This is a genomic window from Chryseobacterium sp. FW101-FHT12H09, assembly GCF_058790395.1.
This window is the reverse complement of the sequence record NZ_JBYTCP010000001.1, coordinates 250572-481257: the sequence shown is the minus strand read 5'-3', so window position 1 is coordinate 481257 and position 230686 is coordinate 250572. Positions and strand designations below refer to the sequence as shown.

213 protein-coding genes, 1 pseudogene and 1 riboswitch (2 of these 215 only partly in view) are annotated in these 230686 nt (G+C 34.1%); of the genes and pseudogenes, 125 read left to right on the top strand and 89 right to left on the bottom strand.

The features are described 5' to 3' along the window. Nucleotides 1–158, top strand: the end of a protein-coding gene (locus AC3WRL_RS02180) for a hypothetical protein (RefSeq protein ID WP_261511393.1). The gene continues 454 nt to the left of window position 1, outside the view; the window shows 158 of its 612 coding nt (coding positions 455–612); its start codon lies beyond the left edge, outside the window; it ends in the stop codon at nucleotides 156–158. 169 nt (nucleotides 159–327) lie between these two features. Then, nucleotides 328–1029 (top strand): CoA transferase subunit A, encoded by a 702-nt coding sequence (locus tag AC3WRL_RS02175; RefSeq protein WP_214826294.1) that lies wholly within the window; start codon nucleotides 328–330, stop codon nucleotides 1027–1029. Nucleotides 1030–1093: 64 nt separating this feature from the next. Here AC3WRL_RS02175 and AC3WRL_RS02170 read toward each other — a convergent pair whose 3' ends face one another. Continuing rightward, on the bottom strand, nucleotides 1094–2896 hold the full coding sequence (locus tag AC3WRL_RS02170) for an ABC transporter ATP-binding protein (RefSeq protein WP_214826292.1): 1803 nt from the start codon (nucleotides 2894–2896) through the stop codon (nucleotides 1094–1096). 121 nt (nucleotides 2897–3017) lie between these two features. Between AC3WRL_RS02170 and AC3WRL_RS02165 the strand changes: the two genes are divergently transcribed. Further along, a complete protein-coding gene (locus AC3WRL_RS02165) occupies nucleotides 3018–3671 on the top strand; it encodes a CoA transferase subunit B (RefSeq protein ID WP_214826290.1) in 654 nt (217 codons plus the stop codon). Between the two features lie 74 nt (nucleotides 3672–3745). Here AC3WRL_RS02165 and AC3WRL_RS02160 read toward each other — a convergent pair whose 3' ends face one another. Further along, entirely contained in the window at nucleotides 3746–4564 is an 819-nt protein-coding gene (locus tag AC3WRL_RS02160) for a DUF4197 domain-containing protein (protein WP_214826288.1), read from the bottom strand. 103 nt (nucleotides 4565–4667) lie between these two features. On the opposite strand from AC3WRL_RS02160, the gene AC3WRL_RS02155 reads away from it, so the two are divergent. The 7 genes from AC3WRL_RS02155 (at nucleotide 4668) to AC3WRL_RS02125 (ending at nucleotide 13020) form a co-directional block, all read left to right on the top strand. Further along, nucleotides 4668–6935 (top strand): glycoside hydrolase family 20 protein, encoded by a 2268-nt coding sequence (locus AC3WRL_RS02155; RefSeq protein WP_261511394.1) that lies wholly within the window; start codon nucleotides 4668–4670, stop codon nucleotides 6933–6935. A 44-nt stretch (nucleotides 6936–6979) separates the two neighbouring features. Continuing rightward, nucleotides 6980–7975, top strand: a complete 996-nt coding sequence (locus tag AC3WRL_RS02150; protein ID WP_261511395.1) for an isoaspartyl peptidase/L-asparaginase family protein — start codon at nucleotides 6980–6982, stop codon at nucleotides 7973–7975. 89 nt (nucleotides 7976–8064) lie between these two features. Beyond that, nucleotides 8065–8727, top strand: a complete 663-nt coding sequence (locus AC3WRL_RS02145) for a copper homeostasis protein CutC (protein WP_261511396.1) — start codon at nucleotides 8065–8067, stop codon at nucleotides 8725–8727. Nucleotides 8728–9067: 340 nt separating this feature from the next. Further along, nucleotides 9068–9208, top strand: coding sequence for a GxxExxY protein (locus AC3WRL_RS02140; protein ID WP_315941742.1), 141 nt, complete (start codon nucleotides 9068–9070; stop codon nucleotides 9206–9208). A 38-nt stretch (nucleotides 9209–9246) separates the two neighbouring features. Further along, nucleotides 9247–9456, top strand: coding sequence for a GxxExxY protein (locus AC3WRL_RS02135; protein ID WP_315941743.1), 210 nt, complete (start codon nucleotides 9247–9249; stop codon nucleotides 9454–9456). Beyond that, entirely contained in the window at nucleotides 9449–11929 is a 2481-nt protein-coding gene (locus AC3WRL_RS02130) for a beta-mannosidase (RefSeq protein WP_492329625.1), read from the top strand. The genes AC3WRL_RS02135 and AC3WRL_RS02130 overlap by 8 nt, the downstream gene beginning before the upstream one ends. A 182-nt stretch (nucleotides 11930–12111) precedes the next feature. Beyond that, nucleotides 12112–13020 (top strand): AEC family transporter, encoded by a 909-nt coding sequence (locus AC3WRL_RS02125; RefSeq protein ID WP_492329624.1) that lies wholly within the window; start codon nucleotides 12112–12114, stop codon nucleotides 13018–13020. Here the strand turns inward: AC3WRL_RS02125 and AC3WRL_RS02120 are convergent, their stop codons facing one another. After that, nucleotides 13021–13770 (bottom strand): sulfite exporter TauE/SafE family protein, encoded by a 750-nt coding sequence (locus tag AC3WRL_RS02120; protein ID WP_261511399.1) that lies wholly within the window; start codon nucleotides 13768–13770, stop codon nucleotides 13021–13023. It lies immediately after the preceding gene. A gap of 104 nt (nucleotides 13771–13874) precedes the next feature. Here AC3WRL_RS02120 and priA point away from each other — a divergent pair, with 104 nt between their 5' ends. The 7 genes from priA (at nucleotide 13875) to AC3WRL_RS02085 (ending at nucleotide 22964) form a co-directional block, all read left to right on the top strand. Further along, a complete protein-coding gene (priA, locus tag AC3WRL_RS02115) occupies nucleotides 13875–16322 on the top strand; it encodes a replication restart helicase PriA (protein WP_261511400.1) in 2448 nt (815 codons plus the stop codon). A 161-nt stretch (nucleotides 16323–16483) separates the two neighbouring features. Then, nucleotides 16484–17956, top strand: a complete 1473-nt coding sequence (dacB, locus tag AC3WRL_RS02110; RefSeq protein WP_492329623.1) for a D-alanyl-D-alanine carboxypeptidase/D-alanyl-D-alanine endopeptidase — start codon at nucleotides 16484–16486, stop codon at nucleotides 17954–17956. Nucleotides 17957–18115: 159 nt separating this feature from the next. Continuing rightward, nucleotides 18116–19969, top strand: a complete 1854-nt coding sequence (locus AC3WRL_RS02105) for a M1 family metallopeptidase (protein WP_251040495.1) — start codon at nucleotides 18116–18118, stop codon at nucleotides 19967–19969. A gap of 128 nt (nucleotides 19970–20097) precedes the next feature. Then, on the top strand, nucleotides 20098–21012 hold the full coding sequence (locus tag AC3WRL_RS02100; protein ID WP_214826267.1) for a T9SS-dependent choice-of-anchor J family protein: 915 nt from the start codon (nucleotides 20098–20100) through the stop codon (nucleotides 21010–21012). A 396-nt stretch (nucleotides 21013–21408) separates the two neighbouring features. Then, nucleotides 21409–21726 (top strand): hypothetical protein, encoded by a 318-nt coding sequence (locus tag AC3WRL_RS02095; protein WP_214826266.1) that lies wholly within the window; start codon nucleotides 21409–21411, stop codon nucleotides 21724–21726. A gap of 55 nt (nucleotides 21727–21781) precedes the next feature. Next, nucleotides 21782–22234, top strand: a complete 453-nt coding sequence (locus tag AC3WRL_RS02090) for a hypothetical protein (protein WP_214826265.1) — start codon at nucleotides 21782–21784, stop codon at nucleotides 22232–22234. Between the two features lie 154 nt (nucleotides 22235–22388). Continuing rightward, a complete protein-coding gene (locus AC3WRL_RS02085) occupies nucleotides 22389–22964 on the top strand; it encodes a dihydrofolate reductase family protein (protein WP_214826264.1) in 576 nt (191 codons plus the stop codon). A 63-nt stretch (nucleotides 22965–23027) separates the two neighbouring features. Here the strand turns inward: AC3WRL_RS02085 and AC3WRL_RS02080 are convergent, their stop codons facing one another. Further along, nucleotides 23028–23897, bottom strand: a complete 870-nt coding sequence (locus AC3WRL_RS02080) for a cupin-like domain-containing protein (RefSeq protein WP_214826263.1) — start codon at nucleotides 23895–23897, stop codon at nucleotides 23028–23030. 160 nt (nucleotides 23898–24057) lie between these two features. Here AC3WRL_RS02080 and kbl point away from each other — a divergent pair, with 160 nt between their 5' ends. The 5 genes from kbl (at nucleotide 24058) to gldG (ending at nucleotide 28908) form a co-directional block, all read left to right on the top strand. Next, a complete protein-coding gene (gene kbl / locus AC3WRL_RS02075; RefSeq protein ID WP_214826262.1) occupies nucleotides 24058–25254 on the top strand; it encodes a glycine C-acetyltransferase in 1197 nt (398 codons plus the stop codon). Nucleotides 25255–25273: 19 nt separating this feature from the next. Beyond that, nucleotides 25274–25807 carry a hypothetical protein gene (locus AC3WRL_RS02070; protein WP_214826261.1) on the top strand — a complete coding sequence of 178 codons (534 nt, stop codon included), beginning with the start codon at nucleotides 25274–25276 and terminating at the stop codon, nucleotides 25805–25807. A gap of 66 nt (nucleotides 25808–25873) precedes the next feature. Beyond that, nucleotides 25874–26428, top strand: coding sequence for a CopD family protein (locus AC3WRL_RS02065; RefSeq protein WP_214826260.1), 555 nt, complete (start codon nucleotides 25874–25876; stop codon nucleotides 26426–26428). Nucleotides 26429–26507: 79 nt separating this feature from the next. Further along, nucleotides 26508–27236 carry an ABC transporter permease gene (locus AC3WRL_RS02060; RefSeq protein ID WP_214826259.1) on the top strand — a complete coding sequence of 243 codons (729 nt, stop codon included), beginning with the start codon at nucleotides 26508–26510 and terminating at the stop codon, nucleotides 27234–27236. 4 nt (nucleotides 27237–27240) lie between these two features. Then, entirely contained in the window at nucleotides 27241–28908 is a 1668-nt protein-coding gene (gene gldG / locus AC3WRL_RS02055) for a gliding motility-associated ABC transporter substrate-binding protein GldG (RefSeq protein ID WP_214826258.1), read from the top strand. Between the two features lie 68 nt (nucleotides 28909–28976). On the opposite strand, the gene AC3WRL_RS02050 is transcribed toward gldG, so the two are convergent. Together AC3WRL_RS02050 and AC3WRL_RS02045 are read right to left on the bottom strand one after the other, a co-directional pair. Then, nucleotides 28977–29408, bottom strand: coding sequence for a DUF1801 domain-containing protein (locus AC3WRL_RS02050; RefSeq protein ID WP_492329622.1), 432 nt, complete (start codon nucleotides 29406–29408; stop codon nucleotides 28977–28979). Nucleotides 29409–29442: 34 nt separating this feature from the next. Then, nucleotides 29443–29811: a helix-turn-helix domain-containing protein gene (locus tag AC3WRL_RS02045; protein ID WP_261511413.1), complete on the bottom strand. Its 369-nt coding sequence runs from the start codon at nucleotides 29809–29811 to the stop codon at nucleotides 29443–29445. 430 nt (nucleotides 29812–30241) lie between these two features. Between AC3WRL_RS02045 and AC3WRL_RS02040 the strand changes: the two genes are divergently transcribed. Then, nucleotides 30242–30685 (top strand): hypothetical protein, encoded by a 444-nt coding sequence (locus AC3WRL_RS02040; protein ID WP_492329621.1) that lies wholly within the window; start codon nucleotides 30242–30244, stop codon nucleotides 30683–30685. Between the two features lie 312 nt (nucleotides 30686–30997). Here AC3WRL_RS02040 and AC3WRL_RS02035 read toward each other — a convergent pair whose 3' ends face one another. The 4 genes from AC3WRL_RS02035 to AC3WRL_RS02020 form a co-directional block, all read right to left on the bottom strand. Next, complete coding sequence (locus AC3WRL_RS02035; protein ID WP_492329620.1) at nucleotides 30998–31735, bottom strand: SDR family oxidoreductase; 738 nt, start codon at nucleotides 31733–31735, stop codon at nucleotides 30998–31000. 76 nt (nucleotides 31736–31811) lie between these two features. Beyond that, on the bottom strand, nucleotides 31812–32381 hold the full coding sequence (locus AC3WRL_RS02030) for a Crp/Fnr family transcriptional regulator (protein WP_492329619.1): 570 nt from the start codon (nucleotides 32379–32381) through the stop codon (nucleotides 31812–31814). A 655-nt stretch (nucleotides 32382–33036) separates the two neighbouring features. Next, nucleotides 33037–34002, bottom strand: a complete 966-nt coding sequence (locus AC3WRL_RS02025; RefSeq protein WP_492329618.1) for a hypothetical protein — start codon at nucleotides 34000–34002, stop codon at nucleotides 33037–33039. Nucleotides 34003–34094: 92 nt separating this feature from the next. Beyond that, nucleotides 34095–34913 carry a YegJ family protein gene (locus AC3WRL_RS02020; RefSeq protein ID WP_492329617.1) on the bottom strand — a complete coding sequence of 273 codons (819 nt, stop codon included), beginning with the start codon at nucleotides 34911–34913 and terminating at the stop codon, nucleotides 34095–34097. A 285-nt stretch (nucleotides 34914–35198) separates the two neighbouring features. Between AC3WRL_RS02020 and AC3WRL_RS02015 the strand changes: the two genes are divergently transcribed. Then, nucleotides 35199–35738: a thermonuclease family protein gene (locus AC3WRL_RS02015; RefSeq protein WP_214833845.1), complete on the top strand. Its 540-nt coding sequence runs from the start codon at nucleotides 35199–35201 to the stop codon at nucleotides 35736–35738. Between the two features lie 51 nt (nucleotides 35739–35789). Here the strand turns inward: AC3WRL_RS02015 and AC3WRL_RS02010 are convergent, their stop codons facing one another. Further along, nucleotides 35790–36218 carry a DUF4268 domain-containing protein gene (locus AC3WRL_RS02010; protein ID WP_214833842.1) on the bottom strand — a complete coding sequence of 143 codons (429 nt, stop codon included), beginning with the start codon at nucleotides 36216–36218 and terminating at the stop codon, nucleotides 35790–35792. Between the two features lie 227 nt (nucleotides 36219–36445). On the opposite strand from AC3WRL_RS02010, the gene AC3WRL_RS02005 reads away from it, so the two are divergent. The 4 genes from AC3WRL_RS02005 (at nucleotide 36446) to AC3WRL_RS01990 (ending at nucleotide 38351) form a co-directional block, all read left to right on the top strand. Beyond that, entirely contained in the window at nucleotides 36446–36853 is a 408-nt protein-coding gene (locus AC3WRL_RS02005; protein ID WP_214833839.1) for an RrF2 family transcriptional regulator, read from the top strand. Nucleotides 36854–36941: 88 nt separating this feature from the next. Beyond that, complete coding sequence (locus tag AC3WRL_RS02000) at nucleotides 36942–37085, top strand: hypothetical protein (RefSeq protein WP_214833837.1); 144 nt, start codon at nucleotides 36942–36944, stop codon at nucleotides 37083–37085. 1 nt (nucleotide 37086) lies between these two features. Next, nucleotides 37087–37974 carry a sulfite exporter TauE/SafE family protein gene (locus tag AC3WRL_RS01995; RefSeq protein ID WP_214833834.1) on the top strand — a complete coding sequence of 296 codons (888 nt, stop codon included), beginning with the start codon at nucleotides 37087–37089 and terminating at the stop codon, nucleotides 37972–37974. Nucleotides 37975–38060: 86 nt separating this feature from the next. After that, on the top strand, nucleotides 38061–38351 hold the full coding sequence (locus tag AC3WRL_RS01990; RefSeq protein ID WP_214833831.1) for a putative quinol monooxygenase: 291 nt from the start codon (nucleotides 38061–38063) through the stop codon (nucleotides 38349–38351). 81 nt (nucleotides 38352–38432) lie between these two features. Here AC3WRL_RS01990 and AC3WRL_RS01985 read toward each other — a convergent pair whose 3' ends face one another. Together AC3WRL_RS01985 and AC3WRL_RS01980 are read right to left on the bottom strand one after the other, a co-directional pair. Beyond that, on the bottom strand, nucleotides 38433–39728 hold the full coding sequence (locus tag AC3WRL_RS01985) for a T9SS type A sorting domain-containing protein (protein WP_214833828.1): 1296 nt from the start codon (nucleotides 39726–39728) through the stop codon (nucleotides 38433–38435). 208 nt (nucleotides 39729–39936) lie between these two features. After that, entirely contained in the window at nucleotides 39937–40737 is an 801-nt protein-coding gene (locus AC3WRL_RS01980) for a T9SS type A sorting domain-containing protein (protein ID WP_492329616.1), read from the bottom strand. A 94-nt stretch (nucleotides 40738–40831) separates the two neighbouring features. Here AC3WRL_RS01980 and AC3WRL_RS01975 point away from each other — a divergent pair, with 94 nt between their 5' ends. From AC3WRL_RS01975 to AC3WRL_RS01935, 9 genes are all read left to right on the top strand, one after another. Next, on the top strand, nucleotides 40832–42952 hold the full coding sequence (locus tag AC3WRL_RS01975) for a TonB-dependent receptor plug domain-containing protein (RefSeq protein WP_214833822.1): 2121 nt from the start codon (nucleotides 40832–40834) through the stop codon (nucleotides 42950–42952). Nucleotides 42953–42962: 10 nt separating this feature from the next. Continuing rightward, on the top strand, nucleotides 42963–44066 hold the full coding sequence (locus tag AC3WRL_RS01970; RefSeq protein WP_214833820.1) for an HmuY family protein: 1104 nt from the start codon (nucleotides 42963–42965) through the stop codon (nucleotides 44064–44066). 21 nt (nucleotides 44067–44087) lie between these two features. Beyond that, the gene (locus AC3WRL_RS01965; RefSeq protein WP_492329615.1) at nucleotides 44088–44966 is read left to right on the top strand and encodes a heme/hemin ABC transporter substrate-binding protein; all 879 of its coding nucleotides are present in this window, start codon (nucleotides 44088–44090) and stop codon (nucleotides 44964–44966) included. Further along, a complete protein-coding gene (locus AC3WRL_RS01960) occupies nucleotides 44950–45990 on the top strand; it encodes a FecCD family ABC transporter permease (protein ID WP_214833814.1) in 1041 nt (346 codons plus the stop codon). The genes AC3WRL_RS01965 and AC3WRL_RS01960 overlap by 17 nt, the downstream gene beginning before the upstream one ends. After that, nucleotides 45990–46763: a heme ABC transporter ATP-binding protein gene (locus AC3WRL_RS01955; protein WP_214833811.1), complete on the top strand. Its 774-nt coding sequence runs from the start codon at nucleotides 45990–45992 to the stop codon at nucleotides 46761–46763. Before AC3WRL_RS01960 ends, AC3WRL_RS01955 begins: the two co-directional genes overlap by 1 nt. Nucleotides 46764–46765: 2 nt before the next feature. Continuing rightward, entirely contained in the window at nucleotides 46766–47416 is a 651-nt protein-coding gene (locus tag AC3WRL_RS01950) for a class I SAM-dependent methyltransferase (RefSeq protein ID WP_261511422.1), read from the top strand. Nucleotides 47417–47427: 11 nt separating this feature from the next. After that, a complete protein-coding gene (locus AC3WRL_RS01945; RefSeq protein WP_214833805.1) occupies nucleotides 47428–48456 on the top strand; it encodes a hemin-degrading factor in 1029 nt (342 codons plus the stop codon). Nucleotides 48457–48628: 172 nt separating this feature from the next. Continuing rightward, nucleotides 48629–49501, top strand: a complete 873-nt coding sequence (locus tag AC3WRL_RS01940; protein ID WP_261511423.1) for a ChaN family lipoprotein — start codon at nucleotides 48629–48631, stop codon at nucleotides 49499–49501. A gap of 188 nt (nucleotides 49502–49689) precedes the next feature. Next, nucleotides 49690–50307, top strand: coding sequence for a peptide deformylase (locus tag AC3WRL_RS01935; protein WP_261511424.1), 618 nt, complete (start codon nucleotides 49690–49692; stop codon nucleotides 50305–50307). A 35-nt stretch (nucleotides 50308–50342) separates the two neighbouring features. Here AC3WRL_RS01935 and AC3WRL_RS01930 read toward each other — a convergent pair whose 3' ends face one another. Together AC3WRL_RS01930 and AC3WRL_RS01925 are read right to left on the bottom strand one after the other, a co-directional pair. Next, nucleotides 50343–50777: a MarR family winged helix-turn-helix transcriptional regulator gene (locus tag AC3WRL_RS01930; RefSeq protein ID WP_261511425.1), complete on the bottom strand. Its 435-nt coding sequence runs from the start codon at nucleotides 50775–50777 to the stop codon at nucleotides 50343–50345. Between the two features lie 34 nt (nucleotides 50778–50811). Next, nucleotides 50812–51444, bottom strand: a complete 633-nt coding sequence (locus AC3WRL_RS01925) for an NAD(P)H-dependent oxidoreductase (RefSeq protein ID WP_261511426.1) — start codon at nucleotides 51442–51444, stop codon at nucleotides 50812–50814. Nucleotides 51445–51653: 209 nt separating this feature from the next. On the opposite strand from AC3WRL_RS01925, the gene AC3WRL_RS01920 reads away from it, so the two are divergent. Further along, on the top strand, nucleotides 51654–52406 hold the full coding sequence (locus AC3WRL_RS01920) for an SDR family oxidoreductase (RefSeq protein ID WP_214833790.1): 753 nt from the start codon (nucleotides 51654–51656) through the stop codon (nucleotides 52404–52406). Nucleotides 52407–52429: 23 nt separating this feature from the next. On the opposite strand, the gene AC3WRL_RS01915 is transcribed toward AC3WRL_RS01920, so the two are convergent. From AC3WRL_RS01915 to AC3WRL_RS01845, 15 genes are all read right to left on the bottom strand, one after another. After that, complete coding sequence (locus AC3WRL_RS01915) at nucleotides 52430–52705, bottom strand: hypothetical protein (RefSeq protein WP_492329614.1); 276 nt, start codon at nucleotides 52703–52705, stop codon at nucleotides 52430–52432. A 113-nt stretch (nucleotides 52706–52818) separates the two neighbouring features. Then, nucleotides 52819–53781, bottom strand: coding sequence for a protein-glutamine glutaminase (locus tag AC3WRL_RS01910; RefSeq protein WP_492329613.1), 963 nt, complete (start codon nucleotides 53779–53781; stop codon nucleotides 52819–52821). Nucleotides 53782–54087: 306 nt separating this feature from the next. After that, the gene (locus tag AC3WRL_RS01905) at nucleotides 54088–55125 is read right to left on the bottom strand and encodes a serine hydrolase domain-containing protein (protein ID WP_214833782.1); all 1038 of its coding nucleotides are present in this window, start codon (nucleotides 55123–55125) and stop codon (nucleotides 54088–54090) included. Nucleotides 55126–55228: 103 nt separating this feature from the next. Next, a complete protein-coding gene (locus tag AC3WRL_RS01900) occupies nucleotides 55229–56053 on the bottom strand; it encodes a hypothetical protein (RefSeq protein ID WP_251040655.1) in 825 nt (274 codons plus the stop codon). Between the two features lie 209 nt (nucleotides 56054–56262). Then, nucleotides 56263–56634: a hypothetical protein gene (locus tag AC3WRL_RS01895; RefSeq protein WP_214833779.1), complete on the bottom strand. Its 372-nt coding sequence runs from the start codon at nucleotides 56632–56634 to the stop codon at nucleotides 56263–56265. A 15-nt stretch (nucleotides 56635–56649) separates the two neighbouring features. Beyond that, nucleotides 56650–57378, bottom strand: coding sequence for a lipoyl(octanoyl) transferase LipB (gene lipB, locus AC3WRL_RS01890; protein ID WP_214833777.1), 729 nt, complete (start codon nucleotides 57376–57378; stop codon nucleotides 56650–56652). Between the two features lie 44 nt (nucleotides 57379–57422). Beyond that, on the bottom strand, nucleotides 57423–58157 hold the full coding sequence (gene trpA / locus AC3WRL_RS01885) for a tryptophan synthase subunit alpha (RefSeq protein ID WP_214833774.1): 735 nt from the start codon (nucleotides 58155–58157) through the stop codon (nucleotides 57423–57425). A 134-nt stretch (nucleotides 58158–58291) separates the two neighbouring features. Beyond that, nucleotides 58292–59470, bottom strand: coding sequence for a tryptophan synthase subunit beta (gene trpB, locus AC3WRL_RS01880; RefSeq protein WP_492329612.1), 1179 nt, complete (start codon nucleotides 59468–59470; stop codon nucleotides 58292–58294). A 167-nt stretch (nucleotides 59471–59637) separates the two neighbouring features. Continuing rightward, entirely contained in the window at nucleotides 59638–60153 is a 516-nt protein-coding gene (locus AC3WRL_RS01875) for a hypothetical protein (RefSeq protein ID WP_214833768.1), read from the bottom strand. Then, nucleotides 60150–60806, bottom strand: a complete 657-nt coding sequence (locus AC3WRL_RS01870; RefSeq protein ID WP_492329611.1) for a phosphoribosylanthranilate isomerase — start codon at nucleotides 60804–60806, stop codon at nucleotides 60150–60152. The genes AC3WRL_RS01875 and AC3WRL_RS01870 overlap by 4 nt, the downstream gene beginning before the upstream one ends. After that, nucleotides 60806–61585, bottom strand: coding sequence for an indole-3-glycerol phosphate synthase TrpC (trpC, locus tag AC3WRL_RS01865; protein WP_492329610.1), 780 nt, complete (start codon nucleotides 61583–61585; stop codon nucleotides 60806–60808). The genes AC3WRL_RS01870 and trpC overlap by 1 nt, the downstream gene beginning before the upstream one ends. A gap of 52 nt (nucleotides 61586–61637) precedes the next feature. After that, on the bottom strand, nucleotides 61638–62624 hold the full coding sequence (gene trpD / locus AC3WRL_RS01860) for an anthranilate phosphoribosyltransferase (RefSeq protein ID WP_214833759.1): 987 nt from the start codon (nucleotides 62622–62624) through the stop codon (nucleotides 61638–61640). A gap of 38 nt (nucleotides 62625–62662) precedes the next feature. Beyond that, the gene (locus tag AC3WRL_RS01855) at nucleotides 62663–63262 is read right to left on the bottom strand and encodes an anthranilate synthase component II (RefSeq protein ID WP_214834032.1); all 600 of its coding nucleotides are present in this window, start codon (nucleotides 63260–63262) and stop codon (nucleotides 62663–62665) included. Nucleotides 63263–63326: 64 nt separating this feature from the next. Then, nucleotides 63327–64748, bottom strand: a complete 1422-nt coding sequence (locus AC3WRL_RS01850) for an anthranilate synthase component I family protein (protein ID WP_214833756.1) — start codon at nucleotides 64746–64748, stop codon at nucleotides 63327–63329. A 263-nt stretch (nucleotides 64749–65011) separates the two neighbouring features. Continuing rightward, the gene (locus tag AC3WRL_RS01845) at nucleotides 65012–65545 is read right to left on the bottom strand and encodes a hypothetical protein (protein WP_492329609.1); all 534 of its coding nucleotides are present in this window, start codon (nucleotides 65543–65545) and stop codon (nucleotides 65012–65014) included. 250 nt (nucleotides 65546–65795) lie between these two features. Between AC3WRL_RS01845 and AC3WRL_RS01840 the strand changes: the two genes are divergently transcribed. The 5 genes from AC3WRL_RS01840 (at nucleotide 65796) to AC3WRL_RS01820 (ending at nucleotide 70049) form a co-directional block, all read left to right on the top strand. Then, nucleotides 65796–66008 (top strand): hypothetical protein, encoded by a 213-nt coding sequence (locus AC3WRL_RS01840; protein ID WP_492329608.1) that lies wholly within the window; start codon nucleotides 65796–65798, stop codon nucleotides 66006–66008. Then, on the top strand, nucleotides 66008–66382 hold the full coding sequence (locus tag AC3WRL_RS01835; protein WP_492329607.1) for a c-type cytochrome: 375 nt from the start codon (nucleotides 66008–66010) through the stop codon (nucleotides 66380–66382). The genes AC3WRL_RS01840 and AC3WRL_RS01835 overlap by 1 nt, the downstream gene beginning before the upstream one ends. 3 nt (nucleotides 66383–66385) lie before the next feature. Further along, nucleotides 66386–67315, top strand: a complete 930-nt coding sequence (rlmF, locus tag AC3WRL_RS01830) for a 23S rRNA (adenine(1618)-N(6))-methyltransferase RlmF (RefSeq protein WP_492329606.1) — start codon at nucleotides 66386–66388, stop codon at nucleotides 67313–67315. A gap of 112 nt (nucleotides 67316–67427) precedes the next feature. Beyond that, a complete protein-coding gene (gene lysS / locus AC3WRL_RS01825; protein ID WP_492329605.1) occupies nucleotides 67428–69125 on the top strand; it encodes a lysine--tRNA ligase in 1698 nt (565 codons plus the stop codon). A 156-nt stretch (nucleotides 69126–69281) separates the two neighbouring features. Beyond that, complete coding sequence (locus tag AC3WRL_RS01820; RefSeq protein WP_261511436.1) at nucleotides 69282–70049, top strand: OmpA family protein; 768 nt, start codon at nucleotides 69282–69284, stop codon at nucleotides 70047–70049. A 4-nt stretch (nucleotides 70050–70053) separates the two neighbouring features. Here the strand turns inward: AC3WRL_RS01820 and AC3WRL_RS01815 are convergent, their stop codons facing one another. Beyond that, complete coding sequence (locus tag AC3WRL_RS01815; RefSeq protein WP_492329604.1) at nucleotides 70054–71058, bottom strand: cytochrome d ubiquinol oxidase subunit II; 1005 nt, start codon at nucleotides 71056–71058, stop codon at nucleotides 70054–70056. Next, nucleotides 71055–72398, bottom strand: coding sequence for a cytochrome ubiquinol oxidase subunit I (locus tag AC3WRL_RS01810; protein WP_492329603.1), 1344 nt, complete (start codon nucleotides 72396–72398; stop codon nucleotides 71055–71057). The genes AC3WRL_RS01815 and AC3WRL_RS01810 overlap by 4 nt, the downstream gene beginning before the upstream one ends. 227 nt (nucleotides 72399–72625) lie before the next feature. On the opposite strand from AC3WRL_RS01810, the gene gyrB reads away from it, so the two are divergent. The 6 genes from gyrB (at nucleotide 72626) to AC3WRL_RS01780 (ending at nucleotide 80781) form a co-directional block, all read left to right on the top strand. Continuing rightward, nucleotides 72626–74560 carry a DNA topoisomerase (ATP-hydrolyzing) subunit B gene (gene gyrB / locus AC3WRL_RS01805; RefSeq protein WP_261511437.1) on the top strand — a complete coding sequence of 645 codons (1935 nt, stop codon included), beginning with the start codon at nucleotides 72626–72628 and terminating at the stop codon, nucleotides 74558–74560. A gap of 120 nt (nucleotides 74561–74680) precedes the next feature. Then, nucleotides 74681–76573, top strand: coding sequence for a DUF3858 domain-containing protein (locus AC3WRL_RS01800; protein WP_492329602.1), 1893 nt, complete (start codon nucleotides 74681–74683; stop codon nucleotides 76571–76573). Between the two features lie 2 nt (nucleotides 76574–76575). Then, the gene (locus AC3WRL_RS01795) at nucleotides 76576–78507 is read left to right on the top strand and encodes a DUF3858 domain-containing protein (protein WP_492329601.1); all 1932 of its coding nucleotides are present in this window, start codon (nucleotides 76576–76578) and stop codon (nucleotides 78505–78507) included. Between the two features lie 65 nt (nucleotides 78508–78572). Beyond that, nucleotides 78573–78986 carry a DUF5684 domain-containing protein gene (locus AC3WRL_RS01790; RefSeq protein WP_214833714.1) on the top strand — a complete coding sequence of 138 codons (414 nt, stop codon included), beginning with the start codon at nucleotides 78573–78575 and terminating at the stop codon, nucleotides 78984–78986. Between the two features lie 74 nt (nucleotides 78987–79060). Then, nucleotides 79061–79885: a DUF3298 and DUF4163 domain-containing protein gene (locus AC3WRL_RS01785; RefSeq protein ID WP_492329600.1), complete on the top strand. Its 825-nt coding sequence runs from the start codon at nucleotides 79061–79063 to the stop codon at nucleotides 79883–79885. 44 nt (nucleotides 79886–79929) lie between these two features. Beyond that, nucleotides 79930–80781: a diacylglycerol/lipid kinase family protein gene (locus AC3WRL_RS01780; protein ID WP_214834029.1), complete on the top strand. Its 852-nt coding sequence runs from the start codon at nucleotides 79930–79932 to the stop codon at nucleotides 80779–80781. 54 nt (nucleotides 80782–80835) lie between these two features. On the opposite strand, the gene AC3WRL_RS01775 is transcribed toward AC3WRL_RS01780, so the two are convergent. Next, a complete protein-coding gene (locus tag AC3WRL_RS01775) occupies nucleotides 80836–82116 on the bottom strand; it encodes a dicarboxylate/amino acid:cation symporter (RefSeq protein WP_214833708.1) in 1281 nt (426 codons plus the stop codon). Between the two features lie 140 nt (nucleotides 82117–82256). Continuing rightward, entirely contained in the window at nucleotides 82257–83945 is a 1689-nt protein-coding gene (gene ggt, locus AC3WRL_RS01770; RefSeq protein ID WP_492329599.1) for a gamma-glutamyltransferase, read from the bottom strand. A 246-nt stretch (nucleotides 83946–84191) separates the two neighbouring features. On the opposite strand from ggt, the gene AC3WRL_RS01765 reads away from it, so the two are divergent. The 3 genes from AC3WRL_RS01765 to AC3WRL_RS01755 all read left to right on the top strand — a co-directional run bounded on the left by AC3WRL_RS01765 (nucleotide 84192) and on the right by AC3WRL_RS01755 (nucleotide 88946). Next, on the top strand, nucleotides 84192–87038 hold the full coding sequence (locus AC3WRL_RS01765) for a TonB-dependent receptor plug domain-containing protein (RefSeq protein WP_492329598.1): 2847 nt from the start codon (nucleotides 84192–84194) through the stop codon (nucleotides 87036–87038). Between the two features lie 105 nt (nucleotides 87039–87143). After that, a complete protein-coding gene (locus AC3WRL_RS01760; RefSeq protein WP_214833703.1) occupies nucleotides 87144–88109 on the top strand; it encodes an NAD-dependent epimerase/dehydratase family protein in 966 nt (321 codons plus the stop codon). A gap of 84 nt (nucleotides 88110–88193) precedes the next feature. Beyond that, nucleotides 88194–88946 carry a polysaccharide deacetylase family protein gene (locus AC3WRL_RS01755; RefSeq protein WP_214833700.1) on the top strand — a complete coding sequence of 251 codons (753 nt, stop codon included), beginning with the start codon at nucleotides 88194–88196 and terminating at the stop codon, nucleotides 88944–88946. 5 nt (nucleotides 88947–88951) lie between these two features. On the opposite strand, the gene AC3WRL_RS01750 is transcribed toward AC3WRL_RS01755, so the two are convergent. The 3 genes from AC3WRL_RS01750 to AC3WRL_RS01740 all read right to left on the bottom strand — a co-directional run bounded on the left by AC3WRL_RS01750 (nucleotide 88952) and on the right by AC3WRL_RS01740 (nucleotide 92156). Further along, complete coding sequence (locus AC3WRL_RS01750) at nucleotides 88952–89776, bottom strand: class I SAM-dependent methyltransferase (protein WP_492329597.1); 825 nt, start codon at nucleotides 89774–89776, stop codon at nucleotides 88952–88954. Between the two features lie 36 nt (nucleotides 89777–89812). After that, nucleotides 89813–91018 carry a metallophosphoesterase gene (locus AC3WRL_RS01745; RefSeq protein ID WP_261511445.1) on the bottom strand — a complete coding sequence of 402 codons (1206 nt, stop codon included), beginning with the start codon at nucleotides 91016–91018 and terminating at the stop codon, nucleotides 89813–89815. Between the two features lie 70 nt (nucleotides 91019–91088). Continuing rightward, the gene (locus AC3WRL_RS01740) at nucleotides 91089–92156 is read right to left on the bottom strand and encodes a 3-oxoacyl-ACP synthase III family protein (protein WP_214833691.1); all 1068 of its coding nucleotides are present in this window, start codon (nucleotides 92154–92156) and stop codon (nucleotides 91089–91091) included. A gap of 100 nt (nucleotides 92157–92256) precedes the next feature. Here AC3WRL_RS01740 and AC3WRL_RS01735 point away from each other — a divergent pair, with 100 nt between their 5' ends. The 8 genes from AC3WRL_RS01735 to AC3WRL_RS01700 all read left to right on the top strand — a co-directional run bounded on the left by AC3WRL_RS01735 (nucleotide 92257) and on the right by AC3WRL_RS01700 (nucleotide 98541). Further along, nucleotides 92257–92826 (top strand): hypothetical protein, encoded by a 570-nt coding sequence (locus AC3WRL_RS01735; protein ID WP_214833688.1) that lies wholly within the window; start codon nucleotides 92257–92259, stop codon nucleotides 92824–92826. Then, nucleotides 92823–93554, top strand: coding sequence for a bifunctional demethylmenaquinone methyltransferase/2-methoxy-6-polyprenyl-1,4-benzoquinol methylase UbiE (gene ubiE / locus AC3WRL_RS01730; RefSeq protein ID WP_089029696.1), 732 nt, complete (start codon nucleotides 92823–92825; stop codon nucleotides 93552–93554). The genes AC3WRL_RS01735 and ubiE overlap by 4 nt, the downstream gene beginning before the upstream one ends. 3 nt (nucleotides 93555–93557) lie before the next feature. Continuing rightward, complete coding sequence (gene porT, locus AC3WRL_RS01725; protein WP_214833685.1) at nucleotides 93558–94340, top strand: type IX secretion/gliding motility protein PorT/SprT; 783 nt, start codon at nucleotides 93558–93560, stop codon at nucleotides 94338–94340. A gap of 139 nt (nucleotides 94341–94479) precedes the next feature. After that, nucleotides 94480–94782 carry a V-type ATPase subunit a family protein gene (locus AC3WRL_RS01720; protein ID WP_214833682.1) on the top strand — a complete coding sequence of 101 codons (303 nt, stop codon included), beginning with the start codon at nucleotides 94480–94482 and terminating at the stop codon, nucleotides 94780–94782. Continuing rightward, nucleotides 94782–95069, top strand: coding sequence for a cell division protein ZapA (locus AC3WRL_RS01715; protein WP_089029699.1), 288 nt, complete (start codon nucleotides 94782–94784; stop codon nucleotides 95067–95069). Before AC3WRL_RS01720 ends, AC3WRL_RS01715 begins: the two co-directional genes overlap by 1 nt. A 225-nt stretch (nucleotides 95070–95294) precedes the next feature. Beyond that, the gene (gene rny / locus AC3WRL_RS01710; protein WP_214833679.1) at nucleotides 95295–96863 is read left to right on the top strand and encodes a ribonuclease Y; all 1569 of its coding nucleotides are present in this window, start codon (nucleotides 95295–95297) and stop codon (nucleotides 96861–96863) included. A gap of 73 nt (nucleotides 96864–96936) precedes the next feature. Next, on the top strand, nucleotides 96937–98181 hold the full coding sequence (locus AC3WRL_RS01705) for an MFS transporter (protein WP_214833677.1): 1245 nt from the start codon (nucleotides 96937–96939) through the stop codon (nucleotides 98179–98181). 168 nt (nucleotides 98182–98349) lie between these two features. Continuing rightward, nucleotides 98350–98541 carry a hypothetical protein gene (locus AC3WRL_RS01700; RefSeq protein ID WP_214833674.1) on the top strand — a complete coding sequence of 64 codons (192 nt, stop codon included), beginning with the start codon at nucleotides 98350–98352 and terminating at the stop codon, nucleotides 98539–98541. 80 nt (nucleotides 98542–98621) lie between these two features. Here AC3WRL_RS01700 and AC3WRL_RS01695 read toward each other — a convergent pair whose 3' ends face one another. The 5 genes from AC3WRL_RS01695 to AC3WRL_RS01675 form a co-directional block, all read right to left on the bottom strand. Next, nucleotides 98622–99578: a YeiH family protein gene (locus AC3WRL_RS01695; RefSeq protein ID WP_261511449.1), complete on the bottom strand. Its 957-nt coding sequence runs from the start codon at nucleotides 99576–99578 to the stop codon at nucleotides 98622–98624. A gap of 62 nt (nucleotides 99579–99640) precedes the next feature. Then, nucleotides 99641–100522 carry a LysR family transcriptional regulator gene (locus AC3WRL_RS01690; RefSeq protein WP_214833668.1) on the bottom strand — a complete coding sequence of 294 codons (882 nt, stop codon included), beginning with the start codon at nucleotides 100520–100522 and terminating at the stop codon, nucleotides 99641–99643. Nucleotides 100523–100579: 57 nt separating this feature from the next. After that, nucleotides 100580–101884, bottom strand: coding sequence for a voltage-gated chloride channel family protein (locus AC3WRL_RS01685; RefSeq protein ID WP_492329596.1), 1305 nt, complete (start codon nucleotides 101882–101884; stop codon nucleotides 100580–100582). Between the two features lie 30 nt (nucleotides 101885–101914). Further along, nucleotides 101915–101982: riboswitch (Fluoride riboswitch) on the bottom strand. A 19-nt stretch (nucleotides 101983–102001) separates the two neighbouring features. Continuing rightward, nucleotides 102002–102838: a GLPGLI family protein gene (locus AC3WRL_RS01680; protein WP_492329595.1), complete on the bottom strand. Its 837-nt coding sequence runs from the start codon at nucleotides 102836–102838 to the stop codon at nucleotides 102002–102004. Nucleotides 102839–102953: 115 nt separating this feature from the next. Beyond that, nucleotides 102954–103421: an acyl-CoA thioesterase gene (locus AC3WRL_RS01675; protein WP_214833660.1), complete on the bottom strand. Its 468-nt coding sequence runs from the start codon at nucleotides 103419–103421 to the stop codon at nucleotides 102954–102956. Nucleotides 103422–103539: 118 nt separating this feature from the next. On the opposite strand from AC3WRL_RS01675, the gene AC3WRL_RS01670 reads away from it, so the two are divergent. The 3 genes from AC3WRL_RS01670 to AC3WRL_RS01660 all read left to right on the top strand — a co-directional run bounded on the left by AC3WRL_RS01670 (nucleotide 103540) and on the right by AC3WRL_RS01660 (nucleotide 105265). Further along, nucleotides 103540–103893, top strand: coding sequence for an arsenate reductase family protein (locus AC3WRL_RS01670; RefSeq protein WP_214833657.1), 354 nt, complete (start codon nucleotides 103540–103542; stop codon nucleotides 103891–103893). 318 nt (nucleotides 103894–104211) lie between these two features. Continuing rightward, nucleotides 104212–104937 (top strand): hypothetical protein, encoded by a 726-nt coding sequence (locus tag AC3WRL_RS01665; RefSeq protein ID WP_214833654.1) that lies wholly within the window; start codon nucleotides 104212–104214, stop codon nucleotides 104935–104937. A gap of 139 nt (nucleotides 104938–105076) precedes the next feature. Then, a complete protein-coding gene (locus tag AC3WRL_RS01660; protein ID WP_492329594.1) occupies nucleotides 105077–105265 on the top strand; it encodes a hypothetical protein in 189 nt (62 codons plus the stop codon). Between the two features lie 217 nt (nucleotides 105266–105482). On the opposite strand, the gene gcvT is transcribed toward AC3WRL_RS01660, so the two are convergent. The 4 genes from gcvT to AC3WRL_RS01640 form a co-directional block, all read right to left on the bottom strand. Beyond that, nucleotides 105483–106559, bottom strand: coding sequence for a glycine cleavage system aminomethyltransferase GcvT (gene gcvT, locus AC3WRL_RS01655; RefSeq protein ID WP_261511455.1), 1077 nt, complete (start codon nucleotides 106557–106559; stop codon nucleotides 105483–105485). A gap of 11 nt (nucleotides 106560–106570) precedes the next feature. After that, complete coding sequence (locus tag AC3WRL_RS01650) at nucleotides 106571–107041, bottom strand: hypothetical protein (protein WP_214833647.1); 471 nt, start codon at nucleotides 107039–107041, stop codon at nucleotides 106571–106573. Then, nucleotides 107042–107551 carry an isopentenyl-diphosphate Delta-isomerase gene (idi, locus tag AC3WRL_RS01645; RefSeq protein ID WP_214833644.1) on the bottom strand — a complete coding sequence of 170 codons (510 nt, stop codon included), beginning with the start codon at nucleotides 107549–107551 and terminating at the stop codon, nucleotides 107042–107044. It lies immediately after the preceding gene. A 111-nt stretch (nucleotides 107552–107662) separates the two neighbouring features. Continuing rightward, nucleotides 107663–108490: an AraC family transcriptional regulator gene (locus AC3WRL_RS01640; protein ID WP_492329593.1), complete on the bottom strand. Its 828-nt coding sequence runs from the start codon at nucleotides 108488–108490 to the stop codon at nucleotides 107663–107665. A 107-nt stretch (nucleotides 108491–108597) separates the two neighbouring features. Here AC3WRL_RS01640 and AC3WRL_RS01635 point away from each other — a divergent pair, with 107 nt between their 5' ends. From AC3WRL_RS01635 to AC3WRL_RS01625, 3 genes are all read left to right on the top strand, one after another. Next, a complete protein-coding gene (locus AC3WRL_RS01635) occupies nucleotides 108598–109014 on the top strand; it encodes a carboxymuconolactone decarboxylase family protein (RefSeq protein WP_261511456.1) in 417 nt (138 codons plus the stop codon). Between the two features lie 230 nt (nucleotides 109015–109244). Beyond that, a complete protein-coding gene (locus tag AC3WRL_RS01630) occupies nucleotides 109245–109649 on the top strand; it encodes an LNS2 domain-containing protein (RefSeq protein ID WP_214834026.1) in 405 nt (134 codons plus the stop codon). 95 nt (nucleotides 109650–109744) lie between these two features. Next, entirely contained in the window at nucleotides 109745–110704 is a 960-nt protein-coding gene (locus AC3WRL_RS01625) for a D-2-hydroxyacid dehydrogenase (protein ID WP_492329592.1), read from the top strand. A gap of 55 nt (nucleotides 110705–110759) precedes the next feature. Here AC3WRL_RS01625 and mscL read toward each other — a convergent pair whose 3' ends face one another. Beyond that, nucleotides 110760–111143, bottom strand: a complete 384-nt coding sequence (gene mscL / locus AC3WRL_RS01620; protein ID WP_214833633.1) for a large conductance mechanosensitive channel protein MscL — start codon at nucleotides 111141–111143, stop codon at nucleotides 110760–110762. A 164-nt stretch (nucleotides 111144–111307) separates the two neighbouring features. Between mscL and AC3WRL_RS01615 the strand changes: the two genes are divergently transcribed. Continuing rightward, nucleotides 111308–112825: an NAD(P)H-hydrate dehydratase gene (locus AC3WRL_RS01615; RefSeq protein WP_492329591.1), complete on the top strand. Its 1518-nt coding sequence runs from the start codon at nucleotides 111308–111310 to the stop codon at nucleotides 112823–112825. Nucleotides 112826–112908: 83 nt separating this feature from the next. Here the strand turns inward: AC3WRL_RS01615 and lgt are convergent, their stop codons facing one another. Beyond that, nucleotides 112909–113775 (bottom strand): prolipoprotein diacylglyceryl transferase, encoded by an 867-nt coding sequence (lgt, locus tag AC3WRL_RS01610; protein WP_492329888.1) that lies wholly within the window; start codon nucleotides 113773–113775, stop codon nucleotides 112909–112911. Nucleotides 113776–114209: 434 nt separating this feature from the next. Further along, nucleotides 114210–114452 carry a membrane protein insertion efficiency factor YidD gene (yidD, locus tag AC3WRL_RS01605; RefSeq protein ID WP_214833626.1) on the bottom strand — a complete coding sequence of 81 codons (243 nt, stop codon included), beginning with the start codon at nucleotides 114450–114452 and terminating at the stop codon, nucleotides 114210–114212. 101 nt (nucleotides 114453–114553) lie between these two features. On the opposite strand from yidD, the gene AC3WRL_RS01600 reads away from it, so the two are divergent. Continuing rightward, nucleotides 114554–115831 (top strand): replication-associated recombination protein A, encoded by a 1278-nt coding sequence (locus AC3WRL_RS01600; protein WP_214833624.1) that lies wholly within the window; start codon nucleotides 114554–114556, stop codon nucleotides 115829–115831. Between the two features lie 55 nt (nucleotides 115832–115886). Here the strand turns inward: AC3WRL_RS01600 and AC3WRL_RS01595 are convergent, their stop codons facing one another. The 5 genes from AC3WRL_RS01595 to AC3WRL_RS01575 form a co-directional block, all read right to left on the bottom strand. Beyond that, on the bottom strand, nucleotides 115887–116324 hold the full coding sequence (locus tag AC3WRL_RS01595; protein ID WP_214833621.1) for a hypothetical protein: 438 nt from the start codon (nucleotides 116322–116324) through the stop codon (nucleotides 115887–115889). A 111-nt stretch (nucleotides 116325–116435) separates the two neighbouring features. Then, a complete protein-coding gene (locus AC3WRL_RS01590) occupies nucleotides 116436–118673 on the bottom strand; it encodes a DUF2339 domain-containing protein (protein WP_492329590.1) in 2238 nt (745 codons plus the stop codon). A gap of 120 nt (nucleotides 118674–118793) precedes the next feature. Continuing rightward, a complete protein-coding gene (locus tag AC3WRL_RS01585) occupies nucleotides 118794–119501 on the bottom strand; it encodes a hypothetical protein (protein WP_261511460.1) in 708 nt (235 codons plus the stop codon). Nucleotides 119502–119851: 350 nt separating this feature from the next. Next, the gene (gene pheA / locus AC3WRL_RS01580; RefSeq protein ID WP_492329589.1) at nucleotides 119852–120700 is read right to left on the bottom strand and encodes a prephenate dehydratase; all 849 of its coding nucleotides are present in this window, start codon (nucleotides 120698–120700) and stop codon (nucleotides 119852–119854) included. Between the two features lie 96 nt (nucleotides 120701–120796). Continuing rightward, complete coding sequence (locus AC3WRL_RS01575) at nucleotides 120797–121210, bottom strand: acyl-CoA thioesterase (RefSeq protein WP_214833610.1); 414 nt, start codon at nucleotides 121208–121210, stop codon at nucleotides 120797–120799. Between the two features lie 137 nt (nucleotides 121211–121347). On the opposite strand from AC3WRL_RS01575, the gene dnaA reads away from it, so the two are divergent. The 5 genes from dnaA to AC3WRL_RS01550 all read left to right on the top strand — a co-directional run bounded on the left by dnaA (nucleotide 121348) and on the right by AC3WRL_RS01550 (nucleotide 125089). Further along, on the top strand, nucleotides 121348–122802 hold the full coding sequence (dnaA, locus tag AC3WRL_RS01570; protein WP_214833607.1) for a chromosomal replication initiator protein DnaA: 1455 nt from the start codon (nucleotides 121348–121350) through the stop codon (nucleotides 122800–122802). A 105-nt stretch (nucleotides 122803–122907) separates the two neighbouring features. Continuing rightward, a complete protein-coding gene (locus tag AC3WRL_RS01565) occupies nucleotides 122908–123357 on the top strand; it encodes a low molecular weight protein-tyrosine-phosphatase (RefSeq protein WP_492329588.1) in 450 nt (149 codons plus the stop codon). Nucleotide 123358: 1 nt separating this feature from the next. Continuing rightward, complete coding sequence (locus tag AC3WRL_RS01560; protein WP_492329587.1) at nucleotides 123359–123859, top strand: Cif family virulence factor; 501 nt, start codon at nucleotides 123359–123361, stop codon at nucleotides 123857–123859. Nucleotides 123860–123863: 4 nt separating this feature from the next. Beyond that, complete coding sequence (locus AC3WRL_RS01555) at nucleotides 123864–124562, top strand: SAM-dependent methyltransferase (RefSeq protein ID WP_214833598.1); 699 nt, start codon at nucleotides 123864–123866, stop codon at nucleotides 124560–124562. 149 nt (nucleotides 124563–124711) lie between these two features. Then, the gene (locus AC3WRL_RS01550; protein WP_492329586.1) at nucleotides 124712–125089 is read left to right on the top strand and encodes a hypothetical protein; all 378 of its coding nucleotides are present in this window, start codon (nucleotides 124712–124714) and stop codon (nucleotides 125087–125089) included. A gap of 50 nt (nucleotides 125090–125139) precedes the next feature. Here AC3WRL_RS01550 and AC3WRL_RS01545 read toward each other — a convergent pair whose 3' ends face one another. After that, complete coding sequence (locus AC3WRL_RS01545; RefSeq protein ID WP_492329585.1) at nucleotides 125140–125997, bottom strand: DUF4349 domain-containing protein; 858 nt, start codon at nucleotides 125995–125997, stop codon at nucleotides 125140–125142. A 158-nt stretch (nucleotides 125998–126155) separates the two neighbouring features. Here AC3WRL_RS01545 and AC3WRL_RS01540 point away from each other — a divergent pair, with 158 nt between their 5' ends. Next, nucleotides 126156–127223 carry a DUF2891 domain-containing protein gene (locus AC3WRL_RS01540; RefSeq protein WP_492329584.1) on the top strand — a complete coding sequence of 356 codons (1068 nt, stop codon included), beginning with the start codon at nucleotides 126156–126158 and terminating at the stop codon, nucleotides 127221–127223. Here the strand turns inward: AC3WRL_RS01540 and AC3WRL_RS01535 are convergent. Continuing rightward, nucleotides 127220–127693, bottom strand: a complete 474-nt coding sequence (locus AC3WRL_RS01535; protein ID WP_214833587.1) for an Mpo1 family 2-hydroxy fatty acid dioxygenase — start codon at nucleotides 127691–127693, stop codon at nucleotides 127220–127222. The two genes, AC3WRL_RS01540 and AC3WRL_RS01535, sit on opposite strands and share 4 nt — an antisense overlap. A gap of 70 nt (nucleotides 127694–127763) precedes the next feature. Here AC3WRL_RS01535 and AC3WRL_RS01530 point away from each other — a divergent pair, with 70 nt between their 5' ends. The 6 genes from AC3WRL_RS01530 to AC3WRL_RS01505 all read left to right on the top strand — a co-directional run bounded on the left by AC3WRL_RS01530 (nucleotide 127764) and on the right by AC3WRL_RS01505 (nucleotide 134858). Beyond that, nucleotides 127764–128609: a helix-turn-helix domain-containing protein gene (locus AC3WRL_RS01530; RefSeq protein ID WP_492329583.1), complete on the top strand. Its 846-nt coding sequence runs from the start codon at nucleotides 127764–127766 to the stop codon at nucleotides 128607–128609. An 88-nt stretch (nucleotides 128610–128697) separates the two neighbouring features. After that, the gene (locus AC3WRL_RS01525; RefSeq protein ID WP_492329582.1) at nucleotides 128698–130008 is read left to right on the top strand and encodes a TolC family protein; all 1311 of its coding nucleotides are present in this window, start codon (nucleotides 128698–128700) and stop codon (nucleotides 130006–130008) included. Between the two features lie 24 nt (nucleotides 130009–130032). Beyond that, nucleotides 130033–131148, top strand: coding sequence for an HlyD family secretion protein (locus AC3WRL_RS01520; RefSeq protein ID WP_261511467.1), 1116 nt, complete (start codon nucleotides 130033–130035; stop codon nucleotides 131146–131148). 81 nt (nucleotides 131149–131229) lie between these two features. Further along, nucleotides 131230–132822: an efflux MFS transporter permease gene (locus AC3WRL_RS01515; RefSeq protein ID WP_492329581.1), complete on the top strand. Its 1593-nt coding sequence runs from the start codon at nucleotides 131230–131232 to the stop codon at nucleotides 132820–132822. A 268-nt stretch (nucleotides 132823–133090) separates the two neighbouring features. Continuing rightward, the gene (locus AC3WRL_RS01510; protein ID WP_492329580.1) at nucleotides 133091–133900 is read left to right on the top strand and encodes a siderophore-interacting protein; all 810 of its coding nucleotides are present in this window, start codon (nucleotides 133091–133093) and stop codon (nucleotides 133898–133900) included. A gap of 253 nt (nucleotides 133901–134153) precedes the next feature. After that, a complete protein-coding gene (locus AC3WRL_RS01505; protein WP_214833497.1) occupies nucleotides 134154–134858 on the top strand; it encodes a class I SAM-dependent methyltransferase in 705 nt (234 codons plus the stop codon). 155 nt (nucleotides 134859–135013) lie between these two features. Here the strand turns inward: AC3WRL_RS01505 and metG are convergent, their stop codons facing one another. Then, complete coding sequence (metG, locus tag AC3WRL_RS01500; protein WP_214833494.1) at nucleotides 135014–137050, bottom strand: methionine--tRNA ligase; 2037 nt, start codon at nucleotides 137048–137050, stop codon at nucleotides 135014–135016. A 335-nt stretch (nucleotides 137051–137385) separates the two neighbouring features. Between metG and AC3WRL_RS01495 the strand changes: the two genes are divergently transcribed. The 9 genes from AC3WRL_RS01495 (at nucleotide 137386) to AC3WRL_RS01455 (ending at nucleotide 152051) form a co-directional block, all read left to right on the top strand. Next, the gene (locus AC3WRL_RS01495) at nucleotides 137386–140133 is read left to right on the top strand and encodes a SusC/RagA family TonB-linked outer membrane protein (protein WP_492329579.1); all 2748 of its coding nucleotides are present in this window, start codon (nucleotides 137386–137388) and stop codon (nucleotides 140131–140133) included. 11 nt (nucleotides 140134–140144) lie between these two features. Then, nucleotides 140145–141743, top strand: a complete 1599-nt coding sequence (locus AC3WRL_RS01490; protein ID WP_214833488.1) for a RagB/SusD family nutrient uptake outer membrane protein — start codon at nucleotides 140145–140147, stop codon at nucleotides 141741–141743. An 18-nt stretch (nucleotides 141744–141761) separates the two neighbouring features. Continuing rightward, nucleotides 141762–142877: a SusE domain-containing protein gene (locus AC3WRL_RS01485; protein WP_214833485.1), complete on the top strand. Its 1116-nt coding sequence runs from the start codon at nucleotides 141762–141764 to the stop codon at nucleotides 142875–142877. A 77-nt stretch (nucleotides 142878–142954) separates the two neighbouring features. Further along, nucleotides 142955–145111, top strand: coding sequence for a glycoside hydrolase family 97 protein (locus AC3WRL_RS01480; protein ID WP_261511471.1), 2157 nt, complete (start codon nucleotides 142955–142957; stop codon nucleotides 145109–145111). Between the two features lie 74 nt (nucleotides 145112–145185). Continuing rightward, complete coding sequence (locus tag AC3WRL_RS01475) at nucleotides 145186–147048, top strand: glycoside hydrolase family 13 protein (protein ID WP_492329578.1); 1863 nt, start codon at nucleotides 145186–145188, stop codon at nucleotides 147046–147048. A gap of 26 nt (nucleotides 147049–147074) precedes the next feature. After that, the gene (locus AC3WRL_RS01470) at nucleotides 147075–147599 is read left to right on the top strand and encodes a nuclear transport factor 2 family protein (RefSeq protein ID WP_492329577.1); all 525 of its coding nucleotides are present in this window, start codon (nucleotides 147075–147077) and stop codon (nucleotides 147597–147599) included. Between the two features lie 15 nt (nucleotides 147600–147614). Continuing rightward, nucleotides 147615–148997 carry an MFS transporter gene (locus AC3WRL_RS01465; protein ID WP_214833473.1) on the top strand — a complete coding sequence of 461 codons (1383 nt, stop codon included), beginning with the start codon at nucleotides 147615–147617 and terminating at the stop codon, nucleotides 148995–148997. Nucleotides 148998–149355: 358 nt separating this feature from the next. Further along, complete coding sequence (locus tag AC3WRL_RS01460; RefSeq protein ID WP_492329576.1) at nucleotides 149356–150888, top strand: GMC oxidoreductase; 1533 nt, start codon at nucleotides 149356–149358, stop codon at nucleotides 150886–150888. After that, nucleotides 150885–152051: an MFS transporter gene (locus AC3WRL_RS01455; protein ID WP_492329575.1), complete on the top strand. Its 1167-nt coding sequence runs from the start codon at nucleotides 150885–150887 to the stop codon at nucleotides 152049–152051. Before AC3WRL_RS01460 ends, AC3WRL_RS01455 begins: the two co-directional genes overlap by 4 nt. A gap of 127 nt (nucleotides 152052–152178) precedes the next feature. Here AC3WRL_RS01455 and AC3WRL_RS01450 read toward each other — a convergent pair whose 3' ends face one another. Next, nucleotides 152179–152778: an FMN-dependent NADH-azoreductase gene (locus tag AC3WRL_RS01450; protein WP_214833464.1), complete on the bottom strand. Its 600-nt coding sequence runs from the start codon at nucleotides 152776–152778 to the stop codon at nucleotides 152179–152181. 83 nt (nucleotides 152779–152861) lie between these two features. Between AC3WRL_RS01450 and AC3WRL_RS01445 the strand changes: the two genes are divergently transcribed. The 9 genes from AC3WRL_RS01445 (at nucleotide 152862) to guaA (ending at nucleotide 162407) form a co-directional block, all read left to right on the top strand. After that, on the top strand, nucleotides 152862–153239 hold the full coding sequence (locus tag AC3WRL_RS01445) for a winged helix-turn-helix transcriptional regulator (protein WP_492329574.1): 378 nt from the start codon (nucleotides 152862–152864) through the stop codon (nucleotides 153237–153239). Between the two features lie 243 nt (nucleotides 153240–153482). Further along, a complete protein-coding gene (locus AC3WRL_RS01440; protein WP_492329573.1) occupies nucleotides 153483–154211 on the top strand; it encodes a pirin family protein in 729 nt (242 codons plus the stop codon). Nucleotides 154212–154247: 36 nt separating this feature from the next. Continuing rightward, the gene (locus AC3WRL_RS01435; RefSeq protein WP_214833458.1) at nucleotides 154248–154802 is read left to right on the top strand and encodes an NADPH-dependent FMN reductase; all 555 of its coding nucleotides are present in this window, start codon (nucleotides 154248–154250) and stop codon (nucleotides 154800–154802) included. A gap of 273 nt (nucleotides 154803–155075) precedes the next feature. Beyond that, a complete protein-coding gene (gene purM / locus AC3WRL_RS01430; RefSeq protein ID WP_492329572.1) occupies nucleotides 155076–156068 on the top strand; it encodes a phosphoribosylformylglycinamidine cyclo-ligase in 993 nt (330 codons plus the stop codon). Between the two features lie 76 nt (nucleotides 156069–156144). Beyond that, complete coding sequence (gene purN / locus AC3WRL_RS01425; protein ID WP_214833453.1) at nucleotides 156145–156708, top strand: phosphoribosylglycinamide formyltransferase; 564 nt, start codon at nucleotides 156145–156147, stop codon at nucleotides 156706–156708. 22 nt (nucleotides 156709–156730) lie between these two features. After that, nucleotides 156731–157759 (top strand): proline-specific peptidase family protein, encoded by a 1029-nt coding sequence (locus AC3WRL_RS01420; RefSeq protein WP_214833450.1) that lies wholly within the window; start codon nucleotides 156731–156733, stop codon nucleotides 157757–157759. Between the two features lie 123 nt (nucleotides 157760–157882). Further along, the gene (purH, locus tag AC3WRL_RS01415; RefSeq protein WP_492329571.1) at nucleotides 157883–159400 is read left to right on the top strand and encodes a bifunctional phosphoribosylaminoimidazolecarboxamide formyltransferase/IMP cyclohydrolase; all 1518 of its coding nucleotides are present in this window, start codon (nucleotides 157883–157885) and stop codon (nucleotides 159398–159400) included. 93 nt (nucleotides 159401–159493) lie between these two features. After that, the gene (gene purD / locus AC3WRL_RS01410; RefSeq protein WP_214833445.1) at nucleotides 159494–160732 is read left to right on the top strand and encodes a phosphoribosylamine--glycine ligase; all 1239 of its coding nucleotides are present in this window, start codon (nucleotides 159494–159496) and stop codon (nucleotides 160730–160732) included. A 145-nt stretch (nucleotides 160733–160877) separates the two neighbouring features. Beyond that, a complete protein-coding gene (gene guaA / locus AC3WRL_RS01405; RefSeq protein WP_261511479.1) occupies nucleotides 160878–162407 on the top strand; it encodes a glutamine-hydrolyzing GMP synthase in 1530 nt (509 codons plus the stop codon). A gap of 208 nt (nucleotides 162408–162615) precedes the next feature. Here the strand turns inward: guaA and AC3WRL_RS01400 are convergent, their stop codons facing one another. Together AC3WRL_RS01400 and AC3WRL_RS01395 are read right to left on the bottom strand one after the other, a co-directional pair. Continuing rightward, a complete protein-coding gene (locus AC3WRL_RS01400) occupies nucleotides 162616–162960 on the bottom strand; it encodes a hypothetical protein (RefSeq protein WP_492329570.1) in 345 nt (114 codons plus the stop codon). 55 nt (nucleotides 162961–163015) lie between these two features. Further along, nucleotides 163016–163363, bottom strand: coding sequence for a hypothetical protein (locus AC3WRL_RS01395; protein ID WP_214833436.1), 348 nt, complete (start codon nucleotides 163361–163363; stop codon nucleotides 163016–163018). Between the two features lie 356 nt (nucleotides 163364–163719). On the opposite strand from AC3WRL_RS01395, the gene AC3WRL_RS01390 reads away from it, so the two are divergent. From AC3WRL_RS01390 to AC3WRL_RS01380, 3 genes are all read left to right on the top strand, one after another. Further along, the gene (locus tag AC3WRL_RS01390) at nucleotides 163720–164526 is read left to right on the top strand and encodes a hypothetical protein (protein ID WP_492329569.1); all 807 of its coding nucleotides are present in this window, start codon (nucleotides 163720–163722) and stop codon (nucleotides 164524–164526) included. 197 nt (nucleotides 164527–164723) lie between these two features. Further along, on the top strand, nucleotides 164724–167693 hold the full coding sequence (locus tag AC3WRL_RS01385) for a glycoside hydrolase domain-containing protein (protein WP_492329568.1): 2970 nt from the start codon (nucleotides 164724–164726) through the stop codon (nucleotides 167691–167693). Between the two features lie 79 nt (nucleotides 167694–167772). Beyond that, the gene (locus AC3WRL_RS01380) at nucleotides 167773–169281 is read left to right on the top strand and encodes a carbon-nitrogen hydrolase family protein (protein WP_261511484.1); all 1509 of its coding nucleotides are present in this window, start codon (nucleotides 167773–167775) and stop codon (nucleotides 169279–169281) included. Between the two features lie 67 nt (nucleotides 169282–169348). Here AC3WRL_RS01380 and AC3WRL_RS01375 read toward each other — a convergent pair whose 3' ends face one another. Further along, complete coding sequence (locus AC3WRL_RS01375) at nucleotides 169349–169510, bottom strand: hypothetical protein (RefSeq protein ID WP_214833428.1); 162 nt, start codon at nucleotides 169508–169510, stop codon at nucleotides 169349–169351. A 161-nt stretch (nucleotides 169511–169671) separates the two neighbouring features. Here AC3WRL_RS01375 and AC3WRL_RS01370 point away from each other — a divergent pair, with 161 nt between their 5' ends. The 3 genes from AC3WRL_RS01370 to AC3WRL_RS01360 are packed head-to-tail and all read left to right on the top strand — an operon-like array spanning nucleotide 169672 to nucleotide 173249. Further along, nucleotides 169672–171318: an ABC1 kinase family protein gene (locus AC3WRL_RS01370; RefSeq protein WP_492329567.1), complete on the top strand. Its 1647-nt coding sequence runs from the start codon at nucleotides 169672–169674 to the stop codon at nucleotides 171316–171318. A 51-nt stretch (nucleotides 171319–171369) separates the two neighbouring features. Next, the gene (locus AC3WRL_RS01365) at nucleotides 171370–171879 is read left to right on the top strand and encodes a hypothetical protein (protein ID WP_492329566.1); all 510 of its coding nucleotides are present in this window, start codon (nucleotides 171370–171372) and stop codon (nucleotides 171877–171879) included. Between the two features lie 17 nt (nucleotides 171880–171896). Next, nucleotides 171897–173249 carry a DEAD/DEAH box helicase gene (locus AC3WRL_RS01360; RefSeq protein ID WP_214833420.1) on the top strand — a complete coding sequence of 451 codons (1353 nt, stop codon included), beginning with the start codon at nucleotides 171897–171899 and terminating at the stop codon, nucleotides 173247–173249. 151 nt (nucleotides 173250–173400) lie between these two features. On the opposite strand, the gene AC3WRL_RS01355 is transcribed toward AC3WRL_RS01360, so the two are convergent. From AC3WRL_RS01355 to AC3WRL_RS01335, 5 genes are all read right to left on the bottom strand, one after another. Then, a complete protein-coding gene (locus tag AC3WRL_RS01355) occupies nucleotides 173401–174369 on the bottom strand; it encodes a tetratricopeptide repeat protein (RefSeq protein WP_214833417.1) in 969 nt (322 codons plus the stop codon). Between the two features lie 9 nt (nucleotides 174370–174378). After that, nucleotides 174379–175035: a GDSL-type esterase/lipase family protein gene (locus AC3WRL_RS01350; protein ID WP_214833414.1), complete on the bottom strand. Its 657-nt coding sequence runs from the start codon at nucleotides 175033–175035 to the stop codon at nucleotides 174379–174381. Between the two features lie 71 nt (nucleotides 175036–175106). Next, a complete protein-coding gene (locus AC3WRL_RS01345; RefSeq protein ID WP_214833411.1) occupies nucleotides 175107–175568 on the bottom strand; it encodes a lipocalin-like domain-containing protein in 462 nt (153 codons plus the stop codon). 207 nt (nucleotides 175569–175775) lie between these two features. Continuing rightward, nucleotides 175776–176939 carry an iron-containing alcohol dehydrogenase gene (locus tag AC3WRL_RS01340; protein ID WP_492329565.1) on the bottom strand — a complete coding sequence of 388 codons (1164 nt, stop codon included), beginning with the start codon at nucleotides 176937–176939 and terminating at the stop codon, nucleotides 175776–175778. 118 nt (nucleotides 176940–177057) lie between these two features. Then, the gene (locus AC3WRL_RS01335) at nucleotides 177058–177462 is read right to left on the bottom strand and encodes a winged helix-turn-helix transcriptional regulator (RefSeq protein ID WP_214833405.1); all 405 of its coding nucleotides are present in this window, start codon (nucleotides 177460–177462) and stop codon (nucleotides 177058–177060) included. 97 nt (nucleotides 177463–177559) lie between these two features. On the opposite strand from AC3WRL_RS01335, the gene lpdA reads away from it, so the two are divergent. Further along, nucleotides 177560–178960, top strand: a complete 1401-nt coding sequence (lpdA, locus tag AC3WRL_RS01330) for a dihydrolipoyl dehydrogenase (RefSeq protein WP_492329564.1) — start codon at nucleotides 177560–177562, stop codon at nucleotides 178958–178960. A gap of 46 nt (nucleotides 178961–179006) precedes the next feature. Here lpdA and AC3WRL_RS01325 read toward each other — a convergent pair whose 3' ends face one another. Both AC3WRL_RS01325 and AC3WRL_RS01320 read right to left on the bottom strand, forming a co-directional pair. After that, nucleotides 179007–179612, bottom strand: coding sequence for a hypothetical protein (locus tag AC3WRL_RS01325; protein WP_214833400.1), 606 nt, complete (start codon nucleotides 179610–179612; stop codon nucleotides 179007–179009). Nucleotides 179613–179711: 99 nt separating this feature from the next. Next, nucleotides 179712–181193, bottom strand: coding sequence for a serine hydrolase (locus tag AC3WRL_RS01320; RefSeq protein ID WP_492329563.1), 1482 nt, complete (start codon nucleotides 181191–181193; stop codon nucleotides 179712–179714). Nucleotides 181194–181383: 190 nt separating this feature from the next. On the opposite strand from AC3WRL_RS01320, the gene AC3WRL_RS01315 reads away from it, so the two are divergent. Then, nucleotides 181384–183918, top strand: coding sequence for a phosphoenolpyruvate carboxylase (locus AC3WRL_RS01315; protein WP_492329562.1), 2535 nt, complete (start codon nucleotides 181384–181386; stop codon nucleotides 183916–183918). A 214-nt stretch (nucleotides 183919–184132) separates the two neighbouring features. Here AC3WRL_RS01315 and AC3WRL_RS01310 read toward each other — a convergent pair whose 3' ends face one another. Further along, nucleotides 184133–185737, bottom strand: a complete 1605-nt coding sequence (locus AC3WRL_RS01310; protein WP_214833391.1) for a S8/S53 family peptidase — start codon at nucleotides 185735–185737, stop codon at nucleotides 184133–184135. An 86-nt stretch (nucleotides 185738–185823) separates the two neighbouring features. On the opposite strand from AC3WRL_RS01310, the gene AC3WRL_RS01305 reads away from it, so the two are divergent. The 4 genes from AC3WRL_RS01305 to AC3WRL_RS01290 all read left to right on the top strand — a co-directional run bounded on the left by AC3WRL_RS01305 (nucleotide 185824) and on the right by AC3WRL_RS01290 (nucleotide 189004). After that, nucleotides 185824–186948 (top strand): DegT/DnrJ/EryC1/StrS family aminotransferase, encoded by a 1125-nt coding sequence (locus AC3WRL_RS01305; protein ID WP_261511493.1) that lies wholly within the window; start codon nucleotides 185824–185826, stop codon nucleotides 186946–186948. 4 nt (nucleotides 186949–186952) lie between these two features. Beyond that, nucleotides 186953–187450: a hypothetical protein gene (locus AC3WRL_RS01300; protein WP_492329561.1), complete on the top strand. Its 498-nt coding sequence runs from the start codon at nucleotides 186953–186955 to the stop codon at nucleotides 187448–187450. After that, entirely contained in the window at nucleotides 187451–188479 is a 1029-nt protein-coding gene (gene galE / locus AC3WRL_RS01295; protein WP_492329560.1) for a UDP-glucose 4-epimerase GalE, read from the top strand. Between the two features lie 84 nt (nucleotides 188480–188563). Beyond that, nucleotides 188564–189004 (top strand): adenylyltransferase/cytidyltransferase family protein, encoded by a 441-nt coding sequence (locus tag AC3WRL_RS01290; RefSeq protein ID WP_214833379.1) that lies wholly within the window; start codon nucleotides 188564–188566, stop codon nucleotides 189002–189004. A 66-nt stretch (nucleotides 189005–189070) separates the two neighbouring features. Here the strand turns inward: AC3WRL_RS01290 and AC3WRL_RS01285 are convergent, their stop codons facing one another. The 5 genes from AC3WRL_RS01285 to pnuC all read right to left on the bottom strand — a co-directional run bounded on the left by AC3WRL_RS01285 (nucleotide 189071) and on the right by pnuC (nucleotide 194972). Next, nucleotides 189071–191575: a TonB-dependent receptor domain-containing protein gene (locus AC3WRL_RS01285; protein WP_261511496.1), complete on the bottom strand. Its 2505-nt coding sequence runs from the start codon at nucleotides 191573–191575 to the stop codon at nucleotides 189071–189073. 168 nt (nucleotides 191576–191743) lie between these two features. Next, nucleotides 191744–192769 (bottom strand): endolytic transglycosylase MltG, encoded by a 1026-nt coding sequence (gene mltG / locus AC3WRL_RS01280; protein ID WP_492329559.1) that lies wholly within the window; start codon nucleotides 192767–192769, stop codon nucleotides 191744–191746. Nucleotides 192770–192800: 31 nt separating this feature from the next. Then, nucleotides 192801–193568: a diaminopimelate epimerase gene (gene dapF, locus AC3WRL_RS01275; protein ID WP_214833370.1), complete on the bottom strand. Its 768-nt coding sequence runs from the start codon at nucleotides 193566–193568 to the stop codon at nucleotides 192801–192803. Nucleotides 193569–193659: 91 nt separating this feature from the next. Next, complete coding sequence (locus AC3WRL_RS01270) at nucleotides 193660–194298, bottom strand: hypothetical protein (protein ID WP_214833367.1); 639 nt, start codon at nucleotides 194296–194298, stop codon at nucleotides 193660–193662. Next, nucleotides 194295–194972: a nicotinamide riboside transporter PnuC gene (pnuC, locus tag AC3WRL_RS01265; RefSeq protein ID WP_214833364.1), complete on the bottom strand. Its 678-nt coding sequence runs from the start codon at nucleotides 194970–194972 to the stop codon at nucleotides 194295–194297. The genes AC3WRL_RS01270 and pnuC overlap by 4 nt, the downstream gene beginning before the upstream one ends. Nucleotides 194973–195139: 167 nt before the next feature. On the opposite strand from pnuC, the gene AC3WRL_RS01260 reads away from it, so the two are divergent. The 5 genes from AC3WRL_RS01260 to AC3WRL_RS01240 all read left to right on the top strand — a co-directional run bounded on the left by AC3WRL_RS01260 (nucleotide 195140) and on the right by AC3WRL_RS01240 (nucleotide 201392). Further along, nucleotides 195140–196669, top strand: a complete 1530-nt coding sequence (locus tag AC3WRL_RS01260; RefSeq protein WP_214833361.1) for an APC family permease — start codon at nucleotides 195140–195142, stop codon at nucleotides 196667–196669. A gap of 55 nt (nucleotides 196670–196724) precedes the next feature. Beyond that, nucleotides 196725–197735 (top strand): WD40/YVTN/BNR-like repeat-containing protein, encoded by a 1011-nt coding sequence (locus AC3WRL_RS01255; protein ID WP_492329558.1) that lies wholly within the window; start codon nucleotides 196725–196727, stop codon nucleotides 197733–197735. A 76-nt stretch (nucleotides 197736–197811) separates the two neighbouring features. Next, nucleotides 197812–198723 carry a sialate O-acetylesterase gene (locus tag AC3WRL_RS01250; RefSeq protein WP_214833355.1) on the top strand — a complete coding sequence of 304 codons (912 nt, stop codon included), beginning with the start codon at nucleotides 197812–197814 and terminating at the stop codon, nucleotides 198721–198723. Between the two features lie 95 nt (nucleotides 198724–198818). Next, nucleotides 198819–200177 carry an oxygen-independent coproporphyrinogen III oxidase gene (hemN, locus tag AC3WRL_RS01245; protein WP_261511499.1) on the top strand — a complete coding sequence of 453 codons (1359 nt, stop codon included), beginning with the start codon at nucleotides 198819–198821 and terminating at the stop codon, nucleotides 200175–200177. A 75-nt stretch (nucleotides 200178–200252) separates the two neighbouring features. Further along, the gene (locus AC3WRL_RS01240; RefSeq protein WP_261511500.1) at nucleotides 200253–201392 is read left to right on the top strand and encodes a hypothetical protein; all 1140 of its coding nucleotides are present in this window, start codon (nucleotides 200253–200255) and stop codon (nucleotides 201390–201392) included. Between the two features lie 15 nt (nucleotides 201393–201407). Here the strand turns inward: AC3WRL_RS01240 and AC3WRL_RS01235 are convergent, their stop codons facing one another. Then, nucleotides 201408–202775: a PQQ-dependent sugar dehydrogenase gene (locus AC3WRL_RS01235; RefSeq protein WP_261511501.1), complete on the bottom strand. Its 1368-nt coding sequence runs from the start codon at nucleotides 202773–202775 to the stop codon at nucleotides 201408–201410. A gap of 216 nt (nucleotides 202776–202991) precedes the next feature. Between AC3WRL_RS01235 and secD the strand changes: the two genes are divergently transcribed. Together secD and AC3WRL_RS01225 are read left to right on the top strand one after the other, a co-directional pair. After that, nucleotides 202992–205886, top strand: a complete 2895-nt coding sequence (gene secD, locus AC3WRL_RS01230) for a protein translocase subunit SecD (protein ID WP_214833347.1) — start codon at nucleotides 202992–202994, stop codon at nucleotides 205884–205886. Nucleotides 205887–206138: 252 nt separating this feature from the next. After that, on the top strand, nucleotides 206139–207365 hold the full coding sequence (locus AC3WRL_RS01225) for a TCR/Tet family MFS transporter (RefSeq protein WP_214833345.1): 1227 nt from the start codon (nucleotides 206139–206141) through the stop codon (nucleotides 207363–207365). 81 nt (nucleotides 207366–207446) lie between these two features. Here the strand turns inward: AC3WRL_RS01225 and AC3WRL_RS01220 are convergent, their stop codons facing one another. Continuing rightward, complete coding sequence (locus AC3WRL_RS01220; RefSeq protein ID WP_492329557.1) at nucleotides 207447–208385, bottom strand: hypothetical protein; 939 nt, start codon at nucleotides 208383–208385, stop codon at nucleotides 207447–207449. Between the two features lie 219 nt (nucleotides 208386–208604). Here AC3WRL_RS01220 and AC3WRL_RS01215 point away from each other — a divergent pair, with 219 nt between their 5' ends. Genes AC3WRL_RS01215 through AC3WRL_RS01205 form a run of 3 tightly spaced genes read left to right on the top strand, consistent with a single transcriptional unit; the run spans nucleotide 208605 to nucleotide 210322 of the window. Then, nucleotides 208605–208937, top strand: coding sequence for a Sec-independent protein translocase subunit TatA/TatB (locus AC3WRL_RS01215; protein WP_214833341.1), 333 nt, complete (start codon nucleotides 208605–208607; stop codon nucleotides 208935–208937). 3 nt (nucleotides 208938–208940) lie between these two features. Continuing rightward, nucleotides 208941–209507: a phosphatase PAP2 family protein gene (locus AC3WRL_RS01210; protein ID WP_214833340.1), complete on the top strand. Its 567-nt coding sequence runs from the start codon at nucleotides 208941–208943 to the stop codon at nucleotides 209505–209507. Further along, nucleotides 209504–210322 carry a tetratricopeptide repeat protein gene (locus AC3WRL_RS01205; protein ID WP_261511504.1) on the top strand — a complete coding sequence of 273 codons (819 nt, stop codon included), beginning with the start codon at nucleotides 209504–209506 and terminating at the stop codon, nucleotides 210320–210322. The genes AC3WRL_RS01210 and AC3WRL_RS01205 overlap by 4 nt, the downstream gene beginning before the upstream one ends. Here the strand turns inward: AC3WRL_RS01205 and AC3WRL_RS01200 are convergent. Continuing rightward, nucleotides 210319–210792, bottom strand: a complete 474-nt coding sequence (locus AC3WRL_RS01200; RefSeq protein WP_214833336.1) for a 23S rRNA (pseudouridine(1915)-N(3))-methyltransferase RlmH — start codon at nucleotides 210790–210792, stop codon at nucleotides 210319–210321. The genes AC3WRL_RS01205 and AC3WRL_RS01200 overlap by 4 nt on opposite strands. Nucleotides 210793–210951: 159 nt before the next feature. Here AC3WRL_RS01200 and AC3WRL_RS01195 point away from each other — a divergent pair, with 159 nt between their 5' ends. The 3 genes from AC3WRL_RS01195 to AC3WRL_RS01185 all read left to right on the top strand — a co-directional run bounded on the left by AC3WRL_RS01195 (nucleotide 210952) and on the right by AC3WRL_RS01185 (nucleotide 213238). Further along, nucleotides 210952–211977 carry a DUF4421 family protein gene (locus tag AC3WRL_RS01195; RefSeq protein WP_214833333.1) on the top strand — a complete coding sequence of 342 codons (1026 nt, stop codon included), beginning with the start codon at nucleotides 210952–210954 and terminating at the stop codon, nucleotides 211975–211977. A 2-nt stretch (nucleotides 211978–211979) separates the two neighbouring features. After that, on the top strand, nucleotides 211980–212957 hold the full coding sequence (locus AC3WRL_RS01190; RefSeq protein ID WP_492329556.1) for a YihY/virulence factor BrkB family protein: 978 nt from the start codon (nucleotides 211980–211982) through the stop codon (nucleotides 212955–212957). A gap of 134 nt (nucleotides 212958–213091) precedes the next feature. Further along, entirely contained in the window at nucleotides 213092–213238 is a 147-nt protein-coding gene (locus tag AC3WRL_RS01185; RefSeq protein WP_214833329.1) for a bacteriocin-like protein, read from the top strand. A gap of 42 nt (nucleotides 213239–213280) precedes the next feature. Here AC3WRL_RS01185 and nhaA read toward each other — a convergent pair whose 3' ends face one another. From nhaA to AC3WRL_RS01170, 3 genes are all read right to left on the bottom strand, one after another. Beyond that, nucleotides 213281–214468: a Na+/H+ antiporter NhaA gene (gene nhaA / locus AC3WRL_RS01180; RefSeq protein WP_214833327.1), complete on the bottom strand. Its 1188-nt coding sequence runs from the start codon at nucleotides 214466–214468 to the stop codon at nucleotides 213281–213283. Nucleotides 214469–214470: 2 nt separating this feature from the next. Then, nucleotides 214471–216681 (bottom strand): RelA/SpoT family protein, encoded by a 2211-nt coding sequence (locus tag AC3WRL_RS01175; protein ID WP_492329555.1) that lies wholly within the window; start codon nucleotides 216679–216681, stop codon nucleotides 214471–214473. Nucleotides 216682–216791: 110 nt separating this feature from the next. Further along, a complete protein-coding gene (locus AC3WRL_RS01170) occupies nucleotides 216792–217157 on the bottom strand; it encodes a hypothetical protein (RefSeq protein WP_214833323.1) in 366 nt (121 codons plus the stop codon). A 247-nt stretch (nucleotides 217158–217404) separates the two neighbouring features. On the opposite strand from AC3WRL_RS01170, the gene AC3WRL_RS01165 reads away from it, so the two are divergent. Then, nucleotides 217405–218670 (top strand): T9SS type A sorting domain-containing protein, encoded by a 1266-nt coding sequence (locus tag AC3WRL_RS01165; protein WP_492329554.1) that lies wholly within the window; start codon nucleotides 217405–217407, stop codon nucleotides 218668–218670. Between the two features lie 59 nt (nucleotides 218671–218729). Here the strand turns inward: AC3WRL_RS01165 and acs are convergent. The 9 genes and pseudogenes from acs to AC3WRL_RS01120 form a co-directional block, all read right to left on the bottom strand. Beyond that, nucleotides 218730–220646, bottom strand: a pseudogene (gene acs / locus AC3WRL_RS01160) (acetate--CoA ligase); the annotation flags it as partial. A 43-nt stretch (nucleotides 220647–220689) separates the two neighbouring features. Next, nucleotides 220690–222588: an AMP-binding protein gene (locus tag AC3WRL_RS01155; RefSeq protein ID WP_492329553.1), complete on the bottom strand. Its 1899-nt coding sequence runs from the start codon at nucleotides 222586–222588 to the stop codon at nucleotides 220690–220692. 190 nt (nucleotides 222589–222778) lie between these two features. Beyond that, complete coding sequence (locus AC3WRL_RS01150) at nucleotides 222779–223144, bottom strand: response regulator transcription factor (RefSeq protein ID WP_214833314.1); 366 nt, start codon at nucleotides 223142–223144, stop codon at nucleotides 222779–222781. A gap of 15 nt (nucleotides 223145–223159) precedes the next feature. Next, nucleotides 223160–225853: an ATP-binding protein gene (locus AC3WRL_RS01145; RefSeq protein ID WP_492329887.1), complete on the bottom strand. Its 2694-nt coding sequence runs from the start codon at nucleotides 225851–225853 to the stop codon at nucleotides 223160–223162. Beyond that, nucleotides 225846–226040, bottom strand: a complete 195-nt coding sequence (locus AC3WRL_RS01140) for a hypothetical protein (protein WP_214833312.1) — start codon at nucleotides 226038–226040, stop codon at nucleotides 225846–225848. Before AC3WRL_RS01140 ends, AC3WRL_RS01145 begins: the two co-directional genes overlap by 8 nt. 77 nt (nucleotides 226041–226117) lie before the next feature. Beyond that, the gene (locus AC3WRL_RS01135) at nucleotides 226118–226345 is read right to left on the bottom strand and encodes a DUF6814 family protein (RefSeq protein ID WP_089025812.1); all 228 of its coding nucleotides are present in this window, start codon (nucleotides 226343–226345) and stop codon (nucleotides 226118–226120) included. Nucleotides 226346–226388: 43 nt separating this feature from the next. Then, nucleotides 226389–227969 carry an MFS transporter gene (locus AC3WRL_RS01130; protein WP_492329552.1) on the bottom strand — a complete coding sequence of 527 codons (1581 nt, stop codon included), beginning with the start codon at nucleotides 227967–227969 and terminating at the stop codon, nucleotides 226389–226391. Nucleotides 227970–228028: 59 nt separating this feature from the next. Continuing rightward, complete coding sequence (locus AC3WRL_RS01125; RefSeq protein WP_214833308.1) at nucleotides 228029–229408, bottom strand: porin; 1380 nt, start codon at nucleotides 229406–229408, stop codon at nucleotides 228029–228031. A gap of 216 nt (nucleotides 229409–229624) precedes the next feature. Beyond that, complete coding sequence (locus AC3WRL_RS01120; RefSeq protein ID WP_214833306.1) at nucleotides 229625–230041, bottom strand: IS1/IS1595 family N-terminal zinc-binding domain-containing protein; 417 nt, start codon at nucleotides 230039–230041, stop codon at nucleotides 229625–229627. Nucleotides 230042–230199: 158 nt separating this feature from the next. Here AC3WRL_RS01120 and AC3WRL_RS01115 point away from each other — a divergent pair, with 158 nt between their 5' ends. Further along, a protein-coding gene (locus AC3WRL_RS01115; protein ID WP_214833304.1) for a GNAT family N-acetyltransferase crosses the window boundary here: on the top strand, nucleotides 230200–230686 show its 5' portion. Its footprint extends 203 nt past the window's final position; the window shows 487 of its 690 coding nt (coding positions 1–487); its start codon is at nucleotides 230200–230202; the stop codon falls past the right edge of the window.

Here is a 230686-nt window from a genome sequence, read left to right as displayed (position 1 = left end):
AACTGACGGCTGCGATATATGGACGGAATGAATCTCCAAATTATAATGCTGCATTCGTTGATAAACTTAGAAATATGATGGTTGGTTTAGGAGGAATGGTGGGAATATCAAAAATCCAATGGAAAGCACTTTCAGACGGATTACTTGATTTTGAATAATGTAAAGTAAGATCTGCCTACTGAATCTGATCTCTATAAAAAAGTATGTAAACTGATTTTTAAATCCTGTTTTTTCGAATATGAACTTTTATAAGTTCAAATAAAAATCCAGACTACCACAGTTACGAGAAAAATTATTAAATTTAGCCAACAGAAAATCTAATATTTAATGATTGATAAAAGAGTAAAAAATGCACAGGAAGCCATTGAAGGTATTCAGGATGGAATGACTTTAATGTTAGGTGGATTCGGTCTTTGTGGTATTCCTGAAAACTCCATTAATGCATTGGTAGAAAGCGATGTAAAAGACTTGACATGTATTTCCAATAATGCAGGAGTTGATGATTTTGGATTAGGATTACTGCTTCATAAAAGACAAATTAAAAAAATGATTTCTTCCTATGTTGGAGAAAATGCAGAGTTCGAAAGACAGATGCTTTCCGGAGAATTAGATGTTGAACTTACTCCTCAGGGAACGCTTGCTGAAAAATGCAGAGCAGCTCAGGCTGGAATTCCTGCTTTCTATACTCCTGCAGGATATGGAACAGAGATCGCTGAGGGTAAAGAAGTAAAAGATTTCGATGGTAAGCCTCATATTTTAGAACATGCCTATAAAGCTGATTATTCTATTGTAAAAGCCTGGAAAGGAGATTATGCCGGAAATTTAATTTTCAAAGGATCTGCAAGAAACTTTAATCATCCAATGGCGGGCGCTGCAAAAATTACAATTGCTGAAGTGGAAGAATTAGTAGAAGATGGAGAATTGGATCCTAATCAGATACATATTCCCGGAATTATGATTCAGAGAATTTTCCAGGGTGAAAAATTCGAAAAGAGAATTGAACAAAGAACTGTTAGACAAAAAGAATAATTTCTTTTGAAAAACAACATTTAAAATAAAAACAAAGCGCTGAATAATTTATTCAGCGCTTTGTTTATTCTTCCGAAATAAGCATTTTTCTTTCTCCGATTTGTTGTCGCCACATGGCATAATACAATCCTTTTTCGGCAATTAGATTATCATGAGATCCCATTTCTATGACTTGTCCGCGTTCAAGTACATAAATTCGGTCTGCATGCATAATAGTGCTTAAACGATGGGCGATAAGAACTGTAATTTGTTCCTTTTCCTTTGAAATATTTTTTATGGTGGATGTTATTTCTTCTTCAGTAATACTGTCCAAAGCTGAAGTCGCCTCATCAAAAATCAATAAATGGGGCTTTCTTAAAAGTGCCCGAGCGATAGCGATTCTTTGTTTTTCCCCACCACTCAATTTCAGCCCTCCTTCACCAATAACCGTTTCAATACCTTTTTCTGCTCTTTCTAATAATGCAGTACAACTTGATTTCTGTAAAGCGATTTCCAAATCCACTTCTGTAGCTTTAGGATTTACAAAAAGAAGATTTTCTTTGATCGTTCCTGCAAAAAGCTGAGTATCCTGGGTTACAAAACCAATTTGATTTCTCAATTCATCAAAGTCAAATTCTTTTCCATTAATTGTATTGTAAAAAATATTTCCTTCCTGTGGCCTGTAAAGCCCAACCAGTAATTTTACCAATGTACTTTTCCCTGAACCACTAGGTCCTACAAAAGCAATGGTTTCTCCATTTTTCACATCAAAAGAGATATTATTTAAGGCTTTATACTGTGCCGACTGATGTTTGAAGGAAACATGTTTAAATTCTAATTCTTCAATAGCACCAATTTGTTTTGGATGAAGTGGTTTTTCTTCCACCTCTTTTTTCATTAAACGATCAAAGTTATTAAGAGATGCTTCTGCCTCACGATAAGAAATGATAATATTCCCAATTTCCTGCATCGGTCCGAAAATAAAAAAACCATAAAACATCAGAGACAGGTATTGTCCGGGAGTAACAATATTTTTGAAAATTAATAATAACAGGGTCAGGGTAATCATCTGTTGAAGAAAATTGACCATCGTTCCCTGGATGAAACTTAAAGAACGGATACTTTTAACCTTTCTAAGCTCAAGTCCAAGAATCTTATACGTATTATTATTTAAACGGATAACTTCTTGATTGGTTAGTCCTAAACTTTTAACAATTTCTATATTTCTTAAACTTTCTGTAGTACTTCCAGCTAAAGCCGTTGTTTCTGAAACAATATTTTTCTGAATGTTTTTTATCCTTTTGCTCAATAAATTGGTGATAAAAGCAATCAGGAAAATTCCACAGATATACACAGGCATAATCGACCAATGTAAACGAATAGCATACACGGAAACGAAAATAATACTGACTAATATTCCGAAGAATATATTAATGAAACTGGTGATGAATTTCACCGTATCCTCTCGTACTTTCGTTAAGATCGATAAGGTTTCACCACTTCTTTGGTCCTCAAATTCCTGGTAGGGTAATGCCATTGAATGCTTTAGACCATCAGTGAATATTTTCGCACCAAACTTTTGGGTAATAACGCTTACCGCATAATCTTGAAATGCTTTGGCAATTCGGCTTATCATTGCTGTTCCGATAAGCAATGTTAAAAAATAAAACGCCCCGTGGTAAATTCCATTTCCATATAAATATTGATTCAGATTTCTGGGAATGAGTTTTTCCTTATCAAAAAAATTAGGATGGGTAACCAGCTGATCAAGGATATTACCGGTAATTGCCGGTGCAAATAAAGAAAAAACCTGATTAATGGTGGCCAGTAACAAAGAAAGGGCAATCAACCATTTGTAAGGTTTAAGATATCTTAAGAGTATTTTCATTCGATTAAATAATCCTGCAAAATTAAAGATATTATTTTGACTTATGATGTTAATAATTTGGAATAATAAAGACCTTTTGTATTCAATTGAAAATATTTAAATTGCAGTCTAAGTTTTTATTATGCTCACAAAAGAACAAATTGCTAAAAGAATTTCAAAAGAACTGAAAGACCGCTACTATGTAAACCTGGGAATAGGGATTCCTACTCTGGTTGCCAACTACGTTCCAGATGGTATAGACGTAGAGTTTCAGAGTGAAAATGGAGTTCTCGGAATGGGACCTTTCCCTTTTGAAGGCGAAGAAGATGCCGATATTATTAATGCCGGAAAACAGACGATTACGATATTGCCAGGAGGATCATTCTTCGATTCTGCTTTCAGTTTTGGAATGATCAGAGGTCAGAAAGTAGATCTAACCATTCTTGGAGCGATGGAAGTTTCTGAAAATGGAGATATTGCCAACTGGAAAATTCCTGGAAAAATGGTGAAGGGAATGGGTGGTGCAATGGACTTAGTAGCTTCTGCTGAAAATATCATCGTTGCAATGATGCACGTAAACAAAGCAGGAGAAAGTAAAATTCTAAAGAAATGTACGCTTCCATTAACAGGTGTAAACTGCGTGAAAAGAGTAGTGACAGAATTAGCAGTACTGGATGTCACTCCTGCAGGTTTTAAGCTCGTTGAAAGAGCACCAGGAATTTCAGTAGAACATATTATCAAATCTACAGAAGCAGATCTTATCATTGAAGGGGATATTCCTGAAATGCAATTCTAAATAAAAAATAAAGGCTGTTACAATTTCTGAAACAGCCTTTTTTATATATATAATTGTAATTTTAAAATCTAAGATCATTTTCCATCCTGAGCTCCGAAAACCTTCTGCAATATACTTGTCGTTCTCATAGCCGGAGTATTTCTTATTCCACTTTCTTTTTCTGCCACCATTTTGAATACGCCATTAATAGTTTCTGTGGTAACATATTCGTTAAGATCAGTAGTTACAGACTGTCCAGTAAACATATTGTATTTTGAAATAAGATTTTTCCAAACCGTATCAGCTCCTACTTTTCCTAAAGAAGCCTGTACTTTTGGCTGGAAAGCGGTAAACAGTTGGCTTTGGGTTTTAGTCTGCAAATAATTGGTTGCTGCATTATTGGAACCTAATAAAATATTTTTAGCATCCGTAATGGTCATGGAAGTAATGGCATTCGTGAAAATAGGAGCGGCTTCTGTTACCGCATCTTCAGCAGCTCTGTTTAATAATTTTACCCCCTCATCTGCTAGTTTACCCATTCCTAAAGAACGTAACGTAGTGTCGACTTTCCGTAATTTTTCAGGCATTAAAATTTTTACAGCCTCATTTTTTAAAAATCCATCAGTTAAAGCCAGTTTTTTTACACCATCAGTTACTCCAAGACTTAAAGCTTCCTTTAATCCAGATGAGATCTGTGATGAGGTAAGATTGTTCAGATTAATAGAGGACGATCTATTGGGAGATGAGGTAGATATGGCAGTCGTATTGGATGTAGTGGTATTTTTTGTTTTACCGGGATTATTTAGATCAACTCCCGTTTTATCCTTAACAGTAGATTTTATAATGTCTAAAAGTTGGGCTTGAGATGAAACTGAAAATAATAATCCAGCAGCCAGAAAAATAGTTTTTCTCATTGTATTTTTTTGCAAATTTAGATGTTTTATTATTTAATAAGTTAAAATGAGCAAAAGAGTTTTAGAAAATAATTATCTTAGCTAAAACCTTAATCATACTTAAATGCGACGTTTTCTATTTATATTTTCTGCTATTTTTTCCACTGTTTTTCATGCTCAGAAGAAACCAAATTTAATTCCTTATCCACAAAGTGTAAATATGCAGGCCGGGAAGTTTGAAATTCCAGAAACACTAATACTGAATGATAAACTTCCGAAAGAAGAAACAGAATATTTAAAAAAACGTCTAGGTTCCCAGGTTAAATTTAAATCCAGTAGCAGTACAGAAAAAGTTCATGTGATGCATTTGCTGTTTCCACAGCCAAAAATCCCAATTAATGCTGAAGCAGATAAAGAAAAGTATTCTATTTACATTTCTCCCAAAAGAATTTTGATAAGTTCCTATACCAAGCAGGGGTATTTTCTTGCACTTCAAACGTTGATTCAGTTGTTTGAAGAGCATAGGGAAGACAAGCAAATTCCTGCTATGGAAATTAATGATTCTCCAAAATTTGCATGGCGTGGAATGCATCTGGATGTTTGTCGTCATTTTTTTACCGTGGATGAAGTGAAACAGTATATCGATTATCTGGCGATGTATAAGCTGAATACTTTTCACTGGCATTTAACTGATGACCAGGGATGGAGAATTGAGATCAAAAAATATCCAAAGCTTACCGAAATAGGTTCTAAAAGAAAAGAATCGATGATCGGAGCTTATGTTGATAATACATTTGACGGAAAACCATATGGCCCCTATTTTTATACCCAGGAGCAGATTAAGGAAGTGGTTAAATATGCTGAACAAAGACATATCACTATTGTTCCCGAAATTGAAATGCCGGGTCATGCTTTAGCTGCACTTTCAGCTTATCCAGAATTAGCTTGTACAAAAGGACCTTTTGAAGCTGCTACGAAATGGGGTGTTTTTGATGATGTATTTTGTCCAAAAGAAGAAACTTTTACATTTTTGGAAAACGTTTTGGACGAGGTTATGCAACTTTTTCCATCTCAGTATATCCATATTGGTGGCGACGAGTGCCCGAAGACCAGATGGAAAGAATGTGCACATTGTCAGGAATTAATAAAGAAAAATAACCTGAAAGACGAACATGGTTTACAAAGTTATTTTATTCAGACCATTGAAAAATATGTGAACAGCAAAGGAAGAAAAATAATTGGCTGGGACGAAATTTTAGAAGGTGGATTAGCTCCAAATGCAGCCGTAATGAGTTGGACAGGGGTAAATGGAGGAATTGAAGCGGCGAAATCCAAACATTTTGCCGTGATGACTCCCGGAGCTTTCTGCTATTTTGACCATTATCAGGGAGATCCACAATCGGAGCCAAATGCTTTTGGTGGATTTACTCCTTTAGATAAAGTGTATTCCTATGATCCTATCCCTTCGGAATTAAATGCTGAGCAGGCAAAATACATTTTGGGGGTTCAAGCTAATTTATGGACTGAATATATTCTCGATTTTAAACAGGTGCAGTATATGATTTTTCCAAGGTTAATGGCACTCTCAGAAGTTGCTTGGGGAACAGCGGATTCTAAAAATTATAAAGATTTTGAAAACAGGGTCATACAGCAGTTTAAGGTTTTAGATAAAATGAAGGTGAATTATGCTAAAAGCATTTATAATATTTCAGGAAAAGTAATTCCTGCAGTGAATGGTGTTGCTTATGAATTGTCAACTTCTCAAAATTCCAATGGAATAAAATACACAACGGATGGAACGGATCCGACAATAAACTCTCAATCTTATCAGGAGGTTATTCCTGTATCTAAGGCCATGACAGTGAAGTCTGCCTATTTTGAAGAAGGTCAACTAAAAAGTGCTGTTTCCACACAACAGTTTACCCCTTCCAAAACGACAGGAAAGAACATTAGCCTGGAACAACAGCCAAGTGAAAATTACTCTTTTGGAGGCGCTTTCACTTTAGTGGACGGGATTATTGGAAATCAAAAGCAGTTAGGGAAAACGTGGTTAGGATTTAATGGAAAAGATGTTGTAGCAGTTATTGACTTAGGACAGAAAACACAGTTTTCAGAAATCTATTTCAATACTCTGGAGAATAAGGGAAGTTGGATTCATCTTGCTAAATCAACACAGATTTTTGTTTCCGATGACAACACTAATTTTAAAATGATCAAAGAAATTGGAAAAGAAGAAATTCAGAACTCAAAAGGAAAAGTAAGATTGAATATAGGAAATCAGAACTCAAAATATATTAAAATTAAAATAGAAAATGCAGGAATTATACCAGCCGGAAATCCGGGAGCTGATTCTAAAGCTTGGCTTTTCGTAGATGAAATAGGAGCTTTATAATTATAAATAGTAAAAATATTCCTGCAACCTAATACCAGAAAAAAATGAACTCAAGAAGAAAATTTTTAAAAAATACAGCACTTGCTTCTTCAGCATTATTAATGAATCCTTTGGATTTAATAGCTAAAGAGCTTCCTGAAAATAATAAAATCATCAATAAACCCATTGTACTTTCTACATGGAACTTTGGTTTAAAAGCCAATGAAGAAGCATGGACAATTCTTGGTAAAAACGGAAGAGCATTAGATGCTGTTGAAAAAGGAGTACGTTTGGTAGAGTTGGATCCTACGGAGAGAAGCGTAGGTTATGGTGGACGTCCCGACAGAGATGGAAGAGTAACACTAGATGCCTGTATTATGGATGAAAATTATAATATCGGATCTGTTGCCTGTATAGAAAATGTTAAAAATCCGATTTCTGTAGCAAGAGCGGTTATGGAAAAAACACCCCATGTTATGTTGGTGGGAGATGGTGCCCTTCAATTTGCCTTATCACAGGGTTTTAAAAAAGAAAATCTATTGACCCCAGAGTCTGAAAAAGAGTGGAAAGAATGGCTGAAAAGCAGCAAGTATCAGCCGGTTGTCAACATTGAAAATCATGATACGATAGGAATGATCGCATTAGATGCACAGGGAAATCTTTCCGGAGCATGTACAACTAGTGGAATGGCTTTTAAAATGCATGGAAGAGTAGGAGATTCTCCAATTATCGGTGCCGGTTTATTCGTAGATAATGAAGTAGGCGCCGCAACAGCTACGGGGCATGGAGAAGAAGTGATCAGAACAGTGGGAACGCATCTGGTAGTAGAACTAATGAGACAAGGGAGAAATCCCCAGCAAGCCTGTAAAGAAGCAGTAGAAAGAATTGTAAAGATTGCACAAAGAAGAAACAAAAACCTAAAAGATATTCAGGTGGGTTTTATAGCTTTAAATAAAAACGGGGAATATGGATCTTATTGTATCCAGGATGGATTTAATTTTGCGGTTCATGATCAAAAAGGAAACCGATTGGAAACTCCTGAATTTGCATTAAAAAAGTAATTAAAAATCAATAGAATAAATTAATTTCATTTTTGGAATTACAAGAATGAAATTAGTTTTAGCTAAAATATAAACAGTAGAATTTAAGAATGTCAAAGATAGAAATAGCCTGCTTTAACCCACAGTCTGCAATAATTGCTTTTGAAAATGGCGCAGACAGAATAGAATTTTGTGATGGATTAAGTGAAGGTGGTACAACACCAAGTTTTGAAACAACAAAAGAACTCAGAGAAAAAATAAACATTCCGGTTTTTGTAATGATTCGTCCTCGTGGGGGAGATTTTACCTATTCTGAAGCAGAATTTGAACAGATGAAGAACGAGTTGACCCAATTGAAATCATTAAATGTTGATGGCTTTGTTTTCGGAATTTTAGATGAAAATGATGAGGTTAATGTTGAGCAAAATAAAATTTTGGTTCAATTAGCTCAACCTCTTCCATGTACTTTTCATCGTGCTTTTGACAGAGCAAAAGGATTGGAGGATTCTTTGGAAAAAGTAATTGATTGTGGTTTTAAAACCATTCTTACTTCTGGACAAAAGCCTAATGTTTCTGAAGGCAAAGAAAACCTTAAAACATTAGTTGAGCTGTCTGATGGGAGAATAGAAATTCTCATTGGCGGAGGGCTAAGATCAACTAATATTCAGGATATCAGGGAATTTACCAGTGCTGGATACTTTCATTCTTCAGCTATTACTGATGGTGGACAATTTGCGAATGCAGATGAAGTAGTTGCTTTGAAGAATAAGTAGTTTCAAGTTATTAATATACTCAACATTTATTATTAATGACTGTTTTTTTTCATTCAGAATGAAGCGGAATGAAAGAATCTCAACATAGCTAAATAGAGATTCTTTCGTTCCTCTGAACGATGGATGAGATTGAATATTTTTTAAACGCAAAGATTTAATATTATACTTTATTGTTTTAAGGAGCAAAGCATTGCGACAAAGTCGCTGATTAAGCTGCTGCATATAACATTCGCTTCATCAAATCAATTTTAATTGATTAAAAACTTTGCTAATTTACGATGTGAAGGAAAAAAAATAAAACTTTGCGTTAAAAAATAAAGTAAACACAAAACACAAATGAATGACAGAAAATGAATTGTCCTATAAAATTATAGGTGCAGCGTTAGAAGTTCATAAAAATATAGGAGTTGGACTACTAGAGAATGCTTATGAGACTGCATTGGCTTATGAATTAACAAAGATGGGCTTACATTACATGTAGAGAAACAAATTTCCTTGCCATTAAGATACAAGGAAGTAATGATTGAAAATTCGTATAGAATTGATATCATGGTTAATAATAAGGTAATTGAAGTAAAGTCGGTGCTAGAAATGAATCCTATATTTTATTCGCAAGTATTGACTTATTTAAAACTGACAAATATTAAACTTGGATTACTGATTAATTTTAATTGTCCTCTTATCAAAGATGGAATCCATAGAATTGTAAATAAACTTATTAATGAATAAAACGTTCCTTTTTATTTTTCTATTTATCCAAAATCTTCTTTTTGCACAGTTTTCAGAGCGCAGTTTGTCCTCTGAAAAATGGCAGTTTAAAAATTCAAAAGAACAAAAATGGCTTCCTGCAAAAGTGCCAGGAACGGTTCATTTGGATCTCATGAATAATCAATTGATTCCGGATCCTTACAAGGATGAAAATGAGAAGAAATCTCAATGGATAGAAAATGAAGATTGGGATTATCAGACCCATTTTAATATATCATCTGAAGAATTAGAAAATCAAAATATAGATCTTGTTTTTGAAGGATTAGATACTTTTTCTGAAATTTACCTTAACGGAAAACTCCTCAAGAAAACAGATAATATGTTCAGGAAATGGGAATTTCTTGTGAAGCAATATGTAAAAATGGGCGACAATCTTCTGCAGATTAAATTCAGATCGGCAGTAAATGTAGGAAAAGAACTGGCAAAAAAGGTTCCTTTTATGATGCCCGAAAGCCCAAGAAGTTTTGTGAGAAAAGCTCAATATCAATTCGGATGGGATTGGGGTCCTAGATTAGTGACAGCAGGAATTTGGAAAGATGTAAAACTGAGCTTCTGGAATAATGCTAAACTTGAAAATGTAAAATTTGAACAAAAAGGCCTAACCAAACAAATGGCTGATTTAAATTTTCATTTTGAAATCTTTGCTGATAATGAAGGCATCTATGAAATTTCGATTGATAATAAAAAAAATCAACTCCAATTAAAGAAGGGAAGCAATAATGTAGATATTCCTTTTACAATAGAGAATCCCAAATTATGGCAGCCAAATGGATGGGGAGATCCTAATTTGTATACGGTTAAAGTTTCCTTACAAAAAGATTCAAAAATTATTTCAAATGAGGATTTGAGAATCGGATTGAGAACGATAGAATTTATTCAGGAAAAAGATGGAAAAGGAAAGTCTTTTTATTTTAAAGTAAATGGACATCCATTATACATAAAAGGAACCAACTGGATTCCGGCAGACAGCTTTTCACCAAGAATTACCAAGGGGAAATATCAGCAATTGATCAAAGATTCTAAAGAAGCAAATATGAATATGATTCGTATCTGGGGAGGTGGGATTTATGAAGATGATGAATTCTATAGAGCCTGTGATGAAAATGGAATCCTGGTATGGCAGGATTTTATGTTTGCTGGCAGCTTTTATCCAGCTGATGAGGACTTTTTGAATAACGTAAAAGAAGAAGTAAGAGGTCAGGTTAATCGATTACAAAATCATCCTTCTATTGCTTTATGGTGTGGGAATAATGAGGTAGATGAGGCTATTGTTAACTGGGAATATCAGAAGCAATTTAAATATTCAAAAGAAGATTCCCTACAGGTTTGGAAAGATTATAAAAAGGTTTTCCATGAAGTAATTCCAAATACTTTAAAAGAGAATTTAGCTGCTGATAAAAATATCTATTGGCCAAGTTCACCATCCATTGGTTGGGGTCATAAAGAAAGTTTAACAGAAGGTGATTCTCATTATTGGGGTGTTTGGTGGGGTGAGCAGCCTTTCGAAATATATAATGAAAAAGTAGGTCGCTTTATGTCGGAATATGGTTTCCAGGGAATGCCAAGTCTGGAAACGACTGAATCTATGTTTTCTGGAGATCCTGATCTAAGCTTGCAAAGTCCTACGATAAAAGCTCACGAAAAACATGGAAGAGGTTGGGAGATCATTAACAAATATATGGAGCGCGATTATCCTGTTCCAACTGATTTTGTAAAATATAATTATGTTTCTCAATTGCTACAGGCTCGAGGAATGCAAATTGCAATTGAAGCCCACCGTCGTGCAAAACCCTATAATATGGGAACTTTATACTGGCAGCTAAACGATTGCTGGCCCGTTGTTTCATGGTCTTCCATTGATTACCTGGGAAATTGGAAAGCTTTGCACTATCAAATAAAAAGAAGTTTTGAACAGCAGGTTTTATTGACTGAAGAAAAAGAAGGGACTTTGAATTTGTATGCTATCAATGATAATCAGAATGTATTTAGGAATCTGACTGTTGAAATAAAGGTTGTTAAGTTTAATGGAGAAGTGATCGGGACAGTGAGTTCTGAAGAAAAAACGCTGAATGAAATTGTAAAATTTGATCCAGTAAAAATAGATCGTTTAATTTCTGATTCATCTAAAAATGAAGTCTTTTTAAAGTTGACCTTAAAAGGCGAGAATGCTAAAATAGTAGCTGAAAATAATTTCTTTTTTGGAAAACCTAAAGATTTAAAGCTGACTAAACCCAATATTACAATCAGGAAAATTTCACCAACTGAAATTGAAGTCTCTACTGATGTTCTGGCAAAAGATGTTTATTTATTAGGGGATATTCATTTTAGTGATAACTTTTTTGACTTACTTCCAAAAAGCTCAAAACGGATTAAACTATCAAAATCTTTAGAAAAAGTTGAGGTAATGAGCTTGTGGAACACAGTTAATCGCTGATTAAATCTAAACAGTCCTATATGTTAAATCAATTAAATCCGATAAAACATAAAGATCTGCGTAATCCGCAAAATCTGCGGGAGATAAAATAGCCATCGCATAGCATATCAATAAAAAATAGATTGATTTTCACGGTCAACTAAAAAATCAACCTTAAATTTGCGAGATAGTCCGACACAATTATGGTGAATTTTGTTTTGATCGCGGTATGTATTTTGGCTGGAATGCTATTGAAAGCAACCAAATCCATCCATCCTGATGCTCACAAAGGGATCAATACCTGGATCCTCTACCTTGCTCTTCCAGCGGTTTCATTCAAATATTTGCCGAAAGTTCATTGGACACTGGAAATGCTTTTTCCTATTGTTGCTACATTTCTTATTGCTGTGTTCTGTTTTGTTTTTATGGCGGTTTATAGTAAGAAAAAAGGGTATTCAAGGCGTTCGCAAAGTACGATGGAACTCATTAGTGGATATAGTAATACTTCTTTTATCGGCTTTCCTTTGATCAGTGCTTTTTATGGAGAGCGTCTTTTAAGTATTGCTGTAATTTGTGATCAGACCATGTTTTTCAGTCTTTCGACTTTAGGAATTATTGCAGCAGTAAAAGGAGGGAGCACCTCAGGAAAGGTTGGTGCTCAGTTTATTTTAAAAAGGCTGATCACCTTTCCGCCATTGGTAGGATGTATAAGTGCAATCATTCTTTCTCAGTTTATTGATTTTACAGTGGCAGAGCCATTGTTTGACAAATTAGCAGCAACGGTGAGCCCATTAGCTTTGTTTTCTGTAGGATTGCAACTTAAATTCAACGGTTGGAAAAAACTTATCCCTCAAATGTCGGTTTCCATGTTATATAAGTTAATTTTAGCACCAGCTATTGTTTTGGGATTGGCCCTGTTATTAGGAATAAAAGGAGATGTTGCTAAAATTACTATTTTCGAAGCAGCTATGCCTACTGTTGTTACTTCAAGTATTATTGTTGAGCAGTTTAGACTCAATACCAAACTAACTAATTTGACCATTGGTTTCAGTATTATCATAGGGTTTTTAACAACTGCTGTCTGGTATAGAATAATTGAAATGTTCTTTTAATTAAAGATATGTTTTGATAAAGAAAACTGTAGTAATTATAAAATTAAAAATAACGATTCCCATTCTTAATTTCGCAGGATCGAGTTTTTTTGTAAAATGTGCCCCAAAATAGCCTCCCAGAATTGTTGCCATCATCATGGTACAGGTTTCAGGCCAGTATACTTTTCCTGCCCAAATAAACAGAATAACTGCCACAGCATTAGCTATTCCTGTAAAAAGAGTCTTATTGGCATTAATGACTTTAATATCTGACAATCCGAATAGCGCCCAAACAGCCATCATCATAATTCCAACTGCTCCACCAAAATAACCGCCATATATTCCTAAAAGAAATTGTGCTCCAAGTACCAAACCAGCACCAATATGCATTCTTTTTCTAAGCCAGTTACCAGCTTGTTTTCCAAATGCAAAGGCCAGAGAACCTAGTAAAAGCAACCAGGGAACAACAAGATTAAAACCACTTGATGGGGTATATAACAACAATAGACCTCCCGCACAGCCCCCTAACAAAGTAAGGATGATCATTGCGGTGATTGAAATATCAGGAAAAGGCTTAATATATTCTTTGAATTTCCAGGCACTGGCCAGGCTTCCGGGAAATAAGGCAACCGTACTTGATGCATTGGCCTGAATGGGAGGAACCCCTGCATAAATAAGCGCCGGGAAAGTAATAAACGATCCGCCTCCTGCTGCCGCATTGATCGCTCCAGCCATGAGTCCAATAAAAAATAACAGGATATAATTTTCCATGAACAAAGAATGATTAACAAAGATAAGGTACAGAACATGGAATCACGAATAAAAAATTGCAGTTCTGTAAAGAATGATTTAATTTTACACTTTAATTATTTCTCTTGCGATACGCCCAAATTGTTTTACCATTAAATTTAAAAGGTTCTTTCACTTACAAAGTACCTGAAGAGCTAATGCCTGCAATACAAACGGGAATGAGGGTTTTGGTGCCATTTCGTGGAAAAAAGATCTATACTGGAATTGTTTTTGAAATTCATGATATTGAACCGGAAGGGTTTATACCAAGAGAGGTTATCAGTATTTTAGATGAGTTTCCAATATTGCCAAAGGAACAAATTGATTTCTGGAACTGGCTTTCAGGATATTATTTATGCAGTTTGGGTGAGATCTATCGTTTTGCATTTCCATCCTCTTTGAAATTGGAAAGTGAAACTTATTTAAAATTAAAACCTAATGTAACGGTTGATTTTGAAAATCTGGACGTTAACGAAATGTATCTTATCCAGGCGCTTGAAGTAAGACAGCTTATTAACCTTACTGATCTGGAAGCATTTATTCCCAAAAAAGATATTATTAAAACCATCAATTCATTAATTGATCTTCAATATATAGAGATTGATGAAAAAATAGGTGAAAAATATAAAGCCAAAGAAGTAGCTTATGTGAAGATCAATAAAGATCTTTTAGATAATGAAAGTCTTACAGCCATCTTGGCAAAGTTGAATAAAGCACCTAAGCAAAAAGACCTTTTTTTAATTATTTTATCTCAACAGACAGAAAGCCCGGATAGCTTTATCAAAAAATCTGATCTTTTTGAAGATGGCACTTTTGGACATTCTCATTTAAAGCCACTGATAGATAAGAATTTTGTTGAAGAATATTATTTGCAAAAAGACAGATTAGAAAGCTATGAAGGAGAAATTGAAGAGATAGAGGAGCTTTCTGAATCTCAGAAAGTAGCAAAAGAAGAGGTTGACGAAGCTTTTGAAGAAAAGAGAAACGTATTGCTTCATGGGGTAACTTCTTCTGGGAAGACTCATATTTATTTAGAGAAAATAGAAGAATGTGTAAATAATGGTAAAAATGTATTGTTTTTACTTCCTGAAATTTCCCTGACAAAACAAATTACGCAGAGGCTTGAAAAAAAATACGGAAGAAAACTAGGGTTCTATCATCAGAAATTAACCGATTTCGAAAAGGTAGAAGTTTGGCGAAGAATTAAAAATAATGATATTCAGATTCTTATTGGAACAAGGAATGCTTTATTCCTGCCATATCAGAACATAGGATTGGTTATTGTAGATGAAGAACACGATTCTGCTTACAAAGCGAGAGAGGTATCACCATATTTTAATGCTAAAGATTCTGCCCTGATATTTGGGAGTTTCTATGATGCACGGGTGATTTTAGGTTCTGCCACCCCTTCCGTCGAGAGTTATTATCTGGCTCGAAAAGAGAAAATGAAGTATATTTTCCTTAATGAAAGATTTGGAAATGTCCAGCTTCCTGAGTTTGAATTGATTAATTTTAAAGAAGCCCAGGATTCTAAAAAAGTTTCCGGAAATTTCTCTTTACAGTTGATTGATGAGATAAAAAAAACATTAGAAGAAAGAAACCAGGCGATGATTCTTCACAATCGCCGGGGTTATGCTAATGTTTTAGAGTGTGAATCTTGTGGATATGTTAATTATTGCTCCAATTGTGATGTGGTTATGACCTACCATAAAGCGGCTAACGAAATGAAGTGCCATTACTGTGGTCAGCGGGCTTCCAAACCAAAAGCCTGTCCAAAATGTCATTCCGAAAATCTAAATGAAAGGGGAGTAGGTGTCGAGCAGATTCATGAAGAAGTTTCTAAATTATTCCCGGATAATGAAGTAGATAGGATGGATGTTGATTCTATGCGGAAGAAATTTGCCTATGAGAAATTATATGAAAAAATAGAAGACCGCGAAACGGATATCGTTGTAGGTACACAAATGATCTCTAAAGGGCTGGATTTCGATCATATCGAATTGGTAGCCATTCCGAAGGCTGATTCCTTATTATATGTTCAGGATTTTAGAGCAGAAGAGCGCGCTTTTCAGTTGATTACGCAGGTTGCAGGAAGAGCAGGAAGAGTTTCCGGGAAGGGTAAGATCTATATCCAGACCTTTAATCCCGAACATTCTGTTTTTCAGCTGCTCAAAATGAATAAGGTTTCTAAGATCTATTATTATTTTTTAAAAGAACGTCAGAAATTTCATTATCCACCTTTTACAAAGCTTATTATGATCGAGCTTAAACATAGAAAAGAAGATAAAGTAAATCGGGCATCTCAGTTTTTAGGTTCTGTATTAAGAAAATATCTTCCTGAAGAATGTGTCTTAGGTCCGGAAAGATCTCAAATTGCACGAATCAATAATCTATATCAGTTTCAGATTTTACTGAAGCTTCCCCGAGGTAAAAACTATGAAAAGTATAAGAATCAAGTTTTGCTAAGTTTGAAAGATTTCGATGAAATTACTGCTTACCAAAGCATCAAAAAAGACGTTTTCGTGGATTTTTAACAATTTTTAACAAAATTTATAGGCTTTTATTAGACTATAATGGTCTGATTTCTAACAATATTTTCTACTTTTGGTCGTTGATTAATTGTTTGGCTCTTTTATTGGATGGTTATAACTAATCGTTTTTTATGAGACAGGCATAAAAACAAATACTAAGATAGATGGTAAATTTCAGAAAATATATTTCAAGTGTAGCGGTATTGGCTTCTGGGTTTTTCCTTGCTCAATCTACCGTTTCTACTGTTCTTTATTCTCAGGCTTACGACAATCAAAAAACGAATTTAAATTTACCTTCTCCGGTAACTTCGGTGGTTGAGAGGACGATTTTGTCGGCTAAAGAACTTGTAGATATTAATGTAAACACAATGGTGTCGGATCCCGTACTCAAAAATGCGGAGTGGGGATTTGTAGTGTATGACCCGAAAACTAAGAAAGTAATTTCTTCGTACAATGAAAATACTCCTTTAGTTCCGGCTTCTACAACGAAATTGTTAACCACTGAAACAGCTTTAAACCTGTTAGGGGAAAACTATCGTTGGATGACGCAGTTGGAATATTCAGGAAGTATAGATGAAAATGGAGTTTTAAATGGTAATCTTTATGTGATAGGAAGCGGAGATCCGTCCCTTGGGACTAATAAAGGTGGAGCTTTATCATATAGAGAGATCGTTTCAGATTTCCTAAGTGGAATTTCACATGAAGGAATCAAAAAGGTAAATGGTGATATTATTATTCAGACAGCGCTTTTCAAAGGTAATATTGCGAGGCTTCCGGAAAATGTTGTTTGGCTAGAGAATAATAATTACTATCTGCCTGTAGGAACCACTCGTGAAATCAGTCCGGCAAACGAAAAACTGATTGTGAAAAAAGCAGGTTCTTTCTCTTCTGATAAAAAGTATTTTTATGTTTCTCCTTATGCCAATCAAATGGTGTATGCAGATAAATATGAAGGGGAAGGTATATTGACAACCAAACTGCCTGATGCTCCTGCTTATTTAGCTAATACTTTAAGAGCTTCTATGGTAAAAAGTGGTGTGGCTGTTACAGGAAAAGTAACTCCTAGAATGACAGATCCTACACCTGAGAGCAGAAAATTGATTTCAGCGTATAAGTCACCTACTTTAGGTGATATTATTTATTATACCAACCAACATAGTGATAATTCATTAGCTGAAGCCTTATTGAAAACAGTAGGTTTTCAGAAGTTGGGAGATCAGACTTCAGAATCAGGGAGAACTGTAGTAACAACCCATTTAAGAGAAAACGCTTTTGATATTAATGGTTTAAGCTATATAGATGGAAGTGGGCTTTCAAGAAATAATACGGTTACTCCAATTTCACAGGCAAAGTTTTTAACTTCTTTAATGGAGCAGAAATACTATAAGACCTATTTGACTTCACTTCCGGTAGGTGGGCAGTCAGGAACTTTAAAAAGAATGTTTATAGGAACCGGGAATGGACAAATTTTTGCTAAAACCGGAACTTTAAATAAAGTAAAAACATTAGCTGGCTACATGAAAACGAACTCAGGGAAAACACTGGTTTTCTCTTTGATGGTTAATAATTACGCAGGATCTGTAGATATGGTGAAGAAAAGAATGGAAAAGCTCTTGGAACCAGCATTAGATCTTTAAAAATATTTAATTAAATATCATAAGAACCTTTTAATCAATGATTAGAAGGTTTTTTTTATCTTTGACCATATTATAAATTTAAAAATGAAAAAACTCTATCTGGTAATTTTGTGCATTATTTCGTTTGAATCATTGCGTAGTCAAAATCAAAATGTTGAAATGAAAGGATTAATAGCAAAAGAAATGAAATCCTTTACTCAAAAGATGACCGCTCCAAATGTCAATCCTAATACATTAAATTATGATTTGCAGTATCAAAGAATGGATGTGAGTTTAGATCCTGCTATCTATACTATTTCTGGCTCTGTTACTTCACATTTTAAACCCAATCAAAGTATGGCCAGTATCTATTTTGATCTTGCCAATACTCTGACGGTTTCTCAAGTGAAATACCATGGGAATAATCTTAATTTCCAGCAGTTAGCTACGAAAGAAGTGAAGATTGATTTTCCAGCTTCTCTTCCGGCGAATGTATTAGATTCTTTAACAATACAATATTCAGGTCCACCTGATACCGCTAATAGTGCATTTTCTACAGGTTCACAAAACGGTAGTCTAATTGTTTCTACATTAAGCGAGCCTTATGGAGCACAAGACTGGTTTCCAACAAAACAAAGTCTTAATGATAAGATTGATCGTTTTGATTTTAAAATAACCACTCCGAATCAATACAGTGTAGCAGCCAATGGAAAATTTATGTCTGAGATAGCACTTCCAAATAGCAAAAAACTAACATTCTGGAGAACTATGTATCCTACCAGTGCTTATCTGGTGGCTCTTGCAATTACAAATTTTGTTAAACTGAATGATACAATGGGAAATCCCCCGTTTCCTTTTGTAAATTATGTATATCCTACCACAATAAATAATCCAGCTGTAATGTCTAATATAGAATGGACAAAGCAGATCATGAATACCTTTGAAACTTATTTTGGTCCATATCCTTTTCGCAATGAAAAGTATGGGCATATGGAGTTTCAATATGGGGGTGTCTGTATGGAGCATCAGACAATGTCTTCTATGAGTAGTTGGGGAAGATCGGTTATTGCTCATGAGCTGGCACACCAATGGTTTGGTGATAAGGTAACCTGTGGTTCATGGAATGATATATGGTTGAATGAGGGGTTTGCAACATTTGGAGAACATCTTGCGAATGAAAAATTATTGATGACCCAATCTCAATTTATGGATTATCTGGAAGATCAGAAAGATTACGTTACAAGTGCTCCTGGAGGAAGTACATATGTGGCTGATGCTAACCTGGGAAGTCAAGGAACTATTTTCAGTGGAAGATTGTCTTATGCAAAAGGAGGGTATATTCTTAGAATGTTGAAATGGATTTTAGGTGATGCTACTTTTTATCAGGCCATTAAAGAATATCACTCCAGACCGAATTTAGCCTATAATTATGCGAAAACTGCAGATCTGACTGCTTCTTTATTGCAATCTACAGGTAGAGATTTTACTGGATTTTTCAATGATTGGGTGTATGGCGAGGGATACCCAACCTATGATATCCGATGGAGGCAGTCTTCGAATCAGACTATAACGATTAAGGTAGGGCAGACTCAAAGCAATGCTTCGGTAAGCTTTTATGAAATGCCGCTTCCAATAAAAGTAAATGGTACTGCAGGTCAGGTGGCCTATCTTGTTTTAAATAATACTTCAAATAATCAGTATTTTGTAGAATCTGTACCATTTCCTATTGCCAGTGTACAGTTCAATTATGAGTATCAGATTTTAGAGAACAACTCTACAGTAACAAATGATAATACTTTAAGTACTCAGGATTTTGAGAAAGATCAATTTGCACTGTATCCAAATCCGGCTAAAAACGAATTATACTTTAAAGGAATAGATAAGCCAACAGATTTTATCATCTATTCAGCTGAAGGAAGATTGGTGAAAACAGGAATTTATCAACCTGGTAAATCTATTAATGTTGCTGAATTAATTCCAGGAGTGTATGTATTTAAAATAAAAGAAAGGAATATTAAGTTTGTGAAGGAGTAAAAAATTAATCAGAATATCGTGTTTTTAATGAAATGCGATATTTTGATTAAATGTAACATTTTTATTGAAAAATATTTAATTATTGAAAATAATAGTTAAATTTGATATAACAAATAAATGAAAATGTTATGAAAAAAATTTTACTATTGCTGTCTTTGCTTAGCAATTTGATAGCGTATTCTCAGGTTATTTTTAGCCAGGGTTTCGATACTTTCAGTACTTTAGCAGCTGCGGGCTGGACTACAACTAATCAAAGTAATCCAGCAGGATTAAGTTTATGGGCGCAGGGTGGAGGTACTGCGTTTGCCGGTGGTGGGCAAGCTGGCGGTGCTACTTCTTTTACATTATGTAATTTTAATAGTGTAGATGGGAGTGGTACTATAAGCAATTGGTTAATTACACCACCAATTACTGTAAAAAATGGTGACGTAATCTCGTTTTACACAAGAAAAGGAGGAACTTCAGGAAATTTTCCTGATAGATTGGAGTTTAGATTAAGTGATCAGGGAGCAGCTTCAACAATCCCCGCGGGAGAGACTGGGGTGGGTTCTTTCACGAATTTGGCAGTTTCTGTTAATCCAAACCTGACGACAAATACAACAGCTGTAAATGGATATCCTTTAACCTGGACTCAATATTCTTATACAGTTACCGGATTAGCTGCAGATACCAGTATGAGAATGGCTTTCCGTTATTTTGTTACTGATGGTGGACCTGATGGAGCCAATTCAAATATTATAGGAGTTGATACTTTTGCAGTAACAAGAACTACATTGGCAACCAACGAAGTAGAAACAAAGAAAAGTCTATCAGTTTATCCTACAATAGCTGATAAAGAACTGAATGTAAGTCTAAAAAATGATCAGCAAATAACAGCTATTTCAATCTATGATATGTCAGGAAAGGCAGTTCAGGTAGTGAAATCTAATGTTATTGATAAGAGCCATTCTGTAATTGATGTTTCGGCTTTGACAAGTGGTAATTATATTGTGAATATTCTAACAAAAGACTCAAAATATACAAGCAAATTTATTAAAAAATAGCTTGAAATATCTAACTTTGAAAACTCAATCAAAAGCCTTCGTACGAAGGCTTTTGTATTGTTTGTAAATTTGAAAGAGTTCCTTTTTTGTGACAAGCATCTTGCTCGTATCTAAAATAAAATAACGAGTTATAAATTGGTCTGATACAATGAAGTTCTCAGATCTTCATTGTACTTTCGTTTAAATTTGTAATATATGAATAGGCAACGAGCGTGATCCTCGCGCCCGGGATTGTATCAATGACGAGAACAAATACTAGATTTTTTAAACCAGGCAAAAAATAATTATAAAATGACCTAATGGATGGAAATATAGTAGTGCAAGAAATTACTATAATGATGATCAGGAAATTTTGGAAATAGACTTAAATTTGTAATTAGTGAATGGGCTACGAGCGTGACGCTCGCGCCAGCGGGGGGGAAAGCTAGTTATGAATATGTACTCAATTTTCTGTCAGAATATCCTGCAATTGGCCATGATAGGAGGTATGATAATTTAGGAACAGCAGGAGCTTCAGGTTTATTAACAGATACAAGAGCAATCGGAGCAGATTATAATTTTGTTAAAGAGGAACTTTCAATTGCTATTAATCCATTTGTTGGAATTTTAGATAGAGGTGCAGCAGCAGTATTTGGTGTTGGTTTGGGTATAGCAGCAGCTCCAAAACAATCTTTAAAATTATTACACAACCACAATTTGGACCTATGCAGATAGAAAATGATTATAAAAAATCCAGTGTAGGTGTTACTAATATACCTAAAAGGTAATTATGAAAAAAATATTTATTATTAATTTAGTTTATTTATTATCAATCTTGTCTTGTAAAGACATCAATAAATTTTCAGGAGGTAGCTATCCCTATGCAGAGACATATGTAATTCCTAAGTCAGAAAAAGAAGTAATTAATACAATTATTAAATTAAAAGAAGATAATTTGGATTATAAAGTTCCCAAATTACAATGGGCAGGCAAAGAAACCGAATTATTAGATGGAAGAGATTCTCATTGGTATTACTTTTACTTTTATTTTAAAGATACAAATGATATTGTGGAGTTTTGGACAAGAGAAGGTAATGGGCCAAACGAAACGAAAGTAGGTTTTTTTAGTGTAAGTAAAGGACTAAATGGTTCAACGCATTTAATTAATAAAGATTTGTCAGAAAAGGAAAATACAGAGATCAAAAGAAAATTTGAGAAACATATTATTGATAAAATTAAGTAGTTTTCTAGGTGATGCAAACGTCCCACTTGTATTCAAATAAAGTAGACTAACAAATTATAAAGATCCGAGAAAATTTCTCGGATCTTTCATTATATTTTCCTTTAAATTTGTAATTCAACAAGATACACAAACACAATCACTAAAAACAATTCATATGAGAAAATTAAAATTACAGATGCAAATGACCATTGATGGTTTTGTAGCTGGTCCGAATGGCGAACAGGATTGGGTATGGCTAAGCCCACCGGATCCCATTGGCTTTCAGAAAATCGTTGAACTGGCTGAGACCAGTGATACACTTTTATTGGGACGCAAAATGACACGGGAGTTTATTGATCACTGGGAAAATGTAGCAGATAATTTACCAGACAATCCAACGAATGCTTTAGCAAAACTGATCGTTGATATGCGTAAGATTGCTTTTAGCCATACGGAAACCAATATTAATGGCAGGAATTTAGAAGTACAAAATGGAGACTTGACTGCTACGGTAGAAGCACTTAAAAAAGAACCAGGGAAAGATATTCTGGTGTATGGAGGTGCTGATTTTGTAAGTTCTTTGATCGATCAGGATCTTATTGATGAATACTATATTATCGTTAATCCAGTTGCCATTGGAAAAGGACTTCCTGTTTTTAATGGGAGAAAAGTTTTAAAATTAGAAAGTTCCCTTGCCCTTAATAGTGGGAAAGTACTTAATAAATACCTTCCGGTTAAGGAAAATCAATAAGAGTTGAATAAAAACTGAAAATTGGAACATAGAAAACAAGCCTTCATTATGAAGGCTTTTATTTTATCTTGAGATTTTTGAAACTGCTCTTTTCGCTTTCCTATGTGCTTTTCCTACTTTAAAATTAAACCATCTTTCTTTAAACAAATTCCGCATGGCATTATCGAAATGCCTGATCATCACAAGATTTTTAAAACCCCGCCACTTCTCGAGCAAGCTGGACGGCAGGGCTCTTATCGAAACAGAATACCCTTCTGTTTCATATTGGATATAATGCCACCATCCGGAAGGAATATAAAGCGTTTCGCCGGGATGAATGATCGCTTCATAGCCATTTACGTATTTCAGAGCAGGAAATTCATTATAGTCGGGTTCTTTGATATTGGCTAAACTGTGAAAATTATAAGGTAATTTGTACATCAGACTCGATTGTTCCCATGGAAACAGCCATATTTTTTTGATGCCCTGAAACTGGGTAATGAAAACGTGGGACATATCAATGTCGATGTGATTTCTGGTAATGGATCCCTTACCTCCAAAGAACATAAACGGAAGCCATCTTAAAATTTTGCCATTGGTGACATCATTGTAATGGATATCACTTTTCATCTCCGGTTTTATCGTTAGGAGGTTAAAAAGGAAGAGTCTCTGCTCAGTAGGTTGGGAGCTGATCAGATCCAAATATTCAGAAAAAGGGGTCTGTGAAATGGGTTTACTGGCCACTCTGTCTAAAGATTCCAGGTCACTACCATAAATATTGACCAAATGATTCCCTGCAATCTCTTTAAAATAATCATAATTCCATTTTTTAAAAGCCGGACTTTCCGGATCTACAAAATCTTCCAGGATAACAGGCACGCAAGGTTTCATATATAAATTCAGGAAGTTTCTGGAGGGTATTTTTCTAACTTTTTGTACCGTTGTTAATTTCATTTTTAGAATTTAAAGGACAAATATAAAATTATTATCCTACTAAATTAGTAGACTATTTGTTAAAATGAATGTTTTACCTCAATTTTTTAGAATAAGAATCATAAAATAGAATAGTTTACCGCCTTTTTACTAAATTAGCGCATCTAAAAAATTACTAAAAATGATCTCTGAAAAATATCTTCAAAATTTACAGAACGAACTTAAAAATATTGAAAACGACGGGCTTTACAAGAGAGAAAGAATCATTACTTCTCAGCAAAGTGCGGAAATAGAAGCTAATGGTAAAAAGCTGTTAAACTTCTGTGCGAATAATTATTTGGGATTATCCAACAATCCGGAAGTCATGAAAGCTTCTCAGGATATGATAGGATCTCATGGATACGGGATGTCGTCTGTTCGTTTTATCTGTGGAACTCAGGATATTCATAAGCAATTGGAAGAAAAGATTGCTCAGTTTTTAGGATTAGAGGACACGATCTTGTATGCAGCTTGTTTTGATGCGAATGGTGGTGTTTTCGAACCGTTATTTACAGAAGAAGATGCTATTATTTCAGATGAACTGAATCACGCTTCAATTATCGATGGGGTTCGTCTTTGTAAGGCAGCGAGATACCGTTATAAAAACAATAATATGCAGGATCTGGAAGCTCAGTTAATTGCAGCTTCTGAAAAAAATCACCGATTTACCATTATCGTTACCGATGGGGTTTTCTCAATGGATGGTATCGTTGCTGACCTGAAAGGTGTTTGTGATCTTGCCGATAAATATGGAGCTTTAGTAATGGTGGATGATTCTCACGCAACCGGTTTCATTGGGAAAACAGGCCGTGGAACACACGAAGCCAATGAAGTAATGGGTAGAGTAGACATTATTACTTCTACTTTAGGAAAAGCATTAGGTGGAGCATTGGGTGGATTTACTTCCGGTAAAAAAGAGATCATTGATATGTTGAGACAGCGTTCCCGTCCATATTTATTCTCAAACTCATTAGCTCCTGGAATCGTAGGTGCAGCATTGAAAGTGTTAGATATGATCTCTGACGATACATCACTTCGTGATCAGGTAATGGAAAATGCAGAATATTTCAGAAAAGAAATGAAAGCTAAAGGTTTTGATATTCCTGATGGTGATGCAGCAATTGTTCCGGTTATGTTATACGATGCGCCTTTGGCTCAGAAGATGGCAGAGAAACTAATGGATGAAGGAATTTATGTAATCGGATTCTTCTATCCTGTAGTTCCGAAAGGAAAAGCTAGAATAAGAGTTCAGCTTTCTGCAGCTCATACAAGAGCACATTTGGATAAAGCAATCGCTGCTTTTGAAAAAGTGGGGAAAGAGCTGAGTGTGATTTCTTAAAACAAAAAAATACAGGCTTATGAAAAATATACTTTTGATTATCGGTTTTATCTGTTTTCAAAGTTTTTCTGCTCAGAATATTATGGATTTTGATCTTAAAAATGTTGAGCTTCAGGGAATGCAGCCTGTAAAAATAAATAAAGAAATGAAATCTATCGGGATTACCCAGGTACCATTTGTAACAGATAATCCCGGTATCATTTCAAAAATTGCCAATCAGGATATTGCCCCAAAAATTAAAAAGCTGTACGCGTTTCCTTACTACAGTCCAACAGATGAACTGAATGATGGTGGCGTTTATGTGTATCAGTTCGGTTCAAAGAAAGACTTGGATGAGTATCTTACCAAAAACTTTGAACAACCCAATTACAGGGTTTTGGTTAAAGATCTTTTTTATATCCGAATCTGGAGTGATTATGGGTATAATATTAAAGGAAAAGAAACCAGCGATGACCATTTGAATAAAATGGAAAAGTATTATACCAAGTTGGGCGCAAAAAGAATCATGTTAAAACCGGATCCAGATAGTACAGATACTGTGGTAACGAAGTAGATATAAAAACTAGAGTGCACTGATGAAAAAGGTGATTAGTTCCTAAAAAAAATAGAAAAGTTTAAAATGCTTTACACAATAATCAAGGCGCTGCACATTATTTTTATGGTCAGTTATTTTGCGGGAATTTTTTATCTCGTAAGACTATTTGTTTACTATAAAGATACCGATGAATTTGCTGAAGAGAAGAAGAAGATCTTAAGAGAACAGTATACATTCATGGCGAGAAGGCTGTGGAATATTATTACGGTTCCTGCAGGAGTTATTATGACCGTTTGTGGATTAGTCATGATCTGTCTTAATACAGGGTTAATGAAAACGCCTTGGTTTCATTTAAAACTCACTTTCCTGATAGGTCTTGCGATTTACCATTACTGGTGTTGGAAAAAGGTACTTCAATTAAAAGCCCTGAATGGAAATACTTTGGAAACGGCGAATATAAAACTGAGACAGGCAAATGAGATTGCTACCTTCATTTTATTTCTGGTGGTCTTCACGGTTATTTTAAAATCTTCAGTGATCGAATACTGGTGGCAATTAATTACCGGATTTTTCGTTCTTGTATTTTTAATCATGATGACCGTAAAACTGGTCAATAAAAACAAAAAGAAAAAATCTTAATCCCCCAACAATAGATTAAAATATAATTGATAAGGTAATTTTTGCCCTGCAACCTATTACCTAAACCCTAAATAAAACTATGATTGCAATTTTTAAAAAAGAACTTTGGAGTTACTTCGGGAACTGGAGTGCGTGGATCATCATCGCAGCTTTCAGTCTGATAGCGACTCTTTTTTTGTTTTTTTTCGATAACGATTCTAATATCTTTGAGATCGGAATGGCCTCTTTACAGAGCTATTTTGTTTTAGTTCCTTGGTTATTGATGTTCATTATTCCTGCACTTTCCATGAAAACATTTGCAGAAGAACAACAGACCGGAACTTTAAACTGGTTGTTCTCACAGCCTTTAAAAGTCTCAGATTTGGTATTAGGAAAGTTTCTTTCCGTTTGGGTAGTTGGGATCTTATGCCTGATTCCTTCACTGATCTATCTGTATACCGTGTATGTTTTAGGAGTTCCTGAAGGAAATATTGACCTGGGAATGACTTTCGGAAGTTATATCGGATTGATCATGCTTATTGCCGCTTTTTCGGGAGTTGGAATTTTAGCTTCATCGCTTTCTCAGAATCAGATCATGGCTTACCTGTTGGGTGTTTTCATGTGCTTTATCATGTATTTCGGAATCGAACAGTTAGCGAGTTATAAATTATTAGGCGGAGCCGATTTTATCTTACAGAATATAGGTTTTTATCAGCATTTTCTTGGATTTACAAGAGGGCTGATTGACTTTAAAGATGTAGCCTATTTTGTTTTCATCATTGGTGTTTCGTTAGTATTGTCCAATCATTTTATCAATAAAAAGAAGTAGAATTATGAAGAAGATATCATTCAAGTCTCCATTAGGAATTTTACTGTTTGTGATCCTGCCATTGGTTATTATTTTGGCCATTTCAGGAATCAGATTGGATTTAACCAAAGAAAAAAGATACACCCTTTCCGATAATACCATTAAAGTATTGGAATCGGTTAAAAAGCCTTTAACCGTTGAGGTTTATTTAGAAGGTGATTTCCCGGCAAGTTTCAAGCAGCTGCAGAGTGAAACAAAGTTTATGCTGGAAGAATTCAGAAAGATCAATCCAAAAATAGATTTTAAATTTATCGATCCCATTAAAACCAAAATGTCTCAGGATACGTTGATGGCTATGGGAATGCAGCCTTCCGTTCTTCCGGATGTAAAAGATGGTAAAGTTTCACAGATCGTATTGTTTCCGTATGCGGTGCTTAAATACAACAAAGGCGGAGTTTCTATCCCGTTGGTGGTACAGCAGGCGAACATCAATGCGGATGAGCAGCTGACGAAATCTATTGAGAATTTAGAATACAACCTTGTTTCCAATATCAAAAATATTGCGACCGATAAGAGAAAGAAAATAGGGGTTTTGGTGAATCAGGATGAATTAAGTCCCGGTGAATTCCAGGGTTTCATGCATTTGGCATTAGAAAATTATGATGCCGGACCGGTTATTCCTAAAAATCAGGTTGAGCTAAGTGCTGCGGATATTCCTTTGTTAAAGCAGATGAGCGCTTTAGTCATTGCAAAACCTAGAAAAGCATTTACAGATGGTGAAAAAGTGATCCTGGATCAATACATCATGAATGGTGGAAAAACATTATGGATGATCGATGCGGTGAATGCAGAAATGGATACGCTGACAAGATCTAAAAAAGTAATGCCTTTCCCTGTTGATATTAATATGACGGATTTCTTCTTTAATTACGGAATCAGGATCAATCCTGCTTTGGTAAAAGATGTAAAGAAATTTGCTTTGTTGAGACTGGTAACAGGAGAGGTGAGTGGTAACCCTCAATATACAAGCCTTCCATGGCCGTATTTCCCATTAGGAATTGCTGAAAAGAACGATCCGATTACTAAAAATATCAATCCGGTAAAATTTGAATTTCCGACATCGATTGATACTTTAGGCAGAAAAAATATCAAAACCAAAGTTCTTTTTGAATCCAGTGAAAGAACTTTATTGAAACAGGTTCCCAACTATGTTGATCTGAAAGAGATTTCAAGTGTTGACAGTCTGGGACAAATGGAAAAACCAAGTACTCCGAAAATCTTTGCCGTAGCATTGGAGGGGAAGTTTACTTCTGCATACGCATCAAGGATTGAAAGAAAATCATATCAAGGTTTTAAAGGTGAGAGCCCTAACAATAAAATGATCGTGATTGCGGACGGTGATGTAGGGAGAAATAAAGTGATCAAAGGAGAGCCTTTGCCGCTAGGAGTGGATCTGATGACGAATGAGCAATTCGGAAACGAACAGTTTTTAAGAAATGCTTTAGATTACCTTTTGGACGACAGTAACCTGATGGAATTGAGAAACCGAAACATCGAAGAAAGACTATTAGACAGACAGCGAATCACCGAAGAAAAAACCAACTGGCAGTGGTTTAACTTACTGCTTCCACTAGTGATCATAGGATTACTGGGCGGATTGTTCTTCTGGTTGAGGAAAAGGAAATTTAATTAGATGATATAAAAAAAGAGAAACTGTGGGGTTTCTCTTTTTTATTGTGATTAACTTTTGTCTACCTATTTTTATGACTCCAGGCTTTTCTCAACTCCATCTCGTATCGCCTCTCCAAGCACTTCGATATCGATATCCTTCATCGCTTTGAACTTAATACAATACCCAGTTACACTCGCTTTTCCTATTTTTTTTCCATAGGTTTGAGGTAAATAGTTCTTATCATTAATTCCAAGAACATAAACAGAAATTCCGGTTGTGTTGGCACTAATACCAATTTGATAAAAATCCCTGGTGCTTCCATCGGCATATTTCATGACATGAAACCCATATCCGATATTAGGATTGGAAACCGTTTCTCCCTTATCGTTTTTACCATCCAGAAACCATAATTGACAGTCCGGCATTACCTGCAGAATGTACTGATGCAACGTTTCCATATCGTGGCGTTTTTGCCCAGGTTGACTAATGATGTATTCTTGGATTTGTTCTTCTGTTGTCATATAGGGAGTTTATGAGAATAAGAAAATAAAAGATCTATTTAGATTTTAACTTCTGATTTTCCTCTTTTAAAGCTTCAATCTGCTCTTTTAAAACTTTAATATAATCCTGTAAATTTTCTATCACAGAATCTGGAATATTAAATTGTTGATTATAAAAATTACCGGAATTTGAGTTGTCGCTAAAAGTTGAGTTATCATTATGTACAATACCTGTTGGCCTTTCTTCTTTTATCTCTTCCACGGGTACATTTAAAGCTGCCGCCAACTTTTCCCATTCATCATCATATATTCTTATTTCTCCTCTTTCCTTACGAGAGTAATTGGAAGGATCGGTTGCGATGATACCTGCCAGTTTTTCCTGAGAGAATCCTCTCTGTTTTCTTAGATTTCGTAGCTTTTCCATAATGAGATTGTATCCGTGTTTTGTACAAATATAGAAAAAAAATGACTCAGTTTTTTTTACGTTTTACTTTTAATAGATGGAAGGAGGTGTTTTTTTAACGCAAAGAAAAATTGGATACATACATATAAAGGCAATAAAGACTTTAAATCAATGAAATTGATTTTTCAAAAGCTAACTTAATCGGCGACTTCGTCGCTACTCTTTGCAAACTTATAATAAAGCAGTTTGTAGCTAAAACTTTGCGTTTAAAAAATAACTACAAAAGCCACAAAAGTTTTTGAACACTTTAGTTTCTTAAAGTTCATTAGTGCTGTATAAGAAGTTCACATAAATTGAAAATCAAAGATTTTCGAGATAGAATCCTTTTTCATTATTGGAGCTCTTTACCAAAATAAATTTTAAATTTGTAAGATATTAAAAATGAAAATTCATGAAGAAAACATTATTTACTTTTTCTTTATTAATGGCTTCTTTTTTATTTTCACAAGATGTAAATCCTCCAACAGTTAATAAACCTTCGGCAAATAATAAAATATTAGTTGATCAGTTAATTGAGTCTACGGATTTTGAAAATTATTTCATGGCATATTGCAAAAGAAAAATAGAACAAGCAGCTAAAAATAAGAATTGGGATAATAGTAAAAAGCAAAAAATAATTAGCTCTGTCGATTTTAAGTTATACAAAGACACTATTTACAATGCATTTTCTTTTGATTCTGATGAGGATTTAAAAAGTATGGTTGATTTATTTAAAAAGATAAATAAAGATCGCAATTATTCAATGTCAAAATTATTTCCTTTTGATGCTTTAATGCAATATAATTTAGAAGGATATGTTGAAACAGTAATTGACGAAAAATATATAAAACAATAGCAAAACACCACCACAATAATGTGGTGTTTTTATTTTAGAAAATGTTGAATTCTATCACTTCAAGGGGTAGAAACTTCTCGATACGATTTTCTTCAAAAATCTACTCGAAGTGACGACAACGCTTAGAAATCTGTATACATCGTCAGTTCGAGTGAAATGATTGGGAATGTAATGGAAAATCATTTGTACCAAGAACCTTAATTATTCTGCTTAGATCATCACACAAAAACGAGAAACCGTCAGGTCTCTCTCATAATCATTAATACATTTTACTTTTTACATGGTACAAAAAATTACATTGTACAAAATCACCTACCACGGACTAATTCCTATCTCATCCTCAATATCATTACTGTAAAACTGTCCTGTTGGGGCGTTGTCATCAGTCAGCGTGTGTTTAATAATGAAAGATGCGGCGCTTTCTACAGAACCCGGACCACTGTGGGCATTGAAATCAGTTGCGGTATAACCGGGATCAATTACATTGACTTTAAAAGGAAGATCTTTTAATTCATACGCTAATACAATAGTGTAAGCATTTAAAGCTGCTTTTGATGTTCCGTATCCTGCTGTTTTAAAATTGTAATATTTCCAGGTAGGATCGCTGTGTAGGGTTAAAGAACCAAGTCCCGAGGTAATGTTACTGATTCTCGGACTGTCAGATTTTTTAAGTAAATCTAAAAAAGCCTGTGTAACACTGATTACTCCAAAGAAATTGGTGTCAAATACATTTTGGATCTCTTTGATCGAGGTCTCTGATGCCGTTTGAGGGTTGGTTCCTAAGATACCTGCATTATTGATCAGGATATCCAGTTTTCCCTGTTCTTTTTCAACAATATTTTTGGCTGCTGCGATTGAATCGGGGTTGGTAACATCGATTTCAATGGCTTTGATATTCTGATACCCATTTTGATTAAGTTCCTCTACTACGGCTTCTCCTTTTTCGAGATTACGACTCCCTAAGTAAACGAATAATCCTTTTGCTGAAAGTTGTTTTGTTATTTCAAGGCCAATACTTCTGTTGGCTCCTGTTATTAATACTGATTTCATTTTCTTGTTTTTATTTAATAATGTAAAGGTCAAACATTTGAAAATAAAATCTTTTGCCATTTGACAAAAAGTGATCTTAGCGTATATTTTTTCTTATTCTACTGAGTGAAGATTGCGTAATGCCTAGGTAAGAAGCGATATAGGAAAGCGGAATACGGTTAACAACGGTAGGATAGATCTCTAAAAACTTGAGGTATCTCGTTGTTGCATCCTCCGAAACCAAAGGACTTCTTCTTTCCACTTTTTGGATCAATGCTCTTGAAATAATTTTATGAACAATGGCTTCCCATCCAACAATAGTCTGTAAAAGCTCCAGCCAGTCTTTCCTTGAAAAAACGATCATGGTACAATCAGTAACTGCCTGAACATAGGTACTTGAACAGATTTCATTATCAAAACTTTCCAGATCTACGACCAGATTATTTTCTTCAATAAAATATTTGGTGATCTCTTCGCCTTTATTATCGTAATAGCAGACCCGTAAAATACCATCCACGATGAATCCTACCTGACGGGCAATTTTCCCTGCTTCCGAAAAATAGGCATCTTTTGGAAAATGAAGTTCAGTGGCTTTGCTTGTGATAAAGTCGATTTGCTGTTGGTTGAGATTTCCAAATCTTAAAATAAAATCGAATAGTTCTTTCATGTCCGAAATTTATACAAAGATAAATCTAAAGTATTTGTCATTTGGCAAAAAGTGAATAAGCTACTGGTGTTAATATCAAATTGGGAATGTTTATATGCAAAGACGCAAAGTTTTTTTTAGTTATTGCGTTTTTAAGACGCAAGGATTTTTATCTGCGATAAAAATTTCAAACAATCTGTATGATCTGCAAAATCTGTAAGAAGCAAAAAGTTCTTAAACACTTAGCTATTTTAAATTTAAATAATTATGCATTTGAAATATACATAAGATGAAAATCGAATAATTTCTTGTTTAAATTATCAAAATATTGATGTTAGATTCTTTCAGAATGACAAAGATTGAGGATCAATGAGTTATCGGATTTTAACAATTTTCCGATATGATTTTCTTCAAAAATCAACTGGAAGTGATGATGAGACTTTGATCGTTGTGTATACCGTCAGTTCGAGTGAAATTATTTGGAATGTAATGGAAAATAATTTTGTATCGAGAACCTGTTGCCGTAGTTTTGAATTTGTCATTAATTACATTTAATCTTCGATTTCACAACGAAGAAGAAAGTTATTCATTTAATCAAAATCGACACGAAGTTATGGCTGTTCAATTCATTATTTTAGAGATTACTTACTTATAAGCAACTTTGCTGGAATGATAGCTAGTGTGGTATTGGCATTGGTTTGTCATTAAGATTTTCTCCTACGTAATAATCATCAATAGTAAACATTTTATTTTCCCATTTAGATTCAATTTTTTTTGAATCCTCTGTTCCATTATTCAATTTTTTATAGAAGATTGTCTGGGTTTTTGTGTCAAAACCAATTTCAAAATTTTTAAAATAACGGCTGGGATAATTGGCTTTGATACGTTTACTGTTTGCAAACCTTAAATACTTCCTTAGATTTCCATCGCTCTTTCCATCATAATCAACAGAATTTAATTTGAATGACCTCCCTTTAAATGCATTGACAGCTTTCCATTGATTGTTTTCAGTGCTTACAACAAATGCTCTCTGTCCATGATCTCCCATGTCTTCGACCAGTAAAATATGAGTGTTATCAATTGTCTCAAATTTTGAGATCGGGGCATTCGATGTTAGTGCTTTGCTTTCAAAAACAATTTTGTTCTTTGCATTATCTTTTATATAATAAGTGCCTTCTCCATTTAGTTTATAGTAATAAATTATATATTGCTTTTGACTTATTGTAAAGGGTTGGATATAAAATGAAACAAAATTGGATAACTGATAATCATAGATGGGATAAAGGATAACCTGATCATACACATTGTTTTCTAATGATTTATTGTAAGGATCGATTCTTAAAGATTTGAAAGAGTAATTGTTGTTGCCAATGATGTAATCTGTTTTATTATCGATGCTGTTATTTTTTAAATGATCCAAGTTCTGACTGTCTTTATGCATGATAAATTCAAGAAATGCTTTTTCAGCATTTTGTTTGAATTTTATGGTATTGGCTTCTGTTTTAGGCGTTGAATTTATTTTACCAAGATCATAATTGATTAAAAAATCAACCTCTTTTCTGAATTTTTCCAGTTCCTTAACCTGGCCGAATGAATAAAAGCCCAGCAATAGCGCTCCAAGAAATAAAGACTTAAGTTTCATGTTTTAGTTTTTCAATAAGGTTCTAAATATATTAAAATTATGGAATGGTTGCTTTAAATAAAAAAGAAACCCGAAGGCTTCTCTTTTATATTTTAATTACTTAAAACAGGAATCAAATGTTCCCAATTCAGCTGTCTTGCATAATCGAGTGCTGTTTTTCCGTTCTTGGCTTGTGCATTCTTATCAGCACCGGCTTCCAGTAAGATTTTTATTGAAGTTAAATTTCCAGCAATTGTTTCTCTGTGAAGAAGTGTAAATCCATTTTCGTCTGCATAATTCATCTCATCAGGATAATCTTTTAAAAACTGAGCAAAATTTTCCCTGGAGTTTCTACTCATTGGATGTTCGATGAGGTTTTCAGGTTGTTCTTTCTGCCCATGAACGATTTCAATGTCGTTATAATCTCCAAAGTCCAGCCCCCAGGCTTTGTCATGTTCTTTTCTTTCTGAAGCTGACATATCGGAACGCATCTTCTGAATGGTAAAACCACCATAAGCTTTTGGTAAAGGTTCTGCTGAAGATGAGAAAAGTTTAGAGAGGCCTTTGGGCTTTGGGGTCATTGGGGCCATGGCAAAAAGCCAGTCGCTGATTTCATTTAAAGGGACATCCACATAATCACCAACTTCTATATTGGTAAGGTCATTGGGTTGGTTGATCAAGATTCCTTTTACACGATCACCATCGAAATCAATTTCATTCAGCCACATATGTTCTACGATTGGCTCATCAGAATCTGGGTTTTCCTGAGAAAAAGCAGCTTTTACACAAGAAACATTAAGTCCCGGAATAATTCTGTTATACTCCCAGGATTGTTCCCTCCAGAAGTATTTAAAGGTTTCCTGTGCCTTTTTATAGGCTTCAATCATTTTCGGATTGCTTCCGTCTGCAAAAAAAACGGTACTGTTTTCCATTGTATCTAAAATATTTTGTGATTAAGGTTAAAAGAAAGAATCGGAATAAGTTGCTGAAAAGCATTACAAACACTTATAAAGCCGAACTATTTAATGGACTAAAATACGAAAAATAGTACTTGATGGTTTGGGATTTATGATAAAATTTTCTTAAAAAACGAGACTAGATGTAGTTTTATATTGAGCAATGTTAATAAATATTTGGCAAAGCTGGTGTAAGAAATTTTTAAAATACCTAAAATTGCACATTGAAATCTGAAGGTTTAATAAAAGGAGAAAAGTTAAATGGGAATAGTAAAGAAGTTGTTTTTTTTAATGTTGATTGGTGCTTCAAGTTTAATCTTATCACAGACTAAAGCGAAAGTAATAGGTGTCAAAGATGGAGACACTATTTTGGTTCTTGACCAAAATAATAATCAAACCACATTACGCCTTGCAGAAGTAGATTGTCCCGAGAAAGGACAGCCATTTGGAAAAAATGCCAAGCAGTTCACGAGTGATCTTGTTTATGGTAAACAAATCCAATATTACAAAACCAATTCTGACCGATATGGTAGAATAATAGCTAAAGTGTATTTTAATAATGACCAGTATCTCTCTGAAAAAATTATAAAAGAAGGTTTTGGATGGTGGTATTATCAATATTCTGATAACCAAAATTTAGGGGTATTAGAATCTAAAGCAAGATCTCTTAAATTAGGACTTTGGTCGGGTAGTGGAACCGTTTCACCGTGGGAATGGAGAAAAGCAAAAAGAGCAGCTTATCAAGAGAGAAAAGCAAAAGCTAAACTATCATCAATCTCGTTAAAGGAAATTTCAAAGTAAATTGACTGATTTCAATTTTAAGTTGTCTTATTAAAGAATGTTTTTTGAAGGTTAAACATCCTTTATAAAGTCTTCATACTCATAATAAAATCTTTCGAAACCATCCATTTTTTCAACAAAAAATTCGAAAATATCACTCCAGGTGTTTTTATTAAAGATGGAAACGTTATGTTTTTCGATCCAGATTTTACTGATCACTTTTCCGTTATCTAAAGTGAAATATTCATCTTTATTGAACTCGCCTACATAATCTTTAAGAATGTCCTCCAAAGACCATATCTTCTCATAATACGCGTTCCTAAAGATTTCATCCTTCATTTCAATATCCAGAGAAACTTCAGCTTTTTTATTATCTGCATTAAATTTAAATGCAAAGTCTTTCACTTTTGTATCATATAACATCCATTTTCTTGGAAACGACTTACCAAAAGCCGTCCAAAACTCCTTCTTTAGCTGCTGTGCTTCTTGTTTACTGAACATAAAACAAACTTAATGAATTATAAGGAAAAGTGCAAAAGTATAGATATTGAAATCGCAGGATAAGTAATTTAATCCATTTACCTAAATCGGGGGAGATCGTGTATAAATGATTAGAATTATGGGAGTAGAAGTCTTTATTAATGTAACTTAGTACAAGATACATAGTGTCGCTTGTGGCTAAGTAGAGCTTATTACACAATTGAAACTATTTTCTTAAATTTGCTGTAATGTTGTCAAAAAAATCTCAATATGCTTTTAAGGCACTTTCATATCTTGTAGAAAAAAGAAATGAAGGGCCTACGCTTATTTCCGAAATCGCAGAACATAAGAAAATTCCGCTGAAATTTTTGGAAAATATTCTGCTTGAACTAAAAAAATCAAGCATCCTTGATAGTAAGAAAGGAAAGGGTGGTGGATATTTCTTTAAAGAAAACCCTGCCAATGTGACGCTTGCTAAAATTATCCGTTTAGTGAACGGACCTATTGCTATGCTTCCCTGTGTAAGTTTAAATTTCTATGAAAAATGTGATGACTGCAATGAAGATCACTGTGGTCTACACGATGTACTTATCGAAGTTCGGGATGCCTCACTTAGGATCCTTGAAGAAAAAACATTAATGGATTTGATCGACTGATCTGATCCTTTTTTTTGAATTATTAGTCTACATTTTTGGTAGGATAATTATTTTGTTTGATATTTGCAAGACGCCAAATGAACAGACTATGATTCCAAAAAATGATGCAGATGCATTAAAAAAGCTTTCAGGAGAGGATAGTATAAAGATTGTCTCTAAATTGCCATATAGATTTATCTTTTCAGAATCCATGGACGGAAATTGGAACCTTATAAAATTAATGATTGTATAAGATGGTAATTTCAAGAAAAGTCCAGGTAAGGCTGAATGTGCTGCTGATTACTATTGCAGTATTGTTTATTGTAATTTTCTCAATGTATAATTTAGGATATCTAGACGAACTCCTGAATATCTTAGCCAAAGACAATTATATTTTTTACTGGATGCTTTTAGTAGGTGTTTTTGCAGAAATTGTAGCTGGATCTATGGGAATGGGTTATGGCGTAATATGTACAACAACACTGCTATTTCTGAATATTCCGCCCCATATTGTAAGTGCAAGTATTCATTCTGCGGAAAGCTTTACGACGGCTGCAGGAAGTATAAGTCATATCAAACTGAAAAATGTAAGTAAAAGTTTAGTTAAGAAATTAGCCATTCCTGCGGTAATAGGAGCGGTTATCGGTGCTTTGTCTCTGACTTATCTGGGCGAGTATTATTCTAAGATTACCAAAACCATCATTGCTTTTTATACTTTGTATCTTGGTATTCAAATTCTTTCCAATGCTTTTAAGCCCAAACAGAATAGAGCTTTAAAAAGGAAAACAAATCTTACGAGATTAGGCCTGATCGGAGGTTTTATAGATTCTTTTGCTGGTGGAGGATGGGGACCGTTAGTAACGGGGACTCTAATTAAAAATGCTTTTACACCAAGGTTTGCAGTAGGAAGTTCAACGGTTGCCAAATTCATTTTAACTATTACCGCAGCAGTTACCTTCTTTTTTACACTGGGAATTCAACACTGGAATATTATTCTGGGACTTTTAATGGGTGGGATTGTAACGGCTCCTTTTTCAGCGATGCTTACAGCGAAGCTGCCTGTAAAAAAGATGTTTTTGTTTATCGGAAGTTTGGTCATTGTGATGAGTTTAATTACTATTTATAAATCCATTTTCAAATAAACATCTGATTGTTGTGGAAAAATAAAGGCCTTAAAAATACATTCGGTTTTGAAAATATTTTACTTTTACACGATAATAAATAGAGTATGAATTTACATATCGTTGCGCTTTTTAAGTTTCATGAAAACTACTTAATGGAAGCGGTGGAATTATTTCAGAATTTAGTAAGGGAAACAAGAAAAGAAGAGGGCTGCCTGCAGTATGATCTTATTGAAGATAAGGATAATAAAGGAACCTTTTTTATGATTGAATTATGGGAAACGGTAGAACACCATAATAATCATGTAGGTCAGGATCACCTTCTAAATTTTCGTACCGATACTTCCAGGATGATGGAAAGTTCAACTGAGGTATATAAAGGATTTAAGATCTACTAAGAAACTTAATTTTAAAAGGCTGCTTACAGTGGTAGGCAGCCTTTTATTAGAAAAAATAGAAAGTATTAAAATTTAAAAGTTTTATTTTACAATTAACTTTTTGGTTTCGGTGTTTCCACCATAAGTTATTTTTACCAGATAAGTTCCGGAAGTAAGTGTTGATAAATTCAGGTCTTGCTTATAGAAACCGGTTTGATTGGTTAATTCAGCTTTGTAAACTTGCTTCCCTGAAAGATCATATACTTCAACATTTCCTTTGTTGTTTGCTTTTTCTTTTACATCAAACAAAATTGTTACTTTTTTATCAGATGCTGTAGGATTCGGATAAATTCCAAAAGAAGCTTTTGTGCCTACTTCTTTAATTCCTAAAGTAGAGGTAATGTTTTTGTATTTGAAGTACATATTACCTGAAGTGGCACCACCATTAGATGTAAAGTACATTCTGTAATAATCAGCCCCTTGTTTTACATAGTAGACAACATCATTATAAATTCCTGAGGTAGGTTTCCATGAATGACCAATTGCAGTAATATTACTGGAAAAAGCATTGGATGCAGGAATAGTAGATGTGGCAGTTGCCTGTGTTTCTGGTTTTACCTTTGCTACGGAAATTGTTGGACTTTGAATAGCTCCTGACATTCTGTACTTCATTGTTTGTGGGTTTCCCTGTGGGTCAACATAAGGATAATCAGTCCAATATCTTGTAAACATCAGATCCCAATTAGCTTTTGATGGTTCAAGGTTGGCTACTTTATCTCCTGTAGCGAAAGAAAAGTAATTAAAATAAGCATCATCCGTTCCATTGGCTATAGTTTTTGTTTGGGTAGCATCCCAAGATGTTCCATTCCATTTTGAATATTTAAAAGTATATCCACCAAAATAATCAGTAATCATGAATTTCACATACGTATTTGTGGTCACATATTTTAAAACGAAAACCACTTTTCCATCAATATGATGTGTTCCGCCATTATAATCACCCCATCCATACATTGCAGTTCCCTGTTCAAATGCCCCTTCCTGAAGAGAAGTAGTTTGGTCAGGATTATACAAAGGAGCCCCCCAGGAAGCAATATTGATAATATTGATATTATCCCAATCTGCAGGTACGGCAGAAGCCTGATATACTTCTACGTTTTGAGCATCATTGATTCTGGTTCCAAAACTCATGCTTGAATTTCTGAAGAAAGCAACATCCCAGGTGTCTGCTGGTTGCGATACAATATTATTGGCACTAAAATCAAAAAACACACGATTTTGGTAATTTGCTCCTGTTGTTAAATTAACCGTAGTATATCCATTTGCATCTGTTTGTGCCAATACTGTCTGTTGAACACCGAATGCAAACATTGAAGCCAAAAGTAGTTTTGTTCTCATCTCCTTAATTATTATTTAGAATTATTCTACAAAAGTATGTTTTTATTTTTAATGAGTCTAAATAAAAACATGATTTTTATCTTGTTTGACCAATTAATCACACAATTTTATCTGTGTTGATCGATATTTAGAGATGCTTTTAAATGAAAAAAGGGCGGCTTTATAAAAGCCGCCCTTAATAAAAACGTAAGGTAATATCTAATAAATCTTACTTTTTAATAAATTTTGATTTCGTTACTGAACCTTCAGCGGTTTCAATCGCGATATAGTAAATACCAGTTTGAAGTTTACTGATATCAAATCTTTGGTTATTTAGTTTTCCTTCAGCTAATTTTTGTCCAGTCGCAGAATAAATCTGAATATTCTTCGGATCTTTTTTAGATACAAATTGTAAAGCGGTGTTTTCTGAGTTTACAGCAAACTTGATAGTGTTTGTTGATTTTAGATTATTAGAAGTGCCAAGTGATCCTGCAGCAGTTAATACAACATTATCTAAACGTAATGCCTGGTGTACCATACTTGCAGAAAATTTAAATGCTATATACTGATAAGTTGAAGTAGGAATATTTACAGTTGTAGTTGTTGCTGTAGAGCTGCTTAATGCTATGGCATTTCCAATAGGAGTAAATGTTGACATATCTGTTGGACTTGCCACTAATCCAATTTGAAGAGTTCCAGTTCCTCCTGGTACACCTCCAATTCTTAACGTACTTACTGATAAAGTCTGACCAACGGTTGGTGCTACAATTTGTGGTGAAATTAAGTAAAACGGTACGTTTGGAGAAAATAGTGAATATGCCTGAATATATTTATCAGCTGTCCCTTCAACAGTTAAAATAGGGTCTGAAGCAGGATCCACAACATTAATTTTTGTAGTCCAGTTGTTTTGTGGTAATGACCCTGTACCTACAGTAGCAAACGAATCAAAGTTTTCATTGATAGATGCTAATTGAGCATTAGCTGTAATAGCGGAAAACATAAAAGCTCCAAAAAGTAGTTTTAGTTTCATAACATTATTTTTATTTAGAATTATTCGACAAAAGTAATAAATTATTTTTAACTGTTCTAAATAAAGCATTATATTTGTCGAAAATTTTGCGTCTATGAAGAAGAAGGTGCTTTCTATACTCTCATTATCCACTGTCTTGTGGATGAATGCACAGGAAAAAGATTCTCTAAATCAAAAACAGATAGAAGAAGTTGTCGTTACGGGACAATATAGACAACAATCAATTAATAAATCCATTTATAAAGTTGAAGTGATCAATGAACAACAGATTAAAAATATGGCGGCTACCAATGTTGCCGATGTTTTAAATCAAAGTTTGAACGTTCTAATTGTTTCTGATCGTAATTCAGGAAACTCAACAGCGAGTCTTATGGGACTTGGCGGAGAATATACTAAAGTTCTTATAGATAATATTCCTGTTGTGGGAGATATTGGTCTTGGGAATAATATAGATCTTACGAAATTGAACATTAATAATGTTGAACGTATTGAGATTGTAAGAGGATCAATGGGCGTAGACTATGGAAGTAATGCTGTTGCAGGCGTAATTAATATTATTACCAAGAAGAACAGTCAGAAAAAGTTGACTTTAAATGCTTCGGTACAGGAAGAAACTGTTGGTAAAGAGTATGACTGGTATAAAAAAGGAGAAGGAAGACATATCCAAACTTTAAATGTAGGATATAATATTGATGAGCATTGGTATGTTGGCGCTAATATAAATCGTAATGATTTTCAGGGATTCAAAGGGAGTCAGGAGGGGTATAAATACTTTGAACAAGATAAAAAAAGAGGCTATTTGTGGCAGCCAAAAGATGTTTTAAATGTTGATGGAATATTGAGATATAGTAAAAATAAGACTTCAATTTTCTACAAATTTGGTTTTTTAAATGAAAAATTAAATTACTATAATCCTACTGTTCAGGAATATTTTTATGATGTAGAAAATATGACATATGCCGGAGTAGATAGAGACTATAAAACGACACGATATCTAAATCAGCTTAATGTACAGACTAAATTGGGAAGCATAAATTATACAGGTGATTTCTCTTATCAAACACAGGATAGAAAATACAGAGATTACACTTATGATATTCCTAACAGAAAGCTGGCTAAAAGTAAAGACGAGTATCAATCTTATAATAAGTCAGATGTTTTTTATTCCAGAGGTGTATTTAGTAATTTTTTAGATAGTAAAAAAATTGATTTCCAATTAGGATATGAATTAGATCATACCTCAGGTTATGCTGGTAATATCGCAGGAGATTTTGGTGGTACGGATAACATCAAAAGAAAAATATTTAATTATGCTAATTTCATGTCTGTTGAATGGAATGCAACAGATTGGTTATCACTTCGTCCGGGCTATCGTTTAGCCTTAAGTGATAAGTTTAATACTTTACATAATTACTCTTTAACTGCAAGAGCAAAAATCACTGAAAATGACAATATTAGATTGGTGGTTGGTAGTGCAAACAGATTTCCAAATTTTGATGAATTATATACTTTTAGAGTAGATAGTAATCATGATATTCGTGGAAATGAAGATCTAATTCCGGAAGAAGGTATAACGGCCTCTTTAAATGCAGGAAAAAGAATAAAAACATCTTCTGGTTGGGATCTTAACTTGGGAGCAAGTGCAACTTATATGAAAGTAAAAGACAGAATAGAACTTGCTTTAATCAATCCACAACCACTAAAATATAAATACATCAATATAAACAATTTCCGTTCTTATATTTTTGAAGCTAATTTCCGGGCTCAAAAAGGACCGTTCTCGTTTGCTGCAAATGGAACTTATTATGGAATTTCAAAAGAATTAAGTGAAGGTGGTGTTACCTCACCAGATGATTTTTTTGGAACTTTTGAAGCTAATGTAGCTGCAAACTATACTGTACCAAAGTTTAATACGACTTTGTCCTTATTCTATAAATATACTGGAAAATCACAAATGTTTGTTTTAGTATCTCCAGATCTAAAAACATCTCATTACGAAATTGGAGAACGTGGAGATTTCAACATGATGAACTTTATTGTTACCCAACCTTTCTTTAAAAATCATTTTGAAGTGAGCTTAGGGGTTAAAAATATTTTTGATGTATCCTCTGTAAGAGATACCACTATACCTGGAAATGCTCATGAGTCAGCAGACCCAAATTCGAATCTTTTTTATGGCAGAAGTTACTTTGCAAGAGTAGGCTATAATTTTTAAAATTAAAAAAATGAAAAAATTACTATTGTATCTTTTAATAGGTGGATCGTTTATTTCACAATCTTGTATTAATGACAATGAAGATCCGGTACCATATACTGCTTCGCAAGGAGTAACCGTTGATGCACGTGTTGGTGGCCCAACGGAACCCAATCAAGTGTGGATCGATTTAAGTAATGTAGATCTTCAGGGCCAACCCAGCCAAGTACTTACGACCAGAACCGACTGGGATCTTGCATTTTATTCTGGATCTGAATTTAAAGTTGTATTAAATTCTTCAATTATTATGGCTGCTTCAAAAATTCCTAATGCCACAGATATTAATGCTGTTAATTCATTAAGTGTAGCGTCATTACAAGGCCTAGTACAAGTTGCAAATTTCAAACCGGAGAATACGATATATATTGATGATGTAAAAGGAGATTTTCCAAATGGTTATACTGCAATTGGAGAAGTAAAAGCAACTGAATCTGAAAACGGAATTTACCTTATTAATATGGGTAAAGAGGTTTATCAAGGAAGTGTTGCCGTAGGATCAGTAGCGAATGGTGGAGATGATAGAGGCTGGATGAAGTTCCAAGTGATAAGAGAAGGTGCTGCTTATAGAATAAAATATGGTGATCTAAATGCAACAGGTTCTCAGATTAAAACGGCAATAATCAATAAGAACGCTGCTTACAATTATAATTTTTTCAGTTTAAAGAATAATCAGGAAGTTTCAATTCAACCTGAGAAAAATAAATGGGATCTTTGTTTTACTGTATTTACGAATATAATTGAAGGAGCTGGAAGTTATGTATATGCAGATTTTGTAACAACAAATAATATGGGGAATGTTGGAGCTTATGAAGTGCATGTCTCTTCAGGATCTACAATTGAAGCATTTAATAACTTTGATATTTCAAAAGTGGATAATACAAAATTTGTTCATAATGATCAACGGGTAATCGGGTCAAATTGGAGAGAAGTAGGACCTTCAGGATATCAGGTAAAGGGTGATGTATTCTATGTAATTAAGGATGCCGCCGGAACTTATTATAAGTTAAGATTTACTAGACTTACGAGTGCAGAAGGTGTACGAGGAAATCCTAAATTCCAATACAAAGTTTTATAATAAATCAAATAATAGTATATCATGAAAAAAATAATTTTAGTGGCATCCGTACTTTTAGCGGTGTACTCTTGTAAAAAAGAAGGGGCTAAACAAGAAAACGGAACAGAAACGGTTTCATCCGAAACACCAAAAAGTAATAATAAAATTGTAACCTTAAACGGTGGAATTACAGAAATTGTAAGTGCTTTAGGGCATGAAAAAGAAATCGTAGGAACTGACGTTACAAGTACTTATCCGGAAACTTTGAAAGCGACAGCTAAAGATCTGGGACACGTAAGATCAATGACTATTGAGCCTATTATGGCTGTAAACCCGACATTGATATTAGCTTCTGATAAAGATATTAACCCTGAATTACTGGGGAAAATCAAATCTTCAGGAATAAAAGCTGAGGTTTTCAAACAGGAATATTCAGTTGAAGGAACTAAAAAATTAATCGAACAGGTTGCAAAAGCAATTGGAAATACAGATTATCAGAAATTAAATGATAAAATAGATGCTGATCTGAAGCAGGTACAGCCGATTGCTAAAAAACCTAAAGTATTGTTCATCTATGCGAGAGGAAATATGTTGATGGTTTCAGGTACAAAAACGCCAATGGATGCGTTGATCAATCTTGCTGGCGGACACAATGCAGTAAGTGAATTCGAAGATTTCAAACCATTGACTCCGGAAGCAGTTGTAAAGGCTAACCCGGATGTACTGTTCTTCTTCTCATCAGGCTTACAAGGAGCAGGAGGAAATGAAGGTGCTCTTAAAATGCCGGGTGTTTCTCAGACGAACGCGGGTAAAAATAAGAAGATCATCGCTATGGATGGAGGCTTGGTATCAGGTTTCGGACCAAGATTAGGAGAGGCTGCAGTTGGATTAAACAAACTATTAATTGAAAGCACAAAGTAAATTATACTTTTATTTAACTTTAAGTACCATACTGCTTGTTATTATAGCAGTATGGTCACTTAATACTGGGGTTTATGATTTTAGCGGGGCTTCTCCGTATAAAATTTTATGGCAGGTAATAAAAGGAGATGAGGGTTTATCATTAAGTGATAAATATGTAGTATGGGATGTTCGTGCTGCAAGAATTATTATGGCCATTTTAATTGGCAGTATGCTGGCTGTTTCAGGAACGGGATTGCAGGGACTTTTTAAAAATCCATTGGCAACAGGGGATTTAATTGGATTGACTTCAGGGGCAACACTACTTGCTGCAATTGCTATTGTTTTAGGTGGATATTTCAAACAGTATCTTCCTGAAGTTGTACAATTTTCCTTAGTAGGTATTTCTGCTTTTATAGGAGCTTTTCTATCTATGATGTTGGTATACAGGATTTCTTCAAGCGGTGGAAAAACGAATGTGGTCATGATGCTGCTTACAGGGGTTGCTATCACTGCGATTGGTTTTTCAATCACTGGTTTTTTGATCTATATTTCAAAAGATGAACAGTTGAGAGATTTAACGTTCTGGAATTTAGGGAGTTTAGCTGCAGCAACCTGGACGAAAAATATTGTTTTAGTGACTGTTTTGATTATTTCTTATGTCATTTTGATACCGAAAGGAAAAGCGCTAAATGCGATGATGTTAGGGGAAAAAGATGCTCAGCATTTAGGAATTAATGTTGAAAAACTAAAAAAGCAGATCATTATCATTGTAGCATTGATGGTTGGAACCTCAGTGGCATTTTCAGGAACGATAGGTTTTGTGGGTCTTATTGTACCTTACATTTTAAGGCTTTTATTCAAATCGAATTACGCTTTTATCCTTCCTTTGTCTGCAGTTTGTGGAAGTATTCTGCTATTAACGGCTGATACTTTCAGCAGAAGCATTGTGCAGCCTTCAGAATTACCGATTGGTATTCTCACTGCACTAATGGGTGGACCTATTTTTATAGCTATTTTAATTAAATTTAAAAAATCACTGTAATGATAAAAGCACATCAAATCAGCTATAAACATAAAGAATTTCATATTCTGGATGGAGTAGATGTATCATTGGGATATGGTGAGTTTTTAGCTATTGTAGGACCAAATGGAGCTGGGAAATCAAGTTTACTTAGTGTTCTTGCAAATGAAGTAAAATCTGGAAAACAAAAGGTTTTATTTAAAGATAAATCGATCAGTGAATGGAATGTAGGAGAATTATCCAAACATAAAGCTAAATTTTCTCAACATAACAGCAATGATATTCCTTTGGATGTAAAAGATGTTGTCATGATGGGAAGGTATCCTTATTTTGATGCACAGCCGAGAAAAGAAGATCTTGAAGCGATGAATAATATGATGTATGAAACGGATGTATATCATTTAAAAGACAGAGAATATAATACACTATCGGGAGGAGAAAAACAGCGGGTACATCTTTCACGGGTATTGGCACAATTACAAAATGAGATCGCTCATAAATTACTGTTTTTGGATGAACCCCTGAATAACCTCGATGTTAAACATCAATATAAAGCGTTAGAAATTATAAAGAAATTCACTACAAAAGCAAACAGTGCCATCGTAGTTTTACATGATTTGAACTTAGCGGCTCAATATGCCGATAAAATATTATTAATGAAATCAGGACGTGTTTCAGCTTATGGGACGCCGGAAGAAGTTTTTACTGCTGAGAATATCAGCAATGCGTATAACTTCCCATGTACCATTTGTGATCACCCCTTAACGAATAACCCAATGATCATTTTTGGATAACCATGGAAAAAGATGAACTAAAAATCCTCGCTCAAAATCTTGCCAACCCACAGGGAGAAAAAGGGATCGAGATTGGTGAAATGATGAATGCTACGAATATTAGCATGACTTCGGAAAGCATCAGAACATTACTGATAGAAGATGACGAAGGCATTCTGGAAATTGGACACGGGAATGCGGGACACCTGAAAACTATATTGGATAAAGCAAAAAATATCCGCTATACAGGGATCGATATTTCTGAAACAATGCATAATGAAGCCAAAAAAATAAATAAGGAATTTGAAATACAGGCTGATTTTGTATTATATGAAGGAAAGAAACTTCCCTTTCAAGATAAAACATTTGACAAGATATTTACAGTCAATACCGTTTATTTTTGGGAAGAGCCTGTTGCATTTTTAAATGAAATTTACAGAGTCTTGAAAAGTAACGGAACATTTGTACTGACTTTTGGACAACGTGATTTCATGGGAAAGTTACCATTTACACAGTACAATTTTAACCTGTACAGTAACGAAGAAATGGAAGAGGTGGTTTCTAAAAGTCATTTTAAGAGAATGAAGATTTCGGAAAAAGAGGAAGAGATAGCAAGTAAAACAGGAAACGAAAAAATAACAAGAATTTATACAGTTTTAACCATAAAAAAATAAAATAAATAAAAATGAGCACATTAGTTAACGAACTGAAAGAAAAGTGGGACGCTCTAAAAGCAGAAAATCCACATTTAAGAATAAGAAATGCTGCTTTACAATTAGGTGTAAGCGAAGCTGATTTATTAGTAACTAATATCGGTGATGGGGTAACCATTCTAAAACCAGAATTTCAAAATATTTTAACTGAGGTTGAACAATTAGGTAAGGTAATGGCTCTTACCCGTAATGACGAGTGTGTTCATGAGAGAAAAGGGATTTACCTTAATGGAGACTTCAGCAGCCCTCATGCACAGCTTTTTGTAGGTGAAGATATCGATCTTAGAATCTTCCTTAACTCTTGGAAATTTGCTTTTGCAGTAGTAGAAGGAGATAAAAAAAGTCTTCAGTTCTTCGGAAAAGACGGATTGGCTCTTCATAAGATCTACCTTACAAAAGACAGTAATGCAGAAGCATTCGATACCATTGTTGAAAAGAATAAAGCTGAAGATCAGAATGAAGTTTTCACTTTCGAAGCAATTGCACCAAAACCAGCTGAAAAACCTGATTCTGAAATTGATGCTGAAGGTTTCAAAAAAGCATGGACTGAGCTAAAAGATACCCATGAGTTCTTCATGATGACAAGAAAATTTGGTGTTAGCAGAACACAGGCTCTAAGATTAGCTCCCGAAGGATTTGCTAAAAAAATCGATAATGCTAAAGTAGTCAACATTCTTGAAGATGCTTCTGAAAAGAATGTTCCAATCATGGTTTTTGTAGGAAATAGAGGTATTATCCAAATCCATACTGGAAACATTAAAAAAACACTTTGGCACCAACAATGGTTCAATGTAATGGATCCTGATTTCAATTTACATTTGGACGTAACTAAAATTGATGAAGCATGGATCGTTAAAAAACCAACCGAAGACGGAGAAGTAACAGCTATTGAAGTTTTCAATAAAGAAGGAGACTTCATCGTTCAGTTCTTTGGAAAAAGAAAACCTGGAATTCCTGAACTACAAGAGTGGAAAGACCTTGTAGCAGAATTGGAAAAATAATAGTTAGATGATTTGATTTAGACCGTTTTGTTTTTTGTAATTCAAAGCGGTCTTTTTATTTTTACATGATAATAGGATAAATGCAAATTAGCCATTCACTGTTTCACAGTTTTACAAAAAACGGGAGCAATGGTGAAAATTAATCAGTGTTTAAAAATTTAAAAGAATAACAATGAAGAATATATTCATCGCAATATTAATGATGGGTTTTGGTTTTACAAATGCCCAAAATTTTAAAGCTTATCAATTTTATGATCAAAAAGGAAAGGAAATAGACACAGATAAATTAGTAAAAGAATTGGCTAATTACGATGTTATTTTCTTTGGTGAAAATCATAATAGCTCTATCAACCATTGGCTTCAATTGAAATTGACAGAAGCTTTGTATGAAAAGAAAAACGGAAAGATTACTTTAGGAGCTGAAATGTTTGAAAGAGATAATCAAGAGCAGTTGAATAATTATTTAAGCGGAAAATTTGATACCAAAACATTGAAGGATTCTGCCCGTTTATGGAATAATTATGCAACGGACTATAAACCGTTAGTTGATTTTGCAAAAGATAAAAAACTGAATTTCATTGCTACAAATATTCCTCGAAGATATGCTTCTCAAACTGCAAAAGAGGGGTTGGAGTCTTTAAATAAGCTTACGGCAAAAGAGAAAACTTATATTGCTCAATTGCCCATTAAAGTAACCCTGGATACACCTGGATATCCTGAAATGAAAAAAATGATGGGTGATCATGCAGAAGGAACAAAAGTAATGAACTTTATTTCAGCTCAGGCAACCAAGGATGCGACAATGGCGGAATCTATCCTGAAAAATATTCAGTCGGGAAAGACTTTTATTCATTACAACGGAAATTATCACAGTAAAGAATTTGGTGGAACATATTGGTATATCAAACAAAAGAATCCCAATCTTAAAATGGCAGTGATCTCTGTTTTTGAATCTGAAAACCCAGAATTGAAAGTTCCGGAAAAAGAATATATCCCAACAGACTTTAATCTGATCATCCCAGCTGATATGACAAAGACTTTTTAATTCAATATCTGAGATATCTTGGTTATAATACAAGTATTTGACTATTTTAGGGAATCTGTAAAATGTAAAAAGTATTCATGTAAAATGATGTTGAAAGTCAACGTAGAAATTGTATACTTTTTGATAAAAAATAATATATCAGGATAATCTTGAATACATTTTACGTTAATACATCAATACAATTAAAAATGATAAAACTATCTTTTCTGTTACTTTGTTTCATGAGTTGGGCCCATGCTCAAAAATTGACATCGAATGAACTTTCAATTATCAACCAGGGTGATATTAGTTCGGCATTACCAATTTATCAGACTACAGATTCTAATCAGCATAAAACATTACTAAGCCTTTCTACAGAAATTGACCCTGTTGATCCGAATACGGCTATATTAGTTAGTAGGATGAAGAAGTCTCTTTTAGCCACAGATGGAGGAGTAGGAATTGCAGCACCACAGGTTGGCATCAACAGGAAAATAATCTGGGTTGAACGTTTTGATAAGAAAGACAATCCATTGGAATATTTTATTAATCCCGTGATCCTTTGGAGATCTGATCTTGAGAATCTTGGACCTGAAGGGGATTTGTCTATTCCTGAATTCAGAGATCAGTTTTATAGAAGCAAGGTGATTCAGTTAGAATATGTCGACCTGAAAGGGCAGAAGTATTCAGAGATTGTGGAAGGTTTTACAGCAGTTATTTTCCAGCATGAAATAGACCACCTTTTTGGAATCTTAATTTCTGATAAAAAGGAAAAAGAAAAGAATAATTCTTATTTGAAAGTGGATGCTTTTCAAAAAGAGAAATAAACAAAAACGGTTATCCAAATTGGATAACCGTTTTTTTATTTTTCAATTTTACTTAAAATCTTGTTGATCGAATTTTTAAGTTCCAATAGATCTTCGGGCTGGACATTTATTTTTTTCAGGATCTTATCGGGAACGCCACACGCATTCTCCTTCAGTATTTTCCCTTTTTCCGTTAAAAATACCTGTACCACTCTTTCATCTTCTTTTTTACGGTTTCTGGAAATAAATCCTTTCGTTTCCAATCTTTTAAGTAGCGGTGTCAACGTACCACTATCAAGAAGCAACTTTTCACCAATATGGGTAACAGGAAGACCATCTTGCTCCCAAAGCACCATCATTGCCAAATATTGCGGATAAGTAATGTCCAGTTCATCAAGAAATGGACGGTATAATCCGGTAATCTCCTTTGCAATAGCATATAGAGGAAAGCAAATCTGATTTTCGAGTTTTAGGTTTTCTGAATTTTCCATGATCTTTTAAATAAGCGTGAAAAGTTAGGATATATTATTTTTTAATGATGAATTCTTCCATCGGAACACGAACTTTCTTCATGGAAGATAACCAGTCTTTTTCTTCATCCCTGTATCCCAGGTATAAAAGGCTTACACTTTTTAAACCTAATTCTTTAAGTCCAAGGATCTCATCTACTACTTCATTACTGAAACCTTCTGCCGGTGTACTGTCTATTTTTAATTCTGCAGCCTGTGCTAAAGCCATACCTAAAGAAATATAGGTCTGACGGGCAGTATGAAGAAAATGTTGTTCCGGAGTCTGAGACCCATAGATCTCTTTTAATTTATCCGTATAACTGTTGAAACGGCCTTTTGGTAAATCTCTTACTTCGGTATGGTAATCATAAACCTGATCTATTTTTTCGTTGGAATAATTATCCCATGCAGCAAATACCAGGACATGCGAAGAATCTCTCATCACCTCTGGATTTAATGCTCCCTTTACCATCTTCTCTTTTAATTCCTGATTTTCTACCACAACAATGCGGAAAGGCTGTAATCCTGATGAAGTGGGAGCCAATCTGGCTGCTTCTAAAATTGTATTTAAATCTTTTTCTGATACTTTTCTTGACGGATCATATGCTTTTACTGCATGTCTCCAGTTTAGATCTTCTATTAACGACATTTTTCTATTTTTTCTTTAATTAAAATATTTAATAGCTAATTTATGGTATTAAATAACGGGACAAAGTTACAAATAAATTGAATTGCACACAATATAATTTTAAGTAATGTATTTTAGATAAAATCAATAATTATGAAACTCCACAAGTTTCGGATTTCAAAAGACAGTCTGTATTCTAATCTTTGCTGTAGAATTTTAAACAAAATATCATGCAAAGATTTAAAGACAAATTCGCCTTAGTAACAGGCGGAACAAATGGAATGGGCTATGCAGTGGCTCAACAGTTTATTGACGAAGGTGGAAGAGCCATCATTACAGGAAGAAGTTTAGAAACAGTAGAGAAAGCGATAAACCAATTAGGTGAGAAAGCTTTTGGAATTGTTTCAGATGCCGGAGATATGAAAGATTTGTTGAACCTGCAGGCTAATGTGAGAAAATACACCAATACCATTGATCTGCTTTTTGCCAATGCAGGTTATGGAAAATTTATGCCTATTGAAAATGTTAGTGAAAGTGATTTCGATGAGCTTTTCAATATGCTCGTAAAAGGACCTTTTTTCACGGTTCAACAAATACTGCCACTAATGAAAAATGGAAGTTCTGTTATTTTTAATACTTCTGTAGCTACTGAGATTTCAATGCCTAATTTCTCTATATATTCAGCTGCTAAATCTGCTGTACAGTCTTTCATTAAAACTTTTGCGACAGAATTAACGGAAAGAAGAATCCGAGTGAATGGAGTTAGCCCAGGGCATATTAAAACCAATATCTTCAATAACACAGGACTGAATAAAGAGCAGATTGAAGAAGCAGTCCAGAATATTATTCCAACTATACCCTTTAAAAGACAAGGTGAGCCATCAGAAATTGCAAATACCGTACTTTTCCTTGCTTCAGAAGAAGCTTCCTATATTCATGGAGCGGAAATAAAAGTAGATGCTGGGATTTCAGTGGTAGGATAAGTAACAAATAAAGGTTTTAGAAATTATTTAACATCATTAATCTGTTTAATAATGTTGGTTTTGTTTTCAATACCGATGCTAAATGGCTTTCCTTTCTTTAGACTTTGATTTAATTTATCCAAAAGAGATTTATAGGTAGATTCTTTTTTTGATAGATAAAAAACCTGTGGACTGATTCCAATAGATATACGAAGAAAATCTTCCGGCTTATCCGGATCTTCAGAAATTTGACTTATGGTAGCATTTTTATACCATGTTAAGTTTTGGGAACCTGAACTACCAGAGCAAGATGTTATCATAAATAAAAATAATATTAAGATCCATGTTTTCATAAAAGTGTGTTATTAAATAAAACTGCTCCTGCCAATTTATGCATAATAAAGACAGGAGCAGTTCAAATTGTTAGTATTAATTAGAATCCACAAGATGATACATCTGGAGCCGGTGAAGGAGAACATCCGGAAAGTGATGTAAATTTAGTCAGTACACAATTGGTATTGATTAAGTTGTTATCATACAGATAAGAATTACTTGGGCTTCTGTAATATACATTTCCAGCAGTATTAACGTAAGAAGAAACTGATGCCGATCCACAAGAAGTATTAATACATGCATTTCTCCATGCAGTATCTGTTACAGGTCCGCTTGAAAATAATGAAGGGTCAATAATTCTCTTTTCAGTTACTCCGGAAGCATTTTTATAGCTTACCAATATAGCTACGTGATAGCTCCATCCAACGCAACAAGTACCTGTAGAAGCTTTTAAGTTTCCATATACAAACTGCTTTTCACAGTCGTATCCATTGTTGATCAGAATTTGTCTCATTTTGTGAGCTCTTGCATAACATCCATCAACAGGATATCTGAAGGTAATACAAGGTGATGAAGCAGTAGAAGTACCACAAGACTGATTTTTAATCTGAGTAAATAAACTGTTTAATGTTGCCACATTTGGAATTACACTAGCTAATTTACTTTCTTGTCCTTTTGCTTCTTTTGTTAAAATAGATTTAAAATACCTTGTGTCTTCCAGGCTTACCGATTCTACTTTTGCTATTTCATTAGAATTAGGTTTAAGGAAAACATGTATTGGAGATTCATTTTTTATGGACTGTCTGATCATACCAATATACTGTTCATTCTCTTTACTAGGCTTAATCTCGTAGAATTGTGCGGTAACAATAAATGAAACTTTTAGCATTCCATTTTCCTCGTCTATCCCTACCGGAACAGTTTTTCCGAAATCCTTCAGAGAAGCATTGTTTATACTCGATTTTTCTTGTGCGCTTGCCTCTTGATTACCATTGGAATCGGCACAGGCATTAAATGTCAGGATGGTCACAAAGGCCATCATTGATAAAAAAAAGTTTTTCATAGTAATTGTAATTTGGTTTTTAATAATGAGTTCTGATTTGTTTTTTGACTATTAATTTTTATTGTGATATACTTCACGTTTTGGTGAAAATAAAAGTAATAAAAAATTGAATACAAACAAGTTATTTTTATAAAAAATCAAGTTATTTACAACTTTTGCATTATTTTATGCATTAAAAACCAGTGTTTTGTCAAGTGGTAATAATGGCTTTACATTTTTTATTGACAGGGTAAAATATTTATGGAAAAGTTTTGATGTTCAATAAAATAATAAATTACACTAATGAAATGGGGTTGTTGTTTTGCGTTATCTCTTAACCAAATTACTTTGTAGTACAATATCTCTGATTAAAGTTTCAAAATAATAAAAGAGATCATTTTTTTCACTCATTTGGTTTTCCAATATAATGACACTTACATCAGAATCAGGAATGTAAACATTTAAAGATGCAAAACCATCTCCCAAACCGGTGTGTCCAAAATAATTGATTCCATGAGCTTTTACAATTCGGATGGCATAACCATAACCCATTTTACCCTTTCCAAATACATCGTGCTCCGACATCACCGATGTAGTGGTCATTGATTTATAAGATTTTGGGTTTAAAATTTTACCTTTATGAAGGAGGTTATTCCACAGTGCTAAGTCTTTGGCTGTTGTAACAACTCCATCTGCGGGTAAGTTTTCATCATTAATGAAAGAATTCTCAACAACTTTAAAATCAGTATCATTGCTCATATGCCCGGATACAAGCTTCCGTAGATTGGTCTTCGTATAACAAAATGTATCCTTCATTTTGAGCTCTGTGAACAGGTCATTAGCCAATTCAGCATATTTTTTATGGCTCATATTTTCAATGATTTTCCCTAAAAGAATATACGATAAGTTGCCATATTTGAAGTCACTGCCCGGTTTAAAAACCAAAGGTTTTTCAATATCTACAATTCCGTGGGTATGATTCAATAATTGGTGTACGGTAACAGAATCTGCCCAGGATTGAGTTAGAGAAGGAAGATATTTTTTTATAGGAGCCTGTAGATCTACTTTTCCCTTTTCAACTTCTTTCAATAATAAAACGGCAGTTACTTGTTTTGTATTTGACATGATTTCAAACTGGTCATCCATTTTTAAAGGAGTTCCCGTATTAATATTGGCAACACCAAATGCTTTGAAATATTTAATCTTATCATTTTTGGTGATCAAAACAACACCATTGAACTTTCTGGGACTTTTAATCTCAATTAAACTGTCAATCTTTTTTGTGTAATTATCTTTTTGTGCATACAAATAGGGATGGACAAAGAATAATAGCAGATAACAAAAGAGCTTAACTATTGATTTCATTTGGTGTTAAGTTTAGATTAAAAGTTGTGTAAGATCGATTGCAAAATAGTAAATCCAAAGCAAAACTTCTAGATTTTTTTAATCAAATAAAACCAAGCTTTTTTTAAATATAGTTTTTAAAATATTTGTCCACAGCTTCCTGATTGTATTGGTCTTCACCACGCCAGTATTCTACAAAAACCCAATCATTTTTTCCTCTGCTAGGTCTATCATATGAATTTGGTTTTAGTATTTCTATACAAGCCAGTATTTCAATTAATACTTTTCTTTCAGGTTTTGTTGATTTCAGGACATCTGCCAAATTCTTTTCTAACGCACTTGGATAGTCACCAGGTTGCGAATTTTCAATTGTATTTAAGATGGTTTTAAAAATAGAAACATCCTCATCGGTTGGTTGGGGAATTTGGGCCTGTTGTAATTGTTGTAAATCAAATAGGGTGTAGATTAAATCTCCATGTCGAACACCGCCCCATTTTATTCTTTCAAAATTCAGGACATTCAGGTCTTCATTTTTATATTCCTTATCACCAATAATACCATACTTTAGATCCCTACAAATACCACAAGTGTAACTTCTATGACTTACTTCTCCATTTTCATCATAGCTTTCTCCACTTACTACTTTAGTATATGAATGTGGAATTAATTGTTTGGCAATAAAATATGAAGCCAAGCCCGAACGCCAGTCCAAACGTCTGGTTGAAAGACTGCTTAAAAAAGCTTTTGAAATTTTATCAAATGAAATGGTTGGGAGAATTTTAAATATATCTTCTAAACATTTATCATGTGTTGTGGTTATTGGATCAAACATTAATCCCATTGATTTCGCATACTCAAAATCTGTGGAACTTATTTGCCTTTCTCCGTCTTCGATCCAGCCATTTTTCCAATATGTTTTAAACAATATATTTTTTGCTTTTTTATCCATTATCCATAGTTAAAGTCCTATCTAATATAAAAATATTTTGAATATTATTAGAATTATCTTAAACAGGAATCCAACGAAATTAATCGTAAAATAATAAATATATAATTAAAACATGGGACTTTGTTATTCCGTAGGAATCTAGACTTTAATATACAATTCTAAATTTAGATTCCTACGGAATGACAAAAATGAAATCAATTAATCATTCTTTAGAAACCAACACTTTCCCGATGTCTCTCAAATAAATTATTTTTAATTATTTTTCCATTTCTGAAAATATACTCAATGGAATCTCCTTTACTTTTTGAAATGGAATCACCAATTTTATACTCAAACTCTAAAATCTTTTTTCTTCCATTAGAATACTTTACGTATAAAAAATTATGTTCTTCTCTGTTATTGTAAATATCAACAACAGTTGAATGATTTTCTATAAGCAGAAGCTGTTTTTTTACATTTTCTTCACCATAGAAATATTCATATATAGCGATGAAACCTATAATAAGTCCAAAGAAAACGGCAAAAGAAATTTTAATTTTACTTTCTATTCCAGGTTCTAATTCAATATGATTATTTTCCACAGGTGTAGAAAAGGACTATCTATTTGTAAGCTGAGCTCCAAAAACATCCGCAAAATGCTTTGTGATCTTAGTTTTGATATCCTTCATTTCTTCAGGAGAAAGCTCTCTTTCAAGTTCTCTTTTTAAGGAAGTAACCTGTTTATCTTTTATGCCGCAAGGTATAATATACTCAAAATATCGCATATCGGTATTCACATTTAAAGCAAAGCCATGTAAGGTCACCCAACGAGAAGCTTTTACGCCCATTGCACAGATCTTTCTGGCATAAGGTTTCCCTGGATCCAGCCAAACGCCTGTTTCTCCTTGGGAACGCTCTCCTTTGAGACCATATTCTCCAATAGTTCTGATAATTACTTCTTCCAGATTCCTCATATACAAATGGATATCCGTAAAGAAGTTTTCAAGATCTAAAATAGGATAACCCACAACCTGTCCATATCCATGATAGGTAATATCTCCACCACGATTGACCTTTACAAAAGTAGCATCGATCTCCTTCAATTGATCAATACCGGCTAACATGTTTTCTTCATGTCCGCTTTTTCCCAAAGTATAAACATGAGGATGCTCTACTAAAAGTAAATGATTGGGAGTGATCATATGCTGTTCAGCAGGTAGGTCACGATTTTTTATTTTGGTGTCAATAATATCCTTCATCAGTTTTTCCTGATAATCCCATGAGGACTGATAATCCTTGATGCCTAAATCTTCAAAGTCTACTACTTTATTTTGATTTGTATTCATATGTTGATATCATACCATTTTTCGATATACAAATTTAGTGATTTTTAATTCTTTATTGAATTTATAAAATCTATGGCATTGATCTTCCAATCTTTATTTTGCAGTAATATATTCACGAAAGCAGTTCCTATAATTCCACCATCCGCTTTTTCGGTTACGTTTTCAAAATCTTCTTTAGATTTTATTCCAAAGCCAATCATCACCGGATTTTTAAGCGGAAGAGAGGCTATCCTGGAAAGATAGTCTTCATTTTTCAAAACAGCATTTTTATTTCCTGTTGTAGATGAGGAACTTACAGCATATAAAAATCCTGAACTTAGAGAATCTAAATATAAAATCCTTTCATCCGAAGTTTCAGGGGTGATTAAAAATGTAAAATTGAGATCATACTTCTTAAGGATTTGCTGATAGTTTTTCTCGAATTCAATAGGAGGAAGGTCGGGAATAATTAAGCCTGAAACTCCACTTTCCGAACATTCTTTGCAGAAATTTTCGAAACCAAAACTTAAAACAGGATTAATGTAACCCATTAAAATAATCGGAATTTTGATCTCATTTTTAATGGATTTCAGTTGTGAAAGTAGTTTTTCAATCGTCATGCCATTTTCCAGTGCCAGTTCATGGGCTTTCTGAATAACTGGCCCATCAGCGACAGGATCAGAATAAGGCATTCCGATTTCCATCATATCCGCTCCGGAATCCTGTATTAATTTTATAATATCAGCAGTATCTTCCAGTTGTGGAATCCCCGCCGTGAAGTATATGTTGAGTTTTTTCATAGAGTTAAATTGTATTGATGTATTCATGTATAATATATTGATGATATCTCCAGTGAATTATCATCTTTAAATTAAAGAAGCATGATTTTCTTTGGTAACTTTCAAAATCATTTTACATAAATACTTTTTACAGATTAAAGATTAGCTAAGTACGTTTCCATATCCTTGTCACCACGTCCGCTTAAACAGATGACAACAATATCATTTTCATTGAATTTCTTTTTATCTAAAACTGCCAGAGCGTGAGAGCTTTCCAATGCAGGAATGATACCCTCTAGTTTGGTCAGTTCAAAAGCACATTTTAAGGCTTCATCATCATTGATGCTGAAAAATTCAGCACGCTTTTCTTTAAATAAATGAGCATGAAACGGTCCGATTCCCGGATAATCTAAACCTGCAGAAATAGAGTGGGGCTCAATTACCTGCCCGTCATTCGTCTGCATAACAAGACTTTTACTGCCGTGTAAAACACCTAAAGTTCCAAGAAAAGTAGTAGCAGCTGATTTCCCTGATTCTACGCCGAAACCACCTGCTTCTGCGGCAATAATTTTTACACTTTCTTCTTCTACAAAATGATAGAAAGTTCCTGCGGCATTGCTTCCACCACCCACACAGGCGATGACATAATCAGGGTTCTCTCTTCCGATCTGTTCCTTAAGCTGTTCCCTTATCTCTTTTGAAATAATACTTTGAAATCTGGCAACAAGATCAGGAAAAGGATGCGGTCCTACCACACTTCCAATCACATAGTGGGTGGTTACCGGGTGGTTGATCCAATCCCTTAAGGCTTCATTAACGGCATCTTTTAATGTCTTTGATCCTGAAGTTGCAGGAATCACTTCTGCACCCAACATTTTCATTCTTGCTACATTGGGAGCCTGTCTTTGAATATCTACTTCACCCATATAAACGATGCATTCCAACCCAAGCAAAGCACAGGCTGTAGCTGTGGCAACACCATGTTGTCCAGCACCGGTTTCAGCAATGATCCTGGTTTTTCCAAGACGTTTTGCCAATAGTACCTGACCAAGTGCATTGTTGATTTTGTGTGCTCCTGTGTGATTGAGATCTTCTCTTTTTAAATAAATGTTCGTATTGTATTTATTACTTAAATTCTTCGCAAAATAAAGTGGAGTAGCTCGTCCTACATAGTTTTTTAGTAAATACTGATATTCTTTCTGAAATTCTTCAGATTCGATGATTTCAAGATAGTTTTTTTGGAGCTCTTCTACATTGGGGTAAAGCATTTCAGGAATGAAAGCCCCTCCGAATTCTCCATAATATCCATTCTTATCCGGGTTTTTATAATTCATTTTCTTTATTGTTATTGTATTAAATAATCGGGATCCGTTGAATCAAGCTGTTTGAGCAGGTTTTTATTTTCTTCAGATAAGTGAATAATTGAGATATCATTTTATTTTCCCAAAGCTCTATGGATCTTTTTATTTTAAAGTCTGTCAGCTCTTCTGTCTTTTTAATGCTATAAATCATTGTTTACATTATTGATAAATGACAGATTATGATCAAACTGTTGTCTGGTGATCTGCTTGTTCATATATAAAAATTTTATTTTACTCGCTATACTGATTAAAGTTTCCATATCAAGTTTTGAGTGATACATTTTAAATATCAGTTCCAGATTGTCCAGTAAATAATAAGAGTCTAATTTTTCATATGATAGGAAGATCTTAAAGTATATTTTCCCCAAATCATAGTTAACATTGGTTCTAACCGTGTTTTCCATAAGTTTGTCTGCGATCATCACCAGATGATATCCATCCCATAAATGAATGGTTTTAAAAAAATATTGAATGTCCAGTTCATCAAAATCTTTAATGATATCAATAAATTGGGATAATAAACCTCCCATTTCCCAGAAGTCCGTTGTACTATCATTTTCGGATATAAATTGATAAAGTTTTTTTACATTTTTATTATCAAACCTTGGTGGAAACAATACCTGATAAAACTGTTTTTTTAATGATTTTATATTCATAGGTTTGAGTTTAATAGGTTAGACCTAAATAAACGTACTTTTTCCAAATCCTTAACTCCTGGTGTGATCTCAAATTTTGAATTGATATCCAGAGCAAAAGGCCTTTGATTTAGGGTTTTTACGTTATCAATATTTTCCTCTGAGATCCCTCCACTTAAGAAATAGGGGATTTTTATTTCCAATTCATTCAATAATGACCAGTCAAATTGCTTTCCTGTTCCTCCAAATGACTGACTGTCTGTATCAAACAAAATGTAGTCCACATCGAATTGTAAATGTTTAATTGTAGACTTCAGCTCTTCTATTGTGTTGGCTATTCTAAATACTTTTATAATCTTAGTAGCAGGGTTTAGCTTTTTTCTTAATTCCGAAATATAATGCAGGCTTTCGTCACCATGAAGCTGAATGAAATTCAGATCAGCCTGTTTCGCAATTTCTAATATAATATCTGGTTCCGCATTTACAAAAACACCTACTTTTCCCTGATGAATAATTTTCGAAATATCCTTTAAACTTAAACGATTAAGTGCATATCTGGGTGATTTTTTATAGAATATAAATCCAAGGAAGTCAATATTCATAGAAATTAATTCGTGAATTTGATCCAGATCTGATAAACCGCAAACTTTTATATGTAAGTTGTTGTCTGTCATTATACAGCTACATTATCGATAAATTCCCCAAATGCCTTCGCAGGATTTTCATTCTTCATAAAATATTCACCCATCAAAAATCCATCAAAACCCTTTTCTTTCAAATAATGAAAATCTTCATTATGATAAATTCCACTTTCGGCAACAGATAAGACTTCCTTTGGTAGCTGATTTTTTAATGTAACAGAATGTTGTAGGTCAACTTTAAAATCTTTCAGATTTCTGTTATTTACTCCCACCAAATCAATGGCAGAGTGGTAGTGCTTCAGTTCTTCTTCAGTATGGATTTCCAGTAGAACCTCCAATCCGAGCTTATGAGATAAATCTGTGAATTCCAAAACCTGCGCAGGAGAAAGACAAGCAGCAATTAATAGGATTACATCAGCACCCATATTTTTCGCTTCATAGAACTGGTATTCGTCGATCATAAAGTCTTTTCTAAGAATAGGAACTGCAATATGATCCCGAACACTAAGGATATCTTCAAAACTCCCCCCAAAAAAATCGCTATCTGTCAGAATAGAAATTCCGCTTGCTCCAAAATTTTCATACGCAGAAACAACCTCTAAAGGAGAAACCTTGTTGTTGATAATTCCTTTTGATGGTGACTGTCTTTTAAATTCGGCAATAATTCCGCTTTTTTCTTTTAGCGACGTTTTTAAAGATTTGGTTTGTCTTCCAAAAAAAACAGAATCTTTTAATTCTTCAATGGAAATACTTGCCTTTGAAAAAGCAACTTCTTCCTTTTTTTTCGATATAATTTTATCTAATATGGTCATTTAATGTGTGTTTTTTTATGCTTTTATTTCAATCAAATCTTATCCATTGTTATTATTCCAATAATAGTTCCATACTTCTCAAAGCTCTACCACTTTGTAAACTTTCCTGAGCCAATAAAAGGCAATCATCATAACTCCCGAATTTTTCGGTATGATAAAGCGCAATGGAAGCATTTGCCAAAACCACAGAGTTTTGTGATTCTGTTCCCTTACCTTCTAAAATGTTTCTGAAAATAGTTGCCGCTTCCTGAATTGTTTTACCTGCCTGTATGCTTTCTGGAGTTACCGGATCAAATCCAAGATCTTCCGCTGAATAAATATTCTCACCTTTTTTGGTAATAATTTTACTGTCATGGGTTAAGCTTATTTCATCATAACCATCCAGACCATGAACAAGAATAAACTCCTGGGAATCTTTTTGTAATAGATATTGATAAATCCTTGCAATCTCCAGATTATAAACTCCGATCACGGAAAATTTTGGTTTAGCAGGATTTACCAACGGACCTAATAAATTAAAAAATGTTCTTAACCCTAGCGATTTTCGTAATGCACCAACAGATTGAAGGGCAGGATGAAAGTAGGGAGCATGTAAAAAGCAGATATTGGCTTTTTCAAGATCACGGCTTAGCTTTTCAGAGTCATTATTCATTTGATAACCGAGCTCTTCTAAAACATTGGAAGAACCTGTAACTGCTGAAGCTCCATAATTTCCATGTTTAGTTACTTTTTGCCCGGCTCCGGCAATAACAAAACTTGCCAATGTTGAAATATTAATAGTGTTTTTCCCATCACCTCCGGTTCCAACAATATCTATAGCATCACTGGCATCTATATTTACAGGAACAGCCATTTGTAACAATGCTTCTCTAAAGCCTTCCAATTCTCTCAACGTAATATTACGCATAAGGAAAACACTAATAAAGGCAGTGACCTCCGTTGTGTTAAACTTATTTTGAGCAATTTCAATCATGATAGCCTTAGCTTCAGATTTTGATAAGGTATGATGATTAAACAAATATTGCAAAATTTCTTTCATTTGTGGTGTTTTTATGGTTGAGGCGCTTTCTAATGTTTTCAATGTAAAAGGAAGTTTTTAATGATTACTTCTCCATCAGGAGTTAAAATACTTTCAGGATGAAACTGTACACCATGTACATCATAGGTTTTATGCTGCAAGGCCATAATCATTCCATCTTTATCAACAGCTGTTATTTCCAGTTCTTCAGGAAATTGGTCGGGATCTACAGCCCAACTGTGATATCTTCCTACCTCAAGTCCTGAAGATAAATTTTGAAAGAGTTTTGTTTTATCTTTTGTCAGTTCAGCCGTCGTGGCTACGCCATGAAAAATTTCAGAAAGATTAATTAGCTTTCCACCAAAAGCCTCGGCAATAGCTTGCTGCCCAAGGCAAACTCCCAGAATACTTTTTGTGGAGGCATATTTTCTGATTAAATCCAATAAAATCCCTGATTCTTCAGGAATTCCTGGACCGGGTGACAGAATGATTTTATCATATTTGTCAATATCTTCCAAACTTATTTCATCGTTTCTGAAGACATCTACTTTCTGATTTAGAATTTTTTCAATAATCTGTACAAGATTATAGGTAAAGCTATCATAATTATCAAAAACTAAAACTTTAGCTGTTGATTGACCTTCTATATTTTTATTCATCTCTTTATTTATCATTATTGGTTAGCATTTATTGTACAAAATTTTAATATTAAAGTACAAACAACTAATAATTTAGTTTGTCAGCTTTTTCTACTGCCTTTTTTAATGCATTTAGTTTATTATTAACTTCCTGTAATTCACTTTCAGGGTTTGATTTGGCTACTAATCCTGCTCCTGCCTGATAAAATAACGTATTGTTTTTACTTAGAAAAGTTCGGATCATGATTGCCTGATTACAGGTTCCATTAAGTCCCACCATTCCAATGCAACCTCCGTAATAGCCACGGGAATCTTTTTCATATTTATTGATCAGCTGAAGAGCTTTGTGCTTGGGTGCGCCACTTAGAGTTCCTTGTGGAAAGGTGGATGAAACAACCTCAAAAGGATTCGTATCTCTTGGTAATTCCGCTGTAACTTCACTTACCATATGGATAACGTGAGAAAAAAGCTGAATTTCTTTCAATTTGGTAACGGTAATATTTTTCCCCATTTTCCCAAGATCATTTCTTGCCAGATCCACCAACATGGTATGTTCTGCGTTTTCTTTAGGATCATTTTTTAATTCCTCAATAGATTGCAGATCGATATCAAAGTTTCCGGTTCTTTTGAATGTTCCGGCAATAGGGTGGATGATCGCTTTATGATCTTTAATAATTAACTGGCTTTCGGGACTGGATCCAAATAATTTATAGTCTCCATAATCGAAAAAGAATAAATAAGGAGAAGGATTGATATTTCTTAAAGCTCGATACACATTGAACTCATCACCCAGGAATTTTTGCTCAAACCTTCTGCTTAGTACCAATTGGAAAACGTCTCCTCGCATACAGTGTCTCTGAGCTGTTTTTACCAATTCAAGATATTCTTCATCAGTAATGTTTGAAGTTTCCGCCCCCGTTTTTTCGAAAGGATAGACTACTGAGCTTTTGTTCTTTATTAAATTTTCCAACGTATAAAGTTCAGATTTAACACCTTCAATTTGATTTTCAATAAAATGCATCTCATCATTGTAATGATTAATAGCAATGACATATTGGTATAGTCTGTATCTGACTAAAGGAATTTCAACCTCTTCACTTTGTGCTTTAAAATTGACATTCTCAAAAAACTGAACTGCTTCAAAACTGGTATATCCAAAAAGATTTTGTGCAGTTTCTTCAATAGGATCTGCCGTTTTCTCACAGTCGAAAACTGAAGAAAAATCATGCAGAATATCTGCTATCTTATGATCGATGATGAATTGTTTTACAGGTTCTGAATTGGGAAGCTTTATTTCAAACTCTTTTAGATTCTTTACCTCAATTCCAGCAATGGCATTTACTGCAATAAAAGAAAAATTATTATCGATATTTTTAGAATCTGAACTCTCCAAAAGAATGGTATCTCTAAATTTATCTCTGATTTGTAGATAGATATTCATTGGAGTCTGGAGATCCCCCAATGTTTTTTTCGAAACTGTTTTTACTTTTATTTTTTTGTTAAACATTTGCTGTTTTATTTTGTTTGAGATTAAATAATAAAAAAAAGACTTCAACGGAATCCGTCAAAGTCTTTGTATTTTGTTTTATCTTATTTTCTGTAAGCGTAGCTTAACAGTTAGCAACATGATAATAACTTCAGACCCGACGAAGAGTTTGAATGCCACCACCAAAAATTATTGCTCGTATTAAACATGGCACAAATGTAGATAATTTTTTATTATCAAAAACTAAAAAAAATGAAAATTAAAAAAACTTAAGATAAAATTAACTATTTCAATTGTTTTAAATTATTCTTCAATTCTTCTAATTTTATGCTGTAATTTTTATCGTTATATACCTGTAAATAAGCCTCTAAAGCGGAAATGTATTCTTGTATAAATTCTTTATTGGTCGGATCTGCTTCATATTTAATTTTTGCAGTATTAATGGGAGCCTGCATTTCATATTGACGTAAGTTTTTACCTTCCTCAGATTCATTGTAAAGAATGACTATATTTTTCTCATAACCCGGAATGTATTTTACAGGAAAAGTCTTGTTTACTTGTGGGATACGAATGGCATTTTCAATAGGGTATATGGATGCTGAGGTGGTTGAAAAATTCGTAGTCACATATTTTCCATCCTGTTTCTTTACAATGGCTTCATAATCATGGATATACTGATCATTTAAAGTAGAATTTGTTTCAACATCTGAAGTGATTATTGCTGTGCTTTCAATGCCGTATTTATTTAAAAACCATGCATTTAAAAACTGTCCTGCGAATCCATTTGCAATTGACAAAGGAATAATAGGAAGCAGCATCCACCACTTTTTAGTAATAAATGACAGAAAACAGAAAAAAATAATAAGAAGTATCACAGTATAAAAACCATGATGGCTTGTGAAAAACAGAATTTTAGAAATAAAGATCATGGTTTAAAATTAAAATTTTTATTTAAATATGCGACCATTTAATGATTATATTCCAGATAAATTATTATTAAAAGGGATATTTATCATCAGTTTAAAAATTTATTTTTTATACTTTTGCTTAAATTTTATAGAAAAAATAATGAAAAAAGTATTAGCACTTGCATTTATCGGAGGTTTATTAGTTGTAAACTGCAAAAAAGCCCCAGATCATTCATTACAAGACAGCAACACAATGCTTGAGGAACCTGAAGCAACGACTGTTGTAGATTCTACAAAAGCTAAACCTGCTACCGCTGCTGCACCTGTTGCTGCAACACCAGCTGCTAAAACAGACTCTACTGCGAAAAAATAATGAAGAAATTATTTTTGACAGGATGCATTGGATTTTTAATTCTTTCCTGTTCCAAAAAAGAAAATACACCTGATGACGCTTCCTCTTCAGAAACATCTGTTGTTTCGGAACCTGCAAAAACTAATCTTTCGGGAAGTCAGATTATTGAAACATTAGATTGTACAGGGTGTCATACAGTAAATGAAAGAATGATAGGACCTTCTTATCAGGAAATAGCAGATAAGTATTCTGAAAAAGATATTGAAATGCTGGCTTCCAAAATTATAGAAGGCGGAAGTGGAGCTTGGGGAAGTGTACCCATGCAGCCCCATCCTCAGGTTTCTAAAGAAGATGCTAAAAAAATGGTAGAATATATTTTAAGTCAGAAAAAATAAAATATGACTACTGAAAAATCCAGTCTGCACACAAGAAATTTACATCGCAATCCCTATGATTTTGATCAACTTATTTCTTGTGTGCCAGAACTGAAACAGTATGTTTTCATTAATGCTTATCAAACGGTAACCATTAATTTCAGCCTTCCAAAGGCGGTTAAACTGCTTAATAAAGCTTTATTGCTGCACTTTTATAATATTAAGAATTGGGACATTCCTGAGGTTAATCTATGTCCACCCATTCCAGGACGAGCTGATTATGTACATTATATTGCAGATTTATTATCCGAACAGCAAAGTGAAATTCCAAGCGGAATTTCGATATCAGGTTTAGATGTGGGAGTGGGGGCAAACTTAGTTTATCCCTTAATTGCCCATAGATCTTATGGATGGAAAATGTTGGGTACAGATATCAATAAAGATTCTTTGGAAAATGCCCAACGTATTTTAGACCATAATCCCGATTTGTCATTTGCTATTCAATTAAAACAACAGTTAAAACCCAATAATATATTCAAGAACATTATTGGTGTTGGAGATCGGTTTGCATTTTCGATGTGTAATCCTCCTTTTCATGATTCAGAAGAATCTGCACTAAAAGGAAATGTCAGGAAAACTAAAAATCTTAACAGGTCAAAAGTGCAGAAACCTTTACTTAATTTTGGTGGACAACAATCAGAATTGTGGTGCGAAGGTGGTGAACTGGCTTTCATTGCAAATATGATCAATGAAAGTACATTATATGGGTCTCAAATCCTCTGGTTTACCTGTTTAGTTTCTAAAAAGGATAATTTACATAAGCTAACCATGCTCTTAAAAAAAGTCAAAGTAGCAGATTTTAAAACCGTTGATATGGCTCAGGGACAAAAGATAAGTAGAATACTGGCTTGGACGTTTATTCCTCAACAGGACCGAAAAGATTGGTTCTTGTAAAATAACTTTCTCTTTAACTGCATTTTTACAGAAATAAATTATATTTCTGGTAAAAGTCATTGACAGTCAACTCAAAAATGCCTAAATTTGTAGGCTTTTAGAAAAATAAGAAATGCAATTATCAGAACAAGAAATCATTAGAAGAGAAAAGCTTAATAAGCTTGTTGAAATGGGAATCAATGCGTTCCCTGCAGAAGAATACAAAATTACAGATACAACAGAATCTATAAAACAGGATTTTTCTGAAAGTAAACAGGTGAAGATTGCTGGCAGATTGATGTCCCGAAGAATTCAAGGGAAGGCTTCTTTTGCTGAATTGCAGGATTCTACAGGTAAAATTCAGGTGTATTTCAACAGAGATGAAATTTGTACGGGAGAAGATAAAACCTTATATAATGAAGTTTATAAGCATCTTTTAGATATCGGAGATATTATCGGTATTGAAGGTGATCTTTTTACCACGCAGGTAGGAGAGAAGACGGTATTGGTAAAGAACTTTACGCTTCTTACTAAATCTCTACGTCCTCTTCCACAAGCGAAGACGGATGAGAATGGCGTAATACATGATGCGTTTAACGACCCTGAATTAAGATACAGACAACGTTATGTAGATTTAACAGTAAATCCTCATATTAAAGAGATCTTTGTAAAGAGAACAAAACTGTTCAATGCCATGAGGACTTTCTTTAATGATGCTGGATACTTTGAAGTGGAAACACCTATTCTTCAGTCGATTCCGGGAGGAGCTGCTGCAAAGCCTTTTATTACGCATCACAATGCCTTAGATATTCCTTTATATTTAAGAATTGCCAACGAACTATATCTTAAAAGATTGATCGTGGGTGGATTTGATGGGGTATATGAGTTTTCTAAAAACTTCAGAAATGAAGGGATGGACAGAACACATAATCCAGAGTTTACAGCGATGGAAATCTATGTAGCCTACAAAGATTACAACTGGATGATGCATTTCACAGAGAAATTATTGGAATTCTGTGCAGGTCAGGTGAACGGAAATGCAGAATCTACTTTTGGAGAACATACCATTAATTGGAAAGCTCCTTATCCAAGAGTTTCTATGACCGAAGCGATCCAAAAATATACAGGTTTTGATATTACAGGAAAGACTGAGCAGGAATTGTTTGTTTTTGCTAAATCTATCGGAATCGATGTAAATGAAACAATGGGTAAAGGAAAATTAATTGATGAGATCTTCGGTGAAAAATGTGAAGGAAACTTCATTCAGCCAACTTTTATTACTGATTATCCTATTGAAATGTCTCCATTAACGAAGAAACACAGAAGCAAAGAAGGCTTAACAGAGCGTTTTGAACTAATGGTTTGTGGAAAAGAAATTGCGAACGCATATTCTGAGTTAAATGACCCAATCGATCAGAGAGAACGTTTCGAAGCACAAATGACTTTATCAGAAAGAGGTGACGATGAAGCGATGTTTATCGACCAGGACTTCTTAAGAGCTTTGGAATACGGTATGCCGCCAACTTCAGGATTAGGAATTGGGATGGACAGATTGATCATGTTCTTAACGGATAATGCATCAATTCAGGAAGTATTATTCTTCCCTCAGATGAGACCGGAAAAAACAGTTCCTCAAATTGAATTAGGTGAAGATGAAAAAGTGATCCTTGAGATCTTAAACTCTCAGGAGGAACCATTCTCTTTAGCTGAAGTTAAAGAAAGAAGCCAGCTATCTGGAAAAAAATGGGATAAAGCATCTAAGACTTTAACCAAAAATAATTTAGTAAAAGTAGAGAAGATTGAGGATCAGGTTCTGATGAAACTGGTTTAAAAACTTTACAATAATATATTAAATCCTGAACAATGCTTCAGGATTTTTTTGTGCTATAAACTATAAGTTGATATTTCCCGTTATTTAGAAAACTCAATTTCGATGAAACTCTTTGTTTTATTTTTTTTGTTTTTATGTGTTGAAATTCATTCCCAAATGATTCAATCTATATATTTTGCTCACGGTTCGTATGAGCTTGATAAACAATCTGAAAAGAAATTAGATAGTTTGGCTCAGCTAAAGAACAATTTAAAATTCAGGATTTTTGGAAACTGTGATTCTGTAGGAAGTATCAATTATAATAGGATATTATCTGAAAATCGAGCCAATACAGTTAGTAAATATCTAAAAACGAAAATTACGGATAACATAAAATTGGAAAATATTGTCGGTCTGGGTGAAGAAAAACAGATTAATGATAACAGTTCAGAAGAGTTGCGTGGAAAGAATAGAAGAGTAGATATTTTTATTGATAGAGAATTTGCTGAAGGAGAAAAGATTTCAGGCAAAACTTTCCCAAGTTTTTTGGGCTTAAAAGTTTCTGAAATGAAGGTTCAGAATACTTATTCGCTTCCCAATGTCAATTTTATAGGAGGCAGACATATCTGGCTTTCCTCAGGTAACGAAACACTTTTCCAATTATTTAAGATATTGAGGGATAATCCAGCAATGGAGGTTGAATTGCAAGGACATATTTGTTGTGACTATGATAATTTTGATGGTAAAGATCTTGATTTGAATACTTTTAATCTTTCGTATACAAGAGCCAGCGCTATAAAAGAATTTCTTCAAAAGCAAGGAATAGAATCCAGTCGGATAAAAGCAAGTGGACAAGGGCATCTTGATCCAGTCGTTTATCCCGAGCAAACGGAAGTTGACAGGACCAAGAATAGGAGAGTTGTAATCGTTTTGCTTAAAAAATAATTTTCTATTTTCTCAGTTTACTAAATGAGAACATCAGATAAAACAAAAACGGCAGAATAAATAATGAACCGAGCATTAATGCCCAGGCTAGTGCTGAGATTGTTTTTGGTGCGGCTACATGTTCTAATAAAGAAAGATGTTGTCCATTGCCTAATAAAATAATATCAGGATTATGCTGATAGGTTGCTGCAATTAAAATCATAATTACCTGAAATCCAGCTAAAGCACGTACAGGAAGTAGTTTGCGTCGTTTCATAGCACGGAATATCAATCCTAAAGCAACAGTAGCAAAAGCAATAGACATAATTCCCAGAGGTTTTGAGAAGACCCACTTTACTAAAGGAATTCCAGAAAGATAAGCGGAAAGAAATACCAATGCTCCTGTAATAACCACAAATAGCATTGTTTGTTTAGATTTTCTGATCATCAAACTTAATTCTAATCTGTCTGTTGTTTCTCTTAACGAAAATATAGACGCCAGATAGGCGCAAAGTGATACTGTAAACAAACCTACAGCAACGCCAAACCAATTAAGCCAACTGAAAATATATAAGTCTAAAAAGGTGGTCGCATCAGGATTTATAGACTGAGAAACGGTAGCAGCAGCAATTAATCCCAAGAAAAAAGGAGTTAAAAGGCTTGCGTAATAAAAGATCTGTGTATATAAAAACTGCCAGTCATCCTTTACTGCATCATAATGTCTGAAAGTAAAAGCTGTACCTCTTGCAATAATTCCTACCAGCATAAGAACCAAAGGAATATGCAAATAGGTGGACATGGTTGTATAAATTTCAGGAAAGCCTACAAATAAGATAACAATTGCGATGATCAGCCACATATGATTAGCCTCCCATACAGGAGCAATAGATTCATACATGATCTCCTTAGTTTTATGGCGTGATTTTTTATTGGTAAACAATTCTACAATTCCAGCCCCGAAATCTGCTCCTCCTAAGATTACATAAAGGCAAATTGAAAGCCAGAGAAAGCCAATAACAATATAGATCATGATTTCGTATTTTTAGAATTAAACTGAGTATCTGTAGGGTCGTAAAGTTTCGGTACCATTTGGATCTGTCTTTTTAAAAGAAAAATTAAGATCAATGATAAGGAAACGAAAATTGCTGTGAAAAAATAGAATGAATACTGGATTCCCGGCATTGGAGTTACAGCATCAACGGTTCGCATGATCCCATAGATGATCCAGGGTTGCCTACCGACTTCAGTAACTGTCCATCCTGCTTCTAAAGCAATATAACCGAAAGGAGTAGCAATGAGAAAAGTCTTAAGAAACCAATTTTTACTCAGCCATTCTTTTTTGAAAAATAGGGAATAAACATAAAGGATACCAATGCATATCATAATAACACCAAAAAAGATCATGATCTGAAAAGAATAATGTACAACAGCAACTGGTGGCCACTCATTTCTAGGAAAATCATTTAATCCTTTTACTTCAGCATTGAAATCATTGCTTACCAGAAAACTTAATACTTTTGGGATCTTTAAAGCATATTTTATTTCGCCCTTCTTTTCATCAGGGATACCACCAATTACAAATGCAGCTCCTTTTTCTGTTTCAAAATGTGCTTCCATTGCAGCCAATTTAATAGGTTGTCTTTTCGCTACAGATTTAGCGGCAATATCGCCACTTAAAGGAGCACCAAAAGCACCGATCAAGGCGAAACCGGCAGCAATTTTAAATGCTTTGGTATGGAACTCTACATTTCTCTTTCTCATGATTAAAAAAGCATGTACACCCGCAACGGCGAATCCGGTAGCACAAAAAGCAGCAACTGTCATATGAAGTGCCTGCGGAAACCAGGCTTCGTTGAACATCGCTTTTATAGGGTCTATATTTAAATATTGTCCGTTGATATAATCAAAACCTGCCGGAGAGTTCATCCATGCGTTAGCGGCCACAACTAAAATTCCAGAAGCCAAACCACTTAAACCTACTAAAAAGCCACAAAACCAATGAAACCATTTATTGAATTTATCCCATCCATATAGAAAAAATCCAATAGCAATTGCTTCAATAAAGAATGCCGTTCCTTCGAGGGAAAAAGGCATCCCAAAAATGGGTCCTGCATGTTTCATAAATTGTGGCCACAGAAGTCCTAACTCAAAAGAAAGCATAGTTCCGGAAACAGCACCAGTCGCAAATAAAATAGCTACCCCTTTACTCCAGGCTTTAGTGAGACCTTTGTAGACTTCATTTTTGGTCTTAAGGTATTTCCAGTGGGCAAAAGCCATTAAAAAAGGCATCACCATACCCACACATGAGAAAATAATGTGGAAGCCAAGGGACATGGCCATTTGGGCACGAGCGGCAATGAAATCGTCCATAATATCAATTTTTGAGTAAATAAATTTAAGCATTAATTATAGAAGAGCATATGATTTAAAACAGTTGATATTGTTGAAATACGTGATAACTTTGTTATTTTTAAGAAAAAAAGAGCCTTCTTTACCATTGAAAGCTCTGTCTTTTTTGACATATTTTAACTTTCATATTTCGAAAAAAATCACGATATTTGTAGGTCATTGCGCTTAGCAAGATTTAATAATTTTATATGAGTCAGAAACAATATACAGCTAGTAGTATTCAGGCATTGGAAGGAATGGAACACGTTCGTATGCGTCCTTCAATGTACATTGGTGATGTAGGAGTAAGAGGTCTTCATCATTTGGTTTATGAAGTAGTAGATAACTCTATTGACGAGGCGTTGGCAGGATACTGTGACACCATCTTGGTTACCATCCACAAAGGAGAGAGTATTTCTGTAAAAGATAATGGTAGAGGTATTCCCGTAGATTTACATGAAAAAGAACAAAAATCCGCTTTAGAGGTTGTAATGACCAAAATTGGGGCAGGAGGGAAATTTGATAAAGATTCTTATAAAGTATCCGGAGGACTTCACGGAGTAGGTGTTTCTTGTGTAAATGCGCTTTCAACTTTGTTAGTAGCTACGGTAAGCCTTAACGGTAAAATATACCAACAAAAATATTCAGAAGGAAAGGCACTTGCCGATGTTGCTGAAATTGGAGTTACGACAGAAAGAGGAACAGAAGTTTTCTTTCAGCCGGATAGTACAATTTTCCAGGAACTTGTTTATAATTATGATACCCTTGCTACAAGATTAAGAGAACTTTCTTTTCTTAATAGAGGAATTACAATAACTCTTATAGATGAAAGGAACCCTAATGAAGATGGTTCATTTCCTGCAGAAGTTTTCCATTCTGAAGGAGGATTGAGAGAATTTGTTGAATTTATCGATGGAAGCCGTGAGGCTATCATGGAGCACGTAATTTTCATGGAAGGAGAGCGAGACAGTATCCCTGTGGAAGTGGCAATGCGTTATAATACATCATTTAATGAGAATTTACATTCTTATGTTAATAATATCAATACCCATGAAGGAGGGACTCACTTAGCAGGTTTCAGACGTGCTTTGACGAGAACTTTGAAGAAATATGCTGATGATCTGGGTATTCCTCAAAAAGAAAAAGTTGAAATTACTGGTGATGACTTCCGTGAAGGTTTAACGGCTATTATTTCAGTAAAAGTAATGGAGCCTCAGTTTGAAGGACAGACAAAAACTAAATTAGGTAACTCTGAAGTTTCTGGAGCTGTTGATAAGATTGTAGGGGAAATGTTGACCAACTTTTTGGAAGAAAATCCTAATGAGGCGAAAATTATTGTTCAGAAAGTAGTTTTAGCTGCAAAAGCTAGACAGGCAGCCAAAAAAGCTCGTGAAATGGTTCAGAGAAAATCGCCTATGGGTGGATCTGGACTTCCAGGTAAACTATCTGACTGCTCATCAAAAAGTCCCGAAGAATCTGAACTTTTCTTAGTAGAGGGAGATTCCGCAGGTGGAACTGCAAAACAGGGTAGAGACAGACATTTCCAGGCTATTTTACCATTGAGAGGTAAAATCCTTAACGTGGAGAAATCCATGCTTCATAAGGTATATGATAATGAGGAGATTAAAAATATTTATACGGCCCTTGGAGTTTCTGTAGGAACAGAAGAAGATAGTAAGGCGTTAAATATGGCTAAATTAAGATATCATAAAGTAGTTATTATGACCGATGCCGATATCGATGGTTCTCACATTTCTACTTTAATTCTGACCTTCTTTTTCCGTTTTATGAAGGAGCTTATTGAGAATGGGTATGTATATATTGCGCAACCTCCTTTGTATCTACTAAAGAAAGGAAACAAAAAAGTATATGCTTATAACGAAAAAGAGCGTGAAGAATTTACTTTGGATATGTCTCCGGATGGAAAGGGTGTTGAGGTACAACGTTACAAAGGTCTTGGGGAAATGAACCCTGAACAGCTTTGGGAAACAACTCTAAACCCTGAACACAGAATTCTTAAGCAGGTAACGATTGATAATGCAGTGGAAGCTGACAGTGTTTTCTCAATGTTGATGGGAGATGAGGTTCCACCAAGAAGAGAATTTATAGAGAAAAATGCAAAATATGCTAAGATTGATGTATAATTAATTTTTAAAATATAAGAACAAAAAAAAGACTTCAGAAATGAAGTCTTTTTTTTGTGCATGAAATTTAATTTTAACATTTGTTAAGATTTCGTTACTTTTGCTAAATTTTTGTAACCAATGATGAAAATCCTGACCGTAGGAGCTGTGTGTATAGCTTCTGTTTACTACTCTCAGAATTACCCTGTGTCGGCAATTCCTGAAAATCTGAAGAAAGATGCTAATGTTGTTATTCGAAAAGATTATACAACTGTTCAAATTGAGAAAATTGATGAAATCAAATATCAGATCAATACTGTGACTACCGTTTTAAATAAAGATGGTGATTCTAAAGCACAAGCTTATATTCCTTATGAAAAAGGAGATCACATTTCAGATGTTAAAGTAATCGTTTATGATGAGTCGGGTAAAAAAGTAAAAACATATTCAAAGTCAGATTTTGGAGATTTTGCAAATAATTCCCAGGGAGTATTTTATTCTGATAGTCGATATTTAGCATTACCCTATACTCCAACACAATATCCGTATACTATTGAATTTTCTTATCAGATAACGAATGAAAATACCATTTTCATTCCTGACTTCGTTCCATTTACCGATACCAATACTTCAGTAGAAAACAGTCAGTTTAAAATAATAAATAATTCAGGTATTGAACTTCGTACAAAAACATATCCATCTCCGTATAATTATGCATCAGTTACAGAGAGTGGAAGTGGAACAGGGAAAATGTATTCTTATATGAATGTTCCCGCTATCGATGATGCTTTTATGCTTCCCAAACCAATCAAAATATTACCTAAAGTGAGCTTTTCATTAGCAAAATTCAATCTTGAGGGAAAACAAGGGAGTCTAAGTAACTGGAAAGATTTTGGTATATGGTATTATCAGAATTTAATAACTCCTGTTTCAGTTTCCACACCACAAATTAAAGCTGAAATTGCATCATTAAATTTATCAGGAACCACAGAAGAAAAAGTAAAAAAGATATATCAGTATATGCAGAGTAAGACTAGATATATTTTTGTGGGACTAGGAATTGGAGGATGGCTGCCTATGATGCCAGATGAGGTGCAGAGAAAAGGATATGGTGATTGCAAGGGGCTTACAAATTATATGAAAACGCTTTTGGATGTAGCCGGAATACCTTCCTATTATTCAGTAATTAACTCAAGTTCTTCACAAGTATCTTTTGACCCTGATTTTCCTACCATGGGAGGAAATCATGCTATTCTTATGGTTCCAACGGATAAAGGGAATATTTGGTTAGAGAATACTTCTCAACAGATGGCTTTTAATCATTTAAGTTATAATACAACAGATCGTAATGTGCTTTCCATTAAAAAAGAGGGAATAGAACTTATAAATACTCCTGTTTATTCAGCTGAAAAAAATAAGGAAAAGCAAACGTTAAAGATTATACTTAACGAAGATAATAGTATTACCGGATTAGGGCAGTTTGCCTTTACGGGTAATCAATACGATTATGCTTTGAGGTACGGTTCATTGTCTCCAAAAGAAAAAAATGAGGCTATAAAAAACCAATTGGGTCTTTTACATTTTGAAAAACTTGAAATGAAAGATTTTATTAACGATAGGGAAAATGCAGTGGCACAATACAGTCTTGATTTTAAAGCAAATAATTATTCTAAAAATGCTGGAAATAGTATGGTTTTCAGGGCTGTTCCTATTTTTTCAGACAATAATTATAAAGCTGATGAAAAGAGGGAATTGCCTTTCGAAATAATGCAGTCTTTTGAAGATGATTACCAGATCAGTTTTGAAATTCCTAAAAATTATAAAATAGAAGAAGTTCCAGCCGATATAAAATTACCCTCCGAGTTTGGAACGTATCAACTAAACTTTGTAAAAAACGGAGAAGCACTAACGGTAACAAGAACCATTAGAGTAAACAAAGGAATGTATCCAAAGGAGAAATATAATGACTATATCAAATTCAGAAAAAAAACAGTAAACATGGATAATTCTAAAATTTTAATTACTAAGATATAAACATGAAAAAAATATTATTAATCGCTTTTACATCAATAAATATTATTTTTATTGATGCTCAAAAACAGGAGTTTCTTAATGCACCCAAATTCAACGATGCGGATTTATCGAAACAAAAATCATTACTTGATGAAAATGCACCTGCAGAGATCTTATATAAGTCTTTACACTTTTATATTGATTCGAATAATGGAACTCTTCAGAAAAAAGCTTTTTACAGAGTAAAGATTTATGATAAAGACAAAGCTGAAGATTGGCTAAGTCTTGAAATTCCTCTTTATCAGAATGGTAGTGACCGGGAAACGGTGTCTAAGATTAAAGCTTTTACTTACAATTTAGAGAATGGGAAAGCTTTGGCTATGAAAGTTGATAAGAGCTCAAAATATAAGAGTAAAGAGAATAAATATACAGAGGTAACTAAATTTGCATTTCCCAATGTTAAGAATGGTTCGGTTATAGAATATGAATATGAGGTTACATCTCCATTTACATATGCAATTCCACAAATATTAATTGAATCGGATACTCCTTCATTATACACAGAATATGTATTGGATAGTCCTGCTAATGTATCCTATAATGTAAATTACACAGGTTCTCTAAATCCTAAATACAGACAGGTTGAAGAAAAGATGTTGTACGGTACAAATTACAGAACCTATAGATTTGGATATGAAAATCTTAAAGGTTTTAAGACGGAAAAGTTTATAAAAAACGATAGAAATTACAGAACTAAAATTAGTGCAGAGTTACATTCTACGAATTTTAGAGAGCTGAAACTATACTCTTCATCGTGGGATAAGATCAAAGACAGATTGTATGAAAATGAAGATTTTGGAGATGAACTAAAAAGAACAAAACTGGCCAAAGAAAATATGCCTGCCGGAATTCTAGATTTACATTCAGAGAGTGAAAAAGCTGATGCCATTTTTAAGTATGTTCAAAAGACATTTACGTGGAACAAATATTCTGGGGTAAGAACAGAAGATGGGATAAAAAAATTATTGGAAACAAAAACAGGAAATGCAGCTGAAATTAACCTTTTTTTAGTAATGATGCTTAGAGAGGCTGGATTAAAAGCTGATCCACTATTGATTTCTACAGTAGGTAATGGAATGATCAATCTTGCATCTCCCAATGTTTCGAATTTAAATTTTGTTATTGCAACCGTTAAATTGGGGGATAATTTTCATTTATATGATGCTACTTCAAAGCAGTCTTCTATTGATATGTTGCCTCCAAGAGATTGGAATGGTCTTGGAATTTTACTTTCTAAAGATAAGGTACAGCAAATATCCATGACTAATGCAAAGCCTAGTTTTTCTTATCTTACTGCTGTTGCGAAAATGAATGAAGATGGAGGTATTAGTGGAACCTATTCTGATAAAGATACAGGAAGTTATGCAATGTCTGCAAAAGAAAGTTATGATGATAATATGGAGAAGTATAAAAAGCAGTATAAAGACAACTTTTCCATAGATTTTACCAATATAGACTCTAAAGTGCTTGAAAATGGAGATTTTGAAAGTACAATGAACTTTACATCTGAAAACTTAATTGATAGGATAGGTAAGAAAATGATCATCAATCCAATGCTATTCCTAAATAAAAATTCTAATGAGTTTGATCAGACAGAAGAAAGAAAATATCCGATAGATTTTATTTCAGGATATACAAAAGCTAAGAAAGTGATTTTTGAAATTCCTGAAGGTTATGTGATTGAAGAAATGCCGAAAAATAAAAAAATTGTAACAGATGACAAAGAAATTGAGTATAGTTATATGGCTGAGCAAAAAGGGAATAAGTTAGAAGTAACTTCAACGACAAAGGTTCTTAGTCCGGATTATCCCAAAGAATATTATCCTGCATTTAAACAAATATGGGGGGTTGCTTCAAAAAGCGAGAACCAGGTTATAAGTTTAATTAAAAAATAACTAAAAAGCTTCTAGTATATAGAAGCTTTTTTCTATATTTGACCAAACCAATAAAAAATAATAATATGTTAACTCTTTTACAAACAGATCCTTATGATGGGATGGATTCTGCTGCTGCGGCCGGAATTGGAATCGGAATGATGATTTTCTATTTAATCATATATCTTTTTTATGGATATTGTATGTATAAAATATTCCAGAAAGCAGGACGTGAGGATGCTTGGGCTGCTTTTATTCCGATTTATAATATAATTGTTCTTCTTGGTATTGTTAAAAAACCAACTTGGTGGATTATCTTATTTTTTATACCATTTGTTAACCTATTTGCCTCTTGGATGGTTAATGATGGGCTTGCAAAAGGATTTAGCAAAGAAACACCATTGTATACTATTCTTTTATTCTTCTTAGGTTTTATCTTTATTCCGGTATTGGCTTTTAATGATGATAAATTTGATAGCCAGAAAGTACCAGCTAGTTAAGAAAAAAAATGAAAATAATTATAAAACCATTCATCTTTTGAATGGTTTTTGTATTCATATGAAAAATTTAAAATATGAAAAACATTATTGCTGCTTTAGCGCTATCTTCTTTCTTTGTTTTTTCAGCATGTAAAAAGACAGATCCAAAAGATGCCGGGCAAACCCAAACGGAGACACAAGAGCTTCAAAAATTTATTGTAGACTCTGTGAAAGTAAATGATTCCACGAAGATCAGTGATTCTCTCTCTGTTCAATATTCTTCTAAATTCCTTGTTTTTCCAACAATTAAGGATAAAAAGCTTTTAGACAGTATTTATTTTGGTAACAAAGGCATTAATGATTTTTCAAAAGAGGGGCTTCAGAACCTTTTGCAAAAAGAAAAAAATGAATATTTTGCTTCTATAAAAAAGGATAGTAAAGATTTAGCATCTCTACCTTTCAACCAGGATTGGAATTCAGATTTTACGATGACTTTGAAATCCAACAATAATGATTTTATGCATATAGAATATTTGTCGAGCTCTTATGAAGGTGGGGCACATGGTAATTATAATTATGCTGAAAGAGTTTTTGACCTAAAGAATAATAAAAAAGTTGAGCTTAAGGATATTACCTCAATGCCTAAAAATAAAATGGAAGGTATTTTAATGAAGAATATCAATAAACTTAACAGTGGAACTACAGACGCTGATGGAGAAGTAAAAAATTCAGATATGCTTTTAGTTGAAGTGATCCCGGCATCTGATAACTTCTATTTTGATGATAAAAATTTATATTTCCACTACAGCCCATATGAAATTGCAGCTTATGCAGCGGGAGATATCGTTATTCCTGTCTCATGGGAGGATTTAAAAGGAACTTTAAATCCAACATTTAAAGAAAGAATGAAAATTAAATAAGAATAATGCTTCCAAATCAGGAAGCATTTTTTATTTTTGCTCCAATGGAAAAAGTAGCTTTTATCATCAACCCGTTTTCTGCAAAAAAAAATTATCAGCCATTTCTTAATGAACTGAAGAAAAAGGTTGAAAATCCTCTTTATTATATCTCTGAATCCATTCAGGGGACTGATGATTTTATTCAGCAATATTTCAATGAAATAGATATTTTTGTTGCGATAGGAGGTGATGGAACTATTTCTACTGTAGCTAGGCAGCTAATCAATACCGATAAAATTTTGGCAATTTTCCCTGCAGGTTCAGGGAATGGTTTTTCCAACGAAACCCAGTTTAGCAAGAATTTGGATGAGCTGTTGGAAAAGATAAAAACCAAGAAATCTAGGAAAATTGATACTTTCACAGTAAATGATAAACTTTCCATTAATGTATCAGGGACAGGGTTTGATGGAAAAGTGGTGAAAGAATTTGAAAAAACAGATCGTGGTTTCAAAAATTATATTAAGGTTTCACTTAAAACATTCTTTAATTATAAACCGATTAAAGTGAAGTTTACGGATGAAAAATATCAAGAGTATAATGGCAGATATTTAATGTTGAATATTGCAAATACCCGACAGTTTGGTAATAACGCATATATTGCTCCGAATGCGAGTAAAAGTGATGGGTTAGTTGATATGGTTTTGGTTAAAAAGTTTCCATTAACTTATTCCGCATTATTTGCTTACAGGATGTTTACCAAAAAATTGAAAGATGATGATTATGTGACTTATCTTCCGGTTTCAGAAATTGAATTTAAGGTCAATACCAAAAACTGGCATTTGGATGGTGAATTTAATAAGATAAAGTCTCCCATTCATGTTAAAGTTCTTCCTGCCAGCCTCACCATTCTGATTTAAAATCCCCCAATTCAAATAAGAAAAAATTCTTTTGATAACTTTGAATGCTTTATACTAAACTTCTAGTTTTTTTTCCATCTCTTGTGGATGATTTAAAGAATATTTCAGCTGATCTTTGTCTAATTGCTTTTCCCAGTTGGCTACGACTACGGTAGCAACTGAATTACCAATAACATTGGTTAGAGCTCTACATTCGCTCATAAATTTATCAATTCCAAGGATCAGGGTCATTCCTGCGATCGGAATTTCAGGAACAACAGCTAATGTTGCAGCCAAAGTAACAAAACCTGCTCCAGTAACTCCAGCAGCACCTTTAGAGCTTAACATAGCAACAAGTAATAGCATTAATTGTTTCTCAAGGGGTAAATGAATATTGAGTGCCTGTGCGATAAATAATGAAGCCAGGGTCATATAGATATTTGTGCCATCAAGGTTGAAAGAATAGCCTGTAGGTACTACCAATCCTACAATTGCTTTTGAGCAACCTGCCTTCTCGAGTTTTTCCATAATTCCCGGAAGGGCAGATTCTGAAGAGCTGGTCCCTAATACCAAAAGGAGCTCTTCTTTAAGATAATACATTAGTTTAAAAATGCTAAAACCATTGTACCACGCCACTGCACCCAATACAAGGACAACAAATAAAATTGAAGTAATATAGAATGTACCCACTAAAAATATGAGATTTAAAACAGAGTGAAGTCCGTATTTTCCAATCGTAAAAGCCATTGCCCCAAAAGCTCCGATAGGGGCTAGCTTCATAAGCATATGAACTATTTTGAAAATAGGAGTTGAAAGATCTTGTAGGAAATTTGTTATTTTCTGGCTTTTCTCTTTTGTCAGAACAAGAGCTACTCCCATTAAAATGGCAACAAGCAGAACCTGAAGAATATTCTCACCAACCAATGGACTGAACAATGTTTCAGGAATAATATTCATCATAAACCCGGTAAGTGTAGTGTCGTGGGCTTTCTGCTGATATTGTGAAACATCTCCCGAAAGAGTGGCGGGGTCGATATTTAACCCAGAACCAGGTTGTAAAATGTTTCCAACGATAAGACCGATGATCAAGGCTAAAGTTGAAAATGTAAAAAAATAGATCATTGCTTTTACAGCAATTCTACCAACTTTTTTAAGATCAGTCATATGAGCAATTCCCAATGTCAGAGTAATAAAGATCACTGGGGCAATAATCATTTTTACAAGTTTAATAAAACCATCACCTAATGGTTTCATTTTTTCTCCTAATTCAGGATAAAACCTGCCTAAAAGTATACCTGCAATGATGGCTATAATTACTTGGAAATAAAGCTGCTGATAAAATTGTTTTGCTTTCAATGGAGATGTATTACATTATTAAAGGATGAAAAATAAGAAAAAAATGTTACGATTTGTGATAGATATCATAAAAAATACTCTTTTTTCCTTAATCCATCCTTTTGTATTTTTGTTGAAGGTGCTTATTAATAAATAGAAAATTATTCTGTGGCAACAGAATCGTCTCCACGTCCATCTGCGACAGCGTGAATATTTCCATTCTTATCAATGACGATCATTTCTGTCTTTCCTATCTGTTTTATTTTTTCGATAACATAGTTTTTTGCTTTCAAATCATTAATGGTAGACTCTGGAAAATCATTTTCTACCGTTACGGTCTCTGGAAGCCACTGATGGTGAAATTTAGGAGCATTTACAGAGATATTAGCATTTAATTTAAAATCCACCACATCCACAATAGACTGATAAACTGATGTAGCGATCGTTGTTCCACCAGGTGTTCCAACTACCATAAAAGGTTTTCCGTTTTTTAATAAAATGGTTGGTGTCATTGAAGAAAGCATTCTTTTATTTGGCTGAATAGAATTCGCTTCACCACCTACAGCTCCAAACATATTTGGAACACCAGGTTTAATTGAGAAATCATCCATCTCGTTATTTAGAAAGAATCCTGCACCAGAAACAAAAACCTTACTTCCATAATATCCATTAAGGGTTGTAGTAACGGATGCTGCATTTCCATCTTTGTCAATGACTGAAATATGAGTGGTTTCTGTAGATTCTTTAGGTTGTTTAATGATCTTTCCTACTTCAGAACTTGGAGTTGCCTTTGAGAAACTAAAGCTTTTCCACCTGTTTCTTAGGTAGTCATCAGAAATCAGATAGTTTGTTTTATCAGCTATAAAATCAGGATCACCCATATATTCTGCTCTGTCTGCATAAGCCCGTCTTTCAGCTTCCACCATGATCTGTACCGCAGGCGTAGAGTTAAGCTGATATTTTTCCAGATTTTCATAACTGGCCATTCTAAGCATTTGAGCTAGAAGAATCCCCCCACTTGATGGCAGCGGCATAGAAACGACATTGTTTCCCTTATAGTCGAACTCCAGGGCTTTTCTTTCTGCTACTTTATAATTTTTTAAATCTTCAGAAGTAATTATACCATTTCCTTTTTTCATCTCGGAAACAATTAGGTCAGCTGTTTTTCCTTCATAAAAACCTTTGGCTCCCAATTTTTGGATGAGTTTTAAAGTCTCTGCAAGTTCTTTCTGAACCAGTAAATCCCCAGATTTCCATGGGGTGTTTTTTACAAAAATAAAGGTTGATTTATTATTTTTTTTAAAACTTTCTTGATGAGTGTTCAGCATATCTGCTTCTTTTTCTGTAATAGCAAATCCTTTTTCTGCTAGATCAATAGCTGGCTGGATAATTTTATCCATAGGAAGTTTACAGTATTTTAAAGTAGCAAAAAATCCTGCAATGCTTCCGGGAATACCTACTGCTAATCTGCCGTTTTGAGAAAGATCTGTATTCGCCTTTCCTGTTTTGTCGATATACATGTCCTTTGATGCATTTTTAGGAGCTGTTTCCCGATAATCTATAGTGAATTTTTCACCATTATTTTTTACACCTACTAAAAAACCACCACCACCGATATTTCCGGCTTGAGGGTATACAACGGCTAGCGCATATTGTGTGGCGACAATAGCATCATAAGCATTTCCACCCAGCTTCATCACTTTTGCGCCCGCTTCACTGGCTAAAGGATGTGCAGAAACCACAACTCCCTTATTTTTTACTTTAACTTCTTTTACGATGTTGAAATCGGTAAACTGACTCCAATAAAAATTTGTACTTAGAATTATTGCTGCGAATAATAACTTCTTCATATCATTTTGTTTTTCCTTGAAGCAAAATTATATATTTTTTAACAAAATTTTCCTTTTCTAACCCATAACTATTAAGTGAAAATAGGGATTTAGTTAAATTTGTTTCATTTGTACAGAAATATGGATAATGTTATATTTTGTTTATTATTTGTTAGGTTTAAATAATTATAATTTAATAAAATTGACTTTTAATTGTGTTTAAATTGTTTTTTAAAGATAATTCATTACTTTTGGAAAAAAAGCAATATGATTAAAAATTACCAAAAAGCTATTTCCTTAGGCTCATTATTTTTAGTTTCCATGTATGCGCAGGCGCAAACAGATTCTACAAAAACAAAAAATATAGAAGAGATCAAAATTACATTAGGATCCCGGAATAAAGCGAGGGTAGCGACAGATACTCCTGTGCCTGTTGATGTTATCAATATTGGCTCACAATCTGTTATGACTCCGCAGATGGATCTTAATCAAATTCTTAATTACGCCGCTCCTTCATTTACATCAAATTCCACGACAGTTGCCGATGGAACTGACCATATAGATCCCGCACAATTAAGAGGGTTAGGACCAGATCAAGTACTGGTTCTATTGAATGGCAAGAGAAGACATACTTCATCTTTAGTTAATGTAAATGGTTCGCCCGGTAGAGGTTCTGTGGGAACAGATCTAAATGCATTACCAGCTTTTGCAATAGAACGTTTGGAAGTATTAAGAGATGGTGCTTCAGCTCAATATGGTTCTGATGCTATTGCGGGTGTTATTAATGTGATCATGAAAAAAAACACCAATGCATTAAGTGCTGCGATTACGGCTGGAGGTTTTAATAGTAATGGCTCAAATGATCATACTGGAGGTTGGGATGGAGGTAAATATCAGGTAGACCTTAATTATGGTACTGGACTAGGGAAAAATGGATTCATCAACTTCACGGCAAGTTTAATGAAAAGAGACGAGACGAGAAGAGCTAATACGGCAACAGGTAATATTTTTAATGCATATAATGCTATTGAACGAAGAGCATCAGAAAATGGAGTTAATATTTCTTCTCTTTTTGGTAATATAGGAAATACACCTAATCAGCAACAAATCGTTGATTACATTCATCAATACGCCCAGGGCGTGAGCTATTTTAATCCTTCTTTTCAGTCACAGATTCAAAACACAAATAATATTGCTGGATTGCAGGACCTTTTGCGCACAGATTTTACAGAAAATGAATTGGCCTACAGAGGGCTAACAAGAAATGATTTTAATATGAGGGTTGGACAGTCCAGGTTGACATCGGGACAATTTTTCATGAACTCTCAATTTGATTTATCTTCCTCTATACAGGGCTACGCTTTTGGTGGAATTTCTTACAGAAGTGGTAACGCTGGTGGATTTTTCCGTAGACCGAATGAGGGCAGGGCTTCTACTTCCATTTATCCCAATGGTTTCTTGCCTGAAATTGCTTCTGATGTAATTGATCTTTCTTTCGCTGCTGGTTTTAAAGGAAAAATAGGAAATATAAATTATGATATAAGCAATACTTTTGGACGTAATACATTTGATTACACCATAAAAAATACAGCTAATGCTTCGATGCCTTATCCAAGTAAAACAGAATTTAATGCCGGAGGCTTAAATTTTTCACAGAATACCATTAATGCAGACTTTGATACAAAAGTTGACTGGCTTCAAGGATTTAATATTGCTTTTGGTGGTGAGGCTAGATTTGAAAGGTATAAAATTACAAGCGGAGAGCAGGATTCGTGGGCATTATATGATATTAACGGCAATGTTCAAAATGCTTCAACTCCTGACAATTTAAAACCAACTGATTTTTTGGGAACAGTACGACCAGGAGGAGCACAGGTTTTTCCGGGATTCAGGCCTGCAAATAGTTTAAACAAGGGAAGAAGTTCCATTGCCGGATATCTGGATACTGAACTTGATATTACGGATAAATGGCTTGTGAGTGGTGCAGTAAGGTTTGAAAATTATTCAGATTTTGGGTCTACATTTAATTATAAAATAGCTACACGATATAAGCTTACTGATCAGATTAATGTTAGGGCTGCGCATTCCACTGGATTTCGTGCTCCATCTTTGCAGCAGATTTATTATAATGCAACATCTACACAGTTTGTAGGTGGGACGGCTTTTGAAGTAGGAACCTTTTCTAATGATTCTCAAATAGCAAAGAATCTGGGGATTCCTCAATTAAAACAGGAAGAATCTGTAAGCTATTCTGCAGGTTTTACAGCTAAAATACCTACGGCTAACCTTACGCTTACGGTAGATGGATATTATATTAAAATTAAAAACAGGGTGGTTCTTACTGATCAGTTTTTGAGACCCAATGGAACTTATCCAGGTGGAAGTTTTCTATATGATCTTCAGGTTGAATTTGATAAAGCCAATGCCAATGCAGCAACATTCTTTGCCAATGCTATTGACACCCAAACAAAAGGCTTGGAGGGTGTAGTTTCACATAGAGCTAAATTCTCTCCAAAAGTTTCATTGAACTCTGACCTGGCAGTAACTGTTTCTAAAACAAATAGGGTAGGGAATATTCACGGTTCAGATCTTTTAATCAATGCAGGACAGATCAATCGTTATTATTCTGAAACAAGTCGTATATATATTGAAGAAGCGGTTCCAAGATTTAAGGCTTCACTTAATAATGCCTTGGAAATCAATAGATTTAGCGTTTTTCTAAGAAATGTTTATTTCGGAAAAGTGACTGATCCAAATACGATGGACGTTAATGGGGATGGTAAAATTGGTTATGAAATGATCAATGGGAGTGTTGTTGAGACAGAGCATCCGGTGTGGGGTGCAAAAATAATAACTGATCTTTCAGTAGGATATAAGTTCAATAAAAGTTTTATTTTGACGATTGGTGCAAATAACCTGTTTGATATCTATCCGGATAAAAATTATGGGCCAACAGCTGTTCAAAGGGCTTCTATGAATACTTCGGGAAATATAGAATATAAGCCAGCTACTATTGATCTCTCTAATCAGGATCAGTTTGTGTATTCAAGAAATGTATCACAGTTTGGGATGAACGGCAGGTTTCTTTTTACAAGGCTTAATTTAAATTTTTAAGAAATCTTATAAATGTTCTAAAGGTGTGTTTTTACATACCTTTTTTTACTATGGTAAGCATGATTTTTTTACTTTTGTAAAGTTCAAAATCTAAAAGATATAAAAATGGAATCCTATACGGAAAAAATACTGATTACAGGTGCTTTAGGTCAGATCGGCACCGAACTTACCAACAGACTTGTTGAAATCCACGGAGCTGAAAATGTTGTAGCATCTGGATTAGACAGATGGCAGAAAGGAATTACTTCTGCCGGATACTATGAGAGAATGGATGTTACCAATACTCAATTGGTAAGACAGGTTATCAAGGATTATGACATTACTACAGTTTATCACTTGGCGTCTTTACTATCCGGAACCTCAGAAAAACAACCGGTTTTTGCATGGAAACTGAATCTTGAGCCTCTACTTCATTTTTGTGAAATGGCAAAAGAAGGATTGCTTAAAAAGATCTTCTGGCCAAGTTCAATTGCTGTTTTTGGTAAAGGAATTCCTAAAGAAAATGTAGAGCAGGATGTTGTTTTGAATCCAACTACTGTATATGGTATTTCTAAAATGGCGGGTGAAAAATGGTGTGAATATTATTTCGATAAGTATGGGGTAGATGTAAGAAGTATTCGTTATCCTGGATTAATTTCATGGAAGACCCCAGCTGGAGGTGGAACCACTGATTATGCAGTGGAGATTTTTTATGAAGCGATCGAGCAAGGAAAATATACAAGTTTCATTTCCGAAAATACAGGAATGCCTATGTTGTATATGGATGATGCCATCAATGCAACTTTGAAACTAATGGATGCTCCAAAAGAAAGTTTAACAGTTCGTTCTTCTTATAATTTAGGAGGGATGTCTTTTACTCCAAAAGAATTGGCAGAAGAAATCAAGAAAGAAATTCCAGAATTTACAATCGATTACAAGCCAGATTTCAGACAACAAATTGCAGACTCTTGGCCAGCTTCAATTGATGATTCAATTGCAAAAAAGGACTGGGGACTTACTTATGATTTTGGAATTTCTGAGATGACAAAAGATATGATCAAGAATCTTAAAGTGAAATTAGATAAAAATTAATTACTTTAAGTTTAGCTTTAATTAAAAGTGTTTTTAACGTCTCATTTTTAATTGTTTATAAATTTTATATAAAATTAACTTTAAATGATATTATTGACTTTTAACATCGTAGATATTGAAGCAGAAGCCAAAAATGGAGTTCAGATTTCCAATGATGACAGGTTAAAAATAACAAATGACAATACAAAAGCTATTCTTAGAATTTTAGATATTCACGATACCAAAGCAACATTTTTTGTTGAAATTTCTATCATTGAAAAACTTCAAAATCTTATAAAAGCAATTTCAGGCCGCGGGCATGAAATTGCTTTTTATAATAAAAACTCTACCCTTCACGAAATTGAAAAATTGAAGAAATATATCCAGGAATGTTTTGGAAAACAGATCCGGGGAATTCGTCAAAAAGAGGTGAAGCTCCCCCAGGAGAATTTGAAATTATTGGAGTTCAATTATGTTTCAAATATTGATAATGCAAATATTCTTTTTCCTTTAAAACGATTAAAAAGAGACACTGAAATTTCAGAAGAAGATGGATTAAGTATTATTCCTGAAAGTATATCTCCGTACAGTCAATTGCCATACAATGATTTTGTATTTCAAATATTGCCAATGAAGTATTATCAGAATATGGTCTTTGAAACCTTGAAGAATGATGACTTTGTTCTGATCTATTTAAATTCGTGGCAGTTCACCGATTTTAAAACCTATCCTTTTGAGATTCCATTTTACAGGAAATTCTTTTCAGGAAAAAAAATGGAGGACAAATTAAATGCCCTCCTTACCTGGATTAATGAGAAGGAGCTTGCTACTTCCCGCATGAAAGATTATATTTTTTAATCCTATTATTCATTTTTACAGATTACTAATAAATCTGTAGAGTATTGCATATCTTTTTTAAAGAGAATATCTTTAAAGGAATATTCTGATAAAAAATAGTTTTTAGCAGTACTTGGTACAGAGTTTTTCTGATTGTTGGATTTTGATTTTTTTATAAAATCGAATAATTTTTTTTGAAGTTTTAAAAGGAAAACTCTTAAGAAATAAGGATAAAAAAACAGAGTTGACGGCAACGTGATTGTTCTTTGTTTTTTTGTTCGTTTAATCTCCTCCAAAACCAAGTCCGACTCAGAACCTATTTTTAAAATTTCTACTTTTTTAAAATGTTTTAAAAGCATTTTTTGCAAACTTTCAGGAGTGTATTCTTTGAGATGGAAGATATTCCAGGGCTGTTGTATATATCTAAAAAGTCTGTGCTTTTTATCCGGAGTTGAAATAATAAGAATGCCACCAGGATTCAACATCTTTTTTAAATGGGCAGTATATTCACGATCGTTGGGAACGTGCTCTATAACTTGAAAAGATGTTATGACATCAAATTTTTCATTTTCCAATTCAGAAATTGTCATAAAGCGTAAATTAGAAGCGCTATATTCTTTTTTTGCATACTCAATAGCTTCATCACTTATATCAACGCCAATAATGCTTTCTGTGTTCTCTGATAGCATATGAGTACCATAACCTGAACCACATCCGTAGTCCAAAACCTTTTTGTTTTTTACAAAGTTTCTGGCATATTCATAAGTAGCAATATGCATCAAATGAAGATATAATTCAGATTTATTGTTGAAATTTTCATTTAAAATATGCCTTTCTCCAGTGTCTTTCATACTTATAATATTTTGATTTCTACTAAAATATACAATTTAAGACAACTCAAAAAGAGTGATCTCCGGTAATACACCCACTCTTCCAGGGTATCCTAAAACTCCGAATCCTCTGTTTACATAAAGAAACTTACCTTCACTTTCATAAATATCAGCCCATTTCGGATAACGATACTGAACAGGTGACCATTTTATGTTTTTTAAGTCCAATCCGAACTGCATACCATGAGTATGTCCTGATAAAGTCAGTTGGACGTTTCCGGGGTGTTGTTTTACGACGTAATCAAAATGAGTAGGGTCATGGCTCATTAATATTTTTGCTGCTGATTCAGGGACGCTTTCAAGTGCTTTGTCCAAATCTCCAAATTGTGGAAATGGTTTTAATCCCCAGTTATCAACTCCTAAAATATAGAGTTTTTCACCATTCTTTTCGATGACTCTATGTTCATTTCTCAACATATCGAACCCTGCTTGTTTTTCGTAATCGATAAGTGTGTCAAGATTCTTTTTCTTGGCATCCAAAGAAGACCATGTTACATAATCTCCGTAATCGTGATTTCCAAGTACTGCCAATTTACCATCTTTAGACTTGATTTTTGAAAACAAAGGAATGAAAGGCAGGAATTCTTCCGAAACATTATTTACCATATCTCCGGTAAACAAAACCAGATCTGGGTTCTGTTCATTGATCAGTTCGATGGCGTGTTCCAGTTTACTTGGGTCGGCAAAACTTCCACTATGGACATCTGAAATCTGTATAATTTTGTACCCTTTAAAGCTATTCGGAAGATTGGTGAGTTTTACTTTTACCTTTCTTACTTTATGGCGATATTTTCCAAAAGTAATTCCATCAATAAAAAGTGCGGATAGTACTCCGCCTAACCCCAGTCCCATTAAACTTAGAAACTTCCTTCTTTCAGGAAAAAAATTCTCCGCCGGATTTCTAAAACCTAAAATATAGGTTCCTGTTCTGAAAATATCATCGATCAATAAAAACAGGACAATGAAAATTTTTGGGAGAATGAAAATCAGAAAAAGAGACATCATCCATTGGATTCTAATAGAACTTCGATCTGATTTCTGAAAATGAGTGATCTCATAAGCGAAAATTCCATAAATAGCTAGTGATAACACGCAGTAGCCGATTTTTACCCAGGAATTGTCTGTTAATGTTCTTATTGCCTGGTAAATATATACCTCCAGGAATAGAAAAATAGCGGCAATAATTAAAAAATTTTTTTGCATAATCAGATTTAAAAAAAGCACAAAAGAAAAATTCCCTTTGTGCTTTTTAATATTTTTAAATTATTTATTCTTAAGGAAATTTATAAACGATCGCATTGATGTTCATTCCGGCACCTACCGAAGTCATAACAATGTTCCCTTTATCTTTAAACGATTGACCATCCATTTTTCCTTTAATTATTAAATTAAACATGGTAGGAATAGTTGCTACAGAAGAATTTCCAAATTCCTGAATCGTCATAGGAGATATAGAATGATCATAATCTTTAACGTCATAAAGCTTATGGAGTCTTTCTATCATTGCATAATCCATTTTTGCATTAGCCTGGTGGATAAGTATTTTATCAATGTCCTCAATAGAAAGTCCTGCGTCATCAATAGTCTCTTTAATTGCTGCAGGTACATTTTTTAAAGCGTATTCATAGATCTTTCTTCCCTGCATTCTTACAAAAAGACGTTTTTGGTCTGCGTCTTTATTGATAGATGGGCCATTTTCCAGGTAACATAATTCAGGACCATTATCACAGATCGTATTGTGTGCTATAATTCCTACATTCTCTTCATCTGTTGCTTTTACAACTACTGCACCAGCACCATCAGCAAAGATCATTCTGTTTCTATCATGCGGATCAGTAACACGGCTTAAAGTCTCAGCTCCAATAACAAGAATCGTTTTGGCAGATTGAGCTTTGATCAGATTATTAGCGAGGATCATTGCTTCAACCCATCCCGGACAACCAAAAATCATGTCATAAGTAATACACTTTCTATTTTGTATTCCCAATTTATTTTTTACTCTTGCAGCCATATTAGGCATGAAGTTTACATAGCCATCCACTGTAACTTCCCCGAAATTACTTGCGTAAATAATATAATCTAAATCTTCAGCATCTATTTTTGCATCCTCAATAGCAGCTTTAGCTGCTTCATATCCAATTTTTGAGTTGGACAGGTCCTCTTCAATAAACCTTCGGTTTTCTATTTCAGTAATTTCTACAAACTTTGCAATAACTTCTTCAGCAGGCTTTTCTATCTTCTCACCTTCATCTGTATAGAACTCAGAATTCATGAAAAAGTCTCTACCTATAATTCTATTAGGAATATAAGATCCAGAACCTATAATGATCGTATTCGGCATTCGCTTAAATGATTTTTTAAAAACGCAAAGTTAATAATTAATCTTAATAAGAAAGAATTAAAAATATTATTAAATTTGCAAAAATTGTACTTTACAGTCTATGAAAAATAATCCATCCTTAAAAGGCTTAGCTATTGCCGTTGTGGCGTTTATAATTGCCTTTGGGATTTATTTCCTTTTTTTAGCTAAGAAAAATTATTACTTAGTGGATAACCCAACTCCTAATACTTATTACTATAGAATTAATAATGGTTCTGAAGGTATTATTTCAGCAGGGCAGTCGGTACCCGTCGATTTAAATCAAGGAAAAAATTCTATTAAAGTTTTCGACCAAAACAAAAAAATACTTTACGATTCTGCTTTCCAGGTAAATAAGATTCGTGGGCTTTTAAACATCGCTCATCAGGATTATTATATTAACCGACAATATTATGGATACAATCTTAAAAAAGATTCATTACTTTTGGAGCTTAATAAAACCGTAATAGACGGAAAAGAATATTTTGGCGGAGCTAAACATTTCAATAAGCTTTTTACAGATGACTTTTATTATAATGTAGATGAGGATTATGATAAATTAATCAAGAATATTGATAAAGTGGAATCCCGTTCAAAAATCTTCAGAAAACAAGATTACCTTAATTACTATAAAGAATATTACAAGTTTTGACAAAAGATATCAACCAAGTAACCCCCTACAATTCTGAGGCTACAAAAAAAAGCCAGGTAGAGGATATGTTCGACAATATTGCACCCAAATATGACCTTTTAAATCGTGTTTTATCAATGAAAATTGATATCATATGGAGAAATAAATTGGTAAAATGGATGAAAAGTGATAACCCCCAAGAAGTGCTGGATGTGGCTACAGGAACGGGAGATCTGGCAATCACAATTGAAAAAGGAACCAGTGCAAAAGTAATTGGTTTAGATTTATCGCAACAAATGTTAAATGTTGGCGTTATTAAAATAAAAAAACTTAATTTAGACGGCAAAATTTCCATGCAGAAAGGGGATGCAGAAAATTTACCTTTCGAGGACAATAGATTTGATTCTGTTTCCGTTGCATTTGGAGTAAGGAATTTTGAAAATCTTACAAAAGGTTTATCAGAGTTGAGAAGAGTAGTTAAAGATAACAAGAGTGTTTTTATACTTGAGTTTTCAAAGGTTGAGGGGTTTTTGGGACCATTTTATATGTTTTATTTTAAAAATATATTACCTGCAATAGGCAAGTTGGTTTCTAAAGATAATAGGGCATATACATACCTTCCGGATTCTGTAAATGCTTTTCCTTTCGGGGAAAAGATGAGACAAATTCTTTTAGATACAGGATTTAAAAAAGTTGAATATAAAAAACTAAGTTTAGGTATAGCCACAATTTATAAAGCAACAAAGTAACCTATGAATAAATTTTTATTAAAAGTACTGGTTTTAGCCTCAGTAAATATTGCAATCTTTGCAGATGCGCAATTTAGAACTCGAAACAGAATGGATAAGTTGGAAGAGTTTGATCAACAAATCTTTAGTTGGGGTTTTTATCTGAATGGTAATTTACTAGACTACCGTATAGTACTTAACCCAAGATACGGTATGAATGGGAATCATAATCTTGTTTCATCTAAAAGTAGCACAAGCTTCGGAGCCGGACTGATCGGAAAATGGAGATTGAATGACTATTTGGATCTAAGAGTTGAACCAGGCTTACAATTTGCTCAAAGGGAACTAACTTTTAATACACAATCGAATGATCAGTATGCAGCTGGTACATTAACAAATCCTCCTTTTACTCCGATTCTTTTACACGAAAAGGATAGAGTAAGAGAAGTGAAATCAACTTTAGTGGATATTCCGGTAATGTTGGAACTTCATGGGCAGAGATGGTATAATTCAAGACCATATGTTGCTGCAGGGGTAAACTATATCGTTAACCTGCAGTCCAATTCTGATTCTACTGATGACAATTTGCAACAGGTCTTCAGATCCACAACGCATAACTTTGCATGGTCTGCGGAAATGGGAATTCAGTTTTATTTCAATAAATTTAAGCTGACTCCAGCGATCAGAGGAACATTCATTATGAATAACGAAATAGTTTCGGATAATGCGAATACGCCTCCTTATTGGTCCGCTGCAGTATCTACTTTACAAACCAGAGCAATCATGTTTGTACTGAAATTTGAATAGAAAATTTACTCTAAATAGATATAGGAGATGCAAAAGCATCTCCTTTTTTGTGCATGATATCAAAATATAGAGACATTTATTTTTGTTAATGTCATTATTTTTATATTTTTGCTAACAGTTAGAATATATAAAACCTGAAATGCTTCAAGATTTAGAAAATAATTTTTCAGAGCTGGAAAAAAAGATTTTGAATTTACATAAAAACTATCAGAATCTCAGTGAGAAATTTACGGAATTGAATACAGAGCATGATGAATTGAAGAAGAGATATGATGAGGAAAGAAAGAAAAGTCAGGTATTAGCAGAAGAACAAAAAAAGATAAAACTTTATTCAGCAATATCAGGAAATCCTGAACACAATAGATTAATGAAAAACCATATCAACCGATTGGTAAAAGAAATTGACTTTTGTATTGCTCAGCTTCAAAACAGTGGATTATAATGGAGGTAAGAAGAATAACCATAAACATTGCGGGAAGAGTATATCCGCTGAACGTACCAGCCGCCGAGGAAGAAACTTTGCGTAAAGTAGGGAAGCAGATTGAAAGTATGATTAAAGATTTTGAACAAAACTTCGATGTTAGAGATAAACAGGATGCTTTGGCAATGTGTGCCCTGAAATTGGGAACTAATGCAGAGGTTGTATCTCTTAACTACGAAAAGAATATAAATTCAACCAACGAAAGATTAGCGAAAATTAATCTGACGCTGAATGAAATTGGGAAATAGATTTTTTTTCCTGAAACAACTGCCTACAATAATTCTAACACATTAAAGGTAAACTCAACGCTAAACAATTACCGAACAAATGTCCATCGAATGGCGTGCCGGTTCTCCGGATTACAGACAGTGGAAATCAGTTCAAATCGTGTTGATTAGGAGTTTACTCTATATCACTGGATTATTGTAGGCTTTTTTATTTTAAATATTAAAGACAATTAAAACTCAATATATATGACAACAGCCATTATAGTCGGCGTTATTTGCTTGGTGATTGGTGCAGTAATAGGGATTCTTTTCTCTAAAAGCTCACTCAATGCTAAGGGAAAATTTATTATAGATGATGCAAAGAAAAATGCTGAAAACCTTATAGAAAAAGCTAACGTACAAGCCGAATCCATAAAAAAAGAAAAGAACCTTCAAGCTAAAGAAAAATTCCTTGAATTGAAATCTCAACATGATGCTGATATTCAGGTTCGTGAAAAGAAGATCCAAGAGGTTGAAAAGAGAACAAAAGATAAAGAAAATAAGCTGAATGATGAGCTTAGTAAGACTGGAAAGCTTGAAAAGGATCTGGATAAACAGATTGCAGATTATGCTAAGAAAATTGAGATCTTAGATAAGAAACAACAAGAGTTAGATTCTGTAACTTCTAAAAAAGTTGAGATTCTTGAAAAGATATCAAATTATACTGCTGAGGAAGCTAAAGCTGAATTGGTAGAATCAATGAAAGCAGAAGCTAAGACCAGAGCTCAGGCGCATGTTCAGAGTATCATGGAAGAGGCTCAGTTAAATGCTAAAGGAGAGGCGAGAAAGATCGTTATTCAGACGATCCAGAGAATTGGAACAGAACAGGCCATTGAAAACTCTGTATCTGTATTCAATATTGAATCTGACGAAGTAAAAGGTAGAATTATCGGTAGAGAGGGTAGAAATATCCGTGCATTGGAAGCGGTAACAGGAGTGGAAATTATTGTAGATGATACCCCGGAAGCTATTCTACTTTCATGTTTCGATCCAGTAAGAAGAGAGATCGCAAGATTATCTCTTCACAGATTAGTTACGGACGGAAGAATTCACCCTGCGAGAATTGAAGAAGTTGTAGAAAAGACAAGAAAACAGATTGAAGAGGAAATTATTGAAGTTGGAAAAAGAACAATTATAGACTTAGGAATTCATGGATTACACCCTGAATTGATTAAAATCGTAGGTAGAATGAAATACCGTTCTTCTTATGGACAGAACCTATTACAGCACTCCAGAGAAGTAGCAAACATAGCTGCGACAATGGCCGCTGAATTAGGATTAAATGTAAAATTAGCTAAGAGAGCAGGTCTTTTACACGATATTGGTAAAGTTCCTGAACAGGAATCTGAACTTCCACATGCTTTATTAGGAATGCAGTGGGCTGAGAAATACGGTGAAAACCCAGAAGTAATCAATGCGATTGGAGCTCACCACGACGAAGTTGAAATGACCTCTTTATTATCACCGATTATTCAGGTCGCCGATGCTATCTCAGGAGCAAGACCAGGAGCGAGACGTCAGGTATTGGAATCTTATATTCAAAGACTGAAAGATCTTGAATCTGCAGCATTAAGTTTTGAAGGTGTATCCAGTGCTTATGCTATTCAGGCAGGGAGAGAGCTAAGAGTAATGGTTGAAAGTGGAAAAGTAAATGATGAGATCGCTTCTCAGTTATCTTATGACATTTCTGAAAAGATCCAGAACGAATTAACATATCCTGGACAAGTAAAAGTAACAGTAATCAGAGAGACGAGAGCTGTGAATATTGCCAGATAATAATTTAATAAAGATATTCTATAAAAACCTTTCAAGAAATTGAAAGGTTTTTTATTTTTATCAAAATTTAAAAATGCAAGAACTATCCATGTCTTCAAAACTGAAGTACATTTTCTCTATTCCGGTAATTATTTCTGCCTTAGGCTATTTTGTAGATATTTATGACCTCCTTTTATTTGGTATTGTAAGAATTCCCAGTTTAAAAGCTTTGGGTCTAAATCCCGATGTTGATGGTACCTTTATTCTAAATTGTCAGATGATAGGTTTGCTGATTGGTGGTGTTTTCTGGGGTATTTTTGGAGATAAAAAAGGAAGACTTTCCGTATTATTCGGTTCTATTCTTGTTTATTCTTTAGCAAATATAGCCTGCGGGTTCTTGCCATACTTTCCAAAAGAACATTTGGTATATCAATATGCAGGATTAAGATTCATTGCAGGTATTGGACTGGCTGGAGAGCTGGGAGCTGGAATTACACTGGTTTCTGAGAGCCTTCCTAAAAGCCTGAGAGCAATTGGAACATCTGTTGTTGCTGGCTTCGGATTAATGGGAGCTGTAGTTGCACAACTAACTGTGGAGCTGGCAGGAAGCTGGAATATTTCTTATATCATTGGTGGTGTTTTAGGTATTATGCTCTTATTTTTAAGGATAAGTGTCTCCGAATCTGGTATTTATAAAAACATTGAACATAAAACGACCGTTTCAAAGGGAAACTTTCTTTCTTTTTTTACCAATAAAGATCGTTTTATACGTTATATTAAGTGTATTGCTGTTGGCCTTCCAACATGGTATTGCATTGGTATTCTTGCTGTTTTAGCCAATCAGTTTGCACCTGAGATGGGGATAAAAGAAATAAACCCAGGAAAAGCAATTATGTGGGGTTATGTTGGGATCTCAATAGGCGATCTGATGAGTGGATTTATTTCACACCTCTTGAAATCAAGAAAAATGGCCATTTTTTATATGCTTGCTTTCACTTTAGTTGGGGTGGTAATAATGCTTTTTGGAAATACAAATACAGAAACCAAGTATTACATTTTCTGTGTATGGCTGGGATTGGGAACAGGATATTGGGCTATGTTTGTAACCCTGGCTGCAGAACAGTTCGGAACCAATATCCGAAATACAGCGACCACTACGGTTCCTAATATGGTAAGAGGATTGGTACCTGTAATGATCTTAGCATTTGATCTCCTTAAACATAATTTCACAGTGATCATAAGTGCTGCCATTGTAGGACTGGTCGTTTTTGGGCTTGCATTTTATTCTGCGATCACTATTTCCGAAACACATAATAAAGACCTTGAATTTACCGAATAATATGAGGTGTTTAATATTTTATTGCATTGATTTTTATATAGTTAATTTAATAACTATTAGAATATAAATTAATTATGAATTTTTTCATAAAACTATGCCTTGAATATTAATTATTTGTTTAAATTTGAAATCACTAAACTATATTGTTCAATCTCAAAATCAAATCACATGTCAAACAACATTTTTAAAAACGCTAAGAAATTAAACAAAGGAGAGCTTAAAAACATCGTAGGTGGTATAGGTAATCCAGATCTTTCTTTATGTGGATGCAGTTGCTCAGGATCTGTAACCGGTCCAAAATACTGCATTCAGTATATTGCTTGTCCACAAGTATATACTTGTGATCAATCAGCGATCTAAGAACTATTTCAATAAGAAATAAACATTTCCACATTTAATATGCAAAAGCCCTTTGGTTATCCAAAGAGCTTTTGTTCTTTTTAATGAATAATATATAATAAGCTTCCAATACTTATTGTAATCCATAACAGTATAGCTACAGCTAGTGGTTTTAAACCTATTGTTTTTAATGTCTGTAGTGAAAGGGTAGAGCCAATTAGGAATAGTGTTAAATTTAGTCCGGATTTTGAAATGGATGTTATTATCGAGCTGAAGTTTTCAAAAAATGGAATGTAAGTATTTAATAATATTGCCAGAATAAAGTACGCGATAAACCATGGAATCTTAATTTTTGATTCTTTATTTTTAAAAATAAACATAGTGATTATAGAAACAGGAATAATCCACAAGGCACGAGCCAGTTTTACAGTTGTTGCTATTTTTAATGCCTCATTTCCGAATTTACTGGCTGCTCCTACTACAGAACTGGTATCATGAATGCCTATTGCGCACCACAATCCAAATTGTTCCTGAGATAGGTGTAAAGCGTTTCCAATAGCAGGATAAACAAATAAAGCGATTGAATTTAAAGTGAAAACGATGGCCAATGCTAAGGAGATTTGCTTAGTACTAGGCTTAATAATAGGAGAGGTAGCTGCTATAGCACTTCCCCCACAAATTGCAGTTCCCACTGAAAGTAAATAGGTTAATTGCTTTTCAAGTTTAAAGACTCTTCCTAAAAAGTATCCTAAAATCATTACCGTTGAAATACTGATAACAGTTAATATCAATCCTGTTTTTCCAGCTTGTAATGCTTCATTAAGTTTCAATCCGAAGCCTAAACCTACAATTGATATCTGAAGCAGCAAATGGATGTATTGATGAAGATACTTTTCAAACGGATTGCCTAAAAATACCGCCAGTATAAACCCTAATGCTAAAGCAATTGGTGATGAAACCCATGGAATGAGGGTAGCAATTGCTAATCCAATAAAAATTATTTTTTTTGTGCTCTCATTTTGAATGAAACCGATCGTGTTGTAAAGTTTTGAATTCATGCTTCAAAATTCTACAATTTATAATTACAAAGTAAATCGTATTTTGTTATATTGGATAACTTTTAGTTATAACTGATGAATTTTAAAAAGAGTTTTATGAGTTCAGATTGATCTCCTTTTGGAAGGATGTAATGAAAATTTCTTTCGATACTGAAATTTTTAATATCAATGATGCTTAACGTATTGTTTTTCAATTCATTCAAAACAGTACTGATGGATAAAAAAGCCATGCAGTCTGAATGTAATAAATAGTTTTTAATACTTTCACTATTTCCTAATTGCATGATTACATTAAGATTTTCAATATCAATTCCTTTTTCCTTTATGCGGTTTTGAATAAACTCCTGTGTTCCTGAACCCTGTTCCCGGAAAATTAAATCTATAGTATATAGATTCTTTAGATTCAAAGTTTTGTTTACCAGTGGATGATTGGCTTTTGCCACAAGTACAATCTCATCTGCTTTAAAGATTTCATAATTAAAATAAGCAGATTGAGATTCCCCTTCTATGATACCCAGATCTATTTTGCCGTCTTTTAAAAGTGTTGATATAACTTCTGTATTATAAATTAACAGTTCAATTTTTATATCCCGATAATAAGAATGAAATTTGGCGAGGATCTCAGGAAGAATATATTGGGCAACTGTTGTACTCGCCCCGATTATTAATTTTCCTTTATGTTCTGAGTTCAGTTGATGAATTTCAAACTCGAGATCTCTGTAAATATTCCGAATTTTTTCTGCATATTCATAAAGTACGATTCCACTGCGCGTTAGTTGAATAGAAGTACCTTTTCTGTCAAATAATTTAGTATTAAGTTGATTTTCTATTTCTTTAATATGTTTTGTGACTGCTGGTTGTGAGATATTCAACTCCTCAGACGCTCTTGTAAAGCTCAGCCTTGAAGCAACTGTATAGAAAACCTTGAGTCTGTAATCAAACATTGTAAAGTGCAAATTTAGAATACACAAACTTACTTAAATTGATCATAAGAATTTTAATTAAAGATCAGAAAAGCTTTTGTCCTGATCACTCTCATATCTGCTATTCTTAGATTGTCCAATTCTTTGTTTGAGGTAGATACTATTTCGCCCGGATAATAAATAAGAAACGATACATGAAATTGCGATATAGATTCCGGACTCAGCTCCAAACAATTCTATACCCATAAGCATACAGGCTAAAGGAGTATTCGTGGCGCCAGCAAAGACGGCTACAAACCCCATTCCCGCTAAAAGACCTACAGGAAGCGGCATAAATAATGATAAAGCACTTCCCAGAGTAGCGCCAATAAAGAATAAAGGTGTTACTTCACCACCTTTAAACCCGGCGGCTAGAGTGATGATGGTAAAAATCATTTTTAAAGCAAAATCATAAACCGGAAGTTGAGTATTAAATGATTCAACTATGGTAGGAATCCCTAAACCGATATATTTTGTGGTTCCAATTGCAAATACGGCAATAGCAACAATACTACCACCTACAATAGGACGAAATGGAGGATATTTAATGTTTGATTTAAAAATAGTTCCGATCCAATGAATCATTTTACTAAACGTTGCAGCACAAATTCCAAAAGCGATTCCCGCCAAAATACTATAGAGAATAGGCGAAAGTTCAAGTTTGGGAATAAGGTCAATATGATAGTGCGTATGTTTAGCCTGCCAGAGATTTGTGACCCAGTCTGCAAAAATAGCAGAAGCAAAAGCCGGAAAGATGGCATTATAGCGTATTCTTCCTATTAAAAAAACTTCCAAACCAAATAATGCTCCGGCTAAAGGAGTTCCAAAAACAGAACCGAAACCAGCAGCAATGGCAGAAATAATTAAGATCCTTCTTTCAGTTTTATCTAATCTAAAAGGTTTGCTGAGCTGATCTGCGATTGCCCCGGCCATTTGTATTGCCGTTCCTTCCCGACCAGCTGAACCTCCGAAAAAATGAGTGACTATTGTTCCAAGGTATACAAAAGGAGCCATTTTGAAAGGAATGGTTTCTTTGGGATCATGAATAGTGTCAATCAGTAAATTATTACCTGCTTCAACATTCTGTCCAAAGTAATGATATAGTAAGCCTATTAAAAATCCTGCAACAGGCAGAAAAGCAATGATCCAAATATGATTTTCCCGAAAATCTGTAGCCCATTCCAACGACTTTAGAAAACCTGCAGATGCACTTCCCGCAGCAGCTCCGATAATAATACTGATGCAAAGCCATTTTAATATATAAGGAATTGCAGGAAATTTCCTAAAGAAAAACCTTGAGTGAAATCGTACTTTTTTGTTTACTGTTCGTGAATTTTTAGACATAATAATCCTGATTAATTACGGTTGATAATCTATTAATCAGGCGTCATCAGCTTTTGTAAAGCGGTTGGGTAAGGAAGAACACCATTTCCTTTTCGGTTACAAAGATAGAAATTAATATTAATTTTTGTAGTGCATCGCCTTATTAATCTCAATCGGATTATTGTATTTTTTTATGACCTCCTGCATACTTTTGGTCTGCGTGTTGAGCTCATCTACGGTGTGAATTTCTTTTCCATTGATGTTGATATTCAGATTAGTATTGGTTTTACTGAAATTCGTTCTTTCAAAGGCAAAAGGGTCATTGTAAAACTCCAACATTAGTTTCTGTTTTTGCTTCTCATTAATAGGGATCGCTTTGTTTCCGAAATTAGATTCCAGAAAATCTTCGGTTGAGAATATTCCGGTAAGTTTCTCGCTCTTTACAAGGTGATAGATAAAATTTTTATTTGAATCTGATAATTCAAAAATTAATCCCGGCAATCCACGAAATTTGAAAGGTCCCTCATTAAACGGAATATCTTTGCAAAACCATGCGATCCAGTTTCTTCCTCCAAAGTTTGTGGTCGCTTTCTGTAAAGTATAATTCTCAACCTTTTTGATTTCATCAGATATATTCCAGTTAATCTTGTCGGTAGTTTTAAATGAGTAGTAGCCGGCTTTTATATTAATGAAGTTTTCATTATCAAAAGAATTAGTTTTTCTCTTGACAACCTGTCCGGACATATCAGTATGACTGGAGTTCATTCCAAATTTTTTATTTAAGGAATCTGTAGTCATCAGGTTTTGCCCATAAAATTTAACTTCTTTGGGGGTAATATCCAGAATCATATTTAGCTTTTCATAGCCCGTTTCCGTAGAATCCATTTTACACTGGAGTTCATAAATAAAGCGATGAGTCTGAGACTGCAAGAAAACGATAACAAGTACCGCAAATAATGTTAGAATATTTTTCATGATAGGGGCAGGATGTTTTATTATATATAATTATTACATATCGTTTTTCATGTATCTTATCATCACATTCTCAACTTCATTCATATGAATCGCATACCTCGGAGCTTGAATTTTGTCACAAAAAAGGTTTCATCTCATCTTCAATCTGAGTTCTAAGATCCATTAATCGTTTAGCATACTGCTCTTGTTGCTTTTCAGTTTCAGTTTCAGGAATCCATTTTCTGACAGGCAATTTTTTACCATTTTCATCAACAGCAACAAAAACAATAATACAATGTGTTTTTTTATCAAAAGTTGGCTGTTTAAGATTTCTTGAAAATACATTAATAGAAATATGCATACTCGAAGAACCCGTATAAATTACCTGGGCCTCTACTTTTACAATTTCTCCGATCTTAATAGGTTCATAAAAACGAATTCCACCCACATAAACAGTTACCGAATAATTTCCACTCCATGTTGTAGCACAAGCATAGCCTGCCTGATCGATCCATTTCATCACGCTTCCTCCGTGAACATTTCCTCCATAATTAACATCTGACGGTTCCGAGATAAATTGAAACGTAATAGGCTTGTTCTCCATTTTTATAAAATTTGAATAAAGATATTTAATAATTTTCAAAGTCCTGGATTAAATCATAATTTTGAAGAATCAAAGCTTACAAGAAGCTTTTTAGGACAATTAAAAATCATAGTAAAAGATGAAAAAAGTATTCCATCTAAATACCTGCGATACCTGCAGAAAAATATTAGCACAGTTTGATCTCTCAGGTTGGGAGCTTAGAGAAATTAAAAAAGAACCAATTACGGAAGTAGAATTGGCTGAGATGTATAAAAAGACAAAATCTTATGAAGCGTTGTTCAGCAAAAAATCTACTCAAATAAAATTAAGGGAATTAGATGTAAAATCTTTACAGGAAAATGACTTCAAAAATTTATTATTGGACCATTATACATTTTTAAAACGTCCAGTTTTTATTACTGATACAGAAATTTTTGTAGGGAATGATAAGACCAATGTTGAGAATCTTAAAGAGTTTTTTAAGGCTAACTGATTGTAATCGTTTGACTTATAAAATTAAAATTGTATTCACGAATTTTAATAAAAACTTAAAATTACAGTTGATTGCAAATTTAATTTCTGATTTTAAATATTTTAGACTATAAATAAATATAAACTAAATAATATCCAGTAAGATCTACTGGATATTTGCTTTTCTATAGAAATTTAATCAAAATTTCGAATTTTATTTTTTTTGTATGTTCGCAATGATGAAAAAATAATTCCCTTCTTAATTCTTTTAAGGCTATAAAGTCTGTATTAAGTATTTTTTTTCATCAATAATTATAAAAACACAAATAAAAATAAAGTTATGATGGAAAAAGAATTTAATCCTGTAATTAAAGCTGTACAAAGCTTAAGAAAGCTTAGTGTAGATATTAGATTGAGCAACCAGGAAATAAAGGACAGTAATGATGAAGCAACAAAGCAGATTTCTGAAGCCGGAAAATTAATAGTTGCCAGTAATGATAGTATTGTCATTAATTTATGGATCAATGAAAAAGCGAAATTGTTAGAAAACACTTCTATACTGCTGGGTATCCTTCAAAGTCTCGAAGATAAATTTAAAAATAAAGATTGCTCGAATCTGTTGGAAATCTGGCAGACTCATGATCATTATAGGGAAATTGTAATCAATACTTTAGAAGAATTACAAAAGATTGGGAATGTAATTTTTATCAAAGAAAATCTTCAAAAATGGGAAGATATATGGCAGATTATTTCAGCTAACGTTGGGCGTATTTTGTCAATAGCAGAGACTTATAAGCTGAAGCTTGCGATGATGGAAGCTTTAAAACCTGAAGAAATTGATATGTTGACGAATGATATTCTCAAGCATATTCCTTGGAATTATTCTGATGATGAGGCTTACAAATATGAGAAAGAATACTTAGAAGCTTATAATGAACTGAAAGAATCTCAATCGAAGAAAAAGAGTTTATGGGATAAAGTACTTGATGTTTTAGCAGGTGGAGTAGAAGAAACTCCAGCGCACAGGGTACAGATGAGAAGATGGATGGAAGGTGCTCCCGCATAATTAATTCTTTGAACTTTCGAAATAAACGATTTTGTTTTATAAGCCTTTATTTCAGTTATTTAGCATTAATATTTTTGTAGTGAATATAAATGGTATAGGTGAAAACTCTATATTTGTTAATACCAAAAAAAATATTATCATGATTACAAATGTTCAAAAAATCAAAAGCTTAAGCAGAGCAGACTTGAGACAAATTAGTGGTGGTGTAAGACCTCCGGTCCCAAATTGTGACTTCTTATGTGGCGGTGGAGGCGGAGTGGTCTCTAACACACCTGGAGTTGGGGATGTATGTACTCCAGATAGAAGACTCTGCTGTATATGTAGATAATTTAGAAAGAGATTATATTGTTTACAGTCTCTTTTCTTTTTAATTCTAGCTAATAGAAAAGTAAACCTTTTTAGCAAAATTTGTTCACTGATCTGCGGTACAGTGGAAGCAGCCTGTATTACTTTGTAATGCTGAGCAGGGATATAATGATCCAACATTAAAAATAAAACACCGTAGAAACAATTCTACGGTGTTTTTATTTAAAATATTATTTTAATTATACAAAAGGAGCTTTCACCACTTTTGCAGGAATATTCTTGTTTCTAACCTGAATAAAGATCTCGGAACCTAATTTAAAGTGTGGTTTAGCAACATAAGCTAATCCCAACCCAATTTTTTTCATTGGAGATTGTGTTCCGGATGTTACTTTTCCAATAACATTTCCTTCGGCATCTACCACAGGGTAATCATGTCTTGGTACCCCTTTGTCCTGAAGTTCAAAGGCTACTAATTTTCTGGTAACCCCTTCCTCTTTTTGTTTTGCAAAAGTATCTTTAGAAATAAAATCCTTATCAAACTTTGTGATCCATCCTAAGCCAGCTTCAATAGGAGAAGTAGTATCATCGATATCATTTCCATACAGACAGAATCCTTTTTCAAGTCTTAAAGTATCTCTGGCAGCTAATCCACAAGGGATGATTCCTTCTGCTTCTCCAGCTTTGATTATTGCATCCCAAAGTGTTACAGCATTTTCATTTTTGAAATAAATTTCAAATCCTCCGCTTCCAGTGTAACCTGTATTCGAAATAATAACGTCATTTATTCCTGCTATAGATCCTACAGTGAAATTGTAATAAGGAATCTCAGATAGGTTTACATCAGTTAACTTTTGAAGAATTGCTGTAGCATTAGGACCTTGGATTGCTAAAAGAGACATATCATCAGAAGCATTGGTCATTTTAGCACCAAAAGTGTTGTATTTTGAAATATGATTCCAGTCTTTATCTATGTTTGAAGCGTTTACAACCACGAAATATTTTTCATCGTCCATTTGATAAACGATAAGATCATCTACAATTCCACCATCTTCATTAGGAAGACAAGAATATTGAGCTTTTCCTTTTTCCAAAGCATCTACATTGTTTGTCGTAACGAATTGTAAAAGCTCTTTAGAACCAGGTCCTTCAATAAAAAATTGTCCCATGTGAGAAACATCGAATATTCCCGCTTTTTCTCTTACTGCAAAATGTTCTTCCGTAACTCCGGAATATTGTACAGGCATTTCGAAGCCTGCGAAAGGTACTATTTTCGCTCCTAAAGAAACGTGTTTGTCGTACAAGGCTGTTTTCTTCATATTTATTTCTATTACTTTATTTTAAAACTATTGAAAGTCTCGTTGAAAAGGTTCATATAATTACCGTTCCAATATTTTTGTCCACAATTTATGGATATAAGAAACAGGTTTTTGTCCTTTTGAAAAACTTTGGTGATCCAGAACAATTTATCATGTTCATCAAAATACTCATAAAGGTATTCAGTATATCCTTTCTTACCTTTGCTGGCTTTTATTTTACTTTCTTCGTCCTTGGATTTATAAAGAGCAAGGATGAATTTTTTTGTTTCTTCCTTTGGAATATTAAGATCGTGATACTCTGAAATAGTGATGGCTCCGATCTCATTGGTTGGAAAAACATTTACAATGCCCTCGTCATTGGTTGATTTCCATCCTTCGGGAACATTAATTGAATAGTTGGCACTTTCATAAGTGTTTGCTTTCTGAGCAAATGAAAGGCATCCAAGCATACATGTAATTACTACTATCAGGTTCTTTTTCATCTAAAAATGATGTTTATATTCTTCCAGAATGATCTTAAACCATTCTGTGAAATTTGTTGGATTTTCGAGGATCTCCTTGTCCAGGTCATTCATGGAAATATACCTTACCTCGTCAACTTCTTCTTTATTTAAATTAAAATCAGCACCATAATTTCCTACAAATACATGATCTAATTCATGCTCCCATAGCCCACCACCAACATCAGCTTTATAAATAAAGTTGAATTTTTCTGAAAGCTCAGTTTCTATTCCTAATTCTTCTTTTACTCTACGTTTTGCACCTTCCAAATAGCTTTCACCATTTCTTGGATGTGAGCATACGGCATTGGTCCATTGGTTAGGAGAATGATATTTTTTAGAAGCTCTTTTTTGCAAAAGCATCTCTCCTTTATCATTAAATAAAAATACTGAAAAAGCACGGTGTAGCAAGCCGTTAACGTGAGCCTGCTGTTTTTCCATCAAACCTAAAACATCGTCGTCGTGATTTACTAAGACTACCAATTCTTCCATTCCTACAAATGTAAGTTTAATAAATGTATTTTGGAAATTTTTGGTAAAACATCATATAAGAGTGAACTACAAAGAGAAATAGTGAAATTTAAGAACTCATTGAACGTACTGCTACTTTTCCTCTTTTCTTAATGCAGATGAAGAGAGTCCAAAATGCTTTTTTAAAGTTTTATTTAAATGGCTCCCATCTGTAAAACCTAAACTCCAAGCAATCTCCTGCAAAGGATTTTGGGTGTATTTTATCCTGTTAACTGCTATCTGCAGCCTTGTTTTCTGAATATATTCCTTTAGTGATTCATCAGATTTCCTTCGAAAATACTCACTGAAATATTTATTGGAAATATTAAATTTTTCAGAAAGATAGGCAATGGATAATTGATCTTCATTGATGATATTTTGATTGATATGTTGAATGATCTCTGAAAATTTATGATCACCTTTTTCTTTTTCGCTGATTAATTTTGAACTTATTATTGTTAGTATGGATGAAAGTGAATTGGCTATCAGTGTTTCTGAATATTCTGAAGCCTGATCCTTTTCATTAGCAATTATTTCAAACAATCTTTTTACCTGATCTCTTTCTTTGATATTGTTAAAAGGAAGTCCCAGACTGAAGTTATAAAATCCGATAATATAGTTTAGTTTGCTATACCACAGGGAATAATTGATCTTCGTGTTTTTAAGATTTTTAAAATAATGTTCTGTAAACCGAATAAATAAAAACTTTGTGGGTTCAATAATCTCATATGCGTGACACTCTGAATAGGGTAGAAGAAAAAAATCATTCGGCTTGTAATCCTGGGTTTTATATTCAATACTTTGTATTCCTTTTCCATCAAGTATAAATACCAATTCAAAGAAACTATTTTTACGAAAACGATCTTTCCATTCTGATAATTCTATTATTTCTATTTCAATAAGCTCTCGTATATGGTCCATCTCAACATTGATTAGATCGTACAAAAGTAAATCTTTTATTTGTACTCAATGTTCTCTTTTTTATACCCTTTCAAAGGCAGGAATCTCTATAATTTTGTAAAAAAAAGATGGATTATAAAAGTATTGCAAAGCAAACGGTAGGGCATTTATATCAGGCTCATTCAAGTATTAGAAATTCTGAAATTGATAATCAGCTTATTGCATTGGCTGAACTAAGAATATCTCAATTAAATGGATGTGCTTATTGTTGTAGTTTTCATTCTGCTGAATTGAGAGAAATGGGAATTGAACAATCTTTAATTGATAAAATACCAGGATATAAACATTCCATATCATTCAATGATAAACAACTCTTAGTCTTAAGATGGGCAGATGCCGTAACGGGTTTAACAGAAGACATTGATCCCTTACTAAGAGAATTAAAGTCAAAATTTTCTGAGAAAGAAATTGTAGAACTTACCTCCAGTATTTCTTTGATGAACGCTTTGAACCGTTTAAGAATTAGTTTAGGAGAAAAATTCTAGATGATATTAATTGTTTGCATAATTCCCGGAAATAACTTTAAAATTGAGGTTATTTCCGGGAATTGAATTGAGCCATAACAGAAAAATTTCAATCAAAATTATGAAATCAGTAGTAATATTGTTTATTTTATTCATTGAATAGCGATTATAATGGTTTAAATTCAATATAAATCAAGTTTAACAATAGTCTTCACCGTAAAAATTGTAACTTTGTAATTCAAATTTTTATGATGGAGCTAGAATATATCGAACACATAAGTCCAATACTTAAGGACGGAGTAAAAAACTATTTAATAGATATTGATGGAACAATTACAGACGATGTTCCTAACGAAGAACCTGAAAGAATGGTTACTTGTGAGCCTTATCCAGATGCTTTGGAAACGGTAAACAAGTGGTATGATGAAGGACATCAGATCTGTTTCTTTACTTCACGTACTGAAAATTTAAAACAAATTACAATAGATTGGCTGGATAAACACGGATTTAAATATCATAGTGTTTTATGTGGAAAGCCGAGAGGTGGCAATTATCACTGGATCGATAACCACTTGGTGCGAGCTACAAGGTATAAAGGGAAGTTTACAGATTTGGTAGAAAAGCAAGTGACCATTGAAGTTTTCAAAGAAGATTAAAAAATATAATTCAAAGATTTAAAGATTAAACGAAAAAGTAATACACTTGATTTTTTAATTTTTAAATCTTTTCACTTTAAATATAAACTGTATTTATGAAAGTTTTAGCAAATGACGGTCTGGATCAATCTGGAATTGATGCATTAACTGAAAAGGGGTTTGAAGTAATCACAGCGAAAGTTCCACAGGAGTTTTTGGTAGATTATATTAATGAACATAAGATCCGCACTTTACTGGTTCGTAGTGCAACTCAGGTAAGGAAAGATATTATCGATAACTGCCCATCTATTGAAATTATTGGTAGAGGAGGTGTTGGTATGGATAATATTGATGTAGATTATGCAAGAGAGAAAGGGATTCATGTGATTAATACACCTTCTGCTTCATCAGAATCAGTTGCTGAATTAGTATTTGCACATTTGTTTTCTGGAGCAAGATTTTTACAGGATTCCAACAGAAAAATGCCTTTAGTAGGTGATACCGAATTTGCAGGCCTTAAGAAAGCATATGCTGAGGGAATTGAACTAAGAGGAAAAACGATTGGAATCGTTGGTATGGGACGAATCGGACAGGAAGTTGCAAGAATTGCTTTAGGTCTTGGGATGAGGGTAATTGCGGCTGATAATAACGTGGGACGCGCCAGTATTAAAGTAAAATTCTATAATAACCAGTTCATCAATGTAGATATTGAAACTGAACCTTTGCAAGAGGTTTTAAAGCACTCAGATTTTATTACATTACACGTTCCTGCTCAAAAAGAAGGGTATATGATAGGAAAGAATGAGTTTGAAATCATGAAAGATGGAGTAGCGATTGTTAACTGTTCCAGAGGTGGAGTAATTGATGAAGCTGCTTTAATCGAAGCATTGAATTCAGGAAAAGTGAAATTTGCCGGATTAGACGTTTTCATTAATGAACCGACGCCTTCTAAAGAAATCCTTAACCATTCAAAAATCTCTTTAACTCCACACACGGGAGCATCAACATTAGAAGCTCAGGATAGAATTGGTCTTTCCTTAGCAGAACAAATTTCAAGTATACTACAGATTCACTAATTTATTTAGGAATTATTAAAATAAAAAGAAACACCTCAATTGAGGTGTTTTTCTATTATATGTTATTTTTATTTTTTAGCAAATCTCTGATTTCCATTAATAATTTTTGATCATCAGTGGGTCCCGCAGGAGCAGGTTCTTCCTTTGGTTTTGATATTTTGTTAATTCCTTTAATCATCATAAATAAAACCAAGGCAATACATAAAAAGTTAATGACTGCAGCTAAAAAGTTACCATAAGTAACACCATTCCAGGCCAATGTTTTGATATTGTCAGCACCTGCAGCTTTCATAGCTGGATTAAGTAAAAGAGGTGTAATTACATCTTCTACAAATGATGAAACAATTTTTCCAAAAGCTGCACCAATAATCACCCCTACTGCAAGATCAATGACATTGCCTTTGACTGCAAATTCTTTAAATTCTTTTACAAATCCCATAATTTATTTTTTTAAAGTTGTGTATAACACAAATATAAATAAAATTGTTATTTTTTTCGCTTTTGTGGGATATTTATTTATATTCTTTTTAAATAAAATGAATGTAGGATAATGACCTTTACATTATTAAAAAATATTATAAATTAGTCGCATACTAATATGAAATGAAAATATTTACGAAGGAGCAAATAAGGGAGTGTGACCAATTTACAATACTGAATGATCACATTTCATCTATAAAATTAATGGAGCGTGCCGCCCAATCATGTGCACACTGGATATCAGAACACTGTAAAAGTCATAAAAAGTTTGTGATCTTCTGTGGAAACGGAAATAATGGTGGAGATGGGTTTGCTATAGCAAGATTACTGCATACTGAAGGCTTTGATGTAGATGTGTTTGTGAGCAATCCAAAATCAAAATTTTCTGATGATGCCCAGGTTAATTTTGAAAGATTAGAAGGGGTGTCAGGAATTTCAGTTAAGAAATTTGACGAAGTTGATCAATACAGTTTCGATCATGAAACTCTTATCATTGATGCTCTTTTTGGAACCGGTTTATCTAGAGTTCTCGACAGTGAATTTAAAGATCTTATTGATTATTTAAATACAATTAATACCGTTAAAATCTCTATTGATGTCCCTTCCGGATTATTTGCTGATGGAATTTCTGATGATAACTCTTCTGTTTTTAAGGCGGATTACACATTGAGCTTTCAATTCTGGAAGAAGAGTTTTCTACATCCCGAAAGTGGAAAGTTTACAGGAAAAGTTGAAGTTTTAAATATTGACTTAAATAAAGATTATATCACGACCGCAGAAACTTCTGATTTTGTCATTGATGATGACCTAATCAAAGGGGTCTTTAAACCTAGGCTTGAGTTCTCTCATAAAGGGACCTACGGAAAAGTAACTATTGTTGCCGGAAGTTATGGAAAAATGGGAGCCGCAGTACTTTCAACAACAGCTGCTTTGAAAACAGGTGCTGGACTTACTTTTAGTCTTGCTCCGGACTGTGGATACAATATTTTGCAGACTTCATGCCCCGAAGCAATGTTTATAAAAGGAGGGGATCAATATATTGATAATTTTGAGATTGATGAAAATTCATTTTGTGGTATAGGTCCTGGTATAGGTACAGGTGAAGAAACTCAAAAAAGCTTTTTACAATTTCTAAAAGAACATTCTAAGCCGTTGGTTTTAGACGCAGATGCCTTGAATATTATTTCAGAAAATAAAAAGAACTTAAAGCTTATTCCGCAAAATACAATTATCACACCTCATCCGAAAGAATTTGAAAGACTATTTGGAGCTACTGAAAATTCTTTTGAAAGGTTGGAATTGGCTCGCAAGAAAGCGAATGAATTTCACATTTATATTGTTTTGAAAGATCATCACGCCCAAATAATTACTCCGGAAGGAAATGTATATTACAATATTACCGGAAATGCAGGTTTAGCTAAGGGCGGAAGTGGTGATGTTCTGACAGGAGTTCTAACGTCCTTATTGGCACAAGGATATTCTGAGGAAGAAGCTGCTATTTTTGGGGTATGGTTACATGGAAAGGCTGCCGATTATGCGGCTGAAAAATATTCTAAAGAATCAATGCTTCCAACTGACCTTATCAATGAATTTGGTAATGTGTTTGAGAGGATTAATAAGAAAATTGCTCGTAAATTATAGGTTATAGTATTCTATTGATTTGAGTTGATCTACAAAAAAAGCCACAATTTAATTGTGGCTTTATATATTATTGGAAAATAATTTTATTCTGGTTTAGCATTTTGCTCCGGAGTAATTTTAAATTTCCTAGAGATGATCATGATCACAACTCCTGCAATCATAAATGGAATAGAAAGTACCTGTCCCGTATTTAAACCTCCAATCTGGATAAATTCGTCTCCCTGAGGTTCTTTTAAAAATTCTACAAAGAATCTGACAGCCCAAAGAATGATAAAGAACAATCCGAATAACCATCCTTGTTGGTATTTTTTATCTGTTTTCTTATACAGAACCCATAATAAGATGAACAGGCAAACGTAACCAAATGCTTCAAATAGCTGTGTAGGATAACGCGGAACTGTAATACCATATTCACTGCTTTGTTGTGGGAAAAGTAAAGCAAATGGTGAGTTAGGATCAACAGGCTTGCCTACGATCTCTGAATTGAAAAAGTTACCCATTCTTACAAAGGCACCTCCTAAAGCAACCACAATACCTATTCTGTCATATACCCAAAATGGATTCTTTTTGATAATTTTAAATGAATAATAAAGTGTAGTAAAGATCAATGCAATAGTTGCACCATGACTTGCCAATCCTGAAAAACCCGTGAATTTCAAGCCATTTTTAGTGCTAATTGGTAAAAATACACTCCAGAAATCTTCTTTAAATAATTCCGGCTGATAGAAAATAACGTGCCCTAATCTTGCACCCAGAATAGTTCCTATTAAAGTCCATGTAAAAAGAGGTTCTAAATATTTTATATTAACATTATCAATTTTGAAGATTCTTGCCATTATAATATAGCCAAGTCCAAAAGCAAAAATGAACATCAGACTATAGAAATGAAGTGTAATCGGACCTAACTGAATTCCATTTGAAGGATCCCATATTTTAAAAGGAGTTTTCAGCTCAACTTGATCAGCAGCTGTAATTGGTTTGCTTGATTTTACAGCATATTTTAAAGTTTCTATATTTTCCTTAGTAATAGCAGTATTTATCAGCTTGAAGTGTTTATCAAAAAATTGATAATTAGCATTCTTATATTTGATCAGAATTAGAGAGCTGGAATCATAATAAGCAGGCTCAAAGTTTGATTTATTCAGAATTACCAGAACATTATTGCTAATCGGCTGATCAACAAAAGAGCTTAAATTCACTACTTCAGTTGTTGAATAGATTTTTACGGGAATTTCGGTAGAATTCACTTTTAAAGTTCCGTCTGATAGACCTCCCGGGTATTCCTGTGCAAAAAGACATTGGGTAATGAATGCAAATGCGACAAGGTGAATTCTGAAAAAAATATTACTCATTTCTATTTTTTTGATAGTTTATATTGAATTTTTTATTTCTTTGGGGGAACAGGATCATATCCACTTCCTCCCCAAGGATGACATTTTGAAATTCTTTTTATACCTAACCAGAAACCTTTAAAAATACCATGAACCTGCAATGATTCCACCATATAATGTGAGCATGTGGGTTCATAACGGCAGTTTTTAGGAAGTAAGGGCGAGATAAACCATTGGTAAAATTTAATTAAAATTACCAAAGGAAAAGTAATGATTTTATTGATTGTTAATTTCAAAACAGTGCAAAAATAGGGTAAAAAAATGAAAATTAGTTTAAATTTGTTAGAAGTTTCAGGCTTTTAAAACTGAAACATTCAAACAAAAATTGTAAAATATCTTGAATCAAAATATTCCATTAGCTGAAAAATTAAGACCTAAAACTTTAAATGAAGTTCTAGGGCAGGAGCATCTTACCGGAGATAAGGGAACGATAAAAAAAATGATCGAGAATGATGCTTTGAATTCTCTTATTTTGTGGGGACCGCCGGGAACAGGAAAAACAACATTGGCTGAGATAATTTCTGAAAAATCAGGTCGGAAATTTTATAAACTTTCCGCTGTTTCATCAGGTGTAAAGGATGTTAGGGATGTGATAGATGAAGCTAAAAAACAGAATCTGTTTTCTGGAAAATCTCCTATTTTATTTATTGATGAAATTCACCGATTTAATAAATCGCAACAGGATTCTTTGTTGCATGCTGTAGAAAAAGGATGGATTGTATTAATTGGTGCTACTACAGAAAACCCCAGTTTCGAAGTAGTTTCTGCTTTACTTTCAAGAAGTCAGGTCTATATTTTAAAGGCTCTGAGTTATGAAAAATTGGAAGAGCTTGTTGATATTGCATCAGAAAGATACAATGAGGAAGAGAAAACCGAATTTAAGATATTAGAAAAAGAAGCATTTATCCAGTATTCCGGAGGTGATGCAAGAAAGCTTATAAATTCTGTAGAACTGGTTTTAGGTCAGTATAAAAACTCTGAAACGAAAGAAATTCTGAATGAAGATGTTCTTGCTGTTCTGCAGGAGACTATGGCTCTGTATGATAAAAATGGAGAGCAGCATTATGATATTATTTCTGCTTTTATAAAATCTATGCGTGGTGGAGATCCTAATGGAGCAGTATATTGGTTAGCAAGAATGATTGCGGGGGGTGAGGATATTAAATTTATTGCCAGAAGAATGTTAATTCTTGCTGCTGAAGATATTGGTCTGGCGAATCCGAATGCATTGGTGATTGCCAATAATTGTTTTCAGGCAGTAAATGTAATTGGTAATCCGGAATCGAGGATTATTTTGAGTGAGACAGCGGTATATCTAGCCGTTTCGCCTAAAAGTAATTCCACTTATATGGCTATTAATGAAGCGCTAGCTTTGGTTAAAAAAACAGGAAACCTTCCTGTGCCTCTACATCTTAGAAATGCACCTACGAAACTTATGAAAGATCTCGATTATGGTAAAGATTATAAATATGCCCATTCTTATGAAGGAAGCTTTGTAGAGCAGGATTTTCTTCCGGAAGAAATCAAAGACATGAAGTTATATGAACCCGGAAATAACGCCACAGAAAAAAAGATTCATGAAGAGCTTAAGAAAAAATGGAATGATAAATACTAAAAATAAAAGGATACTCGGGTGAGTATCCTTTTTAATTATATTTTAAAATCAGTTCTTATTTTTTAGTAGTTGTAACGAACAATGATTTTTTACCATTATAGTCCTTTACTTCAACTTTTGCTAAAATATCACCAAAGACACGTGTATCCATATTAGTGAATTCATACCCTTCAATCATTACAGGAGTTTCTTTCGGTAGATTGTTTAAAGTGTTAAGCTCTCCAAGCGTTAATCTATCCAGATTTTCATAACCTTTTTTAATCTTAACTTCTGCTAATCCATTTTCCGCGATATAGCCGAATTTTTTAAGATTCTGTGGTAAGTTAGCTGGAGTTTTATAAAGATTCATGCTTTGAACGAAATCTTTTTTAGTATTGAACATATCTACTGTTCCAACAATATCATTTGCCACAGCAAATTTAGTAGCAGGGTTCTTCTGACCAAATAAACAAGCCGAAGAGAATAGTAAGAAAGAATAGAGGATTTTTTTCATAATCTATAGAATAAGGTAACTATTAAAAACTTGTTAAATATAAGTATTTTTAATAAAATCTGAAAAGGAAATTGGTGTAAATTAAAAATTATGTATAAATAATGAATTTTATTACGATTCTAAATTTTTACTTTCATCAGTTTCTTCCTTTTTATCAACAAGATTTTTAATCATATTTTTTAATCTCTGGAACATAAATGAACTTACTAATAAAATGACTCCTAATAAGATAAATGCAATGATCCTGGAGATATTGTCCATCTGCCATACGTCATATGCATAGAGTTTTACTACCATGATACCTATCAGAACAAACCCAATTCTACTAAATTCGGAATTGTCTTTTTTTAGTCCAACATAAATAAAGATACTTGCGAGAATAGCCCAGATGATCGGTAAATATAAAATACTAAAGTGTTTTTGAAGTTCATAAAGTTTTGAAAAATCTACCGCATTTCCTAAGATATATAGGTGATAAAGTTCACAACTGATAACGATAACCAAAGCACATGCCGCCAACCAATATGCAATTTTTGTTCTTAAAAAATCTAAGGTTGGGAAGCGTTTCCAATACAGATAAATAAAAGGAATCAGATATAAGAGGTAAATGCCATAAAAGGTAATTGACGACTCTTTTAATAGAATGGAGATAATCAGTTCTGAACCACATGATGAAACATGAATAACGGTAAGTACTAAGAAAATATATATTAACCCTGTATCAAACAGCTTGTTTATTTCCAGCTTCTTACTTAATAATAATAGAATAATGATGTAATACAGACTTAATAATAATCCTAAACTGGCTATTATTACAAAAGGTCTTTCAGATACTTGATAAATCAGCTCAAATAGCAATGCAAAGTAAATAATAGCATAGCTTAATAATTTGAATACATTTTCGAAGAAGTTGTTTTCAGACGAATCTTTTCCTGGTAATTTTTTTAGTAAAACTAAATTAGCAAGTGTTGTGATAATGGTAATAAAGCTTGTAAGAAAAACAGGGTTGAAAAATAAAGTAAGATTTTTTAAAGTGAAATATTGTGACCATGTAATGATCTGAGCGATTATAACCAATGGAAAAAGGATATAAAAGAATATTTTGAAAATATTGAGTTTTGTTTTTTTCCATATGAAAAGAAGTAGTGTAGCCTCAATTGCCCAAATACTGGTAATTAAATGAGTTTTAAATTGTAAAGCGACGGCAATTGTGATAAGACTTACTGTGATTCCGGCAAAAACTGAATAATGACTTCCAAAGTTTTTCTTTGTGTATTCTTTAAATAATAAGAAACCATTAATAACAGCAAAAATAAGAGGGAAAATTATTACAGGTTCATATCCAAGCTTATTAAAAATATAGATCAGACTTAATGTACTAAAGAAATTTACCAGTACCAGCAATACAATATCAAGAGAAGAAAGAATATTTTTCTTTATATAATTCAGTAATGCAAATGCATAGAAGATCACATAACTGATAAGGTAGAAATAAACGCTAAGTATTTCAGGCTTTTCTACAATCCAGTATAATAAATAAAGATGAGTGAAAAAGAAAGCGATTCCGCCAACACTTTTCCAGTGTTTTAAGAATGTAATGATCAGCATTCCAATATTTAAAACAGAGATGTACGTGAATAAAAACAAATAGTTGCTCTGACCCGTACTTATCATTAATGGAGCTAAAAACCCTCCGAATAATGAGAAAATAATAAGGACTTCACTTTTATAATAATAAGAAAGAATAATGGAGAGTAAGGTAATACAGCATGTAATTATGAAAGCTGTATTTTGAGCAAACAAATGATACTCCCGGAATGCTATGGTAGTCGTAAAATATAAGATCGCAATGCCACCACCTAGAATAATGGATGAAAAGATCGTGTAGTTTTTTCTTAAAAAATGACCAGTAATAATGATGACAGAACCTATAGAAAATCCAATACCAGCTCTTGCAATTTCGCCGATCCAGTTTTTATCAATTGCATATTTTACAAAATAACCTATTCCGAGAACAAGAGTGAAAATTCCAATAATGGCTAAGATATTTTGTTTGAAAAAAATGAAAATAGGTTCAAGCCAGTCTTTTTGGTTATCTGTTGGAAAAACTTCGGATTGAACAGTTTTTTCTTCGTTTGAAAGTAATTGCGGTTCCTGTTGGATTTCCGAAGATGCAGCTATTTGTGGAGAAAGTTTTTGTTCTTCTTTTGTATAAGTTTTTGTTTCAGTATTGCTATTCTTCTCCAGATCTGAAATCCTGTCTTCAAGTTTCCGTATTTTATTATTCAGTTGGTTGTAAATAACTATAACCAATACAATACACATAATAATTAGGAAATTTTCTGCCATACTTTCATTTGTTTAATCAAATATAGATAAATGTTTGGTATGATTGGTTATAAACAATTAATCCATCATATCTGCATATGATGGATTAAAGGTGTATAGTGATTAAATTAAATAAAAGTCTTAGTTAGACACTTTGTAAATGTAGAATGAAGCAACACTTGATCCTAATAAACCTACGTCAAGAACTGATGATCCAACAAGTCCGAATGAAATTTTATCTCCGGTTTGTAAAGAATACAGCGAGTTCAAGCTAGATTCTGAAATTGTTAAGCTTAATAAAATTAAGTTGGCACCACTGAAGGCACGGCTATCTATTGTTGTAGCTACACCTGCTCTTGTTCTTACGATCCCTACTCCAGGAGAGTTTGCTAATATCGAAGCCTGTAATCCGGTACCGTAACGGAACGTAAACCCAATTGCATAAACCCCATCTGATGGAATTGTATACGTGTTGTCAGTATCCGAGAATAATGCAGCACTACCAAGTGTTCTTTCAGCGTTAAGGAAATTTACTGCTCTGAATCCACTAGGAAATAATCCTAAGCTTAATAAACTGATCCCAGCTGTCTTCTTTGCTGCATAAAGAGTTGGGTTAGTACTGGAAGCACTGGCCAATAATGCAGGATTCGCTTGTTCAACTTCTGATGATGCTGTATTGTACATTAATACGTTGTACCCTGTTGTCGTTGCCGTCGTAGGAACCGTTCTTACTTTCACGTCTCCGTTTACGTCTAGGGTAGCTGCTGGTGTTGTTGTGTTGATTCCTACCTGTGAAAATGCCTGAACTGCTATCAAAGATAGAATTAGAGTGGAAATTTTAGTTTTCATGTTATAAAAGTTTAAATTGTTATGGTTGACTCTAGTTAGTTTTGTTGTTATACAGCAAAAATTATGCCTGCGTGTTATATATTATATAATATTAATCTATCGTTTGTCAAAAATTTTTAACAATTTATAAATTATATTTAAGATATTATTACGTATTTATACTATGAGTGTTTATACTTAAATTATTTTTGGATTAAAGATAATGAAATAATTCTAATAAATCCCTTTTAGTTGAATAATTTTTTGTTAACATAAAAAAAAGCTGTCACGAAATGTGACAGCTTTTGCTTAAAATAGTGACATTAATGCATCATAATGCCATTATTACATGATTTTATTAAAGTGTGAAATTAGCTTTCCAAAAGAAACTCCTTGTAATTGCCTAAAAAGTCAACTGTTGCTTGTATGGATTCCAGCTCTAGTATTGCATTTTCATGCAAAATTGGTTGCCATTCTCCTGCTACATTGATGTAGAAAAAATAATTTCCAAGTCCGGTTTTTAAAGTTCTTGATTCAATTTTACTGAGGTTCATTTTTCGCCATGCAAATACAGAGAGTACCTGATGTAAACCTCCTGCATGATCTTCCGGAAGGGTAACTAAGAGTCCGGACTTTTCTCCCAGAATCTCAAGGTTTTCATTTTTATAAAAATGTCCTTCTTTAGAAATAACAATGAAGCGGGTATGATTCTGTTCGAAATCCTGAATATTTCGGTTGATGATCTCTAAACCATAAAGATTAGCCGCAAACTGATTGGCAACAGCCGCAATCTTATTTTCTGGATTTTCGGAAACATATTTAGCCGCCGCCGCAGTGGAAGAAAAGTCTTGCCTTGGGACGTTTTTATAATGAGTATCTAAAAAGTGAAAACTTTGTGCTAAAGCCTGTGGATGAGAATAAATCCTCTCAATATCTTCAATATTGTTATCAGGATGAATCATTAAATGGTGGGCTATAGGCATTACAGCCTCAGCTTCAATTTTTATAGACGGAGTTTTATATAAATAATCCAATGTCATAGAAACTGTACCTTCTATGGAGTTTTCCAAAGGAACTACAGCTTTATCAACATCTCCGTTTTCTACTGCAGTAAAACAGTCTAAAATATTAGCCTGTGGTAAAAGATCTTCGTTTGGAAAAAGCTGTGTAGTTGCAAGCTGAGTAAAGCTCGCGTGTGGACCTAGAAATGCAATCTTCATGTATCTATTTGATTAAAATCTAAAATTAATGTTTAGCAAAGGAAAGAAATTATTTATTTTAATAAAGAATCTCATGGCTAATTATGCAACATATTATCATTCTGTTTTCCAGTTTTCTTCAATAAGCTTTAGAAGATAATCTGGGCATTTGATGATTTTATTGGTCTTTGAATCTAAAAAAAACAGAGTAGTGGAGGCTTCCGTGATTTTTATACCCTCTTCATTATAGATTTCATAATCAAATTCTATTCTTACTCCAGGTATTTTTTTTATATATGTATGAATTTCTAATTTTTGATCATATAAAGCTGGTTTTAAATACTTAATTTTATAATCAGAAACTGGTAACCAAATTCCTTGATTTTCAATTTCATCATATGATATTCCTATGGCTCGAAATAGCTCAACTCGGCCAATTTCGAAATACGCTGCATAGTTGCCGTAGTATACATATTTCATTGGGTCTGTTTCGGCGTAACGTACTCGTATTGAGTGTTTTGTATGTATCATTTTGGGTCTCAAATTATACATACAAATATATTTTTAAATAATCAATACCTGCAATATTTTTTTTTGAAAATAAAAAATTAGACCTTTGTCTTCCTTCTAAACACAGTACTAACTAAAGAATTAATCGGGGCATAAATATGGATGAAAATTTAATGATGATATGGCAGAAGTGCCTTCAGTTTATGCGTGACAATCTTAACGCAGCTGAAGATAATTCTGATTTGAAAAAACTTGAAAAGTCTTTCGACTTACTGTTTGATAAAGTGCAGCCAATCTCTTTGGTTGACAACAATCTTACATTAATGGTGCCGAGTGATTTTTACAAGGAATATATAGAAGATAATTACCTATCTTTACTTTCTGCTGCCCTGAAGAAAAATATAGGAAAAGGAGTTAAATTATGGTATTCAGTAATGGAAAATAAGCCTAATGGTTTAGAAAAACCCGTTACAATGAACATGAAAGGAAAGAGTGTTCCTACTCCGAAAATGCAGGAAACAATGCCGCAGGGTTTTTCATCCAATATTGTTAATCCTTTTGTAGTACCCGGAATTAAAAAAGTAAATATAGATTCTAATCTGAAATCAGATTTTTCTTTTGATAATTACGTAGAAGGAGAGAGTAATAAATTTGCAGCTACAGTAGCAAGATCTATTGCAAAAAGACCTGGAGCAACAGCTTTTAATCCATTATTTTTATATGGTGGATATGGGGTAGGGAAAACCCACTTAGGACAAGCAGTAGGTTTGGAAGTTAAAAGCCAGTTTCCGGATAAAGTAGTACTTTATCTGTCTTCTGAAAAATTTATTCAGCAGTTTATATCGGCAGCTAAAGCTCATAAACAAACTGAGTTTGCAAACTTTTACCAAATGGTAGATGTTTTAATTATTGATGATATTCAGTTTCTTTCTGGGAAATCAGCTACTCAAGATAGTTTCTTCCATATTTTTGATTATTTACATCAAAATGGAAAGCAGATCATTCTGACTTCTGATAAGGCACCTGTAGATATTATGGATATTCAGGATAGAATTGTTTCCCGCTTTAAATGGGGACTTTCAGCAGAGATCAAATCTCCGGATCTTGATACCAGAAGAAAAATTATTGTTGATAAATTAAGCAGAGACGGAATTGTTCTTACAGAAGATATGCTTGATTTCTTAGCTGCAGAAGCTAAAACCAATGTAAGAGAACTTATTGGAGTAATCAACTCAGTAATTGCCTATTCCACAATATATAAATCTGATCTAAGTCTAGAATTATTAAAAGATACGATCAACAAGATTGCTGCTAATCAGAAAAAAATCATCAATATTCCTTATATTCAGGAGATTGTATGCGATTATTTTGGTATTAAAAGAGAGCAGCTACTTTCTAAGACAAGAAAAAGAGAAATTGCTCTTCCAAGACAGTTAGCTATGTATTTTGCTAAAGAATTTACGAATGCCACATTTACTAAAATTGGTGAAGAGATGGGAGGCAAAGATCATTCAACTGTAATGTATGCGTGCGAAACAATAAAAGATGTTTCAAAGATCGATAAAGAAGTGAAAAAATACGTAAAGGAACTTACTGAAAGAATAAAGCATTAAATAATTTAATTTGATATAAAGAAAAATGAAGGATAGAATTATTCTTCATTTTTTGTTTAATTTTGTTTCTTACGTTACTACTCATAAACAGATAGATTTATTCACATGAAAATATTGATGGTATGCTTAGGGAATATATGCAGAAGCCCTTTGGCAGAAGGAATTATGAAGACAAAACTTCCTGATGGCTTTTTTGTAGATTCCGTTGGGACTATTTCAATGCATGAAGGGGAGCACCCGGATAAGCGGGCAATAAAAACAGCCTCGAATCACGGAATTGATATTTCAAAACAAAGGTCCAGACCTATTTCAAAGGCTGATTTTGAAAAATTTGATAAAATCTATTGCATGGATATTGATATTTATGGAGATGTTATTTCTAAAGCTAAAAATGAAGAGCAGAGACAGAAAATATTTTTATTTTTAGAAGCGGCTGGAAATCATAAAGATGCAGAAGTGCCCGATCCATATTGGGGTGATATGAATGATTTTGAAGATGTATACCAGCTTTTGGATCAGGCCTGTAATACGATAAGTAAGCAAATTTTAAGTTAATATGAAATATATTTTTCTAATATTTATTTTAAGTTCCAGTATATTCTTTGCTCAAACTAAAGATGAGGTTGCCATTCGAAAAGTGATGAGTGATTTTATGGAATGCATCAAAAACAGAAATGAAGAAAAGTTTCTTTCCCTATTTCAGGAACCAGTACTTTGGACTGGAATATATACGGACAGAACTCAAGCAAAACGTCTGGAGAAAAATCCTCAGGCTGAAGCTTATTTCTCTGATAATTATAAGACTTTTATTGCTGGATTTAAAGATGATAAATCAGAAGAGAAATTTGATCATATTAAAATTATTGAAGATGGATCAATCGCTTCGGCAAACTTTGACTATAGTTTCTGGTATGATGGAAAAATGAGCAATTGGGGAAAAGAGATCTGGACACTGATGAAGATCAAAGGTATCTGGAAAATTACTTCAGTTTCATTTTCCATGGACTTAACAAAATATTACCCACAACCTTCACTAAAAGAAAGAACCCAAAAATAATATAATGCTTTTTTTACTTCCTGCCTATTTATCTGAAAATACACCGCTTAGTCATTTTTCACCTGTGATGAATGATTATATCATGCAGACCGATTACTTTTTTGTGGAAAATGAAAAGACTGCCCGAAAAGTTATTAAGTTTTTCGCTCCCGATAAAAAGCAATCAGATCTGAAACTGTTTTTACTGGATAAATATACTCAGAATGCAGATATAAAAGATGCTCAGGAATTGATGCTTAAAGGTCAGGATTTTGGACTGCTTTCCGAAGCTGGACTCCCTTGTATCGCTGACCCTGGAAACCTTGTTGTAAAATGGTGTCATGAGAAAAATATTAGGGTATTACCTATTTCTGGACCATCTTCTATTATTTTGGCTTTAATTTCCAGTGGGTTTAACGGTCAGGAGTTTTCCTTTAATGGATATCTTCCAATTGAAAAAGGAGAAAAAAAGAAACAGATCCTGCATTTAGAAAGTCTTGTACAGAAAACAGGTTACTCTCAAATTTTTATGGAAACACCATATCGGAATAATCCTCTTTTTGAAGATCTGTGCAAATTTTTATCTCCTCATACAAAACTCTGTATTGCAGCTAATATTAATGATCCGGAGCATGAGTTCATTCTGACAAAAACGATCAAGGAATGGCAAAAATTAAAACCGGAACTTCATAAAATTCCCGCTGTATTTGTTTTAGGAAAATAGTTGTCATTGCGAGCCGAAAGGCGAATAAATCTCATGAGAAACTTTACGGTTGTTCTTCTGTTAAATAGACAAGAGAATTATTTAACATGCATTAACGCACCCTTTGCATTATTGTTGTTTGACCTAGCATAACTTTAAAAAATTAAATTATGTCAGACAAGAAATTAGCAGGAATCTGGATAGATACTGAAAAAGCCATCGTAGTGAAAAACCATGATGCACAAAATGCCTTTAAATTTTTTCTTTGTAATCCCGTAAAAGCTGAGAAACAGCATGGGAACTCCAGTGAGAATGCTGGTAATAATGCTGAAAAAGCCAATAGAGTAAAGTTTTTCAAAGAAGTTGAGCATTTATTGACCAATTCTCAGGAGGTCTATATTACAGGACCTGGAATTGTTCAGGAGGAGCTAAAACATTATCTGCATGATACGGCTCAATTCAGAGATCTGAAAATTACCTTAGATACCTCGCAACAGATGTCAGATGAAAAAGTATTGGAAACTGTAAAAGATTATTTCAATGCCTAGACCTTTTAATCAATAAAAATCCGAATATGAATTTCATATTCGGATTTTGTTTATTTTTTTCTTCTTCCTTTCCATTTTCTCCACAAGAATATAATTAAAGGGATCGTTAAAAAGAATGGCCAAAATGAGATTAGACCTAATATGAAACTTATAAAACTATTCCATCCTTGAGTAATAGAATCTCCAAAACGACTTCCAAATCCTATTTGTGATGTAGTTGAGCTTCTTACCTTCTCTTTATACAGACTTAAATTTAATGTGCTGTAATTTACCCGGTCATCGATAAAACGAAGTTTTCCTTCTGCAACATCTATTTCATCCTCTAAACCACGAATTTTTTCCTGAATCTCAAGCATATCTTTTGTAGTAGATGCACCCTTAAGCAGATCACGGTATTTTTCAAGATAAATTTTCTTATTTGCTAATTTTATGGAAACATCTGTATACTCTTCAGTGACATCTTCCGATGAAATATTTTTTGATAATACTGAACCCATACCACTCGAAAGAGAATTGATGAGGGCATCAAAACTTTTATGTGGAACACGTATGGTAAGGTCTAAATTCTCGTCTACGTCTGAGTTTCTAAAGTTTTCAGTCTGAATATAGGCTTTGTTTTTCTTTAAGATTTCATTCACCTGACCGTGAGATTTTTTAATATCTCCAACCTGAATGCGCATATCTCCATTTTTAATAATTTTCTTAGAAATAGTATCTGATCTTTTGGAAGAGTTTTCTCTTTTTTGTTCTTGAGAGGGTGGAGGTGGAGGTTCATTTTCAGAAGGAATGTTTTTATCTTCCTGTAAGACTTCCATCAGGTCAGCTTTGGCCTCATGTTGGACAACACCATCAGATTTACGGCAATGTATAAGTAGTAGGCAAAATAAAGGAAGGATAAGGTTTTTCATTAGTAAGTTTTTATGTATCCTATCAAAAACTATGCTTGAAAATTACAGATTGACTTAATTTTTTAAATAAAAATTTGGATTAAAGATTAATGCTTATAAAATTGATATTTGAACTGGTCAGGGTTATTAAGATTCAAATTATTTCTTATTTTTATTCAATGAAAAAAAGTCTTTTAGTATTTATATGTGCTCCATTTTTCTTGTATGCCCAAGAGATTCCAAAGTTAACGGATGATATCGCATTAAAACTCGCGGATAAACCGCTTCACTGTATCAATCAGGAATATCCCAATAAAACAGCACACATCATTAACAACGAAACGGAGGTAGCTTTAAGTCCAAAAAATCTACATCCAAGTTTTTATGGCTGTTTCGATTGGCATAGCTCTGTTCATGGGCATTGGATGTTGGTAAGGTTACTAAAGACAAAACCCAACCTATCGAACGCAAAAGAAATCGAAAAGATCCTTGATGGTTCTTTTCAAAAAGAAAATTTACAATCTGAAGCTGATTACTTTACAAAATATCAATTGACAACTACTTTTGAAAGAACATATGGTTGGGGGTGGTTACTGAAATTAGATGAAGAGTTGATGACCTGGAATCACCCAAAAGCTAAGATCTGGCACGAAAATCTAAAACCTTTAACTGATCAGATCCTAAAATCCTGGAAAACCTTTCTGCCAAAACAAACCTATCCTAACCGTACTGGTGTTCATCCAAACACTGCCTTTGCAATGGCTTTTGCCATAGATTGGGCAAGAGCAAGTAAAGATAAAGATTTTGAAAATCAACTTTTAGAAAAAGCAAGATATTTCTATTTAGCTGATGAGAAGACACCTGCCTATCTGGAGCCTGATGGCTCGGATTTCTTTTCTCCAAGTCTTGAAATTGCTGATCTGATGAGACGTGTTCTGCCACAAAAGGAATTTGTAAAATGGTTAAATAATTTCTACGAAAAAAGAAGCCTTGAGAATGTTGAAAAGATTCCTGTTGTCAGTGATTTAACCGATTATCAAACGATTCATTTAGTGGGGTTATCTTTTTCAAAAGCATGGTGTATGAAAGGAATAGCAAAAGCACTTCCCGATGGTAATCCTTTAAAAAAGGACTTTGCTAAAACAGCGGATAAATTCTTAGCCAATGGATTGCCTTTGTTATTTCAGGGGAATTATGGTGGCGATCACTGGCTTGCAAGCTTTGCAGTATATGCACTAGAAGATTAATATTTTATTCCTGTTTTTTTTAAAATAAACGTCAAAAGCCAGATAGGACCCATTAAAAGGAATTGAAGATCTTTTACGAATGAAGGTTTTTTGCCTTCTATTTTATGTCCTAAAAAACGTAAAATCCATGTGATGATAAATATTGAAAGATAAATGATCCATGAGCTTTTCCAAAAATGAATATTGACAGTGTATACCAAATGTTCCATCAGTATCATTATAATAAGCATAATAAAGCTGATCAGTAAAGATAATCTCAGGTAAAATACAGTAACCAGAACTACAGCAATGATGCTTATAATACTGATACAGCCAAAGTAAGGAGAGCACATATGTGGTGATGGAATAAGAGAAACAAAACCTAATATAGTCCAGAAAATTAAAGGAACACACATCCAATGGATCAATTTATTGGTTTTGTTTTTGTGGCTCTTACAATATTCTGCGAAGAAAAGATCTATCTTTCTCATGATGTGGATTTGGATCATACTAAATTAATAAAATTTTGCAACCGTCCAAGAGATTGAATAAATTTGCTATATGTCTGCATTAGAAAAATTTGGTGTTGAAATTTTTACACAACATAATATTTTTGAAAGAATTTCTGCCGAAAAGCCTTTTCGTCCGGATAATCCTGCATTTATTTTTATAAAAAGCGGAACGATAAAACTTCGCCAGCATTTTAGTGATTTAGAGCTTACTCCGAATATGTTCATGGTGACAGATCCACAAACTGTCTATGAAATGGTATCAGTAAGTGAAAATTTTCAATCCAGAATGGTTTCCTACAAAAGAGAATTCATTTCTGCTCTGTCATTAAAGTTTAATCGCTTAATTGCCTATCGCTACTTTAGACAACAAATGAACAAAGGGGTTCCTTTTCAGGAAGATGAAATGGAAATGGTATGGAAAAGCGTAAACTTCCTTAAATATATACTCGATTCTGATACTGAAATGATGTACAAAAAGGAAATTGTAGAGCATCTGTTCTCTGTTTTTTGCTATCAGATGGCGGGAATTATTTCTAAGGAGGACAGCAATTCTATGGGGCAAATGTCAAGACAGGAAGAGATTGTTTTTGTTTTTTTAAATGATCTTGCAGAAAATCATCAACAAGATAGAAGTGTGGAGTTTTATGCCGAACGACAGTCGATTACAACCAGACATCTTTCATCAGTCGTGAAGTCGATTACCGGAAAGTCTGCAAGTCAGATAATCGGACTGATAGTACTTAATGAAGCTAAAGTTCTTTTGAATTCCTCTAAAAGGCCGGTTTCAGAGATTTCAAGTATTCTTGGATTTAGTGATCAATACTCATTTTCCCATTTTTTTAAAAAACATTTAGAAGTAAGTCCCAGCCAATACAGGAATCAGTTTGAAAGCTAAATCCTACATTTGAACATCTTTTTCCAAAAATCAAGCATTTGTTTGATTTACTTACCACCGTAACTTTGCCTTTGTAAAACAAGGTAAAATGATAAATAATGTAAAAACAGCACTATCAATTCTGATAGCGATATTTCCTACGCTGTTTTTTTCACAGCAGGTGAAACAGATGACAGCAAATGAAGTTGCTGAACTGGCACTTCAAAATCATCAGCAATTAAAAGTTTCGGCTCACAATATAAATATTGCGAAGCAGCAGACTGATATTACAAAACTTCAAAAGCTACCTAATATTACAGCTTCTACAAGTCAGTTTTATTTAGGTGATGCGGTTGCAATTGATAAAGATTTTTCCAACTCAACCAATATTCCGATGCCTCATTACGGTAGCTCATACGCTGTACAGGCTACTCAATTGATATTTAAAGGCGGTTTGGTGAATAAGTCTATAGAGTTGGCCGGACTTCGTGAGCAACTTTCTGAATTAGATTTAGAGAAAAATAAGCAGGATGTTAAACTTTTAGTGATATCCAATTATCTCGATGTTTATAAGATCCGTAATCAGGAATCCGTTTTCCAAAATAATAAAAAGTTGGCTCAGGAACGTTTAAAGAATATTCAAAAATTCTACCAACAGGGTATGGTAACTAGAAATGAGGTGATCCGTAGTGAGTTGGCAATAAAAAATTTAGATCAGGGGATTTTAACATTGGTCAACAATAGAAAGATCCTTAACTATAATTTAAATATTGCCCTAGGTTTAACCGCTGATACTGAAATTATTCCCATTGAGAGTTTAGCGAGTAAAGAAGCAGGAATTGGAATGGATTATTATGTAGACCTGGCCCATAATAGCAATCCACAGCTAAAATCTGCAAAAACCAATATTGATATGGCCAGTAAAAACATTGAAATTATAAAAACAGATCAGCTTCCTACATTATCTGGTTTTGGAGGTTATACGCTACAAAGGCCGATTACTACAAGAAATCCTGTTTTGGATATGTATTCCGGAGGTTGGCAGGCAGGTGTTTCTTTAAGTTATAATATTGATAATCTTTATAAAACTAAAGAGAAAATTAAGCTTGGAGAAATACAAAAAAACCAGGCAGATGACAGCATGACTTTAGTTCAGCAGAATATAGATATGGGGGTAAATGCTGCCTACGTAAAATATCAGGAATCGATTCAGCAGGCAGATATCCTTAATGATGCTAAACAATTAGCAGAAGAAAACTATAAAATAACTGAAGCTAAATACTTAAACCAGCTTGCGGTACAGGCGGAAATGATCGATGCTCAAAATCAAAAGTTACAGTCAGAATTGGATTTTGCGAATGCTGAGATCAATGTTTTATATCAATACTATAATCTTTTGAAATCGACAGGAACACTTTAATTTTTAAAACTGAAAATCAAGATAATGGAAAACAAGGAACAACAAAATACACAACCGGCTTCTACAGCATCAAGTGTAGTAGCTAAGAAAAAAGAATCGAGGAAAAATAAAATAAGAGCAATTATCTCTAACATCATTGTATTCCTGGTAATAGGTTTTGGATTATTCTGGCTGGTTAGGGAATATTTTCACATTGGAGATAAGAGTTATACAGAAGCAGCTCAGGTGGAAGAATTTATCAATCCTATTAATACCAGAGTTTCAGCATATATTAAAGAAATAAAATTCATTGAACACCAACAGGTAAAAAAGGGCGATACCTTAGTTATTTTAGATAAGAATGAAATCATAACACAGTTAGGACAGGCGGAAGCTGCCTATCAGAATGCCTTGGCACAACGTTCAGCGACAAGTTCATCAGTTAATACGGTTTCCAATAACGTAAATGTAATGCAGTCTAATATTGCAGGAGCGAAAGCCAGATTGTGGAATGCTGAACAGAATTTAAACAGATATAAAAACCTTTTAGCTTCTGAAGCGGTAACAAGACAACAGTTTGATCAGGTAAAAACGGAGTATGATGCCCAAAAAGCAGCTTATGAAACGTTAGTTAATCAAAAACAATCAGCTAACCTTTCTACAACCGAGGTTAAAAGCAAATTAGGAATTAATGATGCTGAAATAAAAAGAACAAAATCTGCCTTAGATATGGCGAGAATAAATCTTTCTTACACTGTAATTACGGCTCCTTATGATGGGGTAATGGGAAGAAGGACAATCTCCGAGGGTCAATTAATTCAGCCGGGACAACAGGTAGCGACCATCGTATTAAATGGTCAAAAATGGGTAACGGCTAACTTTCTGGAAAGTCAGATGCCCCATATTAAGATCGGAGAAAAGATGATGATGACTGCTGATGCATTAGGCGGACAAAAATTTGAAGGAATAGTCACAGCAGTTTCAGCAGCTACGGGATCGCGATATTCAAATGTTCCTACAGATAATTCTACAGGTAATTTTATTAAAGTTCAGCAGAGAATTCCGGTTAGAATAGAATTTACAGCCTCTAATAAAAAAGAAGACATCAGTAAGCTCAGCGCCGGAATGAATATGAATGTGAATATTGATGTGAAAGATTAAAAAATTGAAGGATGAAAATTAAAATTGTAAAGAGTTTTTTTCAATATTCCACCATCAATTTTCAACTTTAAAAATATAAATATGTACAACAAAGGTTTATATCATGACTGGGTTCCAAAACCGGTTCAGCTTCTGCTTATTGTGCTGCTATTAGCTGTGGTAATGCCATTGGGTGGAGTGTACACTGGTAATATCAGTTATCTCGTTGGTGGTACCGGAGCCCTTTCAGAATATTTTATTTGGGCGAACTATGCCACAACGATAGGAATGGGGGCTTGTATGCCGGTAGTTCTTAGAATGAAGATGAGATTCAAGGTCCGTGACAAGATTGTTTTAATCCTTGTTCTCTTGGGATTATTGAGCTATGTAAATGCAACAACCTTACAACCAATGGTAATGGTAATCACTGCTTTGATCATTGGATTTTTAAAAATGATGGTGACCATTGAACTGTTCTTGCCATTAATGGCAATGATAGGAAACCGCGGTGTATTTTATGGAGCCTTTTATACCTTCGTTTTGATGATGAATCAGATTGCAAGCTATTATGCAGTAGAGGTTTCTATATTGTATAACTGGCAACATTTCTACATTATTGTAGCAGTCTTATGTTTTATATTAGCGTTGATACACTGGATTTTTATGCACGATAAATATTTTGCTCTTAAAGTTCCATTGCATTATATTGATTGGTTGAGTATTTTACTTTTTGTTTCCACATTCATGTTTTCAGCTTATGTGTATTCATTTGGAAAACAACAGGACTGGTGGAATTCCTCCAAAATAATGAATGCCAGTATTGGTGCTTTTGTAAGTTTTGCATTATTGGCAATCCGTCAGTTAACGTTAAAAAGACCTTATTTGTCATTCACCATATTCAAAAGAAATAATGTGCAAAATGGATTGTTTATGTTGTTTTGGCTTGGGATGTTTTTAGGTACAACGACCTTACAAAATACCTTTGCAGTAGGTGTTTTAGGATATGATCAGTTAACCAATGCCAGGCTTAATATTCTGATGATTCCGGGAATTATATTGGCTGGACTCATTGCTGTTTTTTGGTTTAAAAAAGAAAAACCACTCAAAATGTTTATTTTCTCTGGGTTTTCTGCTATGGTAGGATATGCAATGATCATGTACTTTTCCATGGTGCTGGAGTTTAGTTATGAAAGATGGTATCTTCCTATGTTTTTAAAAGGCTATGGAATGTGTTCGTTATTCATTTCTGTTTGGTTTTATACTTTGGATAAATTAGAACTTGATGATATGCTCGCGGCCATAGGTCTTGTATTGGTTTGGAGAACTTTCCTCGCTGTTGGTCTTTTCTCTGCAATCTATTCTTGGTTTCAATATCATTTTCAAGTTGTGGCAATTGGGGATCTGGCTGTTTACATCGATGGCATGACAATAAGTCCGCAAACTCTGGCCGGAAATATGAAAACAGTCCAACTCAATGCGATCATTATTGCAGGCAAAAAAATATTCGGCTGTATTGTTTTGATTGGTTTTGGGGTATTAGCCTATGTCCTGACACACCATTTTGGAAAAGAACGTTTTCAGTATTTGAGATTTATCAGAATGCTTAGTGGAAAATCAGTTATTGCAAGAAGAAGATTGAGAGAACGTAAACAATTATTAGAAGAAATAAAAGATGCGGCAGGTCCTGCCATCTGAAGATACCTTGTTTTTCACTAGTAAAACCCCGGACTTTTTTAAGCTGGGGTTTTACGTTTTCCTAGTGTATCATAAAAAACAACGAATTAGCTGTGATGAATAATTTTATATAATATTATTTTTATTTAGACGTAATAAAAATAATATTTAAGTACATTTGCATTGCTCAAAGCAAAGGGTTAATGAAGACAATTATAATTATTCATTTTCATTTATTAAAGGGCTTCATGTATTTATTGAAGCTACATCTAATTTTAAAATTTCAGTTATGACTAAAATTCAAGCCGGGCAGATTGTTGCAGAAGTCACTAAAAAAGAGTACATAACACCACATTTTATCAGGGTATATCTCCATTCGGAAGATGTTTTACAATTTAAAGATACCACCATCGGGGATAACAATAAAATTGCCATTCCTCCAGAGGAATTGAATGAAATTTACTTTCCAGATTGGGACGGTCATCAGTGGATCCATCCTTCGAAAGAGGTAGCACCATCCATCCGAACGTATACCCATCGTGGGATTAATTTTAAGACCAATGAGCTATTTATTGATTTTGTGGATCATGGTGACGGTGGCCCCGCTTCAAAATGGGCGAGAGATGCAGAGAAAGGTTCAAAATTAGGAATAATGATGCGCACAGAGAGGAAAGAATTGTATCCCCAGGTCGATTGGTATTTTCTGATTGGTGATGGTACGGCTATCCCGGTTTTAAGTGCTATTTTAGAAACCCTTGCGGAAACGGCAAAAGGAGTTTGCGTGATTGAGGTTCATGGAAAAGAAGACGAGCAAAAAATAGAAACTAAAGCTGATATTGAGTTTATATGGGTTCATAATCCCGATTCTCATTTAGGAAATAACCTGACTGAAACGGTGAGAAATGTAGTGATTCCCGAAACCTCAAAATTTGGATATCTCGCTTGTGAACTGTCAACAGTAAAAGAAATTCGTTCTTATTTCAGAAAAGAAAAAAATTGGAAACAATCGGAGCTGTATGCATATTCCTATTGGAAGGCTGGTGTGGCTCAGGATGAATCACAAACTGAACGCCGAAAAGAAATGAATTCAGATCAATAAATAGAGCCTAGACATTACATTCGGGTTTTTTAATGACAGACATTTTTTCTTTTTAGATGATAATAAGGAGCTTTTTCCCGCTATCCACTTATACTCCTCGCTCCAAACCATTCCCATCCTTTGCTGCGGGGTAACCGTTACTATCGGGGCTATAAAGTTATTGTGGATATAAGCTTCTGCCAATATCTGTAATAATATATCCTGTATTTATTTTTCAAGTCAAACCCGTATCTTTGCCCCATTAAAAATAGCTATGAAAGATTTAATGGGTAAGGCGATCTGGGACTATTATCACAATGACAATCCTGAAGATTTGCAAACTGAAACCTCGATTTCTGAACTCGATGAACTTCCGGTAGAATATCTTTTCAGAGATTTTGAAGAGATGAACGATCTCGAACAGAAAGCTCTGGAATTAGCTCATGGAAAAATTTTGGATATTGGAGCAGGAGCAGGTTCACATACTTTGTATCTTCAGAACGAAAGAAATCTGGATGTTGTAGCATTAGATATTTCGCCAAAATCTGTTGAGGTTTGTAAACTCAGAGGAATTAAAAATGCTGTTTGTAAAAATATGCTTGACTTCGCTGAAGGAACTTTTGACACGGTTTTACTGTTAATGAATGGAACCGGAATATTTGGGAGCCTGGCCGAAATCGATACCTACCTTCAAAAATTACGATCTTTGCTTAACGATAACGGACAAATCTTAATTGATAGTACAGATATTCTGTATATGTTCGATAGAGATGAGGATGGTGGAATATACATTCCTGCAGAAGGGTACTATGGAGAATTAGATTATGTGGTTCATTACAAAGAAGAATCAGAGGAGCCTATAAAATGGTTGTATCTTGATTTTCAAACGCTAAAAAACGCTGCAGAGAATAATGGATTTGCCATTGAAAAAGTAATGCAGGACGAGGATGCCTATTTAGCTAGATTAACAAAAAAGTAAAACGTTTTGACATTGCGAGCAAAGCGAAGCAACCTCAAATTGAAAAATAAATAATTTAGATTTGATGATGAGATTGCTTCGTTCCTCGCAATGGCGGAAGAAAATAAAAAAGACGCATGGAACTCCATGCGTCTTTTTATTATAAATAGAGCTGATTATCCTATTTCGATACCATTTTCAACATTGCTGTCGTCTGGAGTAACGAAAGATAATTTACCGTCTGGTTTTGTCGTTAATAATAGCATTCCCTGGGATTCAATTCCACGGATCTTTCTTGGTGCAAGATTTAATAGGATCATTACCTGCTTTCCAATCAGTTCTTCCGGACTAAAGCTTTCTGCAATCCCTGAAACTACTGTTCTTACATCAACCCCTGTGTCAACGGTAAGCTTTAATAATTTATCTGCTTTCTCTACTTTTTCAGCTTCAGTGATCGTAGCTGTTCTAAGATCCATTTTTGTAAAGTCGTCAAAAGTAATTTCCTCTTTCATTGGTTTTGCGTTAGGGTTTGTCTTCTTATTATTTTGTTTCGTATTTTCAAGTTTCTGAATTTGAGCCTCAATAACATCATCTTCTATTTTTGAGAAAAGAAGTGATGATTCATTAATTGTATGTCCGGTTTCAATTAAAACAGATTTTGTTTCAACATCATTCCAGCTCAATTTTTGAACATTAAACATATTCAACAACTTTTCAGAACTGAAAGGCATAAACGGTTCACATAACTGAGCTAAAGCTACAGCAATCTGAGCACCAACAAATAATGAATGTGCTGCTTTTTCAGGATTATCCTTAATGGTTTTCCAAGGTTCTTCAGTCTGAAGATATTGGTTTCCAAAACGAGCCAAATTCATTAATGCTGTCAAAGAATTTCTGAATTCATAGTTTTCCAGAAAAGCTGAAATTTCCTTAGCAGATTTATTTATTTCCTTTAATTCAGAAGTATTTACATCTCCCTGTGGAACAACTCCATTATAATATTTATGGATAAGAACAGCAACTCTGTTAATGAAGTTACCAAAAATTCCAACCAGTTCAGAATTGTTTTTCGTCTGGAAATCTTTCCAGGTAAAGTTATTATCTTTGGTTTCAGGAGCTGAAGAAAGCAATGCGTATCTTAAAACATCCTGTTGCCCCGGAAATTCTTCAACATATTCATGAGCCCAAACTGCCCAGTTTCTTGACGTTGAAATCTTATCATTTTCAAGATTCAGGAATTCAAATGCCGGAACGTTTTTCGGCATAATATAATTTCCATGAGCTTTCATCATCGCCGGAAAAATAATACAATGGAAAACAATATTATCTTTTCCAATGAAGTGTACCAGATCACTGTTCTCACTTTGCCAGTAATCTTTCCAGTCTTTTCCATTTTTCTCAGCCCATTCTTTGGTAAAAGAAATATATCCGATCGGTGCATCAAACCATACATATAATACTTTTCCTTCCGCATTCGGAAGTGGAACCGGAACCCCCCAGTTTAAATCTCTGGTCATTGCACGAGGTTTTAAACCATCATTCAGCCATGATTTTACCTGTCCGTATACATTGGGTTTCCAGTCGTCTTTGTGACCTTCAATGATCCATTCATTCAAGAAATCTTCATATTCATTTAAAGGAAGATACCAGTTTTTGGTTTCTTTAAGAATTGGTACATTTCCACTTAACATTGATTTTGGATTGATCAGTTCTGAAGGAGAAAGAGTAGAACCACATCTCTCACACTGGTCTCCATACGCATTTTCATTCCCACAATTCGGGCATGTTCCAACGATATATCGGTCAGCTAAAAATTCATTAGCCTGTTCATCAAAATATTGTTCTGAAACCTCCTCAGTAAATTTTCCCTTCTCATAAAGAGTCTTGAAAAAATCCTGACTGGTCTCGTAATGTTTTTTGGAAGTCGTTCTGGAATATTCATCAAATGAAATTCCCAGATCTGAAAAAGACTTTTTAATGATCTCATGGTACTTGTCCACAATATCCTGAGGACTAACTCCTTCTTTCTTAGCTCTTATGGTAATAGGAATTCCGTGTTCATCTGAACCACAGATAAACGCTACATCTTTTCCTGATCTTCTTTGAAATCTTGCGTAAACATCCGCAGGAATATAAACACCTGCCAAATGCCCTATATGAACCGGTCCGTTTGCATAAGGCAAAGCTGCCGTAATCATCTTTCTGTTTGACATTTATAGTAATAATTTAACTACAAATATACGGAATATCTCTCGAAAATTTGTGATAGTCTGCAAACATTACCTTCAATAAGGCCTTAAATACAAAACAAATATTACAATTTGTTAAACGGTTGTTTAACTTTATATTAAATGTAGAATATTATTATGCATGACATATGACTGTGTAAGTAAATGGAAAGCAGATATCTAATCTTTGGAGGTCGTTCAATTTACATAAAATTATCTGAATTTTTATTAAATTTATGATAATTATATTTTTTTTATAAATTGCAAAGCTGGCTTTCTACCAGTATTACTACAGAAACGAAACTAAAAAAAACAATATTTTGAGAAATTTTACAACAGTATTAAAAATTGCGCCTGCCTTTTTACTAGCTGGTACAATGGTTTATGCACAAGACTCTGTTACTAAAGAAAAGAAAATAGAGGAAGTTGTATTGATTGGATATGGAAAACAGAAGAAATCAGATCTTACAGGTTCCATAACTTCAGTATCTTCAAAAGATTTCAACGGAGGTGCTACATCCGCAGGCCAGCTGATACAAGGGAAGACTCCAGGTGTACAAATTACGAATAATAGTGGTGCTCCCGGATCTGGAACAGCGATAAGAATTAGGGGAACGGCTTCTTTAAATGGTAATAACTCACCACTCATCGTTATTGATGGTGTTCCACAGGACTTTGTGGGAGTTAATGGTGCAGCTGATCCTTTATCATTGATCAACCCAAATGATATTGAAACATTTGATATTTTAAAAGATGCATCCGCAACGGCTATTTATGGTAACCGTGCAACTAATGGTGTTATCTTAATAACCACAAAGAAAGGAACTGCAGGTAGATTCAGAGTTAATTTCTCTACGGTTGCTTCGGTTTCTACAAAAATGGGGAATGTAGATGTTTTAGATGCTAACCAGTTCAGGGATTTTGTAAATACCTATGCTCCTGCAGGGTATAAAACGAAACTAGGGAATGCAAATACGAACTGGCAAGATCAAATTTATCAGGCAGCATGGGGCACAGATAATAACATTGCATTATCGGGTGGAATCAAAGGCTTGCCATACCGTTTATCACTTGGTTATAATGAGCAGAATGGTATTGTAAAAACCAATTCGTTTAGAAGGACATCGGTAGGCTTGAATTTAAACCCCAAGTTTTTTGATAATCACTTATCCGTAAATGTAAGTACAAAAGGAACTTTTACTGATAACCGATTCGTAGATGGTGGTGTGATTAAAACAGCAACTTATTTCGATCCCACACAACCTGTGTATTCAGGGAATTCTAATTTTGGAGGGTATTATGAATGGCTTGATGCCGGATCTGTAAATGGTACGAATGTAAATGCTAACTCAAATCCATTAGGAATGATTAATGGAATTCATGATGTTTCATCAGTTTTAAGAGGATTAGGAAATATCCAGTTAGATTATAAGTTTCATTTTCTGCCAGACTTACATTTTAATGTAAATGCTGGTTATGATTATACCAGAAGTGACGGACAGAAAAAAGTAAGTGCACTGTACAGACCCGGAGTGAACGATATGGGAAGTTCTACCATCTTTAGAATGGAGAAAAAGAATAAGCTATTGGAAACTTATTTTAATTACATTAAAAATATTTCTTCAATTAATACGGGAGTTGATGTTACTGCAGGTTATTCATACCAGGATTTTCGAACTATTATTCCCGGATCTATCAATTACAAAGGAAATGCCCCAACCAAAATTAATAATGATTTTGAAACCCAAAATACATTAATATCTTTTTATGGAAGAGCAATATTTACTATAGCAAACAAATATATTGTTTCAGGATCTATAAGAAGAGATGGATCTTCGCGTTTTTTTAATGGAACAAGAGATAATTTATGGGGTAACTTCCCAGGAGTATCGGTAGCTTGGAAGTTAAATGAAGAGAGCTTTATCAAAAGTGTTTCTTCAATAAGTACCTTGAAACTAAGAGCAGGTTGGGGGAAAACAGGACAGCAGGAGTTACCTGGGTTAGATGGCAATAAACCATTCAATTATCCGGCTTATGCAGCATATAATCCAAGTAATGATGGTGCTTACTATCAATTTGGTAATCAATACTATTATATGTTTAGACCTAATATTTATAATCCTAATCTTACTTGGGAAACAACAACAACTAAGAATTTAGGAATAGATTATGGATTTTTAAATAATAGAATCTTTGGTTCCATAGATTTGTTCCAGAAGGATACTGAGAAGTTACTGGTTCTTTCTCCAATTGCTGCAGGAGACTTAAGTAATCAAAACCTACTTAATGTAGGAAATATGAAAAATAAAGGAATTGAAGGGAGTATTACTGTAATTCCTATTAAAAATCAGAATACCACTTGGGAGGTCAATTTTAATGCAACTCATTATAAACCGGAGGTCACTAATCTTCTGGAAAGAGCTGATGCAAGTTTTAATATTCCTGTCGGAGGAATCGAGGGTGGATCAGGAAATACCATTCAGGCTCATGCTGTAGGGTATGCACCAAATGCTTTCTGGGTTTATCAACAGGTTTACGACAACAACGGAAAGCCTTTGAATGGAGCATATGTTGATAGAAATGGTGATGGAATAATAAATACTTCAGATAAGTATTATTATAAATCTACAACACCCGATGCAATTTTAGGATTCTCTACCAAAGTTTCTTATAAAGATTGGGATTTTGGATTAAGCGCAAGAGCAGTATTAGGTAATTATGTTTATAATAATGCAGCTTCAAACAGTTCATTGCAGTCGGCATCTACAAATGAATATTTACAAAATGTGTATTCAACAGCACCTGCTTATCAATTTTCACTACCCCAATATTTTTCAGATATATATGTGGAAAATGCTTCATTCTTAAGATTAGACAATATTAATGTCGGATATAATTTTGGAGAAGTATTCTCTAAAGGAAGTAGTTTAAGAGTGTATGGTATGGCACAGAATGTTTTTGTGATTACAAAATATTCTGGTATTGATCCCGAGGTTTTCAACGGGATAGACAATGGTTATTATCAAATGCCTAGAATTTATTCATTGGGTCTTAATTTTCAATTTTAATTAGTAGTAAGATGAAATCAAATAGAAATTTTAAAAATATATTTTTAACAGCGTCCGTTATCGGATTGTTATCTGTGACGTCATGTGTTAATGATCTTGAAAGAGAGCCTATTACAGATGCCACTTCTGCAAATGTTTATAAGGATTTTGGAAATTATCCTAATATTCTGGCAAAATTGTATGGTGGACTTGCTATGGGTGGTCAGGTAAGTGGAGATGGAGCAAACTATCCTGATACTGATATCAATGGTATTAATGGTGGTTTTTCTCAGTATACAAGATTGATGTATACTATGAATGTTATATCTACCGATGAAGCCGTAATCGCATGGAATGATGGTAACCTGCATACCATCCATAAGATGACCTGGGATTCTTCAAATGAGTTTATCGCAGCATTATATTATAGAATTTTTACAGAAATTGCTTTTTGTAACGAATTCTTGAGAAATGTAACAGATGAAAAATTAGCGGAGAATAATATTACGGGGGATAATTTAGCTCAGGCAAAATATATGCGTACTGAAGCAAGATTTTTAAGAGCACAATCTTATTATCACGCATTAGATATGTTTGGAAATGTACCTTTCGTAAAAGAAGATTACCTTCCGGGATCTACAAACCCACCTCAAAGAATTGAAAGGGCGGCTTTGTTTAATTTTGTTGAACAGGAATTATTGGCTTGTAGCAATGATTTGAAAGATCCAAAGGCAAATGCTTATGGAAGAGCAGACAAAGCAGCAGCCTGGTCATTATTGGCAAGATTGTATCTTAATGCGTCTGTATACACAGGAACACAAAGAAATAATGACTGTATCACATATTGTAATAAAGTGATAGCTGCTGGTTATTCTTTAAAACCTAAATACGGAGATTTATTTCTTGCAGACAATAATGTAAATAATCCTGAAGCTATTTTTACGGTTAACTTTGATGGTGTTAATACACAAACCAATGGTGGAACTACCTATTTGGTTCATGCTGCTATCGGAGGGTCAATGCAGGCTGTAAATTATGGTGTTAATGGCGGCTGGGGTGGTCTTAGAACTACAAAAGCATTTGTTGCTAAATTTCCGGCGAATGGTGCTGATAAGAGAGGTAATTTCTTTACCACAGATCAAAATCTTGAAATTAATGATTTAGGTTCATTTAATGATGGTTATGCTTTTGTCAAGTTTAAAAATATTAAAAGTAATGGTGTTGCCGGAGCAGACAAAACATGGGTTGAGGCTGATATTCCATTATACCGTTTAGCAGATATTTATTTAATGTATGCTGAAGCTACCCTTAGAGGGGGAAGTGGAAATATTGCTACAGCAGTTGGTTATATTAACCAATTAAGAGAGAGAGCTTACGAAAATACCAGTGGAAATGTTACTTCTATTAATTTAGATTTTATTTTGGATGAAAGATCCAGAGAATTATCGTGGGAGATGACCAGAAGAACTGATCTTATTCGTTTCGGAAGATATACTACAGGAGATTATTTATGGCCTTGGAAAGGAAATATAAAAGATGGAAAAGCAGTTGAAAGCTTTAGAAATCTTTTCCCAATTCCCGCAAAAGATCTTGTAGCTAATCCAAACCTGATTCAAAACCCTGGTTATTAATTTAAAACAGAATCTAAAATGAAACATTTTTTAAAAATAATAGCCGTAGCTTTTGTTGCTCTGTTGATTATTTCCTGTGAAAAAGATGAAGATCAGGCTATAATAAATGAAGTAAATCAAGCTAAGATTTCTTCCGATAAAACTACTGTTGTACTAAATGAAGTTACTTCAGGAGATGCAGTGATTAATTTTACCTGGACAAAGCCGACATTTAATATAGCTGTTGTAACGCAACAGCAAATAGAATTTGGAGTTAAAGGAAAAGGTTTTAAAGACAGTTCTACTTTTGATGTCAGTAATGATTTAATAAAGTCTCCTATGACCCATGCTCAAATGAATGCAGCAATGTATAGTTGTGGGGCAATTCCAGATGTTTCGAATCAGATAGAAATTAGATTAAAGACAATTGTAGGATCCGGATTTTTTTACTCAAATGTAATTAATGTAACGGTAACACCTTATACTCCAAACCCAGATTTAGTTTATCCTAAAATAAATGTACCGGGAGCATATGCCGGAGCAGCAGGATATGCAGATTGGACTCCTGGAAATTCTCCCAATTTGTTTTCACCTGAAAAAGATGGGAAATACAGAGGTTTCATTTATGTTACTACTTTAGCAAGTGATAAGGGCAAATATAAATTTGCAATCAATCAAGATTGGCCTGGTAATAAAGGAGATGATGGCACGAATACAGGTAAATTAAAAGTGGACGGTTCGGATATAACTGCAAGTGCTGTTGGAACTCATTATCTAAAAGTAGATTGGAGTGCAAATACCTATTCTGCTGTAGCAGCTAATTTTGGAATTATCGGAGATGCTACGCCTACTGGCTGGAATTCAGATACTGATTTTGTTTATAATCCTGCTACTAAAAAATATGAAATAGCTTCAATTCAATTGTCAAGCACGGGTTTGTTTAAATTCAGAGCTAATGACGATTGGGCTATAAAGTTTCAACCTGCAAATGCTGATCAGACTTTAGTGTCGGGGACTGCAGTTCAGACCTACCTAAATATTGAAGATACTGTAACTGGTGATTCAGGATATAAAGTGACAGTTGCAGGTAATTATAAAATAGAATTAGATCTGCATAATTCTGCTGATTACAAATTAAAGATTACAAAATTATAAAAACAGGCTGAATTGCCTGATAAAGTGTTGCTTTTTAGCAGCACTTTATTTATTTTTAAAACTTATAAATAGTCATTATGAAGAAAATTACAGTTGGAGCTTTATTGTTCTCAATGATGTTTGCGGGCGTTAATGCACAAACTTTAAAATCACCCGACGGAAAGTTCGAAATGGACTTTCAGTTAAAGCAGGGAGTACCTTATTATAATTTAAAATATAATGGGGCTATAGTTGTTGAAGATTCTAAATTAGGATTGAGATTATTTAAAGACTCAGCTATCAAGTTTGCCTCAGAAATTGCTAAGGCGGAAGATGCAAAATTTGACCTTAATAACGGTTTTACAAAAACAGATGAGAAAAGGGATTCTAAAAATGAAACCTGGCAGCCGATACTTGGTGAAAAGAAAAATTACATCAATAACTATAATGAATTAGCGGTTACCCTTAACCAGGCTTCTTCAGACAGAAGTATCGTTGTGAAATTCAGATTGTTTAATGATGGACTAGGATTCAGATACGAATTTCCACAGCAAAAAAATCTTAATTATTTTGTGATCAGAGAGGAAGATTCTGAAATCGATTTTCCTACTGATATGAAAGCTTGGTGGATTGTGGCCGATTATGATTCTCAGGAATATCAGTATCAGGAAACAAAGATTTCTGAAATTCCAGGCAGATGGGATAAGGCTTTTGATGCAAATGCTTCTCAGTCATTGGTTAAAAATGCAGTTCAGTCCCCATTAATGCTTAAAAAAGAAGGAAAAAATCCTTTATATGTTAATGTTGCAGAAGCAGCTGTTTTAGATTATCCAGCTTCACATTTAGAAGTGGATGCTCAGAATTTCAAATTCAAAACACACCTTACTGCAGACAGACAGGGAGCAAAAGGATATATTCAGACTCCTTCAGTTACACCATGGAGAACCATCATTGTTTCTCCAAAAGCAGAAGAGGTAATGGATTCAAAGATGATCTTTAATCTTAATGAACCGACAAAATATAAAGATACTTCATACATTCATCCTACAAAATACATGGGTGTATGGTGGGAAATGATCATCGGAAAATCTCAATGGGCTTATTCTACTGCAGAAAATGTTCATTTAGACAAAACTGATTTTACAAAGCTGACTCCAAATGGAAAACACGCTGCGAACAATACAAAAGTTAAAGAATACATTGATTTTGCTGCAGAAAATGGATTTAAGGGACTTTTAATTGAAGGTTGGAACATCGGCTGGGAAGACTGGTTCGGACATTCAAAAGAATTTGTCTTTGATTTCATCACTCCTTATCCGGATTTTGACATCAAGATGCTAAATGAATATGCTCATTCCAAAGGAATTAAACTGATCATGCACCACGAAACCTCAGGTTCTGCAACGAATTATGAAAGATGGTCCGACAAAGCATTCCAATTAATGAATAAATATGGATATGATGCTGTAAAAACGGGTTATGTTGGTGATATTATTCCAAGAGGGGAACACCATTATTCCCAGTGGACGATCAATCATTTCTACAGGATTGCTGAGAAAGCGAATGAATATAAGATCATGGTCAATTCTCACGAATCTGTACGTCCAACAGGAGAAAGCCGTACGTATCCAAACTATATTTCTGCAGAAGCAGCTCGTGGAACTGAATATGAAGCATTTGGAGGAAATAATGCAGATCATCAGACTATTTTACCATTTACAAGATGGATGGGAGGTTCAATGGATTATACTCCGGGAATTTTCCAAACCAAATTAGATTATTATTTCCCTGGTGATAAACGTTTTGTAAAAACGACTTTAGTAAAGCAATTGGCATTATATGTAACGATGTATATGCCACTTCAGATGGCTGCTGATTTACCCGAGAATTATAAGAAGCATATGGATGCATTCCAATTCATTAAAGATGTAGCTGCTGACTGGGACGATACTAAGATCTTAGCTGCTGAACCTGGAGATTATGTAATCACAGCAAGAAAGGCTAAAGGAACTGAAAATTGGTTCGTAGGAGGAATCACCGATGAAAATAAACGTGAATACACGGTAGATTTTTCCTTCTTAGATAAAGGTCAGAAATATGAAGCGACAGTATATGAAGATGGAAAAGATGCTGATTATATAGACAACCCACAAAGCTATAACATCTACAAAAAGCAGATCACAAGCAAGTCTAAGATCAATTTCAAAATGGTAAGAAGCGGAGGTTTTGCAATCTCTATCAAGCCCATAAAATAAATTTTAAGATTAAACTTAAAACTTAAACCTTACAGGTGGATTATTCCTGTAAGGTTTTTTTAAACCAATCCATTATGAAAAAACTATATGTAATATTGGCTCTTTCAGCGGTTTCTTTTGCGTTCTCACAGTTAAAAACATTAGAAAGGGTGGAACCAGCCTTTTGGTGGAAAGGAATGAAAAATCCTGAACTTCAGATATTAGTGTATGGGAAAAATATTGCTGAGAATGAAATTGAGCTGTCAGATGGAATTCAAATAAAAGATATTCAGAAAGTTGAGAATCCAAACTATGTTTTTCTTACGGTCAATACAAACGAAATTAAAGTTCGTAATTTTAAGATCAACGTGAAAAAGGATAGGAAAAATATAGCATCTTATTCTTATGAACTCAAACAAAGAGAATCAAATTCGGCAAATCGGGAATCTTTTACCTCCAAAGATGTGATGTACCTTATCATGCCTGACCGTTTTGCTAATGGAGATGAAAAGAACGATTCACGACCTGATCTCACCGAAAAAGTCAATAGAAACCTTCCCAATGGAAGACATGGCGGAGATCTTCGGGGAATTATCAATAATCTTGATTACATTCAAAATTTAGGAGCAACATCAGTATGGCTAACTCCGGTTACTGAAGATAACGAAAAAGTGTATTCTTACCACGGATATGCACAGACGGATCTTTATAAAATTGACGGTCGTTATGGGACCAATGAAGAATACCGTGAACTATCCCGTGAGTTGAACAAAAGAAAAATGAAATTGGTTTTAGATTATGTGACCAATCATTGGGGAATTTCACACTGGATGATCAAGGATCTACCTATGAAAGACTGGATCCATTGGTTTGATGAAGGAGAAAAAGGTTTCTATCGTTCTAATTATAAAACAACAACTCAGTTTGATACAAACGCTTCTGAAATTGATAAAAAATATGCTTTAGACGGGTGGTTTGATAAAACAATGCCGGATATCAATCAAAAAAATCCCCTGGTTCTTAAATATTTAATCCAGAATGCAATCTGGTGGATCGAGTATGCTGAATTAAGAGGCTTTCGTGTGGATACCTATCCTTATAATGATAAAGAAGCAATGGCGAAATGGGCGAAAGCAATTACTGATGAATATCCGAAATTTAATATCGTTGGAGAAACCTGGCTCTATACTGCTGGTCAGATTTCAGCATGGCAAAAAGATTCAAAAACTGGAGAGGCGGCTCACTATAATTCTAATTTACCCTCTGTAATGGATTTCATGTTGTATGGTGATTTACCCAAAGCATTTAATGAAAAAGAAAGCTGGGATAGTGGATTGATTAAATTGTATAATGTATTCACCAGTGACTTCCTTTATCCGGATATCAATAATGTGATGGTCTTCTTTGAAAACCATGATACCGAAAGATGGAACGAAATTTTTAATGCCAATCCGGAAGCTTATAAAATGGGATTAACTGTAATTTCTACAGTGCGTGGAATTCCGCAGATCTACTATGGGTCGGAGATAGGGATGAGAGGGAATAAAGAGAAAGGTGGTGATGCAGATATCAGAAGAGACTTTCCGGGAGGTTGGAGATCGGATCAACAAAATGCTTTCAATCCTTCAGACCAAACTGAAAAACAGAAAGAATTCTATGAATTTACCCAAAAGTTATTGAACTGGAGAAAAGGAAAAGAAGTCATTCACACCGGAAAAACTAAAAATTATATTCCTCAAAACAATGTTTTCGTATATTTCAGATATAATGAAAAAGAAAGTGTGATGGTCGTTTTGAACAACAATGAAAAAGAACAGATATTAGATTTAAAACGTTTTGCTGAATCTTTGAATCATGTCCAAAAAGGAAAGGATATCATCTCGGGAAAAGAATTTTCATTACAAAGTACCATGAGCATACCCGCAAAAACTTCATTAATTATTGAATTACAAAAATAGTTACAAAAATTTATTTAATTTAGAATATGAAAAAAATTACAATCATTTATACACTGATATTTTTAGTGTTAAATTTTAGCCATTTCTCGGCACAATCTAAAGAAGCCAAATTTGAAAAAGATAAAACCGAGATCAGTACTATGCTTGATGGTTTCAATGTAGCAGCTGCGAAAGCAGATTTTAATGCTTATTTCAATTACTTTGCTGATGAATCTACGTTCATAGGAACCGATGCAAGCGAAGTTTGGGATAAAAAAGCATTTATGGTTTGGGCTAAACCGTATTTTGACAAAAAGAAAACATGGAATTTTACTTCTCTTAAAAGGAATGTCTATTTCAGTAAGGACGGTAAACTGGCATGGTTTGATGAATTATTAGATACCCAGATGAAAATCTGTCGTGGTTCGGGTGTTGTAGAAAAAATAAACGGAAGTTGGAAAGTGAAGCAATATGTTCTTTCTATAACGGTTCCGAATGATGTAGTAGATAAAGTGGTTGCTGAAAAAGCACCTATTGAAGATGTGCTTTTACAGCAATTAAAAACCAAATAATACCTCCTATAGATAATGGGTAAAAAAGTAAAACCAAACCTCTCCATGACTCAGATCATCAACATGAGTATGGGTTTTTTAGGAATTCAGATGGCTTTTGGCTTACAAAATGGAAATGCAAGTAGAATTCTTGCCAATTTCGGGGCAGATGTTCATGAGCTATCCTGGTTTTGGTTGGTGGCACCTGTTACCGGATTAATTGTTCAGCCAATTATCGGACATATGGGAGATAATACCTGGAGTCCTTTGGGAAGAAGGAAACCCTATTTCCTAATTGGTGCTGTTTTATGTGCTATTGGTCTGGTTTTACTTCCTAATGCAGCTTCTGCTACCCAAATGATGGCTGCTAATGTATTGTTATTAGCCGTTATATTTTTGGCAATGATGGATGCTTCCATTAACGTTGCGATGGAGCCTTTCCGAGCTTTAGTAGGCGATATGCTTCCCAAGCATCAGGGAACAATTGGATTTTCTGTTCAAACAATACTAATTGGTATTGGAGCTGTGATCGGTTCTTATTTACCTGATTGGTTGACACAATTAGGAATTTCCAATGTAGCAAAAGCAGGTTTTGTAGCTGATAATGTTATTTATGCATTTTATATCGGAGCGGGTGTTTTATTATTAAGTATCCTGTACACCATTGTGAGTACCAAAGAATATTCACCACAGGAATTTGCGGAATTTGAAAATGGGAAAGAGATGGTTGAAGAACCATCCAAATTCTCTGATATTTTTAAAGATTTTGCTAAAATACCTTTATTAATGAAGAAGCTTGGAGCAGTACAGTTCTTCTCATGGTTTGCATTGTTTACCATGTGGGTATTTACAACAAGTGCTTTAGCCACCCATCATTTTGGACTTTCACCACAAGATACTCATTCTGTTGAATTTAATAAAGCAGGAGATCTTACAGGAAAATTATTTGGATACTATAATTTATGGGCAATTCCGTTTGCATTTTTATTAACTCCGATTGCTAAAGTAATTGGCAAAAAACAAACGCATGCATTAGCTCTTTTTTGTGGTGGATTAGGATTGATCTCTATGTATTTTATTAAAGATATCAGTTATCTCAAAATTTCTATGATAGGATTGGGATTTGCATGGGCAAGCATCTTAGCAATGCCCTATGCGATGTTAATTGATGCCATTCCACAAAAGAAGATGGGAGTATACATGGGAATTTTCAACTTCTTCATTGTCATTCCACAAATTATCAATGGCCTTTTTGGCGGACCTATAGTAAGTGGGTTCTTCGGAAACTATGCTATTGGTTACGTTGTAGTAGGTGGGGTCTGTATGTTGCTTGGAGCTATTCTTACGATGATTCTTGTTAAATCAGAAGATGAAACGCCTAAAGAAATTGAGGAAGAAATTAAGCAGGTACATTTTTGATTGAAGCAAGTACTAGAAGTTAGAAGTTAGAAGTTAGAAGTTAGAAGTTAGAAGTGCGACGAGATTATGTACTTTAAAAACAAATATCAATAGGAGTGGGCTTTAGCCCACTTTTTTATTATAAATATATTCAAATGGCTTTAGTCAAAACATAAGTTTAAGTCTCGCAGATTTTGCAGATTTTATTTTTATGATGAGGTGAAATCTACATAATCTATAAAGTTCGTGAGACTATTTTGATATACCATATCCACATAGAATCATGGTTCTTTATTTATATAATCAATTGGAATTTAATTTTTTATTAAGCTAACCGTGGCTTTAAATCTTTAATTTAGATAGATTAAAATTTTAAAGGATGTATGATATCATAATCATTGGTAGTGGAGCAGGAGGTGCAACAATGGCTTATAGATTAGCTGACAGTGGAAAGAAAATACTGGTTATTGAAAGAGGGGATTATGTACCTGTTGAAAAAGAAAACTGGGATTCTATAGAAGTTTTTGAGAAGAACAGATATACAACAACAGATCTATGGTTAGATAAACATGGAAAGCCATTTCGCCCCGGAATGCATTATAATGTAGGTGGAAATACCAAATTTTATGGAGCTGCTTTATTTCGTTTGAGGGAAGAAGACTTTAAAGAAATACAACATTATGGAGGAACTTCACCAGCCTGGCCTATTCAATATGAAGATTTAAAGGCTTATTATCTGGAAGCTGAAAAGCTTTTTCATGTTCACGGTAAAAGAGGATCAGATCCAACAGAACCATTCGATTCTGAACCTTACCCTAATCCACCATTACCCCACGAACCGAGAATTCAAGAGATTGTTGATGAATTAACCAATTATGGACTGCATCCTTTTGAATTGCCTATCGGGGTGAATTTAGAACCTCATAATACAGCAAATGCCCCTTACATATTAGATCGTTTTGATGGTTTTCCAGATGCTTCCGAAAGAAAAGGTGATGCCCATCTATGTTCATTATCCAAAGCATTGGAGTATCCCAATGTAGAATTGATGACCAATGCAAAAGTGCTGAAATTGAACACTGACAGCACAGGAAAGAGAATTTCTGAGGTTTTAATAGAACGGAATGGAGAAACAAAAACATTGACTTCAGATCTGGTGATTCTTTCTGCAGGCGCTATTAATTCTGCAGCTATATTATTGGAAAGTAAAAACGAACAGTTTCCTGATGGTCTTGCCAATACATCAGATCAGATAGGAAGAAATTATATGTTTCATCAGAATACAGCATTGGTGGCTTTATATACGGAGCCGAACCCTACAAAATTTGGAAAAACATTTGGCATCAATGATTTCTACCATGCAAACAGAGGTTATGAATTTCCTTTAGGACATATCCAGATGTTGGGAAAGTCCGATGAACATCAGATTAAAGCAGATAGTCCAATTCCTGCACCAGGTTTTACTTTTGAACTCATGGCTAAGCATGCAGTCGATTTTTGGCTGACATCTGAAGATCTGCCAGATCCTGAAAATAGGGTGACCGTAGAAAATGGACAGATTAAAATAACCTACTCTGAGAACAATCAAAAAGGACATGAACTTTTAAAAGCTGAATTGATTAAAGCTTTAAAAGCATCCGGAAAATTTGAAAGCTTTTTATTCAAAGGGTTTTATTTCAGTAAAGGAATGGATATCGCTTCACCAGCACATCAGAATGGAACGACAAAAATGGGTGTAGATCCTAAAACTTCAGTGGTTGATACGAACTGTAAAGCACATGATTTAGAAAACCTATATATTGTAGATGGTGGATTCTTTGTCTCCAGTGGAGCGGTAAATCCGGCACTTACCATTATTGCTATGGCATTAAGAGTGGGAGATTATCTGAAAACCCATGTTTTAACATCATGAATTCTAAAACAGTAACCATCATTGTCGTCTATTTACTGGCTTTTCTGACAGGAGTTAATTTTGTTGTATTTCCGGCTTTGGGAACTGCTTTTACAGATCATTCTTTATTTGAGTTAAGTCCGTCAAAGTTTGGAAATCTCTTCATCCCACAAGTAATTTGCATTATTGTTTCCTGTTTAGGAGCTCCCTTTCTTGTTAATAAAATAGGGCCTAAAATAGTTTTGAGCTGCGGACTCTTATTGATGATTATATCGACGGGAACCTTATGGATACTTCACTATTTTATGGACGAAAAGTTCTTATTGTTTCCTGTATTAATGATTTTGGTAGCATTTACAGGAACAGGATTTGGACTTTCTATAACGACATTAAATCCATTAGCCGCGAGCTTGTTTGATAATAAAAGATCTTCTGCTATTTTGATCTTACAGTTTTTAGTGGGATTGGGAACCTCTACTTCCCCATTAATGATGAATCTGATAGGTGATGTCAAAAACTGGATGTATGTTCCCGGCAGTATATTTATTGTCGTGACTATCGCTTTTATCGCTTTTTTATTTTTAAAATTAGAAAAAGGAACATTTTTCGAACTTCCCAGGCATTTTAAAATTCCCGGAAAACTATGGATTTTCTTTATTACCATTATTTTATATGGATGCATAGAAGGCACCTTTGGAAGTTTTGGTGGAATTATACTTAAAAATCAAGGCCTGGATAATAACAAAGCCAGTCTCGGGCTTTCCTTATTTTGGGGTGGTATTGCTCTTAATCGATTGTTGTTTGGAATTTTTTCAGAAAGATTTAATTTATCCTATGTTTATTTAACTTCTCCTTTATGGGTAGCTGGGTTGGTCTTTCTAATGTTGGTCGATCCTAATGTAAATATTCTTTTATTCCTGATGTTCTTCATTGGCTTTTTTATGGGAAGTATTTTCCCCGGATCTATTGGTTGGGGAACCATAGAATTTCCAACGCTTTCTGTATTGGTTTCCGGATTTTTAATGGCTGCTAATCAAATTGGGACCGGCGCTGTAACAAATGTCTTAGGTCATTTTTCCAATTATACTTCTATGATTTTAGAATTTCTTATCGTCTTTATGATACTTATTTGCGGTCTTCTTTTCTATCTTAAAAGAGATTCTAAAATTAAAGAGGCTTTTTAATACAATTTTGAAACTTTGAAGATCTGCTCTATCTGCTTGATTTACGAAATTATCTTGTTTTATGACTAAAGGTGGACAAAAGCCCACCTTAAAAATAAGAATATAAAAAACGGTTATTAGCCAAAACTTAGAAACTATACGCTTCGATTTCTGAAACAGTTTTAGATAAATTTTCCTCTTTTAAATGAGGCATCATCGTTCCCTGAGATTTGAAAACTTCAACATCTGTAATGCCAATAAAACCTAATAAAGTTTTTAAATACGTTTCAACATTCTCAATAAGTCCATTTTCATATACACCACCGGCTGCAAAATTCAGATATACTTTTTTGTTCTCCAGAAGACCTTTTGGTGCTCCATCAGCATAAGAAAATGTTTTTCCTGCAACAGAAATACTGTCAATCCAGGATTTTAAAGTTGATGGAAAACTGAAATTATAAAAAGGAACTCCAATCACGATAATATCTGCATTCTGAACTTCTCTCAATGCTTCGTCAGAATATTTCGAAGCTTCTTTTTGTTCGTCATTCTTTTCTTCATCGGGAATTCTTGATGCACTGAAATGATGAATTTCTAAATGGGGAATCGGGTTTGTTGCCAAATCACGGACAACAACTTTGCTTTCAGGATTTTTTTCTAACAATTGATTAATAACAGTCTGAGAGAGTTGACTGCTTATAGAGTTTTCTCCTACGATACTTGTTTTGATATTTAAAATGTTTGCCATTTTGTTTTTTGTTTTTATTGATGACAAAATTATTGTAAATTTACTTTCAAAAGTATAGTAGTTACCTAAAGGAAAGTGAAATAATGGAAAAACAACATAATCATAAAGATTGTATGCAGGCTTTAAAACCTGTTCAGGATACATTAGATGTAATCAATGGCAAATGGAAATTACAAATCATCATTTCTTTAAACCATGGAAATAAGCGGTTTACAGAAATCGAAAGAAGCATCCCTAAATTAACCTCAAAAGTTTTAGCCAAAGAATTAAAAGAACTGGAGCAAAATGGGTTGGTTGAAAGAATAGTGAGAGATAGCTATCCCGTTTCTATTGAATACCTGCCAACAGAATATACAAAAACCCTGCATCCCGTAGTGGAATCATTAAAGAATTGGGGTACAAATCATCGCCAGCATATTTTTGGTACAGGTGTCGAAGAAGTAAAAGATAGCGAGAGTTAAAAGAAGGAAGACAAAATCGCTGAATCGCAAAACTGCGAAATCACATCATTATAAAATATGAAAAAGCTTAGATACAAACACTGTTTTGTCATTCCGCAGGAATCCCAACTAAAAAATATTCAGAATCCATAATTCAAAATTTATAATCCATAATCCATAATTTAATCTAAACATCCTTTCTTACCTTACATCAACATCTGCGAATCTCACACGCCGTACATTTGTACCATAATTAATCACAATATGAAAACAGTATATCATAAATCAGATTCAAGAGGCCATGCTAATCATGGTTGGTTAAATAGTTACCATACTTTCAGTTTTGCAAATTATCAGAATCCTGAAAGAAGCAATTTTGGAGTTTTAAGAGTGTTGAATGATGACACGGTTTCTCAGGGAATGGGATTTGGAACACACCCTCACAGAGATATGGAAATTATTTCTATTCCTCTGGAAGGTGATTTGGAACATAAAGACTCAATAGGAACTACCGCCGTTATTAAAAAGGGAGAAATTCAGGTGATGAGTGCCGGAACTGGTGTACAACACAGTGAGTACAATAAAAATAAAGATGAAGAAGTAAAGTTCTTACAGATCTGGGTTTTCCCAAGAGAGTTGAATGTAGAACCCCGATATGATCAGAAAAGCATTAAGGAAGGAGAAAAGATCAATGGGTTTCAGCAGATTCTTTCACCAAATAAAGATGATGATGGAGTTTGGATTCATCAGGATGCATGGTTTAATTTAGCCAATTTTACCAAAGGAAATGGGAAGAACTATATTTTTAATAAAAAAGGAAATGGTGTTTATGCTTTTGTATTGAAAGGAAGTGCAAAAGTAGGAGACAGAGTATTAAATGAAAGAGACGGATTGGGAATTTGGGATACTCAGAGTTTTAACATCGAAGCTGTTGAAGACACCGAAATATTATTGATGGAAGTTCCAATGGATTTACCATCTTATTTGAAATAAAAATTAAATTTGTAGACTTAAAAAAAATTAAATAGAATGAAAGTTTTAGCAATAGCAGGAAGTAATTCCGATGCATCAATGAATAAGCATTTAGTATCTTATGCTGCATCTATGTTTGGAGAAAATGCAGAAGTAGAAGTAATAGATTTGAATCCTTTTGAAATGCCTATTTATAAGCATGAAAGAGAACTGGCAGGAGGTGTACCTCAGGAAGCAAAGGATTTTGCTGCAAAAATTGATGCTGCGAATTTACTTTTGGTTTCTTTACCAGAACATAATGGTACATATTCAACGGCTTTTAAAAATGTATTCGACTGGGTTTCCAGAATCAAAGACAGAACAGTCTGGAATGAAGTACCAATGCTTTTAATGTCTACATCACCTGGTGGAAGAGGCGGAGCTGGAGTTTTGGAAGCTGCGGGTAAACGTTTTCCTTTCCATGGCGGAAATGTGGTAGAAACATTTTCACTTCCTTTCTTCAATGATAACTTTGATAAAGGAGCCGGAAAAATATCTAACGAGGAAAAAGACAGCGAATTAAGAGAAAAAATTATTAAGATTTCTGCTATTGAAACAATCTTGGAAAAATAGAATTTGAATATTAATTTAAAATTACTATTTTTGCAAAAAGAAAAGAGATGAAAATTCAGTCCACTTTCAAAGAATGTTTTTCCATAAAAGGGAAAACTGTGGGCTCTAAAATTCTCAGATAAAATACTGGCCGATAATCTACTAAGATTGTCGGCTTTTTTATTTTCTAAATTTTGAATAAATTAATATAAAAGATAGAGTACATCAGATGTAAGATATTAGATTTACAATAGTTTGTAATCTGAAATCTAGCCTCTAAAATCTAAATACAACATGAGCAACACTTACAAATCTGCAGGAGTAGACAAAGAAGAAGGATACAAAACCGTTGATAAGATCAAAAAAGCGGTTGGTGAAACCCACAATTCCAATGTATTGAATCATCTGGGAAGTTTTGGTGCTTTCTATGAGATCGGTGGTTATAAAAATCCCGTATTGGTTTCAGGAACAGATGGAGTTGGAACTAAACTTAAGGTAGCTTTAGATTCCAAAAAATATGACTCTATCGGAGTAGATTGTTTTGCAATGTGTGCTAATGATATTCTTTGTCACGGTGCAAAACCATTATTCTTTTTAGATTATTTGGCTTGTGGAAAATTAGATTCTGAAATTGCTGCAGAAATCGTTTTAGGAATGGTCGCAGCTTGTAAAGATAACAACTGTGCATTAATAGGTGGTGAAACTGCTGAAATGCCAGGAATGTATCAACCTGGAGATTATGATGTTGCAGGATTCTGTGTAGGAATTGTTGAAAAAGATCAGATCATCGATGGTTCTAAAATAAAAGCTGGTGATAAAATTATTGCATTACCAAGTTCAGGATTCCATTCAAATGGATTTTCATTGGTAAGAAAAGTATTCCCGAATTTTGAAGAAGAATTCGAAGGAAAACCACTTTACGAAACACTATTAGTTCCTACAAGATTATATTATAAAGACATTCATAAAGTAATTGAAGAGGTAAAAGTTTCAGGAATTGCTCACATTACAGGAGGTGGTTTATACGAAAATATTCCAAGAATTATTGGTGAAGGTTTATGTGCTTCGATTGATGCTTCAAAAATTCAGATTCCAAGTATCATGCTTGAACTGGAAAAAAGAGGGGGTGTAGCCCGTGAAGAAATGTTCGGAACTTTCAATATGGGAGTAGGAATGATCGTTGTAGTAGATCCAACACATGCTGAAAAAGTATTGCACCTATTGGATGATGCATATGAAATCGGAGAAATCACTGAAGGAAGCGAGAAAATTAATTTAGCAATATAACAATCGATCAATGTACCAGTGTACCAATTGAATTCATTGTTACATTGTTAAACTGATACATTGTTACATTAATAACATGAAAAACATCGTTGTACTCGTTTCAGGTTCCGGAACTAATCTTCAAAGAATTTTAGATACCATTGATAATGGAGAGATCCAGAATGCAAAAGTATCTCTTGTTGTTGCTGATAGAGAATGTTATGGACTGGAAAGAGCAAAAAATCATAACATAGAAAACATACTGATTCCAAGGGGCAAGAACTTCAGCAGTGAATTGAGTAAGGTGATTCCTGAAAATACAGACCTAATTGTATTGGCTGGATTTTTATCTATTCTAAAACCTGAATTTTGTGAAAACTGGAACGGGAAAATAATTAATATTCACCCTGCATTATTACCAAAATACGGTGGAAAAGGAATGTGGGGAATGAATGTTCACAATGCTGTTATTGAAGCTAAAGAAAAGGAAAGTGGGGCAACAGTACATTTTGTAACCCCTGGAATTGATGAAGGACAAGCGATTCTGCAGAAATCATTTGAAGTTACTGAAAATGATACACCTGAGACGCTAGCTGAAAAAGTGCATAAGGTTGAATATGAGATTTTCCCAATAGCAATTAATAAAGTATTAGGGAATTAGCTATAAATAAAAACCAACAAAAATGACAACCAGAATCGTTATTTCTTTTTTGACAATTTTTATCATTTTTTCGTGTAATAAGGTTGCAACGAAAGATCAGGAAATAACCACCAAAAACTATTTTAGTTATGGGGATTCGATTCAGTCAGGGGGAGTGAAGATGATTCCAATCACAACACCCGTTGGAAATTTTAGGGTATGGACAAAACGTTTCGGGAATAATCCAAAGATCAAAGTTTTGCTTCTGCATGGAGGTCCGGGGATGACCCACGAATATATGGAATGCTTTGAAACTTTCTTCCAGAAAGAAGGTTTTGAGTTTTATGAATATGATCAGTTGGGATCTTATTACAGTGATCAGCCGGTAGATGATAGACTTTGGACAACAGATCGTTTTGTAGATGAAGTTGAGCAGGTGCGAAAAGCGATTGGTGCAGATAAATCTAATTTTTATGTTTTAGGTAATTCCTGGGGTGGAATTTTAGCGATGGAATATGCCCTGAAATATCAGAAAAATTTAAAAGGATTAATGGTTGCCAATATGGTGGCAAGCGCACCGGAATATGGTAAATATGCAGATGAAGTTTTAGCAAAGCAGATGAAGCCGGAAGTTTTAAAAGAAATAAGAGCAATCGAGGCAAAAAAAGATTTTGCTAATCCACGTTATATGGAGTTGCTTATTCCCAACTTTTATAATCAGCATATCTGTCGTTTAAAAGAATGGCCGGATGGAGTAAATCGAGCATTAAAGCATTCTAATGAAAATGTTTACACATTGATGCAGGGGCCGAGTGAATTTGGAATTAGTGGACGTTTGGGTGATTGGGATATTAAAGGCCGATTGCCTGAAATCAATATTCCTACATTAATGATTGGTGCAAAATATGACACGATGGATCCAAAAGCGATGGAGGAACAAAGTAAACTGGTGAAAAAAGGAAGATACCTTTACTGCCCAAACGGAAGTCATCTTGCCATGTGGGACGATCAAAAGGTTTTCATGAATGGAGTTATTAATTTTATAAATGATGTCGATTCCCGAAAATTTTAAGAATTATCCTCTTATTTCAGAATTTGTGTATAAAAAATCTAAGTAAAATAAAAGTAAATCCGGAGGTGAAAGACCGGGAATACAGTTTGAAATGGCTGTGAAAAGTAAAAAATTGAAAGTAAAATGAGTAAAAAGAGAGTTTTAATCAGTGTTTCTGACAAGAACGGATTAATAGAATTCGCTCAGTTTTTGGAAGCCCAGAACTACGAATTGATTTCTACTGGCGGAACATTCAAGCATTTGAAAGAAGCAGGTTTAAATCCGATTCAGATCGATGAGGTAACCAACTTCCCTGAGATGCTGGATGGTAGAGTAAAAACCTTACATCCAAAAGTTCATGGCGGACTATTAGCTGTTCGTTCCAATGAAGAACACATGAAGACGGTTCAGGAACACGGAATTGGTTTGATTGATATGGTGATCGTAAATCTTTACCCTTTCTTTGAAAATGTAAATAAAGACATTTCTTTACACGAGAAGGTAGAATTTATCGACATCGGAGGTCCTTCCATGCTTCGTTCAGCAGCCAAGAATTTTGACTCTGTTACTGTAATTACTGATGTTGAAGATTATACAGCAGTAAAAATTGAAATGGAGCAGAACGGCGATACTTACATCGAGACCCGTAAAAAACTAGCTGGTAAAGTATTTAACCTTACTTCCGCTTATGATGCTGCAATTTCAAGAATGCTTTTAGAGGAGGAATATCCTGCTTATTTAAGTGCTTCTTACAAAAAAGCAGCTGATTTAAGATACGGTGAAAACCCTCATCAGACAGCCGCTTACTATGTTTCTACTTTTGAAAATGGAGCAATGAAAGATTTCGAACAGCTTGGTGGAAAAGAACTTTCTTTCAACAACCTTCGCGATATGGATCTTTGCTGGAAAGTAGTGAATGAGTTCAAAGAAGAAATGGCTTGTTGTGCTGTGAAACATTCAACACCTTGTGGCGTTGCTATAGGAACTTCAGCATTGGAAACATATCAGAAAACTTTTGAATGTGATCCAATTTCCATCTTTGGCGGAATTGTTGCAATGAATTATAAGATCGACGCGGCAACAGCTGAAGAATTAAATAAAACCTTCCTTGAAATTGTAATGGCTCCTGATTTTGATGAGGAAGCTTTAGAGGTTTTAAGAAAAAAGAAAAATTTAAGAATTATAAAAATCGTTAATCCTGTTTCTGACAAGCAGACATGGGTGAAAATTGATGGTGGTATATTAGTTCAGGACAATGATACTTATTTTTCTGAAGATATAAAAGTAGTTACCGATGTACAGCCTACAGAAGAGCAGAAAAAAGCATTGCTTTTCTCTCAGAGAGTAGTAAAATATGTAAAATCAAATGCGATTGTTGTTTCCAATGGAATTCAGGCCTTTGGAATAGGTGGTGGACAGGTTAACAGAATCTGGGCTACTCAACAGGCAATCGAAAGAGCTAAGGAGAAATTCTCCGGAAATTTAGTACTGGCTTCAGATGCATTTTTCCCTTTCCGTGATGTAGTAGATTTCAGCGCTGAGCAAGGTATAAAAGCAATCATTCAGCCAGGAGGTAGTGTAAAAGATCAGGACAGTATCGAAGCCGCAAACGAACACGGAATTCCGATGATGTTTACTGGAGTTAGACATTTTTTACACTAATTAAAATAGAATTAAAAAGTAGTTTTGAGATGGTATTTATAGCATTCAAAATTATATATTTGTATAATATAGACTAGATAATTAAATAAAAGTATGAGAATCTTAATCATAGGTGAAGGTGGAAGAGAGTCTGCATTAGCGGCAAAACTTCATAAAGACTCCAGAGTGACTAAAATGTTTTTTGCTAATGGAAATGCATCTACGGATGTTATGGGAAAAAATGTTCATTTATCAGAAATTAAAGAACTTAGGGATTTCGCTATTAAGGAAAAAGTAGATTTAACGATCGTAGGTCCTGAAGCTCCTCTTGTAGCAGGTTTGAAGGATGAATTTAAGAAACATGATCTTAAAGTTTTTGGTCCGAATCAAAAAGTAGCAAGTCTGGAAGGAAGTAAAGCTTTCTCTAAGAAATTTATGCAGACCTATGATATTAAAACAGCTAAAGCTGTAGTATTTGATTCATATAACGAAGCTAAAGAATATGTAAAAACTCAGGAATATCCTTTAGTGATCAAAGCGAGTGGTTTAGCAGGAGGAAAAGGTGTTGTGATCTGTGATACTTTAGAAGAAGCTGAAGCCACTATTCACGATTTCATGATTCGCAGAATCTATGGAGATGCTGGTATCCGTTTAGTTATCGAAGAATTTTTACAAGGTTTTGAAGCATCTATCATTGCATTCTCAAACGGAGAAAAATTGTTCCCTTGTATAGCTGCTAAAGATTATAAAAAAGCTGGAAACGGCGATACGGGTCCTAATACAGGTGGTATGGGTTCAGTGGCACCAAGCCCGGAATTTACTGCAGAACATCAGGCGGATTTTGAGAAAAATATTTTAGAACCAACTGTTCATGGTCTTAAAGAAGAAGGATTTAGTTTTAAAGGGATCATTTTCTTTGGATTAATGGTAACTAAAAACGGAACATACCTTCTTGAATATAATATGAGATTCGGAGATCCTGAAACTCAGGTATTGATGGCTCTTATGGAAAACAATCTGCTGGATGTTATCAATGACTGTATGAACGGTAAAGATATCGAGCTTAAGTTTAAGGACGAAAAAGCAGTATGTCTGGTGATGTGTTCAGGAGGATATCCAAGAAACATTGAAACAGGCTTCGAGATCAAAGGAGAGGATAAAGTACAACACAGCCAGTTATTGCATGCCGGAGCTATTAGAAAAGGAGATAAAGTGGTTTCTAATGGTGGTAGAGTACTTAACCTGGTTGCTACAGGAGCTACTTATGACGAAGCTCGCAAGAAAGTATACGAAGATGCAATTCCGGTTCACTTCGATTATAGTTTCTACAGAGAAGACATCGGAAAGTTTTAATAAAATCATAAAAAAAGATTTGGAACATTTCCAAGTCTTTTTTTGTAAAACAGTTAATATTAGAAATAAGATTTCAGATACTAGATTCCAGGCTTCAGGCCCAAAAATCTGATATCTGATATCTTTAAAAAAATCAATTATAAAAATGAATAACGGTATTATCATATTAGATTTCGGATCACAGTATAACCAGCTTATCGGAAGAAGAATCCGGGAGATGGGTGTATATTCTGAAATCTTACCTTACAATACACCATTACAAGATATTTTAGACAAACAGCCAAGAGGAATTATCCTTTCCGGTGGTCCAAGTTCTGTGAATGCAGAAAATGCTCATCTTGTTGAAAAAGAATTATATGAGCAAGGAATTCCTGTATTGGGAATCTGTTACGGAATGCAGCTTACGGCACATCTTTTAGGTGGAAAAGTAAACAAAGGGGAAAAAGGAGAGTATGGAAAAGCTCATTTAGATATTATTAAAGAAAACGCTTTATTGAAAGGAGTGACTCAAAATTCTATCGTTTGGATGAGTCATTTTGACGAAGTCGGAGATTTACCAACTGGTTTTGAATTAAATGCAAAATCTGGTGTTATTGCTTCTATTTCTAATCCTGAAAGAAAAATTTACTGTGTACAGTTCCACCCTGAAGTTTCTCATACGGAAGAAGGAGGAAAAATGCTTGAGAACTTTGTGTTCTCGATCTGTAATGCAGAGAAAAACTGGAAGCTGACCAACTATATTGAAAAGACCGTTGCAGAGATCAAAGAAAGAGTAGGAGACAATAAAGTGATCCTTGGACTTTCCGGAGGAGTAGACTCTTCTGTAGCAGCTGTTTTAATTCACAAGGCAATTGGAGATCAATTGACTTGTATCTTTGTTGATACCGGTCTTTTGAGAAAGAATGAAGATGTGAAAGTAATGGAGAATTATGGAGAGCATTTCAACATGAACATTAAGTTGGTTGATGCTTCCGAAAGATTCTTATCAAAGTTAGCTGGTGTAGATGATCCTGAACAAAAAAGAAAGATCATCGGAAACGAGTTTATTCATGTTTTTGATGAAGAATCCCATAAAATTGAAGGCGCTAAGTTCTTGGCACAGGGAACGATTTATCCCGACGTAATCGAAAGTCAGTCCGTAAACGGACCTTCTGCAGTAATTAAATCTCACCACAATGTGGGCGGGCTTCCGGAAGAAATGGATTTTGAATTGCTGGAGCCTCTAAGAGAGCTTTTCAAAGACGAAGTAAGAAAAGTAGGAGAAGAACTAGGTATTCCTCACCATCTGGTACACAGACACCCTTTCCCGGGTCCTGGTTTAGGAATTAGAATCTTAGGAGCTGTAGATGCTGAAAAAGTGAAAATTCTTCAGGAAGCTGACGATATCTTCATTGAAGAATTATACAAAAATGACCTTTACGAGAAAGTTTCTCAGGCTTTCGTCGTATTACTTCCTGTGAAATCAGTTGGAGTAATGGGTGACGAAAGAACATACGAGTACACGGCTGTAGTTCGTTCTGCAAATACCATAGATTTTATGACGGCAACGTGGAGCAGACTTCCTTACGAGTTTTTGGATACTGTTTCCAGTAGAATCATCAATGAAGTAAGAGGAATTAACAGAGTAGCTTATGATATTTCAAGCAAACCACCTGCAACAATTGAGTGGGAGTAATCCTGCTTTAAAATAGATAAAATACAGAATCCTACTTTTTTAGTAGGATTTTGCTTTTTATGATTATGCTCATGAGTTATTAGATTTTTAGGACTTATCTTTGTATAAGAATTAAGTGACTTATATTAATAAATATAATAATTTTTTTTTCATCATTTGTGTTTTTGACCTCCCTTAGGGGAGGTTTTGTTTTTTAAACTTTATATTGTTATTTAAACTCCTGAAAAGAATATTTATATTCCTTTCCATTCTTCTTTTTTAGAGTTAAGATTTTTTGAAATGGTTTTTTATAAATACTGTCACCTATTTCTGTAGTTGCATTGAAAATACTGTTGTCATTTAAATCTGAAGTATGGGGATAAAAAACATATTGATTATATTTAAAAATAATTTTCACTCCCCTTGCATAATAGTCAGTGCCTAAGAGTTTATCGTTTAAATTGCTTTTATTAAAATTGATGTAATTATTTTTTGCTTCTTTTCCACCATAGCAATAATGTATTATAACTGCTATCAAGGCAATAATGAAAGGCAGATATTTTTTGAAATTCATTTTTTACTTACTTTTTTATAAAATATTCTAACAAAGGCAGAATTGGTTTTTATGATTAAAATTTAAAAAAGGTGTATTTAAAAACCAGACCATTCTTTTTCTGTAATATTAAAGTATCTTGGAATTGTTTTTTTATAACCTTATCTCCAACTTTTGCAGTAAAAATAAAAATATTATTATCATTTAATTGACTGGTTTGGGGATAAAAAACAACAATTTTACTCTCTAAGTGCAATTTAATTCCTCGAGCAAATTCTTCTAAGCCAGTGATGGAACCGTTCAGATTACTTTTATTAAAATCATCATAATTCTTTCTGTCTCTTTTCTCCATTGAATTTGCTGTATAACAATAGATGGCTAATAATATAGCAATAGCTATCGAAAAAAATATCTTCTTATTCATTATTATCTATTTGTAGAACATCCTTTCCTTTGCTGGAACGAACATCTCACTTGCTCCTAATATTATATTGCAAATTTAAATCTATTTCCACAGTGTAAATGAAGGAGACGAGTATTTTTTCCTGAAAATAAATATATCTACAAAATTATTATACATTTAGAATTATAAATCTAATACCTCAATTCAGCATTCTAGAAATCAAAATACAACGACTTTTTATCATTATTTTACTTACCTCAATATTATCAGGGTGTTCGACCTCTAATAAAGGCATTACTCACACAGACAATTATTCATGGTTTCCGTTTTCGTGGTATTCTGCAAAAATATCAGGAAAGACATTTGATAAAGTAGCGATGCTTGTTCCCGTTAAGGTAAATGATTTGAATGCCAACTTCACAGTGCAGTTTGATTTAGGAAGTGATGCAACACTTATTTATGGAAATACCATAAGCAGTTATTACAAGGAAAATGAAATGAAAAATTTCATTTTACAAGATTCTAAATCTACTGATGATGGAGGAAAAATAGGATATGCTACGAAAGGACTTGTCTATCATTTTGGGAGATTATCCAGGGATAAATTAATATATAAAGATAATTATGGGGATAAAATTCCCCTGGACTCATTATTTACTAAAAAACCTAAACACATAGGGAGTTTGGGTGCTGATATTTTTTATAATAAAGTATTGATTATAGATTATCCGAATAAAAAAATGTGCCTTCTGGATTCGTTGGATAACCACTGGAAAAACATCACAACCTTTGTCGATGTTAGATCTAAAAATGGAAGACTTCATATTCCATTGACTATTGATAAAAAAACGTACTGGTTTTTGTTTGATACAGGAGCAAGCTTATTTCCTATCAACACCAATAAAGACTTGTGGAATTCATTAGTTGATAAATCAGCGAAAACAGATACTATTCTCGCCAACTCCTGGGGAGAAAAAGTTAAATTCTACGGACGCCCCATTAAAGAAAAAGTTTATTTGGGGAAAAAGAAGTTAGAGAGCAATTATGCATGGTATAATGAAAATAAAAGACTTCAGGAATTTAATAAAACTGAGCAAATAAATGGTTTAACTGGAAATGCTTTTTTTGTTAATGATATTGTAGTCTTAGACTTTAAAAATAACAAATTTGGAGTGGTTAATTAGGGCAATAGAAGTTATCATATAGCCAAGCAGCCTTTAGCAATGATCTTTTAAAATATAGCAATCTTGGTTTTTTAGCTAGGCGTTATGTATTATAATTCTGTTCATTAAAAAAATACTATTTCCCTTGTATCAGAATTAATTGATTTATATTAAATTTGACTGATAAGAACCATTTTTATCTTCTATTCATATTTACTATGCTTTTAAAAAAACTTTTTCCACTTATCCTGATGGGAAGCCTTGTTCCTAATCTAATTATAGCGCAACATATTTATCCTTCCCAAGTTCAGAAATGGAATGCGGACGAATTGGGAGATCAGCGTGCAGTTTTGCGTTGGGATGCATCGACGAAACAAGCTAAAGCCACTGTTCCATGGAGGAATATCAATATAAAACCGGATCAGAAGCTGATCATTATTGATAGCCTTACTCAAAAACAGTATGAGCCAGACGCTTATCTGAATATGAATGAGGAAGAAGGCTCATTTGTTTTTACACCAGTTTCAGGGAAGGGTATTTATTATGTCTATTTTCTACCCTACCAGTTGGATAAGAGAACCAATTACCCTACGGCAACTTACTTGAAAAGAACAGATAAATCTGTGTCTAAAGACGTCGGGGCTTCATTAGCGAGCGTATTAAGAATTGAATCAGTAGACGACTTCAACAGCAATGAACCAATGGAAATGATCGCTACCCAAAAAGAGATCGATCAGTACAAAAAGAAAAACGAGAATAAAATTTATTTTGTTTTTCCAGAGGTTAGAGATAGACCAATTAAGACGAATAGAATTCCTCGACATTGGATAGACGATAAAAAAAACGTGTCAGTTTTTCAGGGTCAGGCAGAAAGAGGAGAGTTTTACGCTTTTCAAATCGGTGTTTTACCAGTAAAAACAGACCTTAAAAATGTGAAGATTACAGCATCTTCACTGAAAAACCTTTTTGGAGCGACAATAGAATCCAAATATTTCAATTGTATCAATACAGATGGTATAGACTATAAGGGAGAGAAACTTGAGCTAACTGTAAATGTTAAACAAGATAATTTACAAGCCTTTTGGTGCGGTTTTGATATTCCAGAAAATACTTCTCCGGGAACCTACAAAGGAACGGTAACGATCCAACCCGAAAATGCAGAAGCTCAGATTGTAAAATTTATTTTGAGCGTAGGAGGAAATCCTGTTAACAAAGGCTTTGATGAGCCCTGGAAGATGACCCGTTTGCCATGGCTTAATTCAACATTGGCACAGGCAAATACAGTAATAAAACCATATACACCTTTACAACTCAAAGGGCAGGAAATTTCATTGTTGGGAAGAAAAGTAATACTGGATGCATCTGGATTTCCAAAACAGATTCAAACCTTTTTCACTCCTGAGATGACTTCGATCGGTAAAAATGCCAATTCCATATTGAATGAACCTATACATTTTGTAGTGACAGGTCCGAAAGCAAATTCAGAAAAGTGGAAGACGTCTGGAATTCAGTTTACCGGAAAAGAAGAAGGAAAGATTTCCTGGACAAGCATAAACACCTCAGAAAATTTGAAAATGCAGGTTGAAGGTTCCATTGAATTTGACGGATTTATGGACTATAGCGTGAAGATCACGGCATTGAACGATATACAGCTTCAGGATATTGCCATGGAGATTCCTTTTGCAAAAGATAAGGCCACCTATATGATGGGCTTAGGCCAAAAAGGAGGATACAGACCAGAAAGTTTAGATTGGAAATGGGACGTGGCCAAGAAAAACCAGGATGGAGCATGGATAGGAAATGTAAACGCTGGGATACAATTTTCGTTGCGTGATCAAAATTATTCAAGACCTCTGAATACCAATTTCTATTTACAAAAGCCTTTGATTCTTCCTTCTTCATGGGGTAATGACAATAAAGGCGGAGTAAACATCAGGGAAGAGAGAGGTGAGATTTTAGTTAATAACTTTAGTGGTGCCCGCAGTATGAAAAAAGGAGATGAACTGTACTATAATTTTCATTTGCTTATTACACCATTTCATCCGATCAATACTGAAGAACAGTGGAATAACCGTTTCTACCATGCCTATAAGCCTGTTGACACAGTAAAGGCAAGTGGTGCTAATGTGATCAATATACACCATGGTAATGAGATCAATCCTTACATTAATTATCCTTTTGTGGCAACTAAAGAAATGAAAGATTATATTACCAAAGCCCATGAAAAAGGGCTGAAGGTGAAGATCTATAATACCATTCGTGAGGTATCTAACAGAATGTATGAGCTGTATCCAGTGAAAAGTCTGGGCCAGGAAGTTTTTTCTACTGGAAAAGGTGGTGGCTATTCCTGGTTGCAGGAGCATTTGCACGACAATTATATAGCAGCCTGGTATGTACCGGAATTTAAAGATGCTGCGATTATCAATAGTGGAATGAATCGTTGGCACAATTACTATGTAGAGGGAATGAACTGGCTGATCAATAATTTGGGAATTGATGGGATCTACCTTGATGATGTGGCTTTTGATAGAGTAACAATGAAAAGGATAAAAAGAGTAATGACGCAGGAAGGACATCCAGGTATAATAGACCTGCATTCTGCAAACCAATACAATGAAAAAGATGGTTTTAATAATAGTGCAAACCTCTATCTGGAACATTTTCCCTACATCAATCGTTTATGGTTTGGTGAATACTTTGATTATAACAGCAACAGTCCGGAATTTTTACTGACGGAAGTAAGTGGTATTCCTTATGGATTAATGGGAGAAATGTTACAGGATGATGGAAACCCTTGGCGAGGAATGTTGTATGGTATGACAAGTCGTCTGGGATGGTCAGAGAAGAGTAATCCAACCTATCTTTGGAAAGCCTGGGATGATTTTGGAATCAAAGGCTCGAGAATGATTGGTTATTGGGTCAATGATAACCCGGTTAAAACAAACAATCCTGCAGTACTGGCAACAGTTTACCAACAGGATAAGAAAGTCATGATCTCTTTAGCCAGTTGGGCTCCAGAGGATACACGGGTAAAATTGAAGATCGACTGGAAAAAACTGGGGCTTGATCCCAAAAACTTAAAAATGGGTACCCCTTCAATCAAAGATTTCCAGGAAGCAAAAGCTTTTGACTTAGATGAAGAAATCAGTATTGCTAAGAATAAAGGATGTTTATTAATTATTCAATAGGATAAATCAACTGTAGGAATAGAGGTAATCCGGTTTAGGAATTGATTTATTTTACCTAAATTTAGTAAAATTTATAAAAATGCAAGTAGATACAAGGACCTTAAATGTTCAGGATTATGATGGATTGGTGGAAACCATGAGACGAGCTTATCCTCAAATGTCGGAATATGTATGGTCCAAAAAGAGCATAGAAAAATTAACCAAAATATTTCCAAAGGGCCAGATCTGTATCACTGTAGATGGCAAACTCGCAGCAGTTGCACTTTCTATTATCGTTAATTATGATGAATTTGGAGATGATCATACTTACAGTGATATCACAGGAAATTATACTTTTAATACCCATTCATCTACTGGAAATGTACTTTATGGAATAGAAGTTTTTGTAGATCCTGAATACCGTGAATTACGGTTAGGGAGAAGACTGTATGATGCCAGAAAAGAATTATGTGAACAACTGAATCTGAAATCTATTGTATTGGGTGGAAGAATACCCAACTATCATAAATACAGTGATAAGCTTTCAACAAGAGATTATATAAGAATGGTAAGGGATAAAGAGATCTATGATCCTGTTTTGTCATTTCAGCTTTCCAATAATTTCTTACCTATTAAAGTATTGAAGAAGTATCTTCCTGAAGATGAATCTTCAAAAGAAAATGCAGTTTTGCTGCAATGGAATAATATCTATTACAGCAAAAGTCCTAATACGATGCAGGACAGTATCATCCGATTGGGTCTTGTACAATGGCAAATGAGGCATTTTAAAAATATAGATGCCTTCTACGAACAGGTAGAATTTTTTGTAAATGTGATGGGAGATTACAAATCTGATTTTGTTCTTTTTCCAGAACTTTTCAATACCCCTTTATTGGCGCCATTCAATAAGCTATCTGAGAGAGATAGTATGATCGAATTAGCCAAACTGACCGATCAGATCAAGCAAAAAATTTCAGAACTAGCGATCAGTTATAATGTCAATATTATTTCGGGAAGTATGCCGGTTTTTGATCATGACCATAATGATCTCTATAATGTAAGTTATCTGATGCACCGTGATGGACGTATCGATGAATACCGTAAAATACATATCACGCCTAACGAAAGGAAGTACTATGGAATGAAAGGCGGAAATGAGATCAGAGTATTTGATACCGATTGTGGAAAAATAGGTCTTGTCATCTGTTATGATGTAGAGTTTCCGGAGCTTCCGCGAATTCTGGCTGATCAGGGAATGAAAATCCTGTTTGTGCCTTATCTGACAGATACTCAAAATGCCTATATGAGAGTCCGCCACTGTGCGGCTGCGAGAGCAATAGAAAATGAATGTTATGTAGCTATTGCAGGGTGTGTGGGAAATTTACCGGGAGTAAATAATATGGATATTCAGTTTGGGCAGGCTGCCGTATTTACACCTTCGGATTTTGCCTTTCCATCCAATGCCGTAAAAGGAGAAGCAACGCCTAATACGGAAATGACCTTAATTGTTGATGTGGATCTGAATTTATTAAAAGATCTCCACTATAACGGTTCCGTTCAGATTCTTAAAGACAGACGAAACGATCTCTATGAGACTTATCTTAAATAATAAAAAAGAAAAACAGAATGCCTAGCATTCTGTTTTTTTATAAAATGGTTTTTTACCTATTTATATCTTATACTAACTGCGGGCAAACCACAGCAGGGCAGATCAATCTTGGACATCTTGGTCTTCCATCGGTAGGGCAGCACTGGTTTGAACAACCAACAATGATTCCACCTCCTGAAACATTTCTTAATTCTTCTCTAGATAATTTTTTACTTGGTAAATTTTTCATTTTGTAATCTTTTATGGGTTAGTATTAATTTGATTTGTACTCCATAAAGATAAAAAAAACTAGCAAATAACAAGAAAGGTGAAAAGTTTTTCTTAGATCGTTATTTTAAATTCTACATAGGAATAGTTTTTGGAGTAATTTGCGTTCACTATCCATACAATATGTTTGATAAACAACAACGAAAACTGAAAAGATCTGCCCGACTGATTTCTGTATTGAGTAAATACGGTTTTAAGGATATGCTGGCAAGAATGAATGGGAATAAGCAAGAGGAAGATGCTGGAAATTCTGATGAAATCATATCAAAAGGAACGGTTTACGAACGGATCAGATTGGTTTTGGAAGAATTGGGACCCACGTTTGTTAAATTAGGTCAGACATTCAGCAATAGAGAAGATTTACTTCCACCGGAACTGATTCAGGAATTACAGAGATTACAGGATAAGGTAGATACTGTAGACATGAATGTGAATGAAATCCTTGAAAATGAATTTAATATTTTGGTTAAAGATCACTTTCAGGAAGTTCAGGTTCAACCTTTGGCCACAGCTTCTATTGCTCAGGTGTACAAAGCTACGTTGTTAAATGGTTCTGAAGTGATCCTGAAAATTAAAAAAGCTGACGTACAGACCGTTATTGAAGATGATTTGCTTTTAATTAAAGACCTGGAAAAAATTGTTTCTTCATATTCAGAAATAGGAGAGAAACTTAACTTAAAACAAGCTATTTCCACTTTTGAAAAATCCTTACTGGAAGAAGTTTCGCTGATCAATGAGAAGGATAATATCCTACAGTTTGGCAGGAATTTTAAAAATAATAAAGATACCTATGTTCCGAAAATTTATGAAGAATTCTCCAACAATAATGTACTTTGTATGGAATTCATTGATGGAATCAAGGTGACGGATAAAGCTGAACTCTTAGCCCATAATATTGATCCTGTAAAAATTTCTGAAGTAGGGCTAAGGTTGTTTGTTGCACAGATTTTAGACTATGGCTTTTTTCATGCTGATCCACATGCCGGAAATATTTTAGTAAAAAAAGACGGTAAGGTTGTTTTTATAGATTTTGGAGCTGTTGGTCAAATTCAACCTAATGATAAAGAGATTCTTGAAGATCTTATTGTAAGTTTTGTGGCTAAAAATTCTCATAAAATTGTTCGATATCTAAAAAAAATGGCGATAAGCTATGAAATTCCTGATGAAAGAAGATTTGAAAATGATGTAAATGATATTCTCAATTTTGTTCACAGCTCATCCCTGCAGGAGATCAATGTTCAGATAATGATCAATAAGATGAAAGATATTCTTAAAGATAACCGACTGCATATGCCGGATTATTTTTATCTCTTGTTTAAAGGAATAAGCTTGATAGAAGGAGTGGGGCGAACTATTAATCCTGATCTGGATATTGTAAAAAGCCTTCATCCCTATACAAAGAAAATATTCTCAAAAAAAATCAGTCCAAAGAATATTCTAAAAGTGGGGATGGATAAAATGATGAATTTCACAGATAATGTTGACGAAATTCCCAAAGAGCTCCGTTCTGTTTTACAAAAATTGGATGAAAATAAATTTACCATTTCCAGTGAAATAAAGAATATTGATAAGACTAACCAGATTATTAAATCAAGTGCGGTTAATATGATTTTAGCACTGATCTTAGGAGCTAATATGATTGCAACAGCGATCGTTTTTGTTTCTGAAGCTCCACCCCGGATTGGGGAAATGTCACTGATAGCGATATTAGGTTTTATTTTTTCTGTTATATTAGTTTTAATAATTTTGCTTAGAATAACCAGAAAATAATCTAATGGTTTTTGAAATTTATTTAAGCATAAAACAACAAAAAATAACCAGATGAAACTAATGATCTTAACCGCTTTTACTTTTTGGAGTTCTCTTTTATGGGCTCAAAAAGCAGAAGAAAAAGGAATGCAGGGTGACTATGATGGAAATGGGACAAAAGAATATGCCTTCGTAAAAGTAAACGACTGCAGTGAAGAATGTGATGGAAAATGTGAAACAACGATCTTTTTTAGTGATAAAAAGATAAAACCTTTCACGATCTCACCAGCTAATGGAGTCACTTTATATAATCTTGGTGACTTAAATGATGATGGAAAAGATGATCTTGGGGCTTACCCGGATTGGTGCACAAGTTGTTGGCATCCTTTTTATGTATATACCTATGGGAAAACAGATTGGAAGCCTTTAGTAAAGCCTATTTCTACACATTGTTCACAATGGGAAGAAGATAAATTTCCCATTAAAAAAGATCCTAAAAAGAAAGGAAATGTGATCATTACTTCCAGCGAATGGAAGGATGACGATATTAAAATAATAAGTGAAAGTGTAAAAATTAATTAAATACCTATCTTTGCAAAATGGAAAAACTCACTTTTGCAGATTTTGACCTTCCGGTTAAAATTCTTGATGTTTTAGCAGATTTAGAATTATTCGAACCTACACCTATTCAGGAAAAGAGCTTGAGCCCAATACTTTCAGGAAGAGATGTTATGGGAATTGCTCAAACCGGAACCGGAAAAACATTAGCTTATCTTTTACCAGTCCTTAAGACTTGGAAATATAATAAAACAGGAAATCCAACAGTTTTGGTGTTGGTTCCTACAAGAGAATTGGTAGTTCAGGTAACGGAAATTGTTGAAAAGTTAACGGAAAACATTACTGCAAGAGTTATAGGGATTTATGGTGGCAAGAATATCAATACACAGAAACTTTTATTCAATAACGGATGTGACATTTTAATAGGTACACCTGGTAGAGTAATGGATCTGGCGATTGATAATGCTATATCTCTTAGAGAGGTTCAAAAGCTTATTATTGATGAATTTGATGAAATGCTTAACTTAGGTTTCAGACCTCAGTTAACACATATTTTCGAAATGATGAAGGCGAAGAGACAAAATATTCTATTCTCTGCTACCATGACGGAGGCTGTAGATGAAATGTTGGATCAGTATTTCGCACATCCAATTGAAATTTCATTGGCAAAATCAGGAACTCCACTTGAAAAAATAGAACAGACGGGTTATAAAGTTGAAAACTTTAATACCAAGATCAATTTACTGGAACATTTACTGAAAAGTAATGCAGATATGTCCAAAGTGTTGATCTTCAATAACAATAAAAAGAATGCCGATTTATTGTTTGCTAAAATTAGTGAGCTTTTCCCTGAACAGTTTGATGTAATCCACTCCAACAAATCTCAGAATTACAGATTGAAAGCGATGAAGCGTTTCGAGAATGAAGAGATTAGAGGACTGATCACCACCGATGTAATGGCGAGAGGATTAGATATTTCGAATATTACCCACGTGATCAATTTCGAAACACCTGAAGTACAGGAACAGTATATTCACAGAATTGGTAGAACAGGTAGAGCAGATAAGGATGGTAAAGCAATAACGTTCGTTACTAAGAAAGAAGAATCTTTAGTATTAGATATTGAGCTCTTGATGGATAAGGAATTGAAATTTATTGATTTCCCTGAAGAGGTAAAAATAAATCCTAAAAAGATTGCTTCTGAAGAGGAACAGATTGTAATGAAAAATCCAGCACAGGTAAAATTACATGAGGGTGGTGGAGCATTTCACGAGAAAAAAGATAAAAACAAAAAAGAAAACTGGGGTGGACCTTCTAAAAGAAAAGCACCAAAGAAATTTGGAGCCAACAGGGCCCAACAGAAAGCGATCTCAAAATCGAAAAAAAAGAAATAATAAAAGAGGCTCCCAATTTGGGAGCCTCTTTTATTTGTATGGTTTCTCGTTCCACTAACGTAAGAGGTTCTTCTTTATCATCGTTATTACATGAAACATTACTAAATGAAAATTAATAAATTAAAAGTTGGCAATTTGAAAACTTCTTTAATCAAAACTGCATATTATTTTTTTTCAAGATTTCTTTAAATTTTTCAGTTTTGTTATTTTCTTTCATGTTTTTGTAAATAGATTGCATTACAGCTTCAGCATCTGTTCGATAGGGAGATTTTTGATTGCTATAAATCCTATAAGCTTTACAGATATAATCTAATGCTTTTTCATCATCTTTAATACCTGAAAAATACACCTGACCAATTCCGTAATAGACTTCAGGGTCTCCAGGGTATAATTTGTCTAAGGCTAAATAAGCATCAATTGCTTTTTGAAAATCTTTCTTGTATATATAAACCAGAGGAATATTTTGTAAAGGCATTTTTCCTTTCGGGTCTATTTCAAGAGATTTTTTATAGGCTTCAAGAGCTTTATCATATTCGTTAATTCGTCTGTAATTTATACCTAAATTATCCCAGGCATAAATGAATTTTGGATCTTTTTTTACAGCTTCTTCATTATTTCTAATAGCTTCTTTCCAATCTTCTTTTTTTGAAGCCTCTAATGCTTTAGAGTAGAATTCCAAGGCGATTGGATCTTTTGAAAGTCCTTCAGTTTTGGTTTCTGATACAGCGGTTGCCATTTTTACACTTTCACAATTTTGCATCAGATAACGTTCAAGTTCATTATAGCTTTCTGTATATTGTTGAGAGTTTTTACTTGTATCAAAGTTTAAATTTATTTGTTTTTTACCATTTACTTCTGGTGCTTTTTTTTCTAAAGTTTCTACGCTTCCTAATAGCAATCCTATTTGTAATGCTCCGGCATGTTTATCAATACAATCATGTACATCTTTTAAAATGTCTTTTTTACTGCGATTAAACAAACTAATTGAGTCAGTACATTTACATGCATTATCAGAAAGCTCTTGAATAAGTTTTTGTTTATCAAAACTTTTATCTTTTTGTCCAAAAATTACTGAAAAACTAAAAATAAGAATTAAAATGGTTATTTGTTTTTTTATCATTTTTTTTAATTATTTCATATAAGGTCTAATCACATCTGCCCAGATTTTGTTTCCTTCGGGGGTCAAATGAAGCATATCTTCCAGGAAGAGATCTCTTCTGACATTTCCGTTTGCATCTTCCATTGCTTTTGTGATATCAATATATTCGGCGTTTTTTTCTTTTTTCATGAATGCAGCAATCTTTTTATTGGTTTCTTTCATTTGCGGCCAGAGGATCTTTCTGCTTGGTGAAAATTTTATTGAAATATAATCAATTTCTATATCCGGAAACCTTTCACGAACTTTCTTATAAAAAGTTTTATATCGCTCAACAACTACTTTTGCTTTGAGTTGATGATTGTCTGCAAAATCATTATCACCACAGTAAATGATGATTTGTTTTGGTTGATAAGGATCCAGAAGGTCAGTGGCAAAATCATTGAGATCTGTTAATCTTGAGCCACCAAATCCACGGTTGATGAGTGTTTTATCAGGAAAATAACTGGCAATATCTGTCCATCTGGTAAAAGATGAACTTCCAATTAGAAGAATAGCATCTTTGGGAGGTGGAGTTTCCTGATCTAATTTTTTGAAATTTTGTATGTCCTGCCAGAACACTGACTTTTCTTTCTGCGAAAAGAAAAGGGCAAATGACAGCAATAAGAATGCTGATAGAATCTTCTTCATTTTTTTAATAATTTTTAGTTAATTAAAAAACCTTCTCAAAAAAAACTCCCGAACTTTCGGGAGTGTGGTTTTTATCTTTTGTAAGTGGTGTAGCTTATATCTACCACCTGATCTCCATTTACATCAACATTGCCAAACAGCTGTTGTATTTTTAGCTCTGTACTGTTGAGTATAACAATTCTATACTTTCTTTCAGTATCGTTCTTATATGTTATATTTAAATCCTTACTTTCAGTATCATACGTAAAAGTTCCCTCACTTACTCCATTTTGCTGACAGTCAGCACCAACTCCTGCATAAGAGGTATACGATGTAAAATAGTCAGTTCTGAAAACTGTTACATTTTTAGTACTACACCCTGTTGGAACGTCGGAAGCAAGTACAGTTTTATTGTCTTTTCCGGAGATAATTTCTGTTTTACTCGTCTTCCATTCTCCCTTCATCATATCCAATTCGTAGGCTTGATTATTATCATCTTCACAAGAGGTAAGCGCTAACGCTGAAAAGGCAAATAAAAGTAGTTGTTTTTTCATTTTCACAAATTTAAGAATATGCTAAAATATAAATAAATTTGAAATATTTGTAATGAAATTAAGGTTTTTTAAACGAATGTTTATAAATAAAATAATTTTATATGATAAGCTGGAAGCAACAAGTGTTTAGAATTTAAAGATTTGAAAATTCAAATGCTTTAAGAACTCAAAAATAAAACAACTTGTAACTTCCAGCCCTAAGCTTTATTAATAGCTCATTTCTACGATTTTATACGCATCCTGAGGAGTCAGTTTTTTATACTCTCCCAGACCAAGCCAGTTTCTTTCGGTGAATGCTTTTTCTACTCTTTCAGCAGTTCCTTTATATTCTTCGGTGTATTCTGAAAGTTTAGTCTGGATATCCAAACTATGGAAAAATTCTTCCATTTTTTTTATTCCAGCTTCAGCCTTTTCTTCTGTGCTTCCTTCCTTAATTCCCCAAACTCTCTCGGCGTATTGTGCCAGTTTTCCTTTTTTTGAATCAAAATTATAGCGATAATGAGAAGGGGCAATGATAGCAAGTGTTCTAGCATGATCAATTCCGTAATAAGCCGTTAATTCGTGCCCCATTGCATGAACTGCCCAGTCTGTAATAACACCTTTTTGGATCAATCCGTTAAGAGCCATAGTACAACACCACATAAAGTTTCCGGCTGCATCATAATCAAAATTATCAGCCATTACTTTTGGAGCGGTTTCCTGTAAACTGATCAGGATGCTTTCTGCAATTCTTTCCTGTAAATCTGCAGAAGATGGAGCAGTCATATATTGCTCTAAAACGTGAGTATAAGCATCTGTAATTCCGTTTACGATCTGTCTTTTAGGAATAGACCGTACGACTTCAGGGTCTAAAACTGAAAATTGAGGAAAAAGTCCGGGACCACCGGAAGATAGTTTTTCATTTGTTTCTCTTCTCGAAATTACATATCCTGAATTCATTTCCGAACCGGTCGCCGGAAGCGTTAAAATGCTTCCGAAAGGCATTCCTTCTCCTTCAAATGTTCTTACAGGTTTTTTTAGAATTTCCCAAGGTTCACCATTGTAATTTGCAGCTGCAGAAAGAAATTTAGTTCCATCAATTACAGAACCTCCGCCGACAGCTAATAGAAATGTTATTTTATTTTCTTTAATAACATCTAGTGCATTAATTAAAACTTCATACTCCGGATTGGCAGGAATTCCACCGAACTCATAAACCTGATGATCTTTCAAGACTTCTTTTACCTGGTCGTAAACACCATTGCTTTTGATGCTTCCACCACCATAGAGCATTAATATTTTAGCATCTGCGGGAATTTCTTTTGAAATTTTAGTTATTTCACCCTTCCCGAAAAGTATTTTTGTTGGATTTTTAAACTCGAAATTTAGCATTATTGTAAATTTATTTTAATTCAAATTTACGGAATGCAATATGAAAATTGAGTTAACGAAGTTTTAAAATTAATATGATTATTTTTTATGAAAACTATTGACTTTTGTGGTGAATAAATTATTTTCCCTTAAGATAAATTTTAGCTGTTTCTATAAACTTTTCTTTATCTCTCTTTATATTCTCAAGCATTTTAAGCTTATCAGGCGGAGTAGATAAATATTTATCTCCCCAAAGGTTAATCTCAACAATGATAGGAACCAGATCAATCCCTTTTTCTGTAAGATAATATAGACCCTTTAATTTACTATCCGGATGATCTTTCTTGTCAATAATGCCATTCTCTGATAGATGCTGTAGTTTCGATGCCAATATATTGGTTGCAATTTTTTCATCCGCTTTAAGAAACTCTCCATAGGTACATTCCTTGTTCAGCATAAGGTCACGGATGATTAGCAATGACCATTTGTCACCCCATATTTCCAAGGATGAACTGATAGGACAATCTGATCTTTTTTTACTCATAGCTTTTAATTAGAAAAACACTTGCAAAATGAAAGTTTTTATGTAATTTTACTTTTGTTTTGCAAGCAAATTTAATCATAAATAAATTAATCAATCAATGGAAAATTATGACGTTGCCGTAATAGGCTCAGGTCCTGGAGGGTATGTAGCAGCAATCAGAAGTGCACAATTGGGTTATAAGACAGCTATTATAGAAAAGTATGATACTTTAGGCGGAACATGCACCAATGTGGGTTGTATTCCGACGAAAGCCTTATTGGACAGCACCCATCATTATGCAGATGCGCAACATAAGTTTGCTACTCATGGAATCGGACTGGGTGAAATTGATCTTGACTTTTCTCAAATGTATAAAAGGAAATCAGAGGTTGTCGCTAAAAATACATCCGGACTTGAATTTTTAATGAGTAAAAATAAAATTACTCATATTAAGGGTGTAGCACAATTTATAAATAATTCTACAATACAAGTTACCGGAAAAGAAGGAAACCAAACTATAGTTGCGAAAAACTACATCATTGCAACGGGTTCTAAGCCGTCTGCAATACCTGGAATAGAAATAGATAAACAAAGAATTATTACTTCTACAGAAGCTCTTTCACTTCAAGAAAAACCTAAAACTATGGTGATCATAGGTGGTGGAGTGATAGGAGTAGAAATGGCATCCATTTTCAGTCGTATTGGTACAAAAGTAACCGTTGTTGAATATGCTGATCATCTTATTTCTACTATGGATCACGAATTGGGAAAAAGCCTTCAGAAGATCTTAAAAAAGGAAGGGATTGATATTCTTCTTAATCAGTCTGTTTATAAAACGGAGAATCTGGGATCATCTGCAAAAGTATTTTTTCGGGATCAAAGTGGTAAAGAAAGTGAATTGGAAGCTGATTATGTTCTTGTTGCAGTAGGACGAAAACCTTTTACAGAAGGACTGGGACTGGAAAGAACAGAGGTACAGGTTAATAGCCGGGGTTTTATCAAGGTAGACGGTACATGTAAAACATCAGTATCCAATATTTATGCAATTGGAGATGTTATTGGTGGTGCTATGCTGGCTCATAAAGCGGAAGAAGAGGGCGTTTTGGTTGTGGAAACGATTAACGGGCAAAATCGACCTATTCATTATAACCGTATCCCCTCTGTGGTATACACATGGCCGGAAGTAGCTTCTGTTGGGTATACAGAAGAGTATCTGAAAAATAATCAGATTGAATACAAATTCGGAAAATTTCCATTTTCAGCCAGTGCGAGAGCGAGAGCTTCAATGGATACAGAAGGATTTGCAAAAGTTTTGATAGATCCGAAGTATGGAGAAGTTTTAGGAGTTCATATTATTGGTGCAAGAGCTGCAGATTTAATAGCTCAGGCGGTTATTGCTCAGGAGTTTGAAGTGACTGCAGAAGATATGTTCCGTATTTCGTATGCACATCCAACCTATTCAGAAACTTTGAAGGAAGCTTATTTGATTGCATCCGGACAGGGTGCTGTCAATATTTAATATTTTTAGATTTTATGAAGAAACTGCTCTTAAATGGGTAGTTTCTTTATTGGTTTATACACTCATCACTTTTGTAGTAAACACCATTACTTTTTGCGTCGAGTTTTCCATTTTTTCGATTAATTTTTATTAGAAAAGATTCTTTCGTAGCCGGACAGTCTTTTGATTTTAAACCATATATGGAAATGTATTTGTCTTCTATTTTATATGAACCTGTGAATCGGTTCTTGGTGTCGATCCAGAAACCATTGATCCTTGCTATAAGAAGAGCCTCAGGAAGATTATCCACGGATCCGATAAAATCTTTAAGTTGCTGTTCATTGGAAAAATAGACTGACCTATCTTTTTTACAGGCAAGGATGTATGAAAAGCATCCTTCTCCAATACATTTTTGGAAAAAACCTTTTTCAGGAACAGGTTCATTGATGGTCATCGGATCAGGCATCTGGCTTTCATAGATCACAGCCTTGTCGGGATCGGTGACGTTGCTGAGTACTCTCCAATAAGCATATTCCTTACTCGGGACGATGAATGGGTATAAATAATCAACCGTATCCAGGATATCAGGAATTTTCTTATAATCATTAGGAACTGTAATCTGAGTATAAAACAGATTGGATACAATGAGGGAGAGCGCAACAATTATTTTCATAGATGATTGTGATCCTGTAAATTTACGAAATGATATTTTTATATCAATATGGTGATCTTCCATTCTACACTAAGGCAAATTTCGCTTCAGGATATTATTCTATTTATTTTTTAAATAATCAGCAGCATTTGTATTTCCAGGATTTAACAAAAGGGATTTCTTATAATTAATAATAGCTTCTTTCCTATTTCCCATGGTTTCTAAAATCTCGCCATAACTGTCAAAAACATTTGAGCTTTGAGGAAATAACAGTGTGTTTAATTTAAATACATTTAATGCTTCATCCTTTTTATGTAAACCTGACAATTGGTAACCCCAGGCATTTACTTCATCTTCTGTTAAGGCGAAGTTTTTATGATCTTTTTTTAATGTTTTATATGCTTTTTCAATATTGCTGAATCCATCTTTTATAGCTTGCTGGCGTAATAATTTCATATTGGAACTCAAGCCAAAACCATTTTCAACTTTCATGTCAGAAATATAGTAACTGGCAATTTCATCAATAAACCATTCCGGATTGGAGCCCTGAAGATTTGTTAAAACCACGATCGATAAGTCGTCTTTAGGATAAACAAATAAAGCAGAACGCATTCCACCAACTGGAGCTGCCGCGGGATGATCTTCTCTTACCACGGTTGGCCAGCCAAGTGCATAACCGTTCGTTAATTTATTAAAACCATCAATATGTCCATCATTCAATTTTGTTGTTGTGAAAAGTTGTGTAATACTGTTCTTATCTTTTAATAACTGACCATTTTGTAAGGCGATAAGCCATTTACTAAGGTCTTCAGCGGATGAAATAATTCCTGTAGCTGTTCTGAAAAACACGGGAAAAGTTGCAAAAGCGTTATGTTGTTTTCCGTCATTAATCCATTTTCCATCTGTATTAATGATCGTAGAATAGGCTCCGGCACTATTAGGAATAATATCATTAGAATCACCAAATTGCGTAACCGTCATTTGTGATGGCTTAAACTGATTTTCTTCAATGAATTGGGTGAAATGTTTGCCACTTAATTTTGTAATTATTTTTCCTAAAATATAATATCCGGTCTGATTATAACTGAACTTTTCTCCAGGTTGAAATTCCATAGGTAATTTTCTCACCAGTTCCCAGTTTTTTTCCTCTGAGCCATCTCCTAATAGCTGTTCCTTGTTATCAATATTATTTGGAAGTCCTGAAACATTACTCATCATCTGTCTTATGGTTATGGATTTCCATTCATTGGGAATATCTGTGATGTAAAGAGAAATAATATCATCTACTTTTAATTTCCTCTGCTCTTGTAATTGTAAAATAGCAACACCTACAAAAGCCTTGGTTATAGAATTGATTGAGAATACAGTCTTCGTTTTTGTTGAAACCTGATGTTCCAGATTGGAATAACCGTAGTTGCTCAGTTTCTCTAGCTTCCCATTTCTGATAACAGCTAACTGAAGTCCCGGTATTTTGAGCTGTTCCATCTTATTCTTAAGAAAAATGTCAATACTATCTGGAGCTTTTTGAGCTGACAATAAATATGAAAATGGGAGGAACGCAACTATTAATAATTTTTTTATGGATAGCAATGGATATTTCATAGAGTAGATTTATATGTAGAACAGTTTAAAGAGTAATTTAGTTACATAGGTAGGCAAAATAATGATGAAAAGGACAAATTAAATTTTGGTTAATTAAACTAGAATATGAGGGAGTATATTTTGTCAATATTTTATATTTTTTTAATTAAAATAGACACTATTTAAAAACAAAATCTACTACATTTGTTATATGATACATGACCAACGCGCAGAAAAATTCAGGCAGATTGTAGAAAATAAGTTTCAGATCTACAATTCATTATTTATGAGTCTGCCTTATGATAAAATGACTAATATCGGGATGTTGCTCCCGTTTTTATATGAAGAAAGTAAAAATGGCTACGAAGTCGGAAAGACACCCGAAGAAATTGTAGAAGAGTTTTTTAAAAGCCATACTGATTTACAGACTGAAGAGCAGAAATTAGAATTGCTTTTTAAGATTATACAATATATCGAAAGGCAGGTAGTATTATTTGATAGTATTGAAGATGCTGCTTTTCCTAATTTACATTCTGAAAGCGATAATGGAACGGTAACCAATCTTTTTGAACGTTCACAACAGGATCATAAGCTTGAAAAAGTTCGTGAGAAATTAAGAGATTTTACGGTGAAAGTAGTCTTTACAGCACACCCAACCCAGTTTTATCCGAGTTCTGTACAAAGAATCATTCAGGATCTAAGATCTGCTATTACGACAGATTCTATAACCAATATTGATATGCTGCTTCAGCAGTTGGGGAAAACACCATTCGTTAATAAAGAAAAGCCAACGCCTATTGATGAGGCCTTGAGTATTATTTCTTATTTACGATATGTTTACTATGATACAATTGGAGAATTGTTTACCAAGATCAGAAAAACTTTTGGAAATGGGCATTTTCATTTACACGAAGATATTATTCAGCTTGGTTTTTGGCCTGGAGGAGACAGGGATGGAAATCCTTTCGTAACAGCAGAGGTTACCAGAAGAGTAGCTGAAGAACTTCGGTCAGCGATTTTAAAATCCTACTACAGTCACTTGAAATTTATCAGAAGACGCTTAAGTTTCAGAGGGGTATCGGAAGTTTTACAACAGCTGAATGACGAATTGTATAGTGCTATTTTTAATAATCATAAGATCACTACCGAAGATATTCTCGCAAGGGCAGATGAGGCAGAGCGTATTCTTGTTAATGAGCATAATTCTTTGTTTTTAGATCTTTTAATGAATTTCAAGGATCGTGTTAAAATTTTCGGGACCCATTTTGCTACGTTGGATATTCGTCAGGACAGCAGAATCCATCAGCAGGTTATTGATGAGGTTTTTACAAAAGTCTATGGAAATGTTGAAGCTGATCACAATGAAAAATTCAATAAATTAATTCAAATTACAGATGAGGTCAATGCAGATGATTTTGAAGGTATTATAAAAGATACCTTGCTTACGGTTTCGGAGGCTGAGGGAATCCAGCAGCTAAATGGATTACGGGGAATGAACCGATATATTATTTCCAATTCTGATGCAGTGAAGGATGTGATGAATGTGTATGCATTTTTCAAGATCTGCGGATATAAGGATGAAGATATCAATATGGACATTGTTCCATTGTTTGAAACTATGGAAGGGCTCAATAATGCTGAAAATGTAATGCGGGAACTTTATCAAAATCCTGTCTATAAAAAACATCTTGAAAAAAGAGGAAATCAACAGACGATCATGCTTGGTTTCTCGGATGGTACAAAGGACGGGGGGTATTTAAAAGCAAACTGGGAGATCTATAAAGCTAAAGAAGTTTTAACTCAGCTTTCTGAACAGACAGGAATTAAGGTTGTTTTTTTTGATGGTAGAGGAGGGCCACCTGCAAGAGGAGGCGGAAAAACCCATGATTTTTATGCTTCACAGGGAAATACAATTGCCAATAATAAAATTGAACTAACGATTCAGGGGCAAACCATAACCAGTATTTTTGGAAATAAGGAACAGGCAAAATATAACTTTGAGCAACTTCTTACCGCAGGAGTGGAAAATGATGTATTCAAAAACTCTAAGAAGGATCTGACAGAAAAAGAAAGAAAATTAATCACAGAGCTAGCTGAGATTAGCTATAAAAAATATTCAGACTTAAAAGCCCATCCTATGTTTGTGCCTTATCTTCAGGAGATGAGTACATTGGAATATTACGGTAAAACGAATATTGGAAGTCGTCCGTCGAAAAGAGGAAATGGAAATGAACTAAGGTTTGAAGATTTGAGGGCTATTCCTTTTGTGGGTTCATGGTCACAGTTGAAACAGAATGTTCCTGGATTCTTTGGTTTTGGATTTGCGATGGAAGAAATGAAGAAGCAGGGAAGGTTTGAAGAAGTAAGAGATTTGTATAAAGGATCAGACTTCTTTAAAACTTTAGTTTTAAACTCAATGATGAGTATGAACAAGTCTTATTTCCCGCTTACATACTACATTAAGAACAATACGAAATTTGGAGCATTCTGGAATGTGCTGTTTGAAGAGTACAGTCTTTCAAAAGATATTATGCTTGAATTAACAGGATTTACCATGCTTCAGGAAGAAGACCCACTATCCAGAAAGTCGGTGAAGATTCGTGAGAAAATAGTATTACCATTGTTAAGCATCCAGCAATATGCTTTAATGAAGATTCAAAAAGGAGAAGGTAATAAAGAAGCCTACGAAAAGCTGGTAACAAGATCTCTTTTTGGAAATATTAATGCGAGTAGAAACTCGGCTTAAATAATTTGCCAAGTATTTGAGACTGATTCTATATAAAGCTTATCAGGTGGTGATGGACATTAAGATTGTCATTCAGAATGAAACACAGTGGAGTGAAGAATCTCACATAAATTACAATAAGATTTCTCACTATGTTCGAAATGACAACAGGAATAGTATGAATACCTTTATATGAAATACATAAAAAAGCCTATCAACTCGATGGGCTTTTCAATTATTCTTTTATAAATTTCTCGTAATAGGCTTTATCTTTGGTCTGGATTTTCAGATAGTAAGTTCCTTTTTGAAAATCTTCAACTCGTAGCGATTTTTGTTGAGTATTCTTAATAACCAATCTTCCGAGATTATCATAAACTTCCAATGATAAAACCTCGCTTTCAGAAGCGACATTCAAAATGCTCTTAACAGGATTAGGAAATACGGCAACCTTTTCTTTTTTTACCGTTTCAGAAGTACTTAACGTAGTATTATAAAAACTGCCAAAATTTAGAATTCCATATCCCATTTGGTTTGTATGATTAGGATATAATGATGCTGTTTGTCTTAATCTGTTTTTCATCAGATCTCTATTCATATTTGAAAAAGCCTGAATTAAGCAGGCGACTCCTCCTGCTGCGATGGGTGTTGCAATAGAAGTTCCAGTGGCAACAGTTGTGCCATTATCGAAAACAGTAGCAGCTGCGGATCCTCTGGTGCTACCGTCTGGTTTTATTACACCTAAAGCATTAGGTCCGAAAGATGAGAATCCAGATGAATTACCACTGGAATCTACGGATCCGATTGTAAATACTTTGGCATTATCAGCTGGTGTTAGAATATAATGCCAAGGCTGTTGTCCTGAATTCCCGGCAGCGATTAAGACAAAAATACCTTTATTCGATGCAATTTCTGCAGCTCTCGCAATAAATGAAGTGTTTCCGTTCATATCCGCATATTCATAATTATATCGCGGATCATCAAATGTGGAATACCCTAAAGAAGTAGTGATAAGATCAACTCCTTTTCTATCAGCTTCCTCTGCGGCTTCGATCCAGTATAGCTCTTCTTCAGGAATCTCTACCGTTGAATTTTCACTGCGATAAAGATAAAAATCTGCATCTGGAGCAGAGCCAGCAAATGTATCCTGGATATAACCTCCTATAGCTCCTAAAACTATGGAGCCATGAACATTGAGTGTGGGATTATAAATGTCATTAGACTTCGTGACAAAATCGTAGCTTGCTTTAATCTTATTGTTTGTCCACAACCTTGCAAAGGCAGATCCTGTATTTACAGTAGGAAAACCAGTATCTATTACGGCGATTGAAACACCTGTTCCCGTAAATCCAGCAAGATGAAGTGGTCTTAGATTAATCTGATCGATCTGTTCAGAGCCAGAACCATAATCAAAAGTGGTTAGATTTTTATTAGTATTATTAAAGTTTTCCCACTTATTACGATTCATATTCTTTGTTCCTGTTGAAGAATTTCTCGCAAAACTTTCCACGGATTGTACAAAGGATTGTGACTGTAGTGTTGTTATTTGTGCTTGTGTAGCATTTACAGCAACCCCATTCAGCCACTTTGAATAATCTGTTACCGTAAAGCCTAGATTTTGGATATTCTGTATGTAAGATTGTTCAATGGGAGCATCCTGATCGTTTAATGAGATTCCCAATGCGATTCTTCTGTTTAACGACTTCTGGCTAAGCTCAGACAGTGGATTAGCATAGAAAGCAGATTTATTTGGCTTGTCATTAAAAAACACAAAAACAAGCTGTGTTTGGGCAAATGTAAGTGAATAACATATTAAAAGACAAATAAGTAGAATTTTTCTCATGAAGTTATTTTGTATAAAGATAAAACAAAATCAATAAAATTTTTGAATGGATTTTAAATTCCTTATTTTTACGGAAATATTTATTTATGAAAAAAATTCAGATGGTTGACTTGCAAAGTCAGTATTACAAAATAAAGAATGATGTAGATAATGCAGTATTAAATGTAATGGATTCAGCGGCTTTTATCAATGGCCCAGAAGTGAAGTCCTTCCAGAATGAATTGGAATCTTATTTAGAAGTAAAGCACGTTATCCCTTGTGCAAACGGAACCGATGCTTTGCAGATTGCTTTGATGGCCTTAGACCTTAAAGAAGGAGATGAGGTAATCACTGCCGATTTTACTTTTGCAGCTACTGTAGAAGTTATTCATTTATTGAAACTTAAATCTGTTTTAGTAGATGTAGATTACGATACATTCACGATTTCAACAGAAGAGATAAAGAAAGCAATTACACCAAGAACGAAAGCGATCATTCCGGTACATATATTTGGACAATGTGCTAATATGGAAGAAATTCTTAAGATCGCAGAAGAAAATAATTTATTTGTTATTGAAGATAATGCACAGGCAATCGGTTCGGATTATACATTCTCGGATGGGACTGTAAAGCAGGCAGGAACAATGTCTACTGTAGGAACCACTTCATTTTTTCCATCTAAAAATCTAGGTTGCTATGGAGATGGTGGAGCTATTTTTACTAATAACGACGAATTGGCTCATCGTTTAAGAGGAATTGTTAATCATGGAATGTATGAAAGATACTATCATGATGAAGTAGGGGTAAACTCTCGTTTAGACAGTATTCAGGCTGCTATTCTGAGAAAAAAGCTTCCTAATCTTGATTCTTATAACGAAGCGAGAAGAAAGGCTGCTGATTATTATGATGAGGCATTTGCTGGTAATCCAAATATATTAACCCCAAAAAGAGCAGAAAATACAACGCACGTATTTCATCAGTACACACTAAGAATCCTAAATGGAAAACGCAATGAGTTGCAGAAATTCTTAACAGAAAAGGAAATTCCTGCAATGATTTATTATCCTGTTGCATTAAGAAAGCAAAAGGCATATTTCCAGGAAAGTAATGATGCTGATTTCGTGAATACAGATAAGTTATTGGATCAGGTTATTTCTCTTCCAATGCATACAGAATTGGACGAAGAGCAGCTGAAGTATATTACTGATGCTGTGTTGGAATTTATGGGGTAGAAAGATGAAAAAGATACTTTTTTTTACTGTTTTTTTTAGTCAATTTATTTTTGGACAAAATAATAAATTTTTTGTTATTAATGATTTTTTGATCACTTTTCCAAAACCAGTTGAATTGAAGAACCTTAATAAAGAGTCAGGTCAATATCTTTTTAAGGATGGAAAAAATGGTATTATACAAGTGTCTGTTAGAAATGCATCCAAAATGGAATTTTATAAACCAGATCTTAATAAGACTCAAATATTGGAAGCATATTACAAGTGGGAGTTTGATTATTGGAAGAGCAACTCAGTTGAAGCAGATATTAAAGAAATTTCTAAAAACTTAGCTGAAGATTATATTCTTTGGGAAGTTACACTAAAAGAAAGAAATACTATTTTTTTATTTGGGGCTATAGAAGATAAGATTGTTTCATTATCTATAAACAACAATCTCTCAAAGGATCAAAAAGTTGATTTTCTAATTAATCTTTATAAAAAAATTTCAAAATATAAAATATAAATGGCAATACTGGTAACAGGAGGTCTTGGATATATAGGTTCCCATACAGTTGTGGAACTCCTTAATAATAACTTTGATGTTGTTATTGTAGATGATTTGTCCAATTCAGAAAGATTTATTTTAAACAATATAGAAGAGATTGCAGGAAAGAAGCCTGTATTCTATCCTTTTGATTTAAAGAGGAAGGAGCTTTTAACTCAGGTTTTTGATGCCCATCAGATCGATGGCTGTATTAATTTTGCAGCTTCTAAAGCGGTTGGAGAAAGCCAAATTATACCCGTAGACTATTACGAGAATAATTTATTTTCATTGATCAATATACTTCAGGAATTTAAGAAGAGAGAGATTTCAAATTTCATTTTTAGCTCTTCGTGCACTGTTTACGGTCAGGCTGATGTAATGCCGATTGATGAGGAAACACCATTGAAAATGCCAGAGAGTGTTTATGGTAAGACAAAACAAATGGGTGAAGAAATTCTTAAGGATTTTGCTAATGCCTATAAGAGAAAGGTGTCTTTGTTGAGGTATTTTAATCCCATTGGAGCGCATCCGTCAGCGAAATTAGGAGAGTTGCCAATTGGTGTTCCTAATAATCTGGTTCCATATGTAATGCAGACCGCAGCGGGAATTCGTGAAAAGCTAAATATTTGGGGTAATGATTATGAAACAGAAGATGGAACTCCTATTCGTGATTATATTTATGTAGTAGATCTTGCTAAAGCACATGTAGCAGCTTTAAAAAAATTAATGACAGATAAGGACAACAAAACTGTGATTGATATTTATAATTTAGGGACTGGAAAAGGTTCATCCGTATTAGAAGTTGTTAAGGCTTTTGAGATCGCTAATGATGTAAAAGTAGCTTATCAGATTTGTGACAGAAGAGAAGGGGATATTACGATAGCTTATGCTAAAGTTGATAAAGCTCAACGTGAATTGGGCTGGAAATCAGAAACAACCTTAGAAGAAGCATTAAAAACAGTTTGGGAATGGCAGAAATATCTGGATTCCAGAAACTTTAATAGTTAAATTAATTACAAAATATTTTTCTGAGTGATAGATTTTTTATGATTAAAGGACTTATTGCTTCAGTGAATTTTTAAATATATAAATATGAAAACAGAAAGAATAGGGATTACATTCTCTTCATTTGATTTACTTCATGCCGGTCATATAAAAATGTTGGAAGAAGCAAAAACAGTTTGTGATTATCTAATTGTGGGCTTACAAATTGATCCTTCTCATGATCGTCCTAACAAGAACAAACCTACTCAGACGATTGTAGAGAGATATATTCAGCTTAAAGCTGTAAATGCAGTTGATGAGATCATTCCTTACTACACGGAAGAAGATTTAGAAGATATTTTAAAATCATTCGTGATCGATGTAAGGATTATCGGAGATGATTATATGGACAGAGATTTCACGGGAAAAAAATACTGTGAACAAAAAGGAATTGAGATCTATTATAATAAGAGAGATCATAGATTTTCCTCCAGTGATTTAAGAAAGAGAATTTTTGAAGCCGAACAGAATAAAGTAGCTGTAAAATAAAAAAAAATCCCGAAAAATATTTTTCGGGATTTTTTTTATACTATTTTGTTTTTAAAACAAGTCGGTTTACATTGGGCCACCTTGATCGTCTCCGCCATTATCATTAGCGTTGATGTCCTTTTTCTTTTTAGGTTGTTCTACCTTCTCTCCCTGCTTAAATCTATAGGTTAATGATAGGGCAAACTGTCTTGGCTGCCATTGCATGTAAGAATCCCTTGTAAAATCAGTACCATAAGTAGTGGATCTCATCGCTCTTGTATTAAAGATATCCTGAATATTGAAACCAATGGTTCCGTTGCCGTTCCAAATTGTTTTAGAAGCTCCAAAGCTTATTGCATACATATCTTTTCTATCTTGGCTTTGTGTTTTCTGAGCTCCTCTGTAAAAACCTTGAAGCTGGAAATTAAATGTTTTATCTACTTTGAAAGTAGAAGTAAGTCTTGCTCTTGTAGAGAAACCACTTCCATCAAAAGACATTGGCTTGTCCATTGTTTTAGAATCAAAGTAAGTACCGGTTGTTTTATATCCAAATAAATCGACATTACCCATGAACTTCAGCCATTTTGTAGCATCCCAGTTAAAATTCAAATCTAAACCGTAACGATCATCATTGCCAAGATTAATTGGTTTTGTATGGAAGGTAGTAATGTCATTGGTATCAACGGTTTTAAATACTAACATTTTAACATCATCACTAGAATGTCTGTAGTATAGAGTTGGGTTAATTGTAAAATTCTTTTTTGAAATGCTATATCCAAATTCATATGAATCTACATACGAAGGATTTAGGTCAATATTTCCATCGAAAATATTCTGATTATCATTATAGCTTGGATTCGGAATCATAAAAAATGAACGTGGGCGGTCAATTCTTCTTGAGTAGTTCACCAAAAATTGATTGTCCTTTGCAATCTCATAACTTAAGAATACACTTGGAAAAAGGTTGTTGTAATTTTTAGTCGTTTTTTGAGCGCCACCAGCAAGATTTAAATAATCAATATCTACCTTAGAAATTTCATCTCTTAATCCCAATTGATATCCCAGTTTTCCAATCTTGCTTTTAAATTGAAGGTAAAATGCATTAAACATCTCTTTATAAACAGCATTATAGGAGTAATCTTCAAGATATGAAAACAGAGGATGTGTTGCTGTACTTTCCATAACCATATTATTATAGTTATTTCTGTTAACATCTATTCTATAACCCGCTTCTATTTTGGAGTTTTCTCCAATAGGCAACTCATAATCTGCTTTCCCTATAAAAGATTTGTTGAGTGTTTTTTGTGCCACTAAATCTTGTAATTGAAAGATTCCATTATTGGTGTCAGATATATCTGTATCATTGTTGGATCGGTTTCTCTGTAAGCTTGCTGATAAGGAAAGGTTTTGACCTTTGTCATCAAATTTATGATCTAATCCAAAATCTCCCTGAAAAGCAAGATTATTACCATTTGCAGTGTTTAATCTTTGTCTGAAACCCGTTGTATTATTACTAAAATAGTCATAATAAGTAACATTTCCATTGCTTTGGTTATCAAAAGTTCTTACTGTTCCAGAAGCATTTATAGAGGTCTTATCGTTGATGTCATATGTTACACCAGCAGAAGCATTATAATTATCATTCTTACTTTTTGTGATGGATTCGTTATCAATCTGCTGTGTTGTACCACTATTGAAGAATGAATTATTTCGATTTGTATTTTTGGATTCACGATATCCACCACCGCCATTTAGAAACCAATTGAATTTTCCTTTTCTCCAACTTAAATTGGTATTAAGATTGGTTTGTGGAAGATATCCCAAAGTCCCAACTACGCTACCATTAAAACCGGTTTTCTTACTTTTCTTTAAAATAATATTTAAAATACCTGCTGTACCACTAGCTTCAAATTTAGAAGAAGGATTGGTGATTACTTCAATTCTATCAATCTGATCGGCCGGGATACTTTGTAATGCGTTAGCACCATCGTCGATACCTAACAATGCTGAAGGCTTCCCATTAATTAAAAACTTTACATTTGAACTCCCTCTCATAGAAACAGTACCATCAGTTTCTACAGATACGGAAGGAACATTAGATAGTACATCTTGAAGGTTTCCTCCTTTACTTACAATATCTTGAGAAGGGTCGTAAGTTCTTTTGTCTAATTCTACTTTATATGGTTTAGCCTGGACCGTAATGGTTACTCCCTGGATATCCTGAGTTTTCAGGTTGGTTGCACTTTTTTCTGGTTCAATAGCTAAAGCTCCGATGTTTCCTGCAGCTGTAATTTGTTTGTTGATTACATTTTTTTTGTAATCAATAGCTTCAACAGTGATATCGTAATTCCCTGGAGTAAGATCAAGCTTATATTGGCCCTTCTCATCAGTAAGAGCGGCGTCACTGAATAATTTATTTTGTTTATTGCTAAATGTAACTGAAGCATAAGGGACAGGTTGATTATTTTTGTTGACAATGGTTCCTGAAATACCTACCTTTTCCTGGCCAAAAGCGAATGCTGCTGCCGAAAGTACAAAAGTAAGCCCCAAGGTTTTTTTTGTGAAAATGTTAAAAATTTCCGTCTGATTCATAAGGTATTTTTTGTGTAAAATCGTGAAAGGATGACTCCTAATATTGCGAAATTATTAATGAATTAAATTTCAGAATATTACGATTGATTTATTATTTATAATGAATATGTCGATTTTAAGAGCTAAATGTTAATTGTGAGATTGTTAAAATAAAGTTAAACTTTGGTTTTATTTTATATTTTTTGAATTTAGCCAGTTCTGATAAGCCTTTGCATTGATAGCATGCTCTTCTGCGCTTGCTGTAAATTTGTGATAACCAAATCTGGCAGGATCGGCACACATGAATATATAGTTGTTGTTTTCTGCATTAAGTACTGCATCCACCGAGTTTTTATCGACAACACATATTGGTCCTGGAGGGATGCCTGCATTCGCATATGTATTATAAGGTGATGGAGTAGAAAGATATTTATAGAAAACCCTTTTAATAGGATCTTTAAAATTCGTTTGTTTATTGATAGCATAAATCACTGTAGGATCAGATTGTAATTTCATTCCCTTTCTATATCGGTTTAAGTATAATCCTGCAATAGTTTTCATTTCATCTTTTTTTCCTCCGGATTCTTTATATACAATTGAAGCTAAGGCGTAGATCTGATCTCTTGTTAATCCAGATTGTTGTTCTTTACCTTTTCTTTCGCTCGTCCAAAAAGCATTATATTGATCTTCGAATCTTGTAAAAAAGTCTTTTGGGCTCACCGTCCAGAAAAAATTATAGGAATCAATAAAGAAATACTTTTTAAGATCTTCAGCATCTTTATATCCTTTTTCTGTCGCAATTGTATTAAGCTCTTTCACAAACGTCAATGAATCCAATTCGGTTTTTTTCGTAACCTTACCAATCATTTGGTACATATCTCCAAAATCTCCTATCCTGAGTGTATTCTCCGTCTGATTTCCTGCTTTAATCATATTAATAATATTCGTATTGCCGGTTCCTTTTTGGATGTGATAACGCCCAGGTTTAAAACGTTGGGCAAGATCCTTATCTTTTGCCACGGTTTCAAATGATTCTTTATTCTGTATATATGGAGCAATAGAATCTAAGACCTGTTTAAAACTTGCCCCATGGGGAATTAAAACATAACCTTCCTTTTCTACGTTATTGCCGTAATATGTATTATAAAATCTTAACCCAAAAAATCCCGCAACTACTACAATAAGTAGGACGATAATGAGAATAGTTTTTTTCATTATTAAATAATTGATTAAAAGTTTTCTGTTTTTAAACTAGGTCAACCTTTCCTCTAAAAACTTGCTTTGCAGGCCCTTCCAGCCAAATGTTTTGGAAAGAATTTCCCTCTTTTTCAGCATAAACCTTTAGATTTCCACCCAAAGTTTTAACTTTTACAGAGATTAGATTGTTTTTTTGTAGAAAAGTTAAAGCCGATGCTGTAACTCCTGTTCCGCAGCTGAAAGTTTCATCCTCAACGCCTCGTTCATAGGTTCTTACGAAAATTTCATCATCAGTGATCTTTTCAACAAAATTCACATTGATTCCTTTTTCTTTATAATTTTTTGAATTCCTGATGCCGTTTCCTTCTGCAAAAACGTTGTAGGTAACAAGATCTTCAACATACTTTACATAATGTGGTGACCCCGTGTTCATTACTGTAGCTTCTCCATCATTGGAAATAGTATTCACATCGATCATTTTTAATTTGACAATTCCATTATGAATTTCAGCATCATGTTCTCCATCTATAGCGATAAATTTGCACTTGTTTTCAAAGATATCCAAGAAAAAAGCAAAGGCAACCAGGCATCTTCCCCCGTTTCCACACATGGTACTTTCTCCACCATCGGAATTATAATATACCATTTTGAAATCATACTTTTCATCATTCTCTAATAGAATAAGGCCATCTGCACCAATTCCAAAGCGTCTGTCACAAAGCTTTTCAATGATCTGCTTATCCTTTGGAAACTGTAAATCCCGGTTATCTACCATTACAAAATCGTTTCCTGTACCCTGATATTTATAAAATTCCATACTTTCTTTCTCTAAAAATAAACATGCAAAATTACTATATTAAAATAAAAAACGAGCAGTGTTTGCTGCTCGTTTTTGTTATTTAGAATAATTATCTTCTGAATCCACTTCCACTGGATCTGTTGGAATTATCTTGTGGCTGAGGATTAGTTTGTGTATTAGTTGGTGTAGTGTTTCTAAATCCGCTGCCACTGTTTGTATTGGTGTTGCTGGAATTATTGTTTCTGAACCCACTGTTGTTATTTTGAGGGCGTTGTGTATTTTGCTGTGGAGCATTTCTGTAGCCACTTCCCTGGTTATTTTTATTGCTGTTTGAATTTGAGTTTCTAAAACCGCTATTGCTGTTATTATTATTGTATCTATTGTTATTATTGTAATTACTATTGCTGTAATTGCTATTATTAGTAGATGTATTTTGCAGACCATAATTAGGTCTTTGTGAAGTAACTGTTCTTCTTTCTACATATACTTTTCTTCTGTTATTATTATTTCCATAGTAATAATAAGGAGCACCGTTATCATAATAATAGTTTACATCATTTCTATAGTAATACCCGTCATTGCCGTAGTATCCACCACTTCCATAATACCCGGACGGAGCATAGTAATTTCCGTTGTTATAATATGGATCTCCATAACCACTATTAGCATATCCATCAGAATAGGCTAAACAAGATGTTAAACTAACGATAGTGAAAAAACTAAATGTTATTTTTAATAAATTTTTCATGACTTTATTTTACTTTTTTCTTTAAAACTTTTTTTCCAATTGACGTATCCTATGATCGCCATTATAGTAAATACCAAATATTGAACCGAAGTGATTCCTAGACCCTTAAAAATCATCATTGGCATGCAAATAAAATCTCCGATAATCCAGAAGATCCAGTTCTCAATGCGTTGTTTGGCCATAAACCACATTCCAACTAAAAATATAGATGTGGTTAAAACATCAAGCCAATTTGCCCAATCCAAATGATATAATCCCAAATTTGCCCCCTTCATAGAAAAATGATTATCTATATAAGGTTTATAATAATATATGATGGTAACTAATAACAAACTAACAATAAAAAGTATGCTGGCAAATATCCACTCTTTTTTTGTAGCCCATGAAACCTGTACATGAATGTTATCATCAGAATTTTTAGCCCATAGTATCCATCCGTATACACTCATTGCAGTATAATATACATTAATCATACAATCGCCCAGCAATCCGAAGTTGAAAAGTATATAAACATAAATTAAGGTAGAAATAATACCTGTTGGATATACCCAAATGTTTTTTTTGATCGAGAAATAAACGCTGAGAATACCAAAGAATGTGCCCATGGCTTCAAGCATAATTTGTAAAGCAGTATAGTATTCATACGGTTTTACAAAAAGATCATATAGATTCATGTGTTCAAAAATAAGGAAAAATTCATTATACTCGAAAAATGAGTTGAATGGTATGCTAATCAGTTTTTTATGTTCTTAAATATAAATTTAATAATGAAAGTTTATCAATAATTGTTAGTATTTGTAAATTTTTTATACTTTCGTAAATCTTAAATAAACAATAAAATATGTCTAAAATTTGGGTTAAAAAACCAATGAGCGCTTATGAAGCTGATATTAAAAAAAGCGAGCTGAAACGCGTTTTGGGAAAATGGAGCCTTACTGCTATTGGAATTGGAGCAATTATCGGAGGTGGGATTTTTGTACTTACAGGAACCGGAGCATATTATAATGCAGGACCTGCATTAGCGCTTTCTTTTGTAATTGCGGGGATTGCGTGTGTGTTTGCTGCTCTATGTTATGCAGAATTTGCTTCCATACTCCCTGTAGAAGGTTCGGCTTATGCTTATGCTTACGGAACAGTAGGTGAGATCTTCGCCTGGATAATAGGGTGGGGACTAATTCTGGAATATGCGATGGGATCTATGACGGTCGCCGTATCCTGGTCAGGATATTTCGGAAAACTACTCAAAATGTTCGGATTGCATTTACCAGCTTGGCTTACCACGGATCCACAAACATATTGGGCTGCCGGAAATTCAGGCTTTTCAATGAATTTACCCGCATTTTTGATCGTATTATTTGTTATATCAATTTTAGTTAGAGGAACAAAAGGAGCTGCTAAGGCAAATAACTTTATTGTAATCCTTAAAGTTTCGGCTATTATTTTTGTAATTATTGCCGGAGTTTTCTTTATTAATACAGCAAACTGGACACCTTTTATTCCTGAAGCAACAACGATCACAGAAAATGGAGTTTCCCATTCTGCCTATGGTTTTGGTGGGGTCGTAGCCGGAGCTTCAGCTATTTTCTTTGCATATGTAGGATTCGATGCCGTTTCTACACAGGCAGGGGAGGCGATTAATCCTAAAAAGGATGTACCTTTTGCTATTATTACTTCATTAATAATTTGTACGCTTTTATATATATTGGTGTCACTGGTATTAACAGGAATGATGCATTATACAGATTTTAACCCTCTTGGGAAATATCCTGATGCAATTAAAGCTCCTGTAGCTTATGCTTTTGATATTGCGGGACAAGCTTGGGCTGGTTATATCATTACAATTGCAGCAACGATAGGTTTAATTTCCGTATTAATGGTAATGATCATGGGGCAATCAAGAATCTTTTTAGGAATGTCTAAAGATGGATTGATCCCTGCTACATTTTCAAAGGTAAATCCTAAAACAGGAGTTCCTACGAAAAATCTACTTATTTTGGGTGTTGTAATTTCTGTTATTGCTTCTTTAACACCTATTAATGATTTAGCACACATGACAAGTTTCGGAACTTTGTTCGCATTTACAATGGTTTGTGTTGCAGTTTGGGTATTAAGAGTTAAAGAACCAAATTTACAGAGAAACTTTAAAGTTCCTGCTTTACCTTTAATTGCTTGCTTAGGTATTTTAATTAATGTGTATTTGATTTTCAATTTAAGTAGAGAAGCTAAAATGTATTCTTTTGCCTGGTTGATTATTGGTTTCATTATTTATTTCTTGTACAGTAAAAGAAATTCTAAGCTCCAAAATGGAGGTTATGGTGAAACTTTTAAAGCTGAACAGGAGCCTTTGGAAAAACCAAATACAGATTTATAAAAAATAAAAGTTAAAAAATCCACAGGAAGCTGTGGATTTTTTATTTTTGTCTACTATGAAAAAGATTTTACCATTTTTACTTTTCTTTTTAGGAATATTTTCATTCTCTCAGGAAGTTAGCTTTGAGACTGTTTTTAATGACAAAATTAGCATTAGAGCCATTGAAATATGGGACAATAAAGTCTGGTATAGTGGAACAGATTCTAAATTTGGTTTTGTAGATCTAAAGAATCCTCAAGATCAAAAACAAATTAAATTGTCTGAAGGAAGATTGCAGTTCCGTACACTGGGACAAAATAAAAATCATTTTTATGCCATCAATATCGAAAGTCCGGCTCTCTTTTTTGAAATTGATAAAAAAGACCTGAAATCGAAAACAGTATTTAAAGACACGGTGAAAACAGCATTTTATGATGCTCTGCATTTTGTTAATGATAACTTAGCCTACAGCTTCAGTGATTCTGATGCTAATGATAACTTAAAATTAGCAATTCTAAAAAATGGAGAATGGAGCTCATTTAAAAATGATGTCATTTTAAATAAAGGAGAAGCGGCCTTTGCTGCCAGTAATACTAATATCGCTTCTAATAAAAAATATCTATGGATTGCTACAGGAGGAAAGGCTTCCAGGATTATCAGATTAAATTTTAAGACAGAAAAATTTGAAATTTTTAATACTCCTTTTATTCAGGGAGAATCTTCACAAGGAATGTATTCTATAGACTTTTATGATGATCAGTTTGGAATTGCAGTAGGTGGAGATTATACCAAGCAGGCTGATAATATCAATAATATTGCTACTACAGGTGACAGTGGGAAAACATGGCAGATTCAAGCTTCCGGAGCTAATGCAGGTTATACAACATGTGTCAAAATAAGACCAGGTTCAAAAGGGAAAGAAATAATAGCAGTAGGTGATCAACATATCAGTTATTCTTCGGATTTTGGAAAAACTTGGAAGAAAATTTCTGATGAAAAAAATCTATATGTCTGTGAATGGATCGATTCTAATTCTATAGTTTTTGCTGGAAAAGACAGGATTGCGGTACTGAAATTAAAATTTTAAATTTTTAGTATAGACTATATCTCTGTTAATACTACCATTTATCTTATTCTTCACTCTACCTTTGAATAAAATTTGCATGAGAAACCTTAAAATATTTGTTCTTCTCATTTTTCCAGCTTTATTATTCAGTCAAAAGATAAGAGTTTTTATTTTAGCCGGTCAATCCAATATGAATGGATTTGGCTATAATAAAGATCTTCCTGATGATTTAAAAAGTTTTAAAGAGGTATACATTTTTCAGGGAAACTCAGTGCCGGACGGAGATTTGAATGGTGGAATAGGAAAATGGGAAGTTTTAAAGCCAGGAAATGGAACAGGATTTAAGACAGATGGAAGAATAAATATACTTTCAGATAGATTTGGTTTAGAACTTTCTCTGGCAAAAAGGCTAAAAGAGCTTTTTCCGAATGATAAAATTGCTTTAATAAAGTATGCAAGAGAGGGAACATCCATTGATAGTCTTGCTAAAGGAGATTTTGGATGTTGGGATTCTGATTTTCATGGGAAGAACGGAATTAATCAGTATGATAATTTTCTGAAAACAGTTAAAAATGCTTTTTCGGAAACTGATATTGATGGAAATGGTAAGAAAGATGAAATTGTTCCTTCAGGTATTCTATGGATGCAGGGAGAAGGAGATGCAGGTTATAGTGAGGAAATAGCTGATCATTATTATGATCATTTAAAAATATTAATGAATCAAATAAGAGCCACATTACGGACCGACGATCTACCCGTTGTCATTGGAAAAATTTCTGATTCAGGAAAAGATAAAACAGGAAAAGTATGGCCTACAGGCGAATTGGTACAATATGCCCAGGAGAAGTTTGTGAAAAATAATAAGAACTCAGCGATTGTGCGGTCTACTGGAAAATATAATTATGGAAATGATCCATGGCATTACGATAGTGCAGGATATATTGATCTGGGGAAAAGCTTTGCGGAAGAGGTATTTAGACTCATTATAAATTTCGAAAATAAACCCTAATATAATTCATGATTTATAATTCATAAGTTATAGCTAATTTTGCAGAATGAAATTCTTTTGTATTTCATTCGATTTATAAAATTTAAAATTTTTAAATGAATTCTTTAATTGATAAATATAATATTCCGGGACCACGTTATACCTCTTATCCTACTGTTCCATATTGGGATGAGAGTACATTTTCTCCTGAGAAATGGAAAGAAAGTGTGGTAAGATCTTTTCATGAGAGTAACTCTGGTGAAGGAATTTCTATTTATATTCATTTGCCTTTTTGTGAAGCCTTATGTACTTTTTGTGCTTGCCATAAACGTATTACAAAACAACATAGCGTTGAAACACCTTATCTTGAGAGTGTTTTAAAAGAATGGAAGCTTTATCTTGAGCTTTTTGAAGAAAAACCGAAATTAAAAGAACTTCATTTAGGTGGTGGAACGCCAACTTTTTTCTCTCCTAAAAATTTAAAAACATTATTAGAAGGGATTTTTGATACTGTTGAGATCGCGGAACATCCTGAATTTTCTTTTGAAGGACATCCCAATAACACAACAAGAGAGCATCTTCAGACTTTGTATGATTTAGGTTTTAGAAGAGTAAGTTTTGGAGTGCAGGATTACGATCCAAAAGTTCAGAAAGCCATCAACAGAATTCAACCTTTCGAAAAAGTAAAAGAGGTAACTGAGCTGGCTAGAGAAATTGGTTACGGAGGAATAAGTCATGATCTTGTTTTTGGACTTCCACACCAGCACTGGGATGCGATGGAGCATACGATTCGTAAAACATTAGAACTAAAACCTGACAGATTAGCTTTTTATTCATATGCTCATGTTCCATGGATCAAAGGGGTAGGGCAGAGAGGTTTTGATGAAAATGACCTACCAAGTGGAGAGGAAAAAAGACGTCTATATGAGGATGGTAAGAGCCTTTTGGAGGAATTAGGTTATATTGAGGTTGGGATGGATCATTTCGCTTTAGAACATGATGATCTGTATCAGTCTTTGATTCAGAAGAAGCTGCATAGGAATTTTATGGGGTATACTTCAAGCAAAACGCAATTAATGGTTGGGCTCGGTATGTCATCAATTTCAGATTCATGGTATGCATTTGCTCAGAATGTAAAAACAGTTGAAGAGTATCAGAAAATAGTTGAAGAAGGAGAAATTCCTGTAGTAAAAGGACATATTTTAAATCATGAAGATTTAATAGTAAGAAGGCATATTTTAAATTTAATGTGTCAGCTTGAAACAACATGGGATATTCAGAATTCTTTTCCTGAATTGGAAAATGCTTTGGAAATGCTGAAGGAAATGGAAAGAGATGATCTGGTTGAAATTCATGATAATCAAATAAAAATTACAGAAAAAGGAAGGGCTTTTACAAGAAATGTAGCGATGGTCTTTGATCTTAGGATGATGCGGAATAAACCTGAAACCAGGATTTTTTCTATGACAATCTAAAAAATGAGGAGGAAGCTTCTTTTTGTAATCATTTATTTATATGCACTTGTATTTAGTGTTTTAAAAACGATTAGATTGCCAAATAATTGGTCCGAAGCACATTGGGTGATGGATTATAAATTTGGTTTTATTAAAAGAGGGCTTGCAGGAGAGCTTTTTAGTTTCTTTTTAGAAAAAACTGAACAAAATATACTATTCATCTCTGTTTTTATATTGATAATTCTGTATGCGTCACTATTATTTATTGCATACAGAGAGACTGTTAGAAGTAAAGAGGGTATTGAGACTGTATTGTTTTATGTAATTTTCTTTTTGTCTCAATATATCATATTTACAGCACATCTTATCGGGTACCTTGATCATTTAATCTTTTTGCTGACAATACTTGTTATCTGGCTTCTCAAATCGAGAAAAGTTTTACTCCCATCAGTACTTGTTTCAATAAGTATCCTGATACATGAAATTTCATTTTTCTTAATGGTTCCTATCTGTTGTTTCGCATTGATTATTAGTGAGATTGATGAGAATGGATTTTCAATAAAAGATATTCTGGCCCGGGGAATGGTAAAGAAAATTTTAATATTTTTAATATTACCTTTAATCACCACGTTTGGGGTGTCTATATATCAGGAAATTCTTGGAACAACTGATCATAGTCAAATATTTAATTATTTGGAGCACTTTCAGTTTATGGATAGAAAAGCTGCTGATTCGGTTGCATCTGCTTATACTGTAAAGTTCACAGAGTATTTCAGTGAAGAAAGTCCACACTTTTTTCAGAGAATATTTGTTTCAAAGGGTTCAATTTTCTTTGGTATTCCCATTCTTTTTATGATGTACCTTGTTTACAGGCGATTCAAAAGAATAAATATCTACCTCCTGTTATTATTGGCCGTCATTGTTCTGTTTCCTTTATGTCTTCATGCTATCGCCTGGGATACCTATAGAATATGGTCTTTTCCTTTTATGATTTTGTTTTTAGGTTTTTGGATATTAAATTCTAAAATAACTTCAAGATCTGATGCCAGTGAAAAAATGTTTTTAATAGAAATAATTTTTGCCGTTATTTCAGTTCTTTTCGTATCATTAGTTCCAAATAACCTGCTTGACAATGAGGTTGAAAGATTTTCATTGTTAGAAAGACTTGTTATTCTTTTACCACTACTGATTATATGGTTTTATTATTATAAAAAAGCCCCAATAAAAATATATTGAGGCTCTCATTTACTTTTATTGAATGATCAGCTTTTGACTATAAGCTTTTAATTCTCCTGATTTAAGGTTGATATAATATACTCCTGCTGGAATACCTGAAATATCAATACTGTTATCTTTATTAATTTTTATTTGATCTAGAACCTTTCTTCCTTCTGAACTTATAATTTCTACAAATACTTTTGTGTCTTTTAATCCTTCAATAAATACTCTTTTAGAAGCTGGATTTGGATACACTTTAATCTCACTTATATTATTGTTTTCCTGTGTAGAAAGAGTTGTGCTGGTAATTTTATAAATTTTCCCACTGTTAACAGCAGCCACATATAATCCCTTCTGGCTATCTTGTCCGAAACTTGCGAATCCACTACCAGAATATGGAGTTGTCCAAGTAATAGAGTTATCTGAACTTAGTATACCAATCTGATCAGAACAGTAATCCGCAAAAAAATATTTGCCTACCAAAGTAGGATAAAGGCTTCCTCTGTAAACATAGCCTCCGGTTATGGAACATTTTCCGCCAGAATGATCATAAACTGCGATAGGGAATGTCATTGTGGAAGCACTTGCACAACCGTTGGCGTTATAGGCTGTATTTCCTTCGTAGCATCTCCATCCGTAATTGATCCCTGCCTGAGAAATAGGATTTCTGTTGATTTCTTCGATCTGACCTTGGCCGACATCAGCGATCATGGCATTTCCTGTTGTAAGATCAAAAGAAAATTTCCACGCATTTCGAAGACCGTAAGACCATATTTCGTCTGCTCCATCAACACCTACAAAAGGATTGCCTGCTGGAATATTATAAGCATTGGTGGAATTTACATCAATACGCAGCATTTTTCCAAGAAGAGAGTTTTTATTTTGTGCATTGTTATTGGGATCCCCTGCGCTACCGCCATCTCCGGTTACAATCCATAAATTTCCGTCAGGAGCAAAATGAATGCTTCCGCCATTATGATTAGAAAAGGGCTTTGGAATACTTAATAATATTTTCTCTGAATTGGGATCAGCAACATTAGGATCTGTACTGCTTACAGTATATCGTGCCACAGTAATGTTACCCGTTGTAATATTGTTATAGTACACAAAGAAATACCCATTTGTAGAGTATTGAGGATGGAAAGCTAATCCTAAAAGTCCTCTTTCTCCACCATAAAGAACCTTAGTACTTATGTTTAAAAAATTAATCGTATTGATAGATCCTGTAGGCTGGATAATTTTTATGATCCCATTCTGTTGTACGACAAATAACCGGGTGTCATTGGCATTTGTGATTTCGACAGGACTGGTAAGTCCCGTTGCAAATTCTTCCAGATTAATAGATTGTGAATTAAGGAATAAGGAAGAAAAAATAGTTACAGTAAAAAGTAAATTTTTCATAATATTTTGATATTTAGTGTCTTGTGAAGTTAATGAAAAACAGCTATTAATCAAAATTTGAAAATTTAATAATTTATTGCCGCAAAATTGATGAATCTTAAATAGAAGTCGCGTTGTCGATATATCTGAAAATAAACCATTTCTGTTGTTGAAAGTTCATAAAATATAAAGAAAATCATTATATTTGCCGACTTAATTTAACGTAGTTATAACAAAATGCAAGGAAAAGGACTTATTACAATTGTTGCTATTGTACTGGGGTTGATTTGCTTAAATGAGCTTATACCAACCTGGTACGCCAGCAAAATTGAATCGCAGATTGAAGCTGCGAACGGAAACGAGAAAGAGATCAAGCGATTAAAAGAAGATACTCTAAATCTTGGTTATACAAAGCTTTACTATTCTAAAGCAAAAGACAAAGAAATGAAACTTGGTCTTGACTTGAAAGGAGGGATCAACGTTCTTCTGGAGATCAACCAAAGAGATTTAGTGAATGATTTAACAAATTATTCTTCTAATCCTGTTCTTATCGAAGCTTTAAACAAAACTGACGAAGTTCAGAAGAATTCTACAAAGGCTTATGTTGACAACTTCTTCGATCAATTTGAAGCATTAAACAAAGCAAAAGGGACGAATCTTAAACTTGCAGATCCGGAATTATTCGGAAACACTAATCTTACTGAGATTAAGTACAATACTACTGATGAGCAGGTAAAAAGTATTATCAAAAGAAGAATTGATGCTTCTGTAGGTACTGCTTTTGAGGTAATCAGAACGAGAATTGACAAAATGGGGGCTGTGCAGCCAAATGTTCAGAGAGTACCTGGAACAGCAAGAATTTCTGTTGAAATGCCAGGTATGAAGGATATCGACAAGGTAAAGAAAATGCTTCAGACTTCAGCAAAACTTCAGTTCTGGGAAGTTCAGCAGGTTCCTGAAATCGGACCTTATTTCCAGACTTTAACTACGATGATACCTATTAAAGGGGATTCTATGGGAGTTGCGAAGAACGTAAATTTCATGAATCTTTTACATTTAGATAAGCTGAGAACAAATGGTGTTGCTAGCATAAAGTTATCTGATACTGCTGTAGTTAACAAGATTTTAAATAGCAAAGTAGGACAGTCTTTACGTCCTTCTAATATTAAATATACCCAATTCATGTGGGGTTACAAACCTGAAGCTACTGATCCTGAAAGTTTAGTATTATATGCGATCAGAGGTAACATCAACCAAAAAGCACCAGTAGACGGTGCTGTTGAAACAGCTAGCATCAGCTATGATGAGCTGGGAAGAGTAGTGGTTGATATGCAGATGGATTCTAAAGGAGCTAAAGAATGGAAAACATTAACAGAGAAGAACGTTAACAAACCAGTTGCCGTAACTCTTGATAACAGAGTGTATACTGCACCAAATGTAGTAAACGCTATTCCTAACGGTAGAACTCAAATCTCTGGTAACTTCTCTCAGGATGAGGCTAAAGAATTGGTTGACGTTCTAGGAGCAGGTAAATTACCGGCTGGAGCTAAAGTAGTTCAGGCTACACAGGTAGGACCTTCATTAGGACAAGAATCTATTGATGCAGGGATGATCTCTTTTGCTATCGCATTTTTAGTGATTATCGTTTATATCATTTTCTATTATGGTGGTGCAGGGGTGTACGCTGTAATTGCAATGATCATCAACTTATTCTACATTTTCGGAATTATGGATTCCGTTGATGCTACCCTTACACTTCCTGGTATTGCAGGTATTGTTCTTACAATGGCCATGGCCGTGGATACGAACGTAATTATCTATGAAAGAACCAAGGAAGAATTATTTGCCGGCAAAAATATTTTAGAAGCATATAAAGATGGTTTCAAGCACGCTTTAAGCGCTATTGTTGATGGTCACTTAACGACGTTATTAACAGCGGGAGTACTTTTCCTTTTCGGAACAGGACCTATTAAAGGATTTGCTTTAACGCTGGGTATTGGTATACTAATGACTTTCTTTACTTCGGTATTGATTTCAAGAACAATGATCTTTGCTAGATTGAATAAAGGAAAACAACTTTCTGTTTGGACTCCTCCTACGAAGAACTTATTCAGAAATACCTGGATCGACTTTATTGGAAAAAGAAAATATGCTTATATTATCTCTTTAGTATTAACAGTAATCAGTATCGGATCTATTTTTATCCACGGATTTAAATATGGAATTGACTTTACCGGTGGTAGAAACTACGTTGTAAGATTTGATAAGGATGTAAATGCAGAAGATATTGAACAGAATTTAGTAAAAATATTCAAAACTGAAGATGGTAAAAATTCATCTGTTGAAGCTAAAACTTTTGGAAATGCTAATCAATTAAAGATTTCTACGGATTATCTTATTGACGATGAATCTCTGAAAGCTGACCAAACTGTTGAACAGAAGCTATATGAAGGTTTAAAAACAAGTCTGCCAGCTAATATTTCATTGCATGATTTCAAATCTGCAGATAAAGAACATGCGGGAATTATCTCTTCTGAGAAAGTAGGACCTACTGTTGCTGATGATATCAAAACTCACGGTATTCTTGCAGTTGTAGCTGCTTTAGGAGGTATCTTCCTTTATATCTTGGTGAGATTTAGAAAATGGCAATTCTCTCTTGGTGCTGTTGCGGCGTTATTCCATGATGCAGTTATTATTTTAGGAACCTATTCGTTGCTTCACAAATACATGCCTTTCAACATGGAGATCAACCAGGATTTCATTGCTGCGATCTTAACAGTACTTGGATACTCTATCAATGATACCGTTATTATCTTTGACAGAATTAGAGAGTATTTAAGAGAGAAGAAATCTTTAACATTGGCGGGATTATTTGATGATTCAATTTCTAGTACGCTAGGTAGAACATTCAACACTTCATTTACAACAATCCTTGTTATTTTGGCGATCTTTATTTTCGGTGGAGATAACCTTAGAGGATTTATGTTTGCGATGTTAATTGGTATTGGTTTCGGTACATATTCATCCATATTCATTGCTTCGGCTATTGCATATGATTTCCTGAAATCAGGAAAAGAAGAAGAGGTACACGGAAAAACTACTTCGAGCAAAGAAGTACTTGCTTCAAAATAATTATACTACAATAAATAAAAAAGAGCCTTTCAAACGAAAGGCTCTTTTTTATTTATAAGCTTCGGGTTTCAAGTTCAATGGTAGGAAAATAAATGAAAATAGTGTTTCTGGGAAGAAGAAGTAGTTGATACAATATTCCGAAAAACTCGAAACCCGGAATCCGGAACTGAATAGTAGACAATTCACTATCCATATTAATTATTCATAATTTAGAATCATTAGTTCTCTATATTTCGTTATTTTTGCAGAATTATGGAAAATTCAAGGAAAAAAGCTGCCATGAGCTTTATTTTTATAACGCTATTAATTGATATCACTGGATGGGGTATCATTATCCCTGTTGTTCCTAAATTAATTGAAGAACTTATTCATGCAGATATTAGTGAGGCAGCGAAATATGGTGGGTGGCTTGGTTTTGCTTATGCATTCACCCAGTTCATATTTTCACCGGTTGTTGGAAACCTCAGTGATAAATATGGACGAAGACCTATTATTCTGATTTCACTTTTTGGATTTTCAATAGATTACATTTTCCTCGCATTAGCTCCAAGTATATGGTGGCTTTTTTTAGGAAGAATTATTGCCGGAGTTACAGGAGCCAGTATTACTACTGCCAGTGCCTATATTGCTGATATTTCTACAGATAGCGACAGAGCTAAAAACTTTGGATTGATAGGAGCTGCTTTTGGCCTGGGATTCATTATAGGTCCGGTTTTAGGTGGAGTCTTAGGTCATTATGGTGCAAGAGTCCCATTCTATGCTGCGGCTGGTTTATGTTTATTAAACTTTCTTTATGGATATTTTATTTTACCTGAAAGTTTGGATAAAGACAAGCGTCGTGAATTTAGTTGGAAACGTGCTAACCCTGTAGGATCATTTAAATTTTTGGGAAAGCATCCAGAAATTTCAGGATTAATAGTGGCACTTATTTTAATCTATATTGCCGGTCATGCTGTGCAGAGTAACTGGAGTTTCTATACGATGTATAAGTTTAACTGGACAGAAAGAATGGTAGGGTTGTCCCTTGGTGCCGTAGGTCTTTTAGTAGGACTAGTACAAGGTGGTCTGATACGTTGGACAACACCGAGGTTGGGTGAGCAGAAGAGTATTTATTATGGACTGGCTTTATATGCAATTGGGATGTTACTGTTTGCTTTTGCTACAGAAGGATGGATGATGTTTGCTTTTCTGATTCCTTATTGTTTAGGTGGAATTTGTGGGCCTGCACTTCAATCGGTCATTACAAAAAGTGTTCCTTCCAATGAACAGGGAGAACTTCAGGGAGCATTGACGAGTTTAATGAGCGCAACAGCGATTATTGGACCTCCTATGATGACGAATTTATTCTATTATTTTACACACGATGAAGCGCCATTTAAATTTTCAGGAGCTCCTTTCTTCTTGGCTTTTATCTTAATGGCAGTGAGTGTTGTTATTACATATTATGGATCTCAAAAAAGTAAAGACATAAAAAAATAATACATTTTGAAATATAAAAAAGCGGGGAATCAAATGTGATTCCCCGCTTTCAGTTGAATATAATATAGTTAAAATAATGTATTATGGATAAAGTGATTTAGTACCATTACTTACAATATTGCTTCCCAATCCTGAGAATGATACTGAAAAGTTGCTTGAATTAAAGCTTAAAGAACCTGTCGGAGTACACAGACCAAGTGCATATCTGCATTGTCCGTAAGCACCTGTCCTCTTAATTACTTTACTTTCACTTTTGGCTTTCCCTAAGCTGATATTACCCCAATCGCTCACATCAGTGTTTGAAACCGTAGAACCGTTATAATAAATGGTTATTTTATATCCGGCTTCACCTCTCTTTGATCCCCACAACCATTTTGCAGTCCACCATTCTTTAAACCATTTAGAAACGACCTTGGCCTGAGTATCAGTAGAAGTCTCAACATTACTGCCTCTATCCATCATTACCAATCCACCAAGAACATTATCCCAGATAATTCCATCTTTATTATAAAAACATAACGAGGTAAACTGTTCTCCTTTATGATTCCATGTGATTTCAAGAACATCAGTGTTCATTTTTACTTCTTGTGCAATGACATCGGTAAGCCCTTTTTGAGCTGCAGATAATTCTTCATCAGAATTAAAACTTCCTATTTTTCCCACTTTTACTGAGTTAGGATCAGTGATGTTGCCAAATGCAACATAGGTGTCTTTACTCGAAATTAAATTCTGGGAAATTGCAATGCCTCTTTCAGTAGAAAGTGTCCCCAGAACATTAATACCTGTCATTTGAAGATCATTTTTCAAATATTGCTCAAGATTCTTTTTAGATTCTTCCAATTGTATTTGAACATTGTTGGAAAGTGTTTGGGCAGGGCTCAGTTCCTTTTTTAAATCAGAAATGGATTCCTTTTTTGTCGCATTGTCCTGAAGTACCTCAGTGCTTTCATTTTGACAGCTGGTTAAAGATAATACCATTGCCAGCGCAAAAAGTTTAAAAGTAGTTACTAATTTTTTCATAGTTTAATATTTGTAGTTGTGTGGAATAAATCTAATAAAAAAAATCATATAATTCTTTATATAGAGAATTAATTATTAATTAATTTTAAATGTATTTAATGTTAAACTATTGTTATCCTCAAATAAAATATTATAAAGCCCTGAAATAAATATTCTTAAAATTTGTTTAAAATTTTGGATTCTACATTATATATGTATAATCTTTTGTAATTTTACACCATGGAATTAAGCATTGGAGAAATGGCATTGATTGCAGTTGCAATCGTTGTATTATTCGGACCGGATAAACTTCCTCAAATAGCGCGTGATTTAGGAGCAGGCGTAAGAAAGATGCGTGGGGCGGTGGAAGACATTAAAACTGAGATCATGAAAGAAACAGATAACCCTGTTTCTGAAATCAAGCGTGAGATCGAAAAAGTAAAAGATGCTGCAAAAGATTTCAATCCGATGAAGAATATCGAAAAAGATATTCTTACGGAACCTTCTTCTTCTGAACCTGAAAAGCCAAAGCCTTCTGAAGATGAAACTTATGAAGGACCTGTAAGCAGATAATCGATGGAAGAAATTATTCAAGAGGATAAGAAGGTCTTTTTGTTTCTCAATAATTTGGGCGACTCTTCTTTTGATCAGTTTTGGATGCTGATTTCCAGTACCTGGATATGGGTTCCGCTTTATATTATATTTCTTTATTTTCTATATAAAAACTACAAACTAAAATCTTTAGTTTATATTCTTTTATTTGTACTGATAGGAACTACGGTTTCTGATCAGGTTGCAAGTATATTCAAACACGGAGTAGAGCGATTAAGGCCATGCCATGATCCTAGCTTGGAGCATTATATGAGGATTGTAAAATGTGGTGGACAGTTTGGATTCTATTCTGCCCATGCTTCAAATACTTTCTTTTTGGCAACTTATTTAAGTGTTTTATTAAAAAAGAAACTCAATTGGTTTCCTTATGCTATATTTGTATGGGCTGCAGTAGTTTCTTACAGCCGTATATATTTAGGAGTGCATTTTCCGATAGATATTTTGGTGGGGGCGTTTGTTGGACTTTTATTGGGAGTGATATTTGGTGCACTCGCAAAAAAAGTGATCAATAAACAAACTATAACCACATGAAAAAATTTTTATTCCTTCTAACATTAGCGATAACATCTGCTAATCTTTATTCCCAGGACTCAAAAACAGCTGAAGAATGCTTTAAAAAAGCGGATTATAAATGTGCTGAAGAGCAATATTCTAAACTGGCTGAAAAAGAACAGATCCAGAAATATCGATCTGAGTACTATAACAATTTAGGGACGGCACAAAGAAGACTAGGTAAAACGCCTCAAGCCTTTAAATCCTACGAATCTGCCTTAAGAGCAAATCCACTGTCTGCATCAGTATATGCTAATTTAGCTTCATTAAACAGCCAGAAAGGAACCAAAGAAAAAGCTTTGGACTATATTGACAAAGGATTGCAGATTGATCCTGAAAATGTAGATATGTACCTAACGAGATCTAAAATTTATGATAGCCAAGGAAAAAAAGACTTAGCTATTAAAGATTTAAATCAGATCCTTGCCTTCGCACCAGAGAATATCTTTGCAAGAACAGGTTTAGCCAATCTGAAAAAGAATAATGGTGATCTTGAGGGTGCCTTGAAAGATTATAATCAGCTTATCTCTGAAAAACCTGAGTCGTTACTTTACAATGGGCGTGCAGATCTGTATTTAAAAATGAAAAAATCAAAAGAAGCTTTGGCAGATATTAATAAAGCCATTTCTATTGATCCTAAATTTGCTCAGTCATACGTAACAAAAGCTTTAATCCTATTCGATACTCAAAAACCTAAGGAAGCATGCACTAATCTGGAGAAAGCTGTAGCTGTGGGTTATGAAAAGGCTCTTCTAGCTCCACATTTTGCTAAATGTGTTATAAAACAGAATTAATCATTGTGATAAGGTTTTCCCTGTAAGATCTGATCAGCACGATACAGCTGTTCCACAATAAATAAACGGATCATCTGATGGGTAAATGTCATTTTAGATAATGACATTTTTTCATTGGCTCTATTATATATTTCTTCAGAAAAACCATAGGCACCGCCAATCAGAATATTAATTTTCTTGACTGATGAATTCATCCATACATCTATTTTTTGAGCAAACTCTCTACTTGTAAATTGTTTTCCTTTCTCATCTAAAATTACGACCAGATCATTTTTATCGATTTGATTCATAAAAAGTTTGGCTTCTTCTTTTTTTAAAAGATCCGAAGAAAGGTTTTTTGCATTTTTAATATCAGGGATTTCTACTATTTCAAAATTCCAATGCTTAGGAAGGCGGGTGAGGTAATAGCTGATCAAAGAAGTAATTTCTTTATCATCTGTTTTTCCAATACAGAGTAAGTTGATTCGCATGGGATGTAATCAATTTTAATGAGGGCAAAGATATTCATAATTTAAGGAATTATTTCTTATTTTTTTAATGCTTTTTGTTCATTATGATCCAAAAGCAACGTGCCTAAATGTATTCTAAGTTTAAAAAAAACTGTATTTTTACGTAACCAACAGCACGTGATGACATTGAGATTAATCTCCTGTATATTTTTATATTTCCCCTTAACTTCTTTTAGCCAGGAGGTTACAGGTGATGATGAAAAAAAAATTGATGAGGATAAAAATAAAATTTCAATAGTCGCAGGGGTAAGTTATGTTAATAATTCTTTTGGGGTTCGTTTTCAAAAGGAAACCTTCAGGCTGAAGCCTAACGATTCTTTTTATACCGAATTTTTTGTAAGATACAGATGGCTGGATACGAGTATTTCTTTTACACCTAAATTAATTAAAATAAATAATGACGATGATATTAAGGGGAAGACCAAATATTTCAGCGTAGGTTTTGCCTTTTTCCTGACCCCAAAGCTTAGACAAATGGTAGGATATAACCAGATCAAAGGATTATATTTTGAGGACACAAAAAGATATATGACCATGCTAATGGAGGGGCTGAATTTAAATATAAGTGACGCATATTTTCAATTTCCCGATGCAAAATACCGCTCTTTTAAAGGAGAAACAAGTTACCTATGGCTTGGAAATAAGGAAAACTACAGAAGTTATACAAATATGACGTATCAGCCTTTGAAAAATGATTTTGTTATTATTACAGGTTTGTTTTATCAGTATAATATATTGAGTGATTCGGATAGAGCGATATATCTGGGGGAAGTTTTAGATGGTGGAGAGGGAAGTTCTGCTACTAAAGACCTTAGGTTAGCATTAAGGACGGGAGCAGGTATCCAAAGGGTAATTAATAATAACTGGTACGCTGTGGTTGAATTTTATCCTCAACTTTATTATTCAAAATTACTCGATGAAGCTTTTCATGAATTCAATATAGGAGTCAATTCTAATGTCAGAGTTGGCTATGATAATGGAAAATGGTTTATAGGAGCAGGTACCCAGTTAAACTGGGTAAATAGTTCAAATGAGAATTTCTATTCTTCTACCCAGTGGCAGTTTAGGGCTGGAATAGGATTAAGGTTTAATTCTCCAAAATTTGTCAATAGAAATTTTGATAAAATAGATAATATTCTAAAATAATTATGGGTATAAAAGTTCCTAATTTTATCTTGAAAATTCAAGAATTCTTAGACGATATACATATTCCTGTACTGGGAATATCACTTTGGCAGATGTTTCAAATTTATATTTCAGGTATATTTAAAGATAAAATAGGAAGAAAGGCCGCAGCTATTTCATGGAGCTTTACAATAAGTCTGTTCCCGTTTCTCCTCTTTTTGTTATCTGTTTTACCTTATATGCCTCATTATGATAAACTGCATTTTTATATTTTTGAAGTTTTAATCCACAATGTTTTTCCATCAAATATGGAAACGGATGTGCGGGGATATATTGAAAAAAGTATTATTCCCAATATGAGGGGGATCAGTAATTTAACGATCGTTCTGGCATTGGTTTTTGCAACAAATGGGACTTTCTCGCTGATCAATGGATTTAATGAAAATTCAGATGAAAAACTCACTGATGTAAAAGAATTTATACTTTCTTTTTTTATTACAATTGGTTTTATAACCATCGTATTCTTAGCTCTTTTTGGAGTCTATTATGTAGAAGTCGTGCTTAAATTATTTACACCTACACATAACGTTTCATGGTTAGTGAAAAACCTTTCGAAAATTATAGGATTTGTATCTTTTCCTCTTTTTTACTTTATTTTACTTGCTATGTTTTACTGGTTGGGAACTGTGAAAATCGCCAGATTCAGACAAGCAGTTCCTGGGGCTATTTTAACGACAGTTCTTTTTGTTCTTACTACCTATATTTTTGCCATTTATGTAAAAGATATTGCGAGATACAACGTTTTGTACGGCTCTATTGGAAGTATGATCCTTTTAATGGTTTGGGTAAATGTAAATGTCTATCTTCTTTTATTTGGCAATGAGCTTAATATGGCTATCAGAAAGCTTAGAATAGAAAAATTACTGTCAGATGAACTTCAAAAAGATATGCTAACAGGCTATCCTACAAAGGATGAGAATAATAAAAAAGATTTTGATTAAATTCATAAGCATCTCATAATGTTTAACGTTAATTATTCAAAAACTGTTGAATAATTTTTTTTGTTAATAGAATTGTATTAATTTAGTTATCAATAGGGAATCTGATATTCTCATACAAACTAAATCTATTTATTATGAAAAACATTAAAAAATTAACGAGAGATGAGCTGAAAATCGTAAAAGGAGGAATAGCTTGCAGAACAGACGATGGTGGTTGTCCCGGAACCAATACGTATTGTTGTAACGGACTTTGTAGACTGATAACTTATGTTTGTCCATAAAAACAAAAAGAGAGCCCAATAGCTCTCTTTTATATTTCAATATTACTCTTCATTATCTTCGTTAATGAATCTGTTTCTTTTAGAACTCATACTTAGTATGGTAACTCCTAAAACGGCAGATAAGAATGATGCGATTAGAATAGCAAATTTTGCCTCATCCTGAATCTCAATTTCATTTTTGAATGAAAGCAGAGCTATGAAAATAGACATCGTGAAACCAATTCCTGCCAGTAAGCCAACCCCCAGCATATGTGCCCATGAACTGTTATGTGGGAGTGAACTTAATTTAAGTTTAATAGCAATAAATGAGAATAAATTAATACCAATTAATTTTCCTATAACCAAACCACCTATAATTCCCAGTCCTAATGTACTTACCAGACCTTCAACCATTCCATTGTGAAATGTAATATTGGTATTGGTTAAAGCAAATATAGGCATGATAATAAAACTTACAGGGAGATGTAATGTGTGCTCTAGTTTTTCTAAAGGAGATATTTTAACATTGGACGCATTCGTAGGAATTGATAATGCTAATAATACCCCGGCAATGGTAGCATGGATTCCGGAATGATGTAAAAAATACCATAAAAATAAACCGGGAACGATGTAGAAAACAAGTTTTGTAACCTTTAAAAAGTTTAAAAGAAAAAGCAGAGCGACAATTCCAAAGGATAAAATTAAATATATCCAATGGATCTGGTCTGTATAAAAAATGGCAATCACCAAAATAGCGCCCAGGTCATCAACAATAGCAAGGGCAGCAAGAAAGATCTTGATAGAGTTAGGGATCTTACTCCCCAGCATAGAAATAAGTGCTAAGGAAAATGCAATATCCGTTGCCATTGGAATTCCCCATCCGTTGCTGTATTCTGTACCTGAATTGAAAAGAGTATAAATTGTTGCCGGAACCAACATTCCGCCTATAGCTGCAAAAATAGGGAGGGATGCATTTTTGAAAGATGAAAGCTCTCCCTCTACCAATTCTCTTTTTATTTCCAGACCAACCAAAAGAAAGAAAATAGCCATAAGGCCATCATTGATCCATATGTGGATTGGATATTTTAAATGAAAAAGATCGATGCCTGTCTCCTTATCCAATAAGTTTTGAAAACTGCCTGCTAATGTTGAATTGGCAATCAGTAAAGACACGACAACACAAAAAATAAGGATTATTCCTGACGATTGACTGTTATTGAAAAATTTTTTAAAGTAAATTGATAAATTCATGTTTAAGATTGTAATCGTCTCACTCTCGAAACTCCGTTAATATTTTTAAGCTTTTTAAAAGTTTCCTCAAGTTGTCCCTTATTCTTTACTTCCAGGGTAATATTTCCCATAAAAACTCCATTATTGGATTCGATAGACATACTTTTCATATCCATTCCCATTGTTCCGCTGATGACAGCAGTAATATCATTGATCATTCCCATTCTGTCCAGACCTTCAATATCAATTTTCACTCTGTTTTTAAAGCTTTCTGCATTTACCCATTTGGCTGGAATAACCCGGTAATCATATTGGGCTCTAAGGTTAATCGCATTGGGGCAATTATCACTGTGTACTTTTATCCCATCTGAGATCGTAATGAATCCGAAAATTTTATCACCAGGAATTACAGTACAGCATTTTGCATATGTATAGTTTAGTTTTTCTTCATCTTTACCAAAGACGATCATATCAAGGTTTTGTTCCTTCGGCTCTTCGTAATGAACATTTTTCGGGGGCGATTTTCTAAATCTTGACAGCAAGTTATTGAAAACGTTTTTGCTCTCTATATATCTTCTTAAACTGCTAACATCTAATTCATTACTCTGGAATTTTAAAAATAACTCCTGAGATGTTTTTAAATTAAAAAATTTTTGAAGTTTGTTGATCTCCTCATCATTAAAATTGATCTTGGCATGACGAAGTTTTCTTTGTAAAATTTCTTTTCCTTCTTCTACCAATTGGTTCTTTTGCGAATTAAGATAACTTTTGATCTTAGATTTCGCTTTTGATGTTACTACAAATTCCAGCCAGTCGGATTTTGGTTTTTGATTTTGAGAAGATAAAATATCAACCTGATCACCATTTTGAAGAACATAAGAAATAGGAACCAGCTTACCATTGATTTTTGCCCCTAAACATTTCATTCCTAAATCGGAGTGTACAGAAAAGGCAAAATCCAGTGCTGTTGCATTTGTTGGTAGAATTTTAATTTCACCTTTTGGGGTAAATACAAAAACCTCTTTCGAATATAAATTAAGTTTAATATTATCTAAAAGTTCAGAAGTGGAGAGATTCTGTTGTTGTTCCAGCACATCCCGGATCTCTGTTACCCATCTTTCAAAATTTCTGTCATCCGTACTTTGTTTATAGCCTTCCTTATATTTGTAGTGGGCAGCCACACCTTTTTCTGCAATCTCATCCATTCTTTCAGAACGAATTTGTACCTCGATCCACTTTTTGTCCGGACCAAGGACCGTAAGGTGTAAACTTTCATACCCTGTAGAACGGGGCTGAGTAATCCAGTCACGCATTCTCGATGGATTACTGTGGTATACATCCGTTACAATAGAGTAGATCTTCCAGGCTAGAAATTTCTCATTTTTAGCATCAGATCTATAAATAATTCTGATGGCATAATTATCAAAAACCTCTTCGAAAGAAACACCTTGTTTAAGCATTTTTCGGTAAATAGAAGAGACTGCTTTTGCCCGACCCTTTATACTGAAATTCAATCCTTCCTCCTGTAATCTTTCCGAAACTTCTTTTTTGAATTCCTCAATGTATTTTTCACGATTTTCTTTAGCTAATTCTAATTTTTCCGTGATCTCATTGAAAACTTCTGGATTGTTGTACTTTAAAGAAAGATCCTCAAGCTCCGATTTGATGTTATATAACCCGAGACGATGTGCCAGTGGTGCATAAATATAAACGGTTTCTGAAGCAATTTTCTTTTGTTTATCAGGAGCCATACTCTCCAGGGTACGCATATTGTGAAGACGGTCTGCAATTTTGATCAGAATAACCCTGAAATCCTCAGATAACGTTAGTAAAAGCTTTCTGTAGTTTTCAGACTGCACAGAAATATTCTGATGATTCATAATGGATATCTTGGTTAATCCATTAACGATATTGGCTATTTTTTCGCCAAAAATCTTCTTTATATCTTCAAAAGTATAATCAGAATCCTCAATAACATCGTGTAGTAATGCACATGCAATAGAAGTGGCTCCCAAACCGATCTCTGTTGCTACAATTTTAGCCACAGCAATAGGATGGTAAATGTATGGTTCACCAGATTTTCTTCTTTGATCTTTATGTGCATCTAGTGCAATATCAAATGCCTTTCGGATGAGCTTGTTGTTTTCCTCATCAAGAGTCCTGTAGGTATTAGAAATCAGATCTTTATATCTTGCGAGTATCTCTTTATTCTCCTGTTCTAAGTCGTAACTCATTTGTGTAAATGCCTATATTTAAACGAAAATACGAAAATTTTCCCAGTTTTCAAATTACAAAAAATCCGCAGAAAGCTCTACGGATTTTCGGTTATTAGAATTTAGTTTTATTAGAATTTTACCTCGGAGTCAATGCCATGGCTTGAACCTTTGATCTTGACATCAGGGCTATTGTGGATTTCGGCTTTATTTCGAGCGTCAATGTATTTTTTTAAGTTATGGTAATCAGCCTGTTCGATACCCATATTTTCAAATAAATAGGTTTTCAGAACAGAGTTTTGACTGAATATATTCCGTGCATTGTCGGTCTGATCAAGATCATTTACGGCGACACTTGCTAAATATTGAGAGCCGTGAGGATGGTCTTCGAGATATACAATGTAATCTGAGTTTCCAAAACCAGAGCTTTCCAGGTCTGTTTCAAGTTTTTTATAATCACTGTGAGATTGAAATAATCCGGCTAATATTTTTGTCATGATCGTGTGTTTTAAATTTCTACTTAAAGGTAATAATTAAATTTCAATTTTTTTGAATAAAATGTAATAAAATTAACTATATAGTAGTTTATCTATAATTTTATGTTAAAATGTTTGATGATCTCTATCAATCGAATGTTTGAATTTTTTGAGACATTAGCACTTGATCAGTTGCTGTATTAATTGTTTTCAGGACTATTGTGTACTTGTCTTAAAAAGCTCAAATTAGCGGTAAAAATAAATAACTATGAAGAGAATTTTACTTGCTTTTTCTTTGTTGTCTTCGTTCTTAGATGCGCAGCAATATAATTGGACCGCTTTTTCTAATCCACCGCCTGCTAGTGGGGTTGGAAGATATGATGACGTCTTTTTTCTTGATGAAAATGTAGGTTGGGCTGCACGTGGAGGAAGTGCTGCTGTTTTTAAAACGATCAATGCCGGTAGCACCTGGACTCAACAGGTTGTAAGTTCCACTCCAAATGAGTATTATCGAAATATTGAGTTTTTAAATGAAAATATTGGCTTTTTAGGAACTTTGAACAATAATTTCTATAAAACTACAGATGGAGGAAGTTCGTGGCAAAGAGTCAATAATATATCACCCTATCCTCAGGGGATCTGTGGTTTGGATTGTGTAGGAACTTCTACTGTTTATGGATGTGGAGCTTGGTTTTATCCCGCTTATATTATAAAATCAACGGATAGTGGGAATACGTGGCAATATATTGACATGTCTGCATATGCTACGGCCTTAGTAGAAATTACTTTTATCGATGAAAATATTGGTTTTGCAGCTGGAAGTGATGATGATGGAGCAGTAGTTCTTAAAACTACTAATGGAGGGGTAAGTTGGACGAAAATTTATAACAGTAACATTCCGTTTGAATACGTTTGGAAAATGCAGCTTCTGGATAATAATAAAATATTTTGTTCCATTGAAGCAGAGTCCCCGAATATTGGTAGATTGTTAAAATCATTGGATGGGGGACTTACCTGGGAAACTAAGGATTTTCCAGATACTTATGTGCAAGCTGTTGGTTTTACTTCTGCAACACACGGTTGGATGGGTGGACATAACACAGGCTTCTATGAAACTTTTGATGGAGGTACTACCTGGAACAATACGGGTGTAGGAGGATCTTTGAACAGGATTTTTTTTGTTAATAACAGTCTCGCTTACGCAGCTGGAAAAAGTATTTATAAAATGACCACCGGAAATCTTGGAATACATGAAAGTACAGATGACCATTCGGAAGGAAAACTTCAGATTGATGTTGTTCCAAATCCTGTTAAAGACAAACTGAATTTAAATATTCATTTTGAACACTCGGACCATGTTATTATTGGTTTATATGATGGGTCTGGAAAGTTTATCACAAATATTCTGAAAGATAACATCAGTGAAAAAGGAATGAAAAAATATTCTTTGGATTTTAATTATCCTAAAGGAAATTACTTACTCAATGTGCATTCTAATCTCGGAAGACAAGCTATTAAAATCATAAAAGAGTAAATTGATAAAAGAAGGCGTAGAAATTTTCTACGCCTTTTTATTATACCTGTCTATTTAGATTAATCTAGTCTTTCGTTTTTAATTTCCTCGACAATTTCAGGATTCAATAAAGTTGAGATATCTCCGAAGTTGCTAAAATCTCCTTCAGCAATTTTTCTAAGAATTCTACGCATAATTTTTCCTGAACGTGTTTTAGGAAGTCCTGAAACAAACTGGATCTTATCAAGTTTCGCAATAGGTCCGATCTGATCGGCAATAAGCTGATTGATTTCCTTTTTAAGGTTTTCTCTTTGACGGCCTTCTCCTGTTTCTTTTAAAACGACATAGCCGTATAAAGCATTCCCTTTGATATCATGGGGGTAGCCTACAATAGCAGATTCTGCGACTGCAGGATGCTGATTGATGCTGTCTTCAATAGGAGCAGTTCCTAAATTATGTCCGGAAACAATGATCACATCATCAACACGTCCTGTGATTCTGTAATATCCAACTTCATCTCTCAAAGCACCATCACCGGTAAAGTATTTCCCGGGAAAAGCGGTGAAATAAGTTTCCTTATATCTTTGATGATCACCCCAGATCGTTCTGGCAATACCAGGCCATGGAAAACGGATACAAAGATTTCCTGTAACCTGATTTCCGGTAATCTCATTACGCTTGTCATCCATTAAAACAGGTTGCACACCTGGAAGTGGCAGCGTAGCGTAGGTGGGTTTGGTAGGGGTTATAAACGGAAGCGGTGAAATCATAATTCCTCCTGTTTCTGTTTGCCACCAGGTATCTACAATAGGACATTTTTTTCTTCCTACATGATCGTTAAACCAATGCCAGGCTTCATCATTAATAGGTTCTCCAACAGATCCAATTACTTTCAGGGTACTTAAATCATGTTTATCCACCCATTCTGCACTTTCTTTTGCTAAAGAACGAATGGCAGTAGGTGCAGTATAAAATTGAGTGATTTTATGTTTTTCAATGACCTCCCAGAACCTGTCAGGCTCCGGATAAGTCGGAATACCTTCAAAAATGACGGTGGTCGCTCCATTCAGTAATGGACCATAAAGAATATAAGAATGTCCTGTGATCCAGCCAATATCTGCAGTACACCAGTAAATGTCATTTTCCTGATAATTGAAAATATTCTTAAAAGTATATGCGGTGTACACCATATATCCTGCACAGGTGTGAAGCATTCCTTTAGGCTTTCCTGTAGATCCGGAAGTATAAAGGATAAATAACGGATCTTCTGCATCCATAATTACAGTGACGAAATCGGCAGAAGCTGTTTCATAGAGTTCAGAAAGCCAATGGTCTCGGCCTTCTTTCATTTTGATTTCATTATCTGTCCTTTTTACCACCAATACATTTTCGATGGTTGGAGTCTTTTCAAGAGCTTCGTCTACGATGCTTTTTAGGTCTAAAACTTTATTTCCCCTGTAGCTTCCATCGGAAGTGATCACCAATTTTGCTCCACAATCATTTATTCTTGAAGCAACAGCATTAGCTGAAAAGCCTGCGAAAATAACAGAATGTACAGCTCCTAATTTTGCACACGCTAACATGGTAATTGCTAGTTCAGGGATCATCGGAAGATAGATACAGACACGATCTCCTTTCTCAATACCCATTTCCCTTAGGATATTAGCTGTTTTATTGACACGGGTATATAATTCGTTATAAGATATGTGCTGTGCTTTTTCTTTTGGATCGTTAGGTTCCCAGATGATCGCAGTTTTATCTCCTCTTTCGTTCAAGTGCCTGTCGATACAGTTTTTTGTAATATTTAATTTAGCATTCTTAAACCAAGTGATCTTTGCCTCATTCATATCATACTTAACCACTTTGCTCCATCTTTGGTACCAGACAAAATTTTGATCAGCTATTTTATCCCAGAATTTTTTAGGATTTTTAATAGACTTTTTATATTCCTCAAAATAATGTGGTAAATCTTCTATTAAGTAATTTCTCATATCCCTTTTGTTTTTGAAATTTGAATTTTATTGATATTTAAATTTATGTTTAATTTGTGAATTTAGTCCTGTAATCCACGATTTTTTCTTGTATTTCTTCTATGATCTGATCGTCATCTATAGTAGATGGTACCTGAAATTCTTTACCATCTAAAAGTGTTCTGATGAGTTTCCGTAAAATTTTTCCTGAGCGGGTTTTAGGTAAGCGTTTCACAACCATAACATTCTTTAAAAAAGCGACAGCTCCTATTTTCTCACGAACCATTTTAATAATTTCTTTTTCTAAATCTTCCTCGGAGATTGTAGACCCATTTTTTAAAACAACAGTAGCAAAAGGTACCTGTCCTTTTAATTCATTATCAATTCCTACCACAGCACATTCTGCAACCTGTGGATGTGAAGAAACAATTTCTTCCATTTCTGAGGTAGAAAGCCTGTGTCCTGCGACATTGATTACATCATCCACTCTTCCTGTGATAAAGAAGTATCCATCTTCATCCTGTATAGCACCATCTCCTGAAAAATAATAACCTTTATATTGAGATAAATAACTACTTTGAAAGCGTTCATAATCTTTCCAGATTCCTAAAAGAGCACCTGGAGGAAGAGGAAGTTTGATAACCAGATAACCTTCCTGGTGTGGATCAAGTTCAAAACCATTTTCGTCAAAGATTTTAATATCATATCCGGGGATCGGTTTTCCGGCTGAAGCTCTTTTAATCTTATAATGATCATCAAAAGTCAGTAATCCAAGCATTGGCCAACCTGATTCTGTTTGCCACCAATGATCGATGGCGGGAACTCCAATATGCTCATTGAACCAATCTAAGGTAGCAACATCGCAGCGTTCACCAGCAAGAAACTGTTTTTTGAGATTTGAGAGGTCGTATTTTTTAACCAATTCACCATTAGGATCTTCTTTTTTTATGGCTCTGATAGCAGTTGGGGCAGTAAACATTGCAGAAACTTTATATTCTGAGATGATACGCCAGAAAGTTCCTGCATCTGGAGTCATAATAGGTTTCCCTTCAAAAACAATGGTGGTATTACGGTTCAGTAAAGGTCCATAAACAGAGAAGCTGTGTCCTACAGCCCATCCAAAATCAGATGCAGCCCAATAAGTTTCTCCAGGTTCGATTCCATAAATATATTTCATGGAAAATTTCAAAGCGGTAGCATAGCCTCCCGTGTCACGGACAATTCCTTTAGGCTTTCCTGTAGTTCCTGAGGTGTATAATAAATAGAGTGGGTGTGTAGATGCTACAGGAACGCAGGCTACGGAAGAAGATTGCCGAATAAGTGCCTCATAATCTATTAATCCATCAAACATTTCGTCCTGGTTATCGATTAGTTTCCGGTTGTAAACGATGATGTGATCTACTTTATCCTGGGCTAATTCAATTGCTTTTTCTACCAATGGTAAATAAGGGATTCTTTTAGCAATCTCAACTCCTGCAGTAGCTGTGATCAAAGCTTTTGGTTTGCAATCATCTATTCTTACCACAAGTTCGTGAGGCGCAAAACCACCGAAAACAACATTGTGGATGACTCCGATTCTTGCACATGCTAACATGGCAAAAAGGGTTTGCGGAATCATCGGCATGTAAATTACCGCTGTATCTCCTTTTTCTAATCCCAGAGAAACCAAACCACCTGCAAATTTTGAAATCTCTTCTTGTGCCTGGTTAAAAGTGTATGTTATCTTCTGATCAGTAACCGGAGAATCATAAATAATGGCAATTTGATCACCATAGCCATCTTCAACGTGCTTATCTATGCATAAATAACAAATATTAAGTTTTCCATCGGAATACCATTCAGTGTAATTGTTTTCATTTTGTGAAAGAATCTGACCAGGAAACTCAAACCAACTGATTTCCTGAGCTTGTTCTTTCCAGAAATTTTCTTTGTCTTCTATACTTCTTTTAAATAAATCGTCTGCATTCATATCAATAATTGTGTTTCGTATTTTGCTGGTTCTGTCACTGCAGGCAACTGGGAGCTGTCTTTTAGGAGACTCTGGTTAACTATATTTTAAGTTTAGATTCCTTATTCCCCTTGCTGCATTCTGAATGACAGGATATATGTTTTGATTATGTAAAATAATAACGCTTCATTTTCAACTTTTATCCTGACTCTTATACCTCAAACAATTCCTCTATCTGCTGCATCAGCTTCTTGATTGAATATGGTTTGGTAACATATGCGTCAGCACCCATTTTCAGTCCTCTTTCAATATCTTTTGGATTGTTTTTGGCACTCAGGAAGATTACTTTTGTGTTCTTTAGCCTTTCCTGTTCTTTGATTATTTCAAGTGTACTGTATCCATCGAGATTAGGCATCATGATATCTAGTAAAATAACATCAGGAACCATGTCTTTTAAAAATTCTAATACTTCCGTTCCATCCCTGGCAATGAAAACATCATAACCGTTTTTCTTAAAACTGTACTCCAGGGACATTAATATTTTGTGCTCATCGTCTGCTATGATTATCTTTTTCATAATGTGTTTGTATGGTTATTCAACTTCATTTTGATTTTCTTTTATATCTTCAGGAAAGCTTATCGTAAAGGTGACACCTAAGCCATTATTTTCAGCAAGTATTGAGCCTTGATGGGCTTCAACGATTTGTTTTGAGATGGCAAGTCCAAGTCCGCTTCCTGTAGGTTTTAAAATATTCTGATTTTTAGATTGATAAAATTTGTTGAAAATCATTTCCAGATCTTCTTCCGGGATCTTTTTTCCCGTATTGAAAATGGTTATGACCAAATGATCTTCTTTTTTAGAAAACTTCGTTTGTATCGTTCCCTGATCATCTGCAAATTTTAAAGCATTTCCAAGAATATTTTGAAATAACTGAATGAATCTTGCTTCATCATATTCAAACAAATGTTCGCTGAGAAGGTCCACTTCACTGATGTGGATATCTTTCTGTTGTATCAAATGAAGTAGTGGATTGAGCGCTTTTTTATAGGTGTCAAGGATGTTATTCTGTTTAATATTTAAAGCAATTTCACCATGTTCTAATTTATCAAGATAAAGGATATCGTTGATGATCTCACTTAACCGGTCAGATTCTGTAATGATATTGTTTAAAAATTCCCTTTTAATATCTAAAGGAATATCGTCATCATCAGCCAGGATTTCCCCGGCGGAACGAATTGCTGTAATGGGTGTTCTCAGCTCATGCGCAACAGAATCCAGGAAGTCATCCTTTTGGCGATCTTTAATAATTAAACTTTCGTTAGCTACAGTTAACTCTTCTGAAAGTTGCTTTAATTCCTCAGATTTTTCTGTTAGCTTTTTGTTTAAAGTAATATTCTCTTTAGATTCTTCCAGTATATCTAAAACTTCTTTTAAAGATATTTTATCCTCCTTTGTGACACCTTCAATTAGGATTTTAGCAGAGGCGGTTCCTATTCTTCCCGCTAAAAGGTTTTCAGAAAATTTAATAAATCTCGAATCTGCAGTTTCAGTTTGGGAATCAATATTGTATTTTAAATTAAATATTCTCAATGCCTGTTCCGTTTTCTTTTTACCTAAAAATCGTTCCAGGATATTTTTGATATCTGAAACATAAGCAGTACCGCGCCAGATGAAAGCATTCTCATGGTTTTGAATATATTTATCAACATCCACATAAAGTTCAGCGAAATTTCTTTCCCTGTAGTTTCCTTTAACGCTAACAGAAATAATAGTAAATAATCCCGTATTAATTAAAATAGACCAGAAGAAAATTTCCGGAATCCTGCTTAAATAAGGAATGCTAAAGACATCAAAAATGTTATAAATATCTCTCAAAACTCCTTTGAGCTCTTGATTGTAAGAGAAATAATATTGAGGAATAATTAGGCCGAAGTAACAAATTACCAATCCGGCAAGAAGTCCTGCAACAGCACCCTTATAAGTTCCTCTACGCCAAAATAAAGCGCCAAAAAATGCAGGTGCCAGCTGACCAATTACTACAAATGAGATTAGTCCTACAGAATCTAATGAGGTTTTAAGGATGAAATACTTGTAGAAGGCGAAAGCCATAATAATTAAAGCAAAAATGCTTATTTTCCTAATATTGGTAATGTTTCGGGTGTTCTGAGTCTCATTCTCAGATTTAAATTTCCCAAGCAGTCCATAGGGAATGATGAGGTTGTTGGAAAGCATGATCGATAAAGTAATAGCCGATATGATGATCATAGAGATACATGAACTTAAGCCACCAAGAAAAACCAAAACGGTAATTAATGTATTGTCAAAATATTGTGGAATTAATATAGAGTAAAACTCAGGATTTACATTTTGTCCATCAAAAATAATCCTTCCACCCCAGGCAATAGGAAAAATAAAAATGGTAAAAATTAAAAGATAAAGCGGAAAAAACCAGATCGCTGTTTTTATATGTTTTTCCTGTCTGTTTTCTACAATAGCTGTATGGAACTGTCTGGGAAGAATACAGATCGCCGTTCCCGAGATCATGCACAAGATCATCCAGTTCATGGCTCCTTCAATTCCATTAAAAGTATTTTTCTGTTTAAAGTCCTCAAATTTGCTCGCTTTTTCATAAATATCTGAAAAACCGTCAAAGGCAAAATAGATAACAAATAATCCGAGAATGATAATGAAAAATAATTTTAAAAAACTTTCTAAGGCAATAGCAGAGATGATTCCAAGGCGTTTTTCTGAAGCGTCTACATACCGGGTTCCATAATATGATGAAAACAAAGCAATTAAAACAACAACAAATGTCGCGTTGTCCGTAAGTATATTTTGAGATGTCGGAGTCTTTGTTACCAGGTGAAAAGTTTCAGAGATCGCTTTAATCTGTAATCCGATATACGGAATAATGGCTAGAAGGCAAACAATAGTAATAATAGCGCTAAAGTTTCTGCTGTTACCATATCTCAAAGAGATGAAATCTGCTAGGCTGCTTATTTTATTGATCCTGGAAATCCGCACAATTCTGGTATTAATGAAGATCCATGCGGGAATAACAATGATAGGACCAACATAAATAGGTAAATAATTTAATCCACTTGTTGCCGCAACGCCTATACTTCCATAATAAGTCCATGCTGTACAGTAAACGGCTAATGATAATGCGTAGATATAGGGATTGTTGATCCAGAGCTTACTTTTTTTCTTTTCTGCCAAATAGGCAACCAGGAATAGAAGAGCCAGATAAAGGAGAACAACAGCAAATAGGGCAAAACTACTCATCATACTTTTTTACAATTATAAAAGATATGATGATAGAAAGCATCCAGACAGCGAATATATAGATCAGAATTATTGGATAACCAAAAGTATCTTTTTCACTGTTAAATAACAATGAAATGGGAATACTGAAAGCGATCATTAATCCAATGCTTAAGATGATCAGTTTTTGTTCGTGTCTCTTCTTCATAAATGATGATTGATAAAAGATAATTGATGAACAGATTTAATATAGATCATTCATCAATTATCATATATCATTTATAATTAAATTTTGTCATCAGAATATTCTCCTGTTAGAGCATAATAACCAAAAATGGCTAGTCCACCTGAAATAATTGGCATCAATACAAAAAGGATAATAATGCCAAATACCAGATCCTCCTGCTTTCCTGAGGTTATTTTTGGAATACCTAATACGGTTATCCCAAAATAGCCCACAACCAAAGCAATTAAAATCCATAGAATGCCTAATATTTTTTTTAGTCCGTTCATTTTAGTAGTTTTAAAATTAATAAAAATTTAAGTGATTCCGTTCCTAATCGTGAATATTATTGTTTTTCCTTTTAAGATAAAATAATCCGATCAACAAACAGACGCCTGCAACTCCTATAGGATACCAAAGCCCCTGAAGATACCAGGTAGGATGGCCGGCATCTTTTCCTGCTGTTACCAGATAAGTAGCCACTGCCGGAAGAAGTCCTCCAAATACCCCATTACCAATATGGTAAGGTAATGACATTGAGGTGTAGCGGATTCGTACCGGGAACATTTCTACAAGGAATGCTGCTATGGGTCCATAAACCATGGTTACAAATATCACCTGAATAAACACCATAAAGACCAGATACCATTTCGTGTCGTCATTAAGTTTCAACGATTGAGAAACTTTTGGTTCTTCCGTTTTACCGTCTTTTATTACCAGACCACTTGCTGACCAATGAACGATGCTGTCTTTTTTAATTAAAGTACCATCTGTAAACAGCGTTTCCTTATGGAAGGTGACCAGGCTGTCGCTTGCGATATCTTTATGGATTTTAGCAGTTCTCTTTTCTGTAATTCCGTTTGTGGCAATGGTTTTACTTTCTATATTAACACTTTTATACATGCTGTCATAAATAGGACGGTAGGCTAAAATAGCAACCAGCATTCCGGTCATCATAATGGCTTTTCGACCAACCTTATCAGAAAGCCACCCAAAGAATACAAAGAATGGAGTTCCTAAAAGTAAGGCCGTAGCCATTAGTGAATCTACCTGTGCAGATTCAACATTCATTACCTTTTGCAGGAAGCTCATTGCATAAAACTGTCCCGTATACCAGATGACTCCTTGTCCCATCGCAGCTCCGAATAAGGCCAGTAAAACAAATTTGAAATTGTATTTATTTCCAAAACTTTCTTTTAAAGGATTTTTAGAGGTTTTACCTTCACTTTTAGCTTTTGCAAAAAGAGGAGATTCTTTCATGTTTTTTCTGATGACATAAGAAACGCCAACCATTAGAATAGAGATCCAGAATGGAACTCTCCAACCCCAGCCATCAAATTCTTCTGCTGAAAGGGTGTTTTTAGTGATTAGAATAACAATCAATGAAATAAATAACCCTGCCGTTGCGGTAGTCTGGATCCATGAGGTCCAATATCCTCTTCGATGTGGTTGTGCATATTCAGCAACATAAGTGGCAGCACCCCCGTATTCGCCTCCTAATGCTAATCCCTGTAATAATCTTAAAATTAAAACCAGAACAGGAGCCATGAATCCAATGGTTTCATAACTTGGAATACATCCGATTAAGAAAGTGGAAAACCCCATGATTAATAGTGTGACAAGAAAAGTATATTTCCTTCCGATAATATCTCCCAATCTTCCAAAGAATAAAGCTCCAAATGGTCTCACTACAAATCCCGCTGCGAAAGTCGCTAAAGTAGATAAAAATGCAGCTGTAGGATTGTCTGATGGAAAGAATTTGGTAGCCAATACAACGGCTAAACTTCCGAAAATATAGAAATCATACCATTCTATCAATGTTCCGAGAGATGATGCAGTAATAACACTCCAGATGGTTCTGTTTTTCTGCTTTTCAGTCATATTCTCGTAATTTTCATGATGAGTATCGCTCATATCACTTGATTTTTGATGTTAATTAAATTTTTTTTAAAAAGTATATTCGATCATCCTTTTTATAGATAAATCTGAAACTGCACAATAAATTCTCCTTTTGATTTTGGTTTTTCAGTAGGATTATAGTAAACAGGTCTCGTTGAATACTGTGTGGTAATCTTTGCGTGATGACCATCGATGAACCAATTGGCTCCGACATCAAATTGAGAAGAGGATTTATCAAAAGCTTCAAAATTCTTATGGGTGTAGGCTGCGAAAGGTTGAATTCTGATCTTCGGTTTTTCTGCCTGACTTGGTAATAGTAAACCGGCCTGTGCGTAGATAATATTACCTGTTCCGATCGTAGGCTGTAAATTTCCGGGACCGGCAATTGCTTTTTGTCCAACAAAATTTGGATCGGTAGCAGCAATATTCATGGTGCCTAGATTTCGTACATAATTAGGACCGAACTGATAATTATAATACCCGGCATAAGCTGAAACAGCCATTTTATTTTTAGCATTTCCTAATGGAATATCTGCAAAAGCATCAACAGCTAAAAGGGTAATATCATGTTTTTCAATATTGGAATTCACTGAAGTTCTTGTACCGTCTGCCTGGTGGTAAAAACCTGCACCAACATTGAATACTCTTTTAGTTCCGAGATAAGATCCAACTTTGAAAGGAAGCGTGTTAGATTCCTCATCTAGAAACTGATATTCTAAATATCCTGCTTTCGAAAAACTAGGGTTTCCGTTATTGTCTACGGCAATAGCTCTTGAAGGATCCGTAACATTTACGGGAACCAGATCAGTAGCGAAGGGCTTATTTAAGCTTAACCGGTATTCAAGTTTTCCATATTTTCCTTTAGCAAACATTCCCAGCTGTCTTGCAAACTGATCGGAACTATCAATTAAAGGCCATGAAAAAACAGGAGAATCAAGGGTAAGGAAATTGAGGGTTGAGGCCATTGTCATTCTGGATAATCCCATGTAGTAATGGAGACCGGCTCCTAAGGTTAGGCTGAATTTACCTGCTTCTCCAGGCATAATTACGGCATATTCGTTCCATGCATCATGGAAAAAAAGCTGTGGCTTTTTCCCATTTCCGTAACCACCTGTTCCTGTTGTTCCTGTTGCTCCGCCATTAATAAAGGTTTGATTGTTAATTCCGAAATGAAGCAAGATCATATATCTTTTGGTGACCTGTGCATAGGCTAAGGCCCGAAGTCTTCGGTTTCCTACGCTCCAGGTATTGTCTGTGGGTTCGCCTCCAACCATACTTCCGGGATTCATTTGGGAATTTCTTAGCCAGAACTGGTCCCATAAAATGAATCTGACAAATTTATCTCCCTCTGGATTTAGATTTATTTTTAACCCATTTCCATAATCTGGTGATCCTTGGGAGTATAGAGAATTACTGATTAGAGCTAATCCAATAAAAGTGAGTATTTTCTTCATAAATTATCAATTTTTTGGCTTTAATTTTGTGAAAGCCAAATTGTAATTAATAATTTAGTTATAAAAATTTAATATATATTATTGGTAAGTATATAGTTATTACCTGTATCGCAGGTTACTTGTTGAGAGTTAAAAGTTTCGCGATCTAGGATTCGAGTTAGGTGGTGGCTTGTTTAAAACAGTTTTCGCAAATAAGTAATTTTACAATTTTAGTCTTTATTTTTTAAATCGTTCCCATTTGATCAACATGTATTTATCTGCAAATTGGGTAATAATTAATCCGGAGTTTTTAATATTCTCTTCATTGGACATATATTCAATAAGTTCATTTTGTTTTAAAATTTTATATACGGGATGGAACTCAGAATGAGGCGGTCTGGTGATGTTGTACTTTTTGATCCACGAGCTGATCGTGACATGAGAAACCCCGATAATTCTTTCTATTTCACGAAAACTTAGCCCCTCAAGGTATAGTTGGAGAGCTTTGGTTACGTAATAATCATCAATTTGTTTTCCTATTTTTTTTACAGTAAAATAATACTTACAGTCTTTGCAATGGAATCTTTGTTTCTCATTAATAACCCCGCTTTTTACGAAATTAGTGCTATTGCATTTGGGACATTTATTTTCCATATATAGTATTTTAGCAAATATATAATAATTTAGCAAAATTATATATTTCAAATAAGATATATTATCTTGTAAAATTGATTTAAACAAAAATAATATCTTTTTAATTTGGTTTTTAAAGTTATTATGCTTTAAATTTGCCAAAAAATTCAGATAAATAAATGGAAATAGAAATTTCCTCATGCGAGCATTTAATGTATGTGAGTGAAATACAGCAGGAAATGTATGATTCTGCACAACGGAGAGGGACGGGGATCGCAAAACGTTCCATAGAATATTTAAGTAAAAAGATTTCAGAAGGTAATGCCGTGGTTGCTACTGAAAATGGAGAATGGGTGGGATTCTGTTATATAGAAACCTGGTCACATGGTCAGTTTGTGGCAAATTCAGGACTTATTGTATCTCCAAAATATAGGAACGGAGGTGTTGCCACTTTGATAAAGAATAAGGTTTTTCAATTATCAAGAGACAAATATCCGACCGCTAAAGTATTTGGATTAACGACAGGGCTTGCGGTGATGAAAATCAATAGTGACTTAGGATATAAACCGGTTATTTATTCTGAATTGACGCAGGATGAAGAGTTTTGGAATGGGTGTAAGAACTGTGTGAATTATGAAATTTTAATGAAGAAGGAACGTAAGAACT

Excerpts from the sequence above, each read along its gene's own strand:
- AC3WRL_RS02175 (WP_214826294.1), top strand. The coding sequence starts at position 328 with ATGATTGATAAAAGAGTAAAAAATGCACAGGAAGCCATTGAAGGTATT.
- AC3WRL_RS02170 (WP_214826292.1), bottom strand. The coding sequence starts at position 2,896 with ATGAAAATACTCTTAAGATATCTTAAACCTTACAAATGGTTGATTGCC.
- AC3WRL_RS02165 (WP_214826290.1), top strand. The coding sequence starts at position 3,018 with ATGCTCACAAAAGAACAAATTGCTAAAAGAATTTCAAAAGAACTGAAA.
- AC3WRL_RS02160 (WP_214826288.1), bottom strand. The coding sequence starts at position 4,564 with ATGAGAAAAACTATTTTTCTGGCTGCTGGATTATTATTTTCAGTTTCA.
- AC3WRL_RS02155 (WP_261511394.1), top strand. The coding sequence starts at position 4,668 with ATGCGACGTTTTCTATTTATATTTTCTGCTATTTTTTCCACTGTTTTT.
- AC3WRL_RS02150 (WP_261511395.1), top strand. The coding sequence starts at position 6,980 with ATGAACTCAAGAAGAAAATTTTTAAAAAATACAGCACTTGCTTCTTCA.
- AC3WRL_RS02145 (WP_261511396.1), top strand. The coding sequence starts at position 8,065 with ATGTCAAAGATAGAAATAGCCTGCTTTAACCCACAGTCTGCAATAATT.
- AC3WRL_RS02140 (WP_315941742.1), top strand. The coding sequence starts at position 9,068 with ATGACAGAAAATGAATTGTCCTATAAAATTATAGGTGCAGCGTTAGAA.
- AC3WRL_RS02135 (WP_315941743.1), top strand. The coding sequence starts at position 9,247 with ATGATTGAAAATTCGTATAGAATTGATATCATGGTTAATAATAAGGTA.
- AC3WRL_RS02130 (WP_492329625.1), top strand. The coding sequence starts at position 9,449 with ATGAATAAAACGTTCCTTTTTATTTTTCTATTTATCCAAAATCTTCTT.
- AC3WRL_RS02125 (WP_492329624.1), top strand. The coding sequence starts at position 12,112 with ATGGTGAATTTTGTTTTGATCGCGGTATGTATTTTGGCTGGAATGCTA.
- AC3WRL_RS02120 (WP_261511399.1), bottom strand. The coding sequence starts at position 13,770 with ATGGAAAATTATATCCTGTTATTTTTTATTGGACTCATGGCTGGAGCG.
- dacB (WP_492329623.1), top strand. The coding sequence starts at position 16,484 with ATGGTAAATTTCAGAAAATATATTTCAAGTGTAGCGGTATTGGCTTCT.
- AC3WRL_RS02105 (WP_251040495.1), top strand. The coding sequence starts at position 18,116 with ATGAAAGGATTAATAGCAAAAGAAATGAAATCCTTTACTCAAAAGATG.
- AC3WRL_RS02100 (WP_214826267.1), top strand. The coding sequence starts at position 20,098 with ATGAAAAAAATTTTACTATTGCTGTCTTTGCTTAGCAATTTGATAGCG.
- AC3WRL_RS02090 (WP_214826265.1), top strand. The coding sequence starts at position 21,782 with ATGAAAAAAATATTTATTATTAATTTAGTTTATTTATTATCAATCTTG.
- AC3WRL_RS02085 (WP_214826264.1), top strand. The coding sequence starts at position 22,389 with ATGAGAAAATTAAAATTACAGATGCAAATGACCATTGATGGTTTTGTA.
- AC3WRL_RS02080 (WP_214826263.1), bottom strand. The coding sequence starts at position 23,897 with ATGAAATTAACAACGGTACAAAAAGTTAGAAAAATACCCTCCAGAAAC.
- kbl (WP_214826262.1), top strand. The coding sequence starts at position 24,058 with ATGATCTCTGAAAAATATCTTCAAAATTTACAGAACGAACTTAAAAAT.
- AC3WRL_RS02070 (WP_214826261.1), top strand. The coding sequence starts at position 25,274 with ATGAAAAATATACTTTTGATTATCGGTTTTATCTGTTTTCAAAGTTTT.
- AC3WRL_RS02065 (WP_214826260.1), top strand. The coding sequence starts at position 25,874 with ATGCTTTACACAATAATCAAGGCGCTGCACATTATTTTTATGGTCAGT.
- AC3WRL_RS02060 (WP_214826259.1), top strand. The coding sequence starts at position 26,508 with ATGATTGCAATTTTTAAAAAAGAACTTTGGAGTTACTTCGGGAACTGG.
- gldG (WP_214826258.1), top strand. The coding sequence starts at position 27,241 with ATGAAGAAGATATCATTCAAGTCTCCATTAGGAATTTTACTGTTTGTG.
- AC3WRL_RS02050 (WP_492329622.1), bottom strand. The coding sequence starts at position 29,408 with ATGACAACAGAAGAACAAATCCAAGAATACATCATTAGTCAACCTGGG.
- AC3WRL_RS02045 (WP_261511413.1), bottom strand. The coding sequence starts at position 29,811 with ATGGAAAAGCTACGAAATCTAAGAAAACAGAGAGGATTCTCTCAGGAA.
- AC3WRL_RS02040 (WP_492329621.1), top strand. The coding sequence starts at position 30,242 with ATGAAGAAAACATTATTTACTTTTTCTTTATTAATGGCTTCTTTTTTA.
- AC3WRL_RS02035 (WP_492329620.1), bottom strand. The coding sequence starts at position 31,735 with ATGAAATCAGTATTAATAACAGGAGCCAACAGAAGTATTGGCCTTGAA.
- AC3WRL_RS02030 (WP_492329619.1), bottom strand. The coding sequence starts at position 32,381 with ATGAAAGAACTATTCGATTTTATTTTAAGATTTGGAAATCTCAACCAA.
- AC3WRL_RS02025 (WP_492329618.1), bottom strand. The coding sequence starts at position 34,002 with ATGAAACTTAAGTCTTTATTTCTTGGAGCGCTATTGCTGGGCTTTTAT.
- AC3WRL_RS02020 (WP_492329617.1), bottom strand. The coding sequence starts at position 34,913 with ATGGAAAACAGTACCGTTTTTTTTGCAGACGGAAGCAATCCGAAAATG.
- AC3WRL_RS02015 (WP_214833845.1), top strand. The coding sequence starts at position 35,199 with ATGGGAATAGTAAAGAAGTTGTTTTTTTTAATGTTGATTGGTGCTTCA.
- AC3WRL_RS02010 (WP_214833842.1), bottom strand. The coding sequence starts at position 36,218 with ATGTTCAGTAAACAAGAAGCACAGCAGCTAAAGAAGGAGTTTTGGACG.
- AC3WRL_RS02005 (WP_214833839.1), top strand. The coding sequence starts at position 36,446 with ATGTTGTCAAAAAAATCTCAATATGCTTTTAAGGCACTTTCATATCTT.
- AC3WRL_RS02000 (WP_214833837.1), top strand. The coding sequence starts at position 36,942 with ATGATTCCAAAAAATGATGCAGATGCATTAAAAAAGCTTTCAGGAGAG.
- AC3WRL_RS01995 (WP_214833834.1), top strand. The coding sequence starts at position 37,087 with ATGGTAATTTCAAGAAAAGTCCAGGTAAGGCTGAATGTGCTGCTGATT.
- AC3WRL_RS01990 (WP_214833831.1), top strand. The coding sequence starts at position 38,061 with ATGAATTTACATATCGTTGCGCTTTTTAAGTTTCATGAAAACTACTTA.
- AC3WRL_RS01985 (WP_214833828.1), bottom strand. The coding sequence starts at position 39,728 with ATGAGAACAAAACTACTTTTGGCTTCAATGTTTGCATTCGGTGTTCAA.
- AC3WRL_RS01980 (WP_492329616.1), bottom strand. The coding sequence starts at position 40,737 with ATGAAACTAAAACTACTTTTTGGAGCTTTTATGTTTTCCGCTATTACA.
- AC3WRL_RS01975 (WP_214833822.1), top strand. The coding sequence starts at position 40,832 with ATGAAGAAGAAGGTGCTTTCTATACTCTCATTATCCACTGTCTTGTGG.
- AC3WRL_RS01970 (WP_214833820.1), top strand. The coding sequence starts at position 42,963 with ATGAAAAAATTACTATTGTATCTTTTAATAGGTGGATCGTTTATTTCA.
- AC3WRL_RS01965 (WP_492329615.1), top strand. The coding sequence starts at position 44,088 with ATGAAAAAAATAATTTTAGTGGCATCCGTACTTTTAGCGGTGTACTCT.
- AC3WRL_RS01955 (WP_214833811.1), top strand. The coding sequence starts at position 45,990 with ATGATAAAAGCACATCAAATCAGCTATAAACATAAAGAATTTCATATT.
- AC3WRL_RS01950 (WP_261511422.1), top strand. The coding sequence starts at position 46,766 with ATGGAAAAAGATGAACTAAAAATCCTCGCTCAAAATCTTGCCAACCCA.
- AC3WRL_RS01945 (WP_214833805.1), top strand. The coding sequence starts at position 47,428 with ATGAGCACATTAGTTAACGAACTGAAAGAAAAGTGGGACGCTCTAAAA.
- AC3WRL_RS01940 (WP_261511423.1), top strand. The coding sequence starts at position 48,629 with ATGAAGAATATATTCATCGCAATATTAATGATGGGTTTTGGTTTTACA.
- AC3WRL_RS01935 (WP_261511424.1), top strand. The coding sequence starts at position 49,690 with ATGATAAAACTATCTTTTCTGTTACTTTGTTTCATGAGTTGGGCCCAT.
- AC3WRL_RS01930 (WP_261511425.1), bottom strand. The coding sequence starts at position 50,777 with ATGGAAAATTCAGAAAACCTAAAACTCGAAAATCAGATTTGCTTTCCT.
- AC3WRL_RS01925 (WP_261511426.1), bottom strand. The coding sequence starts at position 51,444 with ATGTCGTTAATAGAAGATCTAAACTGGAGACATGCAGTAAAAGCATAT.
- AC3WRL_RS01920 (WP_214833790.1), top strand. The coding sequence starts at position 51,654 with ATGCAAAGATTTAAAGACAAATTCGCCTTAGTAACAGGCGGAACAAAT.
- AC3WRL_RS01915 (WP_492329614.1), bottom strand. The coding sequence starts at position 52,705 with ATGATAACATCTTGCTCTGGTAGTTCAGGTTCCCAAAACTTAACATGG.
- AC3WRL_RS01910 (WP_492329613.1), bottom strand. The coding sequence starts at position 53,781 with ATGAAAAACTTTTTTTTATCAATGATGGCCTTTGTGACCATCCTGACA.
- AC3WRL_RS01905 (WP_214833782.1), bottom strand. The coding sequence starts at position 55,125 with ATGAAATCAATAGTTAAGCTCTTTTGTTATCTGCTATTATTCTTTGTC.
- AC3WRL_RS01900 (WP_251040655.1), bottom strand. The coding sequence starts at position 56,053 with ATGGATAAAAAAGCAAAAAATATATTGTTTAAAACATATTGGAAAAAT.
- lipB (WP_214833777.1), bottom strand. The coding sequence starts at position 57,378 with ATGAATACAAATCAAAATAAAGTAGTAGACTTTGAAGATTTAGGCATC.
- trpA (WP_214833774.1), bottom strand. The coding sequence starts at position 58,157 with ATGAAAAAACTCAACATATACTTCACGGCGGGGATTCCACAACTGGAA.
- trpB (WP_492329612.1), bottom strand. The coding sequence starts at position 59,470 with ATGAATTATAAAAACCCGGATAAGAATGGATATTATGGAGAATTCGGA.
- AC3WRL_RS01875 (WP_214833768.1), bottom strand. The coding sequence starts at position 60,153 with ATGAATATAAAATCATTAAAAAAACAGTTTTATCAGGTATTGTTTCCA.
- AC3WRL_RS01870 (WP_492329611.1), bottom strand. The coding sequence starts at position 60,806 with ATGACAGACAACAACTTACATATAAAAGTTTGCGGTTTATCAGATCTG.
- trpC (WP_492329610.1), bottom strand. The coding sequence starts at position 61,585 with ATGACCATATTAGATAAAATTATATCGAAAAAAAAGGAAGAAGTTGCT.
- trpD (WP_214833759.1), bottom strand. The coding sequence starts at position 62,624 with ATGAAAGAAATTTTGCAATATTTGTTTAATCATCATACCTTATCAAAA.
- AC3WRL_RS01855 (WP_214834032.1), bottom strand. The coding sequence starts at position 63,262 with ATGAATAAAAATATAGAAGGTCAATCAACAGCTAAAGTTTTAGTTTTT.
- AC3WRL_RS01850 (WP_214833756.1), bottom strand. The coding sequence starts at position 64,748 with ATGTTTAACAAAAAAATAAAAGTAAAAACAGTTTCGAAAAAAACATTG.
- AC3WRL_RS01845 (WP_492329609.1), bottom strand. The coding sequence starts at position 65,545 with ATGCTGCTTCCTATTATTCCTTTGTCAATTGCAAATGGATTCGCAGGA.
- AC3WRL_RS01840 (WP_492329608.1), top strand. The coding sequence starts at position 65,796 with ATGAAAAAAGTATTAGCACTTGCATTTATCGGAGGTTTATTAGTTGTA.
- AC3WRL_RS01835 (WP_492329607.1), top strand. The coding sequence starts at position 66,008 with ATGAAGAAATTATTTTTGACAGGATGCATTGGATTTTTAATTCTTTCC.
- rlmF (WP_492329606.1), top strand. The coding sequence starts at position 66,386 with ATGACTACTGAAAAATCCAGTCTGCACACAAGAAATTTACATCGCAAT.
- lysS (WP_492329605.1), top strand. The coding sequence starts at position 67,428 with ATGCAATTATCAGAACAAGAAATCATTAGAAGAGAAAAGCTTAATAAG.
- AC3WRL_RS01820 (WP_261511436.1), top strand. The coding sequence starts at position 69,282 with ATGATTCAATCTATATATTTTGCTCACGGTTCGTATGAGCTTGATAAA.
- AC3WRL_RS01815 (WP_492329604.1), bottom strand. The coding sequence starts at position 71,058 with ATGATCTATATTGTTATTGGCTTTCTCTGGCTTTCAATTTGCCTTTAT.
- AC3WRL_RS01810 (WP_492329603.1), bottom strand. The coding sequence starts at position 72,398 with ATGGACGATTTCATTGCCGCTCGTGCCCAAATGGCCATGTCCCTTGGC.
- gyrB (WP_261511437.1), top strand. The coding sequence starts at position 72,626 with ATGAGTCAGAAACAATATACAGCTAGTAGTATTCAGGCATTGGAAGGA.
- AC3WRL_RS01800 (WP_492329602.1), top strand. The coding sequence starts at position 74,681 with ATGATGAAAATCCTGACCGTAGGAGCTGTGTGTATAGCTTCTGTTTAC.
- AC3WRL_RS01795 (WP_492329601.1), top strand. The coding sequence starts at position 76,576 with ATGAAAAAAATATTATTAATCGCTTTTACATCAATAAATATTATTTTT.
- AC3WRL_RS01790 (WP_214833714.1), top strand. The coding sequence starts at position 78,573 with ATGTTAACTCTTTTACAAACAGATCCTTATGATGGGATGGATTCTGCT.
- AC3WRL_RS01785 (WP_492329600.1), top strand. The coding sequence starts at position 79,061 with ATGAAAAACATTATTGCTGCTTTAGCGCTATCTTCTTTCTTTGTTTTT.
- AC3WRL_RS01780 (WP_214834029.1), top strand. The coding sequence starts at position 79,930 with ATGGAAAAAGTAGCTTTTATCATCAACCCGTTTTCTGCAAAAAAAAAT.
- ggt (WP_492329599.1), bottom strand. The coding sequence starts at position 83,945 with ATGAAGAAGTTATTATTCGCAGCAATAATTCTAAGTACAAATTTTTAT.
- AC3WRL_RS01765 (WP_492329598.1), top strand. The coding sequence starts at position 84,192 with ATGATTAAAAATTACCAAAAAGCTATTTCCTTAGGCTCATTATTTTTA.
- AC3WRL_RS01760 (WP_214833703.1), top strand. The coding sequence starts at position 87,144 with ATGGAATCCTATACGGAAAAAATACTGATTACAGGTGCTTTAGGTCAG.
- AC3WRL_RS01755 (WP_214833700.1), top strand. The coding sequence starts at position 88,194 with ATGATATTATTGACTTTTAACATCGTAGATATTGAAGCAGAAGCCAAA.
- AC3WRL_RS01750 (WP_492329597.1), bottom strand. The coding sequence starts at position 89,776 with ATGAAAGACACTGGAGAAAGGCATATTTTAAATGAAAATTTCAACAAT.
- AC3WRL_RS01745 (WP_261511445.1), bottom strand. The coding sequence starts at position 91,018 with ATGCAAAAAAATTTTTTAATTATTGCCGCTATTTTTCTATTCCTGGAG.
- AC3WRL_RS01740 (WP_214833691.1), bottom strand. The coding sequence starts at position 92,156 with ATGCCGAATACGATCATTATAGGTTCTGGATCTTATATTCCTAATAGA.
- AC3WRL_RS01735 (WP_214833688.1), top strand. The coding sequence starts at position 92,257 with ATGAAAAATAATCCATCCTTAAAAGGCTTAGCTATTGCCGTTGTGGCG.
- porT (WP_214833685.1), top strand. The coding sequence starts at position 93,558 with ATGAATAAATTTTTATTAAAAGTACTGGTTTTAGCCTCAGTAAATATT.
- AC3WRL_RS01720 (WP_214833682.1), top strand. The coding sequence starts at position 94,480 with ATGCTTCAAGATTTAGAAAATAATTTTTCAGAGCTGGAAAAAAAGATT.
- AC3WRL_RS01715 (WP_089029699.1), top strand. The coding sequence starts at position 94,782 with ATGGAGGTAAGAAGAATAACCATAAACATTGCGGGAAGAGTATATCCG.
- rny (WP_214833679.1), top strand. The coding sequence starts at position 95,295 with ATGACAACAGCCATTATAGTCGGCGTTATTTGCTTGGTGATTGGTGCA.
- AC3WRL_RS01705 (WP_214833677.1), top strand. The coding sequence starts at position 96,937 with ATGCAAGAACTATCCATGTCTTCAAAACTGAAGTACATTTTCTCTATT.
- AC3WRL_RS01700 (WP_214833674.1), top strand. The coding sequence starts at position 98,350 with ATGTCAAACAACATTTTTAAAAACGCTAAGAAATTAAACAAAGGAGAG.
- AC3WRL_RS01695 (WP_261511449.1), bottom strand. The coding sequence starts at position 99,578 with ATGAATTCAAAACTTTACAACACGATCGGTTTCATTCAAAATGAGAGC.
- AC3WRL_RS01690 (WP_214833668.1), bottom strand. The coding sequence starts at position 100,522 with ATGTTTGATTACAGACTCAAGGTTTTCTATACAGTTGCTTCAAGGCTG.
- AC3WRL_RS01685 (WP_492329596.1), bottom strand. The coding sequence starts at position 101,884 with ATGTCTAAAAATTCACGAACAGTAAACAAAAAAGTACGATTTCACTCA.
- AC3WRL_RS01680 (WP_492329595.1), bottom strand. The coding sequence starts at position 102,838 with ATGAAAAATATTCTAACATTATTTGCGGTACTTGTTATCGTTTTCTTG.
- AC3WRL_RS01675 (WP_214833660.1), bottom strand. The coding sequence starts at position 103,421 with ATGGAGAACAAGCCTATTACGTTTCAATTTATCTCGGAACCGTCAGAT.
- AC3WRL_RS01670 (WP_214833657.1), top strand. The coding sequence starts at position 103,540 with ATGAAAAAAGTATTCCATCTAAATACCTGCGATACCTGCAGAAAAATA.
- AC3WRL_RS01665 (WP_214833654.1), top strand. The coding sequence starts at position 104,212 with ATGATGGAAAAAGAATTTAATCCTGTAATTAAAGCTGTACAAAGCTTA.
- AC3WRL_RS01660 (WP_492329594.1), top strand. The coding sequence starts at position 105,077 with ATGATTACAAATGTTCAAAAAATCAAAAGCTTAAGCAGAGCAGACTTG.
- gcvT (WP_261511455.1), bottom strand. The coding sequence starts at position 106,559 with ATGAAGAAAACAGCCTTGTACGACAAACACGTTTCTTTAGGAGCGAAA.
- AC3WRL_RS01650 (WP_214833647.1), bottom strand. The coding sequence starts at position 107,041 with ATGAAAAAGAACCTGATAGTAGTAATTACATGTATGCTTGGATGCCTT.
- idi (WP_214833644.1), bottom strand. The coding sequence starts at position 107,551 with ATGGAAGAATTGGTAGTCTTAGTAAATCACGACGACGATGTTTTAGGT.
- AC3WRL_RS01640 (WP_492329593.1), bottom strand. The coding sequence starts at position 108,490 with ATGGACCATATACGAGAGCTTATTGAAATAGAAATAATAGAATTATCA.
- AC3WRL_RS01635 (WP_261511456.1), top strand. The coding sequence starts at position 108,598 with ATGGATTATAAAAGTATTGCAAAGCAAACGGTAGGGCATTTATATCAG.
- AC3WRL_RS01630 (WP_214834026.1), top strand. The coding sequence starts at position 109,245 with ATGGAGCTAGAATATATCGAACACATAAGTCCAATACTTAAGGACGGA.
- AC3WRL_RS01625 (WP_492329592.1), top strand. The coding sequence starts at position 109,745 with ATGAAAGTTTTAGCAAATGACGGTCTGGATCAATCTGGAATTGATGCA.
- mscL (WP_214833633.1), bottom strand. The coding sequence starts at position 111,143 with ATGGGATTTGTAAAAGAATTTAAAGAATTTGCAGTCAAAGGCAATGTC.
- AC3WRL_RS01615 (WP_492329591.1), top strand. The coding sequence starts at position 111,308 with ATGAAAATATTTACGAAGGAGCAAATAAGGGAGTGTGACCAATTTACA.
- AC3WRL_RS01595 (WP_214833621.1), bottom strand. The coding sequence starts at position 116,324 with ATGAAAAAAATCCTCTATTCTTTCTTACTATTCTCTTCGGCTTGTTTA.
- AC3WRL_RS01590 (WP_492329590.1), bottom strand. The coding sequence starts at position 118,673 with ATGGCAGAAAATTTCCTAATTATTATGTGTATTGTATTGGTTATAGTT.
- AC3WRL_RS01585 (WP_261511460.1), bottom strand. The coding sequence starts at position 119,501 with ATGAAAACTAAAATTTCCACTCTAATTCTATCTTTGATAGCAGTTCAG.
- pheA (WP_492329589.1), bottom strand. The coding sequence starts at position 120,700 with ATGAAGATTGCATTTCTAGGTCCACACGCGAGCTTTACTCAGCTTGCA.
- AC3WRL_RS01575 (WP_214833610.1), bottom strand. The coding sequence starts at position 121,210 with ATGATACATACAAAACACTCAATACGAGTACGTTACGCCGAAACAGAC.
- dnaA (WP_214833607.1), top strand. The coding sequence starts at position 121,348 with ATGGATGAAAATTTAATGATGATATGGCAGAAGTGCCTTCAGTTTATG.
- AC3WRL_RS01565 (WP_492329588.1), top strand. The coding sequence starts at position 122,908 with ATGAAAATATTGATGGTATGCTTAGGGAATATATGCAGAAGCCCTTTG.
- AC3WRL_RS01560 (WP_492329587.1), top strand. The coding sequence starts at position 123,359 with ATGAAATATATTTTTCTAATATTTATTTTAAGTTCCAGTATATTCTTT.
- AC3WRL_RS01555 (WP_214833598.1), top strand. The coding sequence starts at position 123,864 with ATGCTTTTTTTACTTCCTGCCTATTTATCTGAAAATACACCGCTTAGT.
- AC3WRL_RS01550 (WP_492329586.1), top strand. The coding sequence starts at position 124,712 with ATGTCAGACAAGAAATTAGCAGGAATCTGGATAGATACTGAAAAAGCC.
- AC3WRL_RS01545 (WP_492329585.1), bottom strand. The coding sequence starts at position 125,997 with ATGAAAAACCTTATCCTTCCTTTATTTTGCCTACTACTTATACATTGC.
- AC3WRL_RS01540 (WP_492329584.1), top strand. The coding sequence starts at position 126,156 with ATGAAAAAAAGTCTTTTAGTATTTATATGTGCTCCATTTTTCTTGTAT.
- AC3WRL_RS01535 (WP_214833587.1), bottom strand. The coding sequence starts at position 127,693 with ATGAGAAAGATAGATCTTTTCTTCGCAGAATATTGTAAGAGCCACAAA.
- AC3WRL_RS01530 (WP_492329583.1), top strand. The coding sequence starts at position 127,764 with ATGTCTGCATTAGAAAAATTTGGTGTTGAAATTTTTACACAACATAAT.
- AC3WRL_RS01525 (WP_492329582.1), top strand. The coding sequence starts at position 128,698 with ATGATAAATAATGTAAAAACAGCACTATCAATTCTGATAGCGATATTT.
- AC3WRL_RS01520 (WP_261511467.1), top strand. The coding sequence starts at position 130,033 with ATGGAAAACAAGGAACAACAAAATACACAACCGGCTTCTACAGCATCA.
- AC3WRL_RS01515 (WP_492329581.1), top strand. The coding sequence starts at position 131,230 with ATGTACAACAAAGGTTTATATCATGACTGGGTTCCAAAACCGGTTCAG.
- AC3WRL_RS01510 (WP_492329580.1), top strand. The coding sequence starts at position 133,091 with ATGACTAAAATTCAAGCCGGGCAGATTGTTGCAGAAGTCACTAAAAAA.
- AC3WRL_RS01505 (WP_214833497.1), top strand. The coding sequence starts at position 134,154 with ATGAAAGATTTAATGGGTAAGGCGATCTGGGACTATTATCACAATGAC.
- metG (WP_214833494.1), bottom strand. The coding sequence starts at position 137,050 with ATGTCAAACAGAAAGATGATTACGGCAGCTTTGCCTTATGCAAACGGA.
- AC3WRL_RS01490 (WP_214833488.1), top strand. The coding sequence starts at position 140,145 with ATGAAATCAAATAGAAATTTTAAAAATATATTTTTAACAGCGTCCGTT.
- AC3WRL_RS01485 (WP_214833485.1), top strand. The coding sequence starts at position 141,762 with ATGAAACATTTTTTAAAAATAATAGCCGTAGCTTTTGTTGCTCTGTTG.
- AC3WRL_RS01480 (WP_261511471.1), top strand. The coding sequence starts at position 142,955 with ATGAAGAAAATTACAGTTGGAGCTTTATTGTTCTCAATGATGTTTGCG.
- AC3WRL_RS01475 (WP_492329578.1), top strand. The coding sequence starts at position 145,186 with ATGAAAAAACTATATGTAATATTGGCTCTTTCAGCGGTTTCTTTTGCG.
- AC3WRL_RS01470 (WP_492329577.1), top strand. The coding sequence starts at position 147,075 with ATGAAAAAAATTACAATCATTTATACACTGATATTTTTAGTGTTAAAT.
- AC3WRL_RS01465 (WP_214833473.1), top strand. The coding sequence starts at position 147,615 with ATGGGTAAAAAAGTAAAACCAAACCTCTCCATGACTCAGATCATCAAC.
- AC3WRL_RS01460 (WP_492329576.1), top strand. The coding sequence starts at position 149,356 with ATGTATGATATCATAATCATTGGTAGTGGAGCAGGAGGTGCAACAATG.
- AC3WRL_RS01455 (WP_492329575.1), top strand. The coding sequence starts at position 150,885 with ATGAATTCTAAAACAGTAACCATCATTGTCGTCTATTTACTGGCTTTT.
- AC3WRL_RS01450 (WP_214833464.1), bottom strand. The coding sequence starts at position 152,778 with ATGGCAAACATTTTAAATATCAAAACAAGTATCGTAGGAGAAAACTCT.
- AC3WRL_RS01445 (WP_492329574.1), top strand. The coding sequence starts at position 152,862 with ATGGAAAAACAACATAATCATAAAGATTGTATGCAGGCTTTAAAACCT.
- AC3WRL_RS01440 (WP_492329573.1), top strand. The coding sequence starts at position 153,483 with ATGAAAACAGTATATCATAAATCAGATTCAAGAGGCCATGCTAATCAT.
- AC3WRL_RS01435 (WP_214833458.1), top strand. The coding sequence starts at position 154,248 with ATGAAAGTTTTAGCAATAGCAGGAAGTAATTCCGATGCATCAATGAAT.
- purM (WP_492329572.1), top strand. The coding sequence starts at position 155,076 with ATGAGCAACACTTACAAATCTGCAGGAGTAGACAAAGAAGAAGGATAC.
- purN (WP_214833453.1), top strand. The coding sequence starts at position 156,145 with ATGAAAAACATCGTTGTACTCGTTTCAGGTTCCGGAACTAATCTTCAA.
- AC3WRL_RS01420 (WP_214833450.1), top strand. The coding sequence starts at position 156,731 with ATGACAACCAGAATCGTTATTTCTTTTTTGACAATTTTTATCATTTTT.
- purH (WP_492329571.1), top strand. The coding sequence starts at position 157,883 with ATGAGTAAAAAGAGAGTTTTAATCAGTGTTTCTGACAAGAACGGATTA.
- purD (WP_214833445.1), top strand. The coding sequence starts at position 159,494 with ATGAGAATCTTAATCATAGGTGAAGGTGGAAGAGAGTCTGCATTAGCG.
- guaA (WP_261511479.1), top strand. The coding sequence starts at position 160,878 with ATGAATAACGGTATTATCATATTAGATTTCGGATCACAGTATAACCAG.
- AC3WRL_RS01400 (WP_492329570.1), bottom strand. The coding sequence starts at position 162,960 with ATGAATTTCAAAAAATATCTGCCTTTCATTATTGCCTTGATAGCAGTT.
- AC3WRL_RS01395 (WP_214833436.1), bottom strand. The coding sequence starts at position 163,363 with ATGAATAAGAAGATATTTTTTTCGATAGCTATTGCTATATTATTAGCC.
- AC3WRL_RS01390 (WP_492329569.1), top strand. The coding sequence starts at position 163,720 with ATGCTTGTTCCCGTTAAGGTAAATGATTTGAATGCCAACTTCACAGTG.
- AC3WRL_RS01385 (WP_492329568.1), top strand. The coding sequence starts at position 164,724 with ATGCTTTTAAAAAAACTTTTTCCACTTATCCTGATGGGAAGCCTTGTT.
- AC3WRL_RS01380 (WP_261511484.1), top strand. The coding sequence starts at position 167,773 with ATGCAAGTAGATACAAGGACCTTAAATGTTCAGGATTATGATGGATTG.
- AC3WRL_RS01375 (WP_214833428.1), bottom strand. The coding sequence starts at position 169,510 with ATGAAAAATTTACCAAGTAAAAAATTATCTAGAGAAGAATTAAGAAAT.
- AC3WRL_RS01370 (WP_492329567.1), top strand. The coding sequence starts at position 169,672 with ATGTTTGATAAACAACAACGAAAACTGAAAAGATCTGCCCGACTGATT.
- AC3WRL_RS01365 (WP_492329566.1), top strand. The coding sequence starts at position 171,370 with ATGAAACTAATGATCTTAACCGCTTTTACTTTTTGGAGTTCTCTTTTA.
- AC3WRL_RS01360 (WP_214833420.1), top strand. The coding sequence starts at position 171,897 with ATGGAAAAACTCACTTTTGCAGATTTTGACCTTCCGGTTAAAATTCTT.
- AC3WRL_RS01355 (WP_214833417.1), bottom strand. The coding sequence starts at position 174,369 with ATGATAAAAAAACAAATAACCATTTTAATTCTTATTTTTAGTTTTTCA.
- AC3WRL_RS01350 (WP_214833414.1), bottom strand. The coding sequence starts at position 175,035 with ATGAAGAAGATTCTATCAGCATTCTTATTGCTGTCATTTGCCCTTTTC.
- AC3WRL_RS01345 (WP_214833411.1), bottom strand. The coding sequence starts at position 175,568 with ATGAAAAAACAACTACTTTTATTTGCCTTTTCAGCGTTAGCGCTTACC.
- AC3WRL_RS01340 (WP_492329565.1), bottom strand. The coding sequence starts at position 176,939 with ATGCTAAATTTCGAGTTTAAAAATCCAACAAAAATACTTTTCGGGAAG.
- AC3WRL_RS01335 (WP_214833405.1), bottom strand. The coding sequence starts at position 177,462 with ATGAGTAAAAAAAGATCAGATTGTCCTATCAGTTCATCCTTGGAAATA.
- lpdA (WP_492329564.1), top strand. The coding sequence starts at position 177,560 with ATGGAAAATTATGACGTTGCCGTAATAGGCTCAGGTCCTGGAGGGTAT.
- AC3WRL_RS01325 (WP_214833400.1), bottom strand. The coding sequence starts at position 179,612 with ATGAAAATAATTGTTGCGCTCTCCCTCATTGTATCCAATCTGTTTTAT.
- AC3WRL_RS01320 (WP_492329563.1), bottom strand. The coding sequence starts at position 181,193 with ATGAAATATCCATTGCTATCCATAAAAAAATTATTAATAGTTGCGTTC.
- AC3WRL_RS01315 (WP_492329562.1), top strand. The coding sequence starts at position 181,384 with ATGATACATGACCAACGCGCAGAAAAATTCAGGCAGATTGTAGAAAAT.
- AC3WRL_RS01310 (WP_214833391.1), bottom strand. The coding sequence starts at position 185,737 with ATGAGAAAAATTCTACTTATTTGTCTTTTAATATGTTATTCACTTACA.
- AC3WRL_RS01305 (WP_261511493.1), top strand. The coding sequence starts at position 185,824 with ATGAAAAAAATTCAGATGGTTGACTTGCAAAGTCAGTATTACAAAATA.
- AC3WRL_RS01300 (WP_492329561.1), top strand. The coding sequence starts at position 186,953 with ATGAAAAAGATACTTTTTTTTACTGTTTTTTTTAGTCAATTTATTTTT.
- galE (WP_492329560.1), top strand. The coding sequence starts at position 187,451 with ATGGCAATACTGGTAACAGGAGGTCTTGGATATATAGGTTCCCATACA.
- AC3WRL_RS01290 (WP_214833379.1), top strand. The coding sequence starts at position 188,564 with ATGAAAACAGAAAGAATAGGGATTACATTCTCTTCATTTGATTTACTT.
- AC3WRL_RS01285 (WP_261511496.1), bottom strand. The coding sequence starts at position 191,575 with ATGAATCAGACGGAAATTTTTAACATTTTCACAAAAAAAACCTTGGGG.
- mltG (WP_492329559.1), bottom strand. The coding sequence starts at position 192,769 with ATGAAAAAAACTATTCTCATTATCGTCCTACTTATTGTAGTAGTTGCG.
- dapF (WP_214833370.1), bottom strand. The coding sequence starts at position 193,568 with ATGGAATTTTATAAATATCAGGGTACAGGAAACGATTTTGTAATGGTA.
- AC3WRL_RS01270 (WP_214833367.1), bottom strand. The coding sequence starts at position 194,298 with ATGAAAAATTTATTAAAAATAACATTTAGTTTTTTCACTATCGTTAGT.
- pnuC (WP_214833364.1), bottom strand. The coding sequence starts at position 194,972 with ATGAATCTATATGATCTTTTTGTAAAACCGTATGAATACTATACTGCT.
- AC3WRL_RS01260 (WP_214833361.1), top strand. The coding sequence starts at position 195,140 with ATGTCTAAAATTTGGGTTAAAAAACCAATGAGCGCTTATGAAGCTGAT.
- AC3WRL_RS01255 (WP_492329558.1), top strand. The coding sequence starts at position 196,725 with ATGAAAAAGATTTTACCATTTTTACTTTTCTTTTTAGGAATATTTTCA.
- AC3WRL_RS01250 (WP_214833355.1), top strand. The coding sequence starts at position 197,812 with ATGAGAAACCTTAAAATATTTGTTCTTCTCATTTTTCCAGCTTTATTA.
- hemN (WP_261511499.1), top strand. The coding sequence starts at position 198,819 with ATGAATTCTTTAATTGATAAATATAATATTCCGGGACCACGTTATACC.
- AC3WRL_RS01235 (WP_261511501.1), bottom strand. The coding sequence starts at position 202,775 with ATGAAAAATTTACTTTTTACTGTAACTATTTTTTCTTCCTTATTCCTT.
- secD (WP_214833347.1), top strand. The coding sequence starts at position 202,992 with ATGCAAGGAAAAGGACTTATTACAATTGTTGCTATTGTACTGGGGTTG.
- AC3WRL_RS01225 (WP_214833345.1), top strand. The coding sequence starts at position 206,139 with ATGGAAAATTCAAGGAAAAAAGCTGCCATGAGCTTTATTTTTATAACG.
- AC3WRL_RS01220 (WP_492329557.1), bottom strand. The coding sequence starts at position 208,385 with ATGAAAAAATTAGTAACTACTTTTAAACTTTTTGCGCTGGCAATGGTA.
- AC3WRL_RS01215 (WP_214833341.1), top strand. The coding sequence starts at position 208,605 with ATGGAATTAAGCATTGGAGAAATGGCATTGATTGCAGTTGCAATCGTT.
- AC3WRL_RS01210 (WP_214833340.1), top strand. The coding sequence starts at position 208,941 with ATGGAAGAAATTATTCAAGAGGATAAGAAGGTCTTTTTGTTTCTCAAT.
- AC3WRL_RS01205 (WP_261511504.1), top strand. The coding sequence starts at position 209,504 with ATGAAAAAATTTTTATTCCTTCTAACATTAGCGATAACATCTGCTAAT.
- AC3WRL_RS01200 (WP_214833336.1), bottom strand. The coding sequence starts at position 210,792 with ATGCGAATCAACTTACTCTGTATTGGAAAAACAGATGATAAAGAAATT.
- AC3WRL_RS01195 (WP_214833333.1), top strand. The coding sequence starts at position 210,952 with ATGACATTGAGATTAATCTCCTGTATATTTTTATATTTCCCCTTAACT.
- AC3WRL_RS01190 (WP_492329556.1), top strand. The coding sequence starts at position 211,980 with ATGGGTATAAAAGTTCCTAATTTTATCTTGAAAATTCAAGAATTCTTA.
- AC3WRL_RS01185 (WP_214833329.1), top strand. The coding sequence starts at position 213,092 with ATGAAAAACATTAAAAAATTAACGAGAGATGAGCTGAAAATCGTAAAA.
- nhaA (WP_214833327.1), bottom strand. The coding sequence starts at position 214,468 with ATGAATTTATCAATTTACTTTAAAAAATTTTTCAATAACAGTCAATCG.
- AC3WRL_RS01175 (WP_492329555.1), bottom strand. The coding sequence starts at position 216,681 with ATGAGTTACGACTTAGAACAGGAGAATAAAGAGATACTCGCAAGATAT.
- AC3WRL_RS01170 (WP_214833323.1), bottom strand. The coding sequence starts at position 217,157 with ATGACAAAAATATTAGCCGGATTATTTCAATCTCACAGTGATTATAAA.
- AC3WRL_RS01165 (WP_492329554.1), top strand. The coding sequence starts at position 217,405 with ATGAAGAGAATTTTACTTGCTTTTTCTTTGTTGTCTTCGTTCTTAGAT.
- AC3WRL_RS01155 (WP_492329553.1), bottom strand. The coding sequence starts at position 222,588 with ATGAATGCAGACGATTTATTTAAAAGAAGTATAGAAGACAAAGAAAAT.
- AC3WRL_RS01150 (WP_214833314.1), bottom strand. The coding sequence starts at position 223,144 with ATGAAAAAGATAATCATAGCAGACGATGAGCACAAAATATTAATGTCC.
- AC3WRL_RS01145 (WP_492329887.1), bottom strand. The coding sequence starts at position 225,853 with ATGAGTAGTTTTGCCCTATTTGCTGTTGTTCTCCTTTATCTGGCTCTT.
- AC3WRL_RS01140 (WP_214833312.1), bottom strand. The coding sequence starts at position 226,040 with ATGAAGAAGAGACACGAACAAAAACTGATCATCTTAAGCATTGGATTA.
- AC3WRL_RS01135 (WP_089025812.1), bottom strand. The coding sequence starts at position 226,345 with ATGAACGGACTAAAAAAAATATTAGGCATTCTATGGATTTTAATTGCT.
- AC3WRL_RS01130 (WP_492329552.1), bottom strand. The coding sequence starts at position 227,969 with ATGAGCGATACTCATCATGAAAATTACGAGAATATGACTGAAAAGCAG.
- AC3WRL_RS01125 (WP_214833308.1), bottom strand. The coding sequence starts at position 229,408 with ATGAAGAAAATACTCACTTTTATTGGATTAGCTCTAATCAGTAATTCT.
- AC3WRL_RS01120 (WP_214833306.1), bottom strand. The coding sequence starts at position 230,041 with ATGGAAAATAAATGTCCCAAATGCAATAGCACTAATTTCGTAAAAAGC.